Below are 180,299 nucleotides of genomic sequence, written 5' to 3' on the forward strand. Positions count from 1 at the left end.
TTGAGACCTTCTTGCATAACAAGTCCTGGATCTTCTGTATGGACATGGACTTTGACAATTTCATCATCATTGACAACAAGGAGAGAATCTCCAAGCTCATTCAAGTAGTTACGGAATTCGTCGTAGTCAAAATCTTTGGCATAGGTTGGACCTTGCTTAAGAGCTACCATGATTTCAGTACAGTAACCAAAGGTGATGTCCTCAGTCGCTACATGACCAGCTACAGATTTATGATGTTCTGCATTGATCATTTCACTCATATTGGCTGGAGTCGCTACAAAGTCCTCAGATGCAATATATTCACCAGTAAGGGCTGAAAGGAAACCTTCATAGATGAAGACCAGTCCTTGACCACCTGAGTCCACAACGCCAACTTCTTTCAATACTGGAAGCATGTCTGGTGTTTTAGCCAGAGCCGTTTTAGCACCTTCCAAGGCTGCGCGCATGACTTCAACAGCGTCATCTGTTTGCTCAGCTTTTTTCTTAGCACCGATAGCAGCCCCACGAGAAACTGTCAAAATCGTTCCTTCAACTGGTTTCATCACTGCCTTATAGGCGACTTCTACACCTGATTGGAAGGCAAGGGCCAAGTCTTGACCTGTTAACTCGTCTTTATCCTTGATGGCTTGTGAAAATCCACGGAAAAGCTGAGACGTAATAACGCCTGAGTTTCCACGCGCACCCATCAAAAGACCTTTGGCAAGAATGCTCGCTACCTCGCCAACTGTAGAAGCTGGCTTGTCTGCAACTTCTTTAGCTCCATTTTCAATGGTCATTCCCATGTTTGTTCCAGTATCTCCATCTGGAACTGGAAAGACGTTTAATGAATTGACATATTCAGCTTGCTTATTCAAGCGAGTTGATGCAGCCTGCACCATTTCTTGAAATAAGCTAGTAGTAATTTTTGACACGGTTATTCTCCTACAACTTTGATATTTTGAATGTAGACATTTACAGTCTGAGCAGTAATTCCAAGCTGGTTTTCCAAGCTAAAACGAACACGCTCTTGAATGTTTTTCGACACTTCGCTAATCTTTGTTCCGTAGCTCAACACGGTATATACATCAACTGCAATACTGCCATCTTCGGCCGCCTTTACGACGACACCTTTAGAATAATTTTCCTTACCTAGAAGGGCTTGGAAATTATCTTTGAGGGCATTTTTACTAGCCATACCGACCACACCAAAAATTTCAGTTGCTGCTCCACCTACGACGGTTGCAATCACTTCATCTGTTAGTTCGATTTGACCATCTTTTGTATTAATTTTTACAGTCATCCTTTTTACCTCAACTAGTTGATACTCTATTTTATCATATTTCAGCCCAAGTGTAAAAGCAGAATACTGTATCAGCGGATATTTACTCTATTTTTCAAATGATTTTATATCTACAGTAAAAGAAAAAAGACCCTAAGGTCTCCTTACTTTTATTATTAAACACGTTCAACTTTACCTGATTTCAAAGCGCGAGCTGAAGCCCAAACTTTTTTAGGTTTACCATCGATAAGAACAGTAACTTTTTGAAGGTTTGGTTTTACGGCACGTTTTGTTTGGTTCATCGCGTGTGAACGGTTGTTTCCTGATACAGTCTTACGACCTGTAAAGTAACATACTTTAGCCATTGTGTTTTCCTCCTATTAGATCTAATATAGCGGATGTGCTAGCACCACATACCGTACTATGTTATCACACTTTCTTCATTTTTGCAAGGGAATTGGAAGATTTTTTTATTTAACGTAGACAATTCCCAATTTCCCAAAAGCCACATCTCCACGGATAATCAAGGTTTTGCTGGTTGGAGCTAGAGAAGTATCTGCCTTAGCTACACCACAGAAAGTTTCTACTTTTAAATCAACTCTCCAATGTTGGGGAACAAAGATAACTGCATTGCCAAAACCAACTTCTACTTTCAGGGTTGCAGTATCTCCTAAAATCTCTGCATTGTCGTAATATATCTTAGCATTGCCAAAACCAACTTCTACTTGGTCTTCTACCAATTCTTGGTTTTGCTTGTAGAAAGTCCCAGTCCCAAAAGCGACTTCCTTATCTGTAAGAATGGTCTTTTCACCATCATACCACCATTTTTTCCCATTCCAAGTTCTGTTAGAATGAGTAAGTGCGTTGACACCCAGTACGATTAAAATACTAGCCCAAAATAAAGACTGATTTGGGATAGGCAAAATGTTATAAAAATGATTTGCAATCATTAAGGCTACTAGAGCGGTAAAAACTGCTGATGTCAAGTGACGACGAAGCAAAGATTCAACTGACTGGTAGGCAAAAAAGACGATACCAAGTAAAGGCCATATTTTACCATCCAAAGAAGGAATGCCAAAATTTCCTTGCAACAAAATCCATGCTGCCAAAATAAGCAACACAATACCAAATGCTTTCTTTTTCATCTTGTTACCTCATGTTTCTTAGATTTTCTTTTAGGAGGGATTGGTAATGCCGTGAGACATGAACCTCCTTGTGGGTCTGATAAAAGGAAATGGTGCCCGTTCCTGAAAAGGACTTGTCCACCGAATAGACTTGCCGAATATTAGCGATCGTTGACTTGGATACCCGACTGAAATAGCGAGGAAGGATAGCCTCTAACTCATAGAGTTTAAGCCGAACTTCGTAGGCATCTTTCTGGGTATGGGCGTAAATCTTGTTTCCCTCTGTTTCAAAGAAGAGAATTTCCGATAAGTCCAGATAATATTCACCTGTTCCCTTGTAAAAAATCAACCGAGGAGACTTGGACTCTTGCAAGAGACGCTGCAAATCCGCAATCTCATCTGTCAAAGCCGCTGCCTTGATGACAATTTCAGTTTCCTCTAAATTGCTGTCAATTTCGATTCGTAACTTCATTCCATCTCCTTTCTGACTCTACTATATCAAAGCTAAAATAAGAAAACAAGAGCAAAAAAGCAAGTGGTTACTTTAGACTCGTAAGTGGTTGTTGGACCCCCTTAACTTACAGGTCAAAATAGAAAGAAAAGCACACCCCACACAAGAGCACAAATATAGCCAACCACTACATCCTTGGGAAAATGCACTCCACCCAAGACTCTCACTAGACCAAGAAAGGCTGATAATGTCAAACAAATCATCCCCATAGTTAGACTAGCATGCAAGCAAGCCATGGAGATAATGGTTGCTGAAAAGACATGACGACTGGGCGTTGACTGACCAGGACTATCTCTGTCAAGCAAAGGTTTAATATCCCATTCCTCATAAGGTCTAGGGGCATTGATTTTCTTACGAAGAAAGGACAAAATCACAAAACCTGACGCTGGAATAAACAAATAGATTCCGACCTGTTTCCCAAGTCCTTGTTGGAGATAGGTAGTTGCTAACAAGATTAGATAAATCATAGGCATAACCACCGTCATGAACCGATTGAAAGTTCTTAACAAGCTTAGAAGAAAGGGCTTGTTTTCAATGTTACCAGCAATGTGGTCATACCATTCTTGATAATTTTTCATATATTTTCTCATCACTTACTCAAATTTTGCTTATAGGGAAGCACTCGTCTTCTAGTATAGTGCAGAAAAAGAAGGCCGTCAAGCCTTCTTTCGATTTATTCTTCTGCTTCGTCTTCTGTAAATTGACTGTTGTAGAGGTCAGCGTAGAAACCAGCTTGCGCCATTAGCTCATCATGATTGCCTTGCTCGATGATATTGCCATCTTTCATGACAAGAATCAGATCCGCATTACGAATGGTTGACAAGCGGTGGGCGATGACAAAGGAAGTTCTGCCCTCCATCAAACGATCCATAGCTTTCTGAATCAATTCCTCTGTACGGGTATCAACAGAAGAAGTCGCTTCATCTAGAATTAGGAGTGGCGCATCTTTCAGCAAAGCACGAGCAATGGTCAAGAGTTGTTTTTGCCCGACAGACAAGGTCACTGTATCATCCAAGACGGTATCATAACCATCTGGTAGGGTCATGATAAAGTGGTGAATCCCCACAGCCTTGCTGGCTTCAATCACATGCTCATCACTAATACCTGTTTGGTTATAGATGAGATTGTCGCGAATGGTTCCTTCAAAGAGCCAAGTGTCCTGCAAGACCATTGAAAAGGCATCGTGTACTTCCGAACGCTTCATCTCCTTGGTATCCACGCCATCGATGCGGATACTTCCCTTATCAATCTCATAAAACTTCATCAAAAGATTGACAATGGTTGTCTTACCAGCTCCGGTCGGGCCGACAATGGCAACCTTTTGACCTGCATGAGCAATCGCAGAAAAGTCATGGATGATAGTTCGCTCTGGTGTGTAACCAAAGGAAACTCGATCAAAGACCACTTGACCTTTCATATCGATCAGTTGTCTTTCTTTATGGGATTCGTCTTCCATTTCCTCTTCAGCTAGGGATTCGAAGACACGTCCCATGGCTGCACTAGCCTGCTGAAGACTAGTAATCCCTTGGGCAATTTGTGAAAGAGGCTGAGAAAAGATACGAACGTAGGCCATAAAGGCAACGATAATCCCGATACTGATGTGCCCATTTAAGGCCAAGGCTGCACCAACGATTATCACCAAGGCATAGCTAAAGTTCCCAATAAACATCATAATCGGCATCATAATTCCTGAAATAAACTGAGACTTCCAGATACTGTCATACAGACGATGATTTAATGTTGCAAATTCTTCTTTCGTGCTCTCGATAGCATTGTAACTGGTCACCACATTATGGCCAGAGTACATTTCCTCCACATAGCCATTGACAGCTGCCAAATCTTGTTGCTGACTCTTAAAAAATCCCTGTGATTTGCCCATAAAGACGGACACGAAAACAAAACCAATAAGGGTTGAAACAACCGTCACCAAGGCTAAAATCCAGTTCATTCCAAACATGGTTACCAAGACTGCCAAGACCAGTAAAGTGGATGAAAGAACTGTTCCCAGACTTTGATTGAGGGACTGGGCTGCAGTGTCAACGTCATTGGTCACACGAGACAAGGTATCTCCTTGAGAATGTCCATCAAAATATCCCAATGGAAGGCGATTAATTTTCTCTGCAATCGCTCTTCTCAAACGCTCTGAAAATCGTTGAATGGCTGTTGTAAACAGAAAGGCCTGCAAATAATTTGATAGAAGTCCGATCACATAAATCACGGCCAAAAAACCACCAATAGCTGCAACCGCCGCGACATTCACACTTGTTTCCAGACCACTGGCAATAATATTAGTCATTTCCTTGATGCGGGTTGGACCATATACAGTAATGATATTGGATACGATTGTTGCTAGAAAGGCTATCAGAAGGGTAAACTGGAGGCCTGCAAGATAGGGTTTAGTCTGTTTCCAGAGAGACATTTTCTTATTTTCCATGTTCCAATTCCTCCTTCGATAGTTGTGAATAGGCAATTTCTTGGTAAACTTCGTTATTAGCTAGAAGTTCCTTGTGGGTGCCTTGCCCCACGACTTTACCTTGATCCAAGACCAAAATCAAATCTGCATCCATAATCGTTGAAATACGCTGTGCAACGATAAGCTTGGTCATAGACTTGGTTTTCTCTGCTAGCTCTTGGCGAAGAACTCGATCTGTCTTGTAGTCCAAGGCTGAGAAGGAGTCATCAAAGATGAGGATTTCTGGCTTCCGAGCTAAGGCACGCGCAATTGCTAGACGCTGTCTTTGACCACCTGAGAAGTTAGTTCCTCCTTGGGCCACTTCTGACGCTAAGCCCGCTTCCTTGTCTTCGATAAAGCTCTTAGACTGGGCCAATTCCAATGCTTGCCACATAGCTTGCTCACTAAGTGGTGTTTCTTGACTCTGTCCAAAATCCAAATTGCCCTTGACATCACCTGAAAAGAGAACCGCTTTCTGAGGAATATAACCAACCTTGTTGCGCAAATCTTCTAGAGCATAGTTTTGAACATTGACACCGTCCACCAGAATTTCTCCGTCTGACACATCGTAGAAACGTGGAATCAGATTAACTAGAGTTGATTTACCAGAACCTGTTGACCCAATAAAGGCCACTGTTTGACCAGCTTCTGCTCTAAAACTAACATTCTCAATAACCGCCTCCGAATTTGCCGCATATCGGAAGGTCACATCCTTAAATTCGACCTGACCTTTGAGGTTTTCATCAGCCAGCTGCACTTGAGCAGGGTTTTGGATAGAAGAATGCAAATCTAAAACTTGATTAATCCGCTTAGCAGAGACCATAGTTCGGGGAAGAACGATGAAGAGTGCTCCCATGAGAAGGAATCCCATGACAACCTGCATAGCATAAGACATGAAAACAATCATGTCACTAAAGAGAGGCAGACGCGCTATCGGAGCAGCGTCGTTAATCACATAGGCCCCAATCCAGTAAATCGCCACACTCAAACCACTTGAAATCCCCATCATGATAGGGTTCAAAATAGCCATAAGACGGTTGACAAATAAATTCAAGCGTGTCAATTCATCATTTGCAGCTGCAAATTTCTCATCTTGGTACTTTTCAGCATTGTAGGCACGAACAACGCGAATACCTGTTAAACTTTCACGAGTGATACTGTTCAGTTTATCAGTCAAACTTTGAATCAAGGACTGTTTTGGAAAGGCTAGCGTCATCAAAACTGTTGTCATCAAAACATTGACAATCACTGCCACAAGTACAGCCCAGAGCCAGTATTCCGAATGGCCTAAAATCTTCCCAATAGCCCATATAGCCATAATCGGACCACGCGTCACCACTTGTAATCCCATGGTAATCAACATCTGAACTTGGGTAATATCATTAGTGGTACGAGTTAGGAGGCTAGGAATAGAGAATTTCTTAATCTCTGTCTGCGAGTAATCCAAAACTCGGTTAAAAATATCACTTCTCAGCCTACTAGTATAGGAAGCGGCCACTCTGGATGCAAAAAATCCAACTGCAACTGCGGACAAGAAGGCAAAAAAGGACATTCCGACCATCATACCTGCTGGTTGCCATAACTCATCCAAGTTGGTTCCTTGACTTCCCAGCAAATCCGTAATTTTCGAGATATAGGTCGGAACTTCCAACTCTAGATAAACCGAAAAGCAGGTAAAGAGAATGGCTAGTAAAATCATCCCCCATTCTTTTCCACTAATTCGTTTGGCTAATTTCTTCATTCTCTCCTCCTATTCCCTTGATATTTTCCTGTAGTTGACCGAGAACTTTCTCAAAAATCAGTAATTCATCTTCATCAATATCTGCCATCAACTGGTTGTCAATGCGTTCAAAGAAGGCTTTAACCTGCTTCATTTGAGAACGCGATTTGTCCGTCAGACGAACAAACTTGGCCCTCTTATCGACAGGACTCGCCTCCAATTCCACCAAATCATTTTGCACCATACGCTTGACCAAGTTACTCGCCACAGACTTGGTAATATTGAGTTCCTGCTCGATATCTTTAATCAAGACCAAGTTTTGGTTTTCCTCACGGCTATCCAAAAAACGTACAACCTGACCTTGCGGTCCACCCATAAATTCAATGCCACAACGCTTGGCTTCCTTTTGCACCATCAGATGAATCTGATGACCAAAACGCTTAAAGACCAACATCGGTTTATCCATACTAATTCCTTTCTAACTATCACATTTAGTTCTCCTAGGAACTAATTAAGTTTTCATGAGAACTATTTTACCACTTTGAAAAGAGATGTCAAGGAAAAAGTTTCCTAGAGAACTATTTTCTTGATTCAAAAAATCCCAAGTGAGTTCCTCACTTAGGATCATGTTTTCTAGGTTAAATTAGAACCCATCTACGTTCGTATAAATCTTTTGAACGTCTTCGTCGTCTTCAAGAACGCTGTAAAGTTTTTCAAAGGTTTCAAGGTCATCACCTGACAATTCCACTTCTGACTGAGGAATCATTTCCAATTCTGTCACTTGGAATTCTTCGACACCTGACTCACGAAGGGCAACGATAGCCTTGTGGAGGTCAGTTGGTGCTGTGTAAACAGTGATTGTTCCTTCTTCTGCTTCTACATCGTCCACATCCACATCTGCTTCTAGCAATTGCTCAAAGACCGCATCAGCATCTTCACCTGCAAATACGATAACTCCCTTGTTGTCAAAGAGGTAAGATACTGAACCTGAAGCACCCATGTTTCCGCCGTTTTTACCAAAGGCTGCACGGACATTGGCTGCGGTACGGTTAACGTTAGAAGTCAAAGTATCAACAATCAACATAGAACCGTTTGGTCCAAATCCTTCGTAACGTCCTTCTGTAAAGGTTTCGTCTGTGTTTCCTTTTGCTTTATCAATCGCTTTATCGATAACGTGTTTTGGCACTTGGGCTTGTTTGGCACGGTCGATAACGAATTTCAAAGCAGTGTTTGATTCTGGGTCTGGATCACCTTTCTTAGCTGCTACATAGATTTCTACACCAAATTTTGCATATACTTTAGAGTTAGCTCCATCTTTAGCCGTTTTCTTGGCTACGATATTGGCCCATTTACGTCCCATTAGGAATCTCCTTTTTTCACATTTTAATCTTTCTTATTATAACACAAGTTTTTTCGATTTTCACTAGAGGAAATAGATTTTATTCAGCAAATCAAGCTATGATGACACTTTTGTTGCCAAGATGGCCTTACCTTCTTTTATCAAAGGATGACGGAACAGTGAGAAGTAGAGTTGGATGGTCATGGCAACCCAGATAAGGGGTTCGCAAAGGATAACTCCCTTATAGCCCGCCCAAGGAATAATCAAGACCACAAAAGCGATTTTTCCGATTAGTTCAATAAAGCTAGAAATCAGCGGAAGGATTTTTTGCCCCAAGCCTTGTAAACAATTGCGATAAATCAACAAGAGGCTCAAAATAGGATAAAAGGCTGAGCTGATTTGCAGATAGAGACTACCATTTTCTACCAAGCAACCATCCGTTGAACTGGCCAAGAAGGAAACTAAGGCAGGACTGGCAAAAAAGAGGAAGACACAAACAAAAACTGCCCAGGACATACTTAGACGACTGCCGATTCGAAGACCTTGAACAATGCGGTCTGGTCGCTTGGCACCAAGATTCTGCGAAGCAAAAGTCGTCATCGACGCAGAAATAGCGGTCATTGGAAGAAGAGCGAAGGCCATAATGCGTCGAGCCGCTGTCTGGGCACTAATAATTACGGCACCAAAAGTATTGACAGAAGACTGTAAAATCACGCTACCGATAGATACAATTGAACTCATCAAGCCCATAGCCAAACCTTGCTCCAAGAGATCAGCGTACAAGGCCTTGTCCCATTTAAAATGTTTCAGTTGAGGCAAAAGTTCTGGCACACTCTTACGAATATAATAAAAGCAGAGAACCGCTGATAAGCCTTGCGAAATAATGGTAGCAAGTCCCGCGGATTGAACTCCCAGATGCAATTGCGTAATGAAATAGAGATCCAGAACCACATTAACCAAGGCAGAAAAAATCAAAAATCCAAGGGCAGCTAAACTGTCCCCAATAGACCGCAACAAGCCTGCAAAAAGATTATAAGCAAAGCTGACACCAACGCAGGTCACAATCATAGAAATATATTGATAGGACTGGGGAAGAATTTCTGCAGGGGTATCTAGGTATTGCAAGAGTGGATACAATCCAAGAAAGCCCAGCAACATAACTACAATACTCAAAAGTGCACCTAAAATCCAGGTGGCTGCTACTGCTTCCTTGATTTTAGTGAAATTCCGAGCTCCATAATAACGGGCAATGACAATTCCCATGCCATTACCAACACCAAGAGTAAAACCTACAATCAGGTCAAAAATTGCTGTCGTCGCTCCTACTGCAGCCAAGGATTCTTGACCAAGAAATCGTCCAACAATCAAGACATCAGCAGTATTATAGAGCTGTTGAAAAATATTTGATAACAAGATTGGGAAGGCGAAGCTTAAGAGCGAGGGAAGAATCGGACCATGTATCAGGTCCACTGTTCGTTTTTTATTCATAAGGCTATTATATCAGCTTTCTAGAGGAGCGACAAGAAACAGCAAACTATGCCAGAACTAGGCAATGAAAAAGCAGTGAATTTCTCCACTACTTTAACAACTTATTCTTCAATTTCGATTTCAAGTTCGTCGCCTAGGTCAAGTGTCACTTCTTCATTCACAGAAGCCGCTTGAACTGCGTCATCTTTTTTAGTTTCAATACCTTCTACAGAAGCTTCTTCTCCATCAATCAAACCAAATTGAACACGGACTTGATGGTCGATTTCATCAAAGACTTCTGGGTGATCTGCCAAGTATTTCTTAGCATTTTCAGAACCTTGACCGATTTTCTCATCCTTGTAAGAGTACCAAGCTCCTGCTTTTTTGATGATATCCAAATCGCTTGCGATCTTCAAGAGTTCACCGGTCTTAGAAATCCCTTCTCCGTACATGATTTCAACGAAGGCTTCCTTAAATGGTGGAGCCACCTTGTTTTTCACGACCTTGATCTTGGTTTCCTTACCAACATTGGTATCTTTTTGGTCACCAGTTCCCTTGATTTGTGTACTTCCACGAACATCCAAACGGACTGATGCGTAGAATTTCAGAGCACGTCCACCAGGAGTTGTTTCTGGATTTCCAAACATGACCCCAACTTTTTCACGCAATTGGTTGATAAAGATGGCAATTGTTTTGGTTTTATTGATAGAAGCACCAAGTTTACGCATAGCCTGGCTCATCATACGAGCCTGCAAACCAACGTGGCTATCTCCGATATCTCCATCAATTTCTGCACGAGGAACAAGGGCAGCAACTGAGTCGACCACGACAAGATCTACAGCACCTGAGTCAATCAATTTTCCTGCAATCTCAAGACCTTGCTCTCCTGAGTCTGGTTGTGACAAGAGTAATTCGTCAATGTTGACACCAAGGGCCGCAGCATAAGCTGGATCGAGGGCATGTTCCGCATCAATAAAGGCTGCAATCCCACCTTCTTTTTGCGCTTGCGCAACTGCATGAAGAGCAACCGTTGTCTTACCAGATGACTCTGGCCCATAAATTTCGATGATACGCCCCTTAGGATATCCACCTGAACCAAGAGCAATGTCAAGAGCCAAGGAACCTGAGCTCATCACTTGCACCTTTTGCTCTGCACGTTCACCCAAACGCATGATTGAACCCTTACCAAAGTCTTTCTCAATCAATTTAAGAGCGTCATTCAAGGCTTTTTCACGTTCAGCCCCGAATTTTTTTGAAATTTCTTCTAATTTTTTTGGTTTTTTTGCCATTCTATTCTCCTACATTCTAATGGTCCTCAGACCTATCTACTATTATATCAAAAGTTAGTCACTTAATAAAGCCTTGCGAACTAGGTTAAAGGCATGCATAACCGCAATGTGGCGTACATCTGCTCGACTTCTACCTCCAATATTAACCTTGATAACCTCAGTTCCTTGCTCCTGTGCCAAGCCTATGAAGACTGTTCCAGCTGGGTGTCCTTCGAGGCTATCTGGTCCTGCCACTCCAGTCAAACTAAGGCCAAAATCTGACTGGGTCTTGCTTCGTGCCTGCTCAGCCATCTTCTGAGCTGTAAATTCAGACACCACACCGTGCTCTTCCAAATCCTTGACAGGAATATCCAACATTTTTGATTTTTCCTCCAAGCTATAGGTTACAAAACCACCCTTAAATATACTTGAAGCACCCGAAAAATCCGCCACAGTAGCTTGGAAAAGCCCTGCCGTCAAACTCTCAGCAGCCGTGATGGTTTTCCCTTGCTTTTTCAGCTTTTCTACCACAATACTGGCTAAACTAGTCTCTTCCCCATAACCATAACAAAGTTCTCGTAAAGAAAGGCCTTCAAAAGTTTGGCAATTCAAGATTTGATTTTCCAAGATATCCAGCGCTTGATTCGCCTCTTCTTGACTGCTAGCCTTTGTTGACAGACGCAAGGTTACCTCTCCTGTCTTTGCATAAGGTGCCAATGTAGGATCGGTCTGATTATCAATTAAATCAGCCAAAATCGTAACCAGCTGGCTCTCGCCAATTCCAAAGAAACGAAGAACTCGGGAATATAGCTTACTTCCTGTCATCAACTTAGGTAGAAGGTGATTTAAGACCATAGGCTTCAATTCACTTGGTGGACCTGGAAGGACAACGTAGGTCACTCCATCGACTTCCAATATTCCTCCCACAGCCAGTCCTGTTTCGTTTGGCAGTGGAGTCGCACCTTCTACAATTTGAGCTTGTCTTTCATTATTCGGTGTTCGGGCATAGTCTGGTCTCTGGGCGAAAAATACATCTAACTTTTCTTGTGCCTGAGGATCGAAGACTAATTCCTTCCCTAAAAATTTAGCCAGAGTTTGTTTTGTCAAATCGTCCTCAGTTGGCCCTAAACCACCTGTCAAAATCACCAGACTACTACGTTGACTGGCAATCTCAAGCAGGGATAAGAGACGAGCTTCATTGTCTCCTACAGCCGTCTGAAAATATACATCTACCCCAATCTCTGCTAGTTTTTCCGACAAAAACTGGGCATTGGTATTAACAATCTGTCCTGTCAAAATCTCTGTTCCAACAGCAATAATTTCTGCTTTCATGTTTCCTCCTACCTATCTATTCGTATTTTTTTGAAAAAATCGCAGGAAATTTCCCACGATTGATTTTTTATTTGTATCAAGAAAGTTAATTATCTTCGTCACTAACAGGCACCCGTCCAAACAAATCTTCAAATAAGACAACATTTGTTTCAAGCTGAGTGACTTCTTCTTGCCCCAAAGAACGTCTCAAAAGATTCTGCATTTCCAACATATGGCTTCTCGTAACAATTTGATAAGAAACGCCTTGTAGCATCTCCCCTTCACCCTTCAACTGTTGTGTTTCAATAGTTTTAAATGAATCTTTATAGCCCAACAAGCTTGGAATACTTTTCGCAGATAAATCGATATTAGTCTGCATATTAGTACTTAGGGCTTTTAAGATAGACTGATAGTGACTGACACTATTCAAACTAAGAACTTTTTCAACAACTTTTTGAATGACTTCACGCTGACGCTTTTGACGTCCGTAGTCTCCTTCTGGGTCTTGATAACGCATGCGTGAATAAACAAGCGCTTCTTCTCCATTTATTGTCTGCTCTCCAACACCGATAGAAATGGTGTTAAATTCTTCTTGGTCACTGATAGAAATCGGGAAACCTAGTGTATTATTGACCGTAATACCTCCCACTGCATCGACCAATTGTTGCAATCCTTGCATATTAACCATAATGTAGCGATCGATATGGATATTCATCATCTTTTGAATTGTTTCTATAGCAAGTTCTGCACCACCACCAGCATAGGCAGCGTTTAACTTCGCTTCTTCAATACTACCATCTTTATGTTGAATTTTAGTCAGGATATCACGCTCCAAACTCAGCATCATTGTCTTCTTAGTATGTGGATTGACAGTCAAGAGAATCATGGAATCACTATTTCCAGCCCACTGATCTGTACGCTCTACATTCCCAGTATCAACCCCCATCAACAGAATGGTCAAAGGCTCTGTTGCTTCAATAACCTTGGTTTCTTCCCCTATTTTTTTATAGGTCTTTGATAAGGTTTGTGTGCCTTGCTGATAAATAGTATAAGCAAAAACACCGACACCCAAAACTGTCACAGCTAGAAAAGCTAATACCATTCCAATAATTTTTTTAACCATATTTCTACTAATCTATCAGTTTACCCATCAAGTAAACATCGATAAATTTCCCTTCTTCTATATATGCTCCACGCTCTTGGCGACCTTCAATTACAAAGCCATGCTTTTGATAAAGATGGACTGCTGCTTGATTACGAGTTTGGACAGTCAGTTGGAGACGACGCAGAACGCTACTTGCTTGTGCCCACTCTATCACTTCTTCAAGCAACAAACTTCCCAATCCATTATTCCAATATCTTTTTCCAATCACAATGAAGAGATCTCCAATATGACGGACTCTCTTGCGCTGGTCAGCTGTAATATTTACAATACCAGCAATTTTATCATTTAAGAATGCAAGTAAGGTTATCTGATTGTCCGAACTAGCTTGCTTGTTGAGGAATATTTCCATCTCCTCACTGGTCAAGAGAATACCATCTCCGTCTAAGCTGGTAAAATCTGTTTCCAAACTTACACGATTTAAAAAGGCCACTAATTCAGCTGCATCTTTAGACTCTGCTTCCCTAATGAGCAATTCATACTCCATGTTGAAGCTCCTCTAAAAGCTTTTCTGCACGCAAACCCTTTGCTTGGAAATGTAATCTGCGTCCATCTGCTTCTTTTAGAATTTCCAACTCTAAATAAGTATCTGGCAAGGCATCTCCTAAGAGATTTCCCCACTCAATAACAGTCACGCCGCCACCAAAGAGAAATTCATCTAAATCAATAGAATCAGCATCCCCCTCTATACGATAAACATCTAGGTGGTAAAGCGGAAGACGACCTTCATACTCTCTTACGATAGTATAGGTTGGACTCTTAATCATCTGGGAAATCTGTAAACCTTTAGCAAGTCCTTTAGTAAAGGTTGTTTTACCTGCACCCAGTTCTCCAGTTAAGATTAAAACATCATTCTTTTCTAATAGATGACCCAAACGCTCCCCTAAGGCTTGCAGTTCTTCTTCATTTTTTGTGTACATATTCTTATTATACCAAAAACTTTTCTTTTGTGTCTATTTTCCTGCTAAACTTATACTCAATGAAAATCAAAGAGCTGACGTAGTTTGAAGAGATTTTCGGAGAGTATTACCATCATAACATCCATAAAAACAAGCTTTCTCTAAAAGAAAATGAGCGTAGTAATGACCAATACAAGATCTCGGAAAATATGACCATAAAAGGAAACTTCCTTTTTAACCGAATTTGGGACAAGATAGGCTGCAAAAAACAAACCCAGTCCAATATACATCAGAAGTGATACAATGGTCATTGGATTTCTTAAGAAAAGAAGTGTTGCTAAAATAGTCACCAACACTGTCTTTTTTCTGTCTAGCATAGCAAGCAAATCGCGCATGTATTTTTTCAAGGGTAAAAAAATCAGCAAATCTAGCCCAAATAGAAAGAAAAAGGATGGCAATAAAAAGTCAACTAATTCTTGCTGCAGCGTATTTTTGATGAACAAGTTGTCTGACAAGACAAGAACAGCTCCTAACAAATTAATTAAGAGTAACATACTGTAAAAAAGCTTCACCGACTTCTTACTGGCTAGGACACTATGGACTTCTTGCTTACGGGTATAAAGATAATTTACTCCAGCACAGATTCCTGAAACGAAGACCATACTTCCGATAAAAAAAGCTGTACTTTGTTTAAAGGACAAGATGCATTCTTTCCATAGGAAACAGCTACTCAAACTGATTTGAATTAAAGCTAACAAAAATAAGATTCTCATTGATTTCATCTTTTCTCTCCCTCCCTACCAATCATTATACTCGGAGAAAAGAGAGAACTGTTTCCAATCTTCTCAAATGTCTCTTTTAGACGCTAAACAAACATGAGAGACTAATACTCAATGAAAATCAAAGAGCAAACTAGGAAGCTAGCCACAGGTTACTCAAAACACTGTTTTGATGTTGGAGATAGAACTGACGTGGTTTGAAGAGATTTTCGAAGAATATAAACTTGAAATAAGGCTGATAGTATTCATTTCACTATCAGCCTTACAGGTTATTTAACGTTTCAGAAAAACTATAATGTCAAGATTAACTAAACAGTATCTAATTCTTTCAAATAATTTTCTATCTTCATCAACATTAAAGGATTGTTATAAATCTTACATAACTCTCTTGCTTCTATATAATAATTTTTGACTTGTTCTTTGTCTAGAAATTTGGCTCCAGCATTTCCTACAAGAATAAGTAGAGGAGCCAGTTGGTAGCTTGTCTGTCTTTGTTTACAGAGTTCAATCGTCTCAAGAGCTTCTTGGATGGCTTCGTTATATTTTTCCTTTGACACTAGGTAGTGAGCGTAGTTGTAACGAACTCTGATGTACCCAAATAAAAACTCTTGATGCTCAAAATTTTTTGTCTGATATAACTCCATTAAATGAGAGTAGTTTTCCTCATATTCTTGTTCACGACCCACTAAGGAATAGAAATTAGATAGAGTATTCAACGCCTTTAAATAAATCAGAGTATTTGAAGAGACTTTTAATAATATATTTTCCAATGAAGAAATAGCCTCACACTTACTGTCATATTGATAGAAATCAATAATAGCTTTAATCCATTCAAGGTAAGTTCGGTCTTCTAGTGTTAGAAAAGTACTTCGTTCAATCTCTATTCTATAAATATATTCCAAATCGTCATAATTTCTATCATCTAATAGTCGAACAGATAATTGCTTGAAATTAGAGAGGTTAGATTTAATTTCAATTTGTTCATTGAAAAAGCAATCCAAAGGGACTTCAAGTCGTTGAGAGAGTTTGAATAACAAGTCTGCGGAGGGAATAAAATGCCCTCTCTCAATTTTACTAATCTGACTTTGTTCACAAATTCCTTCTGCAAGAGTTTGTTGGGAGAGTCTCAACTCTTTTCTTTTCAATCTGAATTTCTCTGCGAGTGTATTCATTAAAGATAATAAACCTTCCTATTTGCTTAATTTCATTATAAAATTTTTAGTTCAAAATAGTAAGTTAAAGAAACAAATAATTCTTTATGGTAATAAATAAAAAAAGTCAAAAATTACATAAAAATGCTTGGCTAAATAAAATATATCTGTTAAAATAAGGATAATGAAAAAGAAAAGGGTTTCACGAATGAAGAAAAATTGTGGAATTCAAAAATTAGCTATATTAGCATTACTAGGGGTTTTTACGTTTAGTAATACAATTCCTTACCAACAGTTTATTCAGAAGAATAAACAATTGGAGATTTGAGTGCAATCACAAAAGAAGTCCAATGGTCTTGATGTTGGGAAGGCTGATTGATGTCGTATTACTTTAAAATTCAACTATTTAGAGAAAGGTATTCTTATGAGAGCTTGTAACAATACCAGATAGATATAAGAATGGAGATGTTTGATAAAATGCTTTCATAGCTAACCAACTGTTGAAAATTATGAGTTACAAAATCTAAAGTATTTAAGATTAGTTTATAAAATTAGGTCTCTGCCTGTAGAAAGGAACGTGCAGTTAGAAAGGAGGAAAAAATAGGATACTATAATTCAGACTGAGATTTCTAATTAAAATATGTAGTTGCATCATCCCTTGCCGTTTTGGCATTTAGTTTGGCTCTTCCTGTTTTGGTAGCTTCTCACCGTGGTGGCGAGTGGACCTATGGAGGCTATCGTGATCCAAATAATTGGGGAGCAAATTACATTTGATGCGGGATGGTAAAGAATAATTGAAGAAGATTCTTTTATCAATAGTTTAGTAAGCTTGTTAGTTTATAGAGGGCAGGGGTATTTCTGCCTTCTGTTTTAGAATAAGGAATGCACTATGAAAAAATTATTTATACTCATATCCAACCTGCTTGCTAGTTTGTTCTTTGTTTGGATATTTACCATTTGGACTGATACATATGTCTCCCATTATTACCCCAACGTTGTTGTACATGATTCTTCCCCTGAAACAACTTTTCAGCATGTTGCTACACGCTTGGAAAAACTAGCAGAAGAAACGGATAGCTTTATTGCGATTCAACACCAGGATCCTAACTCAGAAGGTACTCCAGTGTTTTCTTATACGACCTTTGGGAACGGAAAGTTGCCTGATGGGCTACAGGAAAAAAATCTAGAAGATGCTCAAAGTAGTAGTGTTGAAACAAACTATTTTGTATTCGATGGAAACCTAGATATTCACTTGCTAAGAGAGGAGCTAAGTCAACTTGGCTTGACTAACATGCACCTGACAATTCCATCTAAACTATCTACGTTAATGGCTATCTTTAGTAACGGATTTCAGTTAATCAGTTTATTGATTTTCATCTTAACCTTTGGAGCACTGACTTTAATTAGTCAAATTAGCCAATTACGGTCGTCGGGCATTCGCCTCATTTCAGGAGAGAAACGGTGGTCCATTTTCCTTAGACCAGTTGGTGAGGATTTGAAAGGGATAGCTGTTGGTTTCAGTTTAGCTGGCGTGCTCGCCATTCTTATGCAAAAAATTCTGTCGCTTCCAACGCAATCCCTAATGACCATAGGAGCAGGCTTGCTCAGTTATAATCTCATCTTGTTGTCGATCTCCCTGTTTTTCGCTCAACTCTTCGCAGTTGGGATAAAAAAGATACACCTGATGCAGATTATAAAAGGGCAAGTGCCTGTCAGAGGAATCATTAGTTTGATTTTAATCGGTCAACTATTAGCGATTATTATTGTAACGCTGGGAATAGGGAGTAGCTTAAAGTATTCCCAAGCCTGGCAACAGCATCGGATTGGACAAGAGGCTTGGAGCCAGGAAAGGCAACTGATTACCCTATCATTCAGCCGTGAAGGAACGAGTCCTGGTTTTGATGAACAAGCTCAAAGGAAACTCAGAACTTGGTATCAATTGATGGATCTGGCTGTTTCAGAACAAAAGGCTTTCTTATCTAGACACCAGTTAATTGACCGTTCTTTGCAAAATGGCATGGCTTCCTCCAAAAACTTGACAACCTCTACAGAATGGCACGATTACAGCCCAAATGGCAATGTCCTTATCGTCACACCGCAATACTTGGAGCGTCAAAACATTCCTGTAGATACAACTATTGAGCAAAAGATGAATCACCTTGATGTAGGGGAGTTTGTCTTATTGCTGCCTGAACACCTCCGTTCAGAGGAAGAACATTATAAATCTGTTTTTGAAGACGACTTAACCAGTCGCATGTCTAGTCAAGATGAACGACAGCAAATGACTGCTACGGTAGGTTATTTGGAATCAGGTCAGGATCGTTTTGTGTATAATACGACCCCTATTTCTTACCAGCAGTTTTTGAAAGATCCAATCATCATTGTTATAACACCCCAATCAACTGGTCCACAGTCCATTTTGTTTTGGGTAGACGCAGTACAGAACTACGTTCTCTTTAATCAATTGTCTGATGCCCAGGAGCTTATCCAGAGACAAGGCATTGAAAATTGGGTCTCAGAAATGCAAACAGGTTACCACAACTACATCACATTATTGGATAATATCCAGAGGGAACGTTGGGTAATGCTAGCAGGAGCTGTGCTTGGGATTGCAACTTCAATCTTGTTGTTTAACACTATGAATAGGCTCTACTTTGAAGAATTTAGACGTGCCATTTTTATCAAACGCATTGCAGGTCTCAGGTTCTTAGAAATCCATCGCACTTATCTCTTTGCTCAACTGGGTGTGTTTTTACTGGGATTTATTGCGAGTGTATTTCTTATGGTAGAGATAGTAGTTGCTTTCTTAGTCTCGTTACTCTTTACTGGTCTATCTCTTTTACAGTTACATGTCCAAATGCAGAAAGAAAACAAGATGTCCATGCTTGTTTTGAAGGGAGGTTAATATGATTGAACTTAAACAGGTGAGTAAATCTTTTGGAGAACGAGAGTTATTTTCGAATCTTTCCATGACATTTGAGGCTGGAAAAGTCTATGCCTTAATTGGTTCAAGTGGTAGCGGAAAAACAACCTTGATGAACATGATTGGGAAATTAGAATCTTATGATGGGACGATTTTTTACCGAGGTAAAGACTTGGCCAATTATAAATCGAGTGATTTTTTCCGTCACGAATTGGGCTACCTCTTCCAGAACTTTGGCTTAATTGAAAACCAAAGTATTGAAGAAAACCTTAAGCTAGGTCTCATTGGTCAAAAGTTGAGTCGGTCGGAACAGCGGTTGAGGCAGAAGCAGGCTTTAGAACAGGTCGGCCTGGCTTATCTTAACCTAGATAAGCGCATCTTTGAGTTATCGGGCGGAGAATCGCAACGGGTTGCCTTGGCAAAAGTTATCTTAAAGAATCCACCATTTATTCTGGCAGATGAGCCAACAGCTTCAATAGACCCAGCAACCTCTCAGTTGATTATGGAGATTTTGCTATCTCTTCGAGATGATAATAGGCTAATCATTATCGCAACACATAATCCGGCAATTTGGGAGATGGCTGATGAAGTGTTCACGATGGATCGTCTGAAATAAAAATCCTTGTTTTTAATTGCACGATGAGTTACTGAAATATTATCATGAATCAATAATTGGAGTTAATTTAGAATTGTACTTTATTAATATTGAGGTAACTTTTTCTTGATAAAGGAAGGAATAGTGGAGAGGAAGTTAGAATGAAAAAATTCGACAATTATATTATTGAGAAGCCTTGCGATTCTAATTCAGATAAACTGCAAAAAATCTTAATAATTGAAAGTTTGGTAGATGATATTTTGCAATTTTCTCTCAGAATCAATAACAGTGTAGGAGAGATTTTCCTCCTACAACCGTTTCAAAAGAAAACTATCTTTATTCCATGTTATTTTGAGGAAGATATTGTGAAAGTCAAAGATGATGATAAAGTTGAGTGGAATTTGTTAGAATTTCAAAAATTTAGAGCATTTTTGGCTTAGTAATCTGTGTTGAAAGCTCAAAACCTATGGTAAAAAAGTAGCTTTGAAAACGTATTGCCTCCAAAGATTTAGTTAAATAATGATTTAACACAAAAAGAAATTATTGAAGTTCTGGAAAGATGTTGTTTCAGTATTGAGAAAAGGTGGGAAAAACTTGCGATTTTCACAGAGAAAGGAAGAAAAAGTATAGAAATATAATCAATTGAAACAAGAACAGGACAAAAGAACCTTTTGTGCCATATTTTTCTCCTTTCGCTTTACAATTGGCTTGAATACCTTTATTGTATCGCGTTTGGAGTTTTTTGGTATAACCTTCGACGCGCACCCACATAGTGGGTGTTTTTTTGTCTCGCACCTAACGGAGCGAGACGAACTAATAGTCACTTAATCAAAAAACGCACCATATCAAAAACTAAAAAGTTTGATATCATGCGTCATGTCTTAAACTAATTGACTGTACTTTCTATTCAAATGAGCTTTTAACCAATTGATTGAACCAATCCACTCTTAAAACCAAAGAGCAATTTCTCGCTTAGCTGACTCTTCTGAATCTGAACCATGTACAACATTTTGAATAGCTTGGTTTTCACTAGCAGCTTTTGCAAAATCACCTCGAATCGTTCCTGGTAAAGCTTCTTCTGGACGAGTTGCTCCCATCATGGTCCGCCAAGTTTCGATTACTTTGGGACCAGAAATGATGCCTACAAGGATTGGTCCTGAAGTCATAAATTCACGAATCGGTGGGTAAAAACTCTGACCAACCAAGTCCTGATAGTGCTGATCAATTAACTCTTCTGAAACCTTTGTACGCAACTCCAATTTTTCGATTGTAAATCCACGTTGTTCGATGCGTTTCAACACCTCACCTACTAGTCCTCTTTTTACACCATCTGGTTTAATGATAAAAAATGTTTGTTCCATCCCCGTCTCCTTTGTCAGCTTCTTTCTTTTATTTTACCACATTTCATGGAAAAATGGAGAAAGTTTTCAGAAAAGAGAAAGAGAACCCGAAGGCTCTCTCATTCTCTCTTATTCTACTGTTTCTTCCACAGTTTCAACGGCAGTATCCACAACTACTTCTGTTATTTCTTCATTTCCTTCTTCCTCTACTGGAGGATTAAGATATTCTTCTTCGTTGACAGCATGTGGTTCAAGGTTACGGTAACGAGCCATACCAGTACCTGCTGGGATGATCTTACCGATGATAACATTTTCTTTAAGTCCAAGGAGATGGTCTTTCTTACCACGGATAGCCGCGTCAGTAAGGACACGAGTTGTTTCCTGGAAGGAAGCCGCTGACAAGAAACTGTTTGTTTCAAGTGAGGCTTTGGTAATTCCCATAAGGACTGGGCGACCTGTCGCTGGAACACCACCTGCGATAAGGACATCTTTGTTGGCATCTGTAAAGTCGTTGATATCCATGAGGGTACCCATGAGAAGGTCTGTATCTCCTGGATCCATGACACGGACTTTACGGATCATTTGACGAACCATTACCTCGATGTGTTTGTCACCGATTTCTACCCCTTGACTACGGTAAACTTTTTGTACTTCACCGAGAAGGTAAGTTTCAACTGACAAGACATCACGAACTGCAAGGAGACGTTTTGGTTGGATAGAACCTTCTGTAAGAGCAGCACCACGCGCTACTTGGTCTCCAACTTCAACACGCATACGAGCTGTAAATGGAACGACATATTCACCTTCGCCAGTTTCACCCTTAACAAAGACTTTCTTAGTACGAGTTGATGCATCTTCTTCGATAGCGGTAACTTGTCCTTTAACCTCTGTGATAACCGCTTCCCCTTTAGGATTGCGGGCTTCAAAGATTTCTTGGACACGAGGAAGACCCTGAGTGATATCGGTATTTGAGGCAACCCCACCCGTGTGGAAGGTACGCATTGTAAGCTGTGTACCAGGTTCCCCGATAGATTGGGCAGCGATTGTACCTACTGCTTCACCAACTTCAACCGCATCACCAGTCGCCAAGTTGATACCGTAACAGTGACGGCAAACACCATGACGAGTATTACATGTAAATACAGAGCGGATAGTCACTTCTTCCACACCAGCATTGACAATTTCACGCGCCTTGTCTTCTGTAATCAACTCATTTGGACCAATGATTACTGCACCAGTTTCAGGATGTTTAACAGTTTTCTTAGTATAACGACCGTTGAGACGCTCCTCGAGAGACTCGATCATCTCTTTTCCTTCTGCGATAGAGCGGATCAAGAGACCACGGTCTGTTCCACAGTCATCCTCACGGATGATAACGTCTTGGGCAACGTCAACCAAACGACGAGTCAAGTAACCTGAGTCGGCTGTCTTAAGGGCCGTATCGGTCATACCTTTACGGGCACCGTGAGTTGAGAAGAACATTTCGAGTACTGACAAACCTTCACGGAAGTTTGAAAGGATTGGCAATTCCATGATACGTCCATTCGGAGCAGCCATCAGACCACGCATACCGGCAAGCTGTGAGAAGTTTGAGATGTTACCACGGGCTCCAGAGTCCATCATCATAACGATTGGGTTCTTAGGATCTTGGTTGGCAATCAAGCGTTTCTCCAATTTTTCACGGGCAGCACGCCATTCAGCTGTAACAGCATTGTAACGCTCGTCGTCTGTGATCATACCACGACGGAATTGTTTTGTGATTTGTTCTACACGTTTGTGTGATTCTTCAATGATTTCAGCCTTGTCATCAACGACTGGGATATCGGCAATACCCACTGTCAACCCTGCAAGAGTTGAGTGGTGGTAACCGAGGTTCTTCATACGGTCAAGTAGGGCAGAAGTTTCTGTCGTACGGAAACGTTTGAAGATTTCAGCGATGATATTTCCAAGGTTTTTCTTCTTGAATGGAGGGTTGAGTTCAAGTTTGCTGATTGCTTCCTTGATATCTCCACCAAGTGGCAAGAAGTATTTAGCTGGAACGCCTTCTGTCAAGTTGGCATTGTTTGGTTCTTGCAAGTATGGTAGACCCTCTGGCATGATGTCGTTGAAAAGGATTTTACCAACTGTTGTAAGCAAGACCTTGTGTTTTTGCTCTTCTGTCCAAGGCTTGTTGAGGCTGTCTGTTGCGATACCAACACGTGAGTGAAGGTGAACATAACCATTACGGTAAGCCATAACCGCTTCGTCACGGTCTTTGAAGACCATTCCTTCACCTTCACGACCAGCTTCTTCCATAGTCAAGTAGTAGTTACCCAAAACCATGTCCTGTGATGGAGTAACAACTGGTTTACCATCTTTCGGGTTCAAGATGTGCTCAGCAGCGAGCATCAAGATACGAGCTTCTGCTTGAGCTTCTTCTGAAAGCGGTACGTGGATGGCCATTTGGTCCCCGTCAAAGTCGGCATTGTAGGCTTCACAGACAAGCGGGTGCAAGCGAAGGGCCTTACCATCAATCAAGACTGGCTCGAAGGCTTGGATACCCAAACGGTGAAGGGTCGGTGCGCGGTTAAGAAGTACTGGGTGTTCTTTGATCACTTCTTCAAGGATATCCCAGATACGCTCATCTCCGCGTTCCACCAAGCGTTTAGCTGCTTTGACGTTTTGTACGATATCACGCGCAACGATTTCACGCATAACGAATGGTTTAAAGAGCTCGATTGCCATTTCACGTGGCACACCACATTGGTACATTTTAAGAGTTGGACCAACAGCGATAACGGAACGTCCTGAGAAGTCAACACGTTTACCGAGCAAGTTTTGACGGAAGCGTCCTTGTTTCCCTTTAAGCATGTGGCTCAATGATTTAAGAGGACGGCTACCTGGTCCTGTGATTGGACGACCACGACGACCATTGTCAATCAAAGCGTCAACCGCTTCTTGAAGCATACGCTTCTCATTTTGAACGATAATACCTGGTGCATTCAACTCGAGCAAACGAGCCAAACGGTTGTTACGGTTGATAACACGGCGGTAAAGGTCATTCAAGTCAGATGAGGCAAAACGGCCACCATCCAACTGCAACATTGGACGAAGATCTGGTGGAATAACTGGAAGGATGTTGAGAATCATCCATTCAGGTTTGTTTCCAGACTTGTAAAAGGCATCCAAAACATCCAAACGACGGATGGCTTTGACACGTTTTTGTCCAGTAGCTGTTTTCAACTCTTCTTTGAGTTCAGCAATTTCTTTTTCAAGATCTACCTGTTTCAAGAGGTCTTGGATGGCTTCGGCACCCATTTTGGCAACGAATGATCCATAACCATACTCACGCAAGCGCTCACGGTATTCGCGTTCTGTCATGATAGACTTGTGCTCAAGTGGTGTATCCTTTGGATCAATCACGACATAAGCCGCAAAGTAGATAACTTCCTCGAGGGCACGAGGGCTCATATCAAGGGTCAAGCCCATACGGCTTGGAATCCCCTTGAAGTACCAGATGTGAGATACAGGAGCTTTCAACTCAATGTGCCCCATACGCTCACGACGAACTTTTGTACGCGTTACTTCAACCCCACAACGGTCACAAACAATTCCTCTGTAACGAATGCGTTTGTACTTACCACAAGCACATTCCCAGTCTTTTGTAGGTCCAAAGATAACTTCATCAAAGAGACCTTCACGTTCTGGTTTCAAGGTACGGTAATTGATTGTTTCAGGTTTTTTGACTTCTCCATAAGACCATGAACGGACTTTGCTTGGAGAAGCTAGGGTGATTTGCATACTTTTAAAACGATTTACATCAACCACTATTTCTTCCCTTTCTATTCTAAGTGAACTGCTTATTCTTCTTCAGCAGCTTCTTCTGTTGCTTCCGCTTTTGTTGCTTTTTCAGCTTCTTCAGCTTCAAAGGCTGCTTTAGCCTCTTGGGCCGCTTTTTCGCGGGCTTTTTCAAGGTCATCTACGTGGATGACATCTTCGTCCATTCCTTCATCCAAGTCGCGAAGTTCCACTTCTTGGTCATCTTCGTCAAGGACACGCATGTCAAGACCAAGAGATTGCAATTCTTTGACAAGAACTCGGAAGGATTCTGGAACACCTGGTTTTGGAATTGGTTTTCCTTTTGTAATAGCTTCATAAGCTTTCAAACGTCCGTTAATATCGTCAGACTTGTAAGTCAAGATTTCTTGTAGGACATTTGATGCACCGTAGGCTTCAAGAGCCCAAACCTCCATCTCACCGAAACGTTGTCCACCAAACTGAGCTTTACCTCCGAGTGGTTGTTGGGTAACAGTTGAGTAAGGTCCGACTGAACGCGCGTGCAATTTATCGTCAACCATGTGGTGGAGTTTGATCATGTACATGACTCCGACAGAAACACGGTTATCAAACGGTTCCCCAGTACGTCCATCGTAAAGGATTGTTTTGGCATCGCTATCCATACCAGCTTCTTTAACAGTTGACCAAAGGTCTTCAGAACTTGCTCCGTCAAAGACTGGTGTTGCAATGTGAATACCAAGAGTACGAGCCGCCATACCAAGGTGGAGCTCCATAACCTGACCGATATTCATACGTGATGGCACCCCAAGTGGGTTCAACATGATATCGACTGGAGTTCCATCTGGAAGGTAAGGCATGTCTTCTACAGGAACGATACGAGAGACAACCCCTTTGTTTCCGTGACGTCCGGCCATCTTATCTCCGACCTTGATCTTACGTTTTTGAGCGATGTAGACGCGAACCAGCATATTAACACCTGATTGCAATTCATCTCCATTTGCACGTGTAAAGATCTTAACATCACGAACGACACCATCGGCACCGTGTGGTACACGAAGAGAAGTATCACGCACTTCACGAGATTTATCTCCGAAGATAGCGTGCAAGAGACGTTCTTCAGCTGAAAGGTCTTTCTCACCCTTAGGTGTTACTTTACCTACAAGGATATCACCTTCTTTAACCTCAGCACCGATACGGATAATACCCATTTCGTCAAGGTCTTTAAGGGCATCTTCACCAACGTTTGGAATTTCGCGAGTGATTTCTTCAGGCCCAAGCTTTGTATCGCGTGTTTCTGATTCGTATTCTTCAAGGTGGACAGACGTATAGACATCGTCTTTGACCAAGCGTTCACTCATGATAACAGCATCCTCGAAGTTGTAACCTTCCCAAGTCATGTAGGCAACGATTGGGTTTTGTCCAAGCGCCATTTCTCCATTTTCCATAGAAGGTCCGTCAGCGATGAAATCGCCTTTTTCAACGACATCGCCAACTTTTACGAGAGTGCGTTGGTTGTAGGCAGTACCTGAGTTTGAGCGACGGAATTTTTGGATGTGGTAAACGTCCAATGAACCATCTTCACGACGAACTTCTACCTTGTCAGCATCTGCGTAAGTAACTTTACCATCATACTGAGCAATCACAGCCGCTCCAGAGTCGTGGGCTGCTTGGTATTCCATACCAGTACCAACGTAAGGTGCCTGAGGATTGATCAATGGCACAGCCTGACGTTGCATGTTGGCTCCCATGAGGGCACGGTTGGAGTCATCGTTTTCCAAGAAAGGAATACATGCTGTCGCAACGGCAACTACCTGTTTTGGTGATACGTCCATATAGTCAACAACATTAGCTGGATACTCTTGGTTGACCCCTTGGTGACGTCCCATGACAACTTTCTCAGCAAATGTTCCATCTTCATTCAGACGAGAATTAGCCTGTGCTACAGTAAATTCATCTTCTTCATCGGCTGTCAACCAAACGATTTCGTTCGTAACAACGCCTGTTTCACGGTCAACCTTACGGTATGGTGTTTGAACAAAACCATACTTGTTCAAGTGCCCGTAAGATGACAAGTTATTGATCAAACCGATGTTAGGTCCTTCAGGTGTCTCGATTGGACACATACGACCATAGTGAGTGTAGTGCACGTCACGTACTTCATATCCAGCACGGTCACGTGTCAAACCACCAGGTCCTAAGGCTGACAAACGGCGTTTGTGAGACAACTCAGAAAGCGGGTTGTGTTGGTCCATGAACTGTGACAACTGTGATGAACCAAAGAATTCTTTAACCGCAGCTGTTACAGGACGAATATTGATAATTTGTTGTGGTGTCAAGACTTCGTTATCTTGAACAGACATACGTTCACGGACATTACGTTCCATACGAGAAAGTCCAAGGCGTACTTGGTTGGCAAGTAATTCACCAACTGCACGGATACGACGGTTCCCAAGGTGGTCGATATCATCTACACGGCCAAGTCCTTCAGCCAAGTTGAGGAAGTAGCTCATCTCAGCAAGGATATCTGCAGGAGTGACGATACGAACCTTGTCATCTGGATTGGCATTACCAATGATAGTTACAACACGGTCTGGATCAGTTGGTGCAACAACCTTGAATTTTTGAAGAACAACTGGCTCAGTCACAACGGCTGCATCATTTGGAATGTAAACAATCTTGTTCAAATCACCATCCAAATGGCTTTCAATGCTTTCAATCACGCTACGAGTCATAATTGTACCAGCTTCTACCAAGATTTCTCCAGTTTCAGGGTCTACCAATGGCTCTGCAATAGTTTGGTTAAGCAAGCGTGTTTTAACATTGAGTTTTTTATTGATTTTGTAACGACCGACAGCTGCCAAGTCATAACGACGTGGGTCAAAGAAACGAGCTACAAGCAAGCTACGTGAGCTTTCAGCAGTCTTAGGCTCACCTGGACGAAGACGTTCGTAAATTTCTTTCAAAGCTTCGTCGGTACGAGAGTCCATTGGGTTCTTGTGGATATCTTTTTCAACAGTGTTGCGAACCAATTCACTATCACCAAAGATATCAAAGATTTCATCATCACCTGAGAAACCAAGCGCACGAACCAAGGTTGTAAATGGAATCTTACGAGTACGGTCGATACGAGTGTAGGCGATGTCTTTTGAGTCGCTTTCAAGTTCCAACCAAGCTCCACGGTTAGGGATAACAGTTGAACCATAGCCCACTTTACCGTTTTTATCAACTTTATCGTTAAAGTAAACACCTGGTGAGCGGACCAACTGAGATACGATGATACGTTCACCACCATTGATGATGAAAGTACCCATTTCTGTCATGATTGGGAAATCACCAAAGAAAACTTCTTGAGTTTTGATTTCGCCTGTTTCTTTATTGATCAAGCGGAAGGTTACAAAAATTGGTGCTGAGTAGCTAGCATCGTGAATACGAGCTTCTTCTAGCGTGTATTTTGGTTCCTTGATTTCATATCCAACAAATTCCAACTCCATTGTGTCCGTAAAGTTTGAAATTGGCAATACATCTTCAAATACTTCCTTAAGACCGTGGTCTAGGAAAGCTTTGAATGAATCAGTTTGAATTTCAATCAAATTTGGTAAGTCAAGAACTTCTTTGATTCTTGAAAAACTACGACGGGTACGATGTTTCCCGTATTGAACGTCATGTCCTGCCAAGATGATTCTCCTTTGTAAATAAGTTCCAAGCCTTGTCAATCAGGCTTTCTAATCGTCATATGGTTGTAAAACCCCTATCACCGTGTCCTCTTGACGAATTTTCAGAATCTTTAAGTCTTTGTTACAAATACTCAAAATCCTGAAAAAAAGCACAAAAAGAGCAGCTAAATCTGACTTTTTCAGAAGATTTAACTGCTGTGAGCCTTGTCTGGACAATATTTCAGACAAAACCTACGACAAATGATTACTCATATTATACCCTATTTAGCTAGATTTTTCAAGGGGATTAACGATTTTTTGACAAAATCTTTTCCTATAAGAAATACTGGCTAAATCGTAGCAAAACCTGTTGCGATTTTTCTTTTATTTCAATTTCAAGAAAACGCTTGCATATTGTTTTACTACATGCTATACTGATATAGAAATTTATTGATTGGAGAATCATTATGAGAAAAACACCAGCTCAAACTGAGAAAAAAATGGTCTACAGCATCCGTTCCCTCAAAAATGGAACTGGTTCTGTCCTTATTGGAGCAAGCCTTGTCCTACTTGCTATGGCTACGCCAACTATCTCAGCCAACGAAAGTACACCAACCACTAACGCAAGTAATAGTGAAACTACTACTGCCCTTGCCCAACCTCTTACTGATGCAACAAACATCGCTGGCAAGAACGAAAGCGATTTTTCTTCACCTGACAATGCAAACGCTTCCCTAGAGAAAAAAGAAGAAAAACCTGCAACAGAGCCAACCACTCCTGTTGCAAGCCCAGCCGATTCAGCACCACAAACTGGGCAAGATCGTTCAAGTGAACCAACTACTTCTACTAGTCCAGTAGCAACTGAAACTAAGGCAGAAGAGCCCATCGAAAACAACTATTTCCGTATCCACGTCAAAAAGCTTCCTGAAGAAAACAAGGATGCTCAAGGACTATGGACTTGGGACGATGTTGAAAAACCTTCTGAAAATTGGCCAAACGGAGCCCTGTCCTTTAAGGATGCCAAAAAAGACGACTACGGCTACTACCTAGATGTCAAATTAAAGGGAGAACAAGCCAAGAAAATTAGCTTCCTCATCAACAATACAGCTGGAAAAAATCTAACCGGCGATAAATCTGCAGAAAAACTAGTTCCAAAAATGAACGAGGCTTGGTTAGACCAAGATTACAAGGTTTTCTCTTACGAGCCACAACCTGCAGGAACTGTTCGCGTCAACTACTACCGCACTGACGGCAACTATGACAAGAAATCTCTTTGGTACTGGGGAGATGTAAAAAATCCAAGTAGCGCTCAATGGCCTGACGGAACAGACTTTACAGCTACAGGCAAATATGGCCGCTATATCGACATTCCTCTTAAGGACGCCGCCAAAGAATTCGGCTTTTTACTATTAGATGAGAGTAAACAAGGAGACGACGTGAAAATCCGTAAAGAAGATTATAAGTTCACAGATTTGAAAAATCATAGCCAAATTTTCCTAAAAGATGATGACGAAACGATTTACACAAATCCATACTATGTCCATGATATCCGCATGACAGGGGCTCAGCACGTAGGAACTTCTAGCATTGAAAGTAGTTTTTCAACACTAGTCGGTGCCAAAAAAGAAGATATCCTCAAACACTCCAACATCACTAATCACTTAGGAAACAAGGTAACTATTACCGATGTTGCAATCGATGAAGCTGGTAAGAAAGTGACCTACAGCGGAGATTTCTCTGACACAAAACATCCCTATACTGTTAGCTACAATTCCGACCAATTCACTACCAAAACAAGCTGGCGCCTGAAAGATGAGACTTACAGCTATGATGGGAAACTTGGAGCTGACTTAAAAGAAGAAGGAAAACAAGTTGATTTAACCCTTTGGTCACCAAGTGCTGATAAGGTTTCTGTTGTTGTCTACGACAAGAATGACCCTGACAAAGTAGTTGGAACTGTCGCTCTTGAAAAAGGGGAAAGAGGAACTTGGAAACAAACTCTAGATAGCACAAACAAACTCGGAATCACTGATTTCACTGGCTACTATTATCAATACCAAATCGAGCGTCAAGGGAAAACTGTTCTTGCACTCGATCCTTACGCTAAGTCCCTCGCTGCTTGGAATAGTGACGATGCCAAGATTGACGATGCCCATAAAGTGGCTAAAGCGGCCTTTGTAAATCCAGCTAAACTAGGACCTCAAGACTTGACTTATGGTAAGATTCACAACTTCAAAACTCGTGAAGATGCCGTTATCTACGAAGCTCATGTGCGTGACTTCACTTCAGATCCTGCCATTGCAAAAGACTTAACCAAACCATTTGGTACCTTTGAAGCCTTTATTGAAAAACTAGACTATCTCAAAGACTTAGGTGTAACCCACATCCAGCTCCTTCCAGTCTTGTCTTACTACTTTGTCAATGAGTTGAAGAACCATGAACGCTTGTCTGACTATGCTTCAAGCAACAGCAACTACAACTGGGGATATGACCCTCAAAACTACTTCTCATTGACTGGTATGTATTCAAGCGATCCTAAAAATCCAGAAAAACGAATCGCAGAGTTTAAAAACCTCATCAATGAGATCCACAAACGTGGCATGGGAGCTATCCTGGACGTAGTTTACAACCATACAGCCAAAGTCGATATCTTTGAAGACCTAGAACCAAACTACTACCACTTTATGGATGCTGATGGGACACCTCGCACTAGCTTTGGTGGTGGACGTTTGGGGACAACCCACCATATGACCAAACGGATTCTAGTTGACTCTATCAAATATCTGGTTGATACCTACAAAGTAGATGGATTCCGCTTTGATATGATGGGAGACCACGATGCAGCTTCTATAGAAGAAGCATACAAGGCTGCACGCGCCCTCAATCCAAATCTAATCATGTTAGGCGAAGGTTGGAGAACCTATGCCGGTGATGAAAACATGCCTACTAAAGCTGCTGACCAAGATTGGATGAAACATACCGATACTGTCGCTGTCTTCTCAGATGACATACGTAACAACCTCAAGTCTGGTTATCCAAACGAAGGTCAACCTGCCTTTATCACAGGTGGCAAGCGTGATATCAACACTATCTTCAAAAATCTCATTGCTCAACCAACCAATTTTGAAGCTGACAGCCCTGGAGATGTTATCCAGTACATCGCAGCCCATGATAACTTGACTCTCTTTGACATCATTGCCCAGTCTATCAAAAAAGACCCAAGCAAGGCTGAGAACTACGCTGAAATCCACCGTCGTTTGCGACTTGGAAATCTCATGGTCTTGACAGCTCAAGGAACTCCATTTATCCACTCTGGTCAGGAATATGGACGTACTAAACAATTCCGTGACCCAGCCTACAAGACTCCAGTAGCAGAGGACAAACAACCAAACAAATCTCACTTGTTGCGTGATAAGGACGGCAATCCATTTGACTATCCTTACTTCATCCATGACTCTTACGATTCGAGTGATGCTATTAACAAGTTTGACTGGACTAAGGCTACAGATGGTAAAGCTTATCCTGAAAATGTCAAGAGCCGTAACTATATGAAAGGTTTGATTGCTCTTCGTCAATCTACAGACGCCTTCCGACTTAAGAGTCTCCAAGATATCAAAGACCGTGTCCAACTCATCACTGTCCCAGGTCAAAATGGTGTAGAAAAAGAGGATGTAGTAATTGGCTACCAAATTACTGCTCCAAACGGTGATATCTACGCAGTCTTTGTCAATGCGGATGAAAAAGCTCGCGAATTTAATTTGGGAACTGCCTTTGCCCACCTCAGAAATGCTGAAGTTTTGGCAGATGAAAACCAAGCAGGACCAGTAGGAATTGCCAACCCGAAAGGACTTGAGTGGACTGAAAAAGGCTTGAAATTGAATGCCCTTACAGCTACTGTTCTTCGAGTCTCTCAAGGCGGTGCCATCGTTGCCCCAGCTGTGGAAGAAAAACCAGAATTTGACCTTTCTAGCTTAAAACAAGAACACGGTCAAAATAACGGCCAAGACAATATGTCAAACCGAGTAGACAAACCGGAACAGCAAACTCCAGCTCCACAAACTAAACCTGATTCTGCAAAACCAGATACAAAAGTAGCTGATGCGGAAAATAAACCTAGCCAAGCTACAACTGATTCACAAGCTTCACAACCACATAAGGACAATAATACTCAATCACTTCCATCTACGCATACTCAAACTATTGTCACTTCCTATACTCCAGCTTATACAAATAAGAAACCGGAAACTCCAAATCAGACAACTAAAGCTAGTTGGAAACAAGAAAATGGCATCTGGTATTTCCATAAAGCAGACGGTTCTCTAGCTACTGGTTGGATCAAAGATGGAGATACTTGGTATTATCTAAAAGATGATGGCTCTATGTCAACTGGTTGGGTAAAAGATGGCAATGTTTGGTACTTCCTAAATAGTAACGGCTCTATGTCAACTGGTTGGGTAAAAGATGGAGATACTTGGTACTATCTAGATCCATCAGGAGCTATGAAAGAAAATCAATGGTTTGAAGTTTCTGGCAAATGGTACTATGTTGATTCATCAGGTAAACTTGCAGTTAATACAAGGGTTGAAGGCTATTTGGTCAATGAAAACGGTGAATGGGTTAGCTAATACTCAATGAAAATCAAAGAGCAAACTAGGAAGCTAGCCGCAGGTTGCTCAAAACAGTGTTTTGAGGTTGTGGATAGAACTGACGAAGTCAGTAACCATACCCACGGCAAGATGAAGCTGATGTGGTTTGAAGAGATTTTCGAAGAGTATAAAACTGCTACTATATAACCTTTGCATAGCTAGATATAACTAATCCAAATACAGGAAGCTCAACGATAACAAACTCCTGTTTGCAGGAATTAGTCTCCTTACCCTTCTAGGTCTCGGCTTCTTGCTAAAAAACAAAAAAGAGAACTAAACTAGCCCTCCTATAGAACAATCCCCCAAGCCTTAACGCTCGGGGGATTAATTTTTGCCCTGATAAGCCTATCTATCAAATCATATATTCTACACTATAGGTCGCATCCGAAAGTATTCGTGCCAAAAATTGCTTGGTTCTTTCTTCTTTTGGACGATTAAAGAATTGATGGGCATCATTTTCTTCAACAATTTTCCCACCGTCCATAAAAATAACATGATTGGCCACGTCTCTAGCAAAACCCATCTCATGCGTCACTACTACCATAGTAACACCTTCTTTAGCCAACTGTTTTAAAACATCTAAAACATCCCCTACCAACTCTGGATCCAAGGCCGATGTTGGCTCATCTAATAAAATGACCTCTGGTTTCACAGCGATGGCACGCGCAATGCCGATTCGTTGTTGCTGGCCTCCAGAAAGCTGAGAGGGATAGTAATCTTTATAAGCTAGTAAACCAACTTTTTCTAAGGCAGCTTCCGCACGTTTGATGGCTTCTTCCTTAGGAATTTTCCGAGCAATCACCAGGCCCTCTAAAATATTTTCCAAGGCCGTTTTATTAGCAAATAAATTATAATGTTGAAAAACAAAGGCGGTCTTCTGGCGAATTTCTAAAATATCTTTTTTGGTCAATTTGCCAAGATCGTATTCTTTATCAGCAAGCTTCAAAGAGCCACTATCAGCCTTTTCTAAATGATTGAGACATCTGAGAAAAGTCGTTTTACCTGATCCAGATGGGCCCAATATTACAACCACATCCCCTTGGTTGACATTGAGATTAACATCTTCTAGGACTTGTCTGTCTCCAAATTTTTTTGCAACATGTTCTACTTGTAACATTGTCTCCTCCTATGCTAAACCTGTACTGGGCACTACTTGTCCCTTTTCTCTTTGAATATAGCGTTTCTCTAAGATTGAAAAGCCCCATTGAATCAATCCGCAAATAAGAATGTACTGTAAAAAGATCACAAAATAGGATTCAAAATACTGATAACCATAAGACGCTTCAACACGGGCAATGGCTGTAATATCCTTAATGGTCATCACAAAAACCAAAGAGGTTCCTTTTACAATATTTATAACTAGATTAGCCAGATTGGGTAGGGCTGATCGCAAGGCCTGTGGAAAAACAATCCTCACATAAGCCTGACTAGTGGTTAAACCAATCGCTTGTGCAGCTTCTAATTGTCCCTTATCCACAGTCAAAATAGCCGAACGTAAGATTTCTGATAAACTACCTGTTGTCATCAGGCTATAGATAATAAAAGCATAATAGATAGGATTGAGTTTAAAGATGTCAACATCACTTCCTATGCTTTTGAGAAATTGATTGAGCAAACTCGGAAACAAACTATAAAAGAAAAGAATCAGCAAAATCGGAGGTGTTGCTCTTATAAAAGCTAGATACGCGAGAGAGAAAGTTCGAATACCTTTGACTTTATATATTTGTCCCAGAGCTAAAAACAAGGCTGGTCCAAAACTTAAGACCATGGCTACAATCATGATAATCAAGGTGGTCGGTACCCCTTTTAAGGTCTCTAAAAAGGTTTTTGCAATATAGTCTAAATCCATATCCTATCTCCCTTTCGTTTCCAAAGATTTTTCTAACAAGCGACTCAAGAAGGAAACAGCCAAGGCTACACCCCAATAAAGAATGGCAACCGCTGTATAGGTTTCAAGAGAGTAATTCCCCAAGTTGCGACTAATTAAGAGATTCCCAGCTCCCATGACATCCACAAAACCAATCGTATAGGCTAGGGCAGCGTCCCGCATCAAATTTAGAATAGCGGTCGTCATATTTGGAAGAGCCACTTGAAAAGCCTGAGGAAAAATGATTCTCCAAAATGTCTGACTAGGGGTCAGACCAATACTGACTCCAGCCTCCATCTGACCTTTGGGAATTGCCTGATAGGACGCCTTAAATACTTCTGCAATGATAGCCGCAAATAGTAATACCATGGTGAATAAGACGAAGACCGTCTTAGACCAGTTGTTGATATCTAAATTCAGCCACCATTTTAAAAATTCAGGCAAACCATAAAAAACTAAAAACAGTAAGACAATGGGGGGAGTACAGCGAAGAGTGAAAATATAGCCCTTGGAAAGACCTGCAAAAGTCTTATCTTCTCCCACTTGAGCCCAAGCCAGTAAGCCACCGAAAAGGGAACCGAGGACTGTAGTAAAAAAGAGAATGGACAAGGTCATCGGAAGAGCCTGCCATAAGGTTGGTAAAAATTGGAACACTCTTGAAAAATCATATGAAACCATATAAACCTCTTTCTAATACTCAATGAAAATCAAAAAGCAAACTAGCCGCAGGTTGCTCAAAACAGTGTTTTGAGGTTGTGGATAGAACTGACGAAGTCAGTAACCATACCTACGGCAAGGCGTCGTTGACGCGGTTTGAAGAGATTTTCGAAGAGTATAACATGCCTGATTGCTCATCTAATCTTTATCAACGTAGCTAAAAACATCTTCTTTAAAGTATTTTTGAGAAAGCTTAGCTAAAGTACCGTCTTCTTTTAATTCTTTAATCGCTTTTTCATACTCTTTAGCAAACTTCTCACCCTTTTCATCACGGTGAATCAAGGGATAGGTTGGGATTCCTTTATAAGGGAACCAGCTAAGTTTATCCGCATATTGGTGGTAAGAACCATCCTCTGCTGTCACTGCTTTTTCAAAAGACAGCTTAATATCAAAGAAAGCATCATAACGTCCTTCTAAAACCCAAGCATAAGCATCTGCCACCTTGAATGATTCAGCAGCTGTCAACTCAATCGGTGTATCCTTATGCTTCTCATTATAGCTATTAATAACATTCCACTGGGCATTTTGAGGAGAGATTGGTACTAATTTTCCTTTATTTTTGGCGAAATCATCAATATTCTTATATTTGGCTTCATCTTCTTTTCTGACAGTAAAACCAATAATGCTGGCTCCTACTGGCTCAGATGGAATAATGAATTTCTTAGCCCGTTCATCTGTATACCAAGCACCTTTAGTTCCAATATCGTACTTACCAGACTCAAGTCCAATCAAGAGATCATCATCACTAGTTCCAGTATACTCAAATTTATAATCTGCTAATTTCTCATCAACTGCCTTTAAAACAGCGACTTCATAACCATCTGATTCCCCTTTTTCGTCAATAAAATCATAAGGGACATAGTTTTGAGTATGGGCAACCTTTAAAGTTGTTACTTGTCCAGATGAAGCTGCATCTGCACCTTTAGCAGATGCTCCCGCCAAAGTTCTACCAATAATTGTTGCTCCAAGCACTGCCGCAACCGCAACTCCACCAATAATCCATGTTTTCTTACTCATATTCTTCTCCTTTATTTAGCTACTGCTTCTCTCACCCACTGGATACGTTCCACTGCAATATCGCTCGGAATGGTACAATCTGCTCCAAGTATGAGGCCATCTTTACCTGTTTCTTCTATCAAGCGTTTGGTTTCAGCCTGAATTTCTTCCTTACTGCCTCGATAGAGAAGGCCATCTTTACCGTTTTCAAATCCTCCCAAAACAGCACGACCCTTGAAAATCTCACGACCTTCTTTTAGGCTGATCCCTTCTGGACCAACTGCCCAGTTAAAAACATGAGCTGGATAGTCGGCAAAGATATGAATATCGTTTCGAGCTCCTTCATAGCCACAGATATGAAGGATATTTACCCCACCAACCGACTTAGCTGCATTTAAAACAGTCAGTTCACTCGGCGCAATAATCTCCTGATAGTCTTCAACAGAAACACGCGCATCCTGAATACTTTGCACACTGAGATAAATACCGTCTGCTCCTGCATCTTTAATAATAGCTTGACTCAAACTAGCGATATCTTGCGCAATCACATCAAGTACTTTTTTCAATTTCTGAGGATCTTGGACTAAGAAATCTGCAATGAGATCATCCCCACCAGACACTTCTCCAAGTAACCATTTGAGGTAGGTCACAGGTGCAAAAATATTGTAAATAGCAACAATATCTTCCGTAAACTCCTGCTTAATCTTCTTCACCAATTCTACTTGCTCTCTAATCCACGGATGATTTTCACCCAGAGGTTCAATCTCTGCCAACTCTTGGAGTGATTCCCCTTTAGCAATAACTGGATTTGGATAAGCAAAATAGCCATCACTCATCAACTTAATAAAGTCTGGGTGTAGTTCATGGATAAATTGTTTGTGACCTTGTATATTCTTTTCAATAATCACAGGATTTGAAAATCCCTTTAACCATTCCTCTTCTGATGTAAAGTGGTGCCAAAAACCGACAGGCACACGATCGACTGCTTCTCCTCTAAATGCTTTTAAAACCCATTCTCTTTTTTCTGACATCTCTATTCTCCATTTCTTTTTTTTTCGACTAATAAAACACTGGCAATATCATTGGTTTGAATAAAGGGAAGACTTTCTTTCTGAAAATCCTGAATCCCATGACATCTTGGTCCTTCCTTACAAGTAATTCCCTTGGTGAGGCTAATCGCAAGTAAGATAACAAAGCCAAGGGCTGTCCCTACCAATATCCACTTTTTTCTTTTCATAAGGCCCTCCTATTCTAAAATAGCAGCCTGACGAATCCAGTCCAATCTTTCTAATTCAAAGTCATCTGGAACCGTGCAATCCGCTCCAAGAAGAACTCCTCTAGTCCCAGCTTCAGCCAACAAGCGTTTGGTTTCCTCTTGTAGTGCAGCCTTTCTACCTCCATAAAGCAGGCTCTGCTTCCCATTTTCAAAACCACCCAAGACCGCTTTGCCATGAAATAGCTCCTGACCTTGAGGCAAACTGACTGCTTCATGGTGGGTTGCCCAATTGAAAACCTGGGCTGGATAATCTTTGAAAATAGTCACATCGTTACTGGCACCTTGGAAACCGCAGATATGCAGGATATTTACCCCACCTGCCTGATTAGCAGCTTCTAAAACCTTTATGTTGCTTGGCTCAATATAGGTCTGATACAATTCTGCTGTGATGCGCTCATCCTGAATTTCTTGTGTACTGAGGTAAATCCCATCTGCTCCACAATCCTGAATGATTGCCTTGGTTAGGATTGCGATATCCTCAGCTATTACATCTAAAATCTCCCTGAATAGCTCTGGATTTTCGAGTAATAGATTAGCAACCTCCTTATCACCTCTAGAAGTCTCTGTACGAAACCATCTTTTCAGGTAGGAAATTGGAGAAAAAATATTGTAGAATGAAGCAATTTCCTCAGTGAAGGTTGATCGAATAGCTTGTACCACTTCTACTTGTTGCTGAATCCAAGGATGGTTTTCACCAATCGACTCAATAGAAGCCAGCTCCTGAATACTTGAAACCAAAGGACTGTAGACATTACTTGGATAAATGAAAAATCCGTCACTCATCATTTTGACAAAATCAGGATGAATTCTTTCGACGTACTTCCGATGTCCCTCTACACTTTTTTGAAAGATACGTGGGTTATTTAAACCTTGCCCTTTTTCCTCCAGTGTTACAAAATGAAACCAAAAGCCTACAGGAACTCGTTCCACTTCTTCTCCTTGGATGGCTCTAAAAACTAGTTCTCTTTTACTTGTCATACTTTTCTCCTTCCATTTGGATTGAAACCATCTTACCACTCCTTTTGACCTTTTCCCAATATATATTGACTATCGACTTGATTGATATTGTTTATATCAATAACGAAAAGAATCTCTGGAAAGCTTGATTTTACTAGCTTTTCAGAGATTCTTTTCTGTTTATTGCTTTTTTTAAAATAGTTGTTATATAGATTTTTTATCAGCCTGATTAGGATTTTTTATTAAGCCTCTTTCATGGCAAAGTATTCCCGTACTTTTGGAGCCACTTGCGTGCCGAAGAGTTCAATAGCTCTCAGGACTTGTTCATGAGGCATAGAACCAAGAGGTAGGTGCAACATAAAGCGATCCAAACCTAAATCCTCAATCATGCGAATCAATTTTTCTGCCACCTGATCTGGATTGCCCACAAACATAGCACCATTTGGCCCAACTTGCTCCAAATATTGCTCATAACGCAACTCCTGCCAATGCGGACGGTCTTTGGAAATAGCATCCACCACTTGCTTGGTCGGATGGAAATAATCTTTCACCGTCTGCTCGCCATCTTCAGCAATCCAGCCCCAAGAATGGGCTCCAACCTTTAGTTCATGACTGGCATGACCCGCTTCGCTCCCAATCTCACGATAAGCCTGAATCAACTTTTTAAAATAACTAGGATTGCCACCAATAATGGCATAGACAATCGGTAGGCCTGCCTGAGCAATCTTCACTGTTGATTCGACATGACCACCTGTCGCTATCCACAAGGGTAATTTATCCTGAATTGGACGAGGATAAACTTCTTTGCCAGAGATTGTTTGGCTCAATCGACCTTGCCAGTCTAACTTGGTCTTTTCATTAACTAACCGAAGCAAGTCTAATTTCTCATTAAAAAGGGCTTCGTAGTCTTTCAAATCATATCCAAACAAGGGAAAAGATTCCGTGAAAGACCCCCTTCCAGCCATAATCTCCGCTCGTCCATTTGACAAAGCATCGATAGTGGCATACTGTTGGAACAAACGAATCGGATCCATACTTGAGAGAATGCTGACTGCACTGGTCAAACGGATTTTCTTGGTATTGACTGCCCCAGCTGCCAGGACAATCTCTGGCGCAGATACCGCAAAATCCGCTCGATGGTGCTCACCAATCCCATATACATCCAAACCAACCTTGTCAGCCAGTTCAATCTCTGCCACCAACTGGCGAATACGTTCGGCATGACTGTAAGTTTGCCCAGTCCCCTCAAGCTCCGTTGTTTCCCCAAATGTTGAAATTCCCAATTCTACCATATCCATTATCCTTGTCTCTTTCTGTCCTTCAATTTGAAAAATTATTCTAACACGAATCTTGAGTACAAGCAACCAATTTGCTCACAAGAAAAAGCCTAGATTACTAGACTTTTTTAGCTTATTCTACCGTTACTGACTTAGCAAGGTTACGTGGTTTATCCACATCCAGACCACGGTGTAGAGTTGCAAAGTAAGCGACCAATTGTGTTGGTACGACCATTGAGATTGGTGAGAGGTAAGGGTGTACGGTCGTAAGGACGATATCGTCTGTATCTTTGGCAACATTTTCTTCTGCGATAGTAAGCACCTTGGCACCACGGGCTGCAACCTCTTGGATATTTCCACGAGTATGGTTGGCAAGAACTGGGTCAGACAAGAGGGCCAAGACTGGCGTTCCTTCTTCAATCAAAGCAATGGTTCCGTGCTTGAGTTCTCCTGCCGCAAAGCCTTCACACTGGATGTAAGAAATCTCTTTGAGTTTGAGACTGGCTTCCATGGCTACGTAGTAATCTTGACCACGTCCGATATAAAAGGCGTTGCGAGTTGTTTCAAGAAGCTCACGAACCTTGGCTTCAATGGTTTCCTTCTCTGAAAGAGTTGATTCGATAGACTGAGCTACGATTGACAACTCATGAACCAGGTCAAAGGATTGCGCTTTAGCATTACCGTTCGCTTCTCCGACTGCTTTTGCAAGGAAGGCAAGGGCTGCGATTTGCGCTGTATAGGCCTTGGTTGAGGCCACGGCAATTTCAGGTCCTGCGTGAAGGAGCATGGTATGGTTAGCTTCACGTGAAAGGGTTGAACCTGGAACATTTGTCACTGTTAAGCTTGGAATTCCCATTTCATTAGCCTTGACCAAAACCTGACGGCTATCTGCTGTTTCACCAGACTGGCTGATAAAGATGAAGAGTGGTTTTTTGCTGAGAAGTGGCATACCATAACCCCACTCAGATGAAATTCCAAGTTCAACTGGTGTATCCGTCAATTCTTCCAGCATCTTCTTAGAAGCAAATCCTGCGTGGTAAGATGTTCCAGCTGCAAGGATGTAGATGCGGTCTGCATCTTGAACAGCCTTGATGATAGCAGGGTCAACCACTACTTGACCAGCCTCATCTGTGTAGGCTTGGATGAGTTTACGCATAACAGTTGGTTGCTCATCAATTTCCTTGAGCATATAGTAAGGGTAAGTTCCCTTACCGATATCTGATAAGTCAAGTTCTGCAGTGTAGCAAGCACGCTCACGACTGTTACCATCATAGTCTTGAACTTCCACGCTATCCGCCTTGACGATTACCAACTCTTGGTCATGGATTTCCATGTATTGGTTGGTCTCACGAATCATAGCCATAGCATCTGAACAGACCATATTATAGCCTTCCCCAAGACCAATCAAAAGTGGTGATTTATTCTTAGCTACGTAGATGACTTCAGGATCTTGTGAGTCAACCAAAGCAAATGCATAAGAACCGCGGATGATGTGAAGGGCTTTTTTGAAGGCTTCAAGAACAGAGAGACCTTCTTCCGCAAATTTTCCAATCAAGTGAACAGCGATTTCTGTATCTGTTTGCCCCTTGAAGTGGTGCCCCGCAAGGTATTCTTCCTTGATTTCAAGATAGTTCTCAATCACCCCGTTATGCACCAAGACAAAACGTTCAGTCTCAGAGCGGTGTGGGTGAGCATTGTCTTCCGTTGGTTTTCCATGAGTAGCCCAACGAGTATGTCCAATACCAGTTGTTCCCTCAACACCAGCTGTCTTGGCAGACAATTCTGCAATACGACCAACAGCCTTGACTAGGTGGTTTTCAGCACCACCTAGGACAAAAATTCCCGCAGAATCATAGCCACGGTATTCGAGCTTTTCAAGCCCTTGAATCAAAATATCAGTTGCATTTGTGTTTCCAACAACACCAACAATTCCACACATAGTATATACGACACAGACCAGCCGTGCTTTCTCCTTAAAATTGGTATAGTCTAATTCCTCTTTTATAGAATCAGCAAAAACAGTATATACTTGTTTCTTTCACTTGTCAAGAGTAAAAATTGGTATAGTCGAAATCAACTTCCTGAAATCAAAAAAACTCTGACCAATTAGAACAATCAGTCAGAGTCTTTTTTAAAATCCATTATTATCACTTAGTTCCTTGAACCACTGCCCTGATTTCTTCAGACGACGTTCTTGCGTTTCCAAGTCTAATTCGACCAAACCATAGCGATTTTTATAGCTGTTGAGCCATGACCAGCAATCAATAAAGGTCCAGATTAAGTATCCTTTACAGTTGGCTCCATCTTCAATGGCACGGTGCAGTTCACGAAGATGACCTTTTACAAAGTCAATACGATAATCATCTTGAATCATTCCATCTTGACGGAATTTTTCTTCCCCTTCAACACCCATACCATTCTCTGTCAACATCCACTCAATATTGCCATAGTTTTCCTTGATATTTTGGGCAATGTCATAAATCCCTTGCTCATAAATCTCCCAGCCACGATGAGGATTGATTTTACGTCCAGGCATCACATAAGGCTCATAAAAATGTTCTGGCAAGAGTGGACTCTCTGGATGCTTCGCAAATCGAGGTGCCATGACACGCAAAGGTTGATAGTAGTTGACACCGAGGAAGTCCACCGTATTATCACGAATGAGTTCCAACTCCTCCTCTGTAGCATCAGGCAAGAGACCGTATTCATGTAAGATTTCTACTAACTCCTGTGGATAAGTACCCAAAACGGACGGATCTAAGAAAGATTGGGCCTGAAAGAGATCCGCAATACGAGCTGCCTTGACATCAGCAGGATGCTGGCTACGTGGATAAGCCGGTGTCAAGTTGAGGACAATCCCAATCTTAGCATCAGGCAAGAGTTCATGACAAGCCTTAACCGCCCGACTGCTGGCTAATTGTGTATGATAAGCTACTTTAACCGCCGCTTCTGCATCCACCTTATGTGGATAATGTGCATCGTAAAAATAGCCAAACTCTACAGGAACGATGGGCTCGTTAAAGGTAATCCATTGATCCACTAAATCTCCATAAGTCTCAAAACAAAAACAAGCATAGTCTTCATAGGCTGAGACAGTCTCCTTATTTTCCCAACCATCACCAGCTTCTTGAAGGGCAAAAGGCAAATCAAAGTGGTAGAGATTGACTAAAAGACGAATCCCCTTAGCCTTAATAACCTCAAAAACCTTACGATAGAAATCCACACCTTGAGGATTGACTTTTCCACATCCTTGTGGAAAAATCCGTGACCACTGAATAGAAGTCCGAAAGGCCGTGTGACCAGTTTCTAACAAGAGATCGATATCCTTTTCCCAGTTTTCATAAAAGGTTGATGTTTTATCTGGACCAATCCCATTATAGTAACGATTTGGCTCCACTTGGAACCAGTAATCCCAGAGATTATCTCCCTTACCGTCACCAGCTACACGTCCTTCTGTCTGCGGTCCAGAAGTAGAGGATCCCCAGACAAAATCCTTTGGAAATCTTAGCATACATTTACCTCTTTATCTACTCATTTTTCCCATTATACAGAAAAAACAAGGTAAAAACTAGTTACATTTTTTCCTTGTTTTTCTTCTGATTATAGTTTTTATTTCTTGCTGAGGATTTCAAGCGTTTCGAGCACGTTATCGGCATGAACTTCGATAGTGTCACCAGTCGCTTTAATCTTAACTTCTACGATGCCATCAGCCGCTTTCTTCCCAACAGTGATACGAATCGGCAATCCAATCAAGTCGCTATCACTGAATTTGACTCCGACACGTTCGTTACGGTCATCCGTCAAGACTTCGTAACCAGCTCCCATCAAGCTTGCTTCAAGTTTTTCTGTCAGAGCTTGTGCTTCTTCGTCCTTGACATTGACAGTGATCAAGTGAACATCAAATGGCGCCAATTCTTTAGGGAAGTTGATTCCCCAAGCGTAACGGTATTCACCTTTTGGCGTTTTGTTGACAAAGAGGCGAGCGTGTTGCTCCATCACTGCTGAAAGGAGACGGCTAACACCGATACCGTAACAGCCCATGATAATTGGCACAGCACGGCCATTTTCATCCAAAACATCTGCTCCCATGCTTGCTGAGTAACGAGTGCCGAGTTTGAAGATGTGACCAATTTCGATACCACGCGCAAAGTTAAGAACACCTTGTCCGTCTGGAGAAATTTCACCCTCACGAACTTCACGGATATCCACATATTCTGCAGTAAAATCACGGCCTGGGTTCACACCAGTCAAGTGGTAGCCATCTTCGTTAGCACCGACAACTGCATTGCGAACATCTTGCACCTTACGGTCTGCGATGATTTTAACATTCTCTGGCAAACCAACCGGGCCAAGTGAACCAAAACCTGCTTGAACAAGATTTGCCACTTCTTCTTCGCTAGCAACGTCGAAGAAATCTGCTCCCAAATGGTTTTTCAACTTAACTTCGTTGAGTTGATCATTTCCAACTAGAAGGGCCGCAACAAGCTCACCATCTGCCATGTAGAAGAGAGTTTTAATTGTTTGTTCTTCTGGAACATTGAGGAAGGCTGCAACTTCATCAATTGATTTAACATCTGGCGTTGCAACACGAGTTACTTCTTCTTCAGCGACAACACGGTTGCTTGGTTTGTACTCGTTTGTTGCCATTTCTAAGTTAGCTGCATAGCTAGATTCACTTGAGTAGGCGATGGTATCTTCACCAGAAACCATCCATTTGAGCAATTCTGCCTTGATTTCTTCTTGCACTTCTGCAGGAATTTCGTCAAATGAGGCAACTGACTTGTCCAAGACAACCCAGCGGTCAAGATCTGTACGGGCAGGTGTAATGGCCATAAATTCTTGGCTGTCCTTACCACCCATGGCTCCACCGTCACCGATGATAGCCTTGAAGTCTAAACCACTACGAGTAAAAATACGCTCATAAGCAGCCTTATACTCATCATAAACACTGTCCAAGCTATCATAGTTAGCGTGGAAACTGTAAGCATCCTTCATGATAAACTCACGTGTACGGAGAAGTCCATTACGTGGGCGTTTTTCATCACGATACTTAGGCTGGATTTGGTAAAGGTTAAGTGGCAATTGCTTGTAAGACTTAACAGAATCACGGACAATAGCTGTAAATGTTTCTTCGTGTGTTGGGCCTAAGATAAAGTCTGATTTTTCACGGTTTTTTAGTTTGTAAAGGTCTTCACCATAAGTTTCGTAACGACCTGATTCGCGCCACAATTCTGCACTGAGGAGGGCAGGAGCCAACATCTCAACGGCACCAATCTTGTCGAATTCTTGGCGCATGATATTTTTAGCTTTTTCAATCACACGGTTGGCAAGTGGTAGATAAGAATAAACACCTGCAGATACTTGGCGAACATAACCAGCACGCAACATAAGAGCATGGCTGATAACTTGAGCATCGCTTGGCATTTCGCGAAGCGTTGGGATAGGCATTTTACTTTGTTTCATAATATTCCTCGATTATCTAAAAAAGAGTCGCATGATGTCATTCCAGGTCACAGCAATCATCAAGACAACCATGATGACCACTCCGGCCAAGGTGACATAGGTTTCAATTTCTTGTTTCAATGGTTTGCGGCGGATAGCTTCTAGGATATTGAGCACAATCTTACCACCATCCAGGGCTGGAATCGGAATAAGATTAAAAATCCCAATATTGATGGAAATCATTGCCAAGAAGTACAAGACATTCTCAATTCCATTTTTAGCAGCATCACTACTTGCCTTAAAGATGGCAACAGGTCCACCTAGCTTGTTCAAATCCGGTTGGAAAATCAGATTTTTCAGAGCTGATAAAATTCGTAGGGCCGAGTCAGCAGCAGTTGTAAAACCACCTACAAACATAGATACAAAATCTGACTTAATCCCCGGTTGAACACCTAGAAGGTAACGCCCTTCACTTTCTTCCGGAGTAACAGTGACTTGTTTGTCACTCCCCTTTTCAGAAATAGTCACATCCAAGGTCGGGGCCGTCTTATCTTTGGTTTCTGATTCCACAGCCTGAATCAAACTTTCCCAGTTGCTAATCTCATGTGAGCCAATCTTGGTAATCTGTGCCGTTTCTGGTACTCCTACCTTAGCCAAAGCCCCTTGAGGCATAATATGGAACTGGTTGGTATCGACATCTCTGACACCACCCTGCATGAAGATTAAAATCCAGAAAACAACGACACCTAAGATAAAGTTATTCATAGGGCCTGCAAAATTGGTAATCAGTTTGCCCCAGATAGTTGCATTTTGATATTGAACATCCAAGGGAGCAATCCGAACCTCAGTACCATCTGCTTCCACAACCGTTGCATCGTGATCTACTGCAAATGTTTTTTCTTCTTCTAGAACCAAGCCCTTGATAAAAAGCTTGTCTTCAAAGTCAAACTGGGTCACCTGCATAGGAAGAGCTGTTTGATCTAATTTTTTACCAGAAAGATTGATGCGCTTAACCTTACCATCATCAGCAAGAGTCAAACTGACAGGAGTTCCTGTCTTGATTTCAGTTGTATCATCACCCCAACCGGCCATGCGAACATAGCCACCCAGAGGCAAGATTCGAATGGTATAGGCCGTTCCATCCTTGCCAATGTGAGCAAAGATTTTGGGGCCCATTCCAATGGCAAATTCACGCACTAGAATCCCTGATTTCTTGGCAAAGTAGAAGTGTCCGAACTCGTGCACTACCACAATAATCCCGAAAACCAGAATAAAGGTTAAAATTCCGAGCATAGTATTTCCTCCGTCTTTTGATTAAAAGAGTCCAAACAAGTGCATGATTGGAAATACAAGCAACATACTATCAAAACGATCCAAAACACCACCATGTCCAGGGATAAATTTCCCAGAATCCTTGACACCAAAGTGACGCTTGATCGAACTTTCTAGTAAATCACCAAATTGTCCAGCAATGCTAAAGAAAATAGCAAAGACGGACATCTTGTAAATTCCATACGGAAGAGCAACTGTTCTGTCAAACATCATAAAGATGATGGTTACTAAAATCGCACCTAAAATACCACCCAAGGCACCCTCAAAGGTTTTATTTGGAGAAACTGTCGGAGCTAGTTTTCGTTTACCATAGTTCATCCCAACAAGATAGGCACCACTGTCTGTTGCCCAAACAATACACAAGGCTAATAGTGCCTTATCTAAACCTGCAATTCTAGCATCTAATAGAGCATTAAAACCAAAGCCCACATAAAAGCTCATAGCAAGCGGGAAAACCGCATCCTCAATCGTATACGACTTGCTAAAAACAGTCGTTCCTAACATAATTGAAATCAAAACACTGTAGGCAACCACATTCCCATCAACTGGCAAAAAAGTCAGGTAATTCTCCAAGGGAATGGTCAAAGCAAAGGTTGCAAAGAGGGTCAAGAGACCCTCCATCGTCATGGTCTCTAGACCTCTCATCTTCAAAAGTTCATGCATGGCTAGCATGGCTATGATTCCAATTGCTATCTGAAGCAAGAGTCCCCCAATCATTAAAATTGGTAGGAAAATAGCCAGAGCAACCCCTGCAAACAAGGTTCTTTTCTGTAAATCCTGTGTCATATTTCCTCCTAAACTCCTCCAAATCGGCGATGACGACGATTGTAGGCAAGAATGGCTTCCTGCAAGGCCGCCTCGTCAAAATCAGGCCACAAGGTGTCCGTAAAATAGAGCTCACTATAGGCTCCCTGCCATGGAAGGAAATTGCTCAAACGCAATTCTCCACTAGTACGGATAATCAAGTCTGGGTCTCGTAAGTCCTTAGGTAAATGCTGGGTGAAGAGATAGTTGGCAATCAATTCCTCTGTGATGTCACCCGGGTTGATTTTGGCATCTAAAACATCCTGAGAAATCAACTTAAGAGCCTGTGTAATCTCAGCACGTCCACCATAGTTAAGGGCAAAATTAAGAATCAAACCTGTGTTGTTCTTAGTCAATTCCTCAGCCTTAGTCAGAGCTTCAAAGGTTTGCTTAGGAAGGCGATCTGTCTCCCCAATCATTTGAATCTTAACATTATTCGCATGTAATTCCGGGACATAATTATCATAAAACTCTACTGGCAAGTTCATGATAAACTTGACTTCCTGATCTGGACGGGTCCAGTTTTCCGTAGAAAAAGCATAAACTGTAATCACCTTGACGCCTAGTTTGTTGGCTGCCTTGGTCACAGTTTGCAATGCTTCCATGCCCGCCTTGTGTCCGAAGACTCGCGGTTGCATACGTTTTTTAGCCCAACGGCCATTTCCATCCATGATGATGCCGATATGAGCAGGAACCTGTGTCGGAACCTCTACTTCCACAGCCTTATCTTTCTTAAAAAATCCAAACATGATCTTATTCCTATTCAAAAATCTATCGTTTCATTATACCATATTTCCCTATTTTCTTCTATCACTAAGCTATTTATACTCTTCGAAAATCTCTTCAAACCACGTCAGCTCTATCTGCAACCTCAAAACAGTGTTTTGAGCAACCTGCGGTTATCTTCCTAGTTTGCTCTTTGATTTTCATTGAGTATTATTCTCAGGCACAAAGCCCATTTTTCAAAAAAATAAGTCGCCTGATTGGGCGACTCTATTTTATAGGGAGATTATTATGAAAAAGTTTTAGGAGTTTAAGTTAAGGTCTTCTTAACTTATGGACTTAGTATACACTCCCTAGCTTAAAGTTTCCTTAAGTATTTTTAAAAATCAAATTTTTCCATTTCTCCTGCCAATTTTTCTTGGATAGACGTGTTCGATAAAGTTCCATTCGGTCTTCATTTTCTAAGAAATGAGGAGTTGGACGAACTTGAAAATTCAAAATCTCCTCCAAACCATAAGGTACATAGAGTTCAAAATCGGATTCTTCATTCAAGCGCAGTCCAACTGCCGTACACCGTTCTGGATACTTACTCATAGCATCACGGGAACTGCTATAGGGAGCAGTATGAGGGCTGTGCTGGTGCATATAGACCTGATTTTTCAACTCCCACTGGTACTGAGGAAAGTCCTCTCTCAGCTTTTTCTCCAGTAATAAGGTTTCCTCATAAGAAATATCCGGATCAAAGAAAATCACATCTACATCTGTTTCAAGATCAAATGTTGGTCTGTCTGACAAGAGATTCCAGATGAAATTTCTGACAGAACCTGCCGCCAACCAGGAATCTGTCAACTCCAAGTTTCGGATGATAGTCAGAATAGCCATCATATCTGGATTTTTTCTAAAAGCCTCTAGAATTTCTTGCTTATTTTTCATTGTACTCATATCCCAAATGCTCATATGCCTTAGCAGTCGCCACCCGTCCAGACCGTGTTCGCATGATAAAACCTTTTTGAATTAAGTAAGGCTCATACATATCTTCAACTGTCTCACGCTCCTCGGCAATATTCACAGAAAGAGTTCCTAATCCGACAGGGCCACCACCGTACATCTCAATCATGGTCCGAAGAATTTTTTGGTCCACATAGTCCAAACCTTCATGGTCAACATCCAGCATGGTCAAAGCCTTATCGGTAATAACATCATCGATAACCCCATTACCCATAATCTGGGCAAAATCGCGCACGCGCTTGAGTAAGCGATTGGCAATACGAGGGGTTCCACGACTGCGCAAAGCCAACTCAGAGGCTGCCTCATGAGTGATTTCCATCTCAAAAATATCTGCCGTCCGCTCGACAATTTCTGTCAAATCAGCATGGGCATAATACTCCATATGACCTGTAATCCCAAAACGTGCCCGTAGAGGATTGGAAAGCATACCAGCCCGAGTCGTCGCACCAATCAAGGTAAAAGGTGGCAACTCCAAATGAACACTGCGACTGCCTTCACCAGCACCAATCATGATATCAATGTAGAAGTCCTCCATAGCACTATAAAGCACCTCTTCCACCGACATGGGCAAGCGATGAATCTCATCAATAAAAAGGACATCCCCAGGCTCTAAGTCATTTAAAATCGCTACCAAATCACCAGCTTTTTCAATGACAGGCCCAGACGTCTGCTTGAGATTTACACCTAGTTCGTTGGCAATAACAAAAGCCATTGTCGTTTTTCCCAAGCCTGGAGGTCCAAATAAGAGCACATGATCCAGCGCTTCATCCCGCATTTTGGCAGCTTCGATAAAGATTTGGAGCTGGTCCTTGACTTTATCCTGCCCAATATATTCACGTAAATACTGAGGACGGAGCGTGCGTTCCACTAACTCCTCGTCCCCTATTATCTCATTGTCTAAAATTCTACTCATGGCTCTATTATATCAAAAATCCAAGCCACAAACAAAAAAGCCACCCGCTTGGGTAACTCCTGAGTTTGGCACTTATGTGGTATAATATTCTACGGCACTGCTACACCGCCTGCGAAAGGAGGTGAATTAGCCCATGATGGATACAATACTTAAAACTATCATCGGACCAATTGTGGTCGGTGTCGTTCTTCGATTAGTCGATAAATGGCTAAACAAGGACAAATAGTGTCAAAAAGACCCCAAGCTTATTTGGACGTGAGCTTGGGGTCTTTTCTAGCCTATGATATAGACACAATACTTAATTCTCTTTTATTATCCCATAGTTCACAAAATTTGTCAAAACTTTACATCCTCTTTAACCGCTGTACGACAAGACGTTCAAGATTAAGCGAAAGTTATCGGAAAATGATGTCTAGAAAACTCCCGAAAAGCCTGAAATAGAGCCAAAAAACTCCACCTGATTGGGTGGAGTTAAGGGAGATTATTATGAAAAAGAAAAGTTTAGGATTTTATTAAATAAAGTTAGGAGGTCTTTATTTAATAACTATATGATACAAGACGAAGCTTAAAACTAGCTTAACTTTTCTCAAATTCTACCATTTTTCAAAAAATTTCTATCAGCATCTCTTCACCCCACAAAAAAGCCACCTGATTGGGTGACTTCATTAGGAGATTATGATGAAAAAAAGTTTTAGGATTTCATTAAATAAAGTTAGGAGGTCTTTATTTAATGGTTATATAATACTAGACCATCCTTAAACTTTGCTTAAGAAAAAACTAGTTTTGTTATTTTTCTCTGTTTACCCAAGTCATCCCTATACAATTATAGGTAGATAATATTTCAAAGCCCATAGAACGATAGAAGCTCAAGGTTCTTTCTGTCTGTTCTGTCACCAGCTGGACTTGATAGGCATCTTTGTAATCCTCTAAGGCCTCTTTCATTAGGGCACTACCAATCCCTTGACGCTGGTAGATAGGTAAAACGATTAAATCCTGAACCAATACTGATGAGAAACCATCTCCGACTAAACGGACCAAGCCCACCACAGTATCACCATCAAGCGCCACATAAATCGCTAATGAATGAGATAAGGCCTGCTCCAGCATTTCTGGTTGATGGGTATAATTTGTCCAACCGACAGCCTGATAGAGATGCAAAACATCCTCTAACTTGACAATTTCTTGCTTTTTAATAGTGATCATGTTAACACCTCTTAAAGTTCTCTCAAGCTCTTGTACTGTCGTCCATTTTTATCAAAATTTTCAGAAGCCAACCATATTTCCAAACGAGCTTTGACTTTTGGCCAGTCCTTATCAATCATAGACAACCAATCCGTATCCCTTGTACGCCCCTTATAAACCACTGCCTGACGGAAGGTTCCTTCGTAGACAAATCCCAAACGCTCCGCAGCTCGTCTTGATGGCAGGTTAAGTGCATCGCATTTCCACTCATAGCGACGATAGTTAAGCTCTTCAAAGACATAGCGAGCCAGTAGATACTGGGCTTCTGTCCCTATCCGTGTCCCCCTGAGCTCTGGAGAAAAAGTGACAGCTCCCACTTCTATTACTCGGTTATTCTGGTCAATGCGCATGAGAGAAAAAGTTCCCAAAGCCTTACCAGTTGCCTTGTCTATGATTGCAAAGTAAAAACGGTCCTTACGAGCTAACATCTGATTTAAAAGTCTGACCAGTTCCTCCCTGTCTGCCACTGGTTCCTGAAAGAGGTAAGTCCACATCTCCCGAGGAGTATCCGGACCATAAACAGCTAGCAAATCCTCCGCATGCTTTTCCACCGAAAGAGCCTCTATCCGAGCATAACGCCCTTCTAAGAGATCAATAGCAGGCAATTCACCTGGTGTATAACCTTCCATTGGCTCCCCAATCATCTGACCATATTCATTTACTGGCATAACTTTCTCCTTGTTCATTCATTGAATATAGTATAACATATCTCAATGAAAATTCTAGGAAACACTTGGTTTTCGCTTCAACAATGCAAACTCCTCTTATAAGCCACCATTTTATAGAGGAATAATCAAGTATGGAAACGAGTGAGTTAATGTCCCTGGTGCTTCTCTCTATTTTTTACTGTTTGTATTCAAGTTTCTCTTGTTTTAGTGTTTGCTTTTGTATAGTTGACTACCAATCAGAACTGTGTTTTTATCTTAGTTCGGGCTATTATAGTACGGTTCAGCACTATCTACAAATTTTTCAGATATCTATCAAAAAAATTTATCGTAGCAAACCATGAGTCTACACTTTCTTTCATTAATAAGCACCAATTTTTTCGATAACGATGATTCGGTTGATAAGCAACCGTCAACATATGCCCTGTTTCGTGGTATTTTTTAAACAAAATGGATTTCCCTTTATAATGTGAAATAATACCATCTATCGCAGATGACGCATTCCATATTTCATCAACATCGCTTCCTAGTAATAATACAGGAGAGGCAATTTTACTCACATCAATCTGAGCACTACTATCTTCAGGAATCTGTTTTCCAAAAAACTTGTTTAACAAATAATTTCCTAGTTGAAATTTTTGATACGGAAGTTCTTTTTGCAAATATGTCCAAGAAGATGAATGAGAGTTGAGTTTTCCCTTTATTCCCTCAAATATTACATTTGAGGGGGAATTGAGTACCAAACATTGCACATCTTCCAAAATACTTTGTCCAGCCAGAACAAGCTCTGCTCCTTTAGAGCGACCATATATTCCTATTTTTGTATTATCAACTTGAGGATGATGATATAGAAAATCTTTCGCCTCCTCCAGACATTCTATTGGAATTCGTTCTAAATTATGGGGTAATCCCTCTAAACCAAAATAAGCTATCGCAAGACAAATATAGCCTCTAGAAGATAAAAGTTGGGCAATATTCTGAGCTTTTTCAATTCTCCCCTCACTACCGCTAACAATAATAACGGCTGGCGCCCTTCTTAATTTTTCATTATAAAATAATCGACCTTGAAAATGCTTGTCATAAATATCTTGATACCTTATTCCCAGATTCATAAAACGCCTTACAAAACTTTGCTCCGCGACCACATCTTTCCCCAGCCTGATTTTAATTTCAACACCAAAATAATCTCGCAATGGAATTCTATCAAGAGAATTGGATAATCTCCTTTTCCTATTCTTCAACGGTTTCGCATTAAAGAACAAACCCATTTCTGAAATTCCTTTATAAGATCCCGAAATAGATGCCGTTTGAGAGGTGTCAATCATACCGTCCTGATCAGATAAAAAAATTGCGGTTGATTTCCATATAACATCATGATCTAAAAGCAAGGGAGCATTTATACAGTAATAATCAGACAGGTACATTTCTACACAATACATTGCCCTTGGTTCTAAACCATTAATAGCAATATAAAAAGATTCATCCGCTAAATCTGTTTGTGAAATCAGTTCTATGTTTACAGTCATATCTTCTCCTTTTTGTTAATTCACTTAACAATTATGTTTAAAATTTACCGCGACTTTTACCACGGTAATTCTCCCCACACCTTTTCAATATCATCCATCAATTTCACAACTGTTTGAAGTTCCACCTCGCTATAGTTGTTTAAAACTGAAAAGACCGATTTTTCAATATGTGCTTGTTGCTCCTTATGGATTTTAAAAATTTCGATGCCTTTTTCAGATAATCTCAAATATTTATTTTTCCCATTATTCAAAGCAAAATCAAAAACAACTAAATTTTTTTGAATCAATCTCCTAACACTTTGAGTTATTGCACTTCTTGAAACTTCTAATAATTCAGATAATTTTACTAGATTTAAGGGCTGATTTTTCCCAATTACAACAATCAAATGTACCTCATTCAACGTAATGGATTTGTCAACACCACTTTTATGTTGATTTTTTTTTAACTGGTCAAACGCTAAAATAAATCTATTGAAACGATTATTAAATGCAATAAATTCTTTTTTATCCATAATCTCTCTTTTCTTTGTTAATCATATTAACAAAATAGAGACTTCCTGTCAAATAAAAAATCCTCCAGATTCTACTCTGAAGGATTCCTATCTTATTTCACAACGATATTAACGAGTTTAGTTGGCTCAAACAGTTTGGGAAACTGTTTGAGGTTGGAAATCAGCAAATAAATTGGTTATTTCACAACAATATTAACCAATTTATTTGGTACACTAATCACTTTCACGATTTCCTTACCGTCAATTTCTGCTTTGACTTTTTCATCAGCGAGAGCAATTTCTTGCAATTCTTCGCGTGACAAGTCTTTAGCTACCATGAGTTTAGCGCGGACTTTTCCTTTAATTTGGACAACGATTTCGATTTCGTCTTCAACCAATTTACTTTCGTCCCATGTTGGCCAAGCTACGTAAGAGATTGATTCACCTGTTGCTGCCACTGTTTGCCAGAGTTCTTCTGCCAAGTGAGGCGCAAATGGGGCGATCAATTGGATAAAGCCTTTGGCGTAATCCACATAGAGTTTTTCTTCCTTGTTCGCCGCGTTGACAAAGACCATAAGTTGGGCAATGGCTGTATTGAATTTCATGGATTCGATTTGCTCTGTGACAGCTTTAACGGTTTCGTTATAAACCTTGTCGAGAGAGCCATTGTTTTCTGCAACAATTTCCTTGCTTGTAATCAAACGGTAAACACGGTCAAGGAACTTACGGCTTCCTTCCAGACCTTCTTCTGACCAAGCGATTGAAGCATCAAGTGGCCCCATGAACATTTCATAAACACGAAGGGTATCGGCACCGTATTGTTCCACTACGTCATCTGGGTTAACAACGTTCTTGAGAGATTTGGACATCTTGGCTGGTGCTTGCTCCAACTCTTCTCCTGTTTCCACATGGAAGAAGGAACCGTCACGTTTTTCAACCTTGTCAGTCGCCACAAGCGCACCACGATGGTCACGGTAGCTTGTTCCCAAAATCATCCCTTGGTTAAAGAGTTTTTGGAATGGCTCTTTCGTCGGAACAACACCGAGGTCATAGAGGAATTTATGCCAGAAACGAGCGTAGAGCAAGTGAAGTACAGCATGCTCTGCACCACCCACATAGATATCTACTGGCAACCATTGTTTGAGGAGGTCCTCATCAGCCAATTTCTCAGTATTATGTGGGTCGATATAGCGGAGGTAGTACCAGCTTGAACCAGCCCATTGTGGCATGGTGTTGGTTTCACGGCGACCCTTGACACCATCTTCACGAGTCACTTCAAGCCAGTCTGTCAAGTTAGCTAGTGGACTTTCACCAGTACCTGAAGGACGGATGTCCTTGGTTACAGGCAAGACAAGTGGCAATTCATTTTCAGGGACAGCTGTTGAAGTCCCGTCTTCCCAATGAATGATTGGAATTGGCTCACCCCAGTAACGTTGACGACTGAAGAGCCAGTCGCGGAGGCGGTAGGTAACCTTCTCTTGACCACAACCTTTCTCTTCCAACCAAGCCACAATCTTAGCAATAGCTTCTTCTTTGTTCAGTCCATCTAGGAAGTCAGAGTTGACGTGAAGACCGTCTTCTGTGTAAGCAGCCTCTTCAACGTTTCCACCTTCAAGCACTTCTACGATTGGAAGGTCAAATTGTTTGGCAAATTCCCAGTCACGTTGGTCGTGGGCAGGAACAGCCATTACCGCACCTGTTCCATAGCTAGCAAGAACATAGTCTGCAATCCAGATTGGAATTTCCTTGCCATTGACAGGGTTGATGGCATAGGCACCTGTCCAAACACCTGTTTTTTCCTTGGCAAGGTCTGTACGAGCCAAGTCTGATTTCAGACTAGCTTGGTGTTTGTAGTCTGCTACAGCCTCTGCTTGTTCCGGACTTGTGATAGCGTCAACCAAGTCATGCTCAGGAGCCAAGACAGTGAAAGTCGCACCGAAAAGAGTGTCCGGACGAGTGGTAAAGACTGTAAATTCCTTGTCTGTTCCCTTAACTTTAAAAGTTACATTGGCACCAGTTGATTTACCAATCCAGTTGCGTTGCATGTCCTTAATAGACTCTGGCCAATCCAACTCATCCAAGTCGTTGAGCAAGCGCTCTGCATAGGCCGTGATTTTAAGCATCCATTGACGCATTGGTTTGCGGACAACTGGATAGCCTCCACGCTCAGAAGTTCCATCAGGAAGAACCTCTTCGTTGGCGATGGCTGTTCCCAACTCTTCAACCCAGTTTACTGGCACTTCCGCTTCATAGGCCAAACCTTTTTCGTAAAGCTTAGTGAAGATCCATTGCGTCCACTTGTAGTAGTTTGGATCTGTTGTGTTAACTTCACGATCCCAGTCGTAAGAAAATCCAAGCGCATTGATTTGACGTTTGAAATTGGCAATGTTTTCCGCTGTAAATTCTGCCGGGTCATTACCAGTATCCATAGCATATTGCTCAGCAGGCAAACCAAAAGCATCCCAGCCCATTGGGTGAAGAACATTGTAGCCTTGCGCACGTTTGTAACGGCTGAGAATATCTGTTGCGGTATAACCTTCTGGGTGTCCTACGTGCAGACCCGCTCCAGACGGATAAGGGAACATATCGAGAGCATAAAACTTCGGTTTTGAGGCATCTGTTCCTGTCTTAAATGTATGATGTTCTGCCCAGTAGCCCTGCCACTTAGGCTCAATTTCTTTATGATTGTAAAAACTCATGGTCTCTCTCCAATTTTGTGATGTTACTATTATACCATTTTTGAGTGAATTTGAAATGTGTTAAAAGAAAAAACTGTATACTGTATGTCATTAATTTTGATGGCTCTGAATTGCTCTATCACCCACTTTTTTATCTTATTGTTATGCGAGAAATCAAAGAGCAAAACAATAAGCTTATCTCTTATAACACAAAATACTAATTTTAGACCAAAGATACGACTGGAATGCTAATTAATGTATTTATAATAAATAGCCGACAGCCTATGTCGCTTTTTGATTTATGAAGAACGTCGGATTCAATACGAGGATCAATAAAAGACTACCATTTGGAAAACAGTAGTCCTTATTGTTTATTTTGAATTTACATAGGCGTCTACAGCGATGATAGCTTGAGCAACATCTGAAGGCGAAATCTTAAACGGCATCTGATGGATTGTCTCACCCTCCATAGTTGCTTGTTTACCAACTTTTATTAAATCATCATATCCAACTTGATCTAAATGCATTTCTTTTAGAGTTGTTGGCATACCAATTTTTTTGTAAAACTCAATATACTTATCAAGTTCTTCTTTAGGCCTATTTTCTAATAAAAGTTGTACCAAAGTTCCATAAGCTACTTTTTCACCATGTGTTAAATGATGAATGTCACCTGTCAATGCAGTAAAACCATTATGAATTGCATGCGCCGCAGCTAATCCTCCACTTTCAAAACCTAGGCCACTCAATAGAGTATTAGCTTCAACAATATTTTCTAATGCTGGTGTCACAACTTTAGCTTCACAAGCTGCCATAGCCTGTAAACCATCTGCAAACAGCGTTTCTTCACATTTCTTCGCAATTGCAACTCCAGCCAACGTTTGTTGTTGTCCTAACATAGTTTTTCCATTTGCCTGCATAACCGCACGCGCCTCAACCCAAGTTGCTAAACCATCTGCAATACCAGACGCTAATAAACGCTTAGGGGCTTGTGAAATAACTTTTGTATCAACCAAAACTAAATCTGGATTTTTAGAATAAAATAGATAATGATCAAATGCACCTTCATCTGTATAAATAACAGATAAAGCAGATACAGGTGCGTCTGTCGATGCAATTGTTGGAGCAATAATAACAGGCTTTTCAATAAAATCTGCAATAGCTTTTGCACTATCAATCGTCTTTCCACCACCAAGACCGATAATACTATCACAATTTTCTTTCTCAGCTAAAGCAACAACTCGATTGATTTCATTGTCAGAAGCTTCACCATTAAATAGGGCCAGAACAATGTGGAAACCATATCTATGCAAGTAATCTTCAAATCGTTTTCCAACAATATCATAAACCAACTGATCACATAATAGAATCGGACGATTTCCCAAATCCAATATTGATTTGGCATTTTCAAACAAGGCATTTTCCCCTTGAATATATCTAGAAGGACTAGCAAAAATTCTCATATGTATTTCCTCTCTATCTAAATGGAACGACTATTTTGAGTAACAAACCAGTCATCAGAAAAATCATCAACCGCCTTTTGGATAGATGGCATGGCAAAAGCTGATTCAAAAACATCTGCTCCTGCTGTAACAGCATGCGCACCTGCAGCTAAAGCACTATTTACTTGTGCTACATTTTTAAAGGATGCAGCTAAAATCTTACTAGGAGAGTTCTGTCTATCAATAGCAAGAGCTAATTGACGAATGACAGAATTTGAATCAATGTTCAGATTTTCCATTCTATTATAATATGGAGCTAGATAATCCGCTCCTGCTTCGATAGCTAATAATCCCTGAATAACTGTATAAATAGCTGTTGCAGTGATATGGTAGCCCTCTTTTTTTAGCACCTTTATTGCACGTAATCCAGCCGGAGTAACAGGTACTTTGATAAATATATCATCTCCTGCTTGTCTCCTAATTTCATGAGCATCCTTTAAGATGCCTTCAAAATCTTGAGAAATCACCTGAACATGAATAGAGGGTGCAGAACCAATCAATTCTCTGACATCTTTGATTCGTTCAAAAAAATTAATAGAACCCTCTCTTTTTGCAATAGTGGGATTTGAAGTTACCCCAGCTAGCGGTAAAATTTCAGACCATTTTTTAATCTCATCTAAATTTAATGTGTCAAGCATAAATTCCATAAAAAGAACCTCTTTATTTTACAAAGTATGCTCAGTACGTCCTATAATATCATCTTGGGTTGCCTTAGAAAGAACATTGAAGAATGCAGAGTATCCTGCAACACGAACAATTAAATCTCTGTGTTTTTCAGGATGTTTCTGAGCGTCAATCAACGTCTCTCTGGAAACAACATTGTATTGAATATGGTACCCATGTAAACGATTAAAGAATGTTCGTAACAAAGCAATTAATTTTAATTTATCTTCTTCTTTGGCTAACGTTTGAGGATTTACTTTCTGATTTAAGAGAACCCCACCTACGATTTCATCTGTTGGTAATTTTGAAACAGATTTTAAAACAGATGTAGGGCCGTGTTGATCCATATTATGTGATGGTGAACAGCCCTCTGCTAACGGTGTACCCGCGTTGCGTCCATCTGGAGTTGCTAATGTTCCACGTCCCTGACCTACGTTGGCTGAGATAGAAGATGTTCCTGAATAACGAATTCCGCCAATAGGTCCTCTTCCATAACGTGTATTAGGATATTTAGCAATTTCATCAACATAAATGTCATAAGCAGCAGTAACCAATTTGTCAGCATAATCATCATCATTACCGTACTTAGGTGCATCATGAATCAACATTTCTTGAATGACCTTACCTTCTTCTCCGGCATAATCTGTTTCCAATGCATGCCAAAGCTGACTTGGGCTTATACGTTCTTCCTCAAATACCAATTTTTTAATTGCAGCTAATGAATCCGACAAATTTGCAATTCCAACTTGCAAACCTGATATATAATCATATACTGCTCCACCTTCTTTAAGGTGTTTTCCACGACCAATACAATCATCAGTCAATGCTGAACATAGAATATCAGGAACTTCTCGTTCCAATGATAAATCAATAGAATTTTCAACAATAACACTCATTCGTGTCAAATATCTTAGTGTTTTATCCCAAGCATTTTCTAATTCAGAAAAGTTCTTCATATCCTTAAAATGACCAAAGCTTGGTGCAAACCGTTTACCCGAAGCCGGATCAATTCCATCATTCATCGTGATAAGTAGAACCTTAGGGAAGTTCATATAACTCATACCTGTGCAACGATATCCCCATTTTCCTGGAACTGCCGTTTCAACACATCCAATGGCACTGTAGTCATAAGCATCATCTTCCATTACTCCTTTTGCAATAAAAGAAGGAATAATAATCTCATCATTATTAAATGCAGGCATACCAAAACCAAGTTTCATCACCTCAATACACTCATTCATGAAACGAGCATCTAAACCTGCATGGTAACGTACAGTTAGATTAGGTTGCGGTAGATGAGTTTGTGCAACTGATTTTAATACCAAATAAGATAATGGGTTAACAGCATCCTTCTTATCTCGAGTCTGTCCACCAATTGTAACATTTTGATATAAAGGACTTCCTGCTGAAGAAAATGTATGTGCTTGACTGCGAACCTTATTAATTGTAATTGTCTTAATCCAAAGATTTGTCAGACGTTCAACAATGCTATCTTCTGTTTCTTTACCACTTTCTAAATCAGCCTTCATATATGGATACATATATTGATCAAAACGGCCGTATGAAAGAGAGTGACCATTAGATTCAATTTGTAAAATACATTGAATAAACCAGACTGATTGAATAGCTTCTGCAAAAGTAGTTGCCGGTTCATATGGGACTCGAGAGCAAATATCTGCAATCTCAAGTAATTCTTTCTTACGTTTAGGATTTGCATTTTCGGCTAAACTTTTAGCAAGAGCAACAAAGCGATTTGCATATACTTTAATAGCATCGATTACGATAAATATAGAGTCATAAAAATGATATTTATCAATACTTGCTGGATCTGTTAAATCTAGAGCTGCTTTCGCTTTACGAGCCCGCTCTTCAAAACCTCTTAAACCAAATTGCAACAGCTTCTGATAGTTAACTGCTAAGTGAGCATCTCCAGAATTCATCTTACCTTCCATACCGAAGAATCCTGTTTCCATATAAACAGACACTTCTTCAGGTAACAAGGCACCAGCTCTAGCACGTAAATTATTATTTTCCCAAAACGGAGCAATACTTCTAAGTTGTTCTTTTGTTTCTTCAGTAATATAGAAAACATCTCCATCACGCTTTTCAAAAAGATCCAACTCATTGAGAACAAATTCTAGCGTATATTCTGGAAAAATAGGAGCATCTTTATTGGAAGAAGCTTGATTTCCCGCAATCATAGATTCTTCTTCGATATAGATAGTCATATTTTCCAAAATTTCTTTCAGCATATAGGCGCGTTTTAGGACATTAGGTTGTTCATTATATCGATCATAAGCGCGTGTTGCTAGAACCGCTCTCTCAGCATCAATATAAGGTTTTTTATTTAAAACATCTTCTCGATATTTGTTCATCCTTTCAGTAAGGCTACCAAAATATTCTGTCTTGATTGTCGTTCTTGCTACTTCTTTATTTACCATAATAAACACCTTTCTTTCGAAAATATTTTTGTTTCTTTCGAAAATATAATACCTGGTTTTTTAGAAAATTTCAAGCTTTTAACTAGAAAAACTTTAACTCTCTAATTTTTAGCACAAATGTGTGTGTTTAATGATAATACACAAATGTTTTTTAGAATTATCATGCTTCATTCTGATAAGCTAAACGATCCTGTACTTTAAAGAATGGGAAATAAACTAATGTAGACATCGCTAATATCACTAGCTGAGTAATAACTCCTTGCCATCCACCAACCATAAATCCTGATATAATAGCTGGGGTACTCCAAGGTAATGTAACTCCTGAAAATGGCTGCATGAAACCTGTTGCAATAGCTCCATATACTATAACAGCTGCAAGTACAGGAACAAGAATGAAAGGTACAAACATAACTGGATTCATGACAATCGGAAATCCAAATACAACTGGCTCATTTACGTTAAATATTGCTGGAAAAGCTGCTACTTTCCCTAACGCTTGGTACTGTTTAGATTTTGATGCAAAAAGCATCGCAACTACAAGTCCAAACGTAATCCCTGAACCAGATAGAATTAAAAATGAATCTAAAAATTGTTGAGTAACAATATGTGCACCATTTTCTAATGATAGATTCCCAGAGGCTAACATAGCTTTATTAGCATCAAGATTAGATAAAAGCAGAGCTGTCACTACTCCATTTACTACCGATTGTCCATGAACACCAAACCACCACAAAAATGATATAAAGAATGCAATTCCAATTGCACCATACAAAGATCCAGTTAAACCTTGCAATGGAACTTGAATAGCAGAATAAATCATTTCTATGAATGTTCCGCCATTAGTCAATGAGCTCGCTAAAATATATACAATCATAGAAAGTAAGAAAATTACAAATGCTGGAATCATTGCTTCAAACTGTTTGGCAATAGCTTGTGGAACTTGTTCTGGCATCTTAATAACAATTTTTCTCTTTATAAAGAAGGTATAAATACTTCCTACTACCAAACCTATAATGATAGCACCGATAATTCCTTGACCTCCAAACCAAACTTTACTAATAGCATCCCCAATTGCCTCACCTTGTTTAGGGATATAGGATGATCTTAACAAAATAAAGAATGCAGATACAGATAGAACCCCAGCTGGCAAAGCCTCTACTCCGCTATTCTTAGCATAAGAATAGGCAATTGAAAAACAAGAAATTAGACCCATAATCGCAAAAGTTCCTGAATATACTTGCATAAACGGCTCTGTCCAATTTGCTCCAAATACACTAGCAATGCTCTTGTTTAATCCTTCAAATGGCAATTGTCCCATAATCAAGAATAAACTACCAACTACTGTCAATGGCAAAATTGCTAACATACCATCTTTTAGAGCTATAATACCACGCATATTCACAAACTTCATCATAGGTGCAATGATTTTTTGAACATCCATCTTTGCCATAATAAATCTCCTTTTCTTACCCACTAATCAAAGATAGGGCCAAATCTAATACTTTTTTCCCATCTAACATACCATAGTCCATCATCGGAATAACAGCTATCGGAACATCACACTTATCACAAATTTCTTTTGATTTATCTAATGTATAAGCAACTTGAGGCCCCAACAGTGCAACATCTAGATTTGGGGCATAATCCGCTAACTTAGACTGAGAAAACGCCTCTATTTCTGCATCAACTCCACTAGATTGCGCTGCAATTTTCATATTATTTACAAGCATACCAGTAGAAAATCCTGCTGCACAAAACAAACCAATCTTCACCATTATATTTTCCTCCTCTATGTTAATAACAATGATAATACTCTAGTATTATTTTTTATGAAGTTCTTTTCTCAAACTAATAATTTCTTTGATTAAATTAATCTCCGTCATACTAGTCATGAGATGATCTTGTGAATGAACAAAGAGAGCTGTAATTTCTGTCTTTGTACCAGATGCTTCCTGTGCCAAGAATTTTGTTTGTAGATTATGGGCTTCTAATAAGGCTGCATCAGCTAACTGGATTTCTTCTTCACATCGTTCACATGTACCGTTTTTTATGTAATCTAATGCTTTATAAATATGTTGTTTCGCATCGCCAGCATATAAAATTAAACCCATGATAATTTGATCTGGAACAATAATTTCCATAAATTCCTCCTCATTTCACTATGTAAAAAGCTTTTTTCATTTGAAATTTTAAAATTTTCTTTTGTAACTATAGAATACAACTACATAATAAACTTGTCAATCTAAAAAACAACAAATAAACTATTTTTATTTATACAAGCACAAATGTGCAATCGATTAAAAAGAAAAAACGATAAACTGATATCAGTCTATCATTTTCACTCGCATAAAATATCTCGAAAAGAAAAATCACCATCTTCTTCTAAAACTTTTAAAATTGTATTTTTATCTGTAATCAGATGGTTTACTAGATTAGCACGCAAGACAGAAAGAATCGCAGATACTTTCGTATCACCGTAAGCAACAGCTAAACTTTGAGGAATATTTTTTAAATCTTCCAAAGAGATTGCTATCGTTCTTTCCTGTAAGTTCTCATAGACTTCTTTACCTTTTGAATCAAAGAATCGACAACAAATTTCCCCTACAGTTTTAACTTTTGTCAATTCTTTAAAGTCATCCTCTGTAAGCATGTCTAACCATTGATGTTTTCCTTTATTACTAAAATCACCAATCCCAACCACAACTATATCTAAATCTTTCCAACTATTTTTCAAATCTTCAAAATATCTTGATTGCAAAATACCATCTGCTAACAATTTATTTTCTTGCACAATTGTTGCATTCATAAATGTACACTCTCCATGAAATTTTCTAGACATTTCATAAATCAGTGTATTCACATGGTATTTAGCGTGTATGTGACTAGGACCACCTGCTAGAGGATAGAAGTGGACATTTCGGACACTTTTGCTGTGGATTAAATCTACTAAATTACTTAAACTTTTCCCCCAAGAAAAGCCAATTTTCATATTATCATCAATTAAATTCCTAAGGACACCTGCTGCAACTTGAGAAATTCTTTCAGATAAAATTGTTGGATTATCATCAAATTCATTTGGAATAATTTCTAAACTTTCCAGACCATATTTTTCTTTTACATAATTTTCCAACTTAAACATATTGGTATCAAAATTCTCTATTTCAATTTTAACAATCCCCGCATTCCTTGCTTCTGTTAACATTCTACTAATAGAGGTTCTATAAATTCCTAATTTTGCTGCTATTTGTGACTGATTTAAGTTTTCAATATAATACAGATAAGCAATTTTAGAGAGCAGTTTATTCCTATCTTGATTCATACACTCAACCTCTTACGAAACTACCTTAACCATTATCCCAGCATTTTCTAATGTAGCCATATTTTGTTTAGAAAGTTTTTCGTCTGTTATTACTTCATATACTTGACTTAAAGCAAATCTTCTTACTGTACCCCTTTTATCAAATTTACTTGAGTCAGTTAGCACAATGACTTTATCCGACGCTGCTGAAATATATTGAACTACCTCACTGCGCATTAAATCTTTTCCTGTAAAGCCCATCTCTTTATCGTAACCATCTGTCCCAACAAAAGCTTGACGTACATGAAAAGTCTGTATCATTTCTTTTAATAACGGTCCTACAGTAACCTGTGAATCTTTCTGAAACTCTCCACCAAGAACAATAACACGACATGAATCATAAGCTCTCACAAAATTTGCTATAAAAAATGAATTTGTTACAATAGTGACATTTCTTTTTTGCTTGCAAATTTCCTCAGCAAGTAAAGCACAGGTTGACCCAGATTCTATCATTATTGTTTCATTATCTGATACCAATTTTACTGCTTCTTGAACAATTTTTCTCTTAATTTCATAATTAATTGACAAGCGTACATTTAAGTCATCTCCACTATTTAACACAGCATATCCATGCTCTCTATGTAATAAACCTTTTGACTCTAATTTATCTAAATCTTTTCTAATCGTTACTTTCGATACATTTAATTTTTCCGATAATGTATTAACGTCAATCTTTTCATATTCTGATACTAGTTTAATAATTTGTTCCAATCTTTTCATTTTACACCTCCGTTTTATTCTACCAAAATAAAAAGCAAAAAACAACAAATTAAACTTTCGTTCGTAATTGTTTTTCTTTCGTTTTTGTGATAGGATAGACTTATGAAGAGGAGGAACTCTTATGGAAATATCTAAAGGAATTATTTTTAATATTCAACACTTTTCAATTCATGACGGCCCGGGTATTCGTACAACTGTTTTTTTAAAAGGATGTCCTCTGCGCTGTCCATGGTGTTCTAATCCTGAATCTCAAAGAATGAAACCTGAAAAAATGAAAGATGCTCAACGAGAGAAATTCACCTTAGTCGGTGAAGAAAAGACTGTAGAAGAAATTATTACAGAGGTATTAAAAGACAAAGAATTTTACGAAGAATCCGGTGGAGGTTTAACTTTATCAGGAGGTGAAATATTTGCTCAGTTTGAATTTGCTAAAGCCATCTTAAAGTCAGCTAAAGAACATCACATACACACTGCCATTGAAACTACTGCCTTTGTTGATCATGAAAAATTTATTGATTTAATCCAATATGTGGATTTTATCTACACAGACCTAAAACATTATAATTCTATAAAACATAAAAAAGTGACTGGGGTTTTTAATCAAATGATTATTAAAAACATTCATTATGCTTTTTCTCAAAATAAAACTATCGTTTTAAGAATCCCTGTTATTCCTGATTTTAACAATAGTTTAGAGGATGCAGAAGAATTCGCTACTCTATTTAACTCATTAAATATCGACCAAGTTCAACTACTCCCTTTTCATCAATTTGGTGAAAACAAATATCGTTTATTAAATCGAAAATATGAAATGGATGGAGTCAACGCACTTCATCCTGAGGATCTTATTGATTATCAAAAGGTATTTCTGAACCATCATATTAATTGCTATTTCTAGTTTATCTCCTTGAAATGCTCTAGCTATTTGCAGATAACAAGCATCTATAATACATACTTAACTTTTCAAAAGGTTTAGCTAAAAAATTTTAGCCAAACCTTTTCTATTTTACCTTGCTCTAGAATTTTTAAACTGCTATACTTATAACAGAAAACCCTTCCAAGGAGGTAGCGGATGTCTCATTCCTTTAAAAAATCTCTCCAAAAAGAAATTCTCCATAGAAGCTCTATCGCAGCCTTTGTGACCTCACTTTTACTACTCATTTTACTTTTTGGCTTTTCCTATTTTTTACAAAAGCAACAACTCTCCAAAGATACGAGACAGATTGTCAAACAGGTTCAAGAAATGAAAGAAGCAAATAATGAACTCCTGACTACTATGAACCATAAAATGATTCCTGGATTTTTGGATGGCAAACACACAGAGCGAGAAGTCTTTAGCTTATTTTACGAGACAAAAGCTAAATTAAAACTTAGTTCTGACCTCATTATCCTAAGTGATACAGGTGAATTACTATTTAGTACCAATCGAAATCATCAAGAAAGTATTTTATCTCCCTACTATCTAAAACTGCTCATTCAAAATCCTTCTCAAGAAAAAGTGACAGAAAAAATTGCACTCTCTTCAGACAAGCAACACTACACACTCTTTATCAAACCACTACTTCAAAATCAACGAGTTAAGGCCTATACTATTGCTTTCGTAAATGAGAATGATTTCATCTCAAGTTTCCCAATGATCAATTCTAAATACATCATTACCGATAGCTTTGGAAATATGTTTTCTAACAATACAAATCAGTTCACTCGCTCCACTCTTGAAAAATTTGATGAAAAACTCCTACACTCTCGCACCCACTGGTATGCGAATGAACCGCTTATTGTTCAAAAAGAAAAAGTCGGTGCTATTTTTTCAATCTATACTTTTCAATCCTTCTTTCCCATTCCTAGCTTACTCGGTCTAGCCTCCATTCTCACCTTATGTATATTCTTCCTCTACTTCTGGCAAGCAAGACGAATTGCTCATAAAATTGCCACACACAACGCTGTTCCTATTGAAAGTTTGGTTTACCAACTTCAAGAAATTCCCAAACAAGCAGAAAAAAGGCTTTTTCTACAAACAGGTGATGAGTTTGAGTTTATGGCAGAAAAAATCAACAATATGTTGTACGAATTAGATCAACTTCATCAAAAAATGTTGACCATCGAAAAAGAAAAGTGGATTTTTGAAAGAAAAATGCTGGAAGCTCAGTTCAATCCTCATTTTCTCTACAATACACTTGAGACGATTAAAATCACTTCTTTAATGGATGCCGCTCTCACACAAGACCTAATTCAAAATCTCACGCGCATTCTTCGCTACAGTATCACCGATTTAGAAAAAGAGACAACCATTTGTCAGGATTTAAAGATTATAGAGGATTACCTTATGATTCATAAGATTCGTTTCGAGCACTTTACTTATGATATTGTCTGTCCAGAAACTGTCGATAATCAGCCTATCCCTAAGCTTTTCTTGCTTCCTCTAGTAGAAAATGCTATAAAATATGGGATGCAATACCGTATTGATCTTCATATTGATATCCACATTACCTTGGAAGCAGATTCTCTGACTTTTTTGGTCAAGGATAATGCTGGAGGACTCACAAAACAAGAGCGACTCGCTATTTTAGATTCTTTAGAAAGCCCTCATACCCAGCATGGTATCGTTAACAGCTACAAACGATTGAGCAATTTCTTTTCTGATGTCCAGCTAGATTTAGGAGTCAATCGCCAAGGAGAAACTTGGGTCAAATTTGTAACGAAAGGACTAACTCATGTTTAAGCTCATCATCGTAGAAGATGAACACCTCATTCGAAAATGGCTAGAGATTGCCGTAGACTACTCTGCCTTAGGTATCCAAGTCGTAGGAACTGCCAGTCACGGTCAAGAGGGTATGAAACTCATCCAAGAAAAAGAACCTCATATTGTCTTAACAGACATCACCATGCCAATTATGGATGCTTTCATGATGTTCGAAGCCACTCGTACTCTCTCCTATGAAAAAGTTATCTTATCAGGTTATAACGATTTTCAAAATGCCAAAAAAGCCATGCAATATGGGGCAGTTGATTTTCTATCCAAACCAATTGATACCAAGGAATTGACAGAATGTCTTCAAAAAATTGTTTTGCGATTACGAGTTAGCACTTATCAAGAAACTCCTTTTTTAGAAGAATATCAAACTTTACTCACCTCTATCCAACAAGTGGATACACAAAACCAAATCATTCAGCAAATTCTGGAATTTGTTCATCAACACTACTGCATGCACTTTACCATTTCTACCATTGCAGAGAATCTAGGGTATAGCGAAAGTTATCTATACAAGGTTATCAAAGAAGACTTCCCAATGACGCTAAATGAATATATCTTACGCTACCGCCTCAAGCAAGCTATAGATAAAATGGCTGAGTCTCCAAACTCCCCCTTAAGCGATATCTCTGAACAAGTTGGATTTTCAGACTATAAATATTTTGCCAAAGTTTTTAAAAAGTATCTCCATATTTCTCCAAAAGAATTAAAACTTATGGATAAAAACCATTGATGTAAAAGGATTGCTCAACTCTATTGTAGCAATCTTTTTATTTTATACTTCTCATCGAAATCCCAGCTACAGTTTACCCATCCTTGCTCGAGACACCCATTTTCTATTTCCCGTTTTAGATTTCTTTAAGGTTTTTATTATATTCTGTAGAACTCTACAATTTAAAAACATTAACAATCTAGGTAGAGAAAATGTTCGTAAAAAAAGGAGATACTTATGAAAAAAATACTATTCTTTCTCTCTTGTAGCTGGATATTCCTTTCTTTATCAGGATGTTCTTCGCCTATAGAAGCGGAAACTAGCGCTGAAAAAGATTCAGATAACACTTTGGTTGTCTACTCGCCTAACCCTGAAGACCTTATCGAAGAAACAATCCCAGCCTTCGAAGAAAAATATGGTATTAAGGTTGACTTAGTACAAGCCAGCACTGGTGAATTGTTCAAAAAAGCTGAGGCTGAAAAAGAATCGCCTGTAGCCGATGTCATTTTCGGAGGCTCCTACGCCCTCTTCTCTTCTAACGAAAATCTTTTTGAACCTTATATTTCTCAAGAGAACGACCAGATAATCCCTGAATATCAAAATAAAACTGGATTCTACACGCCTTATACACTTGATGTCAGTGTCATCATTGCCAATTCAGCTCTTACAAAAGATATTAAAATTGAAGGCTACAATGATCTACTCAATCCTAAATTAAAAGGTAAAATTGCTACTGCTGATCCAAGTAATGCTTCTAGCGCCTTTGCTCAATTAACAAACATGCTTGTCGATCAAGGTGGATACGAAAATGAACAGGCTTGGAACTATGTAAAAAATCTATTTACCCTAGTAGATGGAAAGATTGCATCTAGCTCTTCAAATGTTTACAAAGCTGTCGCCGATGGAGAAATGGCCGTAGGACTCACCTATGAAGATCCTGCCTTAAAACTCTTAAATGATGGAGTTGATGTAAAAGTCATTTATCCAAAAGAAGGAACCGTCTTTTTACCTGGTAACGCGGCTATCGTCAAAAATGCCAAACACATGGAAAATGCTAAGAAGTTTATCGACTTCCTCCTTTCTCAAGAAATCCAAGATAAGCTAGGAACTGAAACAACAATTAGACCCATTCGTAAAAATGCTAAAACTAATAAAAATATGAAGGCTATGACAGAAATCAATATTGCCAATGAAGATTCCGATTATGTCATTAAAAACAAATCTGCCATTCTTAAAAAGTACAATGATATTTTTACAGATATCCAATCTAAAAAATAAAATTTGACTTTCCAATGATTAACTGTCAAACCCTACTATAAAGTCAAAAAGATTACTTCCGTTTTTGTAGAGAATTTTACTCTAATAGAATAGAATTATCGGTTTTAAAAACGCTTACATTGTTTTAAAATAAACTTAAATAACATAACGGAGGTATCCATCATGAAAAAGAAATGGATGTATTATGCTGCTTGCGGACTAGCTCTTTTTGGTCTTGCTGCTTGTTCTTCTAATGAATCTGCCGATGGCGGTTCATCTGATAAAGGAGACGGCGGTTCGCTAGTCGTTTATTCACCAAACTCAGAGGGCTTAATCGGAGCAACTATTCCTGCCTTTGAAGAAAAATATGGTATCAAAGTAGAACTGATTCAAGCTGGTACTGGAGAACTTTTCAAAAAACTAGAGTCAGAAAAAGAAGCTCCTGTAGCCGATGTCATCTTTGGTGGTTCTTATACGCAATATGCTACCCACGGAGAACTCTTTGAAAACTATACTTCAAAAGAAAATGATAATGTTATCAAAGAATATCAAAACACAACTGGCTACTCTACTCCTTATACACTGGATGGTAGTGTTTTAATCGTCAATCCTGATTTAACGAAAGGCATGAACATCGAAGGATATAGCGACCTTCTCAAACCTGAACTAAAAGGAAAAATCGCAACTGCTGACCCAGCAAACTCTTCTAGCGCCTTTGCTCAATTAACAAATATGCTCCAAGCTCAAGGTGGTTACAAAGACGATAAAGCTTGGTCTTATGTAAAAGATCTCTTCACACTTATTGATGGTAAAATCGGTTCAAGCTCATCTGGTGTCTATAAAGCAGTCGCTGACGGAGAAATGGCTGTTGGTCTCTCTTATGAAGATCCAGCAGTTAAACTCTTAAATGACGGAGCTAACATTAAGGTAGTCTATCCAAAAGAAGGAACCGTCTTCCTACCTGCTAGTGCTGCTATCGTTAAAAAAGCGAAAAATATGGAAAATGCCAAGAAATTTATCGATTTTATTATCTCTCAAGAAGTACAAGATACACTTGGTACAACCACTACTAACCGTCCTGTTCGTAAAAATGCTAAAACAAGCGAAAATATGAAACCAATTGACAAAATCAAAACACTCACTGAAGATTATGATTATGTCATCAAGAATAAATCAGATATCGTTAAGAAATACAACGAAGTCTTTACAGATATCCAATCTAAACAGTAAAAGAGGTTCACTATGAGTGAGATCAAAATTATTAACGCCAAAAAAATCTACCACGATGTCCCTGTTATTGAGAATTTGAACATTACAATTCCAAAAGGAAGTCTCTTTACCCTTCTTGGGCCTTCAGGTTGTGGGAAAACGACTCTTCTTCGTATGATTGCAGGTTTCAACAGTATCGAAGGCGGAGAATTTTACTTTGATGATACAAAAATCAATAATATGGAACCCAGCAAACGCAATATCGGGATGGTTTTCCAAAACTACGCTATTTTCCCACATTTGACTGTCCGAGATAATGTCGCTTTTGGTCTCAAGCAAAAGAAGGTTCCAAAAGAAGAATTGGTCCAACAAACCAACAAGTATCTCGAACTCATGCAAATTGCTCAATATGCGGATCGCAAGCCCGATAAACTCAGTGGTGGACAACAACAACGTGTCGCCTTGGCACGCGCCTTAGCTGTTAATCCAAGTGTTCTCCTCATGGACGAGCCACTTAGTAACCTAGATGCCAAACTTCGCTTGGATATGCGTCAAGCCATTCGAGAAATCCAACACGAAGTGGGAATTACAACCGTTTATGTAACCCACGACCAAGAAGAAGCCATGGCTATTTCAGATCAAATTGCTGTTATGAAAGACGGAGTCATCCAACAAATCGGCCGACCAAAAGAACTCTATCATAAACCAGCTAATGAGTTTGTAGCAACCTTTATCGGACGCACAAATATTATCCCTGCCACTCTTGAAAAACGGAGCGACGGCGCTTATATCGTCTTTTCAGATGGCTATGCCCTTCGAATGTCAGCCCTTGATCAGGCTGAAGCACAAGCTATTCATGTAAGTATTCGTCCTGAAGAATTCATTAAAGATGAATCTGGAGATATTGAAGGAACTATTAGCGATAGCGTCTATCTTGGACTAAATACGGAGTATTTCATTGAAACAGGATTTGCCTCAAAAATTCAAGTTAGCGAAGAATCAACTTTTGAAGAAGATCTACAAAAAGGCGATCGTATTCGTCTACGAATCAATACTCAAAAATTAAACGTCTTTTCTGCAGATGGTTCCCAAAACCTGATAAAAGGAGTCAACCATGGAACGTAAAAAACTAAATATTTGGACAGCCTCCTCTTTCTTCATCTTTCTTACCTATCTTGTCTTTCTCGTTTATCCTATCGTTACCGTGCTCAAGCAAGCACTCATACATGAAGGACAATTCTCACTAGCTAATTTTGTCACTTTCTTTAGTAAAGCCTACTACTCTGAGACACTAATCAACAGTTTCAAGGTTTCCATTACCGCTACTGTCACTTCCTTAGTTGTAGGAACCCTATTAGCTTATCTCTTTTCCATGTATGACTTCAAGGGAAAGAAATTTCTACAAATATTAATTATCATTGCTTCCATGTCAGCTCCTTTCGTGGGAGCCTACTCCTGGATTCTCTTGCTGGGACGAAATGGGGTCATTACTAAATTCCTGACAAATACCCTTCATCTTCCAGCTATTGATATTTATGGATTCAAAGGAATTGTACTTGTCTTTACACTGCAACTATTCCCACTGGTATTTCTATACGTTGCTGGGACAATGAAAAGTATTGACAATTCTCTACTTGAAGCCGCTGAAAGCATGGGTTCCTTCGGATTTAAGCGTATCGTAACGGTTGTTTTACCTCTTCTAGTTCCAACCTTACTGGCTGCTGCCCTGCTTGTATTTATGAGAGCATTCTCAGACTTTGGAACACCGATGTTAATTGGTGAAGGATATCGGACTTTCCCTGTCCTGATTTATACCCAATTCATTAGCGAGGTTGGAGGAAATTCTGCTTTTGCATCTGCTTTAGCAATTATGGCGATTATCATTGCCTTGGCGATTTTCCTTATCCAAAAATACATTTCAAATCGCTACAGTTTCAGCATGAATTCGCTCCATCCAATTGAGCCTAAAAAAACTACAAAAGGAAAAATGGCTGCCATTTATGCAACAGTCTACGGAATTATCTTGTTCTCTGTTCTACCTCAAGTCTACTTGATTTATACTTCTTTCCTAAAAACATCAGGTATGGTATTTGTCAAAGGCTATTCTCTAAACAGTTACAAGGTAGCTTTCAATCGTATGGGATCTGCTATTTTCAATACCATTCGTATCCCTTTGATTGCCTTAGTTCTAGTTGTCCTATTCGCAACATTTATCTCCTACCTAGCCGTTAGAAAACGGAATTTGTTTACAAACTTAATTGACAGCCTCAGTATGGTCCCTTATATTGTACCAGGAACCGTTCTAGGGATTGCCTTCATTTCTTCCTTCAATACTGGCCTATTTGGAAGTGGATTTCTTATGATTACAGGGACAGCTTTCATCTTGATCATGTCCCTATCTGTCAGAAGATTGCCTTATACTATTCGCTCATCTGTTGCTAGCTTGCAACAAATAGCACCAAGTATTGAAGAAGCCGCTGAGAGCTTAGGAAGTAGTCGTCTCAATACCTTTGCTAAGATTACAACTCCAATGATGCTATCTGGTATTATTTCTGGAGCCATCCTATCTTGGGTCACAATGATTTCAGAACTCTCTACTTCTATCCTCCTCTACAATGTCAAAACAAGAACAATGACTGTAGCTATTTATACAGAGGTTCTCAGAGGGAATTACGGTGTAGCCGCAGCCTTGTCAACTATCCTGACTGTTCTAACAGTAGGTTCCTTGCTCTTGTTTATGAAAATCTCTAAAAGCAATAGCATTACACTTTAGTTTTCCCCATCAAAAACAGCCGAAAGGATTACCCTCGGCTGTTTTTTCTTATCTTGATATTCTTATCAAATTCCTAGCTCATGGCAAGCAAGTCTAGACTGATTAAATAGAGGCTTCTTCCATCTTCTCCCGTCCTAGTTCTCGGTAACTACGGTCGCCGACAATTTCTACGCTAAACTGGCCGTCCTCATATTCAAGGATCGTCACGCTACCATTATCTAGACCATGCGGATGCATGCCATTAATCAGATAAACAATGGTTCCAATGGTCATTCCGTGGCTCACGACAAGAGCATTGCCCCCACCTTGTTCTTCCATTTCTTTGGCAATTGCTTCAAAACCTTCCTTGATTCGGCCACTGAGTTTTTCCCAGCCTTCAGCCCAACCAGCTGTATCAACCTCTACCAAGCCCTCAGCCAGTTCAGCATAAGACAATTGGTGAACATGGTCCACATTAAAGATGCGAGGAATAATGCCCATGAAAAGATCACCATCGTAGGCTCCATCAAAACTACCGAAACACCATTCTCTGATACGCTTGTCCATGCGGTAAGGGATTTTCCCCTGCAAGCCAAGTTCATCAAGGATAATCCCCATGGTCTGAATGGTGCGCCCAGAATCACTCGAATAAGCGCGCTCAAACTGTAGACCAGATTCTCGCAAACCGATTCCTAATTCTTGAATACCTCGTTCACCTTCAGCTGTTAAGGGAGTATCGCTCCAACCTTGCGCGCGACCAATCGTGTTAAACATGGTCTTGCCATGACGTACCAAATACAATCGTACTTTTACCATTTTCCGTCCTCCGTTTGCTTCTATTATAACATGGATGATAAAACAAAAGCCACCCATACAGGCGACTTTTGCAGGAGATTATTATGAAAAAGTTTAGGAGTTCTATTAAATAAAGATATTAGATGAAAATCAAATTCAAACTAAATCAGTGTTATCTGTTTCAAATAATATTAGGAGGTCTTTATTTAATGATTATAGTATACACAGCTAACCTTAAATAGAACTTAAAATTTCTCTTATTTTCTTAATTTTTAAAACTATGAATTGGTGCTGGGATTTGTCCTCCACGAGAGATGAAATCAACAGATGAAGCTCCATTAACCTTCATAACAGGTGCAGTACCTAATAGGCCACCAAATTCAATCATATCGCCCTCTTTTCCTTTGGGAATGATACGAACAGCTGTTGTTTTCATGTTAATAACACCAATTGCAGCTTCATCCGCAATCATAGCCGCAATGGTTTCAGCTGGTGTATCCTCAGGAATGGCAATCATATCCAAACCAACGGAACAGATAGCCGTCATAGCTTCTAGTTTTTCCAAATTAAGAGAGCCATTTTGCACTGCAGCAATCATCCCCTCATCCTCGGAAACAGGAATAAAGGCACCAGACAAACCACCGACTTGGTTGCAGGCCATAACTCCACCCTTCTTAACTTGGTCGTTCAAGAGTGCCAAGGCAGCCGTCGTCCCGTGTGTTCCAACTGTCTCTAGCCCCATTTCCTCAAGGACACGTGCCACAGAATCTCCAACCGCAGGAGTTGGCGCCAAACTCAAGTCCACAATACCAAACTCCACACCCAGTCTCTCACTGGCCATTTGACCAACCAATTGACCGATACGAGTGATTTTAAAGGCAGTTTTCTTAACTGTTTCGGCGACTACATCAAAGCTCTGTCCACGAACTTTTTCCAAGGCACGTTTCACCACACCAGGACCGGAAACTCCGACATTGATGATAACATCTGCCTCCCCAACACCATGGAAGGCACCCGCCATAAATGGATTGTCCTCAACAGCATTAGCGAATACAACCAACTTGGCCGCTCCCATATCTGATAGATTAGCCGTTTCCTTGATAACTCGTCCCATATCTGCGACAGCTGTCATATTAATACCAGACTTGGTTGAGCCGATATTGACTGACGAGCAGACCTTGTCCGTTTCAGCCAACGCGCGAGGAATAGAATTGATGAGAATCTCATCTCCCTTTTGATAACCTTTTTGTACCAAGGCAGAGAAACCACCAATAAAGTCCACTCCAATCTCTTTCGCAGCCTTATCAAGCGCTTTTGCCAGAACCACGTAGTCCGTCGCATCGGTCGCTGCTCCAATCAGAGAAATAGGAGTCACCGATACACGCTTATTAACGATAGGAATTCCCAACTCAGCTGCAATTTCATCGCCAACAGCCACTAAATTAGCTGCCTTGGTCGTAATCTTTTGATAAATTTTCTCCGCAGCACGATTGATATCTGGATCAATACAGTCTAATAGGGAAATCCCCATGGTAATAGTTCTGATATCGAAGTTTTGCTCCTCAATCATGGCAATGGTTTCAGTAACTTGTCTAATATCCATATGCACCTCCTAGATATTATACATAGCTTCGAAAATCGCTGCACTCTGAATATTGATTTTTACATTCAAAGTTTGCCCAAAAGTTTCAAACTCATTTCGCAGATAAGTAAAATCCTGCTTTTCATCACTAGATACAACAGCCATCATCGTGAAATATTCATCCAAAACAGTTTGAGAGATATCATCAATATTCAAACCCAATTCTGCAATTTTACCAGAAACACCTGCAACAATTCCAGATTTATCTTTACCAACAACAGTTATAATCGCTTTCATAAGCAAACTCCAATTCTTCTTAAAATAGGAAACCTGAACATTCAGCAGATTTCTTCTTAAATAGTATAGCATAATTCTAACTAAAATACTCAAAAACGCCTGCTTACGAAGTTGTTCTTAAGAAAAAAACAATTTCGTAAACAAGCGTCTACTATCCCAACTTATGATGAGTGTTCCCGCTAGGACCAAAATCCTAGCGGTAGACCAGAGCTAGACTAAGAGCACAAGACTCCATCATCATAACACTCAACAAAATTGATGATTTTATACTAATTCGATGATCGCCATTGGCGCTGCATCACCACGACGTGGTTCAGTTTTAAGGATACGAGTGTATCCACCGTTACGTTCAGCATAACGAGGTGCGATTTCTGAGAACAATTTTTGAAGTGCTGTAGTAGAAGTGTACTTATCAGTTGCTTCATCATAGTTTTCAGATGCGATTTCATTACGTACGAAAGCAGCTGCTTGACGACGTGCATGCAAATCACCACGTTTACCTAGAGTAATCATTTTTTCAACAGTTTTACGGATTTCTTTAGCACGAGCTTCAGTTGTCACGATTGATTCGTTGATCAAAAGGTCAGTTGTCAAATCGCGAAGCATTGCTTTACGTTGTGAGCTAGTGCGTCCTAGTTTACGGTAAGCCATGTATTCCTCCTTTATTTATCTTTTAATCCAAGACCCAAATCAATGAGTTTGAGTTTCACTTCTTCCAAACTCTTGCGTCCAAGATTTCGTACTTTCATCATCTCTGCTTCAGATTTTTCTGTCAAATCATGCACAGTATTGATACCGGCACGTTTCAAACAGTTGTATGAACGCACAGACAAGTCCAGTTCCTCAATCGTACGATCCAAAATACGGTCGTCAGATTCAGTATCAGCTTCTTTCATCACTTCAGTTGACTTAGCAATCTCAGTAAGATTTGTAAACAAATCAAGATGTTCTGTCAAAATACGTGCTGAAAGCCCTAAAGCATCTTCTGGAATAATTGTTCCATTTGTCAAGATTTCAAGGGTTAATTTGTCAAATCCATCATTGCTACCTACACGAGCAGGTTCCACTTGATAGTTGACTTTTGTAACTGGTGTATAAATAGAATCTACAGCAAGTGTTCCAACTGGTGCATTATCCTTTTTATTTTCATCAGCAGGTACATATCCACGACCACTGTTAACAGTCATAGTCGCTTTTAGAGAAGAACCTTCACCGATTGTAAAGAGATAATGATCTGGATTTACAATTTCAATATCGCTATCTGTCAAAATGTCACCAGCTGTTACTTCAGCAGGACCTTCAACATCCAGTTCGATGATTTTTTCGTCTTCAACGTACGATTTCACTGCAATTCCTTTAATGTTCAGAATGATTTGCATCACGTCTTCACGAACACCTGGAACTGTGTCAAACTCATGTAACACACCATCAATGTTGATAGATGTCACAGCTGCTCCTGGTAGAGAAGCTAGAAGTACACGACGAAGAGAGTTACCAAGAGTTGTACCGTAGCCACGTTCAAGTGGTTCGATTACAAACTTGCCATAATCTTTATTTTCATCAATTTTTGTTATATTTGGTTTTTCAAACTCGATCATTTAGTTACTCCCTCTTAAACGAAAAGCAGTGTAATGCGATGATTATACACGGCGACGTTTTGGAGGACGAGCACCATTGTGTGGCACTGGAGTCACATCACGAATTGCTGTTACTTCAAGACCAGCGGCAGCAAGCGCACGAATAGCTGACTCACGACCAGAACCTGGACCTTTTACAGTAACTTCAACTGATTTAAGACCGTGTTCTTGTGCAGATTTAGCAGCAGCTTCAGAAGCCATTTGAGCAGCGAATGGTGTAGATTTACGAGAACCTTTGAAACCAAGAGCACCAGCTGATGACCAAGCAATTGCATTACCATGCACATCAGTAATCATAACAATAGTGTTATTAAATGTAGCGTGAATATGAGCAATACCAGATTCGATATTCTTTTTCACACGACGTTTACGTGTTGGTTTAGCCAAGACTTTTACCTCCTATATTATTTTTTCTTACCAGCAATCGCAACAGCTTTACCTTTACGAGTGCGAGCGTTGTTTTTAGTGTTTTGTCCACGGACAGGAAGTCCACGACGGTGACGGATACCACGGTATGAACCGATTTCCATCAAACGTTTGATGTTCAAGTTTACTTCACGACGAAGGTCACCTTCAACTTTGATTGCATCCACTTCACGACGGATAGCATCTTCTTGATCTGATGTAAGATCACGTACACGAACATCTTCTGAGATTCCAGCAGCAGCCAAAATTTTCTTAGATGTTGCAAGTCCGATACCATAAACATAAGTCAATGAGATTACTACGCGTTTGTCATTTGGAATGTCAACTCCAGCAATACGAGCCATGTTTTCTCCTTTCTATCTTATCCTTGACGTTGTTTGTGTTTTGGATTTGCTGGGCAAATTACCATAACACGACCATTACGACGAATAACTTTACAGTATTCGCAAATTGGTTTGACCGATGGTCTTACTTTCATTTCTTATCCCTCCAAGTTTTTCGATTATTTAAAGCGGTAAGTGATACGTCCACGTGTCAAGTCATATGGACTCATTTCGACAGTAACACGATCTCCCGCTAAAATACGAATATAGTTTTTACGAATTTTACCAGAAACTGTTGCTAAAATCTGATGTCCATTTTCAAGTTCAACCGTAAACATTGCATTCGGCATTGTATCAACTACTTTGCCTTCAACTTCAATCACATCGTCTTTTGCCACGCAAAAGCACCTCCATAAATTTCGATTCGATGCCTCTAGACACAGAGACAACAATTATAAGTCAGACTATCTCAGTATAACATTTGTAGCGGATTTTTGCAAGTGTGAAAAACGCTTTATTTCAAATTTGTCAATACTTTTTCGATATCTGAGAAGACATCATTGATATCTTGATTACCTTCGATGTCATGAACCAAACCTTTGGCACGGTAGTGAGCAATGATTGGTTCCCCTTGAGCAATATTCACATCCAAACGACGTTTGACTGTCTCAGGCTTATCATCTTCACGTTGGTAGTAATCTTCTTCTTTATAGTCAACTGGTGGGTTAAAGACCTTGTGGAAAGTTTCTCCAGTTACGCGGTGGATGATACGGCCACTCAAACGTTCCAAGAGGCTGTCTGGATTCACTTCGATGTTGATAACACCTTCTAGTTCGATGCCAAGTTCAGCCAATGTTTTGTCCAAGGCATGAGCTTGTTCGATTGTACGTGGGTAACCATCCAACAAGAATCCTGTTTCTTTAATATCATCTTGTGAAAGACGTTCTTTTACGATTCCATTTGTAACTTCGTCAGGAACCAATTCACCCTTGTCAATATATGACTTAGCAAGAACACCCATTTCAGTTTGATTTGCCATTGCAGCGCGGAACATATCACCTGTTGAGATATGTGCAACATGGAATTGTTCTACGATTTTTGCTGCTTGAGTTCCCTTACCTGCACCAGGTAAGCCCATAATCAAAAGATTCATGATTTGATCTCCTTATTTTATTTTTAAATAGAAGCAAAAAATCTTTTCACCCCTATTTAAAAACAAAATAGAAGAGGGGAGACCAAACTCTCACAAATGTCAGAGTTTAAACCTCCACTCCCTCAGCATTTACTGACTCAGTAAATACTTTTATTCTGTTCTATCCATGAAACCAACATACTTACGTTTCAATAGGTAACCTTCCAATTGTTTGATTCCTTCAATACCTGTAGAGATAATGATCAAAAGACTGGTTCCTCCAAAAGCAACTGCTTCTGAAAGTCCGAAAACATCTTTTGCTACGATCGGTAAAATAGAAATCACACCAAGGAAGAGAGAACCAACAGTTGCAAGACGACGAAGAAGTTTAGACATATATTCCTCTGTACCTTTACCAGGACGAACTCCATGGATATAGGCACCGCTCTTTTGTAGGTTTTCTGCCGCTTTTTCAGGATTAATCTGTACAAACGTATAGAAGAATGTAAAGAGAATAATCAATAAAGCATACATAGCAATACCAGTTGGTGAAGTTGTTGCCAGCATTTCTTGTGCTGTTCTTACCCAAGCCCAATCATGACCTGTAGCGCTCAAAAACTGAAGAATAGCCGCAGGCGCTGCAGTAATCGAACTTGCAAAGATAACAGGGATAACTCCAGCAGGGTTTACTTTCAAAGGAAGGTAAGAGCTAGATGGAGCACCTTGTGCAACCTTAGTATATTGGATTGGAATTTTGTATTCTGCTTGTTGAACATAAGTTGTAAAATAAATGATCAACAATACAGTAATTATCAAAATGATTACGAAAATGATAGATGAGTTGATACGGCTACTTGGGACGTTCACAAAGTAATCTACATAGATGCCCTGAATCATCTCTGGAATTGAGGCAACAATCCCGGCAAAGATAATCATAGAAACACCATTTCCGTATCCCTTATCTGTAATTTGCTCTCCCAACCAAGTCACAATCATGCTACCAGCTGTTAAGATGATACCAATCATGATAAAGACTTGTGGAGTAAGAGCTGTTTTCAACAATTGAGCTCCAGCCAAAGTATTAAAACCAGCTGTAATCCCGATAGATTGCACAAAGGCTAGAACAAGAGCAATATAACGAGTAGCTTGATTTAATTTTCTTCGACCTACTTCCCCTTGTTTACCCCACTCTACAAATTTAGGTAAAATATCCATTTGCAAGAGTTGGACAACGATAGAGGCCGTAATGTAGGGACTAACACCAAGAGCAAAAACTGAGAAGTTTTTCATGGCATTCCCTGAGACCAAGCTCAACATGTTTAAGAAGGATAATCCACTTAAAGCATTCAAGCTATTGGCATTCACACCAGGAACTGTAATACTAGTTCCGATACGAAAGACCAAAACGATAAAAATTGTAAATAAAATTTTTGATCGAACCTGCTTGACTTTAAGAGCTTCTCTTAATAATTTAAAAAACATAGGTCACCTCTCTTAGATGACTTCTACTGAACCACCTTTAGCAGTGATAGCTTCTTCAGCTGATTTAGAGAATTTAGCTGCTTTCACAGTCAATTTCTTAGTCAACTCACCATTACCAAGAATTTTAATACCTGATTTTTCAGCTTTAACAATTCCTGATTCGATAAGAACAACTGGAGTAACTTCAGCACCATCTTCAAAGACGTTCAATTGGTCAAGGTTCACAATTGCGTATTCTTTAGCGTTGATGTTAGTGAATCCACGTTTTGGAAGACGACGGAACAATGGAGTTTGTCCACCTTCAAAACCAAGGCGAACTCCACCACCGCTACGTGCTTTTTGACCTTTTTGACCACGACCAGATGTTTTACCGTTACCTGATGAAGTACCACGACCAACGCGGTTACGTACTTTACGAGAACCTTCTGCAGGTTTCAATTCATGAAGTTTCATTTTTATTTTCTCCTCTTTTGTAAAATGCTAGCGCCGATAAGGGAGAAAAGGTTGTCTCCCCCATCAACTCGCCTATACGACGTCATCATAGATGACTATATCTAGTTTTAGGGGATGGTATAGTGCACATCCCCTAAAAATTCATTAGTTTACTTCTTCAACTGTTACCAAATGAGATACTGCAGTGATCATACCACGGATAGCAGCGTTATCTTCTTTAATAACAGAGCTGTTCAATTTGCCAAGTCCAAGTGCTACAACAGTTTTACGTTGTGATGGAATGCGTCCGATTGGAGACTTAGTCAAAGTAATTTTAATTTGAGCCATTTTATCCCCTTTCTTATGCCAAATCAGAAACTGAAATACCACGAAGGGCAGCAACTTCTTCAGCGCGTTTCAATTGTTTCAAACCTTCAACAGTTGCACGAACAATGTTGATTGGAGTGTTAGAACCAAGTGATTTAGATGTAATATCAGCCACACCTGCCAATTCCACAACGGCACGAACTGCACCACCAGCGGCAACTCCAGAACCTTCTACAGCAGGTTTCAACAATACTTTAGCTCCACCGAATTCTGAAAGAACTTCGTGTGGGATTGTTGTTCCAACCATAGGAACTTCGATCAAGTTTTTCTTAGCATCATCTACTGCTTTACGGATTGCTTCTGGAACTTCTTGAGCTTTACCAGTACCAAATCCTACGCGACCGTTGTGGTCACCAACAACAACAAGAGCTGCGAAACGAAGACGACGTCCACCTTTAACAACTTTTGTAACACGGTTGACAGCAACTACGCGTTCTTCTAATTCAACTGCATTGTCTTTAAATGCCATTTTCTAGTGTCCTCCTATTAGAATTTCAATCCGTTTTCACGAGCTGCATCAGCCAAAGCTTTCACACGTCCGTGATATAGATATCCACCGCGGTCGAACACCACTTCTGAAATACCTTTAGCGTTTGCACGTTCTGCAACGAGTTTACCGACAGCAACGGCTTGTTCAGTTTTAGTTCCTTTTGAAACTTCTTTGTCAAGAGTTGAAGCACTTGCGAGCGTTACACCCGCTACGTCATCAATCACTTGAGCGTAGATGCCTGTATTAGAACGGAATACGTTCAAACGTGGGCGATCAGCAGTTCCAGAGAGTTTTCCGCGAACGCGACGGTGGCGTTTTTGGCGGAGTTTGTTTTTATCTGGTTTTGAAATCACAGTTTTCACCTCTTTAGTTTTAAATCGTGTGCTATGCACAAAGTTGGAAAATAGGTTGGTGGTTGAGAATCAACCACTCAACATTATTTACCTGTTTTACCTTCTTTACGGCGAACGAATTCACCAACGTAACGGATACCTTTACCTTTATATGGTTCTGGTGAACGAAGGCTACGTACATAAGCAGCTGTTTGACCAACTACTTCTTTTGAAATTCCGCTAACAACGATTGTTGTTGGGTTTGGAAGTTCAAAAGTAATTCCTTCTGGAGCTTCAACTTCGTCTGGATGAGATTTACCAACAGCCAAAACAAGTTTAGATCCTTGAAGTTGTGCACGGTAACCAACCCCGCGCATTTCAAGTTCTTTCTTGAATCCTTCTGATACACCAACAACCATGTTGTTCAAAAGGGCACGAGTAGTTCCGTGGATAGTTTTCATTTCTTTTGAATCGTTTGGACGGTGAAGAGTTACTTCAGTACCTTCCACACGGATTTCAATATCTTTTGAGAACTCACGAGTAAGTTCTCCTTTAGGTCCTTTTACAGTTACAACGTTGTCATTGTTAGTGATTTCAACACCAGCAGGCAACACGATAACTTTATTACCAATACGTGACATGTTTATTTTCTCCTGTTAAATTGTCAGGCCAGAACGGCCAGTTTTCACGGGGTTCAGATACTTATTTAGTTCAAGAGCTGAACTGAACACACTCTAACGAGCTTTGTATCTTGATTTGAGTTCGAGCTAAGAATTTGGTGAAAAAGATAAGTTTGTCTTGGAGCATCGCTCCTGCTACAAACTTCCTATTTTCACTGCATTCTTTTAACGCTCTCACATCATCAATTACCAAACGTAAGCGATAACTTCTCCACCAACATTCTTTTGACGCGCTTCTTTATCAGTAAGCAAACCTTCAGAAGTTGAAAGGATAGCAATTCCAAGTCCGTTAAGAACTTTTGGAAGGTCTTCACGTTTTTTGTAGACACGAAGTCCTGGTTTAGAAACACGTTTCAAGTTAGTGATAACTTTTTCACCGTTTGGTCCGTATTTAAGGAATACACGGATGATGCCTTGTTTGTCATCTTCGATGATTTCAACGTTTTTTACAAAACCTTCGCGTTTAAGGATTTCAGCAATCCCTTTTTTGATGTTTGATGCAGGTACTTCAAGTACTTCGTGTTTAGCTTGGTTAGCGTTACGAATACGAGTTAGGAAGTCTGCGATTGGGTCAGTCATAACCATTTTGTTTTTCTCCTCTTACTAGTAGTTTGCAAGTTGCACTTGCTAGTTAATACATGATACAAAGAGCGTAACAGCAAAAGCAAAAATAGGCAATTTGATGTAGGAGCGATGCTCCAAAGAAAATTGGTCTTTTTTGCCAAAGCTGTAGCTCGTGTTCAAATTGGCAAGCCCAACTGAACCCGGGCTAAACTCTGTGTGAAAAAGATAAACTTTCCTAGAAACTTCAGTTTCTTCGTCAAGTTTCCTATTTTCACTTAGAGTTTTGACGCCCTTGATATCTTAAATTACCAAGATGCTTTTGTTACACCAGGGATTTGTCCTTTGTAAGCTAATTCACGGAAGCAAACACGGCAAAGTTTAAATTTGCGGTAAACTGAATGTGGACGACCACATTTTTCACAACGAGTATAAGCTTGAGTAGAGAACTTCGCTGGACGTTTGTTCTTAGCAATCATTGATTTTTTAGCCATTAGATTTACCTCCTATATTATTTTGCAAAAGGCATTCCAAGGCCTGTAAGCAATGCACGTGACTCTTCGTCAGTGTTAGCAGTTGTTACGATAACGATGTCAAGACCACGAGTTTTGTCAACGTCATCGAAGTTGATTTCTGGGAAGATCAATTGTTCTTTCACACCAAGTGTGTAGTTTCCGCGTCCATCAAATGATTTTGTTGGAACACCGTGGAAGTCACGTACACGTGGAAGTGAAACTGAAACCAATTTATCCAAGAATTCGTACATACGTTCACCACGAAGGGTAACTTTTGCACCGATCGCAACACCTTCACGAAGACGGAAGCCGGCGATTGATTTTTTAGCTTTAGTGATAAGTGGTTTTTGACCTGAGATAAGTGCCAATTCTTCAGCAGCTTTTTCAAGGCTTTTAGCGTTTGATACAGCTTCACCAACACCCATGTTCAAAACGATCTTATCTACTTTAGGCACAGCCATCACTGATGAGTAGTTGAATTGTTCTGTCAAAGCAGGAACTACTTCATTAAGATATTTTTCTTTTAAACGATTTGCCATTATACTTCTCCTTTCCTTCGTGATTAATCAAGCACTTCGCCTGATTTTTTGTTGTAGCGAACTTTTTTACCGTCTACAAATTTGTAGCCAACACGACCAGCTACACCATTTTTGTCCAAAACTTGAACGTTTGATACGTGGATAGCTGCTTCTTTCTCAATGATACCACCTTGAGGAAGCTCGTTAGTTGGACGTTGGTGTTTCTTAACGATGTTAACACCTTCAACGATAACTTTGTTTACTTTTGGAAGGGCAGTAAGGACAACAGCTTCTGTTCCCTTATCTTTACCAGCGATTACGCGAACTTTGTCGCCTTTTTTTACAAACATTAGGTTTCTCCTTGATTTTTCTTACGCCCATAAGGGCACCCTGGAGGTAAATCCAGGGGACTAGTTTGTTTCTAAAAATTAAAGTACTTCTGGAGCAAGTGACACGATCTTCATGAAGCCACCTTCACGCAATTCACGTGCAACTGGGCCAAAGATACGTGTTCCGCGAGGAGTTTTGTCTTCACGGATGATAACTGCTGCGTTTTCGTCAAATTTGATGTATGAACCATCAGCACGACGAGCACCTGATTTAGTACGAACGATAACTGCTTTAACAACGTCACCTTTTTTAACCGCACCACCAGGAGTAGCTTGTTTTACAGATGCCACGATAACATCACCGATGTTTGCAAATTTACGTCCTGAACCACCAAGAACTTTGATAGTCAAGATTTCGCGAGCACCGCTGTTGTCTGCGACTTTCAAACGAGTTTCTGTTTGAATCATTTCAGTTTTCTCCTTTCAGGTTTGATTAGATGATGACCGCTTCTTCAACAACTTCTACAAGACGGAAACGTTTTGTAGCTGAAAGCGGACGAGTTTCCATGATACGTACGATATCGCCTTCTTTGGCAACATTGTTTTCATCATGAGCTTTGTATTTTTTAGAGTAGTTAATACGTTTACCATAGACTGGGTGGTTACGTTTTGTTTCAACTACAACTGTGATTGTCTTGTCCATTTTGTCAGATACAACACGTCCAACAAGAACTTTACGATTATTGCGTTCCATTGAAATTTCTCCTTCCCTAGTCTATTATTTCGCTTCAGATTGAACTGTTTTGATACGAGCGATTTGTTTTTTAACTTCTTTTAAGCGAGCTGTTTGTTCCAATTGACCAGTAGCAGCTTGGAAACGAAGTTCAAACAATTCTTTTTTCAATTCGTTTTCGCGCTTCGCGAGTTCTTCTTGAGAAAGACCACGAAGTTCTTTAACAAATTCTTTTACTTCATTAAGTTTCATGCCTTCTCCTTATTCTGCTTCACGTTTTACGAATTTACATTTAACTGGCAATTTGTGGCTAGCAAGACGAAGCGCTTCGCGTGCAATCTCTTCAGATACACCAGCAATTTCGAACATCACTTTACCACGTTTAACTGGTGCTACCCAACCTTCAGGTGCCCCTTTACCAGATCCCATACGCACACCGATAGCTTTAGCAGTGTATGATTTGTGTGGGAAGATTTTAATCCAAACTTTACCACCACGTTTCATGTAACGAGTCATGGCGATACGAGCAGCTTCGATTTGGCGGTTAGTGATCCAGTGGCTAGTTGTAGCTTGAAGACCGTATTCACCGAATGCTACTTCTTTTCCACCTTTTGCTTCACCGCGCATTTTTCCACGGAATTCACGACGGTGTTTAACACGTTTAGGTACTAACATTGGTTATTTACCTCCTTTAGTGTTTTTGCGAGCTGGAAGAACTTCACCACGGTAGATCCATACTTTAACACCAAGTTTACCGTATGTAGTATCTGCTTCTTCCCAAGCGTAATCGATATCTGCACGAAGTGTGTGAAGTGGAACAGTTCCTTCAGAGTATCCTTCAGCACGGGCGATATCTGCACCGTTCAAACGACCTGATACTTGAGTTTTGATTCCTTTAGCTCCAGCACGCATTGCACGTTGGATTGCTTGTTTTTGTGCACGACGGAAAGCAACACGTTGCTCCAATTGACGAGCAATTCCTTCACCTACAAGGTGAGCATCCAAATCAGGTTGTTTGATTTCGATGATGTTGATGTGTACTTGTTTTCCAGTCAATTTGTTAAGTTTTGCACGGAGTGCATCAACGTTAGCACCACCTTTACCGATAACCATACCTGGTTTAGCAGTGTGAAGTGAAACGTTAACTTTGTTTACTGCGCGTTCGATTTCGATAGTTGAAACTGCTGCGTCAGCAAGTTCTTTTTGAACGAATTTACGGATTGCAAGATCTTCATGAAGGTAATCCGCGTATTCTTTTTCAGCATACCATTTGGCATCCCAATCACGGATGATGCCGACACGCATACCAATTGGATGTACTTTTTGACCCACGATTTTACCTCCTTATTTTTCTGCAACAGCTACAGTGATGTGAGCTGTACGTTTGTTGATTGGTGAAGCTGAACCTTTCGCACGTGGACGGAAACGTTTCATAGTTGGTCCTTCGTTTGCGAATGCTTCAGATACTACCAAGTTAGCTTTATCCAAACCAAAGTTGTTTTCAGCGTTAGCTACAGCTGAGTTCAAAACTTTCAAGATGATTTCAGCAGCTTTGTTTGGAGTGAATGTCAAGATTGCGATTGCATCGGCTACGCTTTTACCACGGATGTTATCAAGAACAAGACGTGATTTACGAGGTGAAACACGTACTGTACGAGCCATTGCTTTAGCTGAAGTAATTTCTGCCATTTATGTTCTCCTTATTTTCTACGTGTTTTCTTGTCGTCTGCAGCGTGACCTTTGTAAGTACGAGTTGGTGCAAATTCACCAAGTTTGTGACCTACCATGTCTTCTTGGATGTAAACAGGTACGTGTTTACGTCCGTCATAAACTGCGATAGTGTAACCAATGAAACTTGGGAAGATCGTTGAACGACGTGACCAAGTTTTAATAACTTTTTTCTTTTCGTCGTTAGCTTGAGCTTCAACTTTTTTCATCAAATGCTCATCGACGAAAGGTCCTTTTTTAAGACTGCGTCCCATTTTTTTATTTTCTCCTTTAAATGTTGTACCACAGCGGCTTGCGCTCACATGGAGCGCTACCGAGCTGGCGGATTTACTAGTTGCTTAAGCGACTAGTTTAATATTATTTCTCGTTGCGACGACGAACGATAAGTTTGTCAGATTTCGCTTTCTTGTTACGAGTTTTAAGACCAAGAGCAGGTTTGCCCCATGGAGTAGATGGTGCTTTACGACCAACTGGTGCTTTACCTTCACCACCACCGTGTGGGTGATCGTTAGGGTTCATTACAGAACCACGAACTGTTGGGCGGATACCTTTCCAACGGCTACGTCCTGCTTTACCAAGGTTTACAAGTCCATGTTGTTCGTTTCCGACAACACCAACTGTAGCACGGCAAGTTCCAAGAATCATACGAACTTCACCTGATTGAAGACGAACAAGAACGTATTTACCTTCAGAACCCAATACTTGAGCAGATGCACCAGCAGCACGTACCAATTCACCACCACGACCTGGTTTCAACTCGATGTTGTGGATCAAAGTACCAACTGGGATGTTAGCAAGTGGAAGAGCGTTTCCGACTTTGATATCTGCTTCTGGACCTGAAACGATACGTTGACCAACTTCAAGACCTTTTGGAGCGATGATGTATGCTTTCACACCGTCAGTGTAGTGTACAAGAGCGATGTTTGCAGAACGGTTTGGATCGTACTCGATTGTTTTAACAACTGCTTCAACGTTGTCTTTGTTACGTTTGAAGTCAACCAAACGGTAGAAACGTTTGTGTCCACCACCTTGGTGACGAACTGTGATACGACCGTTGTTGTTACGACCAGCCTTGCTCTTCAATGCAACAAGCAATGATTTTTCAGGAGTGCTTGTTGTGATTTCAGCGAAATCCAAAGAAGTCATATTACGGCGACCGTTTGTTGTTGGTTTATAAACACGAATTCCCACGATATTTCCTCCTTAGATTATTCAGCTTCAGCAGCAAACAACTCGATTGCTTTAGAATCAGCTGTAAGTGTGATGATAGCTTTTTTAGTTTTGTTAGTAAAACCAGTGTAACGTCCAACACGTTTAGCTTTTGGTTTTACGTTGATTGTGTTAACATTAGCAACTTTAACACCTTCGAAAGCAGCTTCAACAGCTTGCTTAATCAAAAGTTTGTGTGCACGAGTGTCAACTTCAAATACATATTTTCCTGCTTCAAGTTGAGCCATTGAGCTTTCAGTGATGACAGGTTTTTTGATAACATCATACAAATTCATTATGCAAGAACCTCCTCGATTTTAGAGATAGCTGCTTGAGTAACAAGAAGTTTGTCACTATTTGCGATGTCAAGAACACTTGCAGTTGTAGCAGTCGCAACTTTCACGTTTGGAAGGTTACGAGCTGAAAGAGCTGCGAATTCGTTTCCTTCTTCAAGAATAACAAGGACTTTAGAATCGATGCTCAAAGCTGCAAGAACTTTTGCAAATTCAGCAGTTTTTGGAGCTGTAAATTCAAGAGAATCAACGGCTACAAATTTATTTTCAGCAACTTTTTCTGAGTAAACAGATTTAAGCGCAAGGCGACGAACTTTTTGAGGAAGTTTGTACGCATAGCTACGTGGAGTTGGTCCGAAGACGATTCCACCACCACGCCATTGTGGAGAGCGGATAGAACCTTGACGAGCACGTCCAGTTCCTTTTTGACGCCATGGTTTGCGTCCGCCACCTGAAACAGCTGAGCGGTTTTTAACTGCGTGAGTTCCTTGACGAAGGCTAGCACGTTGGCTGATGATCACATCAAACACAACAGATTGGTTTGGTTCGATACCAAAGATTGCATCGTTAAGAACAACTTCGCCAGCTTGTTTACCAGTTTGGTCGAATAATGTTACATTTGCCATTTTGACTGTATTCCCCTTTCCTTATTATTTACCAGCTTTAACTGCTGATTTGATAGTGATAAGAGATTTCTTAGCACCTGGTACGTTACCTTTGATAAGGATAACGTTCTTTTCTGGAACAACTTGTACAACTTCAAGGTTTTGAATTGTTACGCGGTCGCCACCCATACGTCCTGCAAGGTTTTTACCTTTGAATACGCGGTTAGGTGCAACAGGTCCCATTGAACCTGGACGACGGTGGTAACGAGAACCGTGAGCCATTGGTCCACGTGATTGTCCGTGGCGTTTGATAACACCTTGGAAACCTTTACCTTTAGAAGTACCAGTTACGTCAACAACGTCTCCAGCTGCGAATGTTTCAACTGTGATTTCAGCACCAACTTCCAAGCCTTCAACGTTTTTGAATTCACGAATGAAGCGCTTAGGAGCCGTGTTAGCTTTCGCTACATGTCCTTTAGCAGGTTTGTTGCTCAATACTTCGCGTTTGTCATCGAAACCAACTTGGATAGCGTTGTATCCGTCTGTTTCAACAGTTTTAACTTGAAGAACAACGTTTGGAGTTGCTTCAATAACTGTTACAGGGATCAATTCGCCAGCTTCAGTGAAGATTTGAGTCATTCCCACTTTTTTCCCTAAGATTCCTTTTGTCATGAGAAAATAGTTCCTTTTCTATATTTTTTATTCAAAAAGTTTTTAACGAGCGTTTTTTATGCTCAAGGTATCAAGCTTTAGATTAAAGTTTGATTTCTACGTTTACACCACTTGGAAGATCCAATTTCATCAAGGCATCAACTGTTTTTTGAGTTGGGTTAACGATATCGATCAAACGTTTGTGTGTACGCATTTCAAATTGTTCGCGAGAGTCTTTGTATTTGTGAGTCGCACGAATGATTGTGTAGAGGCTACGTTCAGTTGGAAGTGGGATTGGACCCGCAACTTGTGCACCTGTACGAGTAGCTGATTCTACGATTTTTGCAGCCGCTGTGTCAAGCGTACGGTGTTCGTAAGCTTTCAAACGGATACGGATTTTTTTGTTTGCCATCTTTTTCTCCTTTTCGTCTATTTAAGATAATAGGCTAGCTCCACAAGAAAACCGACGCGGCGTTGCGTGGCAATGCAACCGAGCGTGTCGCAACCTCTTGCATCAAAGCTAAGGCTGTAATTTACAGCACCATAATAGAATAACACAAAACCCCTGCGATTGCAAGGGATTTGTTGCTGTTTTTTCGTTTTTTTTACAATGAAACTGTTTTCTTTTTTGGCAGGTCATTTATTTAAGTACTTTATAGAAGAAAGTTACTCTCTCTTCACCTGTTCATAGCTTTCTTTTCCATCATTGAGCTTGTCCCAAATCACTACTTGCCCACTTTTGAGTGATTTTTGCACATCGATAATGCGTTGATTGGACGAACCTCGAAACTGGAGCATAAGATTCCTCTTAGTTCGATCGTATCGTCCATCGACAAGGATGTCAATCAGGGATAAGAGTTCCAGTTTATCTGGAGTTTCCAACATCATTTCTTCCCATGTATAGCCCGTCCAGGACCAGATGTCTTTTTCTGGCAATTCCTTCCGAATGCGCTTAACGAGAGGTAAGAGAATGCCCGTATTGAGGAAGGGCTCCCCTCCCAGCAAGGTCAATCCTTGAACATAGGGCTGGGCAAGGTCTGCCATGATTTGTTCTTCTAATTCTGCTGTATAGGGAATGCCAGCATTGAAAGACCAAGTCGCAACATTATAACATCCCTCGCAGTGAAACATGCAGCCTGATACATAGAGAGAGTTACGCACGCCTTCGCCATCAACAAAGTTGAAGGCCTTGTAATCAATAATGCGACCTTGACTGAGCTCCTCGCTTTTCCATTCTTGTGGTTTTGGATTATTCATTCGCTACCTCTATCCAATAACGCTCGACTCCATTACGAACATCCTCAAGGAGCCCACCATTTGCTAAAATAACTGCTCTGCTAGCAGGATTATTCACGCTACAGGTCACAAGAGTTCTCTTGATGTTCTTTTCCTTAGCAACTTGCAAGCCCTGACGGAGAGTTTCCTTAGCATAACCCTTGCCTCTTTCTGATGGACGAATGGAGTAGCCAATGTGGCCAGCATAATTCAGTAAACCCTCACTCAGTCTCAATCGCAGATTCAAAAATCCTAGAGCACGACCTACATCATCAAATGATACAAATTGAATAGAAGGAACACGATTTTCAGGCAAGTTTATTCCCATCTCTTTTTGCATATTTGTTTCCAACCACTCTTCATACACAAAGTTCTCTGTATCCCAAAATCCTCCATCATGGGCTGATTGGTTCTTTTCAAACTCTGCCATCATCTCTAAAACTGTTTCTTTATCTGTTAATCTTGGTCTGCGTAGTTCCATCCTTACCTCCCACTATGAGAAAAGCGAGAGCTGACTCTCATACTCTTCGAAAATCAAATTCAAACCACGTCAGCGTCGCCTTACCGTAGATATATGTAACTGACTTCGTCAGTCTTATCTACAACCTCAAAGCAGTGCTTTGAGCAACCTGCGGCTAGCTTCCTAGTTTGCTCTTTGATTTTCATTGAGTATCACTTTTTTTCTTATTCTTGTTTAAAAATTGTTCTTTGAGGTTGAGCAAACGTTCTTTCTTACCATCTCCACCTTTAGAGTGTTTCTCGTGATAACGGGTCACTTGTGCACGCCCCTTATCGTCTAATTGATATTTTCCCATTTCATTTCTTTCTAATTGGTTACTTGGTGACCAGCTGTTTTAATCGTTGAGCCATTCATGTGTTTGACACGCGCAGCGATTTCCTTGTGACGTCCATTAACCATCGGACGCGCTTGAGGATTACCTAGGTAGCCACAAGTCCGTTTAACAACGTCTACTGTTTTAGGGTCGTTATTGCCACAGTTTGGACAAGCAAATCCTCTTTCAGTTGGTTCAAAATCCCCTTCAAAGTCACACTTATAGCAACGGTCAATTGGAGTATTAGTCCCCAGATAACCCACACGGTCATAGGCATAATCCCAGACAGCTTCCAAAGCTTTAGGATTCTGCTGAAGGACTGGATACTCACAATAATGGATGAAACCACCTGACGCACCTGCTTCTGGATAGACCTTTTCAAAGTCTAATTTTTCAAACGGTGTTGGATTTTTACGAACATCGTAATGGAAAGAATTGGTGTAGTATTCCTTATCTGTAATATCAGGAATAGAGCCGAATTTCTCTGTATCTAGTCGGCAGAAACGGTCTGTCAAACTTTCAGACGGTGTTGAGTAGATAGAGAAATGGTAGCCATATTGGTCAGACCACTCTTCTACACGGCGTTTCATATCGCGAATGATGTCTAGCGTGAATTCCTTAGCATCTGGATTGCTTTCCCAGCTATTACCAAAGAAAACAGTCGCTACTTCATACAAACCGATATAGCCTAGCGAAACTGTGGCACGACGATTCTTAAAGAGCTGGTCAACACTTTCTTCTTTACCTAGACGATGACCAAAAGCACCGTACTGATAAAGGATAGGAGCATTGGCTGGTGTCGCCTCTTTAGTGCGTTCGACACGATAAACAAGAGCATCTTCAGCGATATTCATCCGCTCGTTGAAGATTTCCCAGAACTTATTCATATCACCTTCGGACTCAAGAGCAATACGAGGTAGGTTAACTGTCACAACACCCAGGTTCATACGACCTGAATTGACTTCTACACCATTCTCGTCTTTCCATCCTTGAAGGAAAGAACGGCAGCCCATAGGTACCTTGAAAGAACCAGTCAAGTCAACAATCTTATCATAAGATAAGACATCTGGATACATCCGTTTGGTTGCGCACTCGAGGGCCAACTGTTTGATGTCATAGTTGGGAGTCCCTTCTTCCAAGTTAAGACCTCTTTTAAGCGTGAAGATAAGTTTTGGGAAGATAGCTGTTCGATGTTCTGAACCAAGCCCCTTGATCCGAATGGTCAAGATAGCTTTTTGAATTTCCCGTTCAAAACGACTAGTTCCCAGACCAAAACCTAGTGAAGTAAAAGGTGTTTGACCATTTGAAGTGAAGAGAGTATTGATTTCATACTCAAGAGATTGCATGGCATCGTAGATGTCTTTTTGTGTTTTCTTCCAAGCGTAATCTTCCCGTTTGTCAGGCAAAACCCACTCTTCTGCATCTTTGAGATGTTTTTGGTAATTCTTCTCTGCGTACGGCGCCAAGACTTCATCGATACGGTCAGCTGAACAGCCTCCATACTGACTTGATGCAACGTTGGCAATGATTTGGGAAATCTGAGCTGTCGCAGTCTGGATAGACTTGGGACTCTCTACCTCCGCATTTCCAATCTTAAAACCATTTTCCAACATACCTTTAAAATCAATCAAACAGCAGTTGGTCATAGGTGTATAGGGACTGTAGTCCAAATCGTGATAGTGGATATCCCCTTTTTGGTGGGCATTGGCTACGTGCTTAGGAAGCATTTGCAGTCCGATTGATTTCCCAACAATCCCTGCTGTCAAATCACGCTGGGTATTGAAGACATCGCTGTCTTTATTAGCATTTTCATTGACAACTGCCTGATCTTTATTTAGAAGCTTATGGATACTAAAGTTAATATCTGTCGCTTTTGAGCGCTCAAAATCCCTCTGCGTTCGATAAGTAATATACTCCTCAGCTAGCGCATATTCTTTGGCTTCAAGCAGTTCATGTTCTACGATATTTTGAATTTCGTAAATCTTAACCCCCTGTGGAAAGCGACTATGAATTTCTGTGACAATTCGCTCGGTCAGAGCATTTAGGCGCTTTTCAACCAAGGGTGTCACATCCATAACCTTGTCAGCCGCCTTGTGGAGAGCCTTGTCAATCTTGTCCACATCAAATACAACACGTCTCCCATCTCGTTTCTCGACGAAGAGAGTTGGCAAAATTGTAATTTTTTCTTCTAGTGCAATCATATGCATGCTCTTTTCTAAAATGTTCTTTCTAAAAAGTATTATACCACTCTAAAAAGAAAAATCAATATCTTGTGTTAAAAATCCTAAAATTTTTAAAAATACACAAGATATTGATTTGGTTATTTAATTTTATAGACTTTGAATTCTGAGTAATCTGTCTTTACTGGTTGGTAATTTTCTTTCAAGATTGCTTCTACTTCAGACCAGACTGCCACCTTATCGTTTACCACAATCACCTTGGGTTGTTTTTCTTTCAAGTCATTGAGTAGCTTATTCCGATTTTCCTCAGTTGCTGTATAGTGCAACGGGGACAAAATAGCCGATGGCGACAAGCGCTCACTCTTACGATAAAGAGTTGCAGTATCATCCCATGCATAGATAGCATCTTCCGTACTTGTCTCCTCTTTCACCAAATCAGCAAGACGCTCACGTTCTTGATAAGGTACTGGATAAAGGACAAACCTCATCAAAAAAGGAACAGCCAAAAGATATAACAAAGTTAAAATCGGTAGGTAAAGATTCCCTTTAGTATAGCGATGCCAGAGACTAACAGGCTCTTCTCTGCGTCTTCTTCTAACACTACGACCACTCTGTTGTCCCTTGATATTGGACACTAAAAGCAGAAGAAAGACAGGGAAAATGAGCATCAAACGGGATGCATGTAGGGGATCCTGTGTAAAGAAAATCACTACCAAACCTAAAATCAGGAACAAACTCGCAGGCACTGAGATGACATATAGTTTAGAGGATTTAGATTGAAAGAGACCTAAAAAGACAAAAACCAAAACTCCCATGCCAAGAGCCAACAACCCATAAAACAAAACGTTTTCTAACAATGCCGAAACAGAAGTCAAACGAATGGAATGAATTGGATACAAAATTCCACTAATCGCATCCTCAAAACTTCCTGTTGCAACACTATAGTAGGCAGTTGGATAAAAGACCAGTGAGAAACCTAAAGCTACTGCAAGAAACTGATAAAATCCATGTGCAAAGCGTCTATGTCCAAGGTTAAAGACCAACAAGCCTAAACTCACTACAGCAATAAACAGGAGCGATGACAAGGGAGCAAAGAAAAATCCGCCCGCCAAAGCCAGCCCAATCCGTACAAATCCCTTGTCATGACTTGGATTGCTTAGATAAGTCGCAACTAAACTAAAGGCCGCAAATAAGAATGGAAGCGCTAAAAGAGTCGCATAACCTCCACCAAACGCAAGACCTGTAACTAGCATGTAAAAAATAGTCACCAGTTGTCCAGCTTGGTCTCCTTGCTCTGTCAAGGTGTCTGCCGATCGAAAGAGGAAAAATCCGCCTGCTACCAAGGCTAACCACTCAAAAATGGCAAAGAAAAATCCGCCCTGAGTCACGTAAGTCAGCAAATAATAAAGCAAACCTTGACTTCCATAATAGTCGCTGTAAATCTTCCCTGTCTGATGAAGGGCCCAACCTACATAAAAATCCTGCACTTCCTGTGCACTCATTAAATCGAGTAATAGCGGTACTCCTAGAGTTATCCCTGTTACAAGCGTACTCCATAGTAAGATTTTTACCAAAGGAAGACGACTTGATTCACGATGATGCGATTCTTGTTCGATTTGGTATTCTAGAGGTTCACGATTCTCCTGATGAACTTCTTCTACTCTACCATACACACTCATATCGTTTCTCCTATTCAATTTATCTGTCTTAGTATATCAAAAAGTCCTAGGATTGTCAGCTTGCGATGGCTGTTTGAGTGATTTTTTGCATAGTTTCACAAAGGTTTCAATTTCCCGAAATCGGTGTAAATGCGTCTGTTTAAATGACATGATATAATCCAATTCTTTCTGAGTCAGCATCGTTCCTCCTATATCTTCTTATTCGTAAAAGGCAAGAAAAATAGGACTGGTTTGTGTCCTCAGTCCTAGATTTCTTATAAGATAGGGGCGAATAACTGGGCAATTTCCTTAATCAATTTCTGATACCAGCTATTTTTTATCGTATGAGGGAAAATTTCTTGAGATACTGAAAAAATCTCCTGAAAATCTTTTTGAATCTCTGTGATTGATGCCGTTTTGTATAGCAAAACTGCATTTTCATAGTGATGAAGCAAACTTCTATAATCTAAATTAATCGTTCCAACTGCAGCAAAGTCCTTATCAACTAAGATTTGTTTACTGTGGATAAAGCCTGGACTATACTCAAAAATCCTGACTCCTGCTGACAAAAGATCCGGATAGGCTCCTCTTGTTATGAGCTGGATTAATTTTTTATCCGGAATGAAAGGGGTCACAATGCGGACATCAACACCCCTCATGGCCGCATTTTTAATACTCTCTGTTAAGTCATAGTCAATAATCAAATAGGGCGTTGTAATATAGACTGAATCAGTGGCCTGATTAATCAAACTTTGATAGACTTTTTTCCCTACCTGGGTACGGAAGATGGGCTTGGGCCCACTACCGTAAGGAATGCAGAGCCCTTGGCCAGAACAAGGCTGATTTTCCAAGTGATACTGATCAAAATCGCTGATTTCCCCACGATTGATATACCAAGTCATCAAAAAGAGACGGGTGAGAGCCTTGACACCAGGGCCATCTAAGCGAATCCCACTATCCTTCCAATAGCCAAAGCGTTCTACATGATTGATGTACTCATCGGCTAAGTTGATGCCTCCTGTATAGGCTACCTGACCATCTATGACAAGGATTTTACGATGGTCCCGATTGTTGTAAGCCACCGTCAAACGAGGAATCACCTTGTTAAACTTATGGGCTTCAATTCCTCGACTACGAAGCTGAATAGTATAGTCTCCAGGCAAAGTCGCCATACAGCCGATATCATCATAGAGCATCTTGACCTCTACACCCTGAGCTGCCTTGTGCTCTAGTATGTCTAGTATGCTATTCCACATCAAACCTTCTTCAACAATATAGTACTCTAGAAAGATAAATTTCTCAGCTTTCTTGAGGTCTTCCAACATATATTGCCACATGCTTTCACCCGAAGAAAAGAATTGTGAATCTGTTCGATCATAGACATCGGCATTGCTATCCATACTTAGCAAAGATTTGATAACTCCGTAAGCCGCCTTATCATCTTCCTTCAATTTCTGGCGGAGAGCTTTACTGTTATCCTCCCGAAAATGCATAGAACCAAGTTTGTCCAACTGCTTGATTTCTTTTTTGGATAATCGTCTTTCACCAAACATCAGATAGAGCAAGGGGCCAATGACAGGAACAAAAGTCACCACTAACCACATCACTTTGCTTTCAGGCGCCATGGAACGATTGACAATTGCGACAATAGTCGCCATACTCATAAAGATTAAGAGAATAACCCAAAGAATAGGGGCCATACGCCCTAAATAAAGAAAGAGACCAAAAACAAGACACAGTTCAAGCAGCATAATCGAAAGACTAAAGCCATACTTGGACATTAATAATTGAAATTTTCTATATTTCATATCCCCTCCTTGATATTTTGAATGCTAAAAACAGGTAATTGATACTAGTATAACTCAGGTATTCGACAGAAGGCAAGTATTTATAATCATTTTTCTGAGCAAAAGCAAAAGAGACCGAAAATTCCAGTCTCCTCCTAGTCTATTTTTATAAAACTATGCGATCAGACGCTTCTCTATCCATATCGTCGATAATCATCTGACTGCCATTGATTGCATAAATCTTGACATCATCCCCAATAATCATGCGTTGATTGGCTGCATCGAAGCTGACCTGCTTGAGTTCTTGTTCCCCATCAGTTTCTACCTGTGTCCAGGTGCCAGTTGTTCCAGTTACCACTAAAGTGATACGGTCTCCTTCGTCCTGACCTGTATAAGTTCCATCAATATTGGTTGGTTGAGCCTCAGGCGCATTTTGTGAAGAACTTGTTGTTGCCTGGTTGATATTTTCTGTAGAAGATGAAGCAGCAGATTGTGATTGCTGAGTTTGTTGTGTTTGCGGTTGAGCTGCTGGCTGTTGAAACTGTTGAGTCCTTTGCGAACAAGCTACTAAGAGACTAAGACTTGCTAGAGAGGTCAATTTATCTGCTCACGTTCCAGTATGTGGCTCCGTACTTCTGAGATAAAATAGAGAGACCCTGTAATGAATAACAAGTCCTTGGTATCGGCTCTTTCTTCAAAACTGCTGATAAATTCTCGGTAAGAGGGAATTACATCGTAACCTGTTACATCTGTCTCGTCCAGAGAACCTTGATAGTCAAAACCAGTCACCTTGAGTTCCACCGGAGGCAAATTCTCAGTCAGATAAGCCAACATCCCTCGATAATCCTTCCGTTTCAAGGCTCCAAATAGGATTTGAGGACGATATCCTTCCTGCTCTTTTTCTTTAATAAATTCAACCAAGCGAGTCAAGGCAGGGAGGTTATGAGCACCGTCCAAGTAAATTTGAGGACGAATACGCTCCAAACGGCCAGCCCAACAGGTCTTCTCCAATGCCTGTCTTACTGCCTGTTCATCAACAACTTCCTTTCCTTCCCTCATAAAGAGAAGAAACGTTTGTAGCGCCAAGGCCGCATTTTCCTGCTGATAAGCTCCTTCTAAACCTATTTTCAACTGTGAAAGGTTAGCCAAAGAGCTTGAAAAATCCCCATTCAGCATTGAAAAATCCTGACCTGCCTGATAAAGGTCAACAGCTAAAGAGTCTGCTTTTTTCTGACAAACAAGCCTAGCTTCTGAAGTCAACTTAGCAATCACTGCCTTTTTACCAGCCTTAAAAATACCTGCTTTCTGCTCTGCAATTGCTGCTACACTGTCACCCAGAGTCTCCTGATGGTCAAGTCCGATGGAGGTGATGACAGCAATCTCTCCAGTTACCACATTGGTTGTGTCAAGTAAGCCACCAATTCCCACTTCTAGTAAAACCAAGTCCACCTCTTGCTCTCTAAAATAAAGAAAAGCAATCAAGGTCAGCAATTCAAAAAAGGACAACTGGTCATGGGTTTGCAGAAGCGTTTTTTCCATCTCCTTGACCTGCTCAGCCAAACGGATAAAGTCTGCATCAGCTATTGGTTGTCCATTAATGCAGATTCGATCATTGATAGAGACGATATGAGGGGAAGTAAAGGTCGCAACTTTTTTGCCATGCCCCATAAATAACTCCCTCATAAAAGCAATGGTAGATCCTTTTCCATTAGTCCCGGTTACATGGATAATAGGATAAGACTTCTCGGGATTCCCCAATAAATCCACCGCTTGTTGCATTCGGCCCAAACCTGATCGAAAATTCAAACCAATCCGACTATGGAGCCATTCTTCTACTTCAAACATACACATCTCCTTGACAAAAGTCTAATCAATTATCTAGCAAAATTCCGTAGATAACAAAAAAATGAGGTCAGGATTTTCGTCCCGACCTCTTACCTGGTTAGCTAATCACTAGCAACTATGAATATTCACTTGGGCTAAAAACATCCACTGGATGTTCCAACTCTTCCCAATTTCTGGGAGTTGGGCTGATACAGTCTCCCAGACTGTATCACTCCTCCATAAAGCTGTTGAAGACTTCTTCAATCATGTTCCATTCGTCTTCTGAGTCTTCTGGAATTGGTTGCAATTCGCCTTCTGTTCCATCTTCGTTTTCGATGAATGAGTAAGCTTGGATTTCAACTTGTCCGTCTTCGTCTTCTTCTGCGTTAACTGGTACTAGAAGAACATAGTTTTTCCCAAATTCTTCTTTTCCATCAATCGTCAAAAGGATTTCAAACAAGGTTTCATTTCCTTGTTCATCTACTAGTGTAATTAATTCACGTTCTTCGTGGTCGTGGTTATGATCGTGTGACATAGCCTCTCCTTTATATTAAAATTTTCTATCTAAATAATTTTGTAAAATCAGCTGAGCTGCTAACTTATCAATGACTTTCTTGCGCTTGTTACGGCTAATATCTGCTTGCTCAATCAACATGCGCTCTGCGGCAACTGTTGTCAAGCGTTCATCTTGATAGTCTACTGGTAAACCAAAAAGCTCTTCTAACTTTGCTCCGTATGCTTGACTAGCTTCCACGCGCGGTCCGCTTGTATTGTTCATGTTTTTAGGCAAGCCCACTACAAATCGTTCCACCTTGTAAGTATCAACCAACTCCTTAACGCGGTCAAAACCAAATTGGCCTTGCTCCTCATTGATTTGGATGATTTCAAGCCCTTGAGCTGTAAAACCGAGCGGATCGCTAATAGCTACCCCTACCGTTTTTGAACCGACGTCCAATCCCATAATTCTCATAGGTTACAGATCGACTCCTTGTCCTTTAAGGTAGTAGCGGACCAATTCCTCAACGATTTCATCGCGCTCATACTTACGGATTTGATTTCGTGCATTATTATAACGAGGAACGTAGGCAGGGTCTCCACTCAATACGTAACCTACGATTTGGTTGATTGGGTTGTAGCCCTTATCGTTCAACGAAGCATAGACATCAGTCAAAGTTTCGCTAATTTCTTTTTTATTGGAATCGTCCAATTTAAAACGTACTGTTTCTTCAGTAAATCCCATTCTAACACCCTCTTTCCTTAGAATAGTACCATTATAGCATAATTCCTTACGTTCTACAATTCAGGCAGTCTATTTATTTGGATTTTCTACTGTTCTGTCGCACCATTTGCCAATCTGTCTGAAATATATTTGCTTGGTTCATTCTTCAAGAGATTTTCTAAACCAATGTTCTTCAAATATTCTAACTGAGAAGCCTTCTTGACATCCAAAACTTGAAAATCAAAACTAGTCGTTGTTTGAAGTTCGGTTGCACTCAATAGTTTAGTTTCAAGCTTAAATCCTGCCAATTTACGAGCTTCTATGATGGACTCATCCTTCTCCTCCGCCTCGAGAAGAGCTTTTTGAGTTTCTTCCACACCATGTTGGTCAATATAGGTCTTCAACTCATCTGAGACTGGACGCTTTTGTTGAATGGTTAGGTTCAAAAAAGTCTTGTCTTTATAAGTAATGGTTTGGGTTTGCTGGCTACCATCATCTGATTTCGGCAAGACCAAAGTCTTGGTTACAACTGTATTCTTCTCAGCATTTTCAATAACTGGCAATGCCGACTGAAGCGTATCCTTTTCTGTTTTTGTAGCTGGTCCAGTTTCTTTTTTCTGTCCGCAACCAACCAGGACAAAAAGGAAAGCTAGACTAACAAGAACTATTTTTTTCATTTCTTTCTTCCTTCTTTTTGAAATTAAAATAGAATAAGACTGGGAGTTGCTCCCAGTCTTGATGTTTATAGAGCTGCACGCAAACGTGCTTCTGCATTTTCTACATTACGGACAGAGCGTGGTAGGAAGGCACGAATATCGTCTTCCTTGTAGCCAACTTGCAGGCGTTTTTCATCCACAAGAATTGGGCTCTTTAAAATTCTCGGTGTTTCCATAATCAGATTGAGGACTTCGTTGACACTCAAATCTTCAATATCCACTCCAAGGGCTTTGGCATAGCGATTTTTAGACGAAACGATGCTGGCTATTCCGTTATCTGTTTTTGTCAGAATATCCAGTAATTCTTCCCTCGTAATTCCTTCTTTACCAAGGTTTTGTTCTTTATAACTTAACTGGTGGGCATTGAGCCAGGTTTTTGCTTTTTTACAGCTAGTACAACTTGAGACTGTATAAATTTTAATCATGTACCTACCCCTTTCGCTACATGTTACTATCAGTTTAGTCTATTATACCATAAAAAACATCCGACTTGCGACCTATTTTTAAATTTTTTTGACTTTTTTCGTCATTTTCGTACTTTTTTCTTGACAAAATGAAATTTACAGCCATTCTTGATATTTCTTGATATAGATTTTTTTCACAATTGTCACGCTAATCATATACAAAATAATGATGAAAAGTAAAAAGATGAAATAAATCGGTTTTAAAGGAGTTAGATGGAGAAGGCTAGCTAGTGGACTGTAGGGAAGGAAGGTCACAAAGGCTGCAGCCAATAAGGTTGTCACAAGGACTAGCCAAGCTGGACGACTTTGTAAAAAGGGAATTTTGGCTGAACGCAGCATATGGATAACCATGGTCTGTGACCACATGGACTCGATAAACCAACCTGTCTGAAACAAGACAATAAATCCTACGGCAGACTCCGCTCCATGGACATAGGCTTGACCTGTCGTCATGGGTACAATGATAAAATAAAGCAAACTGAAGGTCAAAATATCAAAGGCAGAAGAGATAGGTCCCATCCAAATCATGAAACGTGTGATGGACTTAGCTTCCCAGGTATGCGGATTTCTCAAAAAATCTTTATCCACCTTGTCAAAAGGCAAGGCAATACAAGACAAATCATAGACTAGATTTAGGATAATCAAATGGACTGGTGCCATTGGTAAAAATGGCAAAAAGATTCCAGAGACCAATAGGGATAAGATATTTCCAAAATTAGAACTCACTGTCATCTTGATATATTTGGTCATATTGGCATAGACCTTACGACCTTCAACAAGTCCTTTTTCAAGCACCATGAGATCCTTATCAAGCAGGATAACATCAGCTGTTTCTTTAGCAATATCTACCGCTGTATCAACAGAAATCCCCACATCTGCAACTTTCATAGAAGGAGCATCATTGATTCCATCTCCCATATAGCCGACAGCATGACCATTAGCCTTAAATTGCAAAATAATCCGTGCTTTTTGGTCAGGAGAAAGTTTGGCAAAGACTGTTACCTCCTCTACGACTTGAGCCAATTCTTGATCACTCATCTGATCAATTTCAAATCCCAACAGCATCTGATTGATATCCAAACCAACCTTTTCACAGACTGCTTGGGTAACCTTTTCGTTGTCTCCCGTCAAAATCTTTGTTTGAACTCCATGTTCTAACAGAGCCTTAATTGCTGGTGCTGCAGATGGTTTTGGTGGATCTAGGAAGGCTAAATAACCAGTTAGAATCATATCCCCTTCGTCATCAACTGTATAGGCATGACCTTCCCTCAAACCTGACTTATAGGCCACTCCCAAGACACGCAAACCTTGTTGATTGAGTTGTCGGACTTCTGCTAAAATTTCTTCTCTAATAGCATCTGTCAAGGGAGTAATCACTCCTTGATATTCCGCATGACTGGAAATCGTCAACATCTCCTCTAGAGCACCCTTGGTTACCAAACTAACCACTTCGTGTTCATCCTTGACGATGACACTCATCCGTCTACGTTCAAAATCAAAGGGAAGCTCATCTATTTTTTGAAAAGTTTGAGCCAGATTTTGGAGGATATCGTGTTCTTTTGCTTCCTTTTCAGTCCGTTTGATGATGGCTCTGTCCATCAAATTTTTCAAGCCCGTTTGAAAATAAGAATTGAGATAAGCTCGTCTCAAGACAGTCAAATCCAAGCGTCCGTGAATGTCCAAGGGATATTCAAGGACAATTTCGTCTTGGGTTAGAGTTCCTGTCTTATCTGTACACAAGATATCAATCGCCCCCAAATCCTGTATGGCATTGAGTTTCTTGATAACCACTTTTTCCTTAGCCATGATAATGGAGCCTTTTGCTAGGCTAGCGGTAATAATCATAGGAAGCATCTCAGGTGTCAATCCAACACCAACACTCAAAGCAAATACGCCAGCTTCCAGCCAGTCGCCATCTGTTAAACCATTGGACAAGAAAACGATGGGCACCATGACCAACATCAAACGGATCAAGAGCCAAGAGATACTATTCATCTCCCGCTCAAACGAAGTGGGCTCGTCATAGGTGTTCAGAGTCTGCTCAATGGCCCCCATCATGGTAGCATCACCAACCGCCAAAACCACGGCCTTGGCACTACCAGATAAGACATTGGTTCCCATAAAAGCCAAGGATTCGGCTTCGAGAAGACTATCAGGTTGTTGAACTGTTGCCTTGGTCAAGGCCAATTTTTCAACAGAATCACTTTCTCCTGTCAAGCCCGACTGTTGGACAAAGAAATCGCGCGACTCAAATAAAAGAATATCTGCTGGAATCATATCTCCAGCGCTTAATTTAACCACGTCACCTACTACCAAGTCATCGATAGGTACTTCTTGAATTTCTCCTTGACGAATGACTGTCGCTGTGTTGACAATCATTTTTGAAAGATTGGTGGCTGCCTTATCACTACGGAGTTCTTGGACAAAGCGTATGCCACCAGAAATGAGGACTAGGACAACGATGATAATGGAAGTCGTCGGATCTTCTTGACCTGGTTTTGCCAACCAGACATTGGTCACTAAGGAAATCACGGCGATGACCAGCAAGATGATTGTAAAAGGATTGATAATCGATTCGTAAATCTTTTTCAAAATCGAATCTTCTTGGCCTTTGGTAATCACATTTTCGCCATAGAGGTCACGATTTTTTTCGACCTGTTCCTCTGTCAAGCCGTTTAAACTGGTATGATAAAAAGTTAGACTCTCGTCTAAAGGGACTTGAATAGCTGTTGCTAATCTTTCTTTTGTAGTTTTCATTGGTTTCTCCTATCTGTATGAATGATGTGTTTCATACACAGAGACCAATCACTTTATAAGGGCAGAACGACACAAATCAGCGATTGGCTGTGTATGTGCGGCTCCGGATGATCGTCAATTTGCATCGTCTATCTCCTTTCTTTGATTTAAACAGTAGAAAATCCCACCATAAAATGGCAGGATTAAAAAACTAATTATCTGTTTTTCGTTCAAGCTTTAACTCCATAGGGCAATGTAATGAGCTTAGTCTTGGCCTTCGCGACCAGGACTGTTGACCAACGAGTAGTGTCTCCACTGCTTTGCGGTAGTCATCCGTATCCCTATGGTAGCCTCACCTACCGTTTTCATCTTTCAGTATAAACCTTTAAAATTTAAAAGTCAATCATTTGAGTTGTTTAACTCTTAAATAACTATCAACTCTTTTGGAGCTAAGGTCAACAATTCACAACCTGTCTCTGTAATCAGGATATCATCCTCGATACGAACGCCATATTTGCCTTCGATATAGATACCTGGTTCATCGGTCAAGGCCATACCCGCCTTAATAGTTTCTGTAGAAGTCTGGCTAAAGTAAGGTTCTTCATGGATGTCCAGTCCAATACCGTGACCAATACCGTGTGTAAAGTAGTCGCCATAGCCTGCTTCGATGATAATATCACGAGGAATTTTATCAAAGTCTCGGAAACCTAATCCTGCCTTAGCCTGGTCAATCAAGGCTTGGTTGGCTTTCAAAACCGTATTGTAAATCTCTGCTTGCTCGTCGCTAACATGCCCTAGATAGATAGTCCGTGTCATATCACTGACATAGTGGTCATAAAGGCAACCGAAGTCCATTGTAATGGCTTCTCCTAGCTCCACTGGTTTGTGCATAGGATGGGCATGGGGTTTAGAAGAATTGATACCGCTAGCTAGAATCGTATCAAAAGATAAGCCAGATGCTCCCAACTCACGCATGCGGAAGTCAAGGAAGTTGGCAATCTCAATTTCAGTCTTTCCTGGCTTAATAAAGTCAAGCGCATCGCGGAAAGCTTGGTCTGAGATAGAACAAGCCTTGCGAATAGCTGCAATCTCCGCTTCATCCTTAATCATTCGAAGACCTTCGACAAACTGAGTTTGTGGAAGCAAGTCAATTCCTTCAAAGGCTGCCTGCATACGGTGATAATAAGAGACCGAAATCTCATCCTCAAAACCGATTCGAGACAAGCCCATGTCCTTGACAATTCCTTCAATGACAGCCAATTCATCGCGATCTGCTACGATTTCAAAGCCACTGGTTTCTTGCTTGGCTGCAATGATATAGCGAGAGTCTGTCACCAAGACCTGACGGTCACGACTGATAAAGACTGTTCCGTTTGAGCCCCAAAAACCAGTCAGGTAATAGACGTTTTTAAGGTTGTTGATGATGATACCATCTAGTTCTTTTTCTTGCATTTTAGCTAGAAATGCTTGTACGCGTTTATTCATGATGTAATTTTCCTTTCAAATACTGTCCTGTGTAGCTGGCTTCATTGGCCGCTACTTCTTCTGGAGTTCCTGTTGCGATGATGGTTCCACCGCCGACACCGCCCTCAGGTCCCAAGTCAATAATATGGTCTGCCGTCTTGATAACATCCAGATTGTGCTCAATGACAAGAACTGTATTGCCATCATCGACAAAGCGAGCCAAGACTTTAAGCAAGCGAGCGATATCCTCGGTATGAAGACCTGTCGTCGGCTCATCCAGAATGTAGAAAGATTTTCCTGTCGATCGTTTGTGGAGTTCACTAGCCAACTTCATACGCTGGGCTTCTCCTCCAGAAAGGGTGGTAGCTGGCTGTCCTAGCGTAACATAGCCTAATCCCACATCCTTGATAGTCTGAAGTTTACGTTGAATCTTTGGAATGTGTTGGAAGAATTCCACCGCATCGTTGACAGTCATGTCCAAGACCTGCGAGATATTCTTTTCCTTGTAGTGGACTTCTAGGGTTTCACTGTTGTAGCGAGTCCCGTGGCAGACTTCACAAGCCACGTAAACATCTGGCAAGAAGTGCATCTCAATCTTGATAATCCCGTCACCTGAGCAGGCTTCACAACGACCGCCCTTGACATTGAAACTGAAACGTCCCTTCTTGTAGCCTCGAATCTTGGCTTCATTTGTCTGGGCAAATAGGTCACGTATATCGTCAAAAACTCCTGTATAGGTAGCTGGGTTAGACCTTGGTGTTCGTCCGATAGGGCTCTGGTCAATATCAATCAAACGATCAACATGCTCAATCCCTGTAATCGTTTTAAACTTACCAGGCTTATCGGAATTGCGGTTGAGCTTCTGGGCAATGGCTTTTTTGAGAATGCTGTTGATTAAGGTCGATTTCCCTGAACCTGAAACACCTGTCACCGCAATGAATTTCCCTAGTGGGAAACGAGCAGTGACATTTTGCAAGTTGTTCTCACGCGCTCCTGTCACCTCGATAAAACGACCATTTCCGGTACGGCGCTCTTCTGGTACTGGAATGGCACGTTTACCTGACAAGTACTGGCCTGTGATAGACTTGCTGTTGCGAGCCACCTGCTTGGGAGTTCCTGCAGCAACAATCTCCCCACCAAAAACACCCGCACCGGGACCAACGTCAATCAGATAATCCGCCTCACGCATGGTATCTTCGTCATGTTCCACTACTATGAGAGTGTTGCCCAAATCACGCATCTTTTTGAGACTGGCAATCAGACGGTCATTATCCCTCTGGTGAAGACCGATTGACGGCTCATCTAGGATATAGAGGACGCCTGATAGGTTGGAACCAATTTGTGTTGCCAAACGAATACGCTGACTTTCCCCACCCGAAAGGGTTCCTGCTGAGCGTGACAGAGTCAGATAGTTGAGTCCCACGTTATTAAGGAAGGTCAAACGATCCTTGATTTCCTTGAGGATTGGGCGAGCAATGATGGCTTCATTTTCAGACAAGGTCAGCTGGTTCACCAAGTCCAAGTGGTCTGCGATAGACAGGTCTGAAATTTCTCCGATATGTGGCCCTTGCTCACCACCCACACGAACAGACAAGGCCTGGTCATTGAGGCGATAACCATGACAGGTTCCGCAGGTCAGCTCATTCATGTAAAGACGCATCTGGGTGCGAGTGTAATCGCTGTTTGTCTCGTGATAGCGACGCTTGATATTATTGACAACTCCCTCAAAAGGAATATCGATATCGCGCACGCCACCAAATTCATTCTCATAGTGGAAATGGAATTCCTTACCATCAGATCCATAGAGAATCAAGTTCTTATCCTCTTCTGACAAGTCCTCAAAAGGCTTATCCATATCCACTCCAAAGGCCGTCATAGCCTGCTCTAGCATGTTTGGATAGTAGTTGGATGAGATAGGATTCCAAGGAGCCAAGGCTCCCTCGCGTAGCGTTTTGCTGGCATCTGGCACCACCAAATCAGTATCCACCTCCAGCTTGATGCCCAAGCCGTCACACTCACTACAAGAACCAAAAGGAGCATTGAATGAGAAGAGACGTGGCTCTAACTCTGGGACAGTAAAGCCACAAACTGGACAGGCATAATGCTCAGAGAAGAGCAACTCAGAGTCGTCCATGGTGTCGATAATGACATAACCTTCTGCAATACGAAGGGCAGCCTCAATGGAATCAAAGAGACGACTACGGATACCCTCCTTGATAACGATACGGTCAACCACGACATCAATATTGTGTTGCTTGCTCTTGGACAACTCTGGCACTTCGGTCACATCATAGACTTCCCCATCCACACGGACACGGACATACCCATCTTTCTGAACCTTCTCGATAACACTCTTATGTTGGCCTTTTTTCTTGCGGATGACCGGGGCCAAGATCTGCAAGCGCTGGCGTTCAGGTAACTCCAAAACCTTATCAACGATTTGCTCCACAGAAGAAGCCTTGATAGCCCCATGCCCGTTGATACAGTAAGGCGTCCCCACACGCGCGTAGAGGAGACGCAGATAGTCATTGATTTCAGTCGTCGTTCCAACCGTCGAACGAGGATTTTTACTAGTCGTTTTCTGGTCGATGGAAATAGCTGGGCTGAGACCATCAATGGCATCTACATCAGGCTTCTCCATATTTCCCAAAAACTGACGAGCATAGGCTGACAAGCTCTCCACATAGCGACGTTGTCCCTCCGCATAGAGGGTATCAAAGGCCAGACTGGATTTCCCTGAACCTGACAAACCAGTCACGACAACCAGCTTGTCTCGTGGAATCTCCACATCAATATTTTTTAAATTATGGGCACGCGCCCCATGAATGACAATTTTATCTTGCATCTTTGTTCTTTCTAGTCCATTATTGCTTACCATTATACCAAAAAAAGTGAGATTCTATTACCCAAAAGGCCGATTTTGTAGTATAATAGTACGGTGTGAAAAAATCTGAAAAATGAGAAAGGATAAGGGATATGAAACAAGTTTTTCTCTCTACAACAACTGAATTTAAAGAGATCGATACGCTTGAACCGGGTACTTGGATCAATCTCGTCAATCCGACTCAAAATGAATCACTCGAAATCGCCAACGCCTTCGATATCGATATTGCAGACCTTCGAGCACCGCTCGATGCGGAAGAAATGTCCCGTATTACCATTGAAGACGAGTACACCCTGATTATCGTTGACGTGCCAGTCACAGAAGAAAGAAATAACCGCACCTACTACGTAACCATCCCGCTTGGTATTATCATCACCGAGGAAACCATTATCACTACTTGTTTGGAACCATTACCGGTCCTCGATGTCTTTATCAACCGCCGTTTGCGTAATTTCTATACCTTCATGCGTTCGCGTTTTATCTTCCAGATTCTCTATCGCAATGCAGAGCTTTACCTAACAGCCCTTCGTTCGATTGACCGTAAGAGTGAACAAATCGAAAGTCAACTGCATCAATCAACTCGTAATGAAGAATTGATTGAGCTCATGGAATTGGAAAAAACTATCGTCTATTTCAAGGCTTCCCTCAAAACAAATGAGCGTGTGATTAAGAAATTGACCAGCTCAACCAGCAATATCAAGAAATACCTTGAGGACGAAGACCTGCTTGAAGATACCCTGATTGAAACTCAACAGGCCATCGAGATGGCAGACATTTATGGAAACGTCTTGCATTCTATGACAGAGACCTTTGCCTCTATCATTTCTAACAACCAGAACAACATCATGAAAACCTTGGCTCTTGTGACCATCGTTATGTCCATCCCAACCATGGTCTTTTCTGCCTACGGGATGAACTTTAAGGATAATGAAATCCCCCTAAACGGTGAGCCTAATGCTTTCTGGTTAATCGTCTTTATCGCCTTTGCTATGAGTGTCTCGCTCACTCTCTATCTCATCCATAAAAAATGGTTCTAAGAGGAGTTCCTATGTCTCAGATTGATCTACAAAAATTAACAAAGAAAAACCAAGAGTTTGTCCACATCGCTACCCAACAATTCATCAAAGATGGGAAAACAGACGCTGAAATCAAGACTATTTTTGAGGAAGTCATTCCTCAAATCCTTGAAGAGCAAGCCAAGGGTACGACTGCTCGTTCCCTCTATGGTGCACCAACCCATTGGGCTCATAGTTTCACTGTCAAGGAACAATATGAAAAAGAGCATCCAAAAGAAAATGATGATCCAAAACTCATGATTATGGACTCAGCTCTTTTCATCACTAGCCTCTTTGCCCTCGTCAGCGCCCTCACAACCTTCTTCTCAGCAGATCAAGCTTTCGGCTATGGATTGATTACCCTCCTCTTAGTTGGACTGGTTGGTGGATTTGCCTTCTACTTGATGTACTACTTTGTTTACCAATACTACGGGCCTGATATGGACCGCAGTCAACGTCCACCTTTCTGGAAATCTGTACTAGTTATCCTAGCATCTATGTTCCTTTGGTTGCTTGTCTTCTTTGCAACAAGCTTCCTACCAGTTAGCCTTAACCCAGTACTTGCTCCATTGCCACTGGCTATTATCGGAGCAGCCCTCCTAGCCCTTCGCTTCTACCTCAAGAAACGCTTGAATATCCGTAGCGCAAGCGCAGGACCAACACGCTATTAAGAAGAATGATAAAAGCAACTGCAGGTGCGGTTGCTTTTTCTTGCTTTCTTGATTTAAAAGCATTCTTCTGACATCCCACATAGCTCTATCTAATCTTTTGTGATAAAATAGGCTCAATCTATTTCTAGGAGGATAAAATATGGTTTCTACTATTGGTATTGTTAGTTTATCTAGTGGCATTATCGGAGAGGACTTTGTCAAATACGAAGTTGACTTGGGCGTCCAACGTCTCAAGAACCTGGGACTCAATCCTATCTTTTTGCCCCATTCTCTAAAAGGTTTAGACTTTATCAAGGACCATCCTGAAGCTCGTGCAGAGGATTTGATTCATGCCTTTTCTGATGATAGCATCGATATGATCCTATGTGCCATCGGTGGAGACGATACCTATCGCTTACTACCTTATCTTTTTGAAAATGACCAACTACAAAAGGTTATCAAACAAAAAATATTTCTTGGTTTCTCGGATACAACCATGAACCATCTCATGTTGCATAAACTAGGAATCAAGACTTTTTATGGTCAATCCTTCTTAGCAGACATTTGTGAATTGGACAAAGAAATGCTAGCCTATAGCCTTCACTACTTTAAAAAATTGATTGAGACGGGAAGAATCTCAGAAATCCGCCCTAGTGACGTTTGGTATGAGGAACGAACTGATTTTAGTCCCAAGGCTCTGGGAACACCTCGTATCAGTCATGCAAATACTGGTTTTGAGCTGTTGCAAGGAAATGCCCAGTTCGAGGGAAAAATCCTCGGTGGTTGCCTCGAATCCCTCTACGATATCTTTGACAACTCTCGATACGCAGATAGCACGGAGCTCTGCCAAAAATACAAACTTTTCCCTGACTTGTCAGACTGGGAAGGGAAAATCCTCTTGCTAGAAACAAGCGAAGAAAAGCCTGAACCAGAAGACTTCAAAAAGATGTTGCGGACTTTAAAGAACACTGGTATATTCGAGGCCATCAGTGGACTCCTGGTCGGAAAACCTATGGATGAAACTTTCTATGACGACTATAAAGAGGCACTATTGGATACCATAGACAGTAATATCCCGATTATCTATAATCTAAATGTCGGCCACGCAACTCCAAGAGCCATTGTACCCTTTGGAGTCCATGCCCATGTAAATGCACAGGAACAAGTCATTCGCTTTGACTATAACAAATAAAGCTGGGAAAAGTTTCTCAGCTTTTTTCTATATTCTCAGATATTCTAATTACCTATACTCACTGATTCCTGCCTTTCCACTCACAATCATTCTCATGGTCATCAACCAGCCCTGCTGCTTGTAGAAAAGATAAGACGGCGACTGGGCCTGTGAACTTGAAGCCTCGTTTTTTGAGATCTTTGGCTACTTTCTCAGACAAAGCGGTTTTAGCTGGAGCTTGGCGGTAATCGGGAACATCATTAACGACAGTTTTCCCCTCAACAAAAGACCAAAGATAGGCATCAAAAGAGCCGTACTCTGCCTGTAGTCGTAGAAAGGCTTGGGCGTTAGCGCGTGTAGCAAAAATCTTGGCTCTATTTCGGATGATGGCTGGATTATCCAGCAAGGCTTCCAATTCGGTATCGGTCATCTCTGCAACTGCTTGAATTTGATAGCCATGAAAGGCTTCTCGGAAAGCTTGGCGTTTGTTGAGTACCGTTTCCCAAGACAGGCCTGCCTGATAGGTTTCCATACACAATAACTCAAACAATGCTTGGTCATCATGGAGGGGCTGACCCCACTCCTCATCATGATAGGCAATGTAGAGCGGATTGGTCATCTTGACCCACGAACAACGTTTTGTCATGCTCTGCTCCTATTTGACCAACATTTTAAGGGCCGACTTGATATAGTTCTCAGCTGTATCTGTCGTTCCTTCAAAGAATTTCTTGATTTTCTTGAGTTCGGTTGCCTTGTAGCCCAGAGCCAACATGGCTTCCATGGCTTCTTCCAATTCTTGGTTTTCAGCGCTAGCTTGCACTGCCACCTTAGCAGGAAGAGCATCTCCTGCAACTACTACTTTGCCTTCCAAGTCCAGTACCATCTGCTGAGCTGTTTTCTTACCAATTTTAGGGAACTTGGTCAAGTAGGTGATGTTCTTGGTTTCAATGGCTTGAACCAAGCCAGCATTGTCATCAGCAGCGATAATAGCGAGAGCTGATACAGGGCCAATCCCAGATACCGAAATCAGACTGAGAAAGAGCTTTTTCTCATCTTCTGAGCGAAATCCATAAAGTAGATGGGCGTCTTCACGCACGACCTGATGCACATAAATTTGAGCTTCTTGGTTAACTTGACCTGAATAAGCATAAGGATTGGCCACATGCAGGATATAACCAATACCGTTGGTTTCAAGAACAATGTATTTAGCAGTAATTTTGGTAATGATTCCTTTTAAATATTCGTACATAATTTTCCTTTTCTCTTATTTCGTTTATCTAGTATATCATATTTTCTTTATCCGAGGAGCGAGGAGAAATTAACTCAAACAAAATATATCAAAAATAATCTGTGTTTATCTGTTGACATATTTAAAATTAAGTACTATAATCATCTGTAATTGAATAACTATCTTCAGGGCAGGGTGTAATTCCCTACCGGTGGTATAGCCCACGAGCCGAAAGGCATGATTTGGTGAAATTCCAAAGCCGACAGTATAGTCTGGATGAAAGAAGATGAAAGTATATTTGTGCTTTTTGCGTGCTCTGAAATGATTACTTGTCATTTCAGAGTATTTTTGTTAATCGCATAAGTTTTCTTTTGTATGCCTTGAGTAGTCCCCTATTCAAGGTATATTTTTTTGGAGGTAGTGAGATGAACGATTCAAAATATATGAAATTAGCAATAAAACTGGCACAAAAAGGGGCTGGTTACGTCAATCCCAATCCTATGGTCGGCGCAGTTATTGTAAAAGATAATCATATTATCGGACAAGGTTATCATGAGTTTTTTGGTGGCCCACATGCTGAGAGAAATGCTCTTAAAAACTGTAGAGAATCCCCTGTCGGAGCGACGCTTTATGTAACACTTGAACCCTGTTGTCACTTCGGGAAAACACCTCCCTGTATAGATGCTATAATCGATAGTGGTATTACAAGAGTAGTCATTGGAAGCCTAGACTGTAATCCTATTGTATCTGGAAAAGGAGTAAAGATACTTGAGGAAAATAATCTTCAAGTTACTGTTGGAGTTTTAGAAAATGAGTGTCTTAACTTAATAAAAAGTTTTAGAAAGTATATTACTCAGCATGTACCCTATGTTTTTATGAAATATGCAATGACAATGGATGGAAAAATAGCCACTAAAACAAATCAATCCAAATGGATTACTGGAGAAGAGGCAAGAAAGCATGTACATCAATTGCGACACCAGGTTAGTGCGATTATGGTGGGAGTCAATACTGTTATTCAAGACGATCCTTTGCTGACATGTAGATTGGAGGAAGGGAAAAATCCTATCCGTATCATATGCGATACACATTTACGAACTCCTCTTACCTCTAAAATCGTAAAAACAGCAAATGATATTAAAACTTACATTGCCACTTCCTCTGAAGACAAAAATAAAATGAAGCTATATCAAAATCATGGCTGTGAAATACTTTCCATAAAGAAAAAAGGCAATCATATAGACTTATCGAGTTTAATGCAACATCTAGGAAACATGCAGATTGATAGCCTACTTCTAGAAGGGGGCAGTCTAATGAATTGGAGTGCTTTGGAACAACAAATTGTTGATGAGCTGAAAATATATATTGCACCAAAAATTTTTGGAGGCAGTGCCAAGTTTCCTGTTGGAGGTGAAGGTATTGCTTTGCCAAATGACGCTATTAGATTGAAACCTTATGCTTTTTCTCAAATAGGAAATGACTATCTCATAGAAAGTGAAGTGATTTATCCATGTTCACAGGAATAATTGAAGAAATCGGAAAAGTTGAAAGAATACAGAAAGACTCTCGTAATTGCAAACTATCAATTAAAGCCTCAAAAATATTAACAGATATCCATTTAGGCGATAGTATAGCAGTAAATGGTATCTGTCTTACAGTTACTCATTTCAATCATCAAGCCTTTACAGTTGATGTAATGAATGAAACATGGAGTCGAACAGCCCTTACTCTATTAAAACATGGAAGTGAGGTAAATCTAGAAAGAGCCTTATCTGTCAACGGTCGACTTGGGGGTCACGTCGTTACAGGACACATTGATGGTACAGGAAAAATCTCGTCAATAAAAAAAGATGATAATGCTGTATGGTATCAAATCAACACACAAAAAGAAATTTTAGATTTAATAGTTGAAAAAGGATCTATTACAATTGACGGCATTAGTCTGACTGTCGCTAAAGTCTCCAAACTAAACTTTTCAGTATCTGTTATCCCTCATACCTTGGAACAAACCATTCTTAAGAGTAAACAAGTCGGGAGTACAGTAAATCTTGAAAATGATATCTTAGGTAAATATGTGCAAAAACTGATGGATAATTCTCCAAAATCAGAAATATCTAGAGAACTATTATATCAAAATGGATTTTAGTAGAAAGGATGATCAGTCAATGGAATATCGAAAAATACAAGAAGCATTAGAAACATTGCAGAAGGGACGACTTGTTCTTGTTATAGATGACAAGGATAGAGAAAACGAAGGAGACTTAATTTGTTCCGCACAAGCAGCTACAACAGAAAATGTTAATTTCATGGCTACTTATGCCAAAGGATTAATTTGTATGCCTATGAGCGAACGTTTAGCTAATCAATTAATGCTTTCACCTATGGTTGAAAACAATACAGATAATCATAAGACTGCTTTTACAGTTTCAATTGATTATAAGGAAACGACCACAGGTATTTCTGCAGAGGAAAGAGGACTGACCGCACGTATGTGTGTAGCTGAAGATATAACACCTTCTGATTTTCGCAGGCCAGGACATATGTTTCCTTTAATTGCGAAAAACGGTGGTGTTCTAGAAAGAAATGGACACACTGAAGCAACAGTTGATCTATTAAAATTAGCAGGACTAAAAGAGTGTGGCCTATGTTGTGAAATAATGAATCATGATGGCAAAATGATGAGAACAGATGATTTAATTCAGTTCTCTAAGAAACACAATATTCCACTAATCACCATCAAAGAATTACAAGAATATAGAAAAGTATATGATCAGCTGGTAGAACGAGTTTCAACTGTCAATATGCCTACTAGATACGGTAATTTTAAAGCAATTAGCTATATAGATAAACTAAATGGGGAACATCATCTTGCTCTTATTATGGGAAATATAGAGGATGAAGCCAATGTATTATGTCGGGTCCACTCCGAATGTTTAACAGGAGATGTTTTAGGCTCTTTACGGTGCGATTGTGGACAGCAATTCGATAAAGCTATGAAAATGATTGCTGAGAATGGTTCGGGTGTCTTACTTTACTTGCGACAGGAAGGACGAGGAATTGGACTTATCAATAAATTAAAAGCCTATCATTTACAAGATCAAGGAATGGATACGCTCGATGCCAATCTTGCATTAGGCTTTGAAGGTGATTTAAGAGAATATTATATTGGAGCACAAATGCTTAAAGACCTGGGACTACAGTCACTTCATTTACTGACAAATAATCCTGACAAGGTTGAACAGTTAGAAAAATATGGAATTACCATTTCCAGTAGAATACCAATCGAAATAGAAGCCAATCCTTACGATAGTTTTTATTTAGAAACAAAGAAAAATCGAATGGGTCACATTTTAAATATGGAGGAAAAATAAATGAACACTTATGAAGGTAATTTAGTAGCGAACAATATTAAAATAGGTATTGTTGTAGCGAGATTTAATGAATTTATAACTTCAAAATTATTATCTGGAGCACTAGATAATCTCAAAAGAGAGAATGTAAATGAGAAAGATATCGAGGTAGCCTGGGTTCCAGGAGCTTTTGAAATACCACTGATTGCATCAAAAATGGCAAAAAGTAAAAAATATGATGCAATCATCTGCCTAGGAGCTGTTATTAGAGGTAGTACAAGTCATTATGATTATGTATGTAGTGAGGTATCTAAGGGAATCGCCCAAATCAGTTTAAATAGCGAAATCCCAGTTATGTTTGGCGTTCTAACGACAGATACAATTGAACAAGCCATAGAGCGAGCTGGTACTAAAGCAGGAAATAAGGGTTCTGAGTGTGCACAAGGAGCTATTGAAATGGTCAACCTAATTCGTACATTGGACGCATAAAACAGACTCTACTTTTAGACGAATAAAGAAACTTGGTAAAATCACAATTTAGTACTCTATGAAAATCATAGAGCAAACTAGGAAGCCAGTCGCAGATTGGTAGAACACAGCTTCGATGTTACAGACAAAACTGACAAAATTAGCTCAAAACACTATTTTGAGATTACTGATAAAACTGACGTGGTTTATAGAGATTTTTTACGAGTATTCGGAAGAAAAAAAGTAAATATTTCCATGATAAAACGCATAAAATCAAGGTTTTTGAACACCTGATTTTATGCGTTTTTCTGATTTTGAAAATTTTTCCCAGACTTTTTGCACTTTTAATATTTCCCCAACTCACGGAGACTGGTGTGATTTTCCTGAATGCGTCGGAACATCTTTTCCATATCCGACTTGGTAAAATGCACCAAAACAGGACGTCCATGAGGACAGTTGTAGGGATTGTCACATTGAGAAAGTTGATAAAGGAGCTGTCTAGCCGAATGGTCATCGATACGATGGTTGGCCTTAATAGACCGCTTGCAAGACATCATGATAGCCAGCTCTGCCCGGTATTTCTTGATAGAAACTTCCTTGGTTAAAAGGAGCATGTCGCACATTTCATAGATGCCTGACTCAATCTCCTCCTCTGCCATCCAAATAGGATGTTCACGCAGGATAAATTGATTTTCTCCGTACTCTGCTAGAAAGACGCCCACTTCCTCCAAATGTGTCATTCTTTCCTTGAGACGGAGGGCATCATCCGCTGGAAATTCAAAGATATAGGGCACTAGGAGTTGCTGCTGGCTCTGGTCAACATTGCCAATGCTTTCACGGTACTCCTCGTACTTAACCCGTTCCTGCGCCGCGTGCTGGTCTATGATATAGAGCCCATCTCGCCCTTGGGCAAAGAGATAAGTCCCGTGCATTTGCCCGAAAAATTCCAACTCTGGGAAGCTTGAAGATTCTTCTCGCTCCAGCTTGTCATAGGCCTTATCCAGACTGGCTAAATCTAGCTCTGGATGGTCTAGTTGGTCATAATTAGCAGGCTTTCTCTCTGCAAAATGCAGTTTTGCTGGCTTAGTCAATTGATCCAAGGTTTCCTTGGCAAACAGGGTCAAGTCTTGTCCTGCATCAGTCAATTCAACCTGATAATCAGCTACTTCAGCTTGACTAGGTCTTGTCGGCTCAGTATTCTCATAGTAGAGCGTATTTTCTTTGAGTGGGAGAATAGTTTGCTCCACCTTCTCACGATTGCGCACAGTCGATTTGGCAAGATTTTCCAAGGCATCTGGTATCAAGGTTTGTTCCTTGAGACTGTTTGCAATAGCTTCTGAAACCAAGGCCATCAATTCTTTTTCCTTGGAAATCCGCACCTCTTGCTTGGTTGGATGAACATTGACATCCGCTAGATAAGGGTCAATATGGATATGAATGACAGCCAACGGAAAGCGTCCCACCATGAGCTTACTGCCATAGCCGTCTAGAATTGCACGATTGAGCAGAAAGTTCTTGATATAACGGCCATTGATGAAGAGGCTGATATAGTTGCGGTTGGCTCTAGTTAACTCAGGCAAGGACACAAAACCTGAAATTTCGAAATCAAGGTCAGAATTCTCAATTTCAATCATCTTCTTGGCACTCGCCAAACCGTAAATCCCTGCAATAGCTTGACGCAGTTGACCAGTCCCAGCCGTCCGCGTCATTTCCTTGCCATCACTAATCAAACTGAAGGAAATCTCAGGATGGGCCAAGCCCAAACGGTTGACAATATCAATGATATGAGACAACTCTGCTTGCTGGCTCTTCATATACTTGAGGCGGGCAGGCGTGTTGAAAAAGAGGTCCTCCACACAAACCTTGGTTCCCACAGGACTAGTCGCTGGGATGACTTCCTCAACTTCACCCCCACGCGCGACTAACTTGGTTCCATGACTTGCGCCCTCCACCGCCGTCAACAGAGATAGGACACTGACAGAAGCGATAGAAGGCAGGGCTTCACCACGAAAACCAAGCGTTCGAATCCGAAAGAGGTCTGCTTGATTTTTTATCTTACTAGTCGCATGGCGACGCAGTGCTAATTCTACTTCATCGTGGGCAATTCCATGACCATTATCTGTGATTTGGATTTTCTTGAGACCAGCTTCCTCAATCTCAATGATAATCTGACTAGAGCCAGCGTCAATGGCGTTTTCTACCAGCTCCTTAACAACGCTAGCTGGACGCTCGATAACCTCTCCAGCTGCAATCTGGTTTGCCAACACCTCTGGTAATTCAATAATATGAGACATTTTTCAGCCCCTTTCCGTATCTATTTTCCTAGAAATTGATTAGTGCTATTATACCATATTTCAGAAAGGACAGAAAAGCTAGCACCACATAGAAGCCAAATCCCTCCACATAGACAAAGTCCCTTGCCATAGGCTATAAAATAGTGTTTAATAAAAGTGTACAAGAAGTGATCACAACCTTGTATAACTGAAAAGGAGAGAAATTTATGAAAGTAGAACTACAGATTAGTGAAACTTACAAGGAGGAAAAGCTGATTGTCCAAGCACCTCAAGAAACCGAAAAAGTCCAAAAAGTCATCGAGTTCGCAGAAAATCTGGACCGAACAGAAACAATCAAAGGAAAGATTGATGATCAGGTCTATCTAGTTAAGATTAGCAAGATTCAACGCTTCTATATCGAGAATCGGAAGGTTCTAGCAGAAACCGCGAGTCAGACCTACAGCATTGACTTACGACTCTATCAGATCCTTGAACTCTTGCCAACCAATTTTATCCAAATTTCCCAATCAGAAATCATCAATATCGATTCCATCTCTCATCTCAAGCTCACCCCCAACGGCCTAGTAGAAATTTTCTTGAAAAACGAAAGCTTCACCTACTCTTCACGCCGTTATCTAAAAACCATCAAGGAGAAATTAGAACTATGAAAAAACAAATCTTCCACGACGCAGCTACTGGTGTTCTTATCGGCCTCATCCTCTCTATCATCTTTTCACTCATTTATGCACCAAGTACCTACGCCCCGTTAAGTCCCGACTCTCTCATCGGCCAAGTGATGGCTCAACATCAGGTTCACGGTGCCCTGGTCTTGCTCTACTGTACTCTTATCTGGGCAGCCATCGGTATGCTCTTCAACTTTGGCAACCGCTTATTCAGCCGTGACTGGAGCATGCTTCGTGCGACGCTTTCCCATTTCTTCCTCATGCTAGTAGGCTTTATCCCACTAGCAACTCTAGCAGGTTGGTTCCCCTTCCACTGGATCTTCTATCTCCAGCTCATTATCGAGTTTTCAATTGTCTACCTCATCATTTGGACTATTTCCTATAAAAGAGCATCAAAAAAAGTAGACCATATCAATCAACTCTTGAAGCATAAAAAGTAAGAACCTCATAATAAGCAAATCCGAGAAAGAAACTTCTCGGTTTTTCTTTATCCTGCTGCACCTTTCTATCATAGCGGTTATTTTCAGATCTTCTTTGTAAATTTTCTGTAATTTTCTATCTTTTTTCAAAATATTCTTGCATTTTCCCAAAGTTTTTTGTAAAATATAGATTACATATCCAGATTATTCTGAAAATTCAAAAAGGAGTACTTATCATGTCGCAAGCTATTTCGTTAAATCAATCAACCTGGACAAGTAAACTAAAAGCAATGGGACCTGGAATCCTAATGGCTTCTGCTGCTGTTGGAGGTTCTCACATTGTATCTTCCACTCAAGCTGGTGGTTCTTACGGTTGGTCTCTACTTCTCTTGGTCATCTTAGCCAATGTCTTTAAATATCCATTTTTCCGTTTTGGTGCTGAATACACCGCTGATACTGGAAAGACTTTGGTTGAAGGTTATGCCGAAAAAGGAAAACTCTATCTCTGGATTTTCTTTATCCTCAATGTCTTTTCGGCTATGGTCAACACAGCTGGTGTCGCCATTCTGTGCTCAGCTATCATCGCCAGCGCCTTCCCAATGATCGGTCTTAGCATCACTCAGTGGTCCCTCATTCTCGTTGCCATCATTTGGGCTATGTTACTCTTTGGAGGCTACAAACTCTTAGACGGCATGGCAAAATGGATCATGTCAGCTTTGACCATTGCAACTGTTCTTGCAGTTATCATCGCGGCAATCAAGCATCCAGAATACAGCTCTGATTTTGTCGAAAAGACACCTTGGCAAATGGCAGCTCTACCCTTCATCGTTTCCCTCTTAGGGTGGATGCCGGCTCCTATTGAAATTTCAGCTATCAATTCACTTTGGTCTGCTGAAAAGAAAAAGACCGTCAACTTTAACACAGAGGACGCTCTATTTGACTTTAACGTTGGTTACATTGGAACAGCCATCCTAGCTGTGTTCTTTGTAGCACTGGGAGCATTGATTCAATATCCTACAGGGCAAGCAGTTGAAGCTGCTTCAGCCAAATACATCTCTCAATTCGTGGGCATGTATGCCTCTGTTCTTGGCGAATGGTCCCGTTACTTGATTACCTTTATTGCCTTCCTGTGTATCTTTGGAACAGTTATTACTGTTATCGATGGTTACTCTCGTGTCAATCAGGAATCTCTCCGACTGCTAATCAGTCAAAAAGAAGACAGTAGTAAATCTTTGAACATCTGGATGACCATCACTGCTATCATCGGTATCGTCATTATCAAGTTCTTCGCTGGTCAGGTTTCAACCATGCTCCGCTTTGCCATGATTGGTTCTTTCCTGACAACACCATTCTTCGCTCTTTTGAACTACGCCTTGGTAACGCGTGAAAACAAAAATCTTCCTTCTTGGCTCAAACACCTTGCCATTGCAGGATTGATTTTCCTCTTTGGCTTCGCCATCTTCTTTATCTACGCACTCGCAATCGGAAAAGCAGGATAATCGACAAAGCGCGAGATGAAGATAAGGTTTCATTTCAAGAGAAAATTCAGTAAATATTTCTATGATAAAAAGCATAAGAACAAGGTTTTTAAGACCTGAACTTATGCTTTTTTACGTTCTCAAAGACTGTTTATACTCAAAAAACAGTTGAACAACTTCAACCACCTCTTATAAGAACTTTATACTATTCGAAAATCTCTTCAAACCACGTCAGCTCTATCTGCAACCTCAAAGCTGTGCTTTGAGCAACCTGCGACTAGCTTCCTAGTTTGCTCTTTGATTTTCATTGAGTATTAATTCTCCCTTTCCAACTCATACAAATCTGCGATAATCGCTGCGACACGTTTGATATCTTCCAGCATACCTCGCATTTCAAAGTCAGCCAAGACAGGGAAACCAAAGCGTTGGCTGTATTGCTTAGCTGTCAGGCAGTATTGGTTATTAAAGTTACGATTTCCTGAGCCAACCACGCCAAAACACTTACTAGCATTGTCACCATAGGCGATAAAATCCCCCACTGGTGTCGTCAAAATCTCAACATCTCCATTATCCACGCCATTCCCACCTTCTAGGTAGGTCGGCAAAAAAGCGACATAGGGATGGTCCATTTCATAAAAATCTTGGCCTTCTTTGACCAAATCCTTGATATGAATCTTTTGAACCTCAATTCCCTCGTACTGGGACAAGAGATAGTCTTTCAAGCGCGTCACAAAACTCTCAGTATTGCCACTCAGACTAATATAAACTAAAGAAATTGTCTTCATATGTACCTCCATGATTTTATTTTTTATCGAAAAAGAACTACCAAGATTGTATCTTGATAGTTCTTTTTTGTCAATACTTAAGCAAGATCTTCTGTTTCCGCTTCTTCTGCCAAGGCTTTTTGTTGACGCCATATCTTGTAGAAGACAAGGGCTAGGAAGAGAACATTGATGACAATAGAGAGAATGCTAACGGCTTGTGAAATAACACTTATCCCTAAACGCATGGTCTCATCGTGAACTAACTGCACAGCGTCCTGTAAACTAACATAGCCATAAATCGAACCAATAATGGCTAGCAAAACATAGCCGACATAAGTATAGTTTGCATATTGCAAATTCTTACGAATAAGGAATACAATCGCTACTACCACTAAAATAGCAGATAGCACAATCAAGGCCATATTAAAAATAGAATGAGTTGATTCTGCTACTCTATAGGTGTAATTGATGTTGTCTTCTAATTGCTGGGCACTAAGTCCCGCAACCTGTTTCTGAGCGGCAGCGGCACGAAGGGCTTCTTTGCTAGGCAAGGGACTCAACATTCCAAACAGAGACGTAGCTGAAATAAGGGCAGACAAGATTAGCAAGACCCATAGATAAATTGGTTTCTTTTTCATGATAGAACCTCCTGATGTTATTATTGATATTATAGCACTTTTTGTAAAGGGATACAAATTTTATAGTATCGTTTCTACCTGTTTTCGGTAGACTTTTGGTGATTTTCCGCACAATTTTCGGAACACTTTATAGAAATATCCAACATTACTGTAGCCAACCGCATAACAAATATCTTCTATACTGTCACTAGTCGAAAGCAAGAGCTGCTGGGCAGCCTTAATGCGTTGTTTATTGAGCAATTCAGCAAAGGTCGAATTGGTTTCTCGCTTAATCAACTGACCCAGATAGACAGGATTGATAAAAAGATCCTTACTAATATCCTTGAGAGAAAGTTCTTTCTGATAATCACGCCCAATGACTTCCAGCACACTGACCACATTTTCATTCATACGGTATTGACCGAAAAAGCTGATCAGAGTTTCCTTGATATAAGAAACCAATTCATCGAAGGATTGAATAGCATGAATCGTTTTGACAATGTCCGTCATATCATCAGCTTTGAGGTGTTCAAATAAATGAAAGACATCCATGACAAACTGGATAAAAAGCTGTTTGGTAATCGGAACACGAGGTGTATTTTCAAGAACCACCTTCTCCAAGAGGTTTAACTCTTCCACGATTTGATTGAGATTCCCCTGAATGATAACCCTATAAATCGGTTCGTAATAGGCAAAGAGACTCTGAGACTGTTGTAGATTTACAGAACCGTAAAAGAGGGCTTTCTCAGCATTCAGCTTCCAGCGTTCAAAGTGTTCTTGATAGGGAGCTTCAAAAGGTGTAACAACTAACCCATCTAGAGGTTGGTCAGAAATGAAAATCTGCCAGTCTTGACCCAATACATAGTAGGGAATGGTGAAGGAACCTTGTTTTTCCTTGGATAGACCTATCCACCAATTCTCCTTATCCCCTAAATAACTAACAAATCCAGCCTCGTCTAAATCTTGACTGAGGGTCTGACTTTTCTTCCCTCTCTCGCCGAGCTGACCTGCAATCTTCTCCAGCAGAATTCCTAACTCTACCTTATCAACAGGCTTAACCAGATAGTCCACCACACTAAGATTCATAGCTCTTTTTACATAATCAAACTCCTGATAACCTGAGAGCAGGATATAGGCGGCATCTGGTAAGATCTCTTTCATTTCCCGAATCATATCAAGCCCTGTTTTGTCGGGCATATTGACATCGGAAATGACCACATCGACAGGATTTTCCTGAACATATTCTAGGGCTTCATCGGCATGACTGGCTGTTGCGACGACCTCCATATCCCACTTATCAAAGGGAATCAAACGTTTCAGACCTTCTGTCACCATGTACTCATCATCTACTAATAATACTTTATACATTTTCTCCCTTTCTACTCATCTTGAATTGTAATACGATACTGAACACCTGCTTGCTCTGCAGAATCTATAGTAATAGCATAGCGGTCCCCAAAATAGAGCACAAAACGCTCATGGACATTGACAATCCCGATAGATTGCTTTTGATCACTGTAACTGGCTTGGTGTTCAAAATGTCTCTGACTTAATTTTTCTCGAATACTTGTCAGTTTTTCAACCGACATTCCACGGCCATTATCGACCACCAAAATTTCTACAAAACCATCCTGTTTAAGCGCTTTGATGCTAATCACATTATCTGTCCGTCTGTGGTCAACACCATGCGCGAAATAATTTTCTACCAGCGGTTGCAAGGTAAACTTGGGAATCTTCATATTCTCTAACTCTGGATCTATCTTGAAACCATAGGCAATGGACTTGGGATAGCGAACCATGCAGAGATAGCTGTATTTACGGCAAAATTCTAATTCCTGTTTGAGAAGAGTTTCTCTTTCGTCGGAAATATTGTTACGCAAGAGACTACTGAATTCATAAATGATATCTGCCAACTCATCTTGACTTTGCATAACTGCATACATGCGCAAGAATTCCAGCGTATTATACATGAAATGAGGATTGATTTGCGCCTGTAGGGCTCGCATATTGGCATCTTTTTGACTAAGCTCTAGCTGATAAATATCATGGATATTCTTTTCCAATCGATCCAACATATCATTGGTCGTCTCCGCGATTAAGAGCAATTCCTGATCCTTTTCAAGTGTGTCAATGCGAAGACCTTCCTCACCTTGAGCAATAGCTTGAATGGAATCTACCAAATCCACTACCTGCTTTTGATAGTTGGCAAAGGTCTGCCTCAAAGTCAGATAGAGAATGACAATAAAGAGAAGGCTCAAACCCACAATCAAAGCAGAGCTAGTCACTGTTCCTTGTAAAACAAAATTTTTGGGAACTGCCACCTGAACCTGATAGCCATGAGAGGTCACACCAACAAACCAGTTTTCATGCTCCCTATTGACCCTCTCACCAATATGAAAAATCTCCGTATCAAAAGGCGATGTCACAGTCACAGCCATCGGGATATGACCTCGGGTATTGTCCACAGCATGGTATAAGATTTCTGGATCCAAGGAGATATAAACAACCCCTATCGATTGATCCGTCGCTGGGTCTAAAATAGGCACTCCAAAACTATTGGCCTCTGGTTTAAAGCCTTCCGCAAGTACCGTATGACCACCTCTCTCATTTCTGCTCGAAACATAAACTTCTTTAAAGTCCTGCAAGACGATTGCAACACCCGTTATATAGTCATTCTGAACATACAGGTCATCAATATTTTCATACAGAGAAATAGAAGTTGACGAAGCTGCTTGATGCTCCAACAGCCAATAAAAATACTCAGATGTTGATAGACTAAAGTACTTATAAACCCCTTGTATCCTGTCTTGATTGGCTACTAAATCTTGCGCTAGCTGGGCTGACTCGCGATAATAATATTCCACCTCTTCGACTGTTCGAGTAGTTACACGCTGGGCTACTCTTTGAGCTTCCTTTTCCCGTGAATCCCAGTCAGCGTAAGAAAGTAAGATTGCAAAACTCGCAATAATAATGATCATAACTGAACTGTAGGTTCGCAGAAGCGTATGTAGCCAAAACTGCTTCATTCTATTTTGTCGCCAATTTTTCATGGATGCTTTCATAGATCGGTTCCAACATATCACTGATAAAGAAATGCCACATCCCAATTCCTACAAAGAAAAGTAGGGCAGGCATATAATAACCAATTGCTACAAGTAGCACAGTCCCAAGGATAACCTTGGCTACAGCTGCTAGGCTCATAAAGATGCCAATCAAGGATAGTTTGAGACTATTTCGATAGGACAAGTCAAAATAAACTTGTAGTTTCAAAGATACTGTATAAGCCAAAAAGATCAGGGCAACTACTAGAACATTCAAAAAGGTCGCAATCAAATGAATAATAGTCTGATGAGGCAATTGCACCAAGAGATACAGGCCATAGACCAAAACTAAATCCACACCTAGAAAACTATAAAAAATCAGGTTGCTTGAGACAAAATTTTGCTTATAAAGAGACCACGCCTCCTTCAAACTGTATTCCCGAAAGCTATAACCATGTTCTGCATACAAGCTCATCAAGGTGGCACTAGCCGGCGCTAGACCAAGGATAATCCCTCCCACCAAGGTTAATAGCCAAAAGAAGGCTGTCGCAATCATCCCTAAAAAGAAACGATTAAAGACAAAGTCTAAAAATCTCCCCATGATATCCTCCTAAAAATAACTATGAAACTATTATATCATATTTCAAGCGTTTTCAAAAAATTCTAGTGCCCATTTACAATCCCATCAAACCGTGGTACAATGAGAATTGTGAAAAAATTATCAGGAGACAATTCATGAAGAAATCTATCTTAACTACACTGCTCTTTGCAGTTCTTTACTTCCTCTGCATGGGGATTGGTGTCCTTTTGGGCAATCTCCTTGACCAAACTGGAAACATGTTTTATGCGCCTGCCTTTACTGCCCTTGTCGGCGGTAGCGCCTATATGATTCTAATCGCAAAAGTTCCGCGTTTTGGAGCCATTACCACTATCGGCCTTGTTATTGCCCTCTTTTTCTTGGGAACTAAACACGGTGCCGGCGCCTTTCTTCCTGGAATTATCTGTGGCCTCCTAGCAGATGCAGTAGCTAGCCTCGGAAAATACAAGGACCAAACAAAGAATTTCCTTTCTTTCCTTATTTTTGCCTTTAGTTCAACAGGTCCAATCTTGCTTATGTGGATTGCGCCCAAAGCCTATATGGCTACCCTTCTGGCAAGAGGAAAATCCCAAGAATATATCGACCGTATCATGGTTGCGCCAAATCCTGGAACCATCCTTCTATTTGTCGCAAGTGTTGTCATCGGAGCCCTAGTGGGTGCCTTGATTGGACAAGCCTTGAGTAAAAAATTTGCTCAGAAAATCTAGTCAATAAAAAAGAGCCAGGCGGCTCTTTTTTATTTATGACTCAATTTCTTGGTCAAGAAGTCTCCCAAGAATTGGATCGCAAAGATAATCAAGATGATAATGATGGTTGCCAAGATAGTCACATCGTGATTGTAGCGGTTAAATCCATAAGCGATGGCTACGTTACCGATACCACCAGCACCAACCGCACCAGCCATAGCTGTTTCCCCAACAAGAGAAATCAGGGTTACAGTTGTCACACGAATCAAATCTGGAAGACCTTCTGATAGGTAAACACCCACGATGTCCCAGAAAGTCGCTCCGCTCGCTTGAGCCGCCTCAATGACACCACCGTCTAACTCAGCCAAGACCACCTGCACCTGACGGGCAAAGAAGGCAAAGACTGCAAATGAAAGTGGCACAAGAGCTGCATTTGGCCCGATGCTCGTCTTGACAATCAAGTGAGAGAGTGGCGACATGATTGCCAAGAGGATGATGAAAGGAACCGCACGGAAAATAGAGGTAATCTTGTCTAAAATCCAAAAAACAACTTTATTTTCCAAGACACCACCTGGCGCTGTCAAGACAAGGAAGAGACCTGCCACTAGACCCAAGAACCCTCCGATGATGAAGGAAAGAACTGTCATATAAAGAGTTAGATAGATGGCTGTTCCCCAGCCTGCTTGACCAGCCCAGCCCATTTTATAGACATTTGGCAAATAGGTTTGAATCAATGATTCCATCTTACTGTCCTCCCTTCAATACTTTTAGCTGTACGCCTGCTTGACGAATGGCTTCTTGGGCACCTGCTAGCGCTGCTTTTTCACCTGACAAGACCACCACCAATTCTCCAACAGGAGTGCCGTCGAGGATTTCGATATTTCCATAAAGGATATTAGCCGTTACTTGGTAACGCTTGTACAATTCATTCAAAAGTGGCTCATCTGTTGAAGCTCCAGCGTACTTGAGTTGCACCAAGAGACTGTTTTCAGACAAGTGTTCCACGATTTCTTGCTTCTCGATCTTGACCATTGCTTCATCAATGCCTGTAGCTGTTGAGATAAAGTCCTGGGTCAAAGGTTGTTTAGGGTCTGAGAAGATTTCAAGGACACTGCCCTCTTCAATCAAATGCCCATCCTGCATAACTGCCACACGGTTGGCAATGTCTTTGACAATCTGCATTTCATGCGTAATCAAGACAACAGTCAAGCCTAATTTTTGGTTCAAATCTTGCAACAAGGCCAAAATCTGCTTAGTTGTCTTAGGATCAAGGGCAGAAGTTGACTCGTCTGAAATCAAGATTTTTGGATCATTTGCCAAGGCACGCGCAATGGCCACACGCTGTTTTTGCCCTCCAGATAGTTGTGAAGGGTAGTTTTCAGCACGGTCTGCCAAGCCAACCAAGTCCAACAACTTGGCTACTTTAGCCTTCTTTTCTTCCTTGCTGAGCCCAGAGTGTTTAAGGGCAAAGGCTACATTCTCCTCTGCAGTCTTCTGGCTCATCAGGTTAAAATGCTGGAAAATCATTCCGATATCTTGACGTTTACGACGCAACTGTTCGGCCGTCAATGTCACCCTGCCATCAAAAATCACATCGTCGTCAATGGTAATTTTCCCTGCAGATGGCTTTTGCAAGAGGTTAATTACCCGTACAAGGGTTGATTTCCCTGCTCCAGAATATCCAACGATTCCGTAGATATCCCCTTCTTGGATGTGAATAGTCACATCCTTGACCGCTGTGATGGTTCTCTTCTTTTGATGAAAAGTCACATCGATCTGATCTAACTTGATAATATCTCTACTCATAGCTTCTAATCAGCTCCTCTACTAATTCAATATGGGTGTAGTAATCGGCGATTCGCACATTTTCATCTCCACCGTGGTCTCGGCTATTGGCATTTCCTAGACCGAAGGCCACCATTGGCACCTCTAGGGCATCAAAGACCGTATGCATAGGCCCTGTCCCCGCTGTAGTCGGCAAGACTGAAACGCCCTGTGGATAGAATTTCTTGGCCAACTCGATCACATTGAGAATGGCTGGTGCGCTCATATCGCTTCGATAGCTCATCTCTCCCAATGTATAGTATAATTCTACCTTATCAAAGCCATTTTTGTCTAGCTGTTTCCGAATTTTTTCCAGAACATCATGCGGTTCTAGACCAGGAACCAAACGAACCTCTAGCTTAGCACTGGCTTCTGCTGGCAAAATCGTTTTGACTCCTTGTCCTTGATAACCTGACTGAATCCCTTCGATATTGAGAGCAGGCTCGAAAAAGAAACGTTTTAGAAAGGCTGCGCGGTCCTCTTGTAAGAGAGGCAATTCCAAACCATAAATCTGGCTGATTTCCTCTGGATTTCGTTGGGCGTAAGTGTCCACCAAGGCCAATTCACGTTCATTTGGCTCTTGTACCTCTTCGTACAAGCCTTCAACCAAGATATGGCCATCTGCAGCACGAAGAGACTGTAGGGCTTGAAGGAGGTACCAAGGAGCTGATTCCACAACCCCACCATAACTAGAGTGGATATCGACATCAGCGCTTTTCACCTTGGCATCAAAGGTCACAATCCCCTTATTTCCACCAGAAATTTCTAGCTGTTCCAAGGCATTTTTGGTCCCTTGTTCCCAGACCAACAAATCTGCACCACGGAGTTTATCTGCATGTTTTTCCAGATACTTATCCAGGTCTGTCGAAGCCGATTCCTCCGCTCCCTCCATGATAAAACTGATATTGACAGGCAGATCATCATGGTGCTGCATGTATTTTCTCAAAGCACTCAAACGAGCCGTAATATGACCCTTGTCATCGTCAACCCCACGCCCATACATGAAGCCATTGCGCACCGAAAGCGTAAAGGGATCCTCTGTCCACACCTGATCCCCGTCCGCTGGCACAGTGTCATAGTGGTTATAGAAAATCAGGGTCTTGGCATCTGGACGCGAACTCTTGAAATGTGCCATGACAAAAGGCGCCGTATAAGTCTCATCAATCTCCACTTCAGCCCCCACACGCTTGAAAATCTCACCCAGATAATTTGCGACTTCCTTAAGTCCGACCTGCTGGGCAAAGACTGATTTCTTAGAAATCAAGGTACGCAAAACTTCAAAATAATGCTGGGCCACATGATCCTTTTCAAATTTTTCAATTTGTTCTTGTTCGCTAGGAAAAACCATATTCTCTCTACCTTTCTATGAACTACTCTTCCTGACAATCCATGCTCTATACAAAATCAAGAGGTGGAATTTTCTCTCCCACCTCCCTGTTTCTTATTACCAAACTGGTTGATCCAAACCGTCTGATGTTTCTTCGATAACTTTTTTCACTTCATCTGTGTGGTAAGCTGCGATTACTTTCTTGATAGCATCAGCCTTAGGTGATGTTTCCCAATCTTTTTTCGCAACGATGATGTTATACCATTGTTTTGAGTTTTCATCAGCTTGTTCTTTGAAAAGAGCTTTCTTGTAGTCCAATTTTGCTTCTGTAACGAAGGTATTGTTTACAACAGCAGCGTCAACTGATGACAATGAACGAGCTGTTTGGCTAGCGTCCAATTCAGTGATTTTCAAGTTCTTTGGATTTTCTTTGATGTTAGCAACTGTTGCAAGAGCAGTTCCTGAAACGTCCAACTTAATCAAGCCAGCTGATTGAAGCAAGTAAAGCGCACGGCTTTCGTTTGTAGCGTCATTCGGTACAGCGATTTCTCCGTTTGCTGGGATGTCTTCTACTTTAGTGTACTTGTTGTCACTTCCATTCAAACCTGAGTAAAGGCGAATTGGAGAGATGTAAGTATCTGCAATCGCTACAAGATCTTTCCCATTTTCTTTGTTCCAGTTGTTCAAGAAGTTATAGTGTTGGAAAGCGTTCAAGTCCACTTCGCCATCAGCAGTTGCCTTGTTTGGTTGTGAGTAGTCTGTGAACTCTGTAAATTCCAAAGTGATTCCGTCTTTTTTAACCAATTCTTGGATTTTGTCCCAACGTTTTTCTTCAGAACCGCTACGGTTAACAGTTGCGATTTTGATAGTTGTTGCATTGTCTGCTTTCTTTTCTGAGTTTCCGCAAGCTACAAGAGCCAAACCTGCGACTGTAGCAAGGGCTGCTACACCAAGCCATTTTTTGATTTTCATGATTCTTTCTCCTTAAAAATAATACCGTAATAGTATCTCATACTTTATTTGATTTAGCAAATTGTTTTAAGATAGGCAGGCATATAGTTTAAAACTATATCCCTAAAAACTGAGAAATCACCCACCTTATGCAGAATGGATGATTTCACAAAATTATTTAATATCAGCTTCTGCTGGTAGGTAATTATCTCCAAAGAATTGTTTAGACAATTTTTCAAGTGTTCCATCTTTGTAGAGTTCTTTGATGCGTTTGTCTACAAATGATTTCAACTCATCTTGACCTTGAGCAAGAAGTGGGTAAACGTAAGGTTGTTGGTCGCTTGGAAGTTCGATAACTTTCAAGTTGTCCAAACCTTGGTTCTTGATAACTGTTTCAACACCAATTTTATCAAAAATCTTGTAGTCAAACTGGCCATCGCTCAAACGTACCATGATTTGTTGGAAGTCTGCCTTAGTATAGTTAAGGATAGTTGGGTTGTCCGTGTGTTCAGCGTTGTATGCTTCTAACTGCTTAGCTGATGTAGTAGCTTGAACGACTTCCGTCGATTTTCCACCGATATCAGCGAGAGACTTGATGCTAGAGTCGTCTTTCTTCACTACAAGGACATTAGGGTTTTGGGCAATTGGTGCGGCATAAAGGTATTTCTCCGCACGATCTTTAGTGTAGCTAAGATTGTTGACAGCCATATTGTAACGATCAGCGTCAAGACCTGCAAAGACACCTGACCATTCTGTCTTCTCAAACTTGACATCATACTTATCAGAGTCTTTAAAGATAGCACGAACCACTTCAATCTCATAACCAGTCAATTCGCCATTTTCTTCATAGATAAATGGCTTTGGTGATCCATTGGTTGCAACGATAATTTCTTTCTTGCTAGCTGCTTCTCCTTCTTTCTTAGCACCACCTGAGCAAGCTGCTAGAATACCTGCAGCAACAAGCCCTAAGGCAGCAAGAGATGAGTATTTAACGATTTTTTTCATGTCATTTCCTCCAAAATAGAATACCTTATAATCTTAACAGAAAAAGAGCATTTACGCCATTATATGATATCTATCTCTGTGATAAGTTTTCTTTATGGCTGATTTAAAAGACCAAACGCAAGACGGCAATCAAGATTACTCCGAAGAGAACCGTTCCGACTAGATTGCGGTAGCGAAAGGCTACCCAAGCTGTTGGAAAGATTGCTAAGAAGTCCAGCCATTTGATTTGAGGAAGACTACCGACCTTACCTGTCACTACGCTTGAAAGAATCAAGGCAAAGATAATAGAGATGGGCAAGAACTTCAAAAAACGCTCAACGATTGCAGGCAGGCCCTTATACTTGACCAAGATGAAGGGAATCATACGGGGAATCCAAGTCACCAAGCCAGAGAAAATAACTGCTAATAAAAGATACTTACTGACCATCTAAGACCACCCCCATTGTACAACCTAGCAAGGTCGAAAACAGAACAGCTAGTGACTGAGACACCACTGTCAAGAGCAAAAAGAAGGACACCGCAACAACTGCTAGGATAATGAGCAGATTGCGGACAGGAATCCGTCTTTGCATAATCTGGAATTGCGAAGCAAAAATTCCGATGAACATCCCAACCAGGGCAAAATCCAAACCAAAGATTTCTGGATTTGGCAGCAGACCACCCAGAGCCGTTCCGACAACTGTTCCCACAAACCAAGCCACATAGCTGTTGAGATTGTTTCCGTGCATCCACATAGGATTGACCTTGTCTGTATGAGCTAACTCGCCCATCAAAACGCCATAAGTCTCATCCGTCAAGAGACTAGACATACCGATATTTTGCCAGAGACTGGTATGACGGAAATAAGTCGACGCATGCAAGCTCAGCAAAAAGAGACGCAAATTGATTAGAAAAACCGTCATGGCAATGGCCGCCACAGGTGCTTTAACCGCAATCAAGGCTAACATGGCAAACTGGGCGCTCCCAGCATAAACAAAGAGGCTCATCAAGCCCATCTCAACAGGTGTCACATAAGGCGCACCAATAATCCCACAGGCCAGTCCGATACTGACATAACCAAGGGCCGTTGGCATGGCTGCCTGCGCCCCCTCCCAAAATCCTTTTTCTTTCATCTTTCTCCTCATATTGTCTTAATAGGTGGGCTGAACAAGCTCCAGCCACAGCATGGACTATTATAACACATTCAGGAAAGAGAAAAAAGTCTGCTGATTTTGACCATCATAAAAAGACTGGCAATCCAGTCTCAAACATATATTATAGAAATTCTCCGCTAGATACTTTCACGGATATTCAGGAGCATGAAAAAGGCAACTAGAAGAAATAGCAATAAAACAAAGCTAACTGCCAGAGTTCCAAAGCTAGTAGCAATGGTTACCAAAGCTATTGTAAATAAGCTAGGTAAAACAACCGTAATAGCACCGATAGAGGATTGAACTGCTCCCATTGACTCCTCAGGTATTTGTTTAAAAATGAGTTCCTGTAATCTAGGAGAGAGGACACCTGCGAAAAAGGCATCCAAGGCACTAAAGATGAGAATCCAGTCAAAACGAACTGTGGCAAATCCTACTAGAAGAAGCAACTGGATGACAAGTGAGGCATAGAGAGCTGTTTTTATAGAAATCGTATTTTTCAAATAGCCACTCACAAGACTTCCGACAATAAGGGCTGCTAATTCAAGAGTGGATAACAAGGCAAGAGATTGACCTGTTTGTAAATTCAAAAAGGGCTGATTCCTCAAAAACAGGGTAGAAACAGGAACTGTAACATTTATCACTGCTTGACTAATAGAAATAATAAACAAAACCAAGAGCACCTGATTCATATTCCATATCAATTTCGATGATTGGAGCAAATGCTGGCAAAAGGATTTTACAGAGAGTCCTTCTTGATAGCTAATCGTTTTTTCTACTTTCAAGAGATCATTTTTTATGAAGAGGATACCTAAAAATGCGATTAAAAAGGTAAGAGCGTTCAGTAAGGAAATAAACTGGATAGATAGAATACCTAGTAAGACTCCTCCTAGAATATTACTGATTGTTTTTACTAAGCTAACAGTTGACTGTTTAAATCCAATAGCTTCTGCCAGATGGTCTTGCCCAATAATTCTAATGAAAATCGGAGTCAGCATGGCGCCTGAAAAATAACTCAATGTGTCAGACAGGAGGTTGATCAGACAAATAAATGCTACTAATAGCAAGGAAAAGGACTGCCCTGAGAGGGACAAGGACACTATAGAGTAAAGCAAAAATTTTGTAAAACTAATGACTATGTATTTCAAGACACGATGATGTTGAAAATCCGCCAAAACTCCCAGAAAGATTTGTAGAACTTGGGGAAGGGTTTCTGAAATCGTGATAAGTAAAATCGCCAAAGGGGCAAAAGACGCATCTGCCACATAATTCAAAAAGGCCAGATAAAAAATCGTATCCCCAACCGTTGAAATCCACTGGTTGATGGTTAATTGTCTAAAATCTCTATTTTGAAGAAATACTTTCATCACAACTCCTTTTTAAATTCAAATGGGAATCTTTCCCCAAGGATAGACCGCGATACTACTAACAACCAAAATTACAGTAGCATCAAAATCTGACCAATGCCATTGTAAACTATATGCAGCCCAATAGGCCAATAAATAGACTTTGTCACTCTAAACAAGACAGCAAATATGAGTCCGCCACCCATATAGAAGACAAAGTCTGTCAATACCCAACCATGATTACTAATATGCAATATTCCAAACAAAGCAGCAGAACCAAGTACATCCAGTCCCCATTTCTTCCCTTTTTCCAGAGCAGTCATCACTAATCCACGATAAATCATGTCTTCAAAAATGGGACCTGCAATCACAGGATAAAAAAAATACATCAAAAATGCCGTAGCTCCTGTAAAAGTAGGAGCAGCATGTTGATAAGAAATTTCATTTCGAGTAGGTGGGAAAAGAAAAAAGGTGACGAAATTCCAAACAACAAAAGCAAGCAGAGCTAGGAAGGAATAGAAAAGATAGGATCTTTTAAACTTTCTACTGTTGATTTTCTGCCATTTACCTGACCAAATCATAGCAATAAGTGCAAATAGAACCACAAGAAAGTGCGACATCATATCTGATAAATAATAGCCAAAGTTAGATAGGCCAATAACAAGATCGCTGCGTAAAACTATACTACTGAACTTCTGATCAGCAATAACTAGTAGAAAAACTATAATAAAGTAATATATTGAGGTTATCTTTTTCATTCTATTTTCTCCTATACTATGAAATAAGGATAGTATAACACGGAAATCACCACATTTTAGTAAATCGCATATTTGATATTTTTTCTTATAGAAATTTCACATTTGCGATTTTGGTAGATTTGATTATTTCCCTGGTATAATAAAGTTATTACTAATGAGGAGGGAAGTAATATGAAGAAACAAGTTTTAACATTATTGACGATCGTTGCTGATATTATTATCTTTTTCCCATTTCTAACTAATCGATAAGCTCTTTGTATTGCTGCAAACGCAATTCAAAAAGGGCTGTCAATTGTGGATTTTCTAATACTTGCAGAGATTGGATAAAGTGTTCAATCTCTTTTTGATTGCTTCCTTTGGTTTGAAGAAAAATCTGCATTTTCTTTAAAAACTGCCACAATACTTTTTCAAAAACATCGTATGGACGGAGCATGCGCTCCAGCTCAGCTTCAAAGATTGGAATATAAGAAAATAGCTTGCGCTCCATAAGTTCTGAGATGATATTAAGATAACCACTTTTCATATACCATCGATTGTGTACTAACTCTTTAAATTCCTTGGATTTTTCGAGTAAGGAGGTTGATAAAAAGATCAGATCTTGATTGCTCAAGAAGGGCATAGTATTGCAAAAAAGATAGAGTTCAAACCAGGTCCAAGACTCAATAGCGTAGAGGTAGGTAGTCAAAAACTCGCTATCCTCCTCTGCTAGCGAATAGCTTTTATCTAAGGAATGGAGTGCGTTTTTAATTACAATAGCATTCAAACGACGATAGGTCTCCGCCATCTGTTCTTGCTTGACCTCCTCTAATAGTTGCTCTAAACCAGCTATATCTTGGTGGGCAAAGCGATCCACAACCTTTCTACCAATCTGCATATGTAGGGATTCTTGATAATTGTTTAGCTTATGACCAAACTCATCAAAATTCATATTGATCCCTTGGATGGCTAGGATCAACTTGTCCGCAGATAGCATAGACTGCCCTAGTTCAAACTTGGACAACTGAGAAGCTGTTAGTCCCTCACAGGCCACATCTGACTGCTTGAGTTTTCTCGCCAAGCGCAATTCCTTGTAAAATTCCCCCAATTCCATTCTCTCAATCATCTGACCACCTCCTAGATTTTGCATATTATATCATTATTTTTATGGTTTTGTCAAAATATTCTGACATTTAAGAGAGCAAAAAAGCCAGCCTTAAGCTGACTCCTTATTCCATCGTATCAAAAGCGAGACTTGGCTTGGCATTGAGGTCCAAATTTGCAAAGTTTTCTTTGTTCCACTCGCTGACGCTGGCATAGGCAATCATTCCTGCATTGTCTCCGCAGAGGCGTAGAGGTGGAATGATGACCTTGACGTCAGTGATTTCAGTTGCTAGGCGTTCTCTGAGACCTTTATTGGCTGCCACACCACCTGCCACGACAAGGGTTTTAACAGGGTATTTCTCCAAAGCCTTCTTGGTTTTTGCCATAAGAATATCCAAGACAGCTGCTTGGAAGGAAGCACACAAATCCTCTGTGGACAAGCTTTCTCCCTTTTGCTCGGCATTGTGATGAAGATTGATAAAGGCCGATTTCAAACCTGAGAATGAAAACTCCAGATTATCTTCCTTAATCATGGCACGAGGGAAATCATAAATATCCTGTCCCTGATGAGCTAGCTCGTCAATCTCACGACCAGCAGGATAGGTCAAGTCCATGACACGACCGACCTTATCATAAGCCTCACCAACCGCGTCATCTCGCGTTTCTCCAACAATCTTGTAATCTCCTGCCTCAGAAACATAGACCAACTCTGTGTGCCCACCACTTACTAAAAGTGCTAGCAAGGGAAACTCCAAAGGCTCCACGCTCTGAGCTGCCATGAGGTGACCAGCCATGTGGTTAACAGGAATCAGCGGAAGTCCATGTGCCCAAGCAAAGGCCTTAGCAGCTGACAAGCCAACTAGCAAGGCTCCGACCAAGCCTGGTCCATAGGTAACAGCCACAGCTGTCACGTCCTCTTCGGTAATCCCTGCTTCTGCCAGAGCCTCCTCGATACAGGCTGTAATGACCTCGACATGGTGACGACTGGCTACTTCAGGCACTACGCCCCCAAAACGTTTGTGACTCTCAATTTGACTAGCAATGACATTGGATAAGAGCTCATCGTCGTTTTTCAGTACGGCAACACTGGTCTCATCACAGGATGTCTCAAATGCTAAAATATATCTATCCTTCATCTATTTCTCTCTTCATGATGATGGCGTCCTCGACCGGGTCATGGTAGTAGGCCTTTCGCTCAGCGATGACTGCCATCTTTTCTTTCTTGTAAAATGCTTGCGCTCGGTGATTTGACTTTCTGACTTCGAGGAAAATCTCCTTATCTGTCGGCAATTGAGAAAACAAGGCTGACGCAATTCCCTGACCCTGATAGGCTCCTTTAACAGCGATTTGCAAGACTTCTGCCTCAAAAAGATTCTCCTGAACAGCTAGAAAGCCAATCACTTCTGCCCCATCATAAGCCAGAACATACCAAGTCTGGTCTTGAGCTAGGTCTGCTTGGATTTGCTCCAGCGTCCAAGGACTGACTGGGTAAACAGCTGCCATAACAGCGTAGATGGCTTGAGCTAGGTCAGGCTGTTGTTGGATTCGTTTGATTTCTATCATAGGCGTTTAATGTAAGACTCGCCAGATTCAGTGTGATTCTTGAGCCAGTTTTCCTCAGCCTCGACACGCTTGAGGTAGTTCGGCACAAAATCATGCAAGGAGTCTGCTTCCTTGTCCCAGGCCCAGAGAGCTAGATTAGCTGCATTTGGCAAGGTTTCTTTGAAATTAGTCCTTGGCAAGTGTTCTTGAATCTGCTCCACAAAGGGGGCAACTTCTCCGACAAAGGTTACCTGACTAGCCCCCTTGATTAACTCAATCACTCGCTCAAAAGGCAGGTGTGCTTCTGGCATGACAGATTTAGCATTTTCATAAAATCCTGCGTAAACATTGTTGCGACGCGCATCCATCAAAGGAACGAACAAGCCTTCTTGTTGGTAGGGCACCAGAGCCAAGAGGCTCGACATACCAACTAACTCAATGTTCAGGGTATGAGCCAAAGTCTTGGCAGTTGCTACCGCAATTCGCAAGCCTGTGTAGCTACCTGGCCCTTCCGCCACCACGATTCGGTCCAAATCCTTGGGCGTCCAGTCCAAACTTTCCATCAAAAAATCGATGGCAGGCATGAGGGTAATACTGTGATTTTTCTTAATATTAATCGTCGTCTCGGCAAGAACCTGCTTGTCCTCTAAAATCGCGAGAGAAAGAGCCTTGCTGGACGTATCAAAAGCTAATACTTTCATAACACATTCCTATCTTTTTGTCTGCTTACTATTATACTACAAAAGCTGGCACATGGAAATTTTCTTTACCCCCAAACAAAAATGCCTATACTTAGCCCAAAAACAATTCGCAAATAAAATTCAAAAAAATCTTCACTTTTCCTTTTCTTTTCCGAATATAAAAGTGAACAAGAAAAAAGGAGGAAAGTTCAATGACAAATTTTGACGTTCTTGACAATCAATTTTTATCCCTATCTGAAAATGAATTATCAGATATTGATGGCGGTCTCGCTCCCTTGGTTATCTTTGGAGTAGCAGTATCTTGGAAAGCTATTGCAGGTGGAACAGCACTTGTAGGTTCTGGTTTGGCAGCTGGTTATTTTTTAGGAGGAGATTAATATGATGAAAGATTTGAACAACTATCATGAAATTACTAATAAGGAATTGCAAGAAATCAAGGGTGGTTTTGGTGTAGGTGTTGGTATCGCTTTATTTATGGCAGGTTATACCATTGGGAAAGATCTCCGTAAAAAGTTTGGTAAGTCATGCTAGATAAAAGACACATTTTTAGAAGGATAAATTTTATTATCTTTATCTCTTACAGTTTGCTAAGCATTCTCAATGATTTAAACATTACTACTATCCCTTTACCAATTGATCTATCTGTTTGTATTGTTTTATTTTTATGCTTCAACTCTATTTTTGAACATAAGAAGAATCGTTAATATAAAAATAAGAGTAAATTCTGAAAGCAAACATTTATTCCGTTGTCATGTCATTTTAGAAAAATGCAAAGACCACCTCATCTTGATAGATGGGGTGGAATTTTCGTGTCGTAAATCTACTATCTCTATATCCCCAAACAAAAATGCCCCAACATAAGCAGGGCATCTAAGCATTTAATCCAAAGTAAAATACAAACCAAACGACATAGGTTACGAGGAGGAGAAAAAGCGAGTAGAGAGTCACAAAGGTAATTTTCCACAAGAACTTGGTTTGTCGGCGTTCGAGTTTGGCAAATAGAAGATTCCCTCCATAAACACAAGCAACAAAAACGATAAAAGCTACCAAGCGAGCTCCGATAGCAAAAGCAAATAAGTTATACATAGGGCAACCTCCTTGACTTAAAATCTATATGGAATTATGACAAGCGATAAATTTCACTTCCATTATCAAAATAGCACATTTTCTTTGTTTTTGCAAGCGCTTACTAAAGAAATCGTCCCCTGACTTTCTCGTTTCTGTCTTTTACTAATTTTTCATTTTGTGGTATAATTGAAATAATTGTAACGAATCAAGGTCAATCTAGACACAAAATGGAATGAAATCAAGCAAATATCTGCTAAAAGTTTGGAATAAGCTGACCTGTAATATAGAAAGGAACTATATGATTTACAAAGTTTTTTATCAAGAAACAAAAGAACGTAGCCCACGCCGTGAAACAACACGCGCACTTTACCTAGACATCGATGCCAGCTCAGAACTTGAGGGTCGCATCGCTGCTCGCCAACTTGTCGAAGAAAATCGCCCAGAGTACAATATCGAGTATATCGAACTCTTGTCTGACAAATTGCTAGATTACGAAAAAGAAACTGGCGCCTTCGAAATCACGGAGTTCTAATATGGCCTATACTCTTAAACCTGAAGAAGTTGGCGTTTTTGCCATCGGTGGTCTGGGAGAAATCGGGAAAAACACATACGGAATTGAATACCAAGACGAGATTATCATCGTCGATGCTGGGATTAAATTCCCAGAAGATGACTTGTTAGGTATCGACTATGTTATCCCTGACTACTCTTACATCGTGGACAATATCGACCGCGTCAAGGCTGTTTTGATTACACACGGACACGAGGACCACATTGGTGGGATTCCTTTCCTGCTCAAGCAAGCAAATGTCCCTATCTATGCTGGACCGCTTGCCTTGGCTTTGATCCGTGGAAAACTCGAAGAACACGGCCTCTTGCGCAACGCCAAACTTTACGAAATCAACCACAACACTGAGTTGACCTTTAAAAATCTCAAGGCAACTTTCTTTAGAACGACTCACTCTATTCCAGAGCCTTTGGGGATTGTCATTCATACTCCTCAAGGGAAAATTGTCTGTACGGGTGACTTCAAGTTTGACTTAACACCAGTTGGTGAACCAGCAGATTTGCACCGTATGGCTGCGCTTGGTGAAGAAGGCGTGCTCTGTCTCCTGTCTGACTCAACAAATGCAGAAGTGCCAACCTTTACCAACTCTGAAAAAGTCGTTGGCCAGTCCATCATGAAGATTATCCAAGGCATCGAAGGACGTATCATCTTTGCATCCTTTGCCTCAAATATCTTCCGTCTCCAGCAAGCAACAGAAGCCGCTGTTAAGACTGGACGTAAGATTGCAGTCTTTGGTCGTTCGATGGAAAAGGCCATTGTCAACGGAATTGAGCTTGGTTACATAAAAGCTCCTAAGGGAACCTTTATCGAGCCAAATGAAATCAAAGATTACCCTGCAGGCGAGGTTCTGATCCTCTGTACAGGTAGTCAGGGCGAGCCGATGGCAGCCCTCTCTCGTATCGCCAACGGAACCCACCGTCAGGTGCAACTCCAACCAGGTGATACCGTTATCTTCTCTTCAAGTCCAATCCCTGGAAACACGACTAGCGTCAACAAGCTGATTAACATCATTTCTGAAGCTGGTGTCGAAGTTATCCACGGTAAAGTGAACAATATCCATACATCTGGACACGGTGGTCAGCAAGAGCAAAAACTTATGCTCCGCTTGATTAAGCCAAAATACTTCATGCCTGTCCACGGTGAATACCGCATGCAGAAAGTCCATGCTGGACTAGCGGTGGATACTGGTGTCGAGAAGGACAATATCTTTATCATGAGCAATGGTGATGTGCTTGCCCTTACTGCTGAATCAGCTCGTATCGCAGGCCATTTCAATGCCCAAGACATCTATGTCGATGGAAATCGTATCGGTGAAATCGGTGCTGCTGTCCTCAAAGACCGTCGTGATTTATCTGAAGACGGTGTCGTTCTAGCAGTCGCAACTGTTGACTTCAAGTCGCAGATGATTCTGTCTGGTCCAGATATCCTCAGCCGAGGCTTTGTCTACATGAGAGAGTCTGGTGATTTGATTCGCCAAAGCCAGCGCATCCTCTTCAATGCCATTCGTATCGCACTGAAAAACAAGGACGCCAGCGTGCAATCTGTCAATGGTGCTATTGTCAACGCTATTCGCCCCTTCCTTTATGAAAATACAGAACGTGAACCGATTATTATCCCGATGATCCTCACACCAGATGAAGAATAAATCATAAAACAGCCCCGATTTTTCGGAGCTGTTTTTCTCTATACTTTCTTTTGAGATTGAAACTCAATAAAAATCGAAATCAGACTAGAAGGCTAGGCGAAAGCATAACTTGAGTTAGGTGAGCCGAAGCCGACGACGTATTATTTTGATTTTTGAAGAGTTTTAGAAATACTACGATTTTTACCTTCCAAATACACCATCAAAATAGAAATATCTGCTGGGTTTACTCCCGAAATACGGCTGGCTTGGCCGATGGTTTCTGGATTGATGAGTTTGAACTTCTGACGGGCTTCTGTCGCGATAGAATCAATGTCATCCCAATCAATATTGACTGGAATGCGTTTTTCTTCCATGCGTTTCATCTTGGCAACCTGATCCATAGCTTTGGAAATATAGCCTTCGTACTTGATTTCTGTTTCAATCAATTCGATAATCTTATCATCCAAATTCTCAGCAGCTGGCCCGATGAAGGCTACCACATCTTGGTAAGACACTTCTGGACGGCGAAGGAATTCCTTGGCTGTCACTGCATCGGTCAACGGCTTGAAGCCCATCTCCTCAACCTTGGCATTGGTTTCCTTGACTGGTTTGAGTTTGATGCTATCTAGGCGCTTCATCTCATTATCAAATTGATTTTTCTTGATTTCAAAGCGAGCCCAGCGTTCATCATCCACAAGCCCAATCTCACGCCCCATCTCTGTCAAACGCATATCAGCATTGTCATGGCGGAGAATGAGGCGATATTCAGCACGACTGGTCAAAAGGCGATAAGGCTCAATCGTTCCCTTGGTCACCAAGTCATCAATCATCACCCCAATATAACCGTCACTGCGCTTCAAAATAAACTCAGGCTTGCCTTGGACTTTCAAAGCCGCATTGATCCCAGCGATAATCCCTTGGCCAGCAGCTTCTTCGTAACCTGACGTTCCATTTGTCTGACCAGCAGTGAAAAGACCTGAGATTTTCTTGGTTTCCAGAGTCGCACGCAACTGGTGAGGCAAGACCATGTCATACTCAATGGCATAACCTGTTCGCATCATTTCAGCATTTTCCAAACCTTTAATGGAATGAACCAAGTCACGCTGGACATCCTCAGGCAGACTGGTTGAAAGTCCTTGAACATAGACTTCCTCTGTATTGCGTCCCTCTGGCTCAAGGAAGAGCTGGTGGCGTTCCTTGTCCGCAAAGCGCACAATCTTGTCCTCAATTGATGGACAGTAACGAGGCCCTACTCCCTTGACCACACCTGTAAACATAGGCGCACGGTGGAGGTTATTTTGGATAATCTCATGACTGGTACCATTGGTGTAGGTCAACCAGCATGGCACCTGATCCTTGACATAATCCTCATCACGTGAAGTATAAGAGAAGTGATTAGGTGCTTCATCTCCTGGCTGAATCTCTGTCACGTCGTAGTTGATAGAAGAAGCCTTGACACGTGGAGGGGTTCCTGTCTTGAAACGACCGATTTCGAGGCCCAGTTCCTTGAGATTGTCAGCAAGGTTAATAGAAGCTAGGCTGTGGTTTGGTCCTGATGAGTACTTGAGATCTCCGATGATGATTTCCCCACGGAGAGCAGTCCCTGTCGTCACAATAACGGCCTTTGCAGCATATTCTTGATGGGTCGCTGTACGAACACCGACAACCTTGCCATCTTCCACCAAAATCTCATCAATCATGGTCTGACGAAGGGTCAGATTTTCTTGATTTTCAACCGTCTTGCGCATTTCCTTGGAGTAAAGCTCCTTGTCAGCCTGCGCACGAAGGGCACGGACAGCTGGCCCCTTCCCTGTGTTAAGCATCTTCATCTGGATGTAAGTCTTATCAATGGTTTTGGCCATCTCGCCACCGAGGGCATCAACTTCACGCACAACGATCCCCTTGGCAGAACCACCGATAGAGGGGTTACAAGGCATGAAAGCCAGCATTTCAATGTTAATGGTCGCAAGCAAGACCTTACAGCCCATACGGCTAGCAGCTAAGGATGCTTCCACCCCCGCGTGTCCCGCACCAATTACAATAATATCGTATTCTTCAGTAAAATTATAAGTCATTTCTTAACCTTTCAAAAATTTCTCGCAAATAAGGAACTAACTTCTCCTCCTCTAGAGCTTGATCCATAGTAACCCATTTAAAGTGTGTATGCTCTTCAGGATCTAATCTGATAATCGGCTTCTCCCCAATCCACTCTGCTTTATAAACTAAGCGAGTAAAGACCGTATCCTTAGAGGTATCCAGTTGACTATCTTCGTGAAGAAGTTTGAGCGAACTGCTATCTAGCCTAACTCCCGCTTCTTCAATGCATTCTCTAAGAGCACCATCTCGCGGAAGTTCACCCTTTTCCACCCCGCCACCAGGAATATCCCAGTAAGTTGGATAAACGTTGGGTTCTCCTCTTTTAATTTCCGAACGCTGAATGAGCAAATAATCACCACCACTATGAACAAGTACATGGGCAATAAGCTTAACCATCCTTTTCTCTCCTATTCCTCAAGATGAATGTGTCTTAGTTGGCCGCCCCAATCTGGTAGGGCTGTTTTTAGAAAGGCTGGAACTAGATTGATACCCTTAAGCTTGTCTAAGTCAATCCACTCACAGGGCTGCCTTTTCTCATCTTCCTGCATGGTCAATGGGGCATCTTCCAGCAAGTCCACCAGATAATGAAACTCGATATTGTGATAGGAAACACCGTCCTGTTCAAAACGATTTTCAACAACAAAAGCTAGCTGGCCAGCTTGAGCTTTGACACCCAGTTCTTCCCTCACTTCACGGACTACCGCGTCTTCCGTGCTTTCATTGACTTGAATCGCACCACCAATTGTGTAATACTTGCCCTTATCTTTGGTGACTAGAAGCTTGCGATTTTGAAGAATCAAAGCTGTCGCCCGAACACCAAAAACCGTATTGTCTACTTTTGTCCGAAAGTCTTGTTGAGTCATTTTTATCCTTTCCTCTAAACGACACAAAAACAGTCAAAACTCCAAAGAAGTGCAGGACAAAAAAGCCTGCAACATCCATGAGCTTTGACCATCATTTCTATTGCTCTTATTATTGTAGCAAATTGAGAAAATTTGTCAATCTAAATGTACTGACAAACTTGTCCATCTCGATAAGCATTGTCAATCAAACCGCCACCTAGACACTCTTCGCCGTCGTAAAAGACAACTGCCTGTCCTGGTGTGATAGCGCGTTGCGGTTCCGCAAAGATGACCTCTGCCTTGTCTCCTTTGACATGGACGGTCACCTTAGAATCAGGCTGACGGTAGCGGAATTTAGCCGTACATTCCAGCGTAAATTCCTCTGGCATGTCACGAGTAAAGTGGACCTGACTGGCCTCTAGGCTTGTTGACATGAGCGAGTCATGGTAGAAACCTTGGCCGACATAGAGGATATTCTTGCTTAGGTCTTTTCCGACAACGAACCAAGGGGCATTGTCACCGCCGTGTTGGCCACCAATACCGAGACCGCCACGCTGACCAATTGTATAATACATAAGGCCTGCATGCTCACCCATATCGCGACCATCCACAGTCATCATGCGACCAGGCTGAGCTGGCAGATAGTTGCTGAGAAAGTTTTTAAAGTTCTTTTCTCCGATAAAACAAATCCCTGTCGAGTCTTTCTTCTTGGCAGTCGCAAGGCCTGCTTCTTCTGCGAGTCTGCGAACTTCAGGTTTTTCCAAATGTCCCAGTGGAAACATGGTTTTTTGAAGTTGTTCTTGCGAAAGTTGGCTGAGGAAATAGGTTTGGTCCTTGCCATTGTCCACGCCACGAAGCATGTGAACAGTGCCATCCTCATCACGCGCCACTCGGGCATAGTGCCCAGTCGCTACATAGTCTGCCCCCAAGGTCATGGCATAGTCCAAAAAGGCCTTAAACTTGATTTCCTTGTTGCACATAACGTCTGGATTTGGCGTGCGTCCTGCACGGTATTCCGCTAGGAAATACTCAAAAACGCGGTCCCAGTACTCTTTTTCAAAATTGACAGAGTAGTAAGGAATGCCAATCTGGTCTGCCACCGCAGCCACATCCTTGTAATCTTCGGTCGCCGTACAGACGCCGTTTTCATCTGTGTCGTCCCAGTTCTTCATGAAGATACCGATCACATCGTAGCCCTGCTCCTTGAGCAAAAGAGCCGTCACCGACGAATCAACACCACCACTCATCCCCACGACAACACGTGTTTTAGAGTTATCACTCATGGTAAGTCTCCCATCTATTCGTTTATTCACGATTGAAGGTCGTGTGTGCTTTAACGATTGAAGGTCGCTTGAGCAGTATTCATTATAACATGCTTGGTTGGAGAAGACAAGAAAGAGGCTGTCAATCGACCAACCTCTTATTCTGAACCTATCAATCTATCACTTTCTAGCTTCATTCGCTTTCTTAGCAACTGCAATTTGGTATTTCACTTGGTCAAACCCTGTACCTCCCAAGGAATTTCGTCTTTGAACAGCAGTTTTAGGTTGCAAGTAGACATAGATATCCTCGGCAATGAGGGAATGATAGGTTCGTAATTCCTCCAAAGTCCAATCTTGAATATTTTTAGCAGACTTGATAGAGTCTAGCACTAATCTTCCCACAACCTCATGAGCTTCTCTAAATGGCAAGCCTTTCCCTGCCAAATAATCTGCCAACTCAGTTGCATTTGAAAAGTCCTTCTCTGTCGATTCCTGCATTTTTTCCTTGTTTACCTGCAAGCTAAATAACATACCTGCCAATACATCGAGGGAATTTAAAATCGTTTCGACCGTGTCAAACATTCCTTCCTTATCTTCTTGCAAATCCTTATTATAAGCTAAAGGCAAGGACTTCATGACTGTCAATAGTCCAAACAGATTCCCATAAACTCTACCAGTCTTTCCTCGAATCAACTCAGCCATATCTGGATTTTTCTTTTGGGGCATAATAGAGGAACCTGTTGTAAATGTATCTGACAAGGTAATGAATTGATACTCAAAACTACACCAATTGATCATTTCTTCACAAAAACGGCTCATATGCATCATGAGTATGCTGGCATTGGATAGAAATTCTAAGATAAAATCGCGGTCACTAACAGCATCCAAAGAATTTGTATAAGGTTGCTTAAACTCCAGCAAATCGCTAGATAATTGGCGATCAATGGGGAAAGTCGTTCCTGCCAAAGCTGCCGCACCTAGAGGGCATAGGTCTGTATGCTGCTGGTTAAATTCAAAACGTTCACTGTCTCTTTGAAACATATTGTAGTAAGCCATCAGATGGTGGGCAAAACTAATAGGTTGGGCATGTTGCAGATGGGTATAGCCTGGCATGATCGTCTCCACATGATTTTCCGCCAAGTCTAATAAAACACCCTTGAGATGAGCCAATTTATCTAGGACATGGCCTAGTTGCTCCTTGAGATATAAGTGCATATCTGTTGCAACTTGGTCATTTCGAGAACGAGCCGTATGTAGCTTTCCTGCAAGGGGACCAATTTTTTCTGTCAGTAATACTTCCATATTCATATGAATATCTTCGTTTGCGATATCAAAGTCAAGTTGACCCGCCTCTAGCTCTTCTAAAAGCTCTTTCAAGCCTGCTTGAATCTTTTCTGACTCCTCCAAACTCAAAATGCCCGTCTGGCCCAACATCTGAACGTGGGCTAAGGAACCAATCACATCAAATTTAGCTAATTTCTGGTCAAAAGATATACTCGCACCAAAGCGCTCTACCCAGTCTTCGACAGTCCCTTCAAAGCGACCACCCCATAATTTTGTATTCTTAGCCATATCACATCCACCTCTCTATCCAATCGTCCTATTTGGCGCTTTTTTGAACCTCAGAATGAACCTTGGTTGGAAGTCCCCACAACTTAATAAAGCCAACAGCCGCATCTTGGTCAAAGGTATCCGCACTGGTATAAGTCGCCAAATTTTCATCGTAAAGTGAATTTGGTGATTTCCGAGCCACGACCTGAGCACTCCCCTTATACAGTTTAACTTTTGCAGTCCCATTGACAACTTTTTGAGTTTCTTTAATATAAGCAATCAAGGCTTGTGTAGCCGGACTAAACCACAAAGCATTATAAATGAGATTTGATAATTCATTTTCTATGATTGGTTTAAAATGAGCCACTTCTCTCACAAGTGTCAAATCCTCAATTTCCTTATGAGCTGTCAGCAGGGTCACTGCCCCTGGGCATTCATAGATTTCTCTTGATTTAATCCCAACTAAGCGATTTTCCACGTGGTCAATCCGTCCGACCCCATGTTTTCCAGCTATTTCATTGAGTTTTTGAATCAAATCTGCCAATTTTAGCCCTTCTCCATTGAGGGAAACTGGAACGCCTTCACTAAACTCAATATCAATGTATTCTGGCGTGTCTGGAGCTTGCTCTGGAGAAGATGTGATGCCAAAGGCTTCTTCTGGAGCCTGATTCCATGGATTTTCCAAAATACCACACTCATTGGCACGTCCCCAAAGATTTTGGTCGACAGAGTAGGGATTGTCAAGGTCAGCAGGAACAGGTACCCCATTTTCCTTAGCATAATGAATTTCTTCCTCCCGAGACCATTTCCATTCACGAACTGGCGCAATCACTTTTAAATTGGGATCCAAGGCTGCAATCGATACTTCAAAACGCACTTGGTCATTCCCCTTACCTGTACAACCATGAGCAATTGTAGTCGCTCCTGTCTGATGCGCTATTTCAACCAATTTTTTAGAAATCAGAGGGCGGCTCAAGGCAGATACCAAGGGGTACTTTTGTTCATAGTAGGCATGTGACTGAAGAGCCACTAGCACATAATCTGTAGCAAATTCGTCCTTAACATCAATGACATAAGATTCGACTGCCCCAACCTTGAGAGCCTTATCATGGATGAAATCTAAGTCTTTCCCTTCACCCACATCCATACAAACTGCAACAACATCATAGTCTTTCTTTAACCAGGTAATAGCAACTGATGTGTCCAAACCGCCAGAATAGGCCAAAATTACTTTTTCTTTACTCATGTTCTTTTCCTTCTTTCTATTTTTCAATGGACGCTTTAAAGGCATCCTCAATGAGTTTGTCTAATTCCCCAGAATCCTTCAACTTTTGAATGGTTTTATCGACCGCCTCTTTCAATTCCTTGCTATCTTTTTTCATGGCGACCGCGTAGGAATCATCTTGCTCTTTTTCAAAATCGAGGTCTGCGATTGCTAAATCAGGATTATTTTCCACAAATCCCTTGGCAACTGGTTCTTCAAAGATAACGGCATCCACTTGCCCTGACTTTAAATCTGTAATTAAATTCCCATTTTTAGGCAGAGATACGAGGGATGAATTTTGTAGCAAATCTTTCGCCATCGTTTCTTGAATCGAACCTTTCTGCGCTCCGACCTTTTTCTGCGCTAAGTCGTTTACAGACTGATAAGTAGCCAAGTCAGATTTTTTGACAATGAGCTTATTTTTTGAAGTATAGTAGGGAGTTGAAAAATCGAATACCTTACTCCGTTCATCTGTCTTAGAAACACCAGATATGGCAAGATCGGCTTTTCCTGATTGAACACTAGCCAGTACATTGTCAAAACTCATGGGAGATAGTTCCAATTCGACACCTAGTTCTGTTGCGATAGCCTTGGCTAATTCGATATCTGAACCCACAATCTGATTTTTCCCATCAACCACTTTTTGGTATTCAAATGGAGCAAAATCTGGATTGAGGGCTACAACCAATTTTCCTTTGGACTTGATGGCTTCAATTCCAGCCGATTGATTGTTACTACAAGCAAATAGTAGGGGGAGCATCACTAAACCAAACATCGTCATCAACACCTTCTTCATCTTATTCATAACAAAGCCTCCTTTATGTTTATTCTTTTTGGTTGTATAAATAATACTCCTATCCTCATCATTTGTCAAGCCTAAATTGAAAAAATTTTCAATTTGAAACAAAAAAACCTAGAAATAATACATAAAAATGTCATTCCTAGGCGTATTTATGCTATTTATCTTTGGAAAACATGAGTATTCAGTCAGTCAAAAGTAGCTGGACGAACTCATTTCCCCTCGCCCAATTCAATGATCCGATGACATTGTTGGGCTACATAAGCATCGTGGGTCACAATAATAACTGTTTTCCCCTCGCGATTCATCTCTAAGAGAAACTTCAAGACCAAATCTCTATTTTCAGGATCCAGCGAACCTGTAGGTTCATCGGCTAAAATCAGCTGGCTAGGTTTTAAGATGGCTCTAGCAACTGCAATTCGTTGTTGCTCCCCACCAGACAACTCGGAGACCTTTTGATGCAAAGTAGCTGACAAACCTACTCTCTCTAAAATCTCTTCCACCTTTTTGAGCTTGTCTTTCTTAGACAATTTTACATATTTCAGCGCCAGCATGAGATTGTACTCGACCGTTTCATCATCAATCAGGGCAAAATTTTGAAACAGATAAGAGATATGTTCACGGATTATTGTTTGCGACTTGGCAGAATTAACCGCTAGATTTGTCTGACCAAAAATCTCATACCGTCCGCTATAATCACCATCTATCAAACCTAATAAATTTAACAAGGTCGACTTACCACTACCACTTTTTCCAACGATGGCAACCAAATCCCCCTGATCAATCCTGAGAGACAAGTGATCCAAAATCACTTTCCCCCCAATGGTTTTGGTAATATTTTTCAACTCAATCATAAGATGCCCCCTTTCAATAACTCTACTAAACTTCTTTTCTCCATCCTAGAAGCCAAGGCTAGCACAAATAGTATATCCAGACATGTAAAGCCTGCAAACAGCAGAAGTGGCAAGAACGCATGGGCAAAGAAAATCAAGACTAGAAGAGGCAGACTATAGCCCAGCAAGAGCAGAACTAGAAGAGGGCGATAGCGATCGACCAGTTTCCACCCCATAAACTTCTTGGTAATGATATCCCTGCGCTTCAACAAGAAAGTGGTAACGAGTAAAAAGTAGGAGACAATCATACTGAGAAGAGCAAATAAGGCAAACAGAACGTTAAAATTACGAACAGAATCCCGATAGGTATCAACCATCCCCTCTTGAATTGCTTGAATCGATGAAAATTTTAAATAATTCCCATCTGATAATTTCTCAACTAACTCCGTAATCACTTTTTGATTTTGTTCTGTATTTTCAACTTTCATCGGATTGTTTAAACCTGTCGTTGACAAGCGAGTCTTTTCTTCCCACATCATGTCTTGATCATTTACCAGACTAATGATTGGATTGTGGAGATTTTCCTTTCGCTCATTATTATAAGGGAAGAAAGACCAATCTCCTTCATAATAGGCAATCTCGACATCCATCTCCTCTATCGTTCGTTTTTGCTGCTCTTCATACTTCATCGAATGAAAGGCAATTAACTTCCCCAAGAGCTGATTTTTATCTTCTTCACCTTTCGTACTTGCTGGCATCAAAATAACTTTTTTAATACCGGTATCTGGTAGCTTGAATCCCTTGCTCTTTAGAAAATTGCTATTAGCATAGTAAACATCTACCTTATCTGTTAACTGATATTGCTGAATCTGTTCTGATTGGACAAAATTTTTTACAGGAAGACTGCTACTCTGCACATAGCCCGCCTGCGTTTTTTCTACCAAATCCTGATAAAATCGATAGAAATAATCTGTAGATTTCCCTGACCCTGCTAGCTCTTCTTGCCACAGATTATCATTGAGTTTGAAGGTTTCTAAGGTCAGGTAATTACCTTGGCTTACCCACTGTTGCTGATAAGCAAGTTCTTTGTTTTCTTGTTCTAAACTTCTGCCCACCCCAATCAGTAAGGCCGTCAGTAAAATAGTTGTCCCTATTTTCATCACATAATTGAAAATGAGACCAAGTTTGACAGATGAAAAACCTTTCAACATGGAACTGACTGTCATTTTCTGAATCATCAGATAGGTCAGCCAACTGATGAACAAATACAACTGTAAAAGCAGGAATTGGGATAAGAGTAAACTTGGAAACAAAAGTTTTGGTCTGTAGTCCAGCACTAAAAATAGTCCCAAGTCAATGATAAGACTTCCACCCAAGAGAAGATAAAAATTAGTCTTTACAAAACCAGCTAAAATCGCCCTACTTTGAAAACCAAGTAACTTTTGAACCCCCACTCGTTTCATCTCCATCATCGGCTGATAAACTGTCATTAAAATCACAAGCAAGATTGCCAAGATAAAGATAATGATAGATAGTAACAACTCTTGATTTAGCACTCCAACCTGACTTCGGTAAGTGGGTTCTAATAAAATCGTCTTATCTATCTGGAAAAAATCACTCCACTTTTGTAGAATGGTATCGCGATCTATCTCTTTGCTGGAGGTAATCATGTAGCGCCCATTTACAGTATGGGATTTATCCTCAATATAGGATTGGAAGGTCTGGAGTCGAATGAGTTTCACATTTAAAAAGGTGGGAATGGTTCCTAGATTATTGGGAAGGTCCTGGTTGCTGTAGACTCCCTTCTCATTCTTTGAAAAATCAAGAGAAGTCAAACCGAACTCCTGATAGGGGAAGGTTTCCTTATCAAAAACACCAGCCTTGACTGCCTCATCTCCATTATCTACTTTGATAATAGAGACCTTGTCTTGGCTTGCAACCTCTTCAAAAAACTGGAGAATAGTTTCTGTCGGTTTAGTGACATCTTTCAAGTACAAGTCAAATGAATAAGTTGTCTTGCCCATCTCCTGAATCCGCACTATTTCTCGTGTAACATTTACATTCAGGACAAAAAATGTAGTACACAGCAAGAGCAGGAGCATACAAAGATGACTGATTTTTTTCATAGAGATACCTCCCGTGAAGAGACGAAAGCGAGATAGGTGCAGGTACTTTTCATTTTTTACTAAATTTTAAGTAGGTGTAAATAAATCCTGCACTTATAGCCAGAGTTGTCCACCATTTAAAATCAATATTCAAAAGTGAAAAGATTATAAAACTGATGATTAGCGAGGCTAAAAGATAGACAATAATTAGAATTTTATTTTGCATAGGAATTGCCTTTCTGAATAGATTCTAGTGTTTACAGCTCATTTGTAAAGTTTACAATAAACAACTAGGGCAATTGTCAATCAGAATGTTCTTTTATCTGTCAATAATCCGAGAAAATCTTGTCGTTTCAAGTCGGAGAAATGTTGGGTTGAAAGACTTCCTTTTTGAAGTCCATCATCTCTAACCTGTAAATAATAGCTATGTTGGCTTGTTTTAATTGTCAAAAAATCGCCAAATATAAAAAATTTTTTCCAGTTACGAATCTCAAATTCTTTCATCTCTGATTTTGGAATGCGGATAAGTCCTTGCCGCAAATCACGATGATGCTCACTTGTGAAAGTCATCCCATTCCCAAGATTTCTTATCAGCAGTTCGTCTGGAGTTACCATCACCAACGCTATTTTAGTTAAGAAAATTTCAACTGTTGGTGGTAAAATCGCCAAATTAAACCAGGGATGTAGGTAACGATAAGCTAAGAAATAGTGAGGCCCCTCACCCAATCCTAGTTGTTTATATAAGTCCTTGACCTCACTATCTAACCTCGCTTCAAAAGACACATCTGAATGCTCTTCTTCCTTCTTCTGATTAAAATAACGCATCCAGACTAGGAAACCTATAAAGGCTAGGACAAATATTCCTGATAAGAGATATTTTAAATTGTAGTTCATTACTTAACCTCCTGATTCACTACTCCGCCTAGAGCAGAGTCCTATTTATTTTGAAAATAGTTCCATAACAACTTTAAATAAGACTGGTGTCATTAAAATTAGGATAATTCCTATCACAAATATCATGACTACTCGAAAAAGTTCCTTATTTTTAAACATTTTTCCACCCCTTTTCTAGCTACATCATAGTACTCATTAACCCCATATTAAAATTACACCAAACTTATTTTAGCTTTCTTTTTTACTTTTTATATTACTATGATACAATATTTTTAATAGAATTTTATTCTTTGTTAACTTTTTTCACGAAAAGGAGAAAGCCCATGCGTTATGATTTCGGAAAAGTCTATAAAGACATACGTGAATCAAAAGGATTGACCCAAGAAGAGGTCTGTGGAAATGTCCTCTCAAGAACCAGCCTATCAAAGATTGAAAGCGGTAAGGTAACTCCCAAATATGAAAACATGGAATTTCTTCTCCGGCAAATCAATATGAGTTTTGAAGAGTTTGACTACATCTGCCATCTCTATCAACCGAGCCAACGAACAGAAATCATGCAAACTTATCTCAATATGAGTTCTATCATTGGCAGCAGTAGTCTAGTTGATTTTTTTGAAACATGCCAAGACTACCTCAAGACCCACCACGACCTGCCTATAGAAGAAATAAGGGATATGCTGGAAATTGTCATTCATATCCGTCAACATGGTACAGAGCAACTGTCAGACCAAGTGAAACAGACTGTCAAAAAACTTTGGGAAAAAATTGAAAAACAAGATACATGGTATGAAAATGATCTAAAAATCCTCAATACCATCCTTTTCAGCTTTCCCATTGATCACCTCCATCTCATTACTGGAAAAATCCTGCAACGCTTGGAAGTCTATAAAAACTACCAACATTTATATGACTTACGAATGGCAATCCTACTCAATCTGTCCACCATTTACTTATACCATCAAGACAAAAACATGTGTCAACAAATCTGCTATACTTTACTAGAGGACGCCAAGAACAAGAAAAGCTACGATAGGCTTGCTATCTGCTATGTCCGTATCGGGATTTGTAGGGATGATGCTAAATTGATTCAAAAAGGGGTCTCCCTTCTGGAGCTGACCGAGGAAACTTCTATGCTGTCTCATCTCAAAAAAGAAGTAGAAACCTATTATCAACCGAAGGAAAGATAAAAAGGGATTAGAAAAAACTAACTTCTAAATAAAAGATATTTTAAATTGTAGTTCATCACTTAACCTCCTGATTCACGCCTCTGCCTAAAACAGAGGCCTATTTATTTTGAAAATAGTTCCATAACAACTTTAAATAAGACTGGTAACATTGTATCAAGCTAGAATTCTTTCTTTTCTAGCTACATCATAATTCTCGAATAAATACAAAGTTAAGGGCACTGAATTTGTCAACGCTCGCACAACCCCATTTCACCTATATTATAAATCAACATATATAAACTGTCAAGCAATTTAAGCAATAATCTAAATATTTTTAAAAAGAAGAATTATAGTTATATTTTTGCGCATAAAAAAGATAGCTTCTGCTATCCTCATACATTCTCTGATTGCTTATCCATCAGATATTGTTCCACCTTGAGTGCCATAACTTCATTATTTTCAATTAGATAGAGCACCTTAGCTTTCATATAATAGTCCTTAGCAACAGAGATATCAAGATCCTCTGTTACATTTCCCAACAAACAATATAAATCTGCTAGCCTAAAGCTACTATGATACTTGTTACAAAATTCAATCATCTCCAATAATAGCGCTCTGGACTTGTCCATCTCCTCCTGTTTCCAAAGGTGGTAACAATAATTGTATTTTATTTTGATATACAACTCAATTTGTTCACGCACACTGGTATCGATTTTTGAAAGAGCTACGGAAACCTGTTCATATAGTTGTTCAAATTTCTCCTTATCCTCATCATAGCCTAAGAAAATCAGCAGGGTATTCAAAATATACAAATAATCCACTTTATCAATACTAATCCTACTGAGGATGTCCTCTATTTTTGAAATAGCTAGTTTTAATTGATGTTCACATTGATAGGTTAGAATGGCATCTATCCAGTCCAGATAAATCTTTTCATCAAAAGATAAAGAAGTCTGTTGCTTTCTCTCTCCCTCAAAAGCATATTTCAGAGAGGCATAATCTTGATTTTCCAACAATGTTTCAGACAACCTCTTGAAAGCAAACAAGCCTAGAAACTCTTTCGAAATTTCTCCTGAAAAGAAATAGTCCATATTTAAGCCCATTTTTTCAGATAATTCATATAACAAATCTGCTCCTGGCATATATTTGCCTTGTTCCATGCGACTTATCTGAGTTTGTTGGCAAATTCCTTCTGCCAATTCTTTTTGCGACCAACCCAGCTCTTTTCGCTTATTTTTTAATCTTGTTGCTAATAATGCATGCATGCTATCCACCACTATTTATATTCTATAAAAACATTATACTACTTTTTTGAGAAGATTATGTCATATTGTCTACAAAGAGTGAACAGACTTCTCAAAATGTAAGAAAAAAGAGCTATTAAAAGCTCTTCCCCAATTTCTTAATACCAGCCATTGTTAAGCCAGAAGTTTTTAGCGGCTGTCCATGAACCGTAACGTCCTGCAACATAGGCATCTGCTACACGTTCTTGGTTTTCAGCTGAGTAGTCACCGTTCAAGTATGAATCTGTCAATTGGTAACGTCCGATGTAACGTCCGTTTGTAGCTGTGTAGCTACCACCTGATTCTTTTTGAGCGATCCATTCTTTGGCTTCTGCTTCAGATCCGCTGACAGTTGAAGCAACAGTTTCTTCTGCTACTGTTTCGCTTACTGCTGGAGTTTCTTCCTCTACCTCTGTAGTTTCTGCCACTGTAGCTGAAATAGCTTCATCTTGGGCAGCTGGAGCTTCATAAGTCGTTGAAGCTGATGCTACTGGCGCTGCTGGACCGTCGATAACCAACTCTTGACCAACATAAATCATATGGATGTTGTCAATGTGGTTGTTTTCTGCCAATTTCTCAACTGTTGTGTTGTGAGTTTCAGCGATTTCTGAAAGTGTATCACCTTCTTTAACAGTGTAAGTTGATGATTCTTGAGCAGATACAAATGATGGAGCAAATACTGCAAACAAGGCAGCTACTCCTGCAAGAGTTGTTTTAATCTTTTTAGTTGTTGATTTCATATTTGAAAATTCTCCTTCTTTCTATAGTTCTATGATACCCTTTAAATATTACCGTTTCTTGACACTTTTATGTAGAAATATTACAAAATTATTTTTTATTTCCCTAAATAATGTGTTTTTTGTCATAAAAGATACTATTTTTATGCTATTTGAGGTATTAGAAAGGTTTTCATCCACAATTAAAGTCAAGACCTTTATTCTTTGATATAATAGAGATAAGAATTTTTATAAGGGGAAACTGATGAAATCACTTCGTTTTCAATCTGTCTTTGATATCATCGGACCAGTTATGATTGGCCCATCTAGTAGTCATACCGCTGGTGCTGTTCGTATTGGGAAGATTGTCTCTTCCATTTTTGATGATACTCCGACAGAAGTCGAATTCCAACTTTTTAACTCATTTGCCAAGACCTATCGTGGTCACGGGACAGACCTAGCCCTTGTTGCAGGTATTTTGGGCATGGATACAGATGATCCTGAAATCCCAAACAGCCTGGAAATTGCCCACAAGCGTGGCATCAAAATTGTCTGGACCATTCAGAAAGACAGTAATGCTCCTCATCCAAACACCACTAAAATTACCGTTAAAAATGCTCACAAGACCATCAGCGTAACTGGTATTTCTATCGGTGGAGGAAATATTCAGGTAACCGAACTCAATGGCTTTGCCGTCTCTCTCAATATGAATACACCGACTATCATCATTGTTCATCAAGATATTCCAGGTATGATTGCCCTCGTAACAGAGGCCCTTTCCCGCTATGGTATCAATATCGCCCAGATGAATGTTACTCGTGAAAAAGCTGGTGAAAAAGCCATTATGATTATCGAAGTTGACAGTCGCAACTGTGATGAGGCTATCGAAGAAATTCGAAAAATCCCTCATCTCCACAATGTCAATTTCTTTAAATAGGAGGAAGCATGTTTTATTCTATCAAAGAATTGGTCGAGCAAGCAGATCTGGACTTTCAAGGAAATGTCGCAGAACTCATGATTACAACAGAGTTTGAATTGACCGGTCGCGAACGTGAAGAAGTCTTCCTTCTCATGGAACGCAATCTGGAAGTCATGAAAGCCTCTGTCCAACTTGGCCTCAATGAAAATAAATCTCGTAGTGGCCTGACAGGTGGAGATGCTGCCAAATTAGACCACTACATCAAAAACGGAAAAACCTTGTCAGATTACACGATACTCTCAGCTGCCCGAAATGCCATCGCAGTCAATGAACACAATGCCAAAATGGGCTTGGTCTGTGCCACTCCGACCGCAGGAAGTGCTGGCTGTTTGCCCTCAGTTCTCACTGCTGCTATTGAAAAGTTAGACCTCAGCCACGAGCAACAGCTGGATTTCCTCTTTGCTGCTGGTGCCTTTGGACTAGTCATCGCAAACAATGCCTCTATCTCAGGTGCTGAGGGTGGCTGTCAGGCCGAGGTTGGTTCGGCCTCTGCTATGAGCGCTGCCGCCTTGACTCTAGCTGCTGGTGGGACACCTTATCAGGCCAGTCAAGCCATTGCCTTTGTCATTAAAAATATGCTGGGCCTCATCTGTGACCCTGTTGCTGGTTTGGTTGAAGTTCCCTGTGTCAAACGCAATGCTATGGGAGCTAGCTTTGCCTTCATCGCAGCAGATATGGCCTTGGCGGGTATCGAATCTAAAATCCCTGTAGATGAAGTTATCGATGCCATGTACCAAGTAGGAGCAAGCATGCCAACTGCCTTCCGTGAAACAGCTGAAGGTGGTCTCGCTGCCACCCCTACTGGTCGTCGTCTCCAAAAAGAAATTTTCGGAGAATAAGCTTATCAAATAGGAGAAACTATGACCTCTATCTCAGCTATCTTTTTCGACCTAGATGGAACCCTCGTTGATAGTTCTATCGGAATTCACAATGCCTTTACCTATACTTTTAAGGAGCTAGGCGTGCCTAGCCCTGATGCCCAAACGATTCGTGGTTTTATGGGACCGCCTCTCGAAAGTAGTTTTGCGACCTGCCTGCCCAAAGAACAAATATCTGAAGCTGTGCAGATATACCGTTCTTACTATAAGGAAAAAGGCATCCATGAAGCTCAGCTCTTCCCTCAGATTGTAGAATTGCTTGAGGAATTATCAAGCAATTATCCTCTCTACATCACCACTACAAAGAATACACCAACCGCTCAGGATATGACTAAAAATTTGGGAATCCATCATTTCTTTGAGGACATTTATGGTTCTAGCCCTGAAGCTCCCCATAAGGCAGATGTCATTCGCCAAGCCTTGCAGACACATCAACTAGCACCGGAACAAGCTATCATCATCGGAGATACCAAGTTTGATATGCTGGGAGCTCAAGAAACAGGCATTCAGAAATTGGCCGTCACTTGGGGATTTGGAGAGAAGGCAGATCTACTAGACTATCAACCTGATTATATCGCCCACAAACCCTTAGAAGTTTTGGAGTATTTTCAATAACATAGACTGGGCGACAACCCCATTTCAGAAGAAAATGAAGTAAATCTATACATAACAAAACGCATATTACCAAGGTTTTCAAGTCCTGATAATATGCGTTTTTCTTTTTTATTCAACGTGGGTAGTTTGATTAGCAAAGGCGATAATAGCTTGCTTCAACTCATCTCCGCTGAGAGTGCGGAACTCTTCAATCTTTTGGTCGATAGCTTCTAGAGGCATGACATTAACCTTACCAACGAAAATCTTATCCATAACTTGGTTATCAACCAGTTCGGTGGATACCAAGAGTTCTTCGTAAAGTTTTTCACCTGGGCGGATTCCAACTTCAACGATTGGAATTTCACTTTCGGTGTGTCCACTTAGAAGTACCATTTTCTTGGCCAAGTCATAAATCTTGACTGGTTTGCCCATATCAAGGATAAAGACTTCTCCATCCTTGGCATAAGCACCAGCATGGATAACCAGACGGCTAGCCTCTGGAATGGTCATGAAGTAACGGGTCATGCGGAAATCTGTCACCGTTACAGGACCACCTTCAGCAATCTGACGTTCAAAGACTGGAATCACACTACCTCGGCTACCAAGAACATTCCCAAAACGAACTGCACAGTAGGTCGATTGGCTACGTTGGTTAAAGCCAGTGACAATCAACTCCGCCACGCGCTTGGTTGCTCCCATAACATTTGGTGGATTAACCGCCTTATCTGTCGAAATCATAACCATCTTAGGTACTTTAGCTTCATCAACAGCCTTAGCAACATTGTAGGTTCCACGGATATTGTTTTTAAATGCTTCTTTTGGATTGCGCTCCATCATAGGAACGTGCTTGTGGGCAGCCGCATGATAAACAATAGCTGGCTTGTACTGCTCAAAGACTTGCAAGAGACGGTCATAGTCTTGAATATCCGCAATCACAGGTACATAATCAATTCCTTGGAACTTACGAATCAATTCATGATAAACAAGGTAGATTGAGTTTTCCCCATGACCGAGCAAGACGATGCGTTCAGGATTGAAGCGGCTAACTTGGCGACAGATCTCAGAACCGATTGAACCACCAGCACCTGTAACCAAGATTGTTTTTCCAGTAAGTTCTGCGCCCAGACGCGATTCGTCAAGACGAATTTCCTGACGGCCCAAAAGGTCCGTAATATCAATTTTTTGGAAGCCAGTAGCTGCTTGGTGAAGGCCTTGAACAACAGTTTCAACTTTAGGCATCTTGTAACATTTGACACCCAGCTTATTACACATCTGCAAGATACGCTCATATTCTGACGGATCCAGCGACGGAATCGCAACGATAACACGCTCGATTTGATGGCGTTTAGCTAATTCAGGCAATTCATCATATGAACCCAAAACAGGAATCCCACCAAGTTTTTGGCCCTTTTTCTTAGCGTCCTTATCCAAAATACCGACCAGTTCCAAATCACTGGTTGGATGTTGGTAACTATCCATAAAGAGGGCTCCGCCATCACCAGCACCAATCAAGAAGGTTCGACGGTGTTCTCCATCGCCACTTCCTTTTTTGCGTCTAGAGTAGATTAACTGCCAAGTAATCCGTGGCAATAAAATCAAGAAGGTACTCAACAAGATAAAGAGAATGATGAAACGGATTGAAAAAAGTGGCAAGAAGGCATAGCAGATTCCATAAGACAAAACACTGCTAGCAGTCACACCAAAAAAGATTTTCATAAAGTCCGTAATCTTGCTGTAACGACTAATACTAGCATTCAACCCCCAAAATGCAATCATCAATTGATAGAACAGGAAGGCCAAACTCGTATAGATAATGTAGTCAACAGGTGCTGGATTAATCAAGCCGTAGAATAAGATATAAGATACAATGATGGAAACCACCATACTCAAAATATCAAATATTCCCCAGAAAACCTGTTTTTGTTGTTTATTTAAAATTTCCACCAGATCAATCACATAATCTGTTAGTTTTTTATTCATGTCAATCTACTCCTCCTTAAAAGAGCTGGATATTTATATTGTTATTATAACACTTTTTATCCAGTTTACGATTTACTACAATCTTTTAATTGCTTTTTCGTAACAGTTTCATAAAAATAAACTGTCTGACAAATCCTGGACAAAGAGCAACAACCATCTGAATGGCAACACTCTTGGCATACTCCATGTAAGAAATTTGCCCTCTCTTCAGCATGCGCTGACGAGCTTGACGATAGAGTTTGAGGTAACGCAGTCCCCCACGACGCTCAAACATCCCTGCTCCGACACGAACCTGACACAAGATTTGATCCAGATTTCCAGTCTTGGCTCCTGCAGCAATCATATTGAGCCAGAGGAGGTCATCTTCCATATAAAGTCCATCCTCATAGTTGCCTGCCTTGAGAACCATGTCCTTCTTGAACATGACAGTCATGTGGTTAAAGGCACTTCTCATCCTTTGATAAGCCACAATATCTGCATGTTGAGTCGGAACACGACGGTAAGAAACAATCTCATCAGGATTATCAATAAACTCTGCAATATGTCCACCTAATAGGTCGAGCTTGTCCTTCTCCATTAGCTGAACCTGTTTTTCAAAACGATCTGGAACAGCTATATCATCTGTATCCATACGAGCGATGATATCATACTGACACTGCAAAACACCCTGTCGAAGAGCCAGACCCAAACCTTGATTCTGCTCAAGAGGATAGCGTTTCACTGGAATATCAGACTCAGCTTCAAGCTGGTCTAATACCTGATAGAGCTCAGGTGTCAAAGGCCCATCCTCAACCAGAACCAATTCGCTCGGTTTCAGGGTCTGATTTTGAACACTCTCAATAGCATCCTTTAAAAATGTCGGATTTTCCTTGATATAGACCGACATCAATACGCTGATTTTTTGCTTTTCAGACACAGTTTTTCTCCAATGTATAGATTTCCTTCCACTATTTTATCATAATTTTCAAGACTTTCCCATTTTTATCTTGAAAGCCAGAAACCTTACTTGACATTATAGTGAAAAAGCCTTAAAATAAGCTGTTATTAAAATCAGCTAGAAGAGGTATTATATGAAAAAGCAATCACTCTTTTTTGTTCCAGGTATTATCCTGATTGGTGTTTCCTTGCGGACTCCTTTTACTGTTTTACCCATTATTTTGGGAGATATTTCGCAAGGGTTGGGAGTAGAAGTTAGTTCGCTTGGTGTCTTGACCAGCCTTCCTCTCCTCATGTTTACCCTCTTCTCGCTCTTTTCTACCCGACTGGCTCAAAAAATCGGCTTGGAGCATCTCTTCACTTACAGCCTTTTCTTCTTGACCATCGGTTCTCTCATTCGACTAATCAATCTGCCCCTGCTCTATCTAGGAACCTTGATGGTTGGGGCAAGTATCGCAGTCATCAATGTTCTGCTTCCTAGTCTCATCCAAGCCAATCAACCAAAGAAGATTGGATTTCTGACAACCTTATATGTAACTTCTATGGGGATTGCAACGGCTCTGGCTTCCTATCTAGCCGTGCCTATTACACAAGCCAGTTCTTGGAAAGGACTTATCATCCTCCTCACCCTACTCTGTCTAGCAACTTTTTTGGTCTGGCTGCCTAATCACCGCTATAATCACAGACTGGCTCCACAAACCAAACAAAAAAGCAAAGCAAAGGTCATGCATAATAAACAGGTCTGGGCAGTGATTGTCTTTGCAGGTTTTCAATCCTTGCTCTTTTACACCGCTATGACCTGGCTACCTACCATGGCCATCCATGCAGGCCTATCCAGTCACGAAGCTGGATTGCTGACTTCTATCTTCTCTCTGATTAGCATTCCTTTTTCAATGACCATCCCAAGCCTGACAACCAGCTTATCTACTCGCAACCGTCAGCTCATGCTTACTCTGGTCTCACTGGCTGGTGTTGTCGGCATTTCCATGCTCTTTTTCCCAGTCGGTAATTTCTTTTACTGGCTTACCATCCATCTCCTCATCGGAACCGCAACCAGCGCCCTCTTCCCCTATCTCATGGTCAACTTTTCACTCAAGACAAGCGCCCCTGAAAAGACAGCCCAATTGTCCGGTCTATCTCAAACAGGAGGCTATATCCTGGCAGCCTTTGGACCGACTCTCTTTGGTTACAGTTTTGACCTGTTCCATTCTTGGGTGCCAGCTGTAGCTGCCCTCTTGCTCGTCGATATCCTGATGACTGTGGCCCTCTTTACAGTGGACAGAGCCGATAAAATCCTTTAATTTTTCTAAAATCCATCACAGCTATAAATAATGCAAAGCTAGACAAAGTCTAGCTTTTTTGGTGCTTACACTAACAAAAAGTACTATCCATCTGTTAGTAGAAAGATGACATTTTTGATATAATAAAATGTATAGACACTAATTGTCATACGAAAAATACATTAGTTTATAAGATGACTACTATTTTAAACGAGGTACACAGAATGGATGAACAGAAATACAATTTGTATCAAAGTTTAGCAGAGTTAGATAAGCTCATTGATGTCGAAACTAAAGAAACAGACTCCCCTAATTTTACACTTATTACTGAAAAGCTTAAAGCATTGCAGGAGAATTTCCCAGAATCTGAAAAACTTGCAGAGGCATGTGCTAGAGTTTTGGTGAAGCTATCAGCTATGCAAACTACCGAAAAGGACCTAGTATTTACCATCGAAAAGATACTAACTTTATATAAAGAATTTCCTGATTCTAAGGATATTGCTTTACAGTATGCTAAGATTTTAGTCAATTTATCCACCCAGCAGACTGTGTTGAAGGAACTGGAGGCGACTGTTGAGAAAGTACAAGGCCTGCAACATCAATTCCAAGATTCACACGATATAGCTTTGCAGTACGCTATTATTTTATTCAATTTATCCACCCAGCAGACTGTATTGAAAGAACTGGAGGCTACTGCTGAGAAAGTACAAGGCCTGCAACATCAATTCCATGATTCACACGATATAGCTTTACGTTATGCTAAGATTTTGATCAATTTATCAAGTAAGCAGACTGAATTGAACGAGCTAGAAACTACTGTTAAGAAAGTACAAGTTTTGCAACAACAATTTCATGATTCCCCTAATATAGCTTTACCGTATGCCATGATTTTGGTCAATTTATCAACCCAACAGATTGAAATCAGCGAACTAAAAGATACTGCTGAGAAAGTACAGGAATTGCAACAACAATTCCATGATTCCCCTGATATAGCTTTACAATATGCTCAGATTTTGTTCAATTTATCAATCAAGCAGATTGAAATCAACGAACTGAAGGCCACTACTGAGAAATTACAGGAACTACTTAAACAGTTCCCAGATTCACATAATATAGCAGAAGCATTTTCTATGTTCTTGGTCAACTTATCAGTCAAGCAGACTGAAGCCGAAGATCGGGAGGTTACTGCTGAGAATTTACAGGAGATACTCAAACAGTTCCCGAATTCACATAATATAGCAGTAGCAGTTGCTAGAATGTTGTTCAATTTATCAATCGAGTATACTGAAATCAACAAACTAAACTCTACTGCTGAAAAATTACAGGAATTACTCACGCAGTTCTCTAATTCACATGATATAGCGGAAATCTTCTCTTCATTTTTGGTCAATTTATCAGCTAAACAAACCGAAGTTGAAGATCGGGAGATTACTGCTGAAAAATTGCAAGAAATCCAGGAACAATTCCTGGATTCACACGATATAGCTTTGAAGTATGCCATGATTCTGTTCAATGTATCAACCAACCAGACTGGTGTGGCAGAGCTGGAGACTACTGCTGAGAAAGTAAAAGGCTTGCAACAACAATTCCAAGAGTCTGAAGAAATTGCTTTTATATATGGTATGTTTTTAGCAAGTTTATCCAATCATCAAACGGAGTTAGGTGAACGTCTTCAAACCAAAGAAACAATTAAAAAACTCTATGAACAGTTCTCCAAATTTATGTTACAAAATTTTGATGATCTATTTTTTCGTGATGATAATGTTTGTTATAGAGAGGAGTACAAGCTATTCAACTTTATCCTAAAAGAAGGTCTTTTAAAGAATACTAAATATGCTATTTTACAAACATGGGCAGAGCGTTATAAAGAAAACTCGAGTGAACTAAAGAACTTGCTATCAATTTATCAACTTGTTCAAAAAATTAAGTATCAACTGGGACTAAAAGACGAAGATAAAAATCAGATGCTTAAATTCGGCCACTACACCAAGGGAAGCACTCTCCAAATTATGTTAAATCAAGAGGGGAATGATAAGAAGGATTTTTCAGTATCTGGAAAAACTCGCTTATATAATGCTAATTATATGAATGATCCTGAAGAAGGAATCGTCATAGAACAGATATTGGGCTTAGATAGACGAGATATTTTGGAACCAAGCTCATGGTTTTTAATGAGTTTTACAAACAAAACGGATGATTTGGCCATGTGGTCCCAGTATGGTGATGATGCCAAAGGTGTTTGTCTGGTACTTCGAGAAGATGATTTTTCTAGATTTACTTCCTTCAATGATGTTTCTTGGCGTCAAGAAAAAAACTTTTTAGAATTCTCTGATAAGATGTATTTACTGAAATCTGAATTAAATAGTGGTTTTGAAAAATCTATCTTTCGGAGTGAAAGTGAAAATTCAGTCGATACTGTTAATGATGAAGGAACTGAACCGAATTCTGTAGAAAAAGATAGTGATTCAAAAAGGAATAGTGATTATCTCTACCGAATTGCCTATGTTAGGCATACAGAGGAAAATTTAAAACTAGAACGAACTGAACTATTTGAGAAGTCGGAAATAGAAGAATTAGAAAAATTGTTGAATAGTTTAAAAGAAAAACTAGATATCGGTTCAAAAATCACGGAGAAGAATTATCAAGATGCCATCTCTGAATGTATCGAAGAAATTCGCTACTTATTTAAATCTGTCGATTACAAATATGAAAACGAACTTCGTATCTTACGCTATGCTAATCTAGACCCAAGTAATAAGGAAATCAAAATTGACAAAACCTCTGGAGTAGGTAAACTTTATATAGAACGAAAAAATTCAATTCAAATCGGTGAAGTCATTTTCGGTCCTAAGTTTCCGAATCCTGAGTATGTAACTCCTTTACTAAAACTATTGGATGAAAATATTGATTATAAAAAATCTACGATAAAATTTAGATAAAGACAGATAAAATCCTCTAAACTTCTAGTTTTTCCTAGAAGTTTTTTATATATAAAAATTTTACACATTTCTCTTGACAGGGCTTTCTTTTAGATGTACAATGTATGTGTAGAAAAATTATATATAAAAATCTTACACATTAGACAAGGAGGTTTCCCATGTACTTTCCAACATCCTCTGCCTTGATTGAATTTCTCATCTTGGCCGTACTGGAAAAAGGGGATTCTTATGGTTATGAGATTAGCCAAACCATTAAGCTCATCGCTAATATCAAAGAATCCACACTCTATCCTATCCTAAAAAAATTGGAGGGCAATAGCTTTCTGACAACCTATTCTAGAGAGTTCCAAGGTCGCATGCGTAAATACTACTCCTTGACAAACGGTGGTGTAGAGCAGCTCTTGACCCTAAAAGATGAATGGACACTCTATACAGACACCATCAATGGCATCATAGAAGGGAGTATCCGCCATGACAAGAACTGAATACCTGACTCAGCTAGAACTCTATCTCAAAAAACTGCCTCAGGCTGACCAAATTGAAGCCATGGACTATTTCAGGGAACTCTTTGACGATGCTGGAGTCGAAGGAGAGGAAGAACTCATCGCTAGCTTAGGAACTCCCAAAGAAGCAGCTCACGAAGTTCTCTCTAATCTCCTCGATAAAAAAATCAATGAAGCACCCGCTCAAAAAAATAACCGACAAATTTTGCATATCGCCTTGTTAGCTCTCCTTGCAGCACCCATCGGTATTCCTCTGGGAATCGCCATCCTCGTGTCCCTGTTCGCAATCTTTGTGGCAGCCTTGACTGTCATTCTAGCTTTCTTTGCGGTTTCCATACTTGGTATCATCGGCGGATTCCTATTTTTAGTTGAAAGTTTCACTGTCTTAGCCCAAGCTAAATCAGCCTTTATCTTGATTTTTGGTGCTGGTTTACTGGCTATCGGTGCTTCTTCACTAGTCTTACTAGGTATTTCCTATGTAGCCCGCTTCTTCGGCCTACTCATTGTTCGCCTGGTGCAATTTGTTCTCAAAAAAGGAAAGAGAGGTGACCAGCATGCGTAAATTGACAAAAGGATTTCTCATTTTTGGTGTGGTGACTACCATTATCGGCTTTATCCTTCTCTTTGTAGGGATCCAAGCTGACGGGATTAAGAGTCTGCTTGCCATGTCCAAGGAACCTGTCTATGATAGTCGGATGGAAGAGTTGACCTTTGGCAAGGAAGTCGAAAACCTAGAGATTACTCTCCATCAACACGCACTGACCATCACAGACTCTTTCGATGATCAAATCCACATTTCTTACCATCCATCTATTTCTGCTCACCATGATCTTATCACAAATCAAAACGATAAAACGCTGAGCCTCACTGATAAGAAACTGTCTGAAACTCCATTTCTCTCTTCTGGAATTGGCGGGATTCTCCATATCGCAAGCAGCTACTCTCGTCGTTTTGAAGAAGTTATTCTCCAATTGCCAAAAGGGAGAACTCTAAAAGGAATCAACATCTCAGCAAATCGCGGTCAAACCAGTATCACCAATGCCAGCCTTGAAAATGCGACCCTCAATACCAATAATGCCTATCTCCTCCGAATTGAAGGAAGTCGTATCAAAAACAGTAAAGTCACAACCCCTAATATCATTAATATCTTTGATACAGACCTTACAGATAGTCAGCTAGAGTCAACAGAACATCACTTCCACGCTGAAAATATCCAAGTCCATGGTAGGGTTGAACTGACTGCCAAATATTATCTCAGAATCATCCTAGACCAGAAAGAGAGCCAACGAATTAACTGGGACATCTCAAGCAACTATGGTTCTATCCACCAATTCACAAGAGAAAAGCCTGAATCAAGAGGCACGGAATTAAGCAACCCTTACAAAACTGAAAAAACCGATGTCAAGGATCAACTCATTGCGAGATCTGATGATGATATTGAACTAATATCCACACCAAACAGACGTTGACAAAAGCGCTTACATCTGCTACTATGGAAGCATATTTATCTAACTAAAAAGGAGGTTCTACCATGAAACAAGAATGGTTTGAAAGTAATGATTTTGTAAAAACAACAAGCAAGAACAAGCCTAAAGAGCAAGCTCAAGATGTTGCAGACAAGGCTGAAGAAACGATAGCCGATCTCGATACACCAATTGAAAAAAATACTCAAGTAGAGGAGGAAGTCTCTCAAGCTGAAGTCGAACTTGAAAGCCAGCAAGAAGAGAAAATTGAAACGCCTGAAGACAGTGAAGCGAGAACAGAAATAGAAGAAAAGAAAGCATTAGATTCTACTGAGGAAGAGCAAGACCTTTCTAAAGAAACAGAAAAAGTCACTATAGCTGAAGAGAGTCAAGAAGCACTTCCTCAGCAAAAAACAACTACGAAAGAGCCCCTTCTTCTCAGTAAATCCTTAGAAAGTCCTTATATTCCCGACCAAGCTCCAAAATCTACGGATAAATGGAAAGAGCAAGTGCTTGATTTTTGGTCTTGGCTAGTGGAGGCTCTCAAATCTCCTACAAGCAAGCTTGAAACAAGTAGCACACACAGCTACACAGCCTTTCTCTTGCTCATTCTGTGTTCTGCATCTTCCTTTTTCTTTAGTATCTACCACATCAAACATGCTTACTATGGACATATAGCAACTATAAACAGCCACTTCCCTGAACAATTTGCTTCATTAACTCTCTTTTCGATTATCTCTATCCTAGTAGCGACAACACTCTTCTTCTTTTCATTCCTCTTGGGTAGTTTCGTCGTGAGACGATTTATCTACCAAGAAAAGGACTGGACGCTAGAAAAGGTTCTCCAACAATATAGTCAACTCTTGGCAATTCCAATCTTCCTCACTGCCATTGCTAGTTTCTTTGCCTTCTTTGACAGCCTACGATTTTCAGCCCTTTTGTGTGTGATTAGCATTGGAATCATTCTGCTTGCTAGTCTCCATATCATTACAAGACCAAGTCAAACAAGTGAAACAGACTCCTTCTATCAATTATTCTTGTCTGTCCTTGTGAACGGAGTCATTATCCTCCTCTTCTTTGTAGCTGAAGTAGCACTGATTGGGGATTATCTTCGTATCTTGGCCTTTCTTTAAACTTTAATCCTGTCTTTCATGGCAGGATTTTTTATATATCAAAAAGCAAGTCAATTGACCTGCTTCTGCTTTACTTTTCTTGTGCTAATGTTTTAAAATCTTTGTCTAAGATGGGTTGGATTTCTATAGTTTAGTAGTATGATAACGTTGCTATGAAGTTTGTTATTCCAAATAATATGCAAACTAGTTATATGTAAAATTAAGATTAGAAACCACCAATCTCCATTTTTTAACTTTTAATGAAATTCATCCATATTAATAACTTTGCTTGCTCTAGCAATAACATCCTTATCATGAGTCACGACAATAACAATCTTTTCCTCGTTCACTAATTTCTCAACCTCATTTAGAAATAATTCCGTTGAATTTCTGTCCAAATTTCCTGTAGGCTCATCGAATAAATATATATCCTTTTCTTGCGATAAACTCCTCATGAGTAGAATTTTTTGTTTCTGACCTTGCGAAATATTTGTGGCTTTCCCATCAATCTGATGACTTAGAGCTATATTGAGATTCAGACTATCAAGATTATTTGATTCATAGTTTTCCTTATTAAATAGGGTGAAATTAATATTTTTTGAAACACTTCCAGGGAATACATGAAATTCAGATGAATACACGCTTAAATAATCCAAAATATTAGTCTCCTCTAAAGTAGAAAAACTTTCCATTCCATTCAGTACAATATCACCCTCTGTTGGAGAAGATAATCCCTGAATAATATTCAAAAGGGATGATTTCCCAGTTCCATTACCGCCTGTAATAATGGTTAATTCACCACTATTAAACTCGAAATTTAATTTATTAAACACCAATCTTTCATCCCATTTTTTACATAAATTCCGGCATGACAATTGTTCAATTTTAGATACTGGAATGGTAGCAAGATTACTTTCCATCCCTACTTCCTCTAGTCCAATAAACTCAAAGGAATATTGACTTTTTTTCAATGCTACCCAAGATGTAATTAAAGAATTTAAAATGCTGGATAACAGTAATAAAATCAAAATACTATTTGTATACTCAGATATATGTGCGTAATCTCTAATAATATTTACAGTAGCAAGCAAAAATGAACCAGTTAAACCAATAAATATCTGCGTAGAAGCTAATAATCTATTGGTAATATGTGTACTATCTAGTTTCGTTCCCAATAGTTCATTGAGTCTTTCATCAAATTCTTTGATGAAGTCGCTAGATTTTTGGAAACTTATAATATCTTGCAAACCATAAATTGTATTTTCTACCAGAGAACTAAAGTTAGAACTATTAGCAATAAATTCTCGCTGATTTTTTACAACTTTTCGTATTTCAAAATTGACATATAAACCAAGAATAGCTATAGATACGCATGTAACTGCGAAAATAATAATATTCAATTTTAATAGCAATAACAGTAGCAAACAAAACACTAAAAGCTGTACCTTTAAGTAAAATTTTTGCATAATACCTGTTGCTGATAACAATAAATTCCAAAAATAACTACTCACATACTCATAATTTTTAGTTAAAGAAAAATCATTTAATTGGTTCTTATAAAAAGAGGACAGAATATCATTTAAAAAATTATTCTCAATCTTTCCTTTTAATCTCGTTTCTAATATAGAGAACTGCCAATACAAATATGAAGCTAATATTATTGAAGCTAGGGTAAATAGTTGAATACTAAACTGAATGTTAAGTAGACCAGACATTGTTATTTGTAGTAAAAAAGCAATAGCAATAGGTAAACTAATTTTAGCTAATCCCAAGAAAAAGATTGCCAATTTTCTCTTCCAACCAAGTGAAGCTAGAAATCTATGATATAACTTATCTGCATAGCTTATCGTAACAATATCTTTTCTATCTTCTGAATTAACATTCTCATTCTTTTGAGGAATTAAAACAATTCCTACACTCTGACTAAAAAGTTCTAATCTTGAAATTTTCTCAATTTCCTCATTTGCAGGATCAGAAACAATCAATGAACTACTGTCTCCATCCAACACGACGATATAATGAGGCAAGCTAGCTCTTTCTACTACCAGTAAATAAGGAAATGATACGTTGTTTAACAAACTAGGAGTCTCAATTTGATAAGAATCCGCATCAATACCATAGCTTTTTAGTATATCTTCTATATCAAACAAAGACAGTCCTTGGTGGTTATTGTTATCAAATTGTAGACTATCTAAATGTTCTAATTTTGGGAAATAGTAAGAAATGATTGTCTTTACACAAGCCATTCCACAATCCAGCAAAGTTGCTTGTTTATAGTGACTAACCATTATTTTCTCCTTTTTCAACACTTATCTTACTATAACCATCAACTTCAATGACGCTATTCGAAGTTTGATTTGTCGTAGGAACCTTTAAAACTTCTCCTGTATTATTTGTATGCAAAGTATAGATTCCATCAAAATCTTTAGGAACTGTAATAGATACATCGCCAACAAGAGTATCTACAAAAATTTTTTCGAAAGTTGCATTTTTCCCTAAGGAAATGGTTACATATAACTTGTCTTTCCCTTGTGAACTCAAAGCCAAATTAAAGCCATGTTGCGAAAATGGTAGATATAGACTATCTGAACTCATTTTAACGTTTTTAGTTATGTTATTCACTGATTCTTCGGAAACTTTTCCTTCTATTTGAACACTTGTTTCATCTGATTCACTCTTGACAACTTTAACATCAATTGCTTGCTTTGAACCATAAAACTCTAACGTTTTAATACTTTTAGAAGAAAGAGCCCATGATTGTTTCACACTGATTGTCGTCTCTCCTCGTTTTAAGGTTAATAAAATTCCAGCCACTACAAACAGTAACAACAGCCCAATTACAATTCCTATTTTTTTCATCATTAGTACTCCTACTTAAATTCTTTTTTACTGAATACAACAAACGCAAGTACAATCACTGCTATACTTACCAATATAGGATAGCCTACATTCGTAAGGGTAAATTGACTTACTCCAGGGGAAGCTTTCAAATTTAAAGTCATAAGTAAATAGTCTCTCACACTCTCACCAGAGTTTGGAAGGACATAAACCAATAGGTTATCAAACAGTAAAATATAGAGTATATAAATCATACATGATTCATAAACCTTATCAAATATTTGAAAAATTAATAATGAGATACTGATAATAACCAAATAGTATGGTAATTGATGTAAAAATGTCGAAACAATCAACACCAAGTCTCCCTCCAAATAGACAAGAGCTGTTAAACCATAAAAAATAGTTACATATAGGAAAGACAAACAAAAGGCTCCCAAAGTTTTATATAAAAATAACTTCCATCGTTGGTTTTCTTTTGTGAGTAGAATATTAATCGTACGAAAACTATAATCTTCCCCCCAGAAAAATAAATTAGTAGAGATGAAAAGCAAAGGAATAAAACCACTTACATTTGAAATCAATACTCGAAATTCTGGTTCATCTCCATTCGATGACTTAAAAAATAAGGAGAATAACAAAATCAATAATCCTATCAACAAACTAGGAAGTACTCCTCTTTTTTCCCAGTAAAATTTATACATATCTGCTTTAAGAGAATTCATGACTCTCCTCCTTTCTTAAATCATCAGATAATATTATGCAAATAGTAGTCCTCAAAGCGTTCTTTCTTAATATAAATATCCTGTATCACTAGATTTGACACGACACTATATTCCAAGATAGCCATTAATTTTTCCTTTTCTAGCACAACCAGATAGTCCTCCTGCTCAAAATGAACAATTCCCTCTTCTTTTAAAAACGTTTTTAGAATCTGATTAGCACTCGTCTTAAGAAAGAGCTTTTCCGACAAATCATTTGCTAGCTCTTTTGAACTCATCACATTTAGAATTTTCCCCTTTTTCATAATGATATACTTATCTGTTATAAACTCCAACTCCGATAGGATATGGCTTGAAATCAAAAAGGTAACTCCCAACTGATCCCTTAAATTCAAAATCATTTTTCTTAAATCTGAAATCCCTTGAGGATCTAAACCATTCACTGGTTCATCTAAGATAATAAGCTCTGGATTATCCAAAAGAGCAATTGCTATCGATAGTCTTTGCTTCATTCCAAGGGAATAGTTTTTTACTTTTCGATCCCATGATGTTTGGGGTAGGCGAACCAATTCCAACATTTTTATGATATCTGTCTTTAAACCAAATCTTGTTTTATAATATTGCAAGTGTTGACGTCCAGTCAAGTTTGGATAAAGGGCAGGTGATTCGATAATACTGCCAATCTTATGCTGCGAAACACTCTCGATTTCTCCCTTATCAGATTGAATTAGTCCTAGGAGAATTCTCATTAATGTTGTCTTTCCAGCACCATTCTCTCCGATAAGACCACATATTTCCCCTTGCTCAATATCAAAGGAAATATTATGTAGAACCTGTTCTTTCCCATATGTTTTATCAATATTTTTAAGACTTAAAATCACACGATTCATAGTTTCTCTCCGTTCATTATATCCTTTGCTTTCATGAATTATCCTCCACCTCTGAAATCCCAAAATTCTTAACATCTGTAATTTCCTCAGGCAGAATTACAATTCGCTCTTCGCCTGCATCTAAAATAGCTAAACGGAATGGTTCCTTATTCAACTCTATTTGTACCAACTTTTGCTCCGCCGTGTTATTTCGAAACAGCAAACTGTGGCGAGTTTGTGTAAACGTCTCTAGCGAGATACTAAAATCTTCCATTTCCATCTCCTATCCATAAAACCAAAAACTAAGACTTAAGAATACTTCAAATCCAAACATTTTTCTTTCCTCCTTATCTCTTGTTCTTTATGATTAAAGTATAGCGCTTTCAAAAATAAAAAAACATGACAAAAATGTCATGTTAGCTCTCCATTTCCTCAAAAGTTTTTATATCTTTTTCTTTTTCTCCCAATATACGCGCTTCTAATACTGAGTCCCCAAATGCTTGAGCACAAATAATAGCTCTATCGTATAAGCGGATGGCTTTTTCCTTATCCTGTTTATGAAATAAGGTACACATAGCTTCAAGCATATCAACAATTGGCTTGTTTTGAAAATCCTGCGATAAAATCATCAGCCTGTTCATCGCCTTAACATAAGGCTCAAAAGTGGAGTAAGATTTTTCCATCCATTGAACAGCTAAAGAATCAAGCACTGTTCTCTTTAACATATAAGCTGTCTCTAAATCTGATGAATTTGTTTCTCTTATAAGTTTTTTAGAAAGCATCCAAAACAGTTCATGATTATACCCCATCGGTCTTGCTAAACACGAAACAAAGTACAATTTTATAAGAAGCAAATCATTCACCGAATAGTTTTTCCTTATCTTTACTTGTTCAAAATATTCATCCAGCAAAGCATCGCCAAAACCTGCATCTTCACTTACAAAGACATCAAAACTAGCTTGTAAGGCACTAACTGCAATCTGCTCATCCTCAGGTAGACTGTCATAATAGTGTTCGTAAACTCTTTCAAACAACTCTTCCTTAACTTGGATTCTATCATCATCTCCATAAGTTTGAAACTTAATGAGTTTATCCTTTAATATCAAGTACTCGGAGGGTAAAATCATATGATCCATATCTACTATATGTGAAATTGAACAGCCTAGTTTGTAAGCTATATACTCTACCTTGGATAAACTCGGGGAAGACTGGCCTGATTCAATCCGTGCTAATTGGCGCACCGTTATCTCAGTTTCATCATCACAAAGAGTTTCACGAGTGATATGTTTCATCTCTCGCAACATTCGGATTCTTTTACCTACTTCCTTCTTGATATCCATCTTAAAATCTCCTGATAATTAGTTACCGAATAATATTATATTTTTTATATTATGCTGTTTTTTATTGAACTAAGCAATTCTTAAAATTTTATATTACAAAACTTAACAAGACTAAACCATATTTCGCACGCTAAATAGCAATTGACCTGCTTCTGCTTTACTTTTCTTGTGCTAATGTTTTAAAATCTTTGTCTAAGATGGGTTGGATTTCTAATTGATTGGCATCTAGTTGGTGGTAAGATGCTGATGGTAATACCTCTAGAAATTTTGCATAGTCCAAGCGGGCAATGGCTTCATAATCTTCTGGTTTAGAGCCCTCTCCTGTGATTTGAACCAAGTCAATTTCCCACTGGACTTCCTTATCCAGCAATTGCTCAATATAGGCTGCAGGAACAAATGGTTCTCTCGGTAACACTGTCTTGACTCCTTGCGCCAGATGGTAAACGCCATGCACTTGCCCTTCTCCATCCTGATAGAAGGAAACTCTTGCAAAGTATGCATCTGTCTCTTGAACCGCACGCACACGCGCTTCAAACTGAGCTAAGCCGTCTTCCTCTAAAAAGCTTTTCAAATCCTCATGACTAAAGAAAACAGGATTAAAAATTCCTTGGCAAATCGTAAAACGAGCCGCAGTGTCTGCAATATGAGTTTGAATACTTGCTTGGAAATAAGCTTCAAAGTCAAAACCATCTAGCCCGTCAATCTCAGTTCCTGTGTAAGCAAGCAGGGCATCTAAAAATGATTTGATAATCTCCCAGTCTGTCTTTGTGAGTAGGTCAGGAAGATCGACACGATAAGCCTTTTGACCATCATCATAACTAACTTTAAAGAGAAATTGTGATTGCCCCACTATCGCACACTCGATATACTCGAGACGGTTAAGAGGCTGACGGAGATAGACGGCATCATAGCTATGTGACTCCAAACCATCTACCAAGGCCAAGATGGACTTGGCAGTCAAAATTTCCTGTTCTCCTAAAATACTCTGTTTATTTGGAATAAAAAATGTTTTCGTCATAACTGGACTCCTTTTGAAATCGTTTACATATAGTATACCTTATTTTCCTGAAAGATACAGAAACAAACTTTAGATTTTTGAGTAAAAAGCATAGAAAAACAGCCCCTAAGGACTGTTTGATCTTATACAGTAGCTGCTTGATCCAAGCTTTCACCGATAGCGGCTAGGCGCTCGATAACTTCTGCTTGTGTCAATTCATTTTCTGAGACATAGCGGTTACGTGGGTGAACACGGCATTCGTGTGAGCAGCCACGAAGGTACTTGTCTTCATTTTCTTCTGATGTCAAGATACGACGGTTACAGAATGGATTTCCACAGTTGACATAACGTTCACATGGTGTTCCATCAAACCAGTCTTTCCCTACGATGGTTGGGTTAACATGGTTAACATCAACGGCGATACGCTCGTCAAAGACGTACATTTTCCCATCCCAAAGCTCGCCTTGAACTTCTGGGTCTTTACCGTAAGTTGCGATTCCTCCGTGCAATTGGCCGACATCTTTGTAGCCTTCACGGACCATCCAGCCTGAGAATTTCTCACAGCGAACCCCACCTGTACAGTAAACCACGACACGCTTGTCCATGAATTTTTCTTTGTTGTCACGAACCCACTGTGGCAACTCACGGAAGTTGCGGATATCTGGGCGGATAGCCCCACGGAAATGTCCTAGATCATACTCGTAATCGTTACGTGTGTCAAGGACAACTGTATCTTCGTCAAGAAGGGCTTCTTTGAACTCTTTTGGAGATAAGTAAGCACCTGTTGTTTCAAGTGGGTTGATGTCATTATCAAAGTCGTTGTCTTCCAAACCAAGGTGGACAATCTCTTTCTTGTAGCGAACAAACATCTTCTTGAAGGCTTGTTCATTTTCTTCGTCAATCTTGAACCAGAGATCTTCCATGCCTGGGAGGCTGTGAACGTAGTCCATGTATTTTTGAGTTGTTTCGTAATCACCTGAAACTGTTCCGTTAATTCCCTCGTCAGCAACTAGGATACGACCTTTAAGGCCGATTGATTTACAGAAAGCCAAGTGGTCTGCAGCAAATTGCTCTGCATTTTCAATTGGAGTGTAAAGGTAGTAAAGTAAGACACGAATATCTTTTGCCATAAGATTTGTTCTCTTTTCTATTCTTAAATTTTCAGAATTTTTCATCTAACTATACTAGTATACCTGCTTGAGAAAGCGAATGCAATTTATTTGACTGGAAATTGTAGAAAGGTGCTTATCCCTGCACTTCATCAGTAACCATAGCGAATAGCAGATAATTCTCTCAATTTTTTGTTCTGCTCGGATTGACTTTCTGACAAACTTAGCTTGTTATCAATCAATATGCGCGCAAGGTCAACATTCATTTGACTCAATATAAATGGGGTAGAGATCCCATCGTCCTCTAATCGCCTTTTATAACTTACTAACAGATTTTTCAAAGGAGTCAGTTGAGGCGTATCCTTTATATCTTCCAATAGATGATCTATGATAATCATGGCTTCACAACGCCTTTCACTTCCTCCTGCAAACCATTTTAATGATGTCATTCTTATTTTCCTCCTTAAATTGAAAAGCTATCATTCCTAACTCTCGTACCAATATTTCACCCAAATACCCTATGTAAAAAAGTCATCAAAAATGGTAATGTCGCGAAAATATTATTAATCACATGCACCGCATAGGAAGGATAAATGCTCTTGGTATAGCGGGTCAAACTAGCAAAGATGATGCCAGATGTTGCAAAGACGAAGATATCTAACAAACTAGGCAGGCTTGAAAAATGAGGAAGAGCAAATAAAATTGACGGAAGAA

The 180,299-nt window shown here is 40.3% G+C and carries 183 protein-coding genes, 1 pseudogene and 2 riboswitches (1 of these 186 only partly in view); of the genes and pseudogenes, 40 read left to right on the forward strand and 144 right to left on the reverse strand.

Annotation, left to right across the window (positions count from 1 at the left end):
• The 18 genes from N8M20_RS00530 to N8M20_RS00615 form a co-directional block, all read right to left on the reverse strand.
• Positions 1 to 911, reverse strand: the 5' portion of a protein-coding gene (locus N8M20_RS00530) for a DAK2 domain-containing protein (RefSeq protein ID WP_000036655.1). The gene continues 757 nt to the left of window position 1, outside the view; the window shows 911 of its 1,668 coding nt (coding positions 1–911); its start codon is at positions 909 to 911; its stop codon lies beyond the left edge, outside the window.
• A gap of 2 nt (positions 912 to 913) precedes the next feature.
• On the reverse strand, positions 914 to 1,279 hold the full coding sequence (locus N8M20_RS00535) for an Asp23/Gls24 family envelope stress response protein (RefSeq protein WP_000216437.1): 366 nt from the start codon (positions 1,277 to 1,279) through the stop codon (positions 914 to 916).
• A 155-nt stretch (positions 1,280 to 1,434) separates the two neighbouring features.
• Positions 1,435 to 1,623 (reverse strand): 50S ribosomal protein L28, encoded by a 189-nt coding sequence (rpmB, locus tag N8M20_RS00540; RefSeq protein ID WP_001140948.1) that lies wholly within the window; start codon positions 1,621 to 1,623, stop codon positions 1,435 to 1,437.
• A 105-nt stretch (positions 1,624 to 1,728) separates the two neighbouring features.
• Entirely contained in the window at positions 1,729 to 2,403 is a 675-nt protein-coding gene (locus N8M20_RS00545) for a LiaF transmembrane domain-containing protein (protein WP_261078654.1), read from the reverse strand.
• Between the two features lie 4 nt (positions 2,404 to 2,407).
• Positions 2,408 to 2,854, reverse strand: a complete 447-nt coding sequence (locus tag N8M20_RS00550; RefSeq protein ID WP_000776604.1) for a LytTR family DNA-binding domain-containing protein — start codon at positions 2,852 to 2,854, stop codon at positions 2,408 to 2,410.
• A 113-nt stretch (positions 2,855 to 2,967) separates the two neighbouring features.
• On the reverse strand, positions 2,968 to 3,471 hold the full coding sequence (locus N8M20_RS00555) for a phosphatase PAP2 family protein (protein WP_261078656.1): 504 nt from the start codon (positions 3,469 to 3,471) through the stop codon (positions 2,968 to 2,970).
• Positions 3,472 to 3,566: 95 nt separating this feature from the next.
• Positions 3,567 to 5,327 (reverse strand): ABC transporter ATP-binding protein, encoded by a 1,761-nt coding sequence (locus N8M20_RS00560; RefSeq protein WP_261078659.1) that lies wholly within the window; start codon positions 5,325 to 5,327, stop codon positions 3,567 to 3,569.
• Entirely contained in the window at positions 5,317 to 7,086 is a 1,770-nt protein-coding gene (locus N8M20_RS00565; RefSeq protein WP_261078661.1) for an ABC transporter ATP-binding protein, read from the reverse strand. Before N8M20_RS00565 ends, N8M20_RS00560 begins: the two co-directional genes overlap by 11 nt.
• Positions 7,061 to 7,531, reverse strand: coding sequence for a MarR family winged helix-turn-helix transcriptional regulator (locus N8M20_RS00570; protein WP_261078663.1), 471 nt, complete (start codon positions 7,529 to 7,531; stop codon positions 7,061 to 7,063). Before N8M20_RS00570 ends, N8M20_RS00565 begins: the two co-directional genes overlap by 26 nt.
• 177 nt (positions 7,532 to 7,708) lie before the next feature.
• Positions 7,709 to 8,425 (reverse strand): YebC/PmpR family DNA-binding transcriptional regulator, encoded by a 717-nt coding sequence (locus N8M20_RS00575; protein ID WP_049524687.1) that lies wholly within the window; start codon positions 8,423 to 8,425, stop codon positions 7,709 to 7,711.
• 96 nt (positions 8,426 to 8,521) lie between these two features.
• Entirely contained in the window at positions 8,522 to 9,892 is a 1,371-nt protein-coding gene (locus tag N8M20_RS00580) for an MATE family efflux transporter (protein ID WP_261078665.1), read from the reverse strand.
• Positions 9,893 to 9,993: 101 nt separating this feature from the next.
• A complete protein-coding gene (gene recA, locus N8M20_RS00585; protein ID WP_261078669.1) occupies positions 9,994 to 11,160 on the reverse strand; it encodes a recombinase RecA in 1,167 nt (388 codons plus the stop codon).
• A 54-nt stretch (positions 11,161 to 11,214) separates the two neighbouring features.
• The gene (locus tag N8M20_RS00590) at positions 11,215 to 12,471 is read right to left on the reverse strand and encodes a competence/damage-inducible protein A (protein WP_261078672.1); all 1,257 of its coding nucleotides are present in this window, start codon (positions 12,469 to 12,471) and stop codon (positions 11,215 to 11,217) included.
• Between the two features lie 85 nt (positions 12,472 to 12,556).
• Positions 12,557 to 13,573, reverse strand: a complete 1,017-nt coding sequence (gene lytR, locus N8M20_RS00595) for a glycopolymer--peptidoglycan transferase LytR (RefSeq protein ID WP_000239271.1) — start codon at positions 13,571 to 13,573, stop codon at positions 12,557 to 12,559.
• A 7-nt stretch (positions 13,574 to 13,580) separates the two neighbouring features.
• Positions 13,581 to 14,099 carry a GNAT family N-acetyltransferase gene (locus N8M20_RS00600; protein ID WP_261078674.1) on the reverse strand — a complete coding sequence of 173 codons (519 nt, stop codon included), beginning with the start codon at positions 14,097 to 14,099 and terminating at the stop codon, positions 13,581 to 13,583.
• Positions 14,089 to 14,532, reverse strand: a complete 444-nt coding sequence (gene tsaE, locus N8M20_RS00605; protein WP_261078675.1) for a tRNA (adenosine(37)-N6)-threonylcarbamoyltransferase complex ATPase subunit type 1 TsaE — start codon at positions 14,530 to 14,532, stop codon at positions 14,089 to 14,091. Before tsaE ends, N8M20_RS00600 begins: the two co-directional genes overlap by 11 nt.
• Positions 14,533 to 14,672: 140 nt before the next feature.
• Positions 14,673 to 15,293, reverse strand: a complete 621-nt coding sequence (locus tag N8M20_RS00610) for a hypothetical protein (RefSeq protein ID WP_261078677.1) — start codon at positions 15,291 to 15,293, stop codon at positions 14,673 to 14,675.
• Between the two features lie 305 nt (positions 15,294 to 15,598).
• On the reverse strand, positions 15,599 to 16,462 hold the full coding sequence (locus tag N8M20_RS00615) for a helix-turn-helix domain-containing protein (protein WP_261078679.1): 864 nt from the start codon (positions 16,460 to 16,462) through the stop codon (positions 15,599 to 15,601).
• A 187-nt stretch (positions 16,463 to 16,649) separates the two neighbouring features.
• Here N8M20_RS00615 and N8M20_RS00620 point away from each other — a divergent pair.
• From N8M20_RS00620 to N8M20_RS10525, 4 genes and pseudogenes are all read left to right on the forward strand, one after another.
• Positions 16,650 to 16,766, forward strand: a pseudogene (locus N8M20_RS00620) (PhrA family quorum-sensing system peptide); the annotation flags it as partial.
• A 564-nt stretch (positions 16,767 to 17,330) separates the two neighbouring features.
• Positions 17,331 to 19,346 carry a bacteriocin-associated integral membrane family protein gene (locus tag N8M20_RS00625; protein WP_261078681.1) on the forward strand — a complete coding sequence of 672 codons (2,016 nt, stop codon included), beginning with the start codon at positions 17,331 to 17,333 and terminating at the stop codon, positions 19,344 to 19,346.
• A gap of 1 nt (position 19,347) precedes the next feature.
• Entirely contained in the window at positions 19,348 to 19,980 is a 633-nt protein-coding gene (locus N8M20_RS00630; protein WP_061469336.1) for an ABC transporter ATP-binding protein, read from the forward strand.
• A gap of 140 nt (positions 19,981 to 20,120) precedes the next feature.
• A complete protein-coding gene (locus tag N8M20_RS10525) occupies positions 20,121 to 20,399 on the forward strand; it encodes a hypothetical protein (protein WP_000712968.1) in 279 nt (92 codons plus the stop codon).
• 507 nt (positions 20,400 to 20,906) lie between these two features.
• On the opposite strand, the gene ndk is transcribed toward N8M20_RS10525, so the two are convergent.
• The 3 genes from ndk to rpoB form a co-directional block, all read right to left on the reverse strand.
• A complete protein-coding gene (gene ndk, locus N8M20_RS00640) occupies positions 20,907 to 21,320 on the reverse strand; it encodes a nucleoside-diphosphate kinase (RefSeq protein WP_261078682.1) in 414 nt (137 codons plus the stop codon).
• Between the two features lie 108 nt (positions 21,321 to 21,428).
• Complete coding sequence (gene rpoC / locus N8M20_RS00645) at positions 21,429 to 25,106, reverse strand: DNA-directed RNA polymerase subunit beta' (protein WP_261078683.1); 3,678 nt, start codon at positions 25,104 to 25,106, stop codon at positions 21,429 to 21,431.
• 32 nt (positions 25,107 to 25,138) lie between these two features.
• The gene (gene rpoB / locus N8M20_RS00650; RefSeq protein ID WP_261078684.1) at positions 25,139 to 28,750 is read right to left on the reverse strand and encodes a DNA-directed RNA polymerase subunit beta; all 3,612 of its coding nucleotides are present in this window, start codon (positions 28,748 to 28,750) and stop codon (positions 25,139 to 25,141) included.
• 446 nt (positions 28,751 to 29,196) lie between these two features.
• Here rpoB and N8M20_RS00655 point away from each other — a divergent pair, with 446 nt between their 5' ends.
• The 3 genes from N8M20_RS00655 (at position 29,197) to N8M20_RS10625 (ending at position 33,652) form a co-directional block, all read left to right on the forward strand.
• Positions 29,197 to 33,354: a pullulanase gene (locus N8M20_RS00655; RefSeq protein ID WP_261078685.1), complete on the forward strand. Its 4,158-nt coding sequence runs from the start codon at positions 29,197 to 29,199 to the stop codon at positions 33,352 to 33,354.
• Positions 33,355 to 33,360: 6 nt separating this feature from the next.
• Positions 33,361 to 33,522 (forward strand): hypothetical protein, encoded by a 162-nt coding sequence (locus tag N8M20_RS00660; protein WP_261078687.1) that lies wholly within the window; start codon positions 33,361 to 33,363, stop codon positions 33,520 to 33,522.
• Positions 33,523 to 33,592: 70 nt separating this feature from the next.
• Positions 33,593 to 33,652, forward strand: a complete 60-nt coding sequence (locus tag N8M20_RS10625) for a hypothetical protein (protein ID WP_419991750.1) — start codon at positions 33,593 to 33,595, stop codon at positions 33,650 to 33,652.
• A 75-nt stretch (positions 33,653 to 33,727) separates the two neighbouring features.
• On the opposite strand, the gene N8M20_RS00665 is transcribed toward N8M20_RS10625, so the two are convergent.
• The 16 genes from N8M20_RS00665 to ruvB form a co-directional block, all read right to left on the reverse strand.
• Complete coding sequence (locus N8M20_RS00665; protein ID WP_033678447.1) at positions 33,728 to 34,492, reverse strand: amino acid ABC transporter ATP-binding protein; 765 nt, start codon at positions 34,490 to 34,492, stop codon at positions 33,728 to 33,730.
• Positions 34,493 to 34,501: 9 nt separating this feature from the next.
• The gene (locus tag N8M20_RS00670; RefSeq protein ID WP_261078688.1) at positions 34,502 to 35,224 is read right to left on the reverse strand and encodes an amino acid ABC transporter permease; all 723 of its coding nucleotides are present in this window, start codon (positions 35,222 to 35,224) and stop codon (positions 34,502 to 34,504) included.
• A gap of 3 nt (positions 35,225 to 35,227) precedes the next feature.
• Entirely contained in the window at positions 35,228 to 35,920 is a 693-nt protein-coding gene (locus N8M20_RS00675; protein ID WP_023939124.1) for an amino acid ABC transporter permease, read from the reverse strand.
• Positions 35,921 to 36,097: 177 nt separating this feature from the next.
• Entirely contained in the window at positions 36,098 to 36,976 is an 879-nt protein-coding gene (locus tag N8M20_RS00680) for a transporter substrate-binding domain-containing protein (protein WP_077804373.1), read from the reverse strand.
• An 11-nt stretch (positions 36,977 to 36,987) separates the two neighbouring features.
• Entirely contained in the window at positions 36,988 to 37,986 is a 999-nt protein-coding gene (locus N8M20_RS00685) for a uroporphyrinogen decarboxylase family protein (protein ID WP_261078690.1), read from the reverse strand.
• Positions 37,987 to 37,988: 2 nt separating this feature from the next.
• Positions 37,989 to 38,192, reverse strand: coding sequence for a hypothetical protein (locus N8M20_RS00690; protein WP_261078693.1), 204 nt, complete (start codon positions 38,190 to 38,192; stop codon positions 37,989 to 37,991).
• 9 nt (positions 38,193 to 38,201) lie between these two features.
• On the reverse strand, positions 38,202 to 39,209 hold the full coding sequence (locus N8M20_RS00695) for a uroporphyrinogen decarboxylase family protein (RefSeq protein ID WP_261078695.1): 1,008 nt from the start codon (positions 39,207 to 39,209) through the stop codon (positions 38,202 to 38,204).
• 221 nt (positions 39,210 to 39,430) lie between these two features.
• Positions 39,431 to 40,480 (reverse strand): LLM class flavin-dependent oxidoreductase, encoded by a 1,050-nt coding sequence (locus N8M20_RS00700; RefSeq protein WP_261078816.1) that lies wholly within the window; start codon positions 40,478 to 40,480, stop codon positions 39,431 to 39,433.
• 118 nt (positions 40,481 to 40,598) lie between these two features.
• Positions 40,599 to 42,404, reverse strand: a complete 1,806-nt coding sequence (gene glmS, locus N8M20_RS00705) for a glutamine--fructose-6-phosphate transaminase (isomerizing) (RefSeq protein WP_261078697.1) — start codon at positions 42,402 to 42,404, stop codon at positions 40,599 to 40,601.
• 192 nt (positions 42,405 to 42,596) lie between these two features.
• Positions 42,597 to 43,976, reverse strand: coding sequence for a 6-phospho-beta-glucosidase (gene bglA, locus N8M20_RS00710; RefSeq protein WP_261078698.1), 1,380 nt, complete (start codon positions 43,974 to 43,976; stop codon positions 42,597 to 42,599).
• A 98-nt stretch (positions 43,977 to 44,074) separates the two neighbouring features.
• On the reverse strand, positions 44,075 to 45,928 hold the full coding sequence (locus tag N8M20_RS00715) for a proline--tRNA ligase (protein WP_173225195.1): 1,854 nt from the start codon (positions 45,926 to 45,928) through the stop codon (positions 44,075 to 44,077).
• A 12-nt stretch (positions 45,929 to 45,940) separates the two neighbouring features.
• Positions 45,941 to 47,200: an RIP metalloprotease RseP gene (gene rseP / locus N8M20_RS00720; protein ID WP_261078700.1), complete on the reverse strand. Its 1,260-nt coding sequence runs from the start codon at positions 47,198 to 47,200 to the stop codon at positions 45,941 to 45,943.
• A 21-nt stretch (positions 47,201 to 47,221) separates the two neighbouring features.
• Positions 47,222 to 48,025 carry a phosphatidate cytidylyltransferase gene (locus N8M20_RS00725; protein WP_261078703.1) on the reverse strand — a complete coding sequence of 268 codons (804 nt, stop codon included), beginning with the start codon at positions 48,023 to 48,025 and terminating at the stop codon, positions 47,222 to 47,224.
• A gap of 8 nt (positions 48,026 to 48,033) precedes the next feature.
• Complete coding sequence (locus N8M20_RS00730; RefSeq protein WP_261078706.1) at positions 48,034 to 48,792, reverse strand: isoprenyl transferase; 759 nt, start codon at positions 48,790 to 48,792, stop codon at positions 48,034 to 48,036.
• A 343-nt stretch (positions 48,793 to 49,135) separates the two neighbouring features.
• Positions 49,136 to 49,708 (reverse strand): nucleotidyltransferase family protein, encoded by a 573-nt coding sequence (locus N8M20_RS00735; protein WP_261078707.1) that lies wholly within the window; start codon positions 49,706 to 49,708, stop codon positions 49,136 to 49,138.
• Positions 49,689 to 50,687, reverse strand: a complete 999-nt coding sequence (gene ruvB, locus N8M20_RS00740) for a Holliday junction branch migration DNA helicase RuvB (protein WP_314726159.1) — start codon at positions 50,685 to 50,687, stop codon at positions 49,689 to 49,691. The genes N8M20_RS00735 and ruvB overlap by 20 nt, the downstream gene beginning before the upstream one ends.
• Before the next feature lie 133 nt (positions 50,688 to 50,820).
• Here ruvB and N8M20_RS00745 point away from each other — a divergent pair, with 133 nt between their 5' ends.
• Positions 50,821 to 50,913 (forward strand): type I toxin-antitoxin system Fst family toxin, encoded by a 93-nt coding sequence (locus tag N8M20_RS00745; RefSeq protein ID WP_000969509.1) that lies wholly within the window; start codon positions 50,821 to 50,823, stop codon positions 50,911 to 50,913.
• Between the two features lie 560 nt (positions 50,914 to 51,473).
• Here the strand turns inward: N8M20_RS00745 and N8M20_RS00750 are convergent.
• The 13 genes from N8M20_RS00750 to N8M20_RS00810 all read right to left on the reverse strand — a co-directional run bounded on the left by N8M20_RS00750 (position 51,474) and on the right by N8M20_RS00810 (position 65,970).
• A complete protein-coding gene (locus tag N8M20_RS00750; RefSeq protein WP_261078709.1) occupies positions 51,474 to 51,890 on the reverse strand; it encodes a GNAT family N-acetyltransferase in 417 nt (138 codons plus the stop codon).
• Positions 51,891 to 51,901: 11 nt separating this feature from the next.
• The gene (locus tag N8M20_RS00755; protein WP_261078711.1) at positions 51,902 to 52,597 is read right to left on the reverse strand and encodes a GNAT family N-acetyltransferase; all 696 of its coding nucleotides are present in this window, start codon (positions 52,595 to 52,597) and stop codon (positions 51,902 to 51,904) included.
• Between the two features lie 290 nt (positions 52,598 to 52,887).
• Positions 52,888 to 54,120 carry an acyl-CoA thioesterase/BAAT N-terminal domain-containing protein gene (locus N8M20_RS00760; protein ID WP_261078712.1) on the reverse strand — a complete coding sequence of 411 codons (1,233 nt, stop codon included), beginning with the start codon at positions 54,118 to 54,120 and terminating at the stop codon, positions 52,888 to 52,890.
• A gap of 56 nt (positions 54,121 to 54,176) precedes the next feature.
• Positions 54,177 to 54,632 carry a MarR family winged helix-turn-helix transcriptional regulator gene (locus N8M20_RS00765; RefSeq protein WP_261078714.1) on the reverse strand — a complete coding sequence of 152 codons (456 nt, stop codon included), beginning with the start codon at positions 54,630 to 54,632 and terminating at the stop codon, positions 54,177 to 54,179.
• Between the two features lie 176 nt (positions 54,633 to 54,808).
• Positions 54,809 to 57,310: a leucine--tRNA ligase gene (gene leuS, locus N8M20_RS00770; protein ID WP_261078716.1), complete on the reverse strand. Its 2,502-nt coding sequence runs from the start codon at positions 57,308 to 57,310 to the stop codon at positions 54,809 to 54,811.
• Between the two features lie 350 nt (positions 57,311 to 57,660).
• Positions 57,661 to 58,749, reverse strand: coding sequence for a glycerol dehydrogenase (locus N8M20_RS00775; RefSeq protein ID WP_023945062.1), 1,089 nt, complete (start codon positions 58,747 to 58,749; stop codon positions 57,661 to 57,663).
• A gap of 17 nt (positions 58,750 to 58,766) precedes the next feature.
• On the reverse strand, positions 58,767 to 59,435 hold the full coding sequence (locus N8M20_RS00780) for a fructose-6-phosphate aldolase (RefSeq protein ID WP_261078718.1): 669 nt from the start codon (positions 59,433 to 59,435) through the stop codon (positions 58,767 to 58,769).
• An 18-nt stretch (positions 59,436 to 59,453) separates the two neighbouring features.
• Positions 59,454 to 61,892, reverse strand: a complete 2,439-nt coding sequence (locus tag N8M20_RS00785; RefSeq protein WP_261078719.1) for a glycyl radical protein — start codon at positions 61,890 to 61,892, stop codon at positions 59,454 to 59,456.
• A 160-nt stretch (positions 61,893 to 62,052) separates the two neighbouring features.
• Positions 62,053 to 63,342: a PTS sugar transporter subunit IIC gene (locus N8M20_RS00790; protein WP_001096819.1), complete on the reverse strand. Its 1,290-nt coding sequence runs from the start codon at positions 63,340 to 63,342 to the stop codon at positions 62,053 to 62,055.
• A gap of 16 nt (positions 63,343 to 63,358) precedes the next feature.
• Positions 63,359 to 63,667, reverse strand: coding sequence for a PTS sugar transporter subunit IIB (locus N8M20_RS00795; RefSeq protein WP_000238718.1), 309 nt, complete (start codon positions 63,665 to 63,667; stop codon positions 63,359 to 63,361).
• 45 nt (positions 63,668 to 63,712) lie between these two features.
• Positions 63,713 to 64,033: a PTS lactose/cellobiose transporter subunit IIA gene (locus N8M20_RS00800; RefSeq protein ID WP_000402908.1), complete on the reverse strand. Its 321-nt coding sequence runs from the start codon at positions 64,031 to 64,033 to the stop codon at positions 63,713 to 63,715.
• Between the two features lie 197 nt (positions 64,034 to 64,230).
• On the reverse strand, positions 64,231 to 65,211 hold the full coding sequence (locus tag N8M20_RS00805) for a sugar-binding transcriptional regulator (RefSeq protein WP_238095581.1): 981 nt from the start codon (positions 65,209 to 65,211) through the stop codon (positions 64,231 to 64,233).
• Positions 65,212 to 65,223: 12 nt separating this feature from the next.
• On the reverse strand, positions 65,224 to 65,970 hold the full coding sequence (locus N8M20_RS00810; RefSeq protein WP_261078724.1) for a DeoR/GlpR family DNA-binding transcription regulator: 747 nt from the start codon (positions 65,968 to 65,970) through the stop codon (positions 65,224 to 65,226).
• A 121-nt stretch (positions 65,971 to 66,091) separates the two neighbouring features.
• Between N8M20_RS00810 and N8M20_RS00815 the strand changes: the two genes are divergently transcribed.
• The 7 genes from N8M20_RS00815 (at position 66,092) to N8M20_RS00845 (ending at position 74,673) form a co-directional block, all read left to right on the forward strand.
• Positions 66,092 to 66,868 carry a glycyl-radical enzyme activating protein gene (locus N8M20_RS00815; RefSeq protein WP_125454370.1) on the forward strand — a complete coding sequence of 259 codons (777 nt, stop codon included), beginning with the start codon at positions 66,092 to 66,094 and terminating at the stop codon, positions 66,866 to 66,868.
• Positions 66,869 to 67,042: 174 nt separating this feature from the next.
• Positions 67,043 to 68,692: a sensor histidine kinase gene (locus tag N8M20_RS00820; protein WP_261078725.1), complete on the forward strand. Its 1,650-nt coding sequence runs from the start codon at positions 67,043 to 67,045 to the stop codon at positions 68,690 to 68,692.
• Entirely contained in the window at positions 68,685 to 69,455 is a 771-nt protein-coding gene (locus N8M20_RS00825) for a response regulator transcription factor (RefSeq protein ID WP_080980817.1), read from the forward strand. Before N8M20_RS00820 ends, N8M20_RS00825 begins: the two co-directional genes overlap by 8 nt.
• A gap of 216 nt (positions 69,456 to 69,671) precedes the next feature.
• Entirely contained in the window at positions 69,672 to 70,712 is a 1,041-nt protein-coding gene (locus N8M20_RS00830; RefSeq protein WP_261078726.1) for an ABC transporter substrate-binding protein, read from the forward strand.
• Positions 70,713 to 70,874: 162 nt separating this feature from the next.
• Complete coding sequence (locus N8M20_RS00835; protein WP_000731166.1) at positions 70,875 to 71,921, forward strand: ABC transporter substrate-binding protein; 1,047 nt, start codon at positions 70,875 to 70,877, stop codon at positions 71,919 to 71,921.
• A gap of 12 nt (positions 71,922 to 71,933) precedes the next feature.
• Positions 71,934 to 73,025, forward strand: a complete 1,092-nt coding sequence (locus N8M20_RS00840) for an ABC transporter ATP-binding protein (RefSeq protein WP_261078727.1) — start codon at positions 71,934 to 71,936, stop codon at positions 73,023 to 73,025.
• On the forward strand, positions 73,015 to 74,673 hold the full coding sequence (locus N8M20_RS00845) for an ABC transporter permease (RefSeq protein WP_261078729.1): 1,659 nt from the start codon (positions 73,015 to 73,017) through the stop codon (positions 74,671 to 74,673). The genes N8M20_RS00840 and N8M20_RS00845 overlap by 11 nt, the downstream gene beginning before the upstream one ends.
• Before the next feature lie 102 nt (positions 74,674 to 74,775).
• On the opposite strand, the gene N8M20_RS00850 is transcribed toward N8M20_RS00845, so the two are convergent.
• The 48 genes from N8M20_RS00850 to uvrA form a co-directional block, all read right to left on the reverse strand.
• Positions 74,776 to 75,468: a histidine phosphatase family protein gene (locus N8M20_RS00850; RefSeq protein ID WP_261078732.1), complete on the reverse strand. Its 693-nt coding sequence runs from the start codon at positions 75,466 to 75,468 to the stop codon at positions 74,776 to 74,778.
• Positions 75,469 to 75,712: 244 nt separating this feature from the next.
• Complete coding sequence (locus tag N8M20_RS00855; RefSeq protein ID WP_000354901.1) at positions 75,713 to 77,050, reverse strand: PFL family protein; 1,338 nt, start codon at positions 77,048 to 77,050, stop codon at positions 75,713 to 75,715.
• Between the two features lie 9 nt (positions 77,051 to 77,059).
• Positions 77,060 to 77,326, reverse strand: coding sequence for an ACT domain-containing protein (locus N8M20_RS00860; RefSeq protein ID WP_000644126.1), 267 nt, complete (start codon positions 77,324 to 77,326; stop codon positions 77,060 to 77,062).
• Between the two features lie 264 nt (positions 77,327 to 77,590).
• Positions 77,591 to 77,977 (reverse strand): 50S ribosomal protein L17, encoded by a 387-nt coding sequence (gene rplQ / locus N8M20_RS00865; RefSeq protein WP_000331493.1) that lies wholly within the window; start codon positions 77,975 to 77,977, stop codon positions 77,591 to 77,593.
• Positions 77,978 to 77,988: 11 nt separating this feature from the next.
• Positions 77,989 to 78,924 carry a DNA-directed RNA polymerase subunit alpha gene (locus tag N8M20_RS00870; protein WP_000568988.1) on the reverse strand — a complete coding sequence of 312 codons (936 nt, stop codon included), beginning with the start codon at positions 78,922 to 78,924 and terminating at the stop codon, positions 77,989 to 77,991.
• Between the two features lie 42 nt (positions 78,925 to 78,966).
• Positions 78,967 to 79,350 (reverse strand): 30S ribosomal protein S11, encoded by a 384-nt coding sequence (rpsK, locus tag N8M20_RS00875; protein ID WP_001118385.1) that lies wholly within the window; start codon positions 79,348 to 79,350, stop codon positions 78,967 to 78,969.
• A gap of 17 nt (positions 79,351 to 79,367) precedes the next feature.
• Entirely contained in the window at positions 79,368 to 79,733 is a 366-nt protein-coding gene (rpsM, locus tag N8M20_RS00880) for a 30S ribosomal protein S13 (protein ID WP_000090781.1), read from the reverse strand.
• 17 nt (positions 79,734 to 79,750) lie between these two features.
• Positions 79,751 to 79,867: a 50S ribosomal protein L36 gene (gene rpmJ / locus N8M20_RS00885; RefSeq protein WP_001808836.1), complete on the reverse strand. Its 117-nt coding sequence runs from the start codon at positions 79,865 to 79,867 to the stop codon at positions 79,751 to 79,753.
• 24 nt (positions 79,868 to 79,891) lie between these two features.
• Entirely contained in the window at positions 79,892 to 80,110 is a 219-nt protein-coding gene (infA, locus tag N8M20_RS00890; RefSeq protein WP_001029883.1) for a translation initiation factor IF-1, read from the reverse strand.
• A gap of 116 nt (positions 80,111 to 80,226) precedes the next feature.
• Positions 80,227 to 80,865: an adenylate kinase gene (locus N8M20_RS00895; RefSeq protein ID WP_001050436.1), complete on the reverse strand. Its 639-nt coding sequence runs from the start codon at positions 80,863 to 80,865 to the stop codon at positions 80,227 to 80,229.
• A 150-nt stretch (positions 80,866 to 81,015) separates the two neighbouring features.
• The gene (gene secY, locus N8M20_RS00900) at positions 81,016 to 82,326 is read right to left on the reverse strand and encodes a preprotein translocase subunit SecY (protein WP_000465403.1); all 1,311 of its coding nucleotides are present in this window, start codon (positions 82,324 to 82,326) and stop codon (positions 81,016 to 81,018) included.
• Between the two features lie 12 nt (positions 82,327 to 82,338).
• Positions 82,339 to 82,779, reverse strand: a complete 441-nt coding sequence (gene rplO, locus N8M20_RS00905) for a 50S ribosomal protein L15 (RefSeq protein WP_000766090.1) — start codon at positions 82,777 to 82,779, stop codon at positions 82,339 to 82,341.
• 144 nt (positions 82,780 to 82,923) lie between these two features.
• Positions 82,924 to 83,106: a 50S ribosomal protein L30 gene (rpmD, locus tag N8M20_RS00910; RefSeq protein WP_000057241.1), complete on the reverse strand. Its 183-nt coding sequence runs from the start codon at positions 83,104 to 83,106 to the stop codon at positions 82,924 to 82,926.
• Positions 83,107 to 83,119: 13 nt separating this feature from the next.
• Positions 83,120 to 83,614, reverse strand: a complete 495-nt coding sequence (gene rpsE / locus N8M20_RS00915) for a 30S ribosomal protein S5 (RefSeq protein WP_000874202.1) — start codon at positions 83,612 to 83,614, stop codon at positions 83,120 to 83,122.
• 17 nt (positions 83,615 to 83,631) lie between these two features.
• Positions 83,632 to 83,988 carry a 50S ribosomal protein L18 gene (gene rplR, locus N8M20_RS00920; protein ID WP_000624044.1) on the reverse strand — a complete coding sequence of 119 codons (357 nt, stop codon included), beginning with the start codon at positions 83,986 to 83,988 and terminating at the stop codon, positions 83,632 to 83,634.
• Between the two features lie 83 nt (positions 83,989 to 84,071).
• Positions 84,072 to 84,608, reverse strand: coding sequence for a 50S ribosomal protein L6 (rplF, locus tag N8M20_RS00925; protein ID WP_000086626.1), 537 nt, complete (start codon positions 84,606 to 84,608; stop codon positions 84,072 to 84,074).
• Positions 84,609 to 84,833: 225 nt separating this feature from the next.
• Entirely contained in the window at positions 84,834 to 85,232 is a 399-nt protein-coding gene (rpsH, locus tag N8M20_RS00930; protein WP_000245504.1) for a 30S ribosomal protein S8, read from the reverse strand.
• 284 nt (positions 85,233 to 85,516) lie between these two features.
• Positions 85,517 to 85,702, reverse strand: coding sequence for a type Z 30S ribosomal protein S14 (locus N8M20_RS00935; RefSeq protein ID WP_001085697.1), 186 nt, complete (start codon positions 85,700 to 85,702; stop codon positions 85,517 to 85,519).
• 17 nt (positions 85,703 to 85,719) lie between these two features.
• Positions 85,720 to 86,262 (reverse strand): 50S ribosomal protein L5, encoded by a 543-nt coding sequence (gene rplE / locus N8M20_RS00940; protein WP_000013542.1) that lies wholly within the window; start codon positions 86,260 to 86,262, stop codon positions 85,720 to 85,722.
• Between the two features lie 23 nt (positions 86,263 to 86,285).
• Positions 86,286 to 86,591: a 50S ribosomal protein L24 gene (gene rplX, locus N8M20_RS00945; RefSeq protein ID WP_000497691.1), complete on the reverse strand. Its 306-nt coding sequence runs from the start codon at positions 86,589 to 86,591 to the stop codon at positions 86,286 to 86,288.
• Positions 86,592 to 86,669: 78 nt separating this feature from the next.
• Positions 86,670 to 87,038 (reverse strand): 50S ribosomal protein L14, encoded by a 369-nt coding sequence (gene rplN / locus N8M20_RS00950; RefSeq protein WP_000616545.1) that lies wholly within the window; start codon positions 87,036 to 87,038, stop codon positions 86,670 to 86,672.
• Positions 87,039 to 87,063: 25 nt separating this feature from the next.
• A complete protein-coding gene (gene rpsQ, locus N8M20_RS00955; RefSeq protein ID WP_000440801.1) occupies positions 87,064 to 87,324 on the reverse strand; it encodes a 30S ribosomal protein S17 in 261 nt (86 codons plus the stop codon).
• Positions 87,325 to 87,348: 24 nt separating this feature from the next.
• Entirely contained in the window at positions 87,349 to 87,555 is a 207-nt protein-coding gene (rpmC, locus tag N8M20_RS00960; RefSeq protein WP_000772918.1) for a 50S ribosomal protein L29, read from the reverse strand.
• 9 nt (positions 87,556 to 87,564) lie between these two features.
• Complete coding sequence (gene rplP, locus N8M20_RS00965; RefSeq protein ID WP_000960946.1) at positions 87,565 to 87,978, reverse strand: 50S ribosomal protein L16; 414 nt, start codon at positions 87,976 to 87,978, stop codon at positions 87,565 to 87,567.
• A 3-nt stretch (positions 87,979 to 87,981) separates the two neighbouring features.
• On the reverse strand, positions 87,982 to 88,635 hold the full coding sequence (rpsC, locus tag N8M20_RS00970) for a 30S ribosomal protein S3 (RefSeq protein ID WP_000529936.1): 654 nt from the start codon (positions 88,633 to 88,635) through the stop codon (positions 87,982 to 87,984).
• 12 nt (positions 88,636 to 88,647) lie between these two features.
• A complete protein-coding gene (gene rplV, locus N8M20_RS00975; RefSeq protein ID WP_000818137.1) occupies positions 88,648 to 88,992 on the reverse strand; it encodes a 50S ribosomal protein L22 in 345 nt (114 codons plus the stop codon).
• An 11-nt stretch (positions 88,993 to 89,003) separates the two neighbouring features.
• Positions 89,004 to 89,285, reverse strand: a complete 282-nt coding sequence (gene rpsS / locus N8M20_RS00980) for a 30S ribosomal protein S19 (protein WP_000533766.1) — start codon at positions 89,283 to 89,285, stop codon at positions 89,004 to 89,006.
• Between the two features lie 103 nt (positions 89,286 to 89,388).
• Complete coding sequence (gene rplB / locus N8M20_RS00985) at positions 89,389 to 90,222, reverse strand: 50S ribosomal protein L2 (RefSeq protein ID WP_000512911.1); 834 nt, start codon at positions 90,220 to 90,222, stop codon at positions 89,389 to 89,391.
• Positions 90,223 to 90,239: 17 nt separating this feature from the next.
• Positions 90,240 to 90,536 carry a 50S ribosomal protein L23 gene (locus tag N8M20_RS00990; protein ID WP_001055347.1) on the reverse strand — a complete coding sequence of 99 codons (297 nt, stop codon included), beginning with the start codon at positions 90,534 to 90,536 and terminating at the stop codon, positions 90,240 to 90,242.
• Positions 90,536 to 91,159, reverse strand: a complete 624-nt coding sequence (gene rplD / locus N8M20_RS00995) for a 50S ribosomal protein L4 (protein ID WP_000024549.1) — start codon at positions 91,157 to 91,159, stop codon at positions 90,536 to 90,538. The genes N8M20_RS00990 and rplD overlap by 1 nt, the downstream gene beginning before the upstream one ends.
• Before the next feature lie 24 nt (positions 91,160 to 91,183).
• Positions 91,184 to 91,810 (reverse strand): 50S ribosomal protein L3, encoded by a 627-nt coding sequence (gene rplC / locus N8M20_RS01000; protein WP_000160197.1) that lies wholly within the window; start codon positions 91,808 to 91,810, stop codon positions 91,184 to 91,186.
• Between the two features lie 82 nt (positions 91,811 to 91,892).
• The gene (gene rpsJ / locus N8M20_RS01005) at positions 91,893 to 92,201 is read right to left on the reverse strand and encodes a 30S ribosomal protein S10 (RefSeq protein WP_001284513.1); all 309 of its coding nucleotides are present in this window, start codon (positions 92,199 to 92,201) and stop codon (positions 91,893 to 91,895) included.
• A 254-nt stretch (positions 92,202 to 92,455) separates the two neighbouring features.
• Positions 92,456 to 93,046 (reverse strand): anaerobic ribonucleoside-triphosphate reductase activating protein, encoded by a 591-nt coding sequence (gene nrdG, locus N8M20_RS01010; protein ID WP_060805947.1) that lies wholly within the window; start codon positions 93,044 to 93,046, stop codon positions 92,456 to 92,458.
• Positions 93,039 to 93,545, reverse strand: a complete 507-nt coding sequence (locus tag N8M20_RS01015) for a GNAT family N-acetyltransferase (RefSeq protein ID WP_261078735.1) — start codon at positions 93,543 to 93,545, stop codon at positions 93,039 to 93,041. Before N8M20_RS01015 ends, nrdG begins: the two co-directional genes overlap by 8 nt.
• Before the next feature lie 181 nt (positions 93,546 to 93,726).
• A complete protein-coding gene (locus N8M20_RS01020; protein WP_261078739.1) occupies positions 93,727 to 93,879 on the reverse strand; it encodes a hypothetical protein in 153 nt (50 codons plus the stop codon).
• Between the two features lie 11 nt (positions 93,880 to 93,890).
• Entirely contained in the window at positions 93,891 to 96,098 is a 2,208-nt protein-coding gene (nrdD, locus tag N8M20_RS01025; RefSeq protein ID WP_261078741.1) for an anaerobic ribonucleoside-triphosphate reductase, read from the reverse strand.
• 119 nt (positions 96,099 to 96,217) lie between these two features.
• Positions 96,218 to 97,756, reverse strand: coding sequence for a damage-inducible protein CinA (locus N8M20_RS01030; RefSeq protein ID WP_261078744.1), 1,539 nt, complete (start codon positions 97,754 to 97,756; stop codon positions 96,218 to 96,220).
• 254 nt (positions 97,757 to 98,010) lie between these two features.
• Positions 98,011 to 99,543 (reverse strand): cardiolipin synthase, encoded by a 1,533-nt coding sequence (cls, locus tag N8M20_RS01035; protein ID WP_261078746.1) that lies wholly within the window; start codon positions 99,541 to 99,543, stop codon positions 98,011 to 98,013.
• A 145-nt stretch (positions 99,544 to 99,688) separates the two neighbouring features.
• Positions 99,689 to 100,120 carry an SP_0198 family lipoprotein gene (locus N8M20_RS01040; protein ID WP_261078748.1) on the reverse strand — a complete coding sequence of 144 codons (432 nt, stop codon included), beginning with the start codon at positions 100,118 to 100,120 and terminating at the stop codon, positions 99,689 to 99,691.
• Positions 100,117 to 101,367, reverse strand: coding sequence for a folylpolyglutamate synthase/dihydrofolate synthase family protein (locus N8M20_RS01045; RefSeq protein WP_261078749.1), 1,251 nt, complete (start codon positions 101,365 to 101,367; stop codon positions 100,117 to 100,119). The genes N8M20_RS01040 and N8M20_RS01045 overlap by 4 nt, the downstream gene beginning before the upstream one ends.
• A gap of 208 nt (positions 101,368 to 101,575) precedes the next feature.
• A complete protein-coding gene (locus N8M20_RS01050) occupies positions 101,576 to 101,881 on the reverse strand; it encodes a DUF1292 domain-containing protein (protein WP_000017620.1) in 306 nt (101 codons plus the stop codon).
• A 15-nt stretch (positions 101,882 to 101,896) separates the two neighbouring features.
• The gene (gene ruvX, locus N8M20_RS01055) at positions 101,897 to 102,316 is read right to left on the reverse strand and encodes a Holliday junction resolvase RuvX (RefSeq protein ID WP_004239076.1); all 420 of its coding nucleotides are present in this window, start codon (positions 102,314 to 102,316) and stop codon (positions 101,897 to 101,899) included.
• A gap of 3 nt (positions 102,317 to 102,319) precedes the next feature.
• On the reverse strand, positions 102,320 to 102,586 hold the full coding sequence (locus tag N8M20_RS01060) for an IreB family regulatory phosphoprotein (RefSeq protein WP_000507059.1): 267 nt from the start codon (positions 102,584 to 102,586) through the stop codon (positions 102,320 to 102,322).
• 86 nt (positions 102,587 to 102,672) lie between these two features.
• The gene (locus N8M20_RS01065; protein WP_000725132.1) at positions 102,673 to 103,242 is read right to left on the reverse strand and encodes an SP0191 family lipoprotein; all 570 of its coding nucleotides are present in this window, start codon (positions 103,240 to 103,242) and stop codon (positions 102,673 to 102,675) included.
• A gap of 65 nt (positions 103,243 to 103,307) precedes the next feature.
• Positions 103,308 to 103,706 (reverse strand): transcriptional regulator Spx, encoded by a 399-nt coding sequence (spx, locus tag N8M20_RS01070; RefSeq protein ID WP_000591165.1) that lies wholly within the window; start codon positions 103,704 to 103,706, stop codon positions 103,308 to 103,310.
• A 135-nt stretch (positions 103,707 to 103,841) separates the two neighbouring features.
• A complete protein-coding gene (gene mgtA / locus N8M20_RS01075; RefSeq protein ID WP_261078751.1) occupies positions 103,842 to 106,502 on the reverse strand; it encodes a magnesium-translocating P-type ATPase in 2,661 nt (886 codons plus the stop codon).
• 194 nt (positions 106,503 to 106,696) lie between these two features.
• A riboswitch (M-box (ykoK) riboswitch) is annotated at positions 106,697 to 106,847 on the reverse strand.
• 57 nt (positions 106,848 to 106,904) lie between these two features.
• Positions 106,905 to 107,966, reverse strand: a complete 1,062-nt coding sequence (locus N8M20_RS01080) for a M24 family metallopeptidase (protein ID WP_049522456.1) — start codon at positions 107,964 to 107,966, stop codon at positions 106,905 to 106,907.
• The gene (gene uvrA / locus N8M20_RS01085) at positions 107,959 to 110,790 is read right to left on the reverse strand and encodes an excinuclease ABC subunit UvrA (RefSeq protein ID WP_261078753.1); all 2,832 of its coding nucleotides are present in this window, start codon (positions 110,788 to 110,790) and stop codon (positions 107,959 to 107,961) included. Before uvrA ends, N8M20_RS01080 begins: the two co-directional genes overlap by 8 nt.
• Before the next feature lie 131 nt (positions 110,791 to 110,921).
• Here uvrA and N8M20_RS01090 point away from each other — a divergent pair, with 131 nt between their 5' ends.
• From N8M20_RS01090 to N8M20_RS01100, 3 genes are all read left to right on the forward strand, one after another.
• Positions 110,922 to 111,866, forward strand: coding sequence for a magnesium transporter CorA family protein (locus N8M20_RS01090; RefSeq protein ID WP_000815623.1), 945 nt, complete (start codon positions 110,922 to 110,924; stop codon positions 111,864 to 111,866).
• Positions 111,867 to 111,877: 11 nt separating this feature from the next.
• Positions 111,878 to 112,555: a DUF1129 domain-containing protein gene (locus N8M20_RS01095; RefSeq protein WP_261078755.1), complete on the forward strand. Its 678-nt coding sequence runs from the start codon at positions 111,878 to 111,880 to the stop codon at positions 112,553 to 112,555.
• Between the two features lie 139 nt (positions 112,556 to 112,694).
• On the forward strand, positions 112,695 to 113,726 hold the full coding sequence (locus tag N8M20_RS01100; RefSeq protein WP_261078756.1) for a S66 family peptidase: 1,032 nt from the start codon (positions 112,695 to 112,697) through the stop codon (positions 113,724 to 113,726).
• Positions 113,727 to 113,784: 58 nt separating this feature from the next.
• Here N8M20_RS01100 and N8M20_RS01105 read toward each other — a convergent pair whose 3' ends face one another.
• Entirely contained in the window at positions 113,785 to 114,351 is a 567-nt protein-coding gene (locus tag N8M20_RS01105; protein WP_261078757.1) for a DNA-3-methyladenine glycosylase I, read from the reverse strand.
• Positions 114,352 to 114,360: 9 nt separating this feature from the next.
• Entirely contained in the window at positions 114,361 to 114,954 is a 594-nt protein-coding gene (ruvA, locus tag N8M20_RS01110) for a Holliday junction branch migration protein RuvA (protein WP_261078758.1), read from the reverse strand.
• Positions 114,955 to 115,110: 156 nt separating this feature from the next.
• Positions 115,111 to 115,225: riboswitch (FMN riboswitch) on the forward strand.
• 133 nt (positions 115,226 to 115,358) lie between these two features.
• On the opposite strand from ruvA, the gene ribD reads away from it, so the two are divergent.
• From ribD to ribH, 4 genes are read left to right on the forward strand one after another with little or no spacing between them, the layout of a single operon-like run.
• Positions 115,359 to 116,459, forward strand: a complete 1,101-nt coding sequence (gene ribD / locus N8M20_RS01115; RefSeq protein WP_261078759.1) for a bifunctional diaminohydroxyphosphoribosylaminopyrimidine deaminase/5-amino-6-(5-phosphoribosylamino)uracil reductase RibD — start codon at positions 115,359 to 115,361, stop codon at positions 116,457 to 116,459.
• The gene (ribE, locus tag N8M20_RS01120) at positions 116,444 to 117,079 is read left to right on the forward strand and encodes a riboflavin synthase (RefSeq protein ID WP_261078760.1); all 636 of its coding nucleotides are present in this window, start codon (positions 116,444 to 116,446) and stop codon (positions 117,077 to 117,079) included. The genes ribD and ribE overlap by 16 nt, the downstream gene beginning before the upstream one ends.
• Before the next feature lie 19 nt (positions 117,080 to 117,098).
• Entirely contained in the window at positions 117,099 to 118,304 is a 1,206-nt protein-coding gene (locus tag N8M20_RS01125; protein ID WP_261078761.1) for a bifunctional 3,4-dihydroxy-2-butanone-4-phosphate synthase/GTP cyclohydrolase II, read from the forward strand.
• Positions 118,305 to 118,772 carry a 6,7-dimethyl-8-ribityllumazine synthase gene (gene ribH / locus N8M20_RS01130; protein ID WP_042901738.1) on the forward strand — a complete coding sequence of 156 codons (468 nt, stop codon included), beginning with the start codon at positions 118,305 to 118,307 and terminating at the stop codon, positions 118,770 to 118,772.
• A 323-nt stretch (positions 118,773 to 119,095) separates the two neighbouring features.
• On the opposite strand, the gene mutL is transcribed toward ribH, so the two are convergent.
• Positions 119,096 to 121,045, reverse strand: coding sequence for a DNA mismatch repair endonuclease MutL (gene mutL / locus N8M20_RS01135; RefSeq protein ID WP_261078764.1), 1,950 nt, complete (start codon positions 121,043 to 121,045; stop codon positions 119,096 to 119,098).
• Between the two features lie 206 nt (positions 121,046 to 121,251).
• On the opposite strand from mutL, the gene N8M20_RS01140 reads away from it, so the two are divergent.
• The 3 genes from N8M20_RS01140 (at position 121,252) to N8M20_RS01150 (ending at position 123,625) form a co-directional block, all read left to right on the forward strand.
• Entirely contained in the window at positions 121,252 to 121,692 is a 441-nt protein-coding gene (locus N8M20_RS01140; RefSeq protein ID WP_261078765.1) for a LytTR family DNA-binding domain-containing protein, read from the forward strand.
• On the forward strand, positions 121,689 to 122,147 hold the full coding sequence (locus N8M20_RS01145) for a DUF3021 domain-containing protein (protein WP_023945133.1): 459 nt from the start codon (positions 121,689 to 121,691) through the stop codon (positions 122,145 to 122,147). Before N8M20_RS01140 ends, N8M20_RS01145 begins: the two co-directional genes overlap by 4 nt.
• A gap of 215 nt (positions 122,148 to 122,362) precedes the next feature.
• A complete protein-coding gene (locus N8M20_RS01150) occupies positions 122,363 to 123,625 on the forward strand; it encodes an NRAMP family divalent metal transporter (protein ID WP_023945135.1) in 1,263 nt (420 codons plus the stop codon).
• A 293-nt stretch (positions 123,626 to 123,918) separates the two neighbouring features.
• On the opposite strand, the gene nrdI is transcribed toward N8M20_RS01150, so the two are convergent.
• From nrdI to N8M20_RS01175, 5 genes are all read right to left on the reverse strand, one after another.
• Positions 123,919 to 124,389 carry a class Ib ribonucleoside-diphosphate reductase assembly flavoprotein NrdI gene (nrdI, locus tag N8M20_RS01155; RefSeq protein WP_000849610.1) on the reverse strand — a complete coding sequence of 157 codons (471 nt, stop codon included), beginning with the start codon at positions 124,387 to 124,389 and terminating at the stop codon, positions 123,919 to 123,921.
• 77 nt (positions 124,390 to 124,466) lie between these two features.
• The gene (locus tag N8M20_RS01160) at positions 124,467 to 125,006 is read right to left on the reverse strand and encodes an ABC transporter permease (RefSeq protein WP_261078766.1); all 540 of its coding nucleotides are present in this window, start codon (positions 125,004 to 125,006) and stop codon (positions 124,467 to 124,469) included.
• Between the two features lie 60 nt (positions 125,007 to 125,066).
• Positions 125,067 to 126,353 (reverse strand): response regulator transcription factor, encoded by a 1,287-nt coding sequence (locus N8M20_RS01165; RefSeq protein ID WP_261078767.1) that lies wholly within the window; start codon positions 126,351 to 126,353, stop codon positions 125,067 to 125,069.
• 11 nt (positions 126,354 to 126,364) lie between these two features.
• On the reverse strand, positions 126,365 to 128,035 hold the full coding sequence (locus N8M20_RS01170) for a sensor histidine kinase (protein WP_314726161.1): 1,671 nt from the start codon (positions 128,033 to 128,035) through the stop codon (positions 126,365 to 126,367).
• Positions 128,013 to 128,627 (reverse strand): YesL family protein, encoded by a 615-nt coding sequence (locus tag N8M20_RS01175; RefSeq protein ID WP_261078768.1) that lies wholly within the window; start codon positions 128,625 to 128,627, stop codon positions 128,013 to 128,015. Before N8M20_RS01175 ends, N8M20_RS01170 begins: the two co-directional genes overlap by 23 nt.
• Before the next feature lie 134 nt (positions 128,628 to 128,761).
• Between N8M20_RS01175 and N8M20_RS01180 the strand changes: the two genes are divergently transcribed.
• Positions 128,762 to 129,331: an MptD family putative ECF transporter S component gene (locus tag N8M20_RS01180; protein ID WP_261078769.1), complete on the forward strand. Its 570-nt coding sequence runs from the start codon at positions 128,762 to 128,764 to the stop codon at positions 129,329 to 129,331.
• A gap of 29 nt (positions 129,332 to 129,360) precedes the next feature.
• Here the strand turns inward: N8M20_RS01180 and N8M20_RS01185 are convergent, their stop codons facing one another.
• The 13 genes from N8M20_RS01185 to tsaB all read right to left on the reverse strand — a co-directional run bounded on the left by N8M20_RS01185 (position 129,361) and on the right by tsaB (position 140,974).
• Complete coding sequence (locus N8M20_RS01185; RefSeq protein ID WP_138336971.1) at positions 129,361 to 130,053, reverse strand: methionine ABC transporter permease; 693 nt, start codon at positions 130,051 to 130,053, stop codon at positions 129,361 to 129,363.
• A gap of 1 nt (position 130,054) precedes the next feature.
• The gene (locus tag N8M20_RS01190) at positions 130,055 to 131,116 is read right to left on the reverse strand and encodes a methionine ABC transporter ATP-binding protein (protein WP_060805925.1); all 1,062 of its coding nucleotides are present in this window, start codon (positions 131,114 to 131,116) and stop codon (positions 130,055 to 130,057) included.
• Positions 131,109 to 132,482 (reverse strand): M20 family metallopeptidase, encoded by a 1,374-nt coding sequence (locus N8M20_RS01195; RefSeq protein WP_261078770.1) that lies wholly within the window; start codon positions 132,480 to 132,482, stop codon positions 131,109 to 131,111. Before N8M20_RS01195 ends, N8M20_RS01190 begins: the two co-directional genes overlap by 8 nt.
• A 96-nt stretch (positions 132,483 to 132,578) precedes the next feature.
• Positions 132,579 to 133,433 (reverse strand): MetQ/NlpA family ABC transporter substrate-binding protein, encoded by an 855-nt coding sequence (locus N8M20_RS01200; protein ID WP_150922713.1) that lies wholly within the window; start codon positions 133,431 to 133,433, stop codon positions 132,579 to 132,581.
• Between the two features lie 153 nt (positions 133,434 to 133,586).
• Entirely contained in the window at positions 133,587 to 134,417 is an 831-nt protein-coding gene (locus N8M20_RS01205) for an amino acid ABC transporter substrate-binding protein (protein ID WP_261078771.1), read from the reverse strand.
• Positions 134,418 to 134,520: 103 nt separating this feature from the next.
• A complete protein-coding gene (locus N8M20_RS01210; RefSeq protein ID WP_261078772.1) occupies positions 134,521 to 134,844 on the reverse strand; it encodes an AzlD domain-containing protein in 324 nt (107 codons plus the stop codon).
• Entirely contained in the window at positions 134,834 to 135,529 is a 696-nt protein-coding gene (locus N8M20_RS01215) for an AzlC family ABC transporter permease (protein WP_261078773.1), read from the reverse strand. Before N8M20_RS01215 ends, N8M20_RS01210 begins: the two co-directional genes overlap by 11 nt.
• 158 nt (positions 135,530 to 135,687) lie before the next feature.
• Positions 135,688 to 136,914 carry an MFS transporter gene (locus N8M20_RS01220; protein WP_261078774.1) on the reverse strand — a complete coding sequence of 409 codons (1,227 nt, stop codon included), beginning with the start codon at positions 136,912 to 136,914 and terminating at the stop codon, positions 135,688 to 135,690.
• A 71-nt stretch (positions 136,915 to 136,985) separates the two neighbouring features.
• Entirely contained in the window at positions 136,986 to 137,651 is a 666-nt protein-coding gene (locus tag N8M20_RS01225; protein ID WP_261078775.1) for a CPBP family intramembrane glutamic endopeptidase, read from the reverse strand.
• 238 nt (positions 137,652 to 137,889) lie between these two features.
• Complete coding sequence (locus N8M20_RS01230) at positions 137,890 to 138,753, reverse strand: XRE/MutR family transcriptional regulator (protein WP_261078776.1); 864 nt, start codon at positions 138,751 to 138,753, stop codon at positions 137,890 to 137,892.
• A 103-nt stretch (positions 138,754 to 138,856) separates the two neighbouring features.
• A complete protein-coding gene (tsaD, locus tag N8M20_RS01235) occupies positions 138,857 to 139,867 on the reverse strand; it encodes a tRNA (adenosine(37)-N6)-threonylcarbamoyltransferase complex transferase subunit TsaD (protein WP_261078778.1) in 1,011 nt (336 codons plus the stop codon).
• Positions 139,857 to 140,294 carry a ribosomal protein S18-alanine N-acetyltransferase gene (gene rimI / locus N8M20_RS01240; protein WP_261078780.1) on the reverse strand — a complete coding sequence of 146 codons (438 nt, stop codon included), beginning with the start codon at positions 140,292 to 140,294 and terminating at the stop codon, positions 139,857 to 139,859. The genes tsaD and rimI overlap by 11 nt, the downstream gene beginning before the upstream one ends.
• A complete protein-coding gene (gene tsaB / locus N8M20_RS01245) occupies positions 140,291 to 140,974 on the reverse strand; it encodes a tRNA (adenosine(37)-N6)-threonylcarbamoyltransferase complex dimerization subunit type 1 TsaB (protein ID WP_261078782.1) in 684 nt (227 codons plus the stop codon). The genes rimI and tsaB overlap by 4 nt, the downstream gene beginning before the upstream one ends.
• A 191-nt stretch (positions 140,975 to 141,165) precedes the next feature.
• On the opposite strand from tsaB, the gene cibA reads away from it, so the two are divergent.
• Both cibA and cibB read left to right on the forward strand, forming a co-directional pair.
• Positions 141,166 to 141,351: a fratricide two-peptide bacteriocin subunit CibA gene (cibA, locus tag N8M20_RS01250; RefSeq protein WP_000180843.1), complete on the forward strand. Its 186-nt coding sequence runs from the start codon at positions 141,166 to 141,168 to the stop codon at positions 141,349 to 141,351.
• Position 141,352: 1 nt separating this feature from the next.
• Entirely contained in the window at positions 141,353 to 141,505 is a 153-nt protein-coding gene (gene cibB / locus N8M20_RS01255; RefSeq protein ID WP_261078784.1) for a fratricide two-peptide bacteriocin subunit CibB, read from the forward strand.
• A gap of 339 nt (positions 141,506 to 141,844) precedes the next feature.
• On the opposite strand, the gene N8M20_RS01260 is transcribed toward cibB, so the two are convergent.
• On the reverse strand, positions 141,845 to 142,060 hold the full coding sequence (locus N8M20_RS01260; RefSeq protein ID WP_023935522.1) for a hypothetical protein: 216 nt from the start codon (positions 142,058 to 142,060) through the stop codon (positions 141,845 to 141,847).
• Between the two features lie 280 nt (positions 142,061 to 142,340).
• Between N8M20_RS01260 and N8M20_RS01265 the strand changes: the two genes are divergently transcribed.
• Together N8M20_RS01265 and rnjA are read left to right on the forward strand one after the other, a co-directional pair.
• On the forward strand, positions 142,341 to 142,574 hold the full coding sequence (locus N8M20_RS01265; RefSeq protein ID WP_000639572.1) for a DNA-dependent RNA polymerase subunit epsilon: 234 nt from the start codon (positions 142,341 to 142,343) through the stop codon (positions 142,572 to 142,574).
• Position 142,575: 1 nt separating this feature from the next.
• A complete protein-coding gene (rnjA, locus tag N8M20_RS01270; RefSeq protein WP_261078786.1) occupies positions 142,576 to 144,255 on the forward strand; it encodes a ribonuclease J1 in 1,680 nt (559 codons plus the stop codon).
• A 140-nt stretch (positions 144,256 to 144,395) separates the two neighbouring features.
• Here the strand turns inward: rnjA and mnmG are convergent, their stop codons facing one another.
• From mnmG to N8M20_RS01320, 10 genes are all read right to left on the reverse strand, one after another.
• Positions 144,396 to 146,309 carry a tRNA uridine-5-carboxymethylaminomethyl(34) synthesis enzyme MnmG gene (gene mnmG / locus N8M20_RS01275; RefSeq protein ID WP_261078788.1) on the reverse strand — a complete coding sequence of 638 codons (1,914 nt, stop codon included), beginning with the start codon at positions 146,307 to 146,309 and terminating at the stop codon, positions 144,396 to 144,398.
• Positions 146,299 to 146,727, reverse strand: a complete 429-nt coding sequence (locus tag N8M20_RS01280) for an NUDIX hydrolase (protein WP_261078789.1) — start codon at positions 146,725 to 146,727, stop codon at positions 146,299 to 146,301. The genes mnmG and N8M20_RS01280 overlap by 11 nt, the downstream gene beginning before the upstream one ends.
• An 11-nt stretch (positions 146,728 to 146,738) precedes the next feature.
• Positions 146,739 to 147,194, reverse strand: coding sequence for an NUDIX hydrolase (locus N8M20_RS01285; RefSeq protein ID WP_261078790.1), 456 nt, complete (start codon positions 147,192 to 147,194; stop codon positions 146,739 to 146,741).
• 140 nt (positions 147,195 to 147,334) lie between these two features.
• Complete coding sequence (gene mnmA / locus N8M20_RS01290; protein ID WP_001282953.1) at positions 147,335 to 148,456, reverse strand: tRNA 2-thiouridine(34) synthase MnmA; 1,122 nt, start codon at positions 148,454 to 148,456, stop codon at positions 147,335 to 147,337.
• Positions 148,457 to 148,615: 159 nt separating this feature from the next.
• Complete coding sequence (gene argH, locus N8M20_RS01295) at positions 148,616 to 150,007, reverse strand: argininosuccinate lyase (protein ID WP_261078791.1); 1,392 nt, start codon at positions 150,005 to 150,007, stop codon at positions 148,616 to 148,618.
• A gap of 28 nt (positions 150,008 to 150,035) precedes the next feature.
• Positions 150,036 to 151,232, reverse strand: a complete 1,197-nt coding sequence (locus N8M20_RS01300; protein ID WP_173307352.1) for an argininosuccinate synthase — start codon at positions 151,230 to 151,232, stop codon at positions 150,036 to 150,038.
• A gap of 16 nt (positions 151,233 to 151,248) precedes the next feature.
• On the reverse strand, positions 151,249 to 152,055 hold the full coding sequence (locus tag N8M20_RS01305) for an ABC transporter substrate-binding protein (RefSeq protein ID WP_261078792.1): 807 nt from the start codon (positions 152,053 to 152,055) through the stop codon (positions 151,249 to 151,251).
• Positions 152,056 to 152,261: 206 nt separating this feature from the next.
• A complete protein-coding gene (locus tag N8M20_RS01310; protein ID WP_173219439.1) occupies positions 152,262 to 152,903 on the reverse strand; it encodes an ABC transporter ATP-binding protein in 642 nt (213 codons plus the stop codon).
• Positions 152,900 to 155,008 carry a bacteriocin-associated integral membrane family protein gene (locus tag N8M20_RS01315; protein WP_261078793.1) on the reverse strand — a complete coding sequence of 703 codons (2,109 nt, stop codon included), beginning with the start codon at positions 155,006 to 155,008 and terminating at the stop codon, positions 152,900 to 152,902. The genes N8M20_RS01310 and N8M20_RS01315 overlap by 4 nt, the downstream gene beginning before the upstream one ends.
• Positions 155,009 to 155,293: 285 nt before the next feature.
• Complete coding sequence (locus N8M20_RS01320) at positions 155,294 to 155,881, reverse strand: hypothetical protein (protein WP_261078794.1); 588 nt, start codon at positions 155,879 to 155,881, stop codon at positions 155,294 to 155,296.
• A 323-nt stretch (positions 155,882 to 156,204) separates the two neighbouring features.
• Between N8M20_RS01320 and N8M20_RS01325 the strand changes: the two genes are divergently transcribed.
• The gene (locus N8M20_RS01325) at positions 156,205 to 157,068 is read left to right on the forward strand and encodes a helix-turn-helix domain-containing protein (protein WP_261078795.1); all 864 of its coding nucleotides are present in this window, start codon (positions 156,205 to 156,207) and stop codon (positions 157,066 to 157,068) included.
• A 371-nt stretch (positions 157,069 to 157,439) separates the two neighbouring features.
• Here N8M20_RS01325 and N8M20_RS01330 read toward each other — a convergent pair whose 3' ends face one another.
• Entirely contained in the window at positions 157,440 to 158,312 is an 873-nt protein-coding gene (locus N8M20_RS01330) for a helix-turn-helix domain-containing protein (RefSeq protein ID WP_261078797.1), read from the reverse strand.
• Positions 158,313 to 158,449: 137 nt separating this feature from the next.
• Positions 158,450 to 159,070 carry an aggregation-promoting factor gene (gene apf / locus N8M20_RS01335; RefSeq protein WP_261078799.1) on the reverse strand — a complete coding sequence of 207 codons (621 nt, stop codon included), beginning with the start codon at positions 159,068 to 159,070 and terminating at the stop codon, positions 158,450 to 158,452.
• 241 nt (positions 159,071 to 159,311) lie between these two features.
• Between apf and sdaAB the strand changes: the two genes are divergently transcribed.
• From sdaAB to N8M20_RS01350, 3 genes are read left to right on the forward strand one after another with little or no spacing between them, the layout of a single operon-like run.
• Positions 159,312 to 159,983 (forward strand): L-serine ammonia-lyase, iron-sulfur-dependent subunit beta, encoded by a 672-nt coding sequence (gene sdaAB, locus N8M20_RS01340; RefSeq protein WP_000838912.1) that lies wholly within the window; start codon positions 159,312 to 159,314, stop codon positions 159,981 to 159,983.
• Positions 159,984 to 159,991: 8 nt separating this feature from the next.
• Positions 159,992 to 160,864: an L-serine ammonia-lyase, iron-sulfur-dependent, subunit alpha gene (gene sdaAA / locus N8M20_RS01345; RefSeq protein ID WP_000500041.1), complete on the forward strand. Its 873-nt coding sequence runs from the start codon at positions 159,992 to 159,994 to the stop codon at positions 160,862 to 160,864.
• 21 nt (positions 160,865 to 160,885) lie between these two features.
• Positions 160,886 to 161,518: an HAD family hydrolase gene (locus tag N8M20_RS01350; RefSeq protein WP_261078800.1), complete on the forward strand. Its 633-nt coding sequence runs from the start codon at positions 160,886 to 160,888 to the stop codon at positions 161,516 to 161,518.
• Positions 161,519 to 161,626: 108 nt separating this feature from the next.
• Here N8M20_RS01350 and N8M20_RS01355 read toward each other — a convergent pair whose 3' ends face one another.
• Both N8M20_RS01355 and N8M20_RS01360 read right to left on the reverse strand, forming a co-directional pair.
• Entirely contained in the window at positions 161,627 to 163,477 is a 1,851-nt protein-coding gene (locus tag N8M20_RS01355) for a polysaccharide biosynthesis protein (protein ID WP_049521386.1), read from the reverse strand.
• A gap of 85 nt (positions 163,478 to 163,562) precedes the next feature.
• Complete coding sequence (locus N8M20_RS01360; RefSeq protein WP_261078801.1) at positions 163,563 to 164,393, reverse strand: glycosyltransferase; 831 nt, start codon at positions 164,391 to 164,393, stop codon at positions 163,563 to 163,565.
• 154 nt (positions 164,394 to 164,547) lie between these two features.
• Between N8M20_RS01360 and N8M20_RS01365 the strand changes: the two genes are divergently transcribed.
• From N8M20_RS01365 to N8M20_RS01390, 6 genes are all read left to right on the forward strand, one after another.
• Complete coding sequence (locus N8M20_RS01365; RefSeq protein ID WP_261078802.1) at positions 164,548 to 165,714, forward strand: CynX/NimT family MFS transporter; 1,167 nt, start codon at positions 164,548 to 164,550, stop codon at positions 165,712 to 165,714.
• A gap of 203 nt (positions 165,715 to 165,917) precedes the next feature.
• Positions 165,918 to 168,632, forward strand: coding sequence for a DUF2971 domain-containing protein (locus N8M20_RS01370; protein ID WP_261078803.1), 2,715 nt, complete (start codon positions 165,918 to 165,920; stop codon positions 168,630 to 168,632).
• Positions 168,633 to 168,790: 158 nt separating this feature from the next.
• Complete coding sequence (locus N8M20_RS01375; protein ID WP_261078804.1) at positions 168,791 to 169,117, forward strand: PadR family transcriptional regulator; 327 nt, start codon at positions 168,791 to 168,793, stop codon at positions 169,115 to 169,117.
• On the forward strand, positions 169,104 to 169,697 hold the full coding sequence (locus tag N8M20_RS01380; protein ID WP_049525096.1) for a DUF1700 domain-containing protein: 594 nt from the start codon (positions 169,104 to 169,106) through the stop codon (positions 169,695 to 169,697). The genes N8M20_RS01375 and N8M20_RS01380 overlap by 14 nt, the downstream gene beginning before the upstream one ends.
• The gene (locus N8M20_RS01385) at positions 169,690 to 170,604 is read left to right on the forward strand and encodes a DUF4097 domain-containing protein (RefSeq protein WP_261078805.1); all 915 of its coding nucleotides are present in this window, start codon (positions 169,690 to 169,692) and stop codon (positions 170,602 to 170,604) included. The genes N8M20_RS01380 and N8M20_RS01385 overlap by 8 nt, the downstream gene beginning before the upstream one ends.
• A gap of 62 nt (positions 170,605 to 170,666) precedes the next feature.
• Entirely contained in the window at positions 170,667 to 171,731 is a 1,065-nt protein-coding gene (locus N8M20_RS01390) for a DUF6574 domain-containing protein (protein ID WP_261078806.1), read from the forward strand.
• A 236-nt stretch (positions 171,732 to 171,967) separates the two neighbouring features.
• Here N8M20_RS01390 and N8M20_RS01395 read toward each other — a convergent pair whose 3' ends face one another.
• The 10 genes from N8M20_RS01395 to N8M20_RS01440 form a co-directional block, all read right to left on the reverse strand.
• Positions 171,968 to 173,998, reverse strand: a complete 2,031-nt coding sequence (locus tag N8M20_RS01395; RefSeq protein WP_261078807.1) for an ATP-binding cassette domain-containing protein — start codon at positions 173,996 to 173,998, stop codon at positions 171,968 to 171,970.
• A complete protein-coding gene (locus N8M20_RS01400; RefSeq protein WP_261078808.1) occupies positions 173,991 to 174,572 on the reverse strand; it encodes a hypothetical protein in 582 nt (193 codons plus the stop codon). Before N8M20_RS01400 ends, N8M20_RS01395 begins: the two co-directional genes overlap by 8 nt.
• A gap of 8 nt (positions 174,573 to 174,580) precedes the next feature.
• Positions 174,581 to 175,273 (reverse strand): ABC transporter permease, encoded by a 693-nt coding sequence (locus tag N8M20_RS01405; RefSeq protein WP_261078809.1) that lies wholly within the window; start codon positions 175,271 to 175,273, stop codon positions 174,581 to 174,583.
• 23 nt (positions 175,274 to 175,296) lie between these two features.
• Positions 175,297 to 176,160, reverse strand: a complete 864-nt coding sequence (locus N8M20_RS01410; RefSeq protein WP_261078810.1) for an ATP-binding cassette domain-containing protein — start codon at positions 176,158 to 176,160, stop codon at positions 175,297 to 175,299.
• A 31-nt stretch (positions 176,161 to 176,191) separates the two neighbouring features.
• The gene (locus tag N8M20_RS01415; RefSeq protein ID WP_102210269.1) at positions 176,192 to 176,413 is read right to left on the reverse strand and encodes a hypothetical protein; all 222 of its coding nucleotides are present in this window, start codon (positions 176,411 to 176,413) and stop codon (positions 176,192 to 176,194) included.
• Between the two features lie 142 nt (positions 176,414 to 176,555).
• Entirely contained in the window at positions 176,556 to 177,479 is a 924-nt protein-coding gene (locus N8M20_RS01420; RefSeq protein ID WP_261078811.1) for a helix-turn-helix domain-containing protein, read from the reverse strand.
• A 157-nt stretch (positions 177,480 to 177,636) separates the two neighbouring features.
• Complete coding sequence (locus N8M20_RS01425; RefSeq protein WP_261078812.1) at positions 177,637 to 178,497, reverse strand: DUF4299 domain-containing protein; 861 nt, start codon at positions 178,495 to 178,497, stop codon at positions 177,637 to 177,639.
• A 122-nt stretch (positions 178,498 to 178,619) separates the two neighbouring features.
• Positions 178,620 to 179,606: an oxygen-dependent tRNA uridine(34) hydroxylase TrhO gene (trhO, locus tag N8M20_RS01430; protein ID WP_020899966.1), complete on the reverse strand. Its 987-nt coding sequence runs from the start codon at positions 179,604 to 179,606 to the stop codon at positions 178,620 to 178,622.
• A 131-nt stretch (positions 179,607 to 179,737) separates the two neighbouring features.
• Positions 179,738 to 180,034 carry a bacteriocin immunity family protein gene (locus N8M20_RS01435; protein WP_261078813.1) on the reverse strand — a complete coding sequence of 99 codons (297 nt, stop codon included), beginning with the start codon at positions 180,032 to 180,034 and terminating at the stop codon, positions 179,738 to 179,740.
• A gap of 56 nt (positions 180,035 to 180,090) precedes the next feature.
• Positions 180,091 to 180,299 (reverse strand): CPBP family glutamic-type intramembrane protease (locus N8M20_RS01440; RefSeq protein WP_261078814.1); only part of this gene is annotated, 209 nt, incomplete at its 5' end.

The organism is Streptococcus mitis (genome assembly GCF_946190275.1).
Taxonomy (GTDB): domain Bacteria; phylum Bacillota; class Bacilli; order Lactobacillales; family Streptococcaceae; genus Streptococcus; species Streptococcus mitis_DC.

Excerpts from the sequence above, each read along its gene's own strand:
- secY (WP_000465403.1), bottom strand. The coding sequence starts at position 82,326 with ATGTTTTTTAAATTATTAAGAGAAGCTCTTAAAGTCAAGCAGGTTCGA.
- N8M20_RS00660 (WP_261078687.1), top strand. The coding sequence starts at position 33,361 with ATGAAAATCAAAGAGCAAACTAGGAAGCTAGCCGCAGGTTGCTCAAAA.
- rplN (WP_000616545.1), bottom strand. The coding sequence starts at position 87,038 with ATGATTCAAACAGAAACTCGTTTGAAAGTCGCAGACAACAGCGGTGCT.
- N8M20_RS01405 (WP_261078809.1), bottom strand. The coding sequence starts at position 175,273 with ATGAATTCTCTTAAAGCAGATATGTATAAATTTTACTGGGAAAAAAGA.
- N8M20_RS00670 (WP_261078688.1), bottom strand. The coding sequence starts at position 35,224 with ATGGATTTAGACTATATTGCAAAAACCTTTTTAGAGACCTTAAAAGGG.
- N8M20_RS00760 (WP_261078712.1), bottom strand. The coding sequence starts at position 54,120 with ATGACTGTAAACATAGAACTGATTTCACAAACAGATTTAGCGGATGAA.
- N8M20_RS01305 (WP_261078792.1), bottom strand. The coding sequence starts at position 152,055 with ATGAATAAGATGAAGAAGGTGTTGATGACGATGTTTGGTTTAGTGATG.
- N8M20_RS00560 (WP_261078659.1), bottom strand. The coding sequence starts at position 5,327 with ATGGAAAATAAGAAAATGTCTCTCTGGAAACAGACTAAACCCTATCTT.
- nrdG (WP_060805947.1), bottom strand. The coding sequence starts at position 93,046 with ATGAATAATCCAAAACCACAAGAATGGAAAAGCGAGGAGCTCAGTCAA.
- ribD (WP_261078759.1), top strand. The coding sequence starts at position 115,359 with ATGAACGATTCAAAATATATGAAATTAGCAATAAAACTGGCACAAAAA.
- N8M20_RS00830 (WP_261078726.1), top strand. The coding sequence starts at position 69,672 with ATGAAAAAAATACTATTCTTTCTCTCTTGTAGCTGGATATTCCTTTCT.
- N8M20_RS00795 (WP_000238718.1), bottom strand. The coding sequence starts at position 63,667 with ATGGTGAAGATTGGTTTGTTTTGTGCAGCAGGATTTTCTACTGGTATG.
- ruvB (WP_314726159.1), bottom strand. The coding sequence starts at position 50,687 with ATGAGTAGAATTTTAGACAATGAGATAATAGGGGACGAGGAGTTAGTG.
- N8M20_RS00765 (WP_261078714.1), bottom strand. The coding sequence starts at position 54,632 with ATGGATAAAAAAGAATTTATTGCATTTAATAATCGTTTCAATAGATTT.
- N8M20_RS01385 (WP_261078805.1), top strand. The coding sequence starts at position 169,690 with ATGCGTAAATTGACAAAAGGATTTCTCATTTTTGGTGTGGTGACTACC.
- N8M20_RS00735 (WP_261078707.1), bottom strand. The coding sequence starts at position 49,708 with ATGAGTACAATGAAAAATAAGCAAGAAATTCTAGAGGCTTTTAGAAAA.
- N8M20_RS00590 (WP_261078672.1), bottom strand. The coding sequence starts at position 12,471 with ATGAAAGCAGAAATTATTGCTGTTGGAACAGAGATTTTGACAGGACAG.
- N8M20_RS01425 (WP_261078812.1), bottom strand. The coding sequence starts at position 178,497 with ATGACGAAAACATTTTTTATTCCAAATAAACAGAGTATTTTAGGAGAA.
- N8M20_RS01300 (WP_173307352.1), bottom strand. The coding sequence starts at position 151,232 with ATGAGTAAAGAAAAAGTAATTTTGGCCTATTCTGGCGGTTTGGACACA.
- N8M20_RS00610 (WP_261078677.1), bottom strand. The coding sequence starts at position 15,293 with ATGAAATCAATGAGAATCTTATTTTTGTTAGCTTTAATTCAAATCAGT.
- cls (WP_261078746.1), bottom strand. The coding sequence starts at position 99,543 with ATGAAATATAGAAAATTTCAATTATTAATGTCCAAGTATGGCTTTAGT.
- N8M20_RS01210 (WP_261078772.1), bottom strand. The coding sequence starts at position 134,844 with ATGGTCAGTAAGTATCTTTTATTAGCAGTTATTTTCTCTGGCTTGGTG.
- mgtA (WP_261078751.1), bottom strand. The coding sequence starts at position 106,502 with ATGAAAACTACAAAAGAAAGATTAGCAACAGCTATTCAAGTCCCTTTA.
- N8M20_RS00630 (WP_061469336.1), top strand. The coding sequence starts at position 19,348 with ATGATTGAACTTAAACAGGTGAGTAAATCTTTTGGAGAACGAGAGTTA.
- N8M20_RS00715 (WP_173225195.1), bottom strand. The coding sequence starts at position 45,928 with ATGAAACAAAGTAAAATGCCTATCCCAACGCTTCGCGAAATGCCAAGC.
- N8M20_RS01185 (WP_138336971.1), bottom strand. The coding sequence starts at position 130,053 with ATGGAATCATTGATTCAAACCTATTTGCCAAATGTCTATAAAATGGGC.
- N8M20_RS01030 (WP_261078744.1), bottom strand. The coding sequence starts at position 97,756 with ATGAGTGTGTATGGTAGAGTAGAAGAAGTTCATCAGGAGAATCGTGAA.
- N8M20_RS00840 (WP_261078727.1), top strand. The coding sequence starts at position 71,934 with ATGAGTGAGATCAAAATTATTAACGCCAAAAAAATCTACCACGATGTC.
- N8M20_RS00860 (WP_000644126.1), bottom strand. The coding sequence starts at position 77,326 with ATGAAAGCGATTATAACTGTTGTTGGTAAAGATAAATCTGGAATTGTT.
- rpsM (WP_000090781.1), bottom strand. The coding sequence starts at position 79,733 with ATGGCTCGTATTGCTGGAGTTGACATTCCAAATGACAAACGCGTAGTA.
- N8M20_RS01180 (WP_261078769.1), top strand. The coding sequence starts at position 128,762 with ATGAAGAAATCTATCTTAACTACACTGCTCTTTGCAGTTCTTTACTTC.
- N8M20_RS01310 (WP_173219439.1), bottom strand. The coding sequence starts at position 152,903 with ATGATTGAGTTGAAAAATATTACCAAAACCATTGGGGGGAAAGTGATT.
- N8M20_RS00570 (WP_261078663.1), bottom strand. The coding sequence starts at position 7,531 with ATGGATAAACCGATGTTGGTCTTTAAGCGTTTTGGTCATCAGATTCAT.
- N8M20_RS00695 (WP_261078695.1), bottom strand. The coding sequence starts at position 39,209 with ATGACAAGTAAAAGAGAACTAGTTTTTAGAGCCATCCAAGGAGAAGAA.
- ruvX (WP_004239076.1), bottom strand. The coding sequence starts at position 102,316 with ATGAGAATTATGGGATTGGACGTCGGTTCAAAAACGGTAGGGGTAGCT.
- N8M20_RS01080 (WP_049522456.1), bottom strand. The coding sequence starts at position 107,966 with ATGAATAAACGCGTACAAGCATTTCTAGCTAAAATGCAAGAAAAAGAA.
- N8M20_RS10525 (WP_000712968.1), top strand. The coding sequence starts at position 20,121 with ATGAAAAAATTCGACAATTATATTATTGAGAAGCCTTGCGATTCTAAT.
- N8M20_RS01150 (WP_023945135.1), top strand. The coding sequence starts at position 122,363 with ATGTCGCAAGCTATTTCGTTAAATCAATCAACCTGGACAAGTAAACTA.
- rpmD (WP_000057241.1), bottom strand. The coding sequence starts at position 83,106 with ATGGCTCAAATTAAAATTACTTTGACTAAGTCTCCAATCGGACGCATT.
- rpmC (WP_000772918.1), bottom strand. The coding sequence starts at position 87,555 with ATGAAACTTAATGAAGTAAAAGAATTTGTTAAAGAACTTCGTGGTCTT.
- N8M20_RS00780 (WP_261078718.1), bottom strand. The coding sequence starts at position 59,435 with ATGGAATTTATGCTTGACACATTAAATTTAGATGAGATTAAAAAATGG.
- N8M20_RS01205 (WP_261078771.1), bottom strand. The coding sequence starts at position 134,417 with ATGAAAAAAATCGTTAAATACTCATCTCTTGCTGCCTTAGGGCTTGTT.
- N8M20_RS01125 (WP_261078761.1), top strand. The coding sequence starts at position 117,099 with ATGGAATATCGAAAAATACAAGAAGCATTAGAAACATTGCAGAAGGGA.
- rpmJ (WP_001808836.1), bottom strand. The coding sequence starts at position 79,867 with ATGAAAGTAAGACCATCGGTCAAACCAATTTGCGAATACTGTAAAGTT.
- N8M20_RS00600 (WP_261078674.1), bottom strand. The coding sequence starts at position 14,099 with ATGGAGTATGAATTGCTCATTAGGGAAGCAGAGTCTAAAGATGCAGCT.
- rpmB (WP_001140948.1), bottom strand. The coding sequence starts at position 1,623 with ATGGCTAAAGTATGTTACTTTACAGGTCGTAAGACTGTATCAGGAAAC.
- rpsQ (WP_000440801.1), bottom strand. The coding sequence starts at position 87,324 with ATGGAACGCAATAATCGTAAAGTTCTTGTTGGACGTGTTGTATCTGAC.
- ruvA (WP_261078758.1), bottom strand. The coding sequence starts at position 114,954 with ATGTACGAATATTTAAAAGGAATCATTACCAAAATTACTGCTAAATAC.
- N8M20_RS01315 (WP_261078793.1), bottom strand. The coding sequence starts at position 155,008 with ATGAAAAAAATCAGTCATCTTTGTATGCTCCTGCTCTTGCTGTGTACT.
- N8M20_RS01265 (WP_000639572.1), top strand. The coding sequence starts at position 142,341 with ATGATTTACAAAGTTTTTTATCAAGAAACAAAAGAACGTAGCCCACGC.
- N8M20_RS00870 (WP_000568988.1), bottom strand. The coding sequence starts at position 78,924 with ATGATCGAGTTTGAAAAACCAAATATAACAAAAATTGATGAAAATAAA.
- N8M20_RS00815 (WP_125454370.1), top strand. The coding sequence starts at position 66,092 with ATGGAAATATCTAAAGGAATTATTTTTAATATTCAACACTTTTCAATT.
- trhO (WP_020899966.1), bottom strand. The coding sequence starts at position 179,606 with ATGGCAAAAGATATTCGTGTCTTACTTTACTACCTTTACACTCCAATT.
- N8M20_RS01400 (WP_261078808.1), bottom strand. The coding sequence starts at position 174,572 with ATGATGAAAAAAATAGGAATTGTAATTGGGCTGTTGTTACTGTTTGTA.
- N8M20_RS01380 (WP_049525096.1), top strand. The coding sequence starts at position 169,104 with ATGACAAGAACTGAATACCTGACTCAGCTAGAACTCTATCTCAAAAAA.
- uvrA (WP_261078753.1), bottom strand. The coding sequence starts at position 110,790 with ATGCAAGATAAAATTGTCATTCATGGGGCGCGTGCCCATAATTTAAAA.
- bglA (WP_261078698.1), bottom strand. The coding sequence starts at position 43,976 with ATGCTAAGATTTCCAAAGGATTTTGTCTGGGGATCCTCTACTTCTGGA.
- N8M20_RS01415 (WP_102210269.1), bottom strand. The coding sequence starts at position 176,413 with ATGGAAGATTTTAGTATCTCGCTAGAGACGTTTACACAAACTCGCCAC.
- N8M20_RS00550 (WP_000776604.1), bottom strand. The coding sequence starts at position 2,854 with ATGAAGTTACGAATCGAAATTGACAGCAATTTAGAGGAAACTGAAATT.
- N8M20_RS01190 (WP_060805925.1), bottom strand. The coding sequence starts at position 131,116 with ATGAGTAGAGATATTATCAAGTTAGATCAGATCGATGTGACTTTTCAT.
- N8M20_RS01350 (WP_261078800.1), top strand. The coding sequence starts at position 160,886 with ATGACCTCTATCTCAGCTATCTTTTTCGACCTAGATGGAACCCTCGTT.
- N8M20_RS01225 (WP_261078775.1), bottom strand. The coding sequence starts at position 137,651 with ATGAAAAAGATAACCTCAATATATTACTTTATTATAGTTTTTCTACTA.
- recA (WP_261078669.1), bottom strand. The coding sequence starts at position 11,160 with ATGGCAAAAAAACCAAAAAAATTAGAAGAAATTTCAAAAAAATTCGGG.
- tsaD (WP_261078778.1), bottom strand. The coding sequence starts at position 139,867 with ATGAAGGATAGATATATTTTAGCATTTGAGACATCCTGTGATGAGACC.
- rimI (WP_261078780.1), bottom strand. The coding sequence starts at position 140,294 with ATGATAGAAATCAAACGAATCCAACAACAGCCTGACCTAGCTCAAGCC.
- N8M20_RS01220 (WP_261078774.1), bottom strand. The coding sequence starts at position 136,914 with ATGAAAGTATTTCTTCAAAATAGAGATTTTAGACAATTAACCATCAAC.
- glmS (WP_261078697.1), bottom strand. The coding sequence starts at position 42,404 with ATGTGTGGAATTGTTGGTGTTGTTGGAAACACAAATGCAACTGATATT.
- N8M20_RS00895 (WP_001050436.1), bottom strand. The coding sequence starts at position 80,865 with ATGAATCTTTTGATTATGGGCTTACCTGGTGCAGGTAAGGGAACTCAA.
- N8M20_RS01145 (WP_023945133.1), top strand. The coding sequence starts at position 121,689 with ATGAAAAAACAAATCTTCCACGACGCAGCTACTGGTGTTCTTATCGGC.
- rplV (WP_000818137.1), bottom strand. The coding sequence starts at position 88,992 with ATGGCAGAAATTACTTCAGCTAAAGCAATGGCTCGTACAGTACGTGTT.
- sdaAA (WP_000500041.1), top strand. The coding sequence starts at position 159,992 with ATGTTTTATTCTATCAAAGAATTGGTCGAGCAAGCAGATCTGGACTTT.
- rnjA (WP_261078786.1), top strand. The coding sequence starts at position 142,576 with ATGGCCTATACTCTTAAACCTGAAGAAGTTGGCGTTTTTGCCATCGGT.
- N8M20_RS00820 (WP_261078725.1), top strand. The coding sequence starts at position 67,043 with ATGTCTCATTCCTTTAAAAAATCTCTCCAAAAAGAAATTCTCCATAGA.
- N8M20_RS01095 (WP_261078755.1), top strand. The coding sequence starts at position 111,878 with ATGTCTCAGATTGATCTACAAAAATTAACAAAGAAAAACCAAGAGTTT.
- N8M20_RS00775 (WP_023945062.1), bottom strand. The coding sequence starts at position 58,749 with ATGAGAATTTTTGCTAGTCCTTCTAGATATATTCAAGGGGAAAATGCC.
- mnmA (WP_001282953.1), bottom strand. The coding sequence starts at position 148,456 with ATGAGTGATAACTCTAAAACACGTGTTGTCGTGGGGATGAGTGGTGGT.
- N8M20_RS01410 (WP_261078810.1), bottom strand. The coding sequence starts at position 176,160 with ATGAATCGTGTGATTTTAAGTCTTAAAAATATTGATAAAACATATGGG.
- N8M20_RS00680 (WP_077804373.1), bottom strand. The coding sequence starts at position 36,976 with ATGAGTAAGAAAACATGGATTATTGGTGGAGTTGCGGTTGCGGCAGTG.
- rplF (WP_000086626.1), bottom strand. The coding sequence starts at position 84,608 with ATGTCACGTATTGGTAATAAAGTTATCGTGTTGCCTGCTGGTGTTGAA.
- rplE (WP_000013542.1), bottom strand. The coding sequence starts at position 86,262 with ATGGCAAATCGTTTAAAAGAAAAATATCTTAATGAAGTAGTTCCTGCT.
- rplP (WP_000960946.1), bottom strand. The coding sequence starts at position 87,978 with ATGTTAGTACCTAAACGTGTTAAACACCGTCGTGAATTCCGTGGAAAA.
- N8M20_RS00850 (WP_261078732.1), bottom strand. The coding sequence starts at position 75,468 with ATGGTAAAAGTACGATTGTATTTGGTACGTCATGGCAAGACCATGTTT.
- apf (WP_261078799.1), bottom strand. The coding sequence starts at position 159,070 with ATGAAATCAACAACTAAAAAGATTAAAACAACTCTTGCAGGAGTAGCT.
- N8M20_RS00755 (WP_261078711.1), bottom strand. The coding sequence starts at position 52,597 with ATGCCAGTAAATGAATATGGTCAGATGATTGGGGAGCCAATGGAAGGT.
- rplC (WP_000160197.1), bottom strand. The coding sequence starts at position 91,810 with ATGACAAAAGGAATCTTAGGGAAAAAAGTGGGAATGACTCAAATCTTC.
- N8M20_RS00935 (WP_001085697.1), bottom strand. The coding sequence starts at position 85,702 with ATGGCTAAAAAATCAATGATTGCTAAGAACAAACGTCCAGCGAAGTTC.
- N8M20_RS00545 (WP_261078654.1), bottom strand. The coding sequence starts at position 2,403 with ATGAAAAAGAAAGCATTTGGTATTGTGTTGCTTATTTTGGCAGCATGG.
- N8M20_RS01435 (WP_261078813.1), bottom strand. The coding sequence starts at position 180,034 with ATGACATCATTAAAATGGTTTGCAGGAGGAAGTGAAAGGCGTTGTGAA.
- N8M20_RS00685 (WP_261078690.1), bottom strand. The coding sequence starts at position 37,986 with ATGTCAGAAAAAAGAGAATGGGTTTTAAAAGCATTTAGAGGAGAAGCA.
- N8M20_RS01320 (WP_261078794.1), bottom strand. The coding sequence starts at position 155,881 with ATGAACTACAATTTAAAATATCTCTTATCAGGAATATTTGTCCTAGCC.
- N8M20_RS00855 (WP_000354901.1), bottom strand. The coding sequence starts at position 77,050 with ATGGATATTAGACAAGTTACTGAAACCATTGCCATGATTGAGGAGCAA.
- N8M20_RS00700 (WP_261078816.1), bottom strand. The coding sequence starts at position 40,480 with ATGGTAGAATTGGGAATTTCAACATTTGGGGAAACAACGGAGCTTGAG.
- N8M20_RS01285 (WP_261078790.1), bottom strand. The coding sequence starts at position 147,194 with ATGACTCAACAAGACTTTCGGACAAAAGTAGACAATACGGTTTTTGGT.
- rpsH (WP_000245504.1), bottom strand. The coding sequence starts at position 85,232 with ATGGTTATGACTGACCCAATCGCAGACTTCCTAACTCGTATTCGTAAC.
- N8M20_RS00835 (WP_000731166.1), top strand. The coding sequence starts at position 70,875 with ATGAAAAAGAAATGGATGTATTATGCTGCTTGCGGACTAGCTCTTTTT.
- N8M20_RS01020 (WP_261078739.1), bottom strand. The coding sequence starts at position 93,879 with ATGGGAAAATATCAATTAGACGATAAGGGGCGTGCACAAGTGACCCGT.
- N8M20_RS01230 (WP_261078776.1), bottom strand. The coding sequence starts at position 138,753 with ATGATTGAGAGAATGGAATTGGGGGAATTTTACAAGGAATTGCGCTTG.
- N8M20_RS01280 (WP_261078789.1), bottom strand. The coding sequence starts at position 146,727 with ATGGTTAAGCTTATTGCCCATGTACTTGTTCATAGTGGTGGTGATTAT.
- ndk (WP_261078682.1), bottom strand. The coding sequence starts at position 21,320 with ATGGAACAAACATTTTTTATCATTAAACCAGATGGTGTAAAAAGAGGA.
- N8M20_RS01325 (WP_261078795.1), top strand. The coding sequence starts at position 156,205 with ATGCGTTATGATTTCGGAAAAGTCTATAAAGACATACGTGAATCAAAA.
- N8M20_RS00845 (WP_261078729.1), top strand. The coding sequence starts at position 73,015 with ATGGAACGTAAAAAACTAAATATTTGGACAGCCTCCTCTTTCTTCATC.
- N8M20_RS01370 (WP_261078803.1), top strand. The coding sequence starts at position 165,918 with ATGGATGAACAGAAATACAATTTGTATCAAAGTTTAGCAGAGTTAGAT.
- N8M20_RS01045 (WP_261078749.1), bottom strand. The coding sequence starts at position 101,367 with ATGTTTGAAGTAGAAGAATGGCTCCATAGTCGGATTGGTTTGAATTTT.
- N8M20_RS01170 (WP_314726161.1), bottom strand. The coding sequence starts at position 128,035 with ATGAAAAATTGGCGACAAAATAGAATGAAGCAGTTTTGGCTACATACG.
- N8M20_RS01175 (WP_261078768.1), bottom strand. The coding sequence starts at position 128,627 with ATGGGGAGATTTTTAGACTTTGTCTTTAATCGTTTCTTTTTAGGGATG.
- N8M20_RS00625 (WP_261078681.1), top strand. The coding sequence starts at position 17,331 with ATGAAAAAATTATTTATACTCATATCCAACCTGCTTGCTAGTTTGTTC.
- N8M20_RS00690 (WP_261078693.1), bottom strand. The coding sequence starts at position 38,192 with ATGAAAAGAAAAAAGTGGATATTGGTAGGGACAGCCCTTGGCTTTGTT.
- tsaB (WP_261078782.1), bottom strand. The coding sequence starts at position 140,974 with ATGAAAGTATTAGCTTTTGATACGTCCAGCAAGGCTCTTTCTCTCGCG.
- N8M20_RS01165 (WP_261078767.1), bottom strand. The coding sequence starts at position 126,353 with ATGTATAAAGTATTATTAGTAGATGATGAGTACATGGTGACAGAAGGT.
- N8M20_RS00990 (WP_001055347.1), bottom strand. The coding sequence starts at position 90,536 with ATGAATTTGTATGATGTTATCAAAAAACCTGTCATCACTGAAAGCTCA.
- N8M20_RS01140 (WP_261078765.1), top strand. The coding sequence starts at position 121,252 with ATGAAAGTAGAACTACAGATTAGTGAAACTTACAAGGAGGAAAAGCTG.
- N8M20_RS01365 (WP_261078802.1), top strand. The coding sequence starts at position 164,548 with ATGAAAAAGCAATCACTCTTTTTTGTTCCAGGTATTATCCTGATTGGT.
- N8M20_RS00675 (WP_023939124.1), bottom strand. The coding sequence starts at position 35,920 with ATGGTTTCATATGATTTTTCAAGAGTGTTCCAATTTTTACCAACCTTA.
- cibB (WP_261078784.1), top strand. The coding sequence starts at position 141,353 with ATGATGAAAGATTTGAACAACTATCATGAAATTACTAATAAGGAATTG.
- N8M20_RS01105 (WP_261078757.1), bottom strand. The coding sequence starts at position 114,351 with ATGACAAAACGTTGTTCGTGGGTCAAGATGACCAATCCGCTCTACATT.
- N8M20_RS00745 (WP_000969509.1), top strand. The coding sequence starts at position 50,821 with ATGATGGATACAATACTTAAAACTATCATCGGACCAATTGTGGTCGGT.
- N8M20_RS01215 (WP_261078773.1), bottom strand. The coding sequence starts at position 135,529 with ATGAAAGAAAAAGGATTTTGGGAGGGGGCGCAGGCAGCCATGCCAACG.
- N8M20_RS00575 (WP_049524687.1), bottom strand. The coding sequence starts at position 8,425 with ATGGGACGTAAATGGGCCAATATCGTAGCCAAGAAAACGGCTAAAGAT.
- nrdI (WP_000849610.1), bottom strand. The coding sequence starts at position 124,389 with ATGAAGACAATTTCTTTAGTTTATATTAGTCTGAGTGGCAATACTGAG.
- N8M20_RS01330 (WP_261078797.1), bottom strand. The coding sequence starts at position 158,312 with ATGCATGCATTATTAGCAACAAGATTAAAAAATAAGCGAAAAGAGCTG.
- rplD (WP_000024549.1), bottom strand. The coding sequence starts at position 91,159 with ATGGCAAATGTAACATTATTCGACCAAACTGGTAAACAAGCTGGCGAA.
- N8M20_RS00615 (WP_261078679.1), bottom strand. The coding sequence starts at position 16,462 with ATGAATACACTCGCAGAGAAATTCAGATTGAAAAGAAAAGAGTTGAGA.
- N8M20_RS00810 (WP_261078724.1), bottom strand. The coding sequence starts at position 65,970 with ATGAAAAGATTGGAACAAATTATTAAACTAGTATCAGAATATGAAAAG.
- N8M20_RS01390 (WP_261078806.1), top strand. The coding sequence starts at position 170,667 with ATGAAACAAGAATGGTTTGAAAGTAATGATTTTGTAAAAACAACAAGC.
- rpsS (WP_000533766.1), bottom strand. The coding sequence starts at position 89,285 with ATGGGACGCAGTCTTAAAAAAGGACCTTTCGTCGATGAGCATTTGATG.
- ribH (WP_042901738.1), top strand. The coding sequence starts at position 118,305 with ATGAACACTTATGAAGGTAATTTAGTAGCGAACAATATTAAAATAGGT.
- N8M20_RS01065 (WP_000725132.1), bottom strand. The coding sequence starts at position 103,242 with ATGAAAAAAATAGTTCTTGTTAGTCTAGCTTTCCTTTTTGTCCTGGTT.
- N8M20_RS01160 (WP_261078766.1), bottom strand. The coding sequence starts at position 125,006 with ATGAAAAAGAAACCAATTTATCTATGGGTCTTGCTAATCTTGTCTGCC.
- N8M20_RS01060 (WP_000507059.1), bottom strand. The coding sequence starts at position 102,586 with ATGGGATTTACTGAAGAAACAGTACGTTTTAAATTGGACGATTCCAAT.
- N8M20_RS01200 (WP_150922713.1), bottom strand. The coding sequence starts at position 133,433 with ATGAAAATCAAAAAATGGCTTGGTGTAGCAGCCCTTGCTACAGTCGCA.
- N8M20_RS00665 (WP_033678447.1), bottom strand. The coding sequence starts at position 34,492 with ATGTTACAAGTAGAACATGTTGCAAAAAAATTTGGAGACAGACAAGTC.
- rpsE (WP_000874202.1), bottom strand. The coding sequence starts at position 83,614 with ATGGCATTTAAAGACAATGCAGTTGAATTAGAAGAACGCGTAGTTGCT.
- N8M20_RS01090 (WP_000815623.1), top strand. The coding sequence starts at position 110,922 with ATGAAACAAGTTTTTCTCTCTACAACAACTGAATTTAAAGAGATCGAT.
- rplX (WP_000497691.1), bottom strand. The coding sequence starts at position 86,591 with ATGTTTGTAAAAAAAGGCGACAAAGTTCGCGTAATCGCTGGTAAAGAT.
- N8M20_RS00535 (WP_000216437.1), bottom strand. The coding sequence starts at position 1,279 with ATGACTGTAAAAATTAATACAAAAGATGGTCAAATCGAACTAACAGAT.
- N8M20_RS00785 (WP_261078719.1), bottom strand. The coding sequence starts at position 61,892 with ATGGTAAATAAAGAAGTAGCAAGAACGACAATCAAGACAGAATATTTT.
- sdaAB (WP_000838912.1), top strand. The coding sequence starts at position 159,312 with ATGAAATCACTTCGTTTTCAATCTGTCTTTGATATCATCGGACCAGTT.
- N8M20_RS00790 (WP_001096819.1), bottom strand. The coding sequence starts at position 63,342 with ATGGCAAAGATGGATGTTCAAAAAATCATTGCACCTATGATGAAGTTT.
- N8M20_RS01420 (WP_261078811.1), bottom strand. The coding sequence starts at position 177,479 with ATGGATATCAAGAAGGAAGTAGGTAAAAGAATCCGAATGTTGCGAGAG.
- mnmG (WP_261078788.1), bottom strand. The coding sequence starts at position 146,309 with ATGACTTATAATTTTACTGAAGAATACGATATTATTGTAATTGGTGCG.
- N8M20_RS00800 (WP_000402908.1), bottom strand. The coding sequence starts at position 64,033 with ATGGAAATTATTGTTCCAGATCAAATTATCATGGGTTTAATTTTATAT.
- N8M20_RS01395 (WP_261078807.1), bottom strand. The coding sequence starts at position 173,998 with ATGGTTAGTCACTATAAACAAGCAACTTTGCTGGATTGTGGAATGGCT.
- N8M20_RS00725 (WP_261078703.1), bottom strand. The coding sequence starts at position 48,025 with ATGACACAGGATTTACAGAAAAGAACCTTGTTTGCAGGGGTTGCTCTG.
- mutL (WP_261078764.1), bottom strand. The coding sequence starts at position 121,045 with ATGTCTCATATTATTGAATTACCAGAGGTGTTGGCAAACCAGATTGCA.
- N8M20_RS01195 (WP_261078770.1), bottom strand. The coding sequence starts at position 132,482 with ATGGTTTTTCCTAGCGAACAAGAACAAATTGAAAAATTTGAAAAGGAT.
- rseP (WP_261078700.1), bottom strand. The coding sequence starts at position 47,200 with ATGCTCGGAATTTTAACCTTTATTCTGGTTTTCGGGATTATTGTGGTA.
- lytR (WP_000239271.1), bottom strand. The coding sequence starts at position 13,573 with ATGGTTAAAAAAATTATTGGAATGGTATTAGCTTTTCTAGCTGTGACA.
- tsaE (WP_261078675.1), bottom strand. The coding sequence starts at position 14,532 with ATGTACACAAAAAATGAAGAAGAACTGCAAGCCTTAGGGGAGCGTTTG.
- rplQ (WP_000331493.1), bottom strand. The coding sequence starts at position 77,977 with ATGGCTTACCGTAAACTAGGACGCACTAGCTCACAACGTAAAGCAATG.
- N8M20_RS00580 (WP_261078665.1), bottom strand. The coding sequence starts at position 9,892 with ATGAATAAAAAACGAACAGTGGACCTGATACATGGTCCGATTCTTCCC.
- N8M20_RS01355 (WP_049521386.1), bottom strand. The coding sequence starts at position 163,477 with ATGAATAAAAAACTAACAGATTATGTGATTGATCTGGTGGAAATTTTA.
- N8M20_RS01260 (WP_023935522.1), bottom strand. The coding sequence starts at position 142,060 with ATGTATAACTTATTTGCTTTTGCTATCGGAGCTCGCTTGGTAGCTTTT.
- spx (WP_000591165.1), bottom strand. The coding sequence starts at position 103,706 with ATGATTAAAATTTATACAGTCTCAAGTTGTACTAGCTGTAAAAAAGCA.
- rpsJ (WP_001284513.1), bottom strand. The coding sequence starts at position 92,201 with ATGGCAAACAAAAAAATCCGTATCCGTTTGAAAGCTTACGAACACCGT.
- cibA (WP_000180843.1), top strand. The coding sequence starts at position 141,166 with ATGACAAATTTTGACGTTCTTGACAATCAATTTTTATCCCTATCTGAA.
- N8M20_RS01100 (WP_261078756.1), top strand. The coding sequence starts at position 112,695 with ATGGTTTCTACTATTGGTATTGTTAGTTTATCTAGTGGCATTATCGGA.
- nrdD (WP_261078741.1), bottom strand. The coding sequence starts at position 96,098 with ATGATTGCACTAGAAGAAAAAATTACAATTTTGCCAACTCTCTTCGTC.
- N8M20_RS01015 (WP_261078735.1), bottom strand. The coding sequence starts at position 93,545 with ATGGAACTACGCAGACCAAGATTAACAGATAAAGAAACAGTTTTAGAG.
- N8M20_RS01050 (WP_000017620.1), bottom strand. The coding sequence starts at position 101,881 with ATGTCACACGATCATAACCACGACCACGAAGAACGTGAATTAATTACA.
- ribE (WP_261078760.1), top strand. The coding sequence starts at position 116,444 with ATGTTCACAGGAATAATTGAAGAAATCGGAAAAGTTGAAAGAATACAG.
- N8M20_RS00805 (WP_238095581.1), bottom strand. The coding sequence starts at position 65,211 with ATGAATCAAGATAGGAATAAACTGCTCTCTAAAATTGCTTATCTGTAT.
- N8M20_RS00825 (WP_080980817.1), top strand. The coding sequence starts at position 68,685 with ATGTTTAAGCTCATCATCGTAGAAGATGAACACCTCATTCGAAAATGG.
- N8M20_RS00655 (WP_261078685.1), top strand. The coding sequence starts at position 29,197 with ATGAGAAAAACACCAGCTCAAACTGAGAAAAAAATGGTCTACAGCATC.
- N8M20_RS01375 (WP_261078804.1), top strand. The coding sequence starts at position 168,791 with ATGTACTTTCCAACATCCTCTGCCTTGATTGAATTTCTCATCTTGGCC.
- N8M20_RS00730 (WP_261078706.1), bottom strand. The coding sequence starts at position 48,792 with ATGTTTGGATTTTTTAAGAAAGATAAGGCTGTGGAAGTAGAGGTTCCG.
- N8M20_RS00750 (WP_261078709.1), bottom strand. The coding sequence starts at position 51,890 with ATGATCACTATTAAAAAGCAAGAAATTGTCAAGTTAGAGGATGTTTTG.
- rplO (WP_000766090.1), bottom strand. The coding sequence starts at position 82,779 with ATGAAACTTCATGAATTGAAACCTGCAGAAGGTTCTCGTAAAGTACGT.
- argH (WP_261078791.1), bottom strand. The coding sequence starts at position 150,007 with ATGGCTAAGAATACAAAATTATGGGGTGGTCGCTTTGAAGGGACTGTC.
- N8M20_RS00565 (WP_261078661.1), bottom strand. The coding sequence starts at position 7,086 with ATGAAGAAATTAGCCAAACGAATTAGTGGAAAAGAATGGGGGATGATT.
- N8M20_RS00555 (WP_261078656.1), bottom strand. The coding sequence starts at position 3,471 with ATGAAAAATTATCAAGAATGGTATGACCACATTGCTGGTAACATTGAA.
- leuS (WP_261078716.1), bottom strand. The coding sequence starts at position 57,310 with ATGAGTTTTTACAATCATAAAGAAATTGAGCCTAAGTGGCAGGGCTAC.